Here is a 182295-nt window from a genome sequence, read left to right on the forward strand (position 1 = left end):
TCCGTCCCGCCATGATCCCTATCGTCCCTTCTCCGCCCTCAACAGGGCAATCAGGACTCTAGAACCACCCGGACCGGTTCACGGGGGACACGCCACGTGGGCGACGAGTGTTCGTCGGCGCAGGCGGAATGGCCCTGCGTCTGCTGCAGCGCGCTCGCCTGCCCGAGATCCGCGGGTACGCCGTGCTACCGGTCGGAGCCGCATTCTTCCGCTGCTCGACACCCGAGGTTGTCGACCGCCACGAAGCGAAGGTCTACAGCCAAGCCGGGATCGGAGCGCCACCAATGTCTGTGCCCCATCTCGACAGGCGTTTCGTCAACGGCGCCGGGCACCTGATGTTCGGGCCCTACGCAACTTTCAGCACCAAACTACTCAAGCAGGGGCGCCTCACCGACTTCTTTACCACGCTGCGCTGGCACAACCTACACGTCATCGCCGCAGCACTCATCCAGAACTTGTCACTGATGCGCTACCTTCTCGGCGAACTCGCTGCTCGACCGCGAAAGAAGTTCGCCAAGCTGCAGCACTTCTACCCCAAAGCTGACATAGACCAGTGGGAACTCATACCCGCCGGGCAGCGCGCGCAACTAGTCACCCCCGACCACCGCCGCATCGGCGTGCTCCACCAGGGAACCGAACTCGTTGTCGGCGGCGACGGGACCATTGCAGGTCTCCTCGGCGCATCCCCAGGGGCATCGACGGCCGTGCCGATCATGCTCGACTTGCTCCAACAATGCTTCCCGATCGAGTGGCAGAAATCGTGGAAAAACACCGTGAACGAGGCGATCCCCGGGCATGACCCTCACACAAACTGGGGCACCAGCACCGTCAACGAGTCGGTTTCCTCAACTGCTTCAACGCTAAACCTCGCGAGGAGGAACCACGGTCGATGACTTACGCCGGCGCTGGGCCTACCGTCGAGTCGCATACTTAAACCGAACGCCGATCCGTTCAGGTGCTGTCACCAACCCGATCGCAACAGCTAGCCCCTCGAGGTCGTCTGTGAGCCAATCCGCGACCACTGAGATCGGGTGCCTTGTTCGGGGCGGTAGACAAGTCTGTGGTTGCGGCGTAGTCGTCATCTGGACGCTGTCAGACGGGCATCAGTCACACCGCTCCGTGGTCTCGCGTTCGAGCTGCCCGCGCTCAACGCTCAGTCGCGTGCTGTGAATGAACCTGTTGATCCTGTTGTGCGTTTGGCGATCTCGCAGTGGCCTGATGATGCGCCCCGCGGGGCGGTGTCAACGTTCTGCGCCGAACACGGGATTTCCCGGAAGTCGTTCTACAAGTTACGTAAACGAGCGAAGACTGAGGGGCCGTCGGCGGTACTGGAACCTCGAACCCGTCGTCCGAAGTCGAGCCCGTCAGCGCTCGGTGATGAGGTCAAAGCACAAGCGGTAGCAGTGCGAGCCGCGCTGGAGGCGTCCGGGTTGGATCACGGACCGATCAGCGTCCACGACAAGATGCAGTCGATGGGCCTCACACAGGTGCCCTCGACCGCGTCGCTGGCGCGGATCTTCCGTGAGGCCGGTGTCGCGCGTCATGAGCCGAGGAAGAAGCCGCGCTCGGCGTGGCGGAGGTTCGTCTATCCCGCGCCGAACGCGTGCTGGCAACTCGACGGCACCGAGTACGTCCTGACCGGTGGGCGTAGGTGCGTCATCCTGCAACTGATCGACGATCATTCTCGCTACGCCGTCGGCTCCCACGTGGCCTCAGGTGAGACCGCGGAAGCGGCGATTGTCGTGTTCGACAAAGCAGTAGCCGCTCACGGAGTGCCCCAGCGACTCCTCACCGACAACGGCCCAGCTCTCAACCCGTCACGCCGCGGCCGCATCGGCCGACTCGTCGAGTATGCCCGCGTGCTCGGGGTCGAAACGATCACCGGCAAGCCATACAAGCCGACCACGCAGGGAAAGAACGAGCGGTTCCACCAGACATTGTTCCGCTACCTGGACAAACAACCGTTGGCCGACACCCTGGCCGAGCTGCAAGCCCAGGTTGACGCGTTCGATCACATCTACAACACTGAACGGCCTCACCAAGGGCTGCCCGGACGGGTCACGCCGCTAATCGCCTGGCAGGCAACCCCGAAAGCCGACGCGCCCCACCCCAAATCCGGTCGACCACTGTTTGACCGGCCCACGCCGCGCCCGTGGCCGGCGCCGCGCCCCTCAACCGATCTGCCTGAGGGTGTCCTGGTCCGAACTGTCAGCACTTCCGGCACGATCAGCGTGGACGCAGTCACCTACAAGGTCGATGTGGACCACGCCTTCGACCAGGTCCTCGTCGCCGTGGACGACAACACGATCGTCATCGCGAACACCGCCGGAGAGGTCCTTGTCGAACATCCCAGACCCGCTCCCGGAATCACCTACGTCGGCAACCGCCAACCGCGTGGTCCCCGTCCCACCAAGCCAAGACCGTCACCGAAGTCCTGATACACCGAGTGTCACCAATGTCTTGATGCAGAACTGTCACCGATGTCTCGATACATCACACGAACATGCTCACAGTTTAACCCCACGGGTCGAATGGGTGTTCGATGGTCGTGTAGTTTGTACGGGTAGGCGGGGGTGTGACCGGAAGGGAAGTCCGGAACCGTACGCACCCCCGCCGTTCCCACCGCGGGAGGTGAATCGGTGGATGCGCGACCACGGTTGCACGTGACCCAACGTGCCATCCTCACCGAGGACGACAACGGTGTCTGGACGGGCCGGTATGGCGGAGAAAACTGGTCTGTGACAGCGGATTCCGAAGAGAGCGCTCTCAAACGTCTGCGCGAAAAGCTCGAATCCCTCCTCAACGACGGCGAGCGCACCGCACGCATCATCTCCCTCGGGGAGCAGGCCGCCCAGGGCAGCTACACCGAAGAGGGTTTCGAGGCGCGTTTCATCGACCAGGAGGCCTACGAGGATCGGATGATCGAGGCGATGGAGACCTATTTCGACCAGGACTGACCCGTGACGTCTGCGCCTGACGACCCACGCCGCTGATGCAGCGGTGGACCAACACCGCAGATCTTCGACCCCGCGGTGGGTTCATCCCGTGACCTGCTGAGAGGGCGTGGCGGTCCGGCCTGTCGGACCGCTCGACAGGGGGGCTCGCGACGGGGCCCGGGGACTCAGATTGCGCCGCTGTTCGCCGCGAACAGCGCGGCGTAGAGGACTGCAACAGTCCGGGATGCTTGCTCGCGGACAGCGCTGTCGGGGTCGTAGAGGTAGGCCTCGACCGTGTCGATGAGATGGACTGGGGTCGGCCGGAACCGTCGGAGGCAGGCTATTGCTGTCGCTCGCACGCTGGGGTCGCTGATTTGGTCGGCAACCAGATGCACGTCCTCTTGCTGGCCATGCTCGGTCAGGCACTCGAGGATGCCCGATCGACGGGCGCCCAGTGTGCGGTCTGCTGCGAGTTTCGATAGTTCGTCGTGATGGTCGCGGGATGCCAACTCTCGCAGCGCTTGCGCCGCTTCGTTCAAGGCTTCAGCGCTTACTGGTGGCTGAAGGTAGAACTGGTCGATGAGGGCATCGGCGGCGCCGCAATCGCGGGTGCCGGTGCTGGCCAGCGACCGGCAGAGATCGACCCGGAGTTGATCGACCTCGCCGCTGTCGGTGAACCCGGATCGTTCCTCGACATGGCGCAACCAGTCCACGAGAACGCCCGTCAGAGACATCTGCGGCATGTCGGCTACGCCGAGGTGTTCACGCAAGTGTGGCGAGGGAGCGGCGTGTGCGAGGTCGGCGGCGAGGCGCTGGTAGACGCGCTCTCGCCTCGACGGCGCTGTCACATCGGTCCTGTCGATCGGCGGTCGACTTTTACCTGCGTGGGTAGCGCGGGAACGCAGCCTGGCATCGCGAGTCCTTACCGTCCGGAGCCGCCGCGGATCGGCTGGCTGTTCGGAGGGTCTGATGCATCTGGGCTGCTGGGATGTTCCGCTCAGACCGACCGATCGGCCAGAGAGAACTTGTCCGGATCGACTTCGGTGGGTCCGCGCGCCTCGGAGCGTCTGTTAGGGACTGGATTGTCGGACTGGCGCCTCAGGACGTGGCGCTCGACGCCGCGTTCAAGGCCGGGTTGGCGCACTTGCGTCGCTGTGTTGCTACCCATGGCACCAGCAACGCCCGCCGGCGCGACGCCATCGACGTCGACGAGTTTCGACCGGTACTAGGTCGAAACCCGCCGCGCAACATCACCGAGGGCGGCTGCCGGCCGAGCGTGTCTGGACCCTGGAGACCGAGTTCCCGGACTGGGACGGCGCGATCCGCTCTTGATTCTATGAACGGTCGCCGCGCCGACCGGATTCACGTCGGTCCAGGTCGTCTCCAGACGAGATGCATGAGACTTGGCGCGAAGGGTGCTGGCAGCTAGTTGCGGTTGAGACCGTGTCTGCGGGAGTCGAGCGCGTCCTTGAAGTGGTTCTCCGCTGCGTTGATCTCTCGGGTGGGAGTCGCGGGGTCGAACACCCGCAGCAGTGAGAACTGGAAGGTCGCTGGGTCGAGACTGCGGAGTTCGACGTTTCCGCCGTGACCGTTCGTCGCGTAGACGTTCCAGCGTTGGCGGATGCTCTCGCCTCCGTCGGCCTTGCCGACGTAGTGCCGTCCGTCTCGGGTGTCTGTGATCAGGTAGACGCCTCTGACGGCAGCAAGCGCGGTACGCCAGGCTGCGTATCGGTGCTCTCGCATCACGCCTTGCAGTTCGGTGTAGGACAGGATGAGTCGGTCGAAACCAGGGAATGGCACAGGCTCCGCGTCCGCGATCTCCAACACGGGATAACCAGCTGCCGTTGAGGCGTTGATTCTCCAGGTACGCGGCGATCTCCAACCGATGACGAGCCGGTTCCTCAGATCTGAGAGGTGCTCGGTCGCAACGAGGTCGAATATTCGGACTGCCCCATCGTCCGAGACGACACCGCGGTTTTCTAACACCGACCATAGGCGGGCTCTGTCGCCGCCCTCGCGTATGAACACCACCCAGAATCGGGGCGGATTCGGTGGGAACGTGCGTGATCGGGCGGACTGATGGCTGGTGTACTTCAGAATGTCGGCGTCGCTGGAGGTGGCCTCGAGTCCGGGCAGTCCGCTGTCGTCGCGCTCCTGGACGTATGCGTGACGGAGTACATGGGCTTGGCCGGGTTCGATACCGGCGCTCTCCAGTATCGAACCGAACGCGAGCGTGGTCATCGGCGACCACCTTTCTGCTCGATGAGCTATGCCCCGGTGGGTGGGTGTTCGATCCGCTTGCCGTCTCCCGGAAGCGTGGGTGAACGATGTCGCGCGGTTCTGCCCCGTGGAAGCACCACGACGCAACTCCACATCCAACGTTGGCATCTTCGGCAGAATCCTGTCGTTCGTTACTCGACCCGTCGTAGCGTCGATGGCATGGGCGACGAGCGAGTTTTCAGCATCGACGGAAACCAGGCCGTGCCAGCCGAACCTGTGTCACTGGCGGAGGTAGGGCTTCGAGAACGTAGGGATCTGCAGGAGTGGGTGATCGCTCATCCGGAAATTCTGGGCTCCGGAGTCAAGGTGGTCACGATGGAGTTCGATCGGTGGCAATCCGGAGCCGGTCAACGCCACGCTGACCGACTTGATGTTCTCGGTATCGACACCGAAGGGCAACTCGTCCTTGCTGAGCTCAAACGTGATCGAGCACCGGACACTGTCCAGCTGCAGGCCATCAAGTATGCGGCCATGGTGTCGCGCTTCACGCCCACCGACCTCGCGACGCACCACCAGCGCTACCTCAACAGCCGTGGCGGCGACGTCTCCGAGGAAGACGCGCGCGATCTGCTCATCGAACATGTCGGCGCGCTCGATCTGGACACCCTCAGACGACCCCGCATCGTCCTTGTGGCGGGGGATTTCGACGCCACGACAACCGCGAGTGCCGTGTGGCTCAACGAGATGGGTCTCAACGTCACGCTGCAGCAGGTGCAGGCCTACCGCATGGCTCACGGGCTGGTGATGACTGTCTCGCAGCTCTACCCCGTTCCAGACGTGGAAGATTTCACCATCTCACCCATTGAGGCTGAGGCGAGATCGTTGACGCAACGACAGCAGAAAAGCGCAAGGGAACAATCGACGGTTGTTCGTTTGGCCCAGAGCGGTCTGCTGTCTGATGGCACCGTCTTGCATCTGAGAACCACTAACGAAGTGGACACTGACGCTCGTGCGCAGATCGACACCTGGATAGACGAAGACGCTCGCCGCGGCCGAGCCGTCTGGTTCAACAGCCCGGCCGCACCGTTGAAATGGGAGTACGACCAGAAGCGCTATCGTCCTACCGCGATCGTGACCCAGATACTGCGGGAGGCTGCCGGGCTTGACCGAACCGTGCGCGGTCCGCGGTGGTGGGTCACCAGCGATGGCCGAGACCTCACGCAACACGTTGGCAGTAGTCCTGCTCCGTTCAAGTGGGACAAGTTGCACGTAGCTCTGGCTGCGATTCCTTCCGGCATGTGGACGACATATGGCGATCTCGCCGAACTGGTCGGTACAGCCCCTCAACCGTTGGGCAATCACGTCACTCAGTGTGAGGAGTGTCCGAACGCTCACCGCGTACTCGGTGCCGGCGGAACGCCATCGCCGCGGTTCCGTTGGAGCATTGATCCGCTCCGAACCGATTCTCAGCAGCAAGCACTTGAGACGGAGGGTATCGCCTTCACCAACGGTCGTGCAGACCCTGACCGCTACCTCAAAGCCGACAGAATCGCACACACAATTGGCGAGACCGAGGTGTAGTGCCGCGTCCTCGCGCCTACCGCGCCGTCCGCACCGCTAGTCGGCAGATCGAGTACCAGATCGGCGAATGTTCCACTGCCAGTCGGAGAATTCGGTTTCGAGCTGCGTGATCCGGTCGGCCGGGAGGCGACGTCGTCGATACTCGGTGCGGCGTTTGGCGGCCCAGGCGCCAATCGGGAAGCCGTCGATCGTCGCGTGGCGGGGCGGGGAGCTTGTGCCGTGTGCGGCGACATAGCGGTGCAGGTGGTCCAGGCCGACGTGAAACGGTGGTCGTGTCCGGAGAGTCCACTGCCAGTCGGGGAACTCGGCTTCGATCTGTTGGACGTGTTCGGCGGGCAACTGTCCGGCCCGGTACTCGGCGCGGCGGCTGGCGACCCAGGTACCGATGGGGAATCCGTCGATGGCGTCGTGACGGCGGGCGTTGCTAGTGCCGTGGACGGCGTGGTAGCGGCGTAGATGGGCCAGGCCGGCAGCGAAGGACGTTCGGGCGTTCGCCTTCCACTGCCAGTCGGGGAACTCGGACTCGAGTCGCGCGATCCGCTCCGCGGACAAGACGCCGCGGCGGTAGTCGGTGCGGCGTGTGTTGACCCACCGGCCTATCGGGAATCCGTCAATGAGGTCTTGCTGGCGCGGGCTGCTGGTCCCGTGCACGGCCCGATACCGATGCAGGTGAGCGATACCCTCATCGAATCGGCTGGTCACGGTGATCTAGTGTGCCTGCCGACGCGAGGAACCGGCCCTCATGACCCACCGGGCAACAGCTGGCGGCGCCCGAAGTTGATCACCGCCTGCATCAGGGCGATCCACCTCCTGTTCGATGTCAGTTGCAGGTTGCCGAGACCTCGAATTGCTTGGTGATGGGTACGGCGAGATCCCAGCTTTCCGCGGTCCCGCGAACCGTGATTCGGGAACCGTCCTCGTCGACGTCTTCGACTGAGCCTTTGCCCTGCTTGGCGGTGTACAGGACTCCATCGAGTCCGAACGACACCCTCACGAGTTTCGGCGGATTGCCTGGTTGGAGATCGGCAATGAGCCCGGGCTGCCCGTCGGTGGGGTCCTGTCCAGTGATGCTGATGGAATCGCTCTGTCGGTAGCACATGAACTCAGCCGGATCGATGCCCGGAAGTGGCTGGCCATCGACGGTGGCGCTGAGTTCGGCGTAGGGGATGTCGATCTTGGACAACTCCGGCCGCGTATCCGCGGCTTCGGAGACATCGGATTCCGAACATCCGGCTACTACGAGGCCGACCCACGATGCCACCAGCAGTGGCACCACGAAACGCTGACGGCTAGCCATAACTCTGTCTCCCCCTGGGCTGGTCGTGAGGCTCACGATCTGCTTGCTTGCTGCGGGACTGTACCGGTCGAGAGCGCGAGGGGAACGCACCGGACCCGACGCTCGGCTGACGGTCGTATGACTGACTGCAGGGCCTAGCCGATCGCGACCCCCCGGGTCGGGAACCAGTCGGGGTGGTTGCTGCAACACATCACCGTGCAGCCATTGATTCGCGCGTCACCGACAGGGATATCCCTGCCGCCGCACCCCCGAGTGCGGTCGGCTTCTGCGCACACGTCCGTGCGCACGGCGGCCCCGAGCGGCACCGTCCGAGTGCGAGACCCGCTCGCGCACAGGGGCAATACGTCACTGGCGATGTCGTCAGCCGCGAGGGAGGCCCACCGTTTCTCGGTTGCTGTGATGCAGCTGGTGTGCGAGGTGATCGGACGCCATCGAGGACCGTCTCGTCTTGGCGAGACGGTCGCTCCGACGGTCGCGGACCAGATCGCGGTACTGGTCCGTCACGACGCCTTCCATATCGCGAAGACGGTTGCGGCGACGGCAAATAGGGCCCAGAAGTCCTCGATCGGGCCATCGGTGCATCGACTCCATGTGCAGCTGTGTGACCCCTGCGGCGCCGAGATCTTCGGTTCCTTAACCACTGCCGGCCAGGTGCGGCCATTCGCCGCCCGCGTCGAGCGAAGACCATGTCGGATACGTGCCGGCGCGAGGCCGGTCAGCCGATCCACCCTTGGCCGTGTCGCCTATCGGTGGCAGCTGGTTGCCCTCGAGTTCTGCTGAGTCCACGGCTGGCGCTGAGATCTGTCATCGGCTCGGCGTGACCTATCCTTTCCCGGTGGTTGCGCAGTCGTCGGTGTTGGCTCGGAGATGGGCCGATTCTGCACCGTTGCGTGCCCAGCAGTGGGGCCTGATCACCAGCGCCCAACTCCAGCGCCTCGGCGTGAACGGGTCGAGTCAGCTTCTGCTCCGGCGCAGAGGATTGCTGGTGTCGGTGGCCAGAGGTGTGATGCGTGAATCCCGCCCGCCGGCGGACGACCTGATGGCCGCAGCCCAGCTGGCCTGGGTGTCGGCAGTCCCGGATTCGACTCCTGAGCAACGACTCTCGGCCGAGCGGCCAGACTATGTGGTCACCGCGTACACCGCGCTGGCACTGCATGGACTCGCCGATTCCCCAGTCGAGACGCTGCCGCAGCTGGCAGTCACCGGGCGCTTCCAGCACCGGCAGACCGCCACCTACGCGGTCGTTCCTCGCCGGGCGGAACTGTCGTGGGATGACGTCGACATCGTCGACGGACTGCCCGTCTTCACCCCGGCCGCGGCGATCCGCGATCTCGCCGCGCACGGTGGCGCCCGGTTCGCCGACGACCTGGCCGACTACTTCGCTGCTATCGCCGGGGCTGCGGCCGGCCGCCCCGATCGTGCCGTCATCGACGCCGCGATCGCGGCCACCGGTGTCCGCCTGGACGCCCCGTCGTCTCCCCTGCCCCCGCTGCTGGCTGGCAAATGGGCCGATACCGCGTCGCTGCGCACGGCCCAGTGGGGCCTGATCACCAGCGCCCAGCTCCAGCAGCAGGGCGTGACCCGCAGCGATCACGTGAAGCTGCGCAACGTCGGCCTGGTGGTTCCCGTCGCCAACGGAGTGATGCGTGAAGCCGACCGTCCCGGTGAGGGCCTCCTCGCCGCCGCGCAGCTGGCCTGGGTAGCGGCCGTGCGAGATTTGACCCCTGCTCAGCGGCTGGCGGCGCCCCGTCCTGACTGTGTGGTCACCGGCACGACCGCCTTGGCCATCCATGGCCTCGGCCAGCCCGGTGAGGGACTGCCGCAGCTCGCGATCACCAAGGCACCGAAGAACGGTGGACGTACGACCACGACCGCCCGATATCTGGGCCGGTCCACGGCGTTGTCGTGGGACGACGTCGACATCGTCGACGGACTGCCCGTCTTCACCCCGGCCGCGGCGATCCGCGACCTGGGCCAAGACAGCCGTGGCCGGCTCGTCGATGACCTCGCCGGCTACTTCGCCGACATCGCCATCGCTGCTGCCGGCCGCCCCGATCGCGACGCCATCGTGGCAGCGATCGCTGCCTGCGGCGCCCGCCTACGCACGGTGGTCTGCGATGCGCGCGCCATCCTCGACCGGGTCTACCGCACCGCGGGTGTCTCCGACGACCTGTTGACGGCCACCATCTGGGGCGGCCAGTGGCAGCGGCGCTTCACCGCCGACCGGGTCCAGCACATCGTGGCTACTGCGCTGTCGGTCGCCCTCGACACCATCGCCGGCCGCCCCGGAGACGATCTGTCCGCCGCACTTGTTCGCCTGTTAGAACGCAACGGCCAGGCACGTAAATGTGTTGTGCCCGAATGTGAATGGTGGGCGGTGGAACAAGACCGCTGCTATGAACACTCGATCCAGCGGCGACGCGATCGTGTGCTACTGGACCCCTCAGGCGTCGATTGCTCCACCACGCCGACTCCTCGCCGGTCAGGACATGGCTGGTGGGGCCACATCGACGACGACGGCGAGACAATTGCCTGCCATGAATGCGGTGAGCGTTTCCGTGCGCTGACCCGCACCCACCTGGAAACCCACGGCCTGACCGCCCGCGAGTACAAACAGCGCCACGGCATCGAACAGCGCATCGGCTTGGTCTCCACCGAGATTCGCGAGCGGCAGCAGCACCAGGTCGCCACCAACCCCCGATACTCGGAACGGTTCCGCCGAAACCCGAATGCGCCACGCCTGACCGATCTACCGTCAGCCCTCCTCGACAAGGGCCAGTCTCGCTGATCGACCTCGTCCACGACTACTGCGCCATCAAGGAACTGCGCGCCGCGTGCAGGTAGCGATAATGCTGCCATGGCCGTTGTCCGCACGATACCGCCCTAGGATGATGGACGAAGAGGAGGAGCGGTGAACCTTCCTGCGGCAGTAGCGAAACGGGTGGCAAACAAGGCGGCACAGCCTCCCGCGTGCCACGACGTCACCGTGTTGGCCGCGTGGGCCGTCGGGGACTGCGTGTGCGTAGTGTTTCGTTCCCGCCTGGTCGACGACCCGATGAAGGTGCTCGGCCTGGTCTACGACCTCGACTTCCATCCGCCGGAGGCGGGACCCGTCACCGACATTGAGGCTGCGGCCTACCACATCCTCGCGTTCGAGGTCATCGAACCGCACCCCTACCCCGATGTGTACACCGCCGGGGCGGAGTCGATTCGCTGGCGGGTGATGTCGGCGCGAGATCACGACCTACTGGCCGTCATATCGCAGCTGCCCGACGTCGACGCGCTGGTCAACGGGGGCACACAACTGTCCCTGAGTAACGTTGATTCAGGCTCTTACACAGGTGCCGAGACTCAAGGTGGTGAGACGGACATAGCTCGGGCCAGTTCGGCCTTACCCAGCAACGAGGGCCTGTGGTCACTTGATCGAGTCGTGCAGGTGATCCCTGCCGCGCTATCCGGACTAGCGGTCACTGACTGCGAGGCCTCCACCATCGACTCGCAGACGGTGTTGTGCGCGCGCCTGGGAGTTCCCGGTGATGGGGCGGGCTGGATACGGGCCACCCGCACCGACAGCGCCGCAACCCTGGACGAGTTCGAGAACGATGAGGACATCTACCGCGAGCCTATGTTCGTGGTGTCCCGTCTGGGCGACACCGACCGCCAGAAATTCGGCGAGTACGCCTATGTGACGCACAAACACGATGCGACCGAGGTGTGGACACTGCACGCCGACACCGTCACCATCCAGGCCGGGTTCCCCCGCGGCGCGGTCAGCGAAGACGACCTACTGGTGATGGCCCGACAGATCCTGCACGAGATCTAGTCGGATGAGCCACGAGATGTTCAATGCCGGAACGATTCTTCGAGAAGCAGTGTGGCGACGCCGCTCATCATGCGGGCGGCGCCTTGCGGCGGTGGTGCTCACCGTGGCCGCTGTAGGGACCATAGTGTCCGCGTGCGACGCCCCGAGCGACCGCAACGATCTCATGGGTGAGGCATACGCAACCGAAACCGACATCCGCGCCACGGCTGTCCGGTTGTTCGAAGCGATGTCACACAACGACTGGGGCGAGTACAACCGGCTGCAGTGCGGTCGTCAGCGCTCAAGCGCACCCGTGGATGATCCCGAGTTCGCGAGGAAAGTGTCGGGCTTGGGGGTCGTCGGCGTCGAAGTGATGGCGCAATCGGATATCTCCGCGCAGGTCGTCGTTGAGTTTCGCCACTCCGACGACCGCACCGGCACACACACCGAAGAGATCACCATCATCCGAGAAGACCACGAGTGGCGAGCCTGCTGACACCGCGGCCCCGGTCTACGCCGGCCAGCCCGGTTACAGCCGCAAGCTCGACCGCCACGGTGACGGCGTGAGCTCCGAATAGCGCTGACCTACACTGCGAGAACATGGCTCAATTAAAAGTCGACCTGTACACGACGGCCCCGGTGGCCGACCGGCTGGCGGCCGCTCTGACGTCGGTGATTGACCGACCGATAGAACCTCCCACCATCACGAGGTCGAGGGCGGTAGCGGCAGACACCTTGGTCGCGCAGTGGGAGGCCGAGAATGCGGACAGCGCACCGGACGGATCGCGACATGCACTCGAACTGAGCTGGCTGCTCGTTTCAGAGACCGACGCAGCCGCCGCTGAGGCCGCTGTCCGAGAGCATCTGACAGCCCTCGACGAAGGTCAGCAACGCAGCGAGACTCCCTGGATGACCACAGTCCTCAGCGATTAGACCGCGCTGCCAGCCCCGGCGGCCATTGCAGTGCCACCGGCGTCGCTACCGAGGCACCACAACCCCTGGCGGTAGTTCGTACTCGGCAAGGACCACCTCGTCGCCGTAGACGGGTGGGAAGTCATCGCCGGGGATCTGCGGGACGGCGAACATGAGTTTGAGGAACAGGCCGGGGTCGGCTCCGTCAAAGGCGCGCAGGGAGATCCACGGCCGTGCACCGAACGGGTCGTCGATGTAGCCGTCCCATCCGCCGAGCTGATCGAGATAGTCGGCGAGGGTGCGGCCGGGGTAGCCGAATCGGGCGGCGTAGTTGATCGCGGTGGTCTCTGCGGTGATGCGTACGCGTTCGATCACGGCCTGAGGATAGACACCACCCGGTCGGTGAGCGAGGACGATGAGATCTCTGATGCACCGGGAATGTCCCACCTGTCTGGACGAGAGGTGAGAGTCTGTCCACATCAGCCGGGGGGGCGGACTACTGCCCCATGTCGAAATGCGCAGACGCACACGAGAAAGGGCCCAACCCGATGACAGGAGCACACATTCTTGGGTAGGCACTCCTCGGGACGGACCGCCCCGGGTCGTGGGGGTTCCCATCTTCTGAGCACTCGTCTTCTTCTCGCCGTCCCGATATGCCTGTGCATGGGCGTATTCGCCCTCTGGTGGGGAATCTCGCTGGTGGCCAACCCCGAAACCTGCAATCTCCAAGCGATGACCTCAGCCGATCTCTGCAAGCCCGGAAGCAGGGGCTCCGAGACCCTCGTTCGAAGTTCAGAGCTCGACTATCCGGTTGGCGACTTCGCGGGATACCGAAGCCTGAATGAGCAGGTCAGCCACAACAAAAGGTTCCTCTTCGTCTACATCAGCTCTGGCCTGTTCTTCGTCGGCATCTCCCTCTGGCTCGGCTTTCAGCAGCTCGTCCTATTCCTGGAGCGCCGCATCCACTAGCCACACCCACCGAGACAGAAATCTGTCCCGCACTCGATCGTCATGGCCTGACGCTCCGGGAAGCTCGCTACTGTCCCGTCGCTGCGGCGGTGTCGCGCAGGAGGTCGGCGAGTTGGGTGCGGGCTCGGTTGAGTCGGGATTTGACTGTCTGAACACCGACGCCCTGGTGGGCGGCGATGTCGGCGTAGGTGAGATCGCCGAATTCACGCAGCACCACGGCTTCTCGGAAGTCCTCGGGCAGTTGTGCCAGTGCGTCGCGTACCGCGTCGCGCAGCGCGATCTGGTCGTCGAACGCTGACTGGTGGGTGTCGTCGACGAGTTGGATCGGCTGGTCGGGGTCGGTGAAGTCGGTGATGGTGGTGTTGGCTTTGCGGCGCCGCACGACCATCAGGGCGTTGTTCGCGGCCACCCGGTGCAGCCAGGTGCTGAACTTCGACTCACCGCGGAACTTGTGCAGGTTCTGCCACGCCGCGACGAGGGTGTTCTGCAGGGCATCCTCGGCGTCGTGGGGGTTGGAACAGATGTTGAGGCACACCGCCCACACGTGCGTGCGGTGAGCGCCGACGAGCTCGGCGAAGGCATGCTGGTCGCCGTTACGTGCTTGCAGCAGCAGACGTGCTTCGTCCATCAACTCCCCCAACCCGATTCTCAGATGTCGTCGTGCGTGTCGTGGGCACCGGGGTGCGGGTCCTCGTCACCGGCGTCGGCGAGATCGACACTCGCACTGCCCTCCTCGGCGGGCGGGAGCTGTCCCTCCGCGGCGGCGTCTTGGGCGGCGTGAGCGATCGGCGGATCAGCCGGCGCCTCGGGCGGGCCGTCGGGGTTGTCGCCGCCCAGGTCGATGTCCTCATCGACGTTGGCCGGCGGGGTGTCGTCCATGTCGGGGACGGTGTCGGGGTCGGCGACGGCGGCCGGGTCGAAGGCGGCCTGCAGCGCGTTGTCCCATACTCCCGGCGGGAGATCAGCGGCGAGGGTGGCGGGGTCGATGCCGAGTGACGCCAGAACCGGCGACGGTTCGTCCTCCTGCATGTGTTGACCTCCGTTTCTGGTGAGGTGGTCGCCGACGAAGGTCGCCGTCGGCCCGGTCACCAGGTGAGATGTTACGGCCCACCCCTGGTGTTCCCGACCTGGTCCCGACAGCTGTGATGTAATCCTCCTCGCCAGATAGACGCGGATTCGGGGTCGCGGCGATCGTGGGCGGGAACATTCCTCATTCCTGGTGGCAACAGATTCCCGACACGCTCACAGACCGAGTTCGAAAGAGGACCCACCATGTCCGGTACCCCCAGCAGCGACGCCCCCATCATCAGCCCCGACGAGCCCTACAACCCCGACGCTGCCCCCGCCGATGCGCCCGCCCCCGCCCCGGAAGCCGCCGACGGCCCGGCCGGCGAGGTGGTGCACACCACCGACGACGCCGGCAACGCCATCGACGTGCACTACGACGAAGCCGGCGAGGTGGTCCTGGTCGAGGCCGACACCGATGGTGACGGCCGCATCGACACCGCCGCGGCCCCGACCGCTGACGGCGGCGCCGTCATCGCCAGCGACCTCGACAGCGACGGCGTCGTTGACGAGGTCGCCCACCTCGACGCCGATGGGGACCTCACCCAGGTCGATTCCTACGAAGACGGGCAGCTGGTCACCCAGACCCTCGACACCGACGCCGACGGCGCACCCGACACCGTGCTGACTGACACCGACCGCGACGGCGCACCCGACACCCTGCTCGTCGACACCAACGCCGACGGGGCCATCGACGCCGTCGCTGTCGACACTGACGGCGACGGGCAGTTCGACGCTGTCGCGCTCGACACCGACTTCGACGGCCAGGCCGATGTCTACGGCCAGGACACCGACGGTGACGGCGAACTCGACCTCTACACCGACGACACCGGCACCTACAGCGACACCCCGGACGCCCCCGAAGACACCACCCCCGGCGGCCACGACAGCGACGCCCTGGTCTGAGCCCTGCCTAGCCGTCGAGTCACCCATCGCCGATGCCCGACCCTCCGACCAGGGGGGTCGGGCATCGTTGTATCGCCGGGCAGTGGCTGCATCGCAGGGCCCGTGACCCGTATTCATCCGTTCGAGCAACCCACTAGGAGAGGGATTCCATGACCACCAACTCCGAATTCCGGGATCTTCACGACGCCGCACTCGAAGGCGACGTCGAACGGGTCCGGCAGCTGTTGGACCAGGGCGCTGACCCCGACCGGAAGAACGCCACCGGATACACCCCGCTGCAGCTCGCCGCCCGAAGTGGACGTTCGGCATCTGTGGAAGCGCTCCTTGACGCCGGAGCCGAACTCGACGTTCGCGATTCGCACGGCAATACCCCGCTGGGCATGGCCATGTTCTCCACGACGGGCGACGCTGTCGCGACGGTGGGCCTGTTGCTCGAGCGGGGTGCAGACCCCGATTCGAAGAACAATGCGGGCGAGACTCCCCGGCACCTATCGACTCTGCTGATGAATCAGCACTTCAAGGACCTCTTCGCCAGGTACTGAGGGGAACGAACTCGCCGCCCCTGTGGTGGCGTCCGGCGACATCCCCCGTGGCGACGAACAGCTGGTCACCCAGAATCGGGATCCCGGTTCACGGCCTCAGGGGTCTGTGGACGGGGACGCCCCGCATGAACTCTGGCTTGGGCGGTAGCTCGGTGAACCGGCTGAACAGCTCGATCTCCGGCTCCAGCCCCATGCGTGCAATGTAGTCCGCAGCCGAGAGACCACCGACATCCCCGCTGATCGTGGGATCGGCGCCACCCTCGAGAAGAACACGGTAGACACTCAGCGACCTGGCCTTGCCGACCGCCACCCGAAGAGGCGTGAGCCCGTTGCCGTCCAGTGCGTTCGGGTCGGCGCCAGCCTTCAACAGCACCGCGATGATGTCAGCGGATTTCGGCATTTGCGCCGCCATATGCAGAGGTGTCCTGCCATCGTCGTCGCGGGCATTCGGGTTGGCGCCGGCGGCGAGTAGCGCCTCGACCGTGTCGAGCTTGCGGCCGTTGCTGGCCGCGGCGTAGTGGAGTTCGGTCCGTCCGGCACGATCTCGACTATTGACGGAGTCCATCACTCCCCCTCCCTGGACCTCACATCGGCGTTTCGGTAGCTGCTGCGTTCGATCTCGATGGGGCTCAGAGTCGACTGCGGCTGTGGCCAGCCTAGGTCCGTCGGGACGATCGCGACGACCGGCATCCACATCTATCGTGCGGCCGGGAACATTCTCGGTGCCGCAGGGCAACCAATCCTCAGTTGCTCACGCAGAGCACATTTCTCGCCCCGATGAACGAGGCGGGACTGACAAGGGCGCGGCGATGCGCTGCGACAGGACCAGAGGACACTCCGATGAACAAGACCGTCATGACCATTGCCGTTGCCGCCGTGTCGGTGGGCGCCGTCGCGAGCGGGTTCGCCGCCGGTACCGCCGAGGCCCAGCCGGGGCATCAGCGCAGCTGGGTCACCGACGATGGCTGGAAGGCCTCGATCGCCTCCACCAACGAGAAGGTGCAGAAGGTCGCACCGTTGTCTTCGGTGCCGACGTCGCGGGAAGCGTTCATGTCGATGCGGGCGGTGTCCATGCTGACGCCGCCGGCCGGGCAGGCCGGTGCAGCGATCACCGGTGAACTCGAGGCCGGGTACATGATCGGGTGCGCGGTGCAGCTGGAATCGGTGACCGGCAGTGTCGGGGCGAGCTTGGGCATCGGTGGCAGCGGCGGCGGCGGTGTCAGCGCGGCCGGACCCAGCGGCAGCCTGTCGATCAGTCCGCAGGCCCTGCTGCAGCCGAGTCTGTCGGTGACGATGTCACCGGGCAAGATCACCACCGTCACCTTCGACAAGAAGGCCGTCGGCGCCGGACGTGCGTCGACCACCACCCGCGAAGGTCACATCAGCATCGACGGGTGTGCGGGCCCGGTCGCGGTCCGCTCCTACGCCATCCTCAAGACCAGCACCCCGAAAGCCAACGACGGCAACGCCGTCTACGGCCGCGTCGTCTACCTGTGAACCACAACGACCCGGAATGTGCTGCCCGACGGGAACATTCCCGCACTCTCGGGGCAACTCATCTGTGGATGCATCACCCCGGTGGTGCGCCGCGCACGGTCTGCGATCGCAGACGTGCAGACACATCGAAGTCCAGTCGAGTGGCTGGCATGACGAAAGGAACACTCAGATGCGAGTAGGTAAGACGCGAGTGCGTAAGACGATCGGTTCCACCGTGGCGGCCGTCGCGGCGGCCGGTGCACTGTCGCTGCTGGGCGGCGGGCTGGCCTCGGCCGCCCCGATCGAGCTGCAGCACGGCGACGACGGGCTGACGACCTACGACTTCGGTGTCGACGGCCAGGACGTCATCGTCGGCGGCATGCACATTCTCGAGTTCTGACCCAGCTCGGTGGAGCTGAAATGACTGCGGGTGGACGTTCAACGTCCACCCGCAGTCTTCGTTTAGTCGGTCGTCACCGACCAGTGTCCGGCATCCGGGTGCCGGGACGGCAGCGCCGAACCGAGACGGGCTGCAGCGTCGGCGAGGATCGGCCACGGCTCGTCGAGCTCGCCCTGCCAGCATGACCACGGCACCGGCCCGGGCCCGAGAACATCGCCGAGCAGCGGGTGGCGGCTACGCGCAATGCTGTCGGCGGCCTTCTCCACCGCGGCCACCAGGTCCCATCTGGTCACCTCGGCGACGTAACTGGGCAGCTCGGCGACCGCTTCTGCGACGGCGTCGACCGAGCTGGGCTCGGTGGCCACAAGGTCGGCGGCACGCGCAGCAATCACCTGCGGGCGCGGCTCAATGGCCGCACCGTCAGGGTGGATTGTTGGGTAGCTCAGCGGCGTCGGATGTTGATCGTGCGGACCCACGCCAGAAGAGTATCGACTAGCGACGACGCACAGGGCGCTCTGCTAGTCGAGGATCTTGCGGAGGGTCGCGGCCGCTTGTTTGCGGACCTCGCTGTCGGGGTCCTCGAGGTAGTGCTCGATGACTGGACGCAGGCCGGCCGGGAGTGGTGTGTACTGCCGGATGAATTTGATTCCCAGTGCCCGAACGGTGTCGTCGTCGATCTGATCGACAACGATCTGCAGCCCGTCGGGGGTGCCCTGGATGATCAGCCATTCCAGTAGCGCGGCCCGGCCCGAGCCCAACGACCGATCGGATGCCAGTGCGGCGATGCGGTCGAAGTCGCTGGGCACCGCGAGGTAGCGCAGTGCGTTCGCCGCCGCATGCAGGGTTCCCGGGCTTTGCTGCGGCTCGCGATAGAACTCGCTCATGAGCAGCGGCACGGCCTCGGTTCCCATCGCGTCGATCGTGGTCAGTGCCCGATAGATGCTGCTGCGGAACCGATCAAGGTCGAAGGGGTCGGTCAGCGGTACGCGGCGCTCGGCGTGCTTGAGCCAGTCGATGAGCACAGGTATGACGCTGGGGTACCGCCGGCTGGTGTTGACCAGTCCCGACACGCTGGTGATCGTGAGGCCGTCCCGCCGGGCAGCCTTGGCGATGTCCTTGCCGAGGATGTCGTGGGCGGCCCGCCACTGCGGCGTAACAGGCATCGCTAGTCAGCTCCCATCCGTGTCAGTCGCAGGACGCCTCAGACAGGCAAATCCCCTATGTGCCGCCCAGATTCATCGGGTACCGCGCAGCCGCGTACTGACGCCCGCCCGCAGGGAACTTTCCGACCAGTCGCCGGCATCTCATTGCAGTCCCTTTCAGGACCAGGACTGGACGTGGTCGCAGTACGCCACACGCGGCCTGTCCGAAATCAGCAACAGCGATGGAAGGTTACAAATGTCAGGACAACAACGCCACCGCAGCCGCCGGCTCACAATCGCCGCTTTCACCGTTCTCGCGGCCGGAGCGGTGGCAGCCTCTGCCTTCGCGTCCGGCGGTGCGAGCGCTGGGGGCGGCCCGAACGGTTACGTCTACACCCCACCCACCCACGCCAAACCGTCCGTGCCGCACCAGGGTGGTACGTCCCCCTACGACGTCGCGCCGCACCAGGGGGGCACGCTCCCCCACGACGTCGCGCCCGGCCCCTCGCCCAAGAAGATTCCGCACCAGGGCGGCACGTCCCCCTACGACATAGCGCCGCACTGAACTTCGCTCCGCTAGGTCTCGACGGCCCGTACGCCACCATGGGGTACGGGCCGTCGGTCTAGCTTTAGAGGTGTCCGAACGAGATCGGCCGCGAGCCTACGTTGCCGTTTCCAATGTCCAAGCCAGGCGTAATCGGTTTGAGACAGCTGGGGAGAGCGACTCACCAAACTCCGTCGAATACCACGACCGCCCAGATGCACTCGACCGCCAGGCCGCCGGTCAGCCCCGACCAGAACGCGATCTTCTCTGCCGGTTTAGCACCAGCCATAGCAGCAACGAGGATGCCGAAAGCGACTAGTCCCACGGGAAATACGATTAGGAAGAGGTAGTCCGGAAGCAGGAGCGCGCAGGCGGCAAGAACCAGTCCGGCGGTCGCGTAGACGGCGTACGTGGCCCGTCATCGAGCTGGGCGATCCGAGTGGTGATCGCACGGGCGATCGCGCGCTCGAGCGACTTCGTCATGCCAGTCCTTCACGGTGGGCTTGCCCGATCACGTCGACACCTCTGCGCATTCAGTTGATGAGACCTGAGCGCGTAAGGAAGGTACGGGCATTCTCTACCGACGACAGTCGGTAAGCCCAAAGAACCAGCCCGGTACCGGTGTTGGCGTACAAGACGGTGTGTTCGTTATTGCTCGCGCTCGACGAGGTGATCTCGGCGGCTGCCTGGCGGTTGGTGTCTTCGACGACGGTGCCCTTGCCGGCGCTGTAGACCCCGTTACGCAGCTTGCGGATCTCGCGGGCGGCTTCGTTGTCGTCGACGTTGATGTCGATCCGCAATGAGTCCGACGGGCCGCTTGAGTTCTTGAGGCCACCCAGGGTGCCGGCGTCGTTGAGGGTGCATTTCAGTGTGAGGGAGCCGTTGTCGGTGAAGCTGCCTTTGCTGCAGTCGGTGATCTGGGATTGCAGGGCGCCGGGGAGTTGCTGGCGGATCTGGTCGGGGTCGGTGAGGATCGGCCCGCCGTCTTCACCGGTGGGTCCGGCGGCGGTGGTGTCGGTGTCCAGGGTTTCGGTGGCCTGGGGTGCGTCATTGGGGTCGTCGTCGCTGCCGCTGGCGGTGGTGACGATGGTGGTCACGATCGCGGCGGCGGCGATGACGGCGGCCGCGGCGGCGCCGATGCGCAGCCAGCGTCGCCGCGTCGAGGCGGGCTGGGCTGGTGAGCCAAAGGTGCGGGGTTGGGTGTGCCAGGTCGGCATGAGGTCGGCGGCTTCGGGGATGCCGCGGGGCTGGGTGGGCGCCGAGTCCGCCAACACGGTGAGCAGCGCACCTTGGGCGACAACGGTTTTGGGGTCGTCGAGGGTGGCGACGGGGCCGAGTTCGCCCAGGCGTTGCTGGATGAGGGGGATGCGGGAGGACCCGCCGGTGAGGTAGAGGGCGGTGAGTTGGTCGGGGTGGGTGAGTCCGGCGTCGGCGAGGGTGGTTTGGGTGAGGTGGACGGCGGCGTCGACGGCGGGGGTGATGAGTTCGTCGAACTCGTCGCGGGTGATCTGCAGGGTGGTGCGTTCGCTCGGGCCGGGCACGGTGATGGTGGCCGACGGCGTTTCGGACAGTAGCTCTTTGGCCTGCTGGATGGAGTCTTGCAGGGACTGGATGGCGTCGATGGGGGCGGTGCGGCGCAGCCAGGCGGCGTGGTCGGGGTCGCGGTCGGCGAGGCGGTCCTCGACCCAGCGTTGCAGCAGGGCGTCGAAGTTCTTGCCGCCCAGGCCGTTGTCGCCGCGGGCGGCGATGACTTGGAAGGTGTTGGTGGGGGTGACCTCGAGGACGGCGATGTCGAGGGTGCCGCCTCCGAAGTCGAACACCGCGATCCTGGTGCCGTGTTGCAGGGCGTGGGAGCGGGAGTAGTGCCCGGCCGCGGCGCGGGGTTCGGAGATTGTGGTGATCCGCTCGGCTGGGATGCCGGCGGCCCTGGCGGCGTCGGTGAGGACCTGGATCTGTTGGGGCGCCCACGCTTCGGGGTGGGTGAGCACGACCCGGTCGGGCATGGTGCCGGCGTGTGCGGCGACCCCGCGGCCGATGATGGTGCGCATCACGGCGGCGACGAGCGCGTAGATCGGCAGGGTGTGCCCGTTGGCTGCGACGGCCGGTTGCGCACCGATGAGGCGTTTGGGTGAGGCGATGAACCCGGCTGGGTTCTGTGCGGCGGAGTTGAGGGCGGCACCCCCGACGAGGACGGTGCCTGCGGTGTCGACGAACACCGCCGAGGGCATCAGGTTGCTGGTGTGGGTCAGCGAGAGCGCTTCGATGCTGCGGCTGGTGGCGCCCGAGTGCGCGGCCGCGGAGTTTGAGGTGCCGAAGTCGATGGCCAGGGACCAGGCGTGGGGGGCAGATGTATGGCTGGCAGATGTCATGGTGTCGGATCGTCCTGTGCGGGAGGGGTGTCAGTGGCCGTCGGTCAGAGCGGTGTAGGTGCGGATGAGGGTGACCAGGGCGGCGTCCTCGGCCGCCGAGCGGGTGGCCAGGGTGCGTTGCTGGGCGGCGGCCAGGAGGCGGTGGGCTTCGGCGGTGACGGCGGCCGGTGGTGGGTGGCCGTCGAGGCCGACGCGGCCGGCGGGGGTGGTGGCGGTGAGGATGGTGCGCAGTTCGTCGGTGACCGCGGCGTCGGGGTCGACGTCGAGCATGCGTTGGTAGTCCTCGAGCACGGTCACCGCGGCCAGGGCCGGGTCGGCGCGTAATCCGGCGGTCAGGGTGCGGATGTGGTCGCGGGCGGGATGGGTGAAGGCCAGTTGATCGAGGCGGGCCAGGATGCGGTGGGCGCGGTGCAGCACGGCGAACCGTCCGGTGGCCGCGGTCAGGGCGTGGCGCAGGGCGGCGATCCCGGATCGTTCGGCCAGCCAGGCGTTGAGCGCTGCGGCGCCGTCGGCGGCGACCCGGCGGCCGTTGAGGACGCCGTACTCGCCGAGCAGGGCGAGGAGTTCACGCCGTTCGGCCGGCGGTACTCCCCCGCTGGTGGGGTCCTCGGAGTCGAAGATCCGCAGCACCTCCAGTGGCGGGACGTCGCGGAGCTGGGCGAGCAGCGCGGCGTGGCGTTCGGTCAGCATGCCGGTGTGGCTGGTTTGCGCCATCAACCCCGACACCGGGACGATCGCGTGGACGATCCCGGCCAGCGGGCCGGCCATGGCGGTGGCGTGGGCGGCGGCGTGGGTGAGCGGGTCGCGGCGGCCGAAGGCGCCTTCGCCGAAGGAGTCGGCGCGCGAGAGCACCCCGAGCATGGTCAACGGGGTGAACGGCAGCCGGTGCAGGAACTCGATCTCATCGACGCGGGGTGCGGCGTCGAAGAGGAACACCGCGGCGTCGGCGTCGATGGAGGCGGTGCGGGTTTGTTCGAAGCCGTCGATCATCACCCGGCGGGTGGCGGCGTCGTTGGCGGCGGTCAGCGTCGACAGGCCGGGGGTGTCGATGAGGGTGAGTTCGCGCAGCGCCGCTGAGGGCAGCCATCGGTCGACGTAGGCGACCTCGGCTGACGGGATCGGTAACTCGATCCCGGCGCCGGGGCGCAGCGCGGCGCGGTGGCGGGTGCTGTCGAGGGCGAGGACCTCGGCCCGCGACGGGGACCCGTCGCGGTAGACGGTGACGACGTTGGTGGCCTCCAGGGCTGCGGTCTCGGCGACCGGGGCGCCGATCAGCGCATTGACCAGCGTGGATTTGCCCGCTTTGAGTCGGCCGACGACCACGACGCGCGGCGGCGACCACAAGATGGTGCCGATCGCGTTGGCGTGGTCGATGCAGTCCCCGCCGAGCGCGGCCAGCTGGTGCAGCCCGCGGTCGAGCGTGGTGTGTACCGAATCTGGTGTCGCGCTACTCATGTCGGGTCTCCGTCGAGCAGTGCTTGGGCGGCGGTGATGCGTTTGTCGACGATGGCCAGGTTCGAGGTGAGACGTTGGGTGGATTTCTCGCGGGTGGCGGCGTCGGCGGCCGCGGCCTCCTGGACGTGGGTGATGGTGGTTTGAAGCTGGTCGATGGTGGTGCGCAGGTGATCTCGGTAGCGGATGACGATGTCGGGGCGGGCTTGGGCGACGGCGCTGTCGAGGAGTCGGCCGGTGGCGGTCTTGGTGGCGGCCAGGGTTTCTCGCAGCCAGGCCAGCAGGTTCGTTTTGCCGGCGCGGATCGCCCGGAAGCTCAAGTTCACTCCGACCCACACCGCGCCGATGACGGCGCCGACACCCATCAGCGCCGAGAGCCCGACAAGCCCACCGAGGGTGGAGGACCCGACCACACCCATGGTCAGCAAGGTCGGGTCGAGCAGTCCTTGGCGTTTGCTGGTGACCTGGTGGGTTTCGATCTTCTTGTCCTGCATCGAGGCGACGATGCGGTCGCTGATCTGTTCCCACACCGCGGGGTCGTCGGCGAAGCGTGGGGTGATGATCGTGTCGTGCAGCTCGTGCAGGAACCCGGCGAGGGTTTCGGCCATCGCCATCTGCAGATCGACCTGCATGTCGGCGGTGAACTTCTGTTCGCTGCGTCGCAGCACCTGCATGCCGTTGCTGTTGATGTAGGTGGTCCACTTCTCGCGCACCCCATCGAGGCGGCGTTCGAGGTCATCGACCGCCGATTGCCGCAGCAGGGTCAGGTCCCGGGCGAGGTATTGCTCCCATTGGCGTGATTGGGCTTGCAGGTCGGTGAGCCGGTCGCGTTCGGCGGTCAGGTCCGGCAACGCTTTCGCCCCAGCGGTCAGCGCGGCGAGCTCGTCGGCGATGGTCGTGCGCACGGTGCGCAGCCCATCCAGACAGGTGCGGACCGCATCCAGGTGTGGGGCGGCCGCGGCGGCGTCGAGTCGGTCGGTGATCGCCGCGCGCAGGGCGGCGATCCCGGAGTCGGCCTCGAGGCGGTGACGCGCCTGCGGGTCGGGGGTCTCGGCGGCCAGGACGGCGAGCAGGCTCGACACCCCGATCACCGGCACCGTGCGCCCCAGGTGCTCGGCGATCAGGCGCTGGTTCTCGGCGACGATCGCCCGCCAGCGTCCCAGGTGTTTGTCGGTTTTGGTCACGGCCACGACGACGGCGTCGACACCGGCGCTGGCCTCGCGGACGAAGGCCATCTCCGGGGCCGTGACCGGGGCGGAGGCATCACAGACCAGCACCAGCACGCACGCCTGCTGGGTGGAGTGCGCGGCCAGTTTCGCCAAACCGGGGTCCAGGCCGCCGACACCGGGGGTGTCGATGAGGGTCATATCGCCCACCGCCGCCTCACGCAGCGCGATCGCCGCCGCGGTGGGCAGCTCCTCAACGCTGCGATCACACACCATGCGCCCGCCAGTGGTCACCCAGTCGGCCAGCTCGCCGATCTCAGCCGGCCGCGGGCCGGAGGGAAAGAACAACTCGGCGGCATTGGCGACGGGCAGATCACCGGTGGTGACCGACACCGCAACCGAGGAGGTGACATCAACCCCCACCGGGCACAGGTCGCGGTAGCCGACCAGGGCGTTGACCAGCGAACTTTTGCCGCGCTGCACCTCGCCGGCCACCACCACGGTGCGCTGCGGCGCCCGATGCAGTTTCGTCTCGGCGAGGTCGGCGACGACGTCGTGTTTGTAGGCGCGCAGCACCTTTCCCGCCTCAGCCACGACCGCCGCCGCGGCCGCATCGACCCCTGTCTGGGGTGCTGCGGGCGCGTTCACGCCGACCATCGTCTCGTAGCGGTGCCGCCGTTCCCCCGACCGGTCATGGAAAGCATGCTGGTCGAAGCGGCAGGGCAACGCAAAACGCTGGGCGTCAGGCGCCGGCGGTGCAGGCCCAGATGATCGTGCGGGACCCCGGCCCGGACTCATTCGCCGCGGCTACCTCAGCGGAGCGTCGGGTCGGGGCGTAGGCCCACCCCCACCGCAGGGTGCGGGGCTGCTGGGTAACCGCACCGCAGTTGCGGGCCATCTGCACCACCCACCGGCAATCCGAGGCCCGGCACTTCGCTTCGGCGGCCCGTTTGGCCGCCGACGCGGTGGCGTAGTTGATCGCATAGGCAGTGTTGCCGGTGCGCTGGGAGATCGCGATTGCCCCGTAGACATGCTCGGCGGCCTGCGCTGGTGCCGGCGCCACCAGCAGCCCAGCACCAGCAGTCACCACGGCCAGAGCGGTCACCGCTGCGCGCACACCGCGAGTCGAAGTAGGCATCAAGGGGCTCCTCATCCGATGGTCGAGAACGTCTCGACCCTAGATCGCACCTCCTGCGACCTGAGGGGCGAGACGGGTGGTTTCGACCGTTCGAATGGGGCACCGCCCACCCGAAGGCCGACCCGCTGTGCCGGCACGACGGTGGGCGCACTATTCTGCAGCCGAACAAGAGGATCGTGCAGATCCGGGTTTCGGGGGAACCGTTCGGGGTTCGCGCAGCAACTCACTGAGCAACACCAGTGTGTGCGGCGCTGGCCCGGGTGAGGTTGTTGGTCCTCCGCGGCAGGGGCTGCAGGAGAGAATCGAGACCCTGATGAAGCGTTGGTACCCCCTCGCGGCCGCGGCCGCGGTCACCGCGGGCATGCTGGCCGCATGCTCCACCGGCGGCGAACCCGCCCCCGAATCCTCGACGACCGGTAGCGCCGAGCCGACGGTCGATCTGACCGCGCTCGATCCGGGCGCCTACCCCACCGAACCGCGCCCACCGTTCGGTGTTGCCGACGACTCGCAACTGGTGCAGGTCGAAAGCCAGCGGATGGCGCAGTTCATCGTGGTGCCCTTCGAGGTCGACCCGGACCTGACCGCCCCGGACAAATCCAACGCACCGATCACCAGCCGCCGCAACCTGGTGCCACACATCAACGCCGACGCGGCGGCGATTCCGGCCAACGACGCACTGCTCGGCGGGTTCTCGTCCCTGTTCACCACCGCGCCGACCGAACGGGACAACCCGCGTGGCCTGCACAACATGGTGCTGCGATACGAAACCGCCGCTGATGCCCGCGCCGCCGCGCAGCAACTCGCCCAGGTCAGCGCCCGCCAGCAGAACAGCCCGGTCAACAGCCTGCCGGGCGTGGAGGGCACCTACGCCATCGAGACCACCCGCAACGACAAGAGCTACTTCACGACCTACACCCCGCACGGGGTGTACGTGATCTACGAGTTCGCCTCCTCCCTGGCGGCCCACTCCGACCAACTCGAGCCGATGGCCCGCAAGGCAATCACGTTGCAGTCGGCGTTGATCGACCAATTCCCGCGCACCCCCACGGCTGCGGAGAACGCCGCCCGCGGCAACGGCGAAGGTTTTCAGCCGCCGAAGATGGATGAGAACAGCATCCTCATCTATGCCCTGCCCTACACCGACACCGAGATGGAAAACGGCATCACCGGACGTCCGCAGCAGAGCATGCGCGCGGTGTACGGGCCGCGTGGCTTGTCGCACTTCTCCACCGACCCGGCCAGCACCTTCAACGACCTGCGGGCGGCTGGTTCGACCGCGAACGCGCTCGAACGCTCCATCGTCCACCGCGCCGACACCGAGGAACAGGCCGCCACACTGGTCGTCACCAGCGACGCCGACGATCAGAAGATCGACCCACCGCCCGGGCTTCCGACCGCGAACTGTTCGGCAGAATCCAGCGCCGACGGCCGCTACACGATCTATCACTGCATGGTGCAGGTCGGCCGCTACGTCGGACATGTGCAGTCGCCCAACAAGACTGACGTCTACCAACAGGCCGCGGCGCAGTACCTGATCCTCACCAAGGCCGACCAGAACGCGAAGTAAAAGGGACAAGGGTCGACGATGACGCGCAGCTACCTCAGGTGCTCGCTCGCCACGGCCGCGGCGGTGACCGTACTGCTGGCCGGCTGCTCTGTCGACGGACAGCCCAGCTCAGCCACATTCACCGACCCGGCCGTGCAGGTTGATGCCCTCGACACCGGCGACTACCCCACCCGGGCGCGAGCGGCGTTCGGACGTGCGGTTACCGACCCCGAGCGGGTCGAAGCGTCTCGGATGGCCCAATTCGTGCTGGCACCGTTCGAAGTCAATCCCGATCTCACCAACGGGCAATGGCCTGTCGGCGAATTCGACGACGCTGCCGGGATCGGCAGGGCGGTCGTCCCGACCGCGGCCGACGTCCCGGCCAACGCAGAGTTCATCACCGGGTTCGTCACCACCGCCGACAACGGTGAGGCCAACGTCGGCGCCACCCGTCAGTCGCTGCAACATGCAGTCCTGCACTATCGCAGCTCGGCGGCCGCCACGGCGGCCGCCGAGCAAATGAGTGCGGCTTGGGCCCGGCTCGACAACGAACCGATCGTGCCTCTCGACGGGGCGCCGGGCACCAGAACTTTCTTCCAGGACTTCAGGCCATCCACAGCAATCCTGGCGTTCACCGCTCACAACTCGTATGTGCTCGTCGATCGCTACTACGTTCCCGCGACGCAGGTCCGCAGCGGAAAAGCGTTACGGCAGTTGGCCGATGCCATCGCCCGGCAGAAGAGCCTCATCGACGAGTTCACGCCCACTCCCGACGGCGAAACGCCGCTGATCGATCCCGACGCCATCCTCATCTACGCGATGCCGTTCACCGCGGCCTACCTCCGCGCGAACCCCACCTCACCTGACCGCGGAGCGGTGTACGGCCCCCGCGGCATCGCCCACACCAGCAACGACCCCGTCACCGACTTCGAGGTGCTGACCAAGATCGGCTCGGATGCCACCGCAGTCGAAAACTCGGCGGTCTTTCGCGCCGACACCGCCGAGGGCGCGCGCACCTACATCGACAGCTTCCTCGGCTCCAGCCGCGCCCACGGCTGGACCGACGCCAATAGCCCACCAGGCTTGCCCACCGCCACCTGCCAAAAGCACCCGACAAGCCAGGCACACAGCTGCGCACTGACTGTCGGGCGATACGGCGCCCAGGTCATCGGCGACACCAAAACCGATGCTCACCAACAAGCCTCGGCCCAATACTTGATCCTGACGACCGCCGACCAACGAGCACACTGACCAACGACATCGCGCACGTCGTCGTCTTCTCCCCGCAGACAGTGGTGCCCGGACCCGCCTCTGCGGGTCCGGACACCGAACTCACCCCGGATGTCAGGGGCGGAAAACCTTCAGCTGCCCGGCGTCACCGATCGGATCGCCGTAGCCACGACGGGTGAAGTCGTCGTTGTCAACTGGATCGCCGTACTCCGCACCGAATTTGAAGGTGAAGGGCTCCTGACTTTCGGTGGCACCGCCGTGCACTTGGTGGATCCCGAACTTCGGGACGAACGGGTCCGTCGCCGCGGTCGCCACACCCGCTCCGAGGCCGGCCAGTCCCGCGGCGAGCACAGCGCCGGCGATCAGACGAGTCGAGGTTGTTGCCATGAGGACGTTCTCCATTCAGGTATGAGGTGGTCGCTCCAGCGACCCTTACACCCATCAGTTGCTGTGGAGTCATCGATAAGTTCCGGAAACCTCCGCTTTGTTTAGAACCGCAGCCCAGGGTCGATTCCTGTTCCGGGACGTCCAGCACGCCGAGATCGGTGATCACACGACTCACCACGGACGGTCAGCGGGAGAGCGCAACCCTCAAGGACCTCGGGCTGGTGGGGCCAGACGTCGACCGCAGGGTGTGCAGGGTGTGTCTACGAAGTTGCGGCTGTCCGTTGTCCAGTACGGGAGAATGCTCGTGTCATTCTGTTTGCGGATCAGGGTCGATTCTCGCGTTGCTTGCGCTGCCCAAAAGGTTGTAGTCGCCCCCCGATCTCGGACCTCATCGACGCATCTCGCCGATGAGGTGGCCAACACGGCAGAAGCACTCAACCATTCTTGATACTCCAGCACACAGCCTTGACGCGCCACCGAAAGCGACCATCGTGCCCAACAACGACGCCACTAAGAATTCAGCCAACCACTTCGACTTGATCCCCCCGGACCGGGCTCCCGGCTTGGTAAGGAGGATGCTTTCCCGCTTCGCGGAAGGCCTACCCGAGCCAATGATCATCGGCGAGAAAGACCAGCCGGTGGCAGCCTTGATCCCAGTCCAGGACTTCCTTCGATTGCGCGAGTACGACCGCCGAGCGCGCGATCCGGAAGACTCGTTTTACTCAGAACTCGACTTGCGGCTGCACCACTACGAGACTGAGTCCGGGGTGATGATTGACTTCGACATGCTCACCAGGCGTCCCCAGCCCCCCAAGGCGTAGCACAAGTCTCCCCGCCCCGCGGTGACGTCACATAGGTCCTTCGGATCAGACGAGTCCAACCTGGCCGCGCGGACAAGAATGTCGCCGTACTAGGCGCGGGTTCGCACTGCCCGTCAGACGGGGCGTTATGCGGACCAACAAGCTCGAGGACGGATCCGGCGGCGGCCGCAGGCGACCGCCAGGCGATCCAACGAGACGGCTTGGGTGTCAGATCATTCGGCGCACGCGCAGCGGCTGATTGCGGAAGGAAGCTAGACCGGAGAGCCCTCCTGCCGCCTGGCGCCTCGTTTGGCAACGGAGCAGTGCTTCGACCCGGGCCGACCGAGTCCCCACCTGTCGCAGACATGCGCGCCCCGGGGCGCGACCCAGGCCGCCGGACGCCGCGCACCAGGAGGCGGCGAGCGAGCGAGCAACTGACCCGCAGCGGGGCACAGGCGCGCCAGCGCCGAGTAGCGCCGCAGCGGACCAGGGCACCCCGCAGGGGGCGCCGAGAGGTGAGCGCAGGGAGGTCGCGCAGCGACCGGACGAAGCGAGCCGAAGGCGATAAGGACCCTCGCGCAGCGAGGGCGACGAGGCGCCAGCCGAGGAGGTCGTCCCGGCTCTGCCGGGCTAGCAAGGGTGCAGGGAGCGCAGCGACCGAAACCCGCAGTGACGTCACGACTCCTTATGCCCTTTTTCGTGTAGCGCCACAGCATGCGGCAACGAGCGTCAGCGAGTGAAGCTTGCGCCCGTGCGAACAGGGGAAACATCGAAGAATGGCCATCCTTGCGCCCCGGCGCAAAGACGTGAGATCGCCTCGAAACGAGGGGGCGCAAGGATGGCTCCGCTTGCGGGTTTCCCCTGTTGAGAGCGGGTGCGCCTTGCGCCCTATGAGCTAGATCACTGACGCAGGTGACGCAAGGCCGCTTTTTGGCCTTGTGGCAGCTCAGAACCGCCGGCGAGCGCCAGCGAGTGGCGGGGCTGCATCGATCGATGGCGTCAGTGTTGCGGGTCGCGCCAGCGGCACGCCCCAGCACGGCGTGACCGTCCCGTGGCGCCAGCCGCGGGCGCCTGGTTGGGACCGCCGGTGTGTGTCAGCAGGCGGTGTCAGCCGGCTGCCCCAACCTCCGTGGAGGTGTAGCGGTGTCGTGGGTCCGATGCCCGCGCGTGAGCGCGCTCGACGAGAAGCAGGCATCGGTGAGGGCCCCACGACACCGCGGAACCGCAGCGGCCCCGGCGCGAGGTCGATTCGGCGCCGAAAGGCGCATCAGGTATTAGCCGGGGTGTCGAGGTCTGTTCGCCTCGTGCCCCCGATGTCGGGTAGTAAGTCCGGTCGCGACAGCGGCCGGCAGGAGTCGCGGCCGCCGGTGCCAACCGGCCCCCGATACCCGGGTCGAGGCCGCGTTGATGCGATCGCAGGTGTCGGTGGCGGACCCTCCCGATGGAGGCAGTCCGGCTCGTCGAGGCGTGTCACAGGCTCGGCTTCAGACCTCGATCCGAGGCGGTTCAGGGCCGTCGCAGACGGCTCGACAGGGCCCGCCGCGAGACCGGGTGACGTCACAACAGTGGCGTCTCGAAGCGGTCGCTGAGGGTGGGCGGCGGGCCGCCGCGTCCGGGTCGCCGATCCCCTGTCGCCGGCCAGCTTCACCGGCCGGCGACAGGGCCCGTATCCGCGAGAAGCGGCGACCCGGCACCTCGAGCTCGGCTACGAGCTCACGCAGCCGTCAGACTGCCATCTCGGCTGCCGTCGTGTGGCAGCAGAGTCGACACAGGACTGACTCATTCGCCCGCCCGTGGGTGGCGGCCGCAGCGGGTTTCCGCGGCCGCCGGCGGACCATCGGGACGCCGGCCAGGTCACCAGAGTGGGTAGCTCACCTGGTCCACGGGCGGGCGGAGGAGGCTGTTCCATCGGGTGCAGGAGTATTTTTGCGACGGGTATTTTCGGCGCCAGAGAAAAAATTTTCGCGCCGCTGACGCGGCGATTGTTGAGCAGCTCGACAGTCCTCGCCCAACCCAATTCCTACGGAAGCCAAGAATCGCTATCGATAACCATTCCGAGATTCTTGGAGAATGGTCACCACATCACAGACAGATGCGTTCATAGCTTGATTACGCCGGGCCAGAAAGCGATCAGCGCAGGCTTCTGCAGTCGGACAACGGCCGCATAACAGACGGATCAACTGTCATCGGGAAGGCTGTACTTCCGGCTCCAACAGCGGCTGAGTGCTGTTCACATCGGCTTGCGAGGCGGTTATACGAGCTACTGAGAGACCGTCCAGTCGTCTCTATCTCGCGCGCCCTCGACGGTCGGGCGCACCAGACGTACACAACTAGGACGGTATAACTGGCTCCCTACTATTCAATGGGCACACTACAGGCTCTAGTACAGCCACTGATCTGACTATTGCGCGACCGTACCTATCACTGTGGCGCACGAGAGTGACGGCATAAGAGTCACTTCGGTGGCGCTTGATTTGACACACAGATGGAGAGCGTTGTTCATTCAGGCCGGCGAAAGAAGGATCCGTCCCCGCCTGGAAGGCCAGTGCGGATCCGGGTGGGACCGCGGCTCGGGAGCCCTCAGTCCTGTTTGGCTAGGTACTCCCGGTACTCGTAATCACCGGTGGTGCACCACTCCAGGTAATGCACCAGGGTGGGGAACATCAGGTTGTCGGCGCCGTGGGTGTCAAAGAGGCGCTCGGTGGGCTCGGACTCCCCGGGTCGCTGGGCCACGGCATAGAGGGTGTCGATGGCGCCGTCGTTGAAGGAGATGGGGTAGAGGTAGCGCCAGTCCCCCAGGCCGCCCTTGGGGCGCTGGTAGGGCCCGCACTCCCAGTAGGCATCCCGGATGTCGATGCGCCAGAGCCAGGTGAAGAGTTCGGGATTGGGACGTGTTCCGTCCTCCAGGAACACACTGTTGCCGGGCACCCACACCCCGTCGCCCAGCTTCTCCGTGTCCAGGAGGCTGTGGCTGTCCGTGTGGTTGGTCCAGCCGTTGGTCACGCCCAGCAGCTCCCGATACTGTCCCGGAAGACGGGTGCCCAGACGCTCCTCAGCCCCAGCAATCTGCTCCTCGGTGGCGGGGTCGTGGAGCTGCGGAGGGTCGTAGAGGTCGTCGTCCTCGCGCAGCAGGCGCGAGGACTCCGTCTTCGCCTCGATGAGAGTCTTCCAGTTCACCATGTCTCCTACTTCCGATCGCTACACGGACTTCTTGTCGGTGCTGGTCTTCATGTGATGACGTAGCCCAACTGGTGGGCTGCGGTGTCGATCTGCCCGGCGAGCGCGGGGTGCGCGAGCGGAAGCGACACAGCCGGGTGAGCCGGTAGGGCGCCGTCGGCGCGCTCGACGAGGGCGACACATACGCTGCCGGCGAACCGGCCCCGGTAGATGATGCCGTCGAGGTCGTTGTGGGCGCGGTGAATCGTGCGCGCCCAGTGCTGGGACCGGCTGTGCGCGGCCGAGTCGAGAGCATGAGTGCCGCCGACTCGGGTCGCCCACGCACCGCCACCGATTCCGGATACGTCGAGCAGTCGCAGTGGTCGCTGGGCGTAGAGCCCGGTCAGGTACGGATCGCCGCGGTCACGATCGATGACTCGCGCCGACTGGAAGGCCTCGGCCAAGGCGCCACGGGGACTCGATGCGCCGTACCAGATCCCGTAGTTCGGGTGTTCGGCCCGCGGGAGCGGGTGATGATCGAAACGCAGGATCGGTCCGAACGTCCGCATCCCATTCCAGGGCAGAACATGATCGCCGGCGGTGCGGTGTACCCGCCACAGCAGTTCCGCAGGCCGCCAGATGTGCAGTTCGCCGACGAGGATTCCCGCATCGCGAAGAGCGGGGATCGGCGGCGGGGGCGGAAGGGTTGGCGCCATCTACGCCGATTCCCACGTTGCGGCGGTGAGAACGTCGACGACCTGCTCGATGTCATGCTCGGTGCCCGCGCCGCCGGTCAGCCACTGCACGATCGACACCGGACGCCCCTCCACGACCAGGGACGGTTGCGGCCTGGTGAGCAGCGACTGCACGGTGAGCGGGTGCAGATCCTTCGCCAGCAGCGGCATCACCTTCTCCAGATGAGGTACCGCACCCGTGGCGGTGAACTGAGCCGGCGGTAGCAGCCGGCGCGGGCCTGCACTGAAGGCCCACAGCGTCCCCTCCCCTAGACGTTGACGAATCCTGGCGGTGCTCACCCCGAGGCGCTCGGCAGCGTCGGTCACCGACAGGGAGCGCACGACCAGGTCCTGCATGCGGAGGTCCCGGCTCAGCCGCGCGGCCGCCGCCGCTTCGGAATCGGCAACAAACCCGGCCTCGGCCAGCAGCGCGGCGTCGTGCTCGGAGAGCGCTGGTCCAGCCGCATCACGTGCTGCAAGACTGCCCACGACCCGTGCGAAGAACTCGCGGTCGACGTCAGCGCCGATCGCAGCTCGCACCGCATTCTCAAAGTCCAGGTCACCACGCAAGTAGCGGTCCTCGACGCTTCGTGCTGCTTCCCTCATGACCCTCATGCCCCTTACGCGGATTGACAGGTGTAAGTCAATGATAGGTGAGTAGCCTTCGCACCGCGAGGATCGTCCTCTGAAACCGAGACCGGCTTCACCAGTTTCCTGGTCGAATACAAAGAACCCGCACCCTGCCAGGACGGCAGAGCACGGGCTCGGAGTGGGGTTGCGATGCGAGCCGACCGTCGATGGTCCTAAGCATCACCAGTGAGGTGATGGTGTCGTCCGGCTACTGAGCTGCGGTGTCGCGTCCGTTTAGGTAGCGCAGGCCGTCCGCGATGTCGACCCACTCGTCGATCGCGCCCGCGGCGACGTCGTTAACGAACACCTCGGCGCGATCGACGTCAAGATCCCGGTCGGCATGATGCCGTTGATGTGCAGGACACGTTGGCGCTCGCCCAAGACGTGCTCTTGTTGCCATCGACGAACGGGCGATTACGCGCGAGCGACTGCATCAGGATGACGTCCTCTCGAACCAGAAAGTCTGTCATCGCAGCCTTTCGTTGAGCTCCGACGACCAGTCCGCAACCGATTCCGCGGCTTGCAGGACCCGGCGCCGGTGCTCGCTCGCTCGGTCGACTGCTGCGTCGTGGACGAACGGCTGGATCGAGACGCTGGCACTCTCGGCGGCGGCCTTGATCTGGGCGTACTCTTCCTCGGTGAACTCGATGTTCAGTGACGGCATAGCAACACCTCTCGTTGGATTCGAAGGTACCTGAAGCGGTGCCACTCACCGGAGTGCCTCTGATGACTCCCTGGCGGCAGCCGATTGCAGTGTGGCCGACAGGCATGTCGGCAGGGCCGGCCCTGCTTGGCTCTGCCAGTTCCCTTGTGATCGCGCAGCGTCCTTCCGAGTGAAACGAAGAACCCGCAACCGTGCGTCGGTAGGGCTGTTCGCGGGTGATCGCAGCAATGACTGGGACGAGTGCGTCGCCCTTGCTGTGAGTGGAGCACCTTCTCTCGCCGCTACTTTGCAGGATCGCGCCCTCTTCGGCCTTCTTGGCCAGAGTGAGTACCAGCCAACGAGGTACAGACGTATGGGGCGACGCGAGTCGTCGACAACGACCACGCCATCACCCGCCTTGGGGGACTATCGTTGGGCACGCGCCACCTCGACGAAGCGGACACTGGCGGCGACTGTCCGAAGCAGAACATGTGTCTCGACCGCGATGCGGGTCGATTCCCAGTCGCTGCCGGTCACCGCCGCGTTCACGCCAGAGTCGCGAGATCGGAGTCGCGGGGCCCAGGGTTGTCGCGCCTTGGGAAGAGGATCGCGGTCGAGCCCTCTCCGAGTCCATGGCTCAACACAACGGTGGGAGTGACCTCTGAGTCGTCGAGTCTCATCGAGATTGGGGTGGACGGAACCCGAAGATCGAGGTAGATGTTCCATAGCGTCCTACAGTGCCTATGCCAACCGATCTCCCCGAACTCATGCGTCTGCCTTGTCGACAGGCATCGAAAGACCGACACCTGCCATGAAGACATAGTGCGGGTCCTGCGGCGGTGGTCGGTCAGCCTGTAGTCGTCGGCGGCGTGTCGTGTGTCGCTGTTGCTATCGCGCGGAGCCAGTCTGGGACATCGCGGCCGTCGTACTCGCGGATATCGATGGCGGCGCGGGCCGCGGCAGCGGCGACTCGAGGGCGTGGCCGACGTTGTACGGCCTCCTTTTCGGTGCTGGCCATCCCTCGCCCTCCTCGATATCTCCGGTTCCAGTGTCCCCTGGCTCGGTGATGCGCGCCAATTCTTGTGTGGCGGCGATCCTCTCGCCCAGAGGCGATCGCCAGACGCGCCTTTATGCCGAGCGTAGGCTGCGCCAACTTGTCCTTCTCGCTGATCAGCGAGCCAGTTCGACAGCAAGCAAGTATACCGTTAATGCCAGCATTACTGGCGAGACACAGCTATGTCGGATCGCAGCCGCAGGCCTTAGCGACCGCCTCTCCGGGAACGGCTATATTTGCCAGTAATACTGGTATAGCTGTCAAGAAGCAGCCGTTGGGGTCAAGAGATCTCTGAGCTGCACAAAAGCAATACCTGCATTGCTTGTAGCAATTTGATTACAAGCAAAGTGCCGTCAAAACAAGTATTAGTTGCATTCACAGGAATGACAGTGACCACTTCCTTAGTACAACCGGTCGCCATTTATCGAGTAACTTTGCGGCTGCAATACCAGCATTGCTGGCGAATGAGCGTGCACTGCTACGTCAGGTAGACCTGACATGCAAGTTATCGTCGGTCGGTTTAACCGGGCAGGTCATCGGCGAGTAGTGCCATGAGCGCGCCCGGCCGGGCGGTCGCCGTCTGGGTCGAGCGCGGCGTGCCAGTCCCGGCGGCCGCGCTGTTCTCAATCCCGCAGTGGAGTACTCATCGTCGATCGTGAGATCCAGTTCCTGTGGTGGCCGGCTGGGACGCTCGCGAAGACCATCGAGCACATGATGAAGCGCGCGTTGCGCCTTGCGGAACTCGGTGCGGGTCTCCGCATGCCAACTCGACCGTTCGGCGTTGATGCGGGTTCGAACCGCTTTGAGCCGGTCGCGCGCCCCGGTAATCACTTCCGCTGCACGAACTGCTTCGCCACCGACAGCTAACCACCGAGTCGCCCGACCCTGGCCAGTTCGTTTGACCAGTTGTGCCTGGACCAGGACGTCGAGCAGGCGTAGGCAGCCGGAGCGGCGGGTACCTACCTTCAGGCCGACTTCCTCCGCGAGTGTCGCCGACGTAGTAGGGGCGGCACTCCCCAGTAGGTGAGAGTAGATGCGCCAGCAGGCTGCCCCTAGGAGCCCCCAGACAGGGGAGAGTGGTTCGCCTTCGGTCAGGGGTAGAGGGGGAGATTTGGCCCCCCGCATTGTGACGTCATGTTCCAGATGTGTACGGGATGAGCTGCCCTGGGGATCGAGGAGTGTGTATCGGGAGGCTTCCCGCGGAGCTGACCGACCGTAGGGGGTGGACAGCTCGAGGGCTCTATTCGCGACAAGATCGTCGAGCAGACTCTTCGCGGTGCCGAGGGAAGCCAGGTTGAGCCACGACATCAGATCGCGCACTGCAATCGGCCTATCGACGAGACCGTGGCCGTCGGTGAACCGATGCTCGAGGACGGCGAGCATCGCAATAGCCTGAGCGGGTCTATCGGTCCAGGTGGTGATTCGGTTACGTACTCGAGCGACAACAGCGTTGTCAGTGCTGTTCGGTGGCGGCCGGTGTGCCCGCGCTCGTGCCACGATGGCGTCCCAGTGGGCGCGACTACTGCCGGGCTTCTTCTTGTCTCGGACGCTGAACTTCTCGAAGACGTCGCAGTTGCGGTAGTACCAGCTGGCCATCGACCAGTCGCGAATACCGGACTGCCACAGCCGCCACGCAGCCTCGGTCGCGCGATCCGAGCGCTGACCGACTGCGGGCCGACTCGTGAGCAGTCTCCAGTCGGCCGCGGTGAATCGAGCCCGCCTGCGCCACGCACGCGGGGCGACGTCGGTGACGACGATCCGCGATTCTTCTGCAGAAGCTGTGCGGACCATGCGAACGGTGTCAGATGCGACGGGGATGCTGCTCGGCTGCTGAGGGTTTGTGTCGACGTAGTCCGTGGTTGTTTCAGGAACTCCAAGGCTGTCGAGGGCGGACTGGGCGCGGATCGCGGCCGCCGCCGGGGACAGTGGTGAACCATCGACGTCGATCGGGTAACACAGGCCGCCATCGGGTTTCAGTGATGCAGAGCCAGGCAGACGCAGGTATCGAGTGGGGGTGAGAATGTCGACGGCTCGGCTGTCGTGGCCGGCCCACATGCGGATCTCGTCGATCGCTCGGGTCAAATTCGACCGCGCCCACGAAGAGCGCGGGGCAAAGATCATGTGCACTGAGTCCGGGGACCCGGAGGCAGCCATGTGCACCAACGGCGCGTCGACCAGATCTGCGGCGTCGAGGACGTGCGACGTGACGACGTCGGCGCATCCGTCGAGGTCAAGAACGAGGAGGCCTGGCCGAATGCGGGACACCACGGCATGTGCAGCAGCTTCACCGCCGAGCGTCTCAGCTCCGGCTATGAGGGCGATCGGGTTGCCGACCTTCACCGACTGCGCACCGTCGTCTGATCTCGTCAGAACACGGCCGGGGACGGTGAAGTCAACGATTAGCGCATAGAGCTCGCTCCATCTCGGTGGCGAAGCATCGGCATCGCGTGCGTGTGAGTACGGAACACGCGAGGTCAAGGATGTTGAAACTTGATCAGGGTGCGAGGTACCTTGAGACCTGTCGCCCAAGACAGTCCCTTCGGGAATAGTGCAGCACCTGAGAATCGAGTTTTGGCACTCAGTTCTCATCAACTTCGAGAGCCCTCGCATCCTGTTGGCGCAGGAGCGGGGGTTTCTTCTGTTCAGAAGTCGAAGTTGGCTGCGGGTGTGTTCAGTTGAGCTGGCGGAGCGGGGCCCCCGCGCTAGGACGCCGTACGCAGAACCTCTTAAGGCAGAGCCTTGGAGTCGAGTTCCCGAATCAGGTCGGTGCGACCGGAGTAGCTCGCCAAGAGATCTGCTATGAACTGGCTCAGAGAGCCCACGCCGGCTTCCACACGCCGACGCTCGAGAATCTCGTACACGTCCGTGGGAACGCGGGATGTGACGGTCGTGCGCGGACCTTTACTCGTCATCGCCATTTGCTCACTCCTACTTGGGTGTTGACGTGTCCGCCTGTTGATGTCTCGGCCGTCAGCTTCCAAGGCTCAAAGGCAAAGTGCAACAGCATGGCTCACGGTTCAACGGCTCGCGGACCCGTGGCGACTTAGCACCGAGATCGGTCGAGAATATCGGTTGAGTTTTTGCGGAGTTCCGCCGTGGCGCGCATCAGTCCACGTAGACGCACATTCAGAGATTCCGACGAATAATCTCTGCCAAATTCGCACTAGCAGCGAGAAGACCGAACCTCGCCGCGTCGTTTGTGATCTCCCTCACACTTGCGACGCGGGCGTGTCGGCGCAGCTGCTGCCCTTAACCGAGAAGGTTCGCCAGCGCGTCCACTTCTGACGCGTCGGTGTGCGCGTATGTCTTGAGTACGAGTGTGCCCCCGTCCGCATGACCGAGCCACGCCGCGACTGCGGACGGAGTCGCTCCCGCAGCGATCAGACGGGATGCCGCGGTGTGCCGAGCAGCGTGGAGTCTGCGATGAGGCACCCTCGCGTACCTCAGCGCTTCCTTCCACCAGTCGTCCAAGGTCCTCGGCGCCACCGGGCGACCGTCCCAGTGCGTGAGCACATGAAGGTCTCGGGCCCCGACCCAATCGTCGCCAGCCCTTTTTCTGGCGATCTGCTGCCGTTCGTGCGTGCCCCGCAAGACGGCCAGTACCGGCGCTGGCAGCTTTAGCGATCGCCGCGCTCGGGCGGTCTTGCCGTTCGTCTGGTCAATGGTTTGTCCGGTGACGCGAACCCGGGTTCGCGCGGCCACGGTGATCCGACCATTATCTAAATCGATTGCACTCCAACGCAGGCCAGCAAGTTCACCACGGCGAAGGCCGATCAGTGCCAAGTGCACCATTGGAGCATGGACCACGGCCATGTACTCAGCCGACCGTGGTCCACCAAACAACGGCAGATCCACGTTCGAGTGCGTCGCCACCAGTCTCGCGACCTCGTCCTCACTGAGCCGGTCCGACAGATCGAGTGCGCCTTCGTACGTATCGGCGTCGTCCTTCTTTCGCAGTGGCCTCACATACTGGATGACATTCTCGCTCAATACATTCCGCCGCTCCAGGTCCTTCCAAACCGCTTTGACGCGCGCGAGCATCGGATTGATCGAGGTTCGCTTCCACTTCCGGCCGCCCGGCCCAGTGCCACCAACGAGGTCTTGAATCAGCTGTTCCACTTCGCTGTCGCTGATAGTGCGCACGTCCCGGCTACCAAAACGTTCGACCATTGGCTGCAACGCGGCCGTGTAGGCCGCGAGGGTCGTCGGATTGATCCGCTGCGCGGCCAGCCAGCGCTCGACCGCCCCAGCGACCGTGACGACTCCGGCCTCCTCGGCGGCAGCTACCGCGGCTTCAGCAGTCGCGGCCTCCTGCAGTTTGTCGATGTACTGCCCCGCCAAAGCCGCAGTGACGAACCGCCGTCGTGCTTGACGTCGCGCGCCATCCGGGCTCGAAAGGCGAACCCGCACCTCGTACCGGATAGCTCCGCTCGGGAGCTCTACTTTTTCAACGCCTTTTCGCAACGCCACATGCGCGATCTTATTGCGATGTGTCACATCCGTGTCACATCGACGCACTATTCGACATTCTGACGTCACGGGCGGTTTATCCAGAACGCCCCTGACCTGCTGCGGAAGCGGAGGGATTTGAACCCCCGGTGGTTTTACCCACGCTCGCTTTCAAGGCGAGTGCATTCGGCCGCTCTGCCACGCTTCCCTGACGAGCAAGGTTACACACGAACGCCGGACCGGACCTCGCCTGGCACCGCGGTGCGCTGTGACACCATCGAAGAGGTGAAAGCCATCGTCGTCGAATCAGAGAACCTGTCCCTGTCCGATGTGCCCGACCCGACTCCCGCGTCCGGCGAGGTCGTGATCGATGTGGTCGCGGCCGGCGTGAATCGCGCCGACATCCTGCAGCGGGCGGGCAACTATCCCCCGCCACCCGGTGCGTCGGACACCCTCGGACTCGAGGTCTCGGGGCGGATCTCGGCCCTCGGCGACGGGGTCAGCGGCTGGTCGGAGGGCGACGAGGTGTGCGCGCTGCTCGCCGACGGCGGTTACGCCGAGAAGGTGGCGGTCCCGGTCGAGCAGATCCTCGCGGTGCCCAAGGGCGTCGACCTGGTGTCCGCGGCGGCGCTGCCCGAGGTGGCGTGCACCGTGTCGTCGAACATCTTCGACACCGCGCATCTGACCACCGGCGAGCTCCTGCTGATCCACGGCGGGTCCAGCGGCATCGGCACCCACGCCACCCAGATCGCCCACGCGATGGGCGCTCGCGTCGCGGTGACCGCCCGCACGCAGGACAAGCTAGAGCGCTGCCGCGAGTTCGGCGCCGACATCCTCATCGACTACTCGAGCCAGGACTTCGCCGAGATCCTCCAGGACGCCGGCGGCGCCGACGTGATCCTCGACATCATCGGCGCGAAGTACCTGAAGTCGAACCTGAAAGCACTGCGCACTGATGGACGCCTCGTGATCATCGGCATGCAGGGCGGCACCACGACCGAGATCAATCTCGGACATCTACTGGCCAAGCGGTTGTCGGTGATGGGTACGACGCTGCGCGCCCGGCCCGTGCACGGTCCCGGCGGCAAGGCCGAGGTCGTGGCGTCGACCCTGACCCGGACCTGGCCGCTGATCGAAGCGGGGACGGTCGTACCCGTCGTTGATCGCGTGTTCCCGCTCGCCGACGCCGACGCTGCGCACGACCATCTCAACAGCGGCGACGTGGTCGGGAAGGTGCTGCTGAGCGTCGCGGGCTGAGTGGGGGCTCAGTCGGAGGCCGCGGGCTCCGCGGCGTCGACGGCCTCCCGGATCTTGCGGAACGCGACGCCAAGGGCGGTGAACTCCTCCGGGGTCATCGCGTCGACGACGAATTGCCGGATCACCTGATCTCTGACGTTCACGTGGATGGCAAGGGTGCGCCGACCGTGATCGGTCAGACGCACGAGTCGGTGTCGGCCGTCGGCTTTCGACTCGAACCGGTGGATGTTGCCGTCGTCGCTGAGCCGGCCGATCATGCGCGACACCGTGCTGATCCGCATGTGCACGGCGTCGGCGACCTCGCTGACGCTCAACTGCCGGTTGGTACAGACCGCTTCGAGAATGCGCAGATCGGATACGGACAGACCGCGTTTCGCGAACTCGTCGTTGACGCGGGCGAAGAGCGCCCAGCCGCCGTCGACGAGGTTCATCCAGCTCTCGGCCTCCGCAGCGGTGAGCGACCGGGGCGGGCCCTTTTCTGGACCATCAATCGTTTTTGCCGACACAGCATGACAACATACATTGTCGTTAACCCAAACAACACCATAGTGAATTTCGGAAGGGTTGCCGGTCGCTTCAGGCCAATGAACCCAGCGTTCGCACCAGGTGATCGACCTCGTACGGCGTCGAGTACGGGGCCAGCCCGACCGTGACAGCACCGCCGAAGTCGGGTGCGCCCATCCGTGCGAGTGCGCGGTTGGGAAGGTCGGCGAGTGCGCAGACACCGTTGTCGGCCAGGCGCCGGACGACCTTGTCGGCACCCACCGACTCCACGGTGAAGCTCGCCAGGGGTATCCGGTTCTCCTCGGTCCCCACGAGGTTCACATGGTTGAGCTGGGACAGCGTCGTGACCAGGTAATAGTTGAGGCGCTGCAGATACTCGTAGACACCGTCCATCGACGTGACGAGACGCCGCCGACGCTTGCCGATGCCGGCCTCGTCGAGTCCGGCGAGGTGTTCCACCGAAGCGACCAATCCGGCGAGCATCGCGCCCTGATGCGGTTCGGGTTCGAGCCGGGCGGGTCCGCGCGCGGACGGGTCCATCGACATCAGCTTCAGCCGGTCGATCAGGTGGGGTTCGCGGAAGGCCATGGCCGCCATGCGGGGACCACCCCACCGCTCAGCAGACACGACGAGGACGTCGGCACCCAGGTCGTGGATGTCCAGGCTGATGTACGGCGCCGCGTTGGTGGCGTCGACGACCAGCAGCGCGCCGGCTTCGCGGACCAGCGGCGCGATCTCGCTGATGTCGGTGACGGCCCCCGTCGTGGACGACGCCAACGTCACCGCGACGACCTCTGTATCCGGAGTGACGAGATCGCCGAACTGCCAGGCCGGCAGTCCGCCGGTCTCGACGTCGACCTCGGCCCAGCGAACCCGGCCACCATAACGATCCGCCGCGCGCAGCCACGGCACGATGTTCGGCTCGTCGTCCTGACGCGTGACGACGACGTCACCCCGCAGCCACGCATGCGGCGCGAGCGCCTCCGCCAGACCGGCCAGCAGCACGTACCGCGACGGTCCGAGCACCACACCCGCGGCGTCTCCGCCGACGAGATCGGCGATCGCGCGCCGGGCACCGTCGACCACCTCCGCGCTTGCGCGAGCCGACGGGTAGACCCCGCCCGGGGCGGCGGACAGAGAACGGAAACTGGTGGTCACAGCGGTCGCGACCGAATCGGGGATCTGCATCCCCGCCTGCGGGTCGAGATGGATCCAGCCGTCGCCGAGCGATGGAATCAATCCACGCACATAGGCGACGTCGAAAGCCATGGGCACGAGGATAGACGTCGGCCATCTGCCGTTTCGCGGTGTCCGGGCACAATGGGACGCATGGCTATCGAAGGCACTCCAGGACCCGGCCCCACCCCAGGACCGTTCGGCTCGGCCGGCGACTCCGACAACGTGATCGTCGTCGGCGCGGGCACGGATGGACAGACGGATGGCGAGTCGTCAGAATCGACCAGCGTCGCCGACATGGTCGAGCAACCCGCCAAGGTCATGCGCATCGGCACGATGATCAAGCAGCTGCTCGAAGAGGTCCGTGCGGCTCCTCTCGACGACGCGTCGCGCAATCGCCTGCGTGAGATCCACCAGTCGTCGGTGCGTGAACTCGAAGAAGGCCTCGCCCCGGAGTTGCGCGAGGAACTCGAACGTCTCGCGCTCCCCTTCTCCGACGAGGGCACCCCGTCGGACGCCGAGCTCCGCATCGCCCAGGCCCAGCTCGTGGGCTGGCTCGAGGGACTCTTCCACGGCATCCAGACCGCACTGTTCGCCCAGCAGATGGCCGCCCGCGCCCAGCTCGAGCAGATGCGTCAGGGCGCGCTTCCGCCCGGCATGCCCGCCCCCGGTGGTGCCGGCGGACCCGGCCACAGCACGGGGCAGTACCTCTAAGTCGCCACACCGGCTCAACCGGCTGAGGGTCACCCGCTCAACCGGCAGCGGGCAGCGGATGGGCCGAGGGGTACGCTGACTCCTCGTGTCAGCGGTAGTAGACGACGACGCGATCCCCGCGCGTCCCCAGGGCTCTGATTCGCGCAGCTTCGCGCGCGCGGTCAAGGACCTCCGCGACGGTTTCGCCAGCCGCGAGCTGTGGTTCCACCTCGGCTGGCAGGACATCAAGCAGCGCTACCGACGTTCGGTCCTGGGACCGCTGTGGATCGTGATTGCGACCGGTGTGACCGCGATCGCCATGGGCCTGCTCTACGGCGAGCTCTTCGGCATGGACATCAGGGTGTTCCTGCCGTACGTCGCGCTCGGCTTCATCTTCTGGAACTTCATCTCGAGCTCGATCCTCGAGGGCTCCGAGGTCTTCTCGAAAAACGAGGGGCTGATCAAACAGCTTCCGGCCCCGGTGAGCGTGCACGTCTACCGAGTGGTGTGGCGTGCGCTGATCATCTTCGCGCACAACGTCGTCATCATCGTCATCCTGTTCCTGATCTTCCCGCCCCCGCTCAACTGGACCGTCACGCTGATCGTCCCGGCCCTCGCGCTGTATGTGGTCAATTCGATCTGGGTGACGATCGTGTTCGGCATCCTGTCGACCCGATTCCGCGACATCGGCCAGCTCCTCACCACCGCGGTGCAGCTGGTCTTCTTCATGACGCCGATCATCTGGACGACGCAGAGCCTCGGCAATGCGACCGGCGAGGCGTCGTCGAGGTTGAAGCTCGTCGAGCTGAACCCGATGTTCCACTATCTGGAGATCGCACGCGGACCGCTGCTGGGCGAGCCGGTCGAGTTCTACCACTGGGCCGTCGTCCTGGGCTGCACCGCCGTGGGCTGGGTGCTGGCCATGATGGTGTTGCGCAACTACCGGGCCCGCGTGGCGTACTGGGTGTAGGGACGGATTCGATGGCCAAGAACAACGATCTCGGCGACACCCGCGTCCGCGTGGACACGTGGGACGCGTGTGTGGACTTCCCGATCTTCGACGCCAAGACGCGGTCGCTCAAGAAGTCGGTGATCGGCGCGGCGGGCGGCGTCATCGGCTCCACCGAGTCGAACGTGGTGGTCGTCGAGGCGCTCAAGGACATCAACCTGCACCTCAAGCACGGCGACCGGATCGGGCTGGTCGGCCACAACGGCGCCGGCAAGTCGACGCTTCTGCGTCTGCTGTCGGGCATCTACGAACCCACGCGCGGCGCCTGCCGGGTGCACGGCCGGGTCGCGCCCGTCTTCGACCTCGGCGTCGGCATGGACCCCGAGATCTCCGGCTACGAGAACATCATCATCCGCGGCATGTTCCTGGGCATGACGCGCAAGGAGATGCTCAAGAAGATCGACGACATCGCGGAGTTCACCGAGCTCGGCGACTACCTGCAGATGCCGCTGCGCACCTACTCCACCGGTATGCGGGTGCGCATCGCACTCGGCGTGGTGACCTCCATCGACCCGGAGATCCTCATCCTCGACGAGGGCATCGGCGCCGTCGACGCCGACTTCATGCGCAAGGCGCGGGGTCGGCTCCAGGCGCTCGTCGAGCGGTCGGGAATCCTGGTGTTCGCCAGCCATTCCAATGAGTTCCTGGCCCAGTTGTGCGACCGCGCCCTGTGGATCGATCACGGACAGGTCCGCATGGAAGGCGGCATCGAAGAGGTCGTCGAAGCCTATGAGGGCCCCGATGCCGCGGCACACGTCCGCAGGGTGATCGCCGACCTGGAGAAGGCGGACAAGAAGGGGACTCCGGAGTGACCGAGGGCGCCGTCGCTCCGAAGGTCATCGCGGTCGTGGTCACGCACCGTCGCGCGGAGTTGCTCGCCGAGTCGCTGGCCGTGGTGTCGGGCCAGGACCGGCCCGTCGACCATCTGATCGTCGTCGACAACGCCGACGAGCCCGAAGTCGCCGAACTCGTTGCGGCGCAGCCCGTTCCGACGACGTACCTGGGATCGGAGCGCAATCTCGGCGGTGCCGGCGGATTCGCCTTGGGCATGCTGCATGCGCTCGCCCTCGGCGCCGACTGGGTCTGGTGCGCCGACGACGACGGCCGACCCGACGGTCCGATGGTTCTCTCGACGCTGCTCGACTGCGCCGCACGGCATGACCTCGACGAGGTGTCACCGGTGGTCGCCAACCTCGATGACCCGGACACCCTCGCCTTTCCGCTTCGACGCGGACTCGTGTGGCGCCGTAAACGGTCGGAACTCTTTGCCGACGCCGGGAGCGAAGCGAGCGGGTCAGATGTCACCGGTGAGACCCAGGACGACGATCTGCTGCCCGGTATCGCGTCGCTGTTCAACGGCGCTCTGTTCTCCGCACGGTGCCTCGAGCAGGTGGGCGTGCCGGACCTGCGATTGTTCTTCCGCGGCGACGAGGTGGAGGTGCACCGTCGGCTGGTCCGCTCGGGCGTGCGGTTCGGTACCTGCCTGCGCGCGGGATACCTCCACCCCGACGGCTCGGCGGAATTCCGACCGATCCTGGGCGGTCGCATGCACACCCAGTACCCCGACAACGACACCAAGCGGTTCTTCACCTACCGCAACCGCGGCTACCTGATGAGCCAGCCCGGACTCCGAAAGCTGTTGCCGCAGGAGTATGCCCGCTTCGGTTGGTTCTTCCTTGTGCAGCAACGTGATCCGAAGGGGTTCGCCGAGTGGGTGCGGCTCCGCGGCCTCGGTCGTCGGGAGCGGTTCACGCGTCCCTGAGCACTTGCTCTCTCACTGCCAAATCCGTGTGAGCCGCAGGACTTCTGCTCCCTGAGGAGACCCGGAGCCTGCGGAGGGTCGTCAACCACAACGCTCCCTGAGGAGACCCGGAGCCTGCGGAGGGTCGTCAACCACAACGCTCCCTGAGGAGACCCGGAGCCTGCGGAGGGTCGTCAACCACAACGCTCCCTGAGGAGACCCGGAGCCTGCGGAGGGTCGTCACGAAGGGTCGCCGCAACCCTTCGTGACGCGTTCTCCGCAAGCTCCGAACGCTCCTCAGGGAACAGGAGGAGCCGCCTGCGTTCTCCGCAAGCTCCGAACGCTCCTCAGGGAACAGGAGGAGCCGCCTGCGTTCTCCGCAAGCTCCGAACGCTCCTCAGGGAGCGGAATTCGGCACCGCTCGCGGGGTCATCCCCAACGCCGAGATCGCGCCCAGCGCAGCGATTCCCGCGAGTACCCACCAGGCGGTCAGGAACGAGTCGTGCACATCGGCGTACACCGCCGAGGTGCCGATGATCGCGACCAGCAAGCTGACACCCAGCGACATGCCGATCTGACGACTCATGTTGACCACCGCGCTTCCGGTGGCGGCCTGATCTGCGGGGAGGTCGGCGGTCGCCGAGGAGAGGATCGACGGCAACGCGAAGCCCACTCCGACACCGCCGATCAGCCAGCCCGGCAGGAACTCGGTGGCGAAATCCGGTGTGGCGTCGACCGACAGCGCGATGAGGGCGGACCCGAGACCGAAGAGCACACAACCGAACGCAACGAGCCGCCCCACCGGGACCCGCGCACTGAGGCGGTGCGACACGGCCGCGAAGATCGGGACCATCAGCGGTCCGGTTGACACCGCGAGACCCGTCACGATCGGCGAGAAGCCCCAGACCTGCTGCAACCACAGGATGTTCGCGAGAAGTGCGCCCGCGAACGGGATGGAGAACAGCAGCATCGTCACGTTCGCGACCGAGAAGGCCCGGATCCGCAGCAGTGCAGGCGAGATCACCGGTTCGGGATGACGCGCCGAACTGAGGACGAAGCCGACGAGCCCTACCCCGGCGACGATCCACGCACCGGTGATCCGCGCATCCGTCCAACCCCACTCACTCCCCTGGACCAGACCGAGTGTCAAGGCCCCCACCGAGACGACCAGGAGAAGCGCGCCCAACGCGTCCGGAAAGCCACTGGCCGAGACGTTTTGGGGGCGGGACAGTACGATCGCCCCGGCGACGATCGCCGCCACGCCGACGGGCACGTTGACCAGGAACACCCAGCGCCACGACGCCTCGACGAGAAGACCGCCGACGGCCGGCCCGAAGGCCGCGGCCAGGGCGCCGGTGGCCGCCCAGATGCGCACCGACCGGGCCCGACGTTCCGGCGGCAACGTCGCCACGACCAGACCCAGGCTCGCCGGGGTCAGAATCGCCGCGCCGAGTGCCTGCAGTGCGCGGAATGCCACCAGCCACCAGACGCCCTGCGCCGCGGCACATGCCGCACTCGCCGCGGTGAAGATCGCGAGACCGAGCAGGAAGCCGCCCTTGCGGCCGTACCGATCGACGATCCGGCCCGCCGGAACAAGGAGCGCCGCATACAGGATGGCGTACGCGTTGAGGATCCAGGACATCTGGGACAGGGTCGCGCCGGTGAAGTCGGCACCGATGTCGTCGAAGGCGACGTTGACGATGAAGACGTCGAGGCTGGCCATGAACGCCGCCCCAGACAGGATGAGCAGGACGAGGCCGGGCCGCGCGACAGTCGGCGCCGGCGTCGCCGGGCCGCTTCGAGTGACCGTCATCGGACCGGCCATCCGAGAACCCGGCGGCTCTGGCGCGCGGAGGCGAGGAGCCGTCCGCCGCGGTCGCGCAGCGTGGTGTCGTCGACCGACCAGCCGCCGGACGTCGAGGTGTTACGCGTATGGACGAGAACCGGCGCCGGAGTGGCGTCGTCCAGCGGCGCCGTCACGTGCATGGAGAATGCCACCGTCGGGAGTGCGAGCGGCGCGGTCAGAGTCGGGAAGACGGCGGGCGGTAGGCAGTCCGCCAGCAGGGCCAGGTAACCGGCGTCGACGGCCATCGGGGTTCGGGTGGTGATCCATGCCCGCATCCAGGCCTCGTCGGCTCCGGTGAGCGCGAGCGGACCGTCGACCGGTCGCACATCGAGCTGCGCGCCCATCGGCACGATCTCCGGGGGAATCATGAAGGGGTCGAGCCCTTCCGGGCCGGGAACGCCCGCGACCCGGTCGATGACATCGGTGGGTGCGGATTCCCCGACCCGCCCGGTCGTGACTGATGCCGACGCGATGTCGACACCCGCCTGGGTGACCGTGACGTCGACGACCCTCGTGTGCCGACCGACCTCCCGGACCGTCGGCGTCAGGAGCAACTCCCCGCCGTCGGGCTTGCCGACGAATCGCAGATCGAGAGCGCGCACCGTCGTACCCGGCGCTGCATCGGCGCCGACCCGGACGGCCAGCGCCGCGATGGCACCACCGTGCGGGCCCGACCATCCCCACCAGGAACGGTCGATGGTCGCCGACCATCGACCGTCTCCGGTCGGGGTCGCTCCGAAACTGTCCAACAATCCGTCATCAACGGCTTCTTGCCTGCTGAGTTGCTTCACGCAACTCATGCAAGCAGGTTGAGTTGCATCACGCAACCCACTACTCTCGATCTCATGCGCCGCGCCTCGTTCGCCGAGATGAACTGCTCGATCGCCCAAACACTGGAGATCGTCGGCGAATGGTGGACGCTGCTGATCGTCCGGGACGCGATGTTCGGCGTGACGCGATTCGACGAGTTCTCGTCGCGGCTCGGCATCGCGCGGAACGTGTTGACCCAGCGACTGGACACCCTCGTCGAACACGGAGTCCTGGCGAAGGAGCCCTACCAGGACAACCCGGTGCGCTACGACTACCGCCTCACCGAGAAGGGCCGGGACCTCTGGACGGTCCTGGCCGCGTTACGTCAGTGGGGTGACCGGTGGACCGCCGAGGACGGCGCACCGGTGGTGTCGACGCACTCCTGCGGCCAGACGATGACGGTCGAGCCGACGTGCTCCGCGTGCGGCGAGCGAATCGGCACCGGCGAACTACGCGTACACCCGGGCCCCGGCGCGACTTCGGACAATCCCCTCACGGGGCTTCGCTGACCCTGGGCCGCCACCAGCCAACAATCGCCGCCCCCTGCGCGCTGGAGACCTGCGACGATGACGAAGTCCATGTCGCATAACTAGAACGTGTTCTACTGTGGACGGAGTTTCACTGCCGTCCCGAGGAGCATGATGCGGTTCACGTATGCCGAGGCCATGACCGATCCGTCGTACTACGCGCCGCTCGCGCAGGCCGCCGAAGCCGCGGGGTACGCCGGCTTCACCATTCCCGACTCGCTGGCCTATCCGGAGGAATCGGACGCGAAGTATCCGTACACCCCGGACGGCAATCGCGAGTTCCTCGACGGCAAGGCGTTCATCGAGACGTTCATCCAGGCCGCAGCGCTCGGCGCGGTCACCTCGACCATCCGTTTCACGCCCTTCGTGGTGAAGCTGCCGGTCCGCCCGCCCGCGCTGGTCGCCAAGCAGGCCAGCTCGGTGGCGTACCTGACGAACAACCGCTTCGCGATGGGCGTCGGCACGAGTCCGTGGCCCGAGGACTACGACTTCATGGGCGTGGACTTCAAGCGCCGCGGCAAGCGGATGGACGAATGCATGGACATCATCCGCGGTCTGACGACCGGCGAGTACTTCGAGTTCCACGGCGAGTTCTACGACATCCCCAAGATCAAGATGACGCCCGCGCCCACCGAACCGATCCCGCTGCTGGTGGGCGGTCACGCCGACGCCGCGCTGCGTCGTGCGGTCATCCGCGGTGACGGCTGGATGCACGGTGGCGGTCCGCCCGAGGAGCTCGAGACGCTGCTGGACCGGATCAACGAGATCCGCAAGGCCGAGGGAAAGACCAACGATCCGTTCGAGATCCACGTGATCTCCATGGACGCCTACACCGTCGACGGATGTAAGCGGCTGGAAGACAAGGGGATCACCGACGTGATCGTCGGTTTCCGGCTGCCGTATGTCATGGGCGACGACACCGAGCCGCTGCAGACCAAGATCGACCATCTGAACTGGTACGCCGACAACGTGATCGCGAAGGTCAACAGCTGATCCTGTCCTCCTGCCGCAACTTCTCCGTCCGCGGAGGTATGGCACGGTTGCACCACCTGTACCCCTGGGGCACACTGCACAGCAGGGCGCCTCACGCATGCCGTGGCGCGGCCGACGTGCGGTGAGACTCCGAGGCGAACACTCGCCGGGCGGGAGGACAGTGATGACCGATTCGCCGAGCGGGTCGGTGTATTCATCTGTGCGCGAGCAGCTTCCGCCGCCCAGACCCGACGTACTCGATCGCCGCGGGTTCCTTCGCGTCGCCGGTGTCGCCGGAACCGCCTTGCTGGGCACGTCCGTGCTGGCCGCATGCGGTGGCGGGTCGTCGGACACCGTCAACACCATCAAGGCCGCCATCGCCGGTGAACCCGACCAGCTCGACCCGCAGAAGTCCAGTTCCTACTTCACCTTCGAAGTACTCGAGAACGTCTTCGACACCCTCGTCGAACCCGACGAGCAACTCCAGATGCGGCCGGCACTGGCCGAGAGCTGGGAGGTCAGCCCGGACGGCCTGCAATGGACGTTCACGCTGCGCGACGGGGTCACGTTCCACAACGGCGACCCGCTGACCGCAGCCGATGTCGAATACTCCTTCCGTCGGATCATCGACGAAGAACTGTCCAACGCATACAAACTCGAGGCCATCGCGTCGATCACCGCCCTCGACGACCGTCGGGTCCGGTTCACCGTCAGCGCGCCGCCCCCCAATCTGCTGACCAGCATCGGCGGATTCAAGGGACTGGCCATCGTCAACCGCCGCAACGTCGAATCCGGTGAGATCACAACGAGGCCGATCGGGACTGGGCCGTTCTCGTTCGTCTCCCGGTCGCCGGGCGCATCCATCGTGCTGGCGTCCAATCCCGCTTACTGGGGCGGCGCACCCGCCGTCGACGGAGTCCGTTACAGCTTCATCTCACAGGGCACCACCGCAGTGTCCGCGCTCCGATCCCGCGAGATCGACTGGACCGACGCCATTCCCGCCCAGCAGCTCAGCATCCTGCGCCGCGACGACACAGTCGATGTCGGAACCGTGGTCGCCAACGACTACTGGTACGTCACGATGAACTTCGACGCCCCGCCGTTCGACGACACCCGGGTCCGCCAGGCGGTCGCGTATGCGATCGACCGGGACTCGATCGCGCAGGTCGTCGGGTACGGGACCGCGACGCCCAACGAGCTCGCGATCCCCGCGACCAGTCCCTGGTTCGCACCCTACGACCGCTATACCGCCGGACTCGACCGCGACGCCGCCGTCGCGAAGGCCAGAGACCTGCTCCGGCAGGCCGGCATCCGCGGACTCGACATGCGCCTGATGGTGACCACCGAGTATCCCGAGACGGTGACGGCGGCGCAGGTGATCGCGTCGAACCTCGCCGACGTCGGGATCGACGTGCGGATCGAACAACTCGACTTCGGCGCGTGGCTCGACCGCCAGGCCGCCGGCGACTTCGACGCCCTGCTGCTCGGTTGGCTGGGCAACATCGACCCAGACGACTTCTACTACGCCCAACACCATTCCGAGGGCACGTCGAACTCGCAGAAGTACTCGAACCCCGAGGTCGACGCCTTGTTGGACCGGGGTCGAACCGAACTCGACGTCGAGGCCCGCAAGCGGATCTACGCCGAGGCCGCGAGCATCATCGCCGACGACGTGAGCTACCTCTACCTCTACAACCCGTCGTCGACCCAGGCTTTTGTGACGCAGCTCCAGGGGTATGTCGTTCGTCCCGACAAGGCCATTCGATTCCGCGACGCCCGGCTGGAGAGGAGCTGAGATGACCGCGTTGCACTCACCGTTGGTGCGCTTCATCGTCGTGCGCCTGCTCTACACCGTCGCGGTGTTGCTCGGCGTGATCGTCGCGGTGTTCTTCCTGATGCAGGTCGTGCCGGGCGATCCCGTCCGCATCGCGCTCGGCACCCGCTACACCCCGGAATCGTATGAGGCGCTGCGCAGCGCCTCCGGGCTCGACCAACCGCTCGCGTCACAGCTGGTGAATTACGTCGGCAGTGCCTTCACCGGCGACCTCGGCGTCAGCTTCCGCAACAGCGAACCGGTCACGACGATGCTCTTCGATCGGCTTCCCGCCACCATCACACTCGCGACCGCGGCGATCGTCGTCGCGTTGCTCATCGCCGTGCCACTCGGTTTCTGGGCCGCGCTACGTGAAGGTCGGCTGGCCGACAACGTCATTCGCGTGGTGAGCCAGTTCGGGATCTCCGTGCCCGACTTCTGGATGGGCATCCTGCTGATCGGCCTCTTCTCCACCGCGCTCGGCTGGTTACCGTCAGCCGGGTACCAACCCTTCGCCGACGACCCACTCGGTTGGCTCGAACACCTCGTGCTGCCGGCGATCACGGTCGGGGTCGTGACGGGGGCGATCATGACGCGCTACGTGCGCTCGTCGGTGCTCGACGTGGTGAACGCACCGTTCGTGACGACGGCCGAATCGAAAGGGCTGAGCACCAAGCGTGTTCTCCTCGATCACGTCGGACGCAACGCGCTCGTACCCGTGCTGACCATCTCCGGTATCCAGTTCGCAGGTCTGCTCGGCGGTGTCATCGTCGTAGAGGTCGTGTTCGCTTGGCCCGGACTGGGTCTGCTGGTCTACGACTCGGTCGCCGCGCGCGACTACCCGGTCCTACAGGGTGCGATCCTGCTCATCGCGGTGATCTTCCTTGTCGTCAACCTCGTCGTCGACATCCTCTACGCCGTCATCGATCCCAGGATTCGGCTGTCATGACCCTCACCTCACCCGACCCGCCGGAACCCGGTACCGGAGTCGACGACGAACCGGCCGGCACCGAGCTCAACAGCGACGCGTCGACCGATTCGGCCTGGCGATTGCTGCTACGCAACCGCACCTCGGTGATCGGGTTGATCATCATCGCGGTCGTCCTCGTGTGCGCGGTGTTCGGTCCACTCATCGCTCCGTACGGCGCCAACGAGATCGACGTCCCGAATGCGCTGCAGGCGCCCAGCTGGTCCCACCTCTTCGGGACCGACGACCTGGGTCGCGACGTCTTCTCCCGGGTGGTGCTCGCCGCGTCGGTGAGCATGCGCGTGGCGGTCATCGCAGTGGCGATCTCCCTCACCGTGGGCGTGGTCCTCGGCATGGTCGCGGGTTTCGCGGGCGGGGTCCTCGACACCGCGCTCATGCGGATCGTCGACGTGGTGTTCTCGTTCCCGGTGCTGCTGCTGGCGCTGGCCATCGTGGCCATCCTGGGTCCGGGCGTCACCTCGGCGATGATCGCGATCGGCGTGGTGTACATCCCGATCTTCGCCCGGGTGGCGCGCGCCGACACCCTGCGGGTACGGCAGACCCAGTACGTCCAGGCGTCACGAACCATGGGCGTACGAACACCCGCCATCCTCCTGCGGCATGTGCTGCCGAACATCTCGGGTCCGGTCATCGTCCAGACCTCCATCTCGCTCGCGTTCGCGATCCTGTCGGAGGCGGCGCTGTCGTTCCTCGGTCTCGGCGTCCAGCCACCGGACCCGTCCTGGGGCCGGATGCTCTTCGACGCACAGGGGTTCATCACCACCGCCTGGTGGATGGGGGTGTTCCCCGGGCTGGCGATCCTCGTGACGGTCTTCGCGTTCAACCTCGTCGGCGACGGCGTACGCGATGTGCTCGACCCGCGCCAGCGCACGCTGCTGCGCAACCGCGGGTACGAACGCAAGTCGCCGACGGTGACCACACCGTCGACCGCGAAACACGGCGATCCCGACGGATCGGTGCTGCGCGTGGAGGACCTCGTCGTCGGTGTCGGTCCGCGAGAGATCGTGCACGGCATCAGTTTCTCGGTCGCGCCGGGTGAGACGCTCGGGATCGTCGGGGAGAGCGGTTCAGGCAAGTCACTGAGCGTGTTGTCGGCCACCGGTCTCTTCGACGCGCCCAGCGCCTACGTCCGCGGGTCGGCCCGCCTCGGCGACACCGAAATCGTCGGCGCCACACCGGCGAAACTCCGGGCCCTCCACGGTTCGCGAGTCGGCTTCGTTTTCCAGGACCCGTCGTCGAGCCTCAATCCCCTGCTCACCGTCGAACAACAACTGACCGAGGGTCCGCGCCGGCATCTCGGTCTCTCGCGGGGCGAGGCGCGCGAACGGGCCCTTACCCTGCTGCGCGACGTGAACCTGCCCGACCCCGAAAGCCGTTTGCGCGCATACCCGCATCAGTTGTCCGGCGGCCAACGGCAGCGCGTCATGATCGCGATCGCGTTGGCCTGCGATCCGGAACTCCTCATCGCCGACGAGGCCACCACCGCACTCGACGTGACCACGCAGGCACAGATCATCGACCTGGTCGCGAAACTACAGCGCGAGCGCGGTATGGCGGTGGTGTGGATCAGCCACGACCTCGGCGTCATCGGGCGGATCGCCGACCGGGTGATGGTGCTGCGATCCGGCCGGATCGTCGAGAGCAATGACGTCACAACGCTGTTCGACGACCCGCAGGACGAGTACAGCCGCACACTGCTGGACTCACGTCCGCTGTTGAGCAAGGTCACCGAACGTGGTGGCGCGTCGCCTCTTCAGAAGCGGGTCGACGAGCCTCTCTTGAGTGTCACCGGGCTGGGGGTCGACTACGTGGTCCGCGGCCCGTCGGGGCGCCGGGTGGTGCACGCCGCCGACGGGGTCGACCTGCAGGTCGCTCGTGGCCGGACGCTCGGGATCGTCGGCGAATCGGGATCGGGGAAGTCGACCGTGGCCGGCGTCATCACCGGCCTCATCACGTCCGCCCAGGGTACGACGGTGCGGGGCAGCGTGACCGTCACCCTCGACGGCCGGAGGGTCGAGGCCATCGGGGCGCGCGGTGCCGACGAAGCCCTGCTCCGACGCCGCGTCGCCATGGTGTTCCAGGACCCGGCCGCCTCGCTCGATCCGCGGATGACGGTGGCGGCGGCGATCGCCGAGCCGCTGCGGACGCACGGCCTCACCGACGGCCGGGACGGCACGCGGAGTCGTGCCGAAGAGTTGCTCGCCGACGTCAGCCTCGACGCGTCATACCTCGACCGCTATCCGCACGAGATGTCCGGCGGTCAGCGGCAGCGGGTGAGCATCGCCCGGGCGCTGGCGTCGGACCCGGAGGTCCTGATCCTGGACGAGTCGACGGCGTCGCTCGACGTGTCGGTGCAGGCCAGCGTCCTCGACCTGCTCGCCGAGCTCCAGCGTCAGAAGGGTCTGACGTACCTGTTCATCGCGCACGACCTGGCCGTCGTCGAGCAGATCAGCGACACCGTCGCGGTGATGCAGGACGGGAAGGTCGTCGAGAGCGGACCGGCGTCGACCATCCTCCACGACCCCGCGACCGACTACACCCGCGCGTTGCTTGCGGCCATCCCGCCGGAGGTCCCGCAGCGGGCCTGACCCGTCGACTGTGCGTCCGATCTCGTCGACTGCGCGCTGGTTTTCGTCGACTGTGCGTCGAAACCCCGCAACGCCCGTCGGCACGGTAGCCAAGACATCGTCGGCTAGGGTGTCAGCGTGTCTCGACCCGACCCTGGTGACCACGTCCGCGATGACGAAGAACCGAGCCACGAGGACTTCGCCACGCGCCATGCGCCGATGCCGATCGAGCTGCCCCTCGACGACGAAGAGGCGTCGACGAATGTCGGCCTGAAGACCCAGCTGGTGCGCTTCGTCATCACCGGCGGGTTCTCCGGGCTGCTGGACTTCGGGCTGACGATCCTCCTGCAATACGGTCTGGACGTCCCGTTCTGGCCCGCGAAATCCGCCGGGTTCATCCTCGGCACCACCGTCGCGTACCTACTGAACCGTCGATGGACATTCCGAGCCGAACCGAGCATGGCGCGGTTCGTGTCGGTCGTCGCGCTCTACGTGGTGACCTACTTCGTCAACGTCGGCATCTACACGCTTCTGTCGCATGCCTGGCAGGAAACGCTGCTGTACAGCTTCGCGGCGTACGTTGTCGCCCAAGGCACGGCGACGGTCATCAACTTCGTCGTCCAGCGGATGGTCATCTTCAAGATCCGCTGACCCGAGAACGCACGGTCAACGAAAGCGGACGCCCAGTCGACGGGCGGGGTCAGAACTCCTCGTCGACGTCGGAGTCACGGGCGGCGCGCTCACCGCGGTCGAGGGTGGCGAGTTCGGCCAGGTCGGCGGGGTCGAGAGCGAAGTCGAACAGGTCGGCGTTCTCCACCTGGCGGCCGGTGTGCGACGACTTCGGGACGACGCTGATGCCGTTCTGCACCGACCAACGCAATGCGATCTGCGTCGGCGACTTGCCGTATTTGCGCGCGATCCGGAGGATGACCGGGTCGGCGAGCAGGCCTTCCTTGCGGCCGGTCGGATGCCACGCCTGAGCATGAATGCCCTTGTCGGACATGAACTCCCGCAACTCGGTTCGCGGCAGCGACGGTGAGCACTGGATCTGATTCAGAACCGGCCAGCGTCCCGTCTCGTCGAAGAGCATCTGCAGGTGGTGCTGTTTGAAGTTCGAGACGCCGGGTGTGCGGACGTATCCCTCGTCGGCGAGCGTGAGCAGCGCTTTCCAGGAATCGACGGTGCGGCCCAGGCTCGGGCACGGCCAGTGGATGAGGTACACGTCGATATGCGCGACACCGAGCCGGCGAGCGCTCTCCTTGGCGGCGTTGATCGCCTCGTCGAAACCCTGGTCACCGCCGCTCAGCTTGGTCTGCACGACGATCTCCTCGCGCGGGACGCCGGTCCCGTGCAGCCCCATCCCGACACTCAGCTCATTGCTGTACCGGGGCGCGGTGTCGAGCAGGCGGTAACCGGACTTGATCGCCGAGCTGACGGCACTGACGGCCGGCCGGCCGAGCATGTTGTAGGTGCCGAGCCCCACCAGGGGGATCGAGGTGCCGTTGCTGAGCTCGACCGAGGGGATGTCCACCGCATCAGGATATGTCGACAACCACATCCTGCGCCGCCGGTCGATCTGGAACGCTTGACCGATGAGCACCGGAGACGACGCGTCGTACGACGACATCGTGGTGGGCGCGGGACACAACGGACTGACCGCTGCCGCCTACCTCGCTCGTGCCGGCCGACGTGTGCTCGTCCTCGAGAAGGCCGACCACGTCGGCGGCGCCACGGTGTCGGCGACGCCGTTCGCCGGTCTCTCCGCGCGGTTGTCGCGGTACTCGTACCTGGTCTCGCTGATGCCGAGCCAGATCATCACCGACCTCGGCCTCGACGTCACACTCATCCGACGCCGCTATTCGTCGTACACGCCCCTGCCGTCGGATCCGGCGCGCGGCATCCTCGTCGACAACCTCGACGACGATGCGACGGCCGCGTCGTTCCGGCGGGTGACCGGCTCCGACCTCGGCTTCACCGCGTGGCAGTCGTTCTACCGTCGGCTCGGTGTGGTCGCCGACCGCGTCTTCCCGACCATGACCCAGCCGTTGCGGACCGCCGCCAACATGCATGACCTCGTCGTCGGCCCAGACAAGTCCACCACCGACACGTCGACCGCCGAACTGTGGGAGGCGCTCACCACGCTGCCGCTGGGCACGCTGCTCCGTCAGTACTTCGACGACGACCTGATCCGCGGGATCGCCGCCACCGACGGACTCATCGGCACCTTCGCCGACCTCGACGATCCGTCCCTGCGCCAGAACATCTGCTTCCTGTACCACGTGATCGGCGGCGGAACCGGCGACTGGTACGTCCCGGTCGGCGGGATGGGCGCGGTGTCGGGTGCGCTCTACCAGGCGGCGACCTCGGCGGGAGCCGAGATCAGAACGGGCGTCGAGATCACCGGCGTCGATCCCGGCGACGGGACCGTCGAGACGACGAGCGGCACCTTCCGCGGTTCGATGCTCTATGCCGCGTGCGCGCCGCAGGTGTTCAACACGTTCCTCGACGGGACGCCGATCCCCTGCGAGCCGGACGCCCGCGGGTCGCAACTCAAGATCAACCTGCTACTCGACCGGTTACCGCGACTCCGCGACGGGTCGACCCCGCCGGCGGCGGCATTCGCCGGGACCTTCCACATCAACCAGACCGGCACCCAACTGCACGACGCGTGGCGGCAAGCGAATCGTGGTGAGGTGCCGCAGGTCCCGCCGTGTGAGATCTACTGCCACACGCTCACCGACCCGTCGATCCTGGGCCCGGAGCTCACCGGCAAACACACACTGACCCTTTTCGGCCTGCACATGCCGCCGGAGGTGTTCGACGAACCCGGTGCCGTCGAGCACGCCGTCGGCGCGACCTTCGCCTCGCTGAATTCGGTATTGGGAGAACCGATCCAGTCGGTGATCGCGCACGATGCGAACGGCCGGCCGTGCATCGAGGCGAAGACCCCGCAGGACCTCGAGGACGCCGTCGGACTGCCCGGCGGGCACATCTTCCACCGGCCGTTGCGATGGCCGTGGGCCGAGACCGTGTCCGAGGTCGGCGGGTGGGGCGTGGAGACCCCGCATCCGCGACTTCTGTTGTGCGGCGCGGGCGCTCGCCGCGGCGGCGGGGTCAGCGGCATCCCGGGCCGCAACGCCGCGGCCGCGGTCCTGGGTGCGCGCTCACCGGTTCGTCGAGAACACTGAACCTCGCGACCGCGACCCGATCGAGCGGTCTGATCCGTTCCGGAACAGGGTTCCTACCCGCTGAGGGCGACGTACTTCGTCGTCAGGTACTCGTGGATGCCCTCACGGCCACCCTCGCGACCCAGACCCGACTGCTTCACCCCGCCGAACGGCGCCGCGACGTCGGAGATGACTCCGCGATTGACCCCGACCATGCCGACGTCGAGCTTCTCCGCGACGCGCATGCACCGATCCAGGTCACGGCTGTAGAAGTAGGCGGCGAGTCCGTATTCGGTGGCATTGGCTGCCGTGATGCCCTGTTCCTCGGTGTCGAACGTGCTGATGACGGCGACAGGCCCGAAGATCTCTTCTCGAGTGATGTCAGCGTCGGCGGGAACGTTGTCGACGACCGTGGCGGGGTAGTAGAAGCCGACACCCTCGGGGACCTCCCCGCCCAGGCGCACCCGGCCTCCGGCGTTCACGGCGCGAACGACGAAGTCCGCGACGCTGTCTCGCTGGGCGCGGCTCACGAGTGGACCGAGTGTGGTCGACGCCTCGTAGCCCGGCCCCGATCGCAGGACCCGCAGGCGCTCGACGAGTTTGTCGGTGAACTCGGCAGCCACCGAGTCGTGGACGAGGAAGCGATTGGCGGCGGTGCACGCTTCACCGCCGTTGCGCATCTTCGCCGCGACCGCGCCGTCGACCGCGGCGCCGAGATCGGCATCGGCGAACACGATGAAAGGCGCGTTGCCACCCAGCTCCATCGACGTGCGTTGGACACGCTCGGCGGACTGGCCGATGAGTGCGCGTCCCACCGGGGTCGAACCGGTGAAGCTGATCTTGCGGATGCGCTCGTCCTCGATGAGGGCGGTTGACACCTCTCGGGCTCTGGACGTCGGCAGCACCGACAGCACGCCCGGCGGCAGACCTGCCTCGGCGAACACTGATGCCAAGGCCAGCATGGTCAGTGGTGTCTCGCGCGCCGGCTTGACGACCATGACGTTGCCGGCGGCGAGAGCGGGGGCGATCTTCCGAGTGCCCATCGCCAGGGGGAAGTTCCACGGCGTGATGGCCAGGCACGCACCGAGAGGCTGGTGGGTCACCAGGATACGGCCGTTTCCGGACGGCGACTCGGTGATCCGTCCCTCGATCCGGACGGCTTCCTCGGCGAACCAGCGGAGGAATTCCGCTCCGTACCTGGCCTCGGCGAGGCTGTCCGGCAGTGCACGACCGAGTTCCATCGTCATCAACATGGCAAGCTCGTCGACCCGTTCGGAGACGACACGGAAAGTGTCGTGCAGGATCTCGCTACGCGCACGGGGTGCGGTGGCGGCCCACTCGTCGGCGACCGCCGCCGCCTGGTCGAGTGCCGATTCGGCGTCAGCGGGTGTGGCGTCCGCGACCTGGGCGAGCACTGTCTCGGTGGCCGGGTCGAGGACGCCGAAGGTGCCGCCGTCCGAGGCCGGTACCGATCGGCCGCCGATCCACAGACCGGTCGGTACGTCATGCGGCACCGACGGGATGGAAGTCTTGAGGCCGTGCGAGACGGAGGTCGTCATTCGGTTCCTGTTCTGCCGTGTGGTTCCGCCGGATCGGGCTTCGGCCCAACGGCGGCCGACGCGCTCGGGAGTGTCCGGCCGAGTGTTGAGGGACTCTAACTCTCTCCGAACAGGAGCTATCCTGTCCAAGATCTGTATGCGATCTTTTTGATGCCTAGGAGGCATGGTGGAGTTGCGGCACATCAGCTACTTCCTCGCAATCGCCGACACCGGTTCGGTGACGGCCGCCGCGCGACGCGTACATGTCGCACAGCCGTCGGTCTCCCGGCAGATTCGCCAACTGGAGGCCGACCTCGGTGTCGCCCTGTTCGAACGGGATCACAATCGGCTCACCCTGACGCCGACCGGACGGTCACTGTTGCCGTCGGCGCGTGCTCTGGCGCGCCAGGCAGAGGAACTCGTCGCCGCAGCCGAGTTTCATGCATCGGGTGGTCTGCGGCGGATGACCATCGTCGCACCGGCGGTCACCCTCACCGATGTGGTGGCGCCATACGTCGCCACCTTGTCGGGCGTCGACGACCACCCCACCGTGGACGTCATGGCCTCCGACGGTATGTCGGCCCACGAGATGGCGATCCGCGGTGATCTGGTGATCACGACCGAGGTGCCCGGCCGGGAGTTCACCTCCGTGCAGTTCAGTCCCCTACCGGTCTGGGCGTACGTCGCGCCGACTCATCGATGGACGGGACTCACGAGCATCACATTCGACGAGCTGCTGACGGAGCATCTGATCCTCCTACCGCCCGGGTACTCGTCGCGACAGGTCTTCGACACGGCCCTTCGTCTGGCGGGTCGACACCTCGGCGGGTCGACCGAAGCGGCCAACGGCACGATTGCCCAGGCTCTGGCGGCGGCCGGGCGAGGGGTGGCCGTCGTCAGCGACGACCCGCGGTTCGAGCTCTACCCGGTGGCCATCGACTCCGGCCCGACCCGTCTCTCGATCTCCCTGTCAGCATTCTGGGACGTGCATCACCTGGGCGAGCGAACACTCGCGGAGGTGGCCCATCGGCTTGCGACGTTCGTCTACGAGCGATTCGGAACCACTCAGCCCGGCGCCGATACGACCGGCTGGACCGCAGGATTGTAAACTCGTATGACAGAGCACTCGCCGGTTGTCGAATCTCAGGGGAACGCATGTCCATCGCCAGGCCAGCATCGACGAATTGGTCCGCCGGTCCGGTGGGCAGGGTGGCTGCTCCGCTGCGCGAACAGGTGATCGACGCACTTCGTGAGGCCATTCTGAACTTCGAACTGGCCCCCGGGCAGCGACTCGTCGAGCGGGAACTCATCGAGCGACTGGGGGTGTCTCGTACAACGGTTCGGGAGGCACTCCGCGAACTCACCTCAGAAGGACTGGTCACCGTGGTGCCACAGAAGGGCGCGATGGTCAGCTCGCCGTCGATCGAGGAAGCCGAGGAGTTGTACGAGGCGAGGATTCGTCTCGAGGGTCTCGTCGTGCGCCGGTTCGTCGACCGCGCCGCCAAGTCCCAGATCATCCGATTGGCGGCGGCTGCCGAGGAGTTCGCCGAGATAGCGGATGGCAGCGACGATCCGATGGAAATACTTCGAGCCAAAGACGACTACTACACCGTACTGGTCGATGGCGCGAAAAGCCCCGCCCTTCAGCAATTGGTCGACAATCTCCAAGCACGGTTGAGAGTGCTGCGCGCCCAAGGCATGCCGGGCGACCACAGCGGCACCATCATCGAACTCCGCGGCGTCGTCGAAGCGGCGCGCGCCGGAGACGCCGACGAGGCCGAGCGGCTCTACGACGCGCATCTGCGACATTCGGCCGAGAACGCGCTCGAAGCGCTGCGCACCATCTCCGACTGACCTCGAATGGCCTTGGCGTAGTTCTCGAAGACTGGGCGATGTTCGCTCGAGGTGAACCGCTCGGCGCCGCGCACGTATCCACCAGGCACGTACACAACATCTTTCAGGGCACCACGGAGGTGCCGTCTCCCATGGCAGACGCCGAGCAGATCGCGGGGCCCGGAAGGACCTGGTGAATCCCGCCCAGGAGTCGGTACCCCTGCCGGGATAGCGGCGCGGTGGGGATTCAGCAGGGCCTCGCACGTCTCGCATCTCGGCCATCTGTTGCAGCCCGCTGTCGGTTGCACTCCGGCCGCGTATCGCGAGGTCGTGCTCGGATCATCGTGGTGCCCCGGGTCCCCTGACGCCCACGGCCACTCGACAGCGCGGCAGTGTTTCCGGATCAGGTTGTCTGGCATGGGATCTGCCCATCCCTTCCAGGTGCCGCACTCAGCCAGATCCCATCCGGGACGGCAGCCCGGGAGCACCGGCGCTCACCGCCGACGAGCTCGTCCCGAACGTTGCACCCGCGTGCGACAGAGCCCCGAGGACTTGAACCGATCATAATACTGTCATACATTCTTACCGTGACCCGGAGCACACAGGTGCGAGGCGCCGTCGTCCCTCACTTCCTGCTCGACACATTCCCGAGAGGAGCCCATGAGGTGACCGCACGATGAAGGCAGCGATCCTGCGCACTCTGGCGCAACCGTTCGTGGTCGAGGAGCTGGACTACCTGCCCCCTGCGCCCGGCCGCGTGCTGGTGAAAACGCACGCGACTCCGTTCTGTTCGACCGACTGCACGAACTGGGCCGGCAAGTTCGGCAAGGTACCGCCCGTCATCTTGGGCCACGCTTCGATCGGCGAGGTGATCGAGACCGGTCCCGGCGTCGACTCGGTGTCGGTCGGTCAGCGCGTGCTGGTGCCGGGAACCCCGGAATGCGGGCGGTGCTACTACTGCGCGGTCGGCCGTCCGGATCAGTGCTCCGAACTCTTCGACAACCCCGACGGGTACCCGGTCGTCGCGATGGACGCAGAGGGGAACAACATACGCGCGTCCGGCAACGTGGGTGGTTACGCCGAACTCATGAACGTCTCGCAGAATCAGGTCTTCGAACTCGACACCGACCTGCCCTCGGAGGTTCTCTCACTCCTGGGATGCGGCATCACGACCGGCCTCGGTATGGTCTTCAATTCCGCGCAGGTCCAACCTGGGGAGACCGTCTCGGTGGTCGGCTGTGGACATCTCGGCCTCTGGGCGATCCAGGCGGCCAAAGTCGCTGGGGCAGGCCAGATCTTCGCGATCGAACGGCACCAGGGTCGTCGCGAACTCGCTCTGGAGCTGGGTGCCACCCGGGCGATCGACCCACAGACCGAGGACGCCCTCGAGGTCGTCCGATCGATGACCGGTGGGCGAGGCAGCGATCACTCGCTTGAAGCGGCAGGCCCGGCCGATGCCCAGGAACTGTCGGTGATGTTGGCCCGGCGTGCGGGCACCGTGGTCTTCAGCGGAGTGAAGGAACTCGGCACCACGATCAATCTGCTCCAGACATCGGTGGCCGTCCAGGGCCGCACCATCATGAGTACGCAGAACGGCAATGTCCGGATGCGACGCGACATCCCGCGCTACGTCGGTCTCCTGGAGAGTGGGGCCATCGACGCAGCGCCGATCATCACCAACCGCTACCCGCTCGAACAGGTCAACGAGGCCATGGATGCCTCACGCGCACTTCGCGACCTGAGCGGGCTCCTCGTCTTCGGCAACTCCCGCTAGCCCACACGGAAGAGACGGTCACCTTGACAACGAAATCACCACCCCCGGCGTCCCCGACCCGAGTGGGGCTCGCCAGCTTCGTCGGCACCACGGTCGAATACTACGACTTCGCCATCTACGGATTGGCCGCGGCTCTTGTGTTTCCGGAGGTGTTCTTCACCGGCAACGACCCGTTCATCGGAACCATCCTGGCGCTCGGTACTTTCGCGATCGGCTTCATCGCGCGCCCCCTGGGCGGCATCTTCTTCGGTCACTACGGAGACCGGATCGGCCGCAAGCGGATGCTGGTGTTGTCGCTGGTGCTGATGGGCGTGGTAACCGTCGCGATCGGACTGCTCCCGGGTTACGCCAGCATCGGCGTGGCGGCACCACTCCTCCTGACCCTCCTGCGCTTCGCGCAGGGATTCGCCTTCGGCGGTGAATGGGGCGGCGCGATCCTCATCGCCTTCGAATCGGCACCGGCATCACGCCGTGGATTGTTCGCCGCTCTTCCGCAGACCGGCCCGCCGGCCGGCATCCTGCTCGGCAACATCGCCTTTCTCGCCGTCGCCCAGATGCCTGACGACGACCTCTACTCCTGGGGTTGGCGGATACCGTTCGTGGCCAGTGCGTTGCTGGTGATAGTCGGTCTGGTCATCCGCGCCGGTGTTGCCGAGTCGTTGGACTTCGAAAAAGTCAAGGAAGCAGGCGAACTCGCGTCCGCGCCGATCAAGCGCGTATTCAAGACCAGTTGGAAGAGCATCCTACTCGTCGCCGGAGCATTCCTCGGGTTCGGCAGCCTCTCGCTGATCGCCATCAACTATCTCGTCAGCTACGGCACGAGCGACGCCGTCGGTTTCACGCGGTCGGAGATGCTGACCGCGATTCTCATCGCGAACGCCGCTCAGTTGCTCACCACTCCCTTGGCGGGATACCTGGTCGACAGGTACGGGCTGCGGATCGTCATGAGCGTGAGCGTCGTCGGCTGTACGTTCGGCTCCATCCTGCTGCTCTCGTCGGTGACCAGTGGCGACTTCGGGTTCATGGTGCTCGGTTACCTGGTCTCCATGAGTATCTTCTTCTCGCTCGGTTACGGCGCCCAGGGTTCCCTCTTCGCAGGTGCGTTCACCGCCGACGTCCGCTACACCGGAATGTCACTGGGCTTCCAGGTCGGGAACGTAGCCGGTAGCGCGATCAGCCTGCTGGTGGCAACGCTACTCGTCCGCGAGACGGAATCGATCTACTCTGTCATGGGTTACCTCGTTGTGGCATTGGGGATCTCCGCCTTGTGCACGTTCCGACTCCTCGCCGATCGCAAACGGAACCCGGCGATCGTCGAGCCGGTTCGGCGGACGCCCGCTGTGCAGAACTGAGCACCAGTTCCCGCGGCGCCTTCGATCTCGCCGAAATACTCTGCATCGCCGACGATGCCGTCCGATGCGCATGCACATCGTTGCGCTGCATAGCGCATACAGATAACCACCGGGTGGATTCCGTGCGGGATGCCGGGCACCTCGACATGCGGCTGAGAACGCACCCGGCGATGATGCGCCGTCGACCCGCTGACACCCGTTTGTGGTGACCGGCCTCCCGGTGTCGGTGCAGCTCGCCGGAAATGCGCACCTCTCGGTGACCAGTTCCGGGCCAATCGCATTGTCCACCAACAACTTCGTCATAGGCGCCTTGCCGATGACGGCAGTACTCGCCGTCGAAGGAGCGCCCGACCTTCCGCCGCCGGTCAACTGCCACCGTGGTTCATGCGTGCGGGCATCACCGATGTGGGCATCGCGCTCGCGATGGCAGCCGTATCGGCTACGACTCGCACGCCCCCGCGCACCGTACCGTACGCGCCGCAGCGCAACGACGACTCGATCGTGCGAAGGGTGACGTACGGGATCAAATGTACTATCGTATGACGAAATAACCGAGGAGGGCTCCATGACCGACAGCCTGTACCCCCGATCGCCGATCGCGCCCGCGGAATGCTCGAATCGCGAAGCGGCTGATCACCTGCTCCGCATCGCGCGAGAAATGCGCCCGAAGCTCCGCAAGATGCAGGCCGAACACGAGCAACTCGGCGGCTACTCCGAGGAAGTCCACCGTGAGCTCTACGACGCCGGTTTTTATCATGCTCTGATGCCGAAGCGATTCGGCGGGCTCGAGCTCGAATTGGACGACTTCTTTCGGATCGGAGTGGAGATCTCCCGCGGCGACCCCGGTGTCGGATGGTCGTTCATTCTCGGTGCGGGCCACTCTTTCCACGTCGGCTCCTTCTTCTCCGAAGAGGGCCAGAACGAATTGTTCGGCAACGGTCCGTTCATCGCACCGGGGCGTACCGTCCCGTCGGGTAAGGCGACCACCGCGGACGGCGGCTTCCGGTTGTCCGGGCGCTGGGATTACTGCTCGGGATCGATGTGGTCGACACACGTACTGGTGGTGGCCCCCGCGGTCGACGACAGTGGCAACGGGCTCGGTATGAAAATGTTCGTGCTCCCGCGCGAGTCGTACGCGATCCTCGACGATTGGGGCGGTGACCGCACGATCGGGATGCGGGCATCGAGCTCCAACTCCGTGGAGATCAATGATGCGTTCGTACCCTCACATCTCACCGCCGATTACGACGTGCGGGAGCATGTGCTGGGGACCGAGGGCACTGTCGGATATCAGCTGCACGGCAACCCGCTCTATCTCGGCCGGTCGATGTTGTACTTCAACGCAGAACTCGTGGCCACCCAGATCGGAGCTGCATGGGCCGCCCTCGATGAGTTCGAGGAACTGATGAAGAACCGAGCCGCCAGCTTCCCGCCCCGCATTCCGCGCACCGAGGCTCCGGAGTACCACCGTTGGTTCGGCCAGTTGCTCGCACTCACCGATGGCGCCGAAGCGATGTACATGGCGGGCATCCGGCAGTACGTCGAGCTCGGCCGCCTCTGGAAGGAGACCGGCCGGGACTTCACCACCGAGGACGACGCCCGCCTTCGCGCAGTGGTACAGCAGGCGGCCCGAATGGCAAATGAGGCGGTCGAACTCGCCTTCACCACGGCCGGCAGCTCATCGGCCAAGAAGGGCTCGGCGATGGAGAAGTACTATCGAGACGTCGCGATGTACAAGACGCACATCGCGGCACAGTGGGACGTCACCTACGGCTCGGCCGCACGGTACCACTTCGGCTTGCCACTCACCTTCTGATGTCGCACCCGGCACTTCTTCTGAACGACGCCGGCTGCTGCTACGAAGGGCCACGATCTTCAACGCCACGACACTCGAGGACGCCCGGAATGCGCGGCCCATCCAGCACCCCCTGACGATCGATCTCGAGCAATGGTCAACGCCCTCAGCGACGCGAACGCCGAATGAGGTTCCCCTGCACAAGTGGACACCGTCAGCTTGGATGCTGACTTCTGTGCGATCTGACCTCAAAGCCGATAGGCGAGATCATCCCCAGCGAGCCGTGCCGGCGCGCATGGTTGTACGGCGGAGAGCTCTCGGCCCGGCGGCGCCGTGCGCGTCGTCGGCGGCACCATCGCGAAGCCGTTCGGAGCGAACAGGCGTGAACGACCGGCGAACTCTGGGCATGTGAACATCCTTCCAGCAGAACTCCGGGTCCCACCATCTCGGTGTCCACTCAAACCGGGGAGACTCAGAAATCTCCGCGTACGAGCGGTTTCCGGCGAAGGCTCCCAGTCGTTCGACCGGCGGGTTCGGGAGGCTACGACTCGAGGGCCTGAACGAGTATGGGGACCAACCGAGAGCTCTCGGTTGGTCCCCATACTCATCTGATCAGTCCTCGATCGGCTCCAGCTTCGAGAAGATCTCCTCGCGGCGCGCCTCGAACTGCGACGGAACCTGGAACCGGGTACCGAGTTCCTGCGGCGACTCGTCGCAATCCCAACCGCCGTCGGCGTGGGTCACGGCGATCTCGAAGAGCGCCCCACCAGGCGAACGGACGTAGACCGACTTGAAGTACTTGCGGTCCTTGAGCTCGGAGATGTCGGTGTAACCACGGCCCTCGATCTCGAACTTCAGCTCATCCTGGTTCTCCAGAGTCGAAGCGTTCCAAGCGAAGTGGTGGTAGGTGCCGGCCCCGTAAGTCCATGTGCCCTGGTCATCGGTGCGGTTGCCGATGAGCTCGATGTGGTTACCGATCTTGTCGTTGCCGACCTGGAAAGCGGCGCGATCGCCGTCTTCGGTGATGTCACCCTGTGAGTAGAAGACGTCGGTCGCGAAGTCGACCATACGCTCAGGGGTCGTCACATGGATACCGACGCCGTGGATACCGTGCACCGCGAATTCCTGTGGTACGCCGTTTCCGGTGTAACCCTCGCGACCGTCGTTGTCATTGGTCACGAACACGTACTCGATTCCCGAAGGGTGGCGGAACGCCAGTCTCCGCTGTCCGAAGACCTCGATGTTCTCGACGTCCTGGACCCCGTGCTCGGTGAGACGCTTCTGCCAGTAGTCGAGCGATCCGGTGGGAACCGAGAGCAGAACTTCGCGTGCCTGGTTGGTGCCCGGCTTGCCGAATTGTCCTTGCTGCGCCCAGGGGAACGTCGTGACCACGCTGGAGGGGTCACCGTTGGCGTTGGAGTAGTACAGGTGGTAGATCGGGATCGAGCCGTCGAACAGCACGGTGCGCTTGATGAAGCGCATGCCGAGTGTCTTGACGTGGAAGTCGACGTCTTCCTGCGCGCCCGCAACAGACAGGGTGACGTGGTGGGAGCCTTCGACAAAGGCCATGATTCATTCCTTTCGTGGGGTGAAACTCATCTGAGTCAGGGAGTGGTGAGCAGGCCGGCGGCGTACGCCGGTGCGGTGATGTCTTGCACGATGGTGTTCTGATGACTGTGCAACATGCTGAAATCTCGCCAGATACGTTCCATCCGTGAGCCGTTGACCATCACACCGGAACCCGAAGCCTTCATGAGGATGCCTTCGAGGACTCGCCACGCGGTCTGCTGACCCGCGAAGGCCAGTCGGCCGACACCGACGTCGTCCAAGAAGGAAAAGGAACCATTTCCCTTCGCGGCTCTCGTCGCCAGATCCAGATACTTCCGGGCTGCTGCGTCGAGCAATGCCTCAGCGGCTTCCAACTGAGTGACAGCGTCGGCATACCACAGTTGATAAGTGGGGTTCTCCGAACGGAGTGTGATCGGTGGTAGCGCCGTCCGCTTGGTGGTTATCAGACCCTCGTAGGTGTCAAGCGCCCCGAGGGCACCGCCGACACCGAGGGTGGCGAGTTCGAGGGTGAAGGTCGACAGGCACCGACCGTTGTACATCGGATTTCGATGCAGAGCGAACCCGGGCGTACCGCTGCCGACCTCCATGTCCGTGATCGCTCGCCCCTCGAGGACATGGGAATCCGGGATGAAGCCGCCGGAGATCTCCACGGTATGAGAGCCAGAGCCTCTGAGGCCCAGTGTGTTCCCCCAGTCATCGCGAACATTCCAGATCGAGCGCGGTGCGATGAACGCGGTGAGTCGTCCCTGCTCGCCGTTCTCGGAAATGGGGAACACGTGCCCGAGGAAGTGGGTCGCGTAGGGGCCGCCCGAGGCATAGGGGAACACACCGTTGACGATCCAGCCGCCGTCCACCTTGCGCATCGTGCCGCCGGGAGCCGACGTGCCGCTCGCAGCCGTGTGCGGTGTTGCGAAGAAGTCGCGCTGGGCTTCGTCGGACCACCACGATGCCATCCACAGCACGTGGGCCGAGGCCAGGCAGAAACACCACGCGGTGCTCATGTCGGCACGGGCGAGCTCGCGGATGATCTTGAGGTAGTCCTCGAACGAGAACTCATAACCCCCGAAGGTTCTGGGGCGCAGCATGTTGTACAGACCGGCGCGCATGAAATCGAGGTGGAGTTCCTCGGAGTAGTAGGTACGGGCCTCGGTTTCCGGGGCCTGCTCGAGGATCTTCGGAGCGAGCTCCCGGACGGCGGCGAGCGCTTCGACGAACGTCAGGTCGGCCGGGGGCGCGACCTGGGGGAAGTCCGCGGGTGGAACGGGCATGATGACCTTCTTTCTTCTGGGAACCGATCGGGAGCGGCGCCTACTGCGCGACATATCCTCCGTCGCAGGAGACTTCGGCTCCCGTGACATACGACGCATCCTCGCTGGCCAGGAACGCGATGGTCGCGGCCACCTCGGCGGGTCGCCCGACACGCGCCATCGGGATCATCGGCGCGAAGACGGAATCCTCCGCGCCGCCGAGCATCGCTGTGTCGATGAAACCCGGGTACACCGAGTTGACCCGGACACCGTCGGGAGCCCACGCGACCGCGGTGCCCCTGGTCATGCTGCGCACCGCACCCTTGGCCGCGTGATAGGCCGGCGAAACATTGTCCGCGCCAACGAAACCGAACATCGAGCTGACGTTGACGACGGCTCCCCGAGACTCTTTGAGAGCCGGGCCCGCAGCCTTCATACCGAGAAACACCCCGGTCTGCAGGATGGAGATCACGTGATCGTAAGTGACCCTGGTGCTGTCTTCGATGGTTCGCAGATCACCGATACCAGCGTTGTTCACCAGGGCGTCGATGCGTTCGTGCTCTGCGAGTACCCCCTCGACCACCTGGTTCCAGGAGCTCTCGTCGGCGACGTCGAGTCGGCGGAAAGAACCACGTCCGTGTGGCCGGCGTAGCTCCTTGACCATCAGTTCCGCATCGGCGTCGTCGATGTCAGTGGCGATGACGAACGCACCCTCGTCGGCGAGACGCTGCGCGGTCGCGCGGCCGATTCCGCGTGCGGCGCCTGTGACGATCGCTACCTTGCCGTCGAACCTGCTCATGTGAGTTCCCCTGATTCGGGTGCGTTCAGACGCACGATTCCGGTGATGCCCTTGCGATTTCGCAAATCCTCGAATGCGGTGGCGATATCGTCGAGGTCGTAGACGTCGGTGACCATCGCGGCGGGGTCGAGACGCCCGTCGTCCATCAGCCGAGCAAAACGCGGGATCATGTCGATGATGTCGCCGCCACCGGTCTGCGAGCTGAGGATCCGTTTGGAGCCGATGGCGAACTCGTATCCGTGCAGGGTCACCGTGGCGGTCGGGCTCTCCATACCGGTGGGGACCATGGTGCCGCCACCCCGCGTCATGGCGAAGGCCTGCTCCATCGCCGCGGTGCGGCCGGCGGCTTCCAGTGCCACATCCGTCCCGCGCCCCTCGGTCAGAGCCCGAACTGCCTCGACGGGGTCACCGTCAGCAGGGTCGACGAGGTCGGTGGCGCCGAACCGGGCGGCGAGCATGCGCCGCTCTTCGATCGGTTCGACAGCTATGATCTGACCGGCGCCGACGAGCCGGGCGGCCTGGATCATCCACAGTCCGAGGTGACCGCACCCGACGACGGTGACGGAGTCCCCGGGTTCCATCTGTGCAACGTCGAGGACTGCGCCGAGACCGGACACGATCCCGCAGCCGAGCATCGCCAGGTGGCGCGGGTCAGCGGAGCTGTCCACGACGACAACATTGCTCTCGCGATAGATCATCGCCTCGGCGAGTGTGGCGACACCGCCGTCGGCGTGGATCGTGTTGCCATCGCGGTCGACGCCGATCTCGCGATTCATCCCTCCGTAGATCTGCTCGCAGGCGCCAGGAGATCCGTGGGAGCAGTAGTAGCACCTCCGGCACTGGACGGATCCGACGATCACGACCCGGTCGCCGACGCTCACTCGCTCGGTGCCCGAGCCGGCCTCCACGACCAGCCCGGTGGCACTGTGGCCGGGGATCAGCGGAAACGGTGTCAAACCGCTGCCGTCGAGGCTCAGCGTGTCGGTGATGCACATGGCGGCTGCATCGAGCCGGACCAAGACCTCGTCGGCTTGGATCGCGCGGAGCGATACGGTCGCGACTTCGAGTCGACCGGTGTCGGGGACGACTGCAGCCCTCATGGCTCTCCTTCAGGGATTGATCGACGATCCGTTCATCCGGTAGCTCAGCGGGTGAGTGACAGCACCTGGGCTTCCGTGTCACACTCGACGGTATTCGTGATGGCGCTCACTGCCATCCCGGATGAGTGCACAGCAATGTTGTGGAAGCGAACGCCGCCGGTTTGCGCCACAGCGGGAAGAACGAAGCGTGTGAATGGCCACCAAACGGAATGACGCCTCTACCGCAGTCCGCATCCGCGACGGCTCGCGGCTGTGGAGTGGGGACAAAGATCTCGGTGTTGACGAGTGGGCACCCGCCATCACGGCGTTGACCACTCGTTTCGACATTGCCACGACGGCCAGTTCGGGGTTTCACGGCAGGCTTCGAGCACACGTGGCCGGCGGTATCGGTCTGTGCGATCTGAGCACCGGCGAGCACAAGGCTGTCCACGAGCCATCGAGTCACGGGTCCGACGCTCAGTTGCACATGCTGTCAGTGCAGTTGAGCGGCCGCGCGATCATGGAGGTCGACGGCCGGACGTGCGTCTTCGAACCCGGCGACATGGGCTTCTACGGTGCGGACCAGATCGGCGTGGTGTCCAGTGGTGACGACTACCGCAGTTTGTGTCTCACTCTGCCGCCGAGCAGTTTCGACATACCGCGCGACTACCTCCGCCATGTCCAGGCCAAGGTGCTGGGGCCCGATCGCGGTCTGACCTCGACAGTGTCTTCGCTGCTGGTGTCACTCAACGACTCGCTCCCGCGTCTGACCGAGAGGCAGCAGGCCCGGGCACTCCGAAGCGCAGTCGACCTGGTGATCACGCTCGTCCTGAACGAGGTCGGTGAGAGCCAGGTGGAAGCCGACCCGGCGGTCGTTCTGCGAGACCAGATGTTCGCCTACATCGAGGACAACCTCCACGATCCAGAACTGGATGTGAAGCAGCTCGCGCAGCGACACTTCGTGTCGGTCCGTCACGTACACAACCTCTTTCGCGGCACCGGTCAGACCGCCGCGGAGCGGATACGGTCGCGTCGGTTGGAGATGGCGCGCAAGGAGCTGTCGGATGTCAGGCGACTCGACACACCGGTCGCGGCGATCGCATTTCAATGCGGGTTCACCAATCCGTCGCACTTCGGCAATCTGTTCAAGGACAGGTTCGGGGTGACGCCGGCGGCGTTCCGCCAAGGGGCCCGACCGGACGCGTGAGGCTGCGCGAATCCGCATACCCAGTGCGCAGATCCGGCATCGTCGGGTTGCGACTACCCGATAGCCTTCTCGAGAGATGTCTCTACCGTTCCCCAGGAGGCCCGACTGTGCACTCGACCAATCCCCACCTCGATGGCGCCGTGTTCGAATGGGGTGGGGACGGCGACTCGACGCTGGCTGTCCTCGCGGTACATGGCCGCACCCAGACCCCCGACTTCATGCGTGAGCAGGCGGACCGCCTCGACGTATCTCACGCACGCTTCTTCGCGCCGAGGGCGTGGGAGAACACCTGGTACCCCAAACCGTTCCTGGAACCCATCCACGAGAACCAACCGGCTCTGGGTTACGCACTCGACGCCGTCGATGCGCGGATCGACGATCTCCTCGCACATGGATTTCAGACAGATCGTGTTGTCTTATGGGGGTTTTCGCAAGGAGCATGCCTCCTGGCCCACCACTGTTTGACTCGGCCGCGGCCGATTGGCGGCCTCATCCTGTACACAGGCGGGTTCATCGGGCCCGGCCGGGTCGACCCCATCCCTCGCTCGCTCACCGGTGTGCCGACGGTGATGCGGAGCATCGAGAACGACCCGTTCGTTCCGGCCCATCGGGTCCGTGAGACCGCGGATGCGCTGCGTGTGGCCGGCAGCGACGTCGATGTCCTGGTGGCACCGGGCGACGAGCACATCATCACCGAAGAGGCGATCGACGCCGGACGCACGCTGCTGGCCCGCCTCGCGTGACGTCGCCTTCATCACCCGGCCCCACACCACTTCGGTGAGATGGCCCCGGTTGACGTGTCTACTGGCGACGGCCGCATGATGATCTTCGAGTCACGCTCCCGAACAACAGGTTTCGTTCTCGAAGTATGACCTGGTCGACATGTTCGACGATAGGTACCAAGACCGCCGCGAGAAGGCCCGGGCACCGTCATCTGGTTCGCGGAAGAACTCGGGTCGAGGCGGCCGTTCCAGGTCAGCCGGATACCTGCGCACCTCCGTGACGACGCAGCAGAGCCTCGTCGGTCACCGAGATGTCCCAGAGGCCGGCTCCGCCGGCGTTCCGGTTGGTGTTCTGGATACTCGCGCCACCGTCCACCGACAGGATCTCGCCGGTGACGTAAGTGGCGTCGTCGCTGAGGAGGTAGGCCACCGCACCCGCGATCTCCTCCGGCGTGCCCGCACGACGAAGAGGCGACGTGCCGGCCCGACGGATCATGTCCTCCTGTCCCGCCGGACCGAAGATCGCGGTCGGAACGATGCCCGGCGCAATACCGTTGACACGCACGCCGATCGGGCCGCCATAGACGGCTGCGCCGTGGATCAATCCGATCACGCCGTGCTTCGAGGTGGTGTAAGCGAGCAGATCATCACTGCCGCGCAGTCCGGCGATCGACGACGTGATCACCAGGGCGCCGCGTGAGCCCGTCTCATGAAAACGGCGGAACGCGGCCCGAACGCCGAGGAACGGTCCACGGAGGTTCACAGCCATGACCGAGTCCCACTCGGCGGCCGACACCTCGACCACAGGCGCCACCGACCCGGCGATGCCCGCGTTGAGGAAGTGGAAGTCGACGTCAGAGAAGCGATCGACGGCCGCGTTCATGTAGGTGTCCACACCCACCTCGGTCGTGACATCCGCTCCGACACCGATCGAGGGCGTCGACAGTTCGGCGGCGACGCCACGTGCGGCCTGGTCGTTCAGGTCGACCGCGACCACGTGGACACCTTCGTCGGCCAGACGGTGCGCGGCGGCGCGCCCCAAGCCACCGGCTGCGCCGGTGACGACGGCGACCTTGCCGCCCAGTCCTCTCATGCTCATGACGGTTGACCTTTCGACGTGATGTTCCGGTCCCGAACGCCGGCGCGGCGTTCCAACTCCTCGGCGAGGATCGGGAACGCCGTGGTGGCCGCCTGGAAGCCCATGGTGCTGGAGATCTCCATGACTTCGAGGATCTCTTCCCTGGTGGCCCCGTATCCGATCGCGTTGCGGATGTGCAGCTTCCACCCCGGCACGTAGAGATGGGTCGCCGCCGAGTCGAATGCGATGTAGATCAGTTCCTTGACCTTGGGGGAAAGCGACCCGGTCCGCCACGGCAGCGCGGAGAACTCGGTGTAGGCCTCGAACATCTCGGGGTCGAGTTCCAGCATCTCGTCCCAGAACGGGTGCCAGTAACCCCTTTCGGTGGTGAACCGCTGCTGCAGCCTTCGCTGGTACTCGGTCAACTCGCCGGGTTGATCGCGTAACCCCTCTTCCTCCAGCACCTCCACCAGGAGGGGTACGCCGATATTCATCGCGTGAATCCCCAACGTGGTGGTGAGCTCGATGGTCTCCATGATCTCGTCAGGCGTGGCACCGTGGTCGAGTGCTGCCCGAACATGTTGCCGCACACCAGGGCTGTACAGGTGAGTGGCCGCAGCGTCGACGGCGAGGTAGATCAGCTCCTTGGTCTTGGCATCGAGATGGTTCTTACGCCACGGAACCGAAGCGAGGTCGGCGTAGGCACTCAGCAGTGCCGGTCGCAGATCGGCTATGCTCTGCCAGCTCTCGTCCCACGTGCCGTGGATGTCGACGATGGACTGCTCGAGCGCGTCGGCAACCGCGACGGGAGCAGAGGTCGACGGGCCGCCCGCCGACGCCGAACGGTGTACCCAGCGTGCGATCTCGGTGTGGTCGGCGTCCGCGTCGAGTTCGGCCGAGGCCTTCTCCCAGAGGGAGACGGCATACTCACCCAACTGCGCAGGAACCCCGAGATTCTCGGCGAGATCGGTGGCGATCTTCATGTCCTTGAGCATCAGCCCGAGCGCGAAGCCCGAGTCGTACGTTCCGGGCAGGATGAAGTTGGGAAACTTGTTGTCGGTGGACCCACTCCGGCCACTCGAGGAGTTGATCATCTCCACCAGCACCTGCGGATCGAGCCCGAACTGCTCGGCAGCGACGACTGCTTCGGCGGTGGCCAGCAAGTGGGTGGCCGAGAGCAGATTGTTGATGGCTTTGACCGCGTGGCCGGCCCCGACGTCGCCGCCGAGGCGAGGAGTGCCCAGTCTGGCGAGGATCGGTTTCACCGCATCGAAGGCTTGCGTCGAACCGCCCACCATGATGGTGAGCCGGCCGGTCTCGGCACCCTGGACGCCTCCGGACACCGGAGCGTCCACCAGACAGACGCCATCGGCGGCAAGACGTGTCGCCAGTGCCCGCGTCGAGGTGGGGTCCGAGGAGCTCATGTCGACGACGACGTCACCCTCGGCCAACGCGTTCGCGTCGATCAGGTCGTCGAGAACGGCCTCGACGATGGCCGAACTGGGCAGCATCAGAATGATCACGCTCGCGTCCGTTGCTGCCTCGGCGGCATCCTCCGCAGCCCTGCCACCGTGGGCGACCAAGGCGTTGCGGGCGGCGACGTCGATGTCGAACCCGACCACCGGATACCCGGCATCGACGAGGTTCGCGGACATGGGTGCGCCCATGTTGCCCAGCCCCAGAAAGGCGATGGTCGGCGGGGAGAGCGATACGGTTGTCACTTGTGGAACTCCGCCCCCGCACCGGCAGCCGCAATGCGGCCGGCTGTGGCGTAGTTGTCGTCCGCGACAGGTTCGGCCCATGCGGTACTCCCCAGCGAAATGGCGGTGTGGGTCATGAAAGAACCCACTCCTGCACCATGCCAGTGTCTTTCGCCGGCCGGGCACCATACGGTGTCGCCCGCCTTGAGTACACGCACCTCGGTTTCGGTGCCGATGAGCCCCTCACCGGCGAGGACCTGGAGGATCTGCCCGTGCTCGTGGTGGTGCCAGAATGTGCGCGCTCCGGGGGCGAAGTTGACGTTGTTGATGGTGACTCCGTCCGTCGATGGCATGGTCAGATAGCTGTGCACCGTACCGCTGAACCGCGAACCGGTCTTGCCTGCAGTGCCGGACTGGTCGATGCCGTGGATGAGTTTCATGAGTCGTCCTCGCTGCTGGAGTCGTCGACGGTGCTGACTTCGTGAAGGCGGACCCGACCGGAGACATCGCCGATGGCGTCCACCACAGTGTTGCTGATTCGGTCTGCGTAGCCGAGCTGGTTCGCCAGGCCGAAGGAGGCCAGCGGGGCGGCCGAGTTGGGACTCGTCACCCCCAGAGCAGCCACCAGGTCGACGTACGCGACAACGTCTTTCATCATCAACGAGTTGGTGAGTCCACCTTCGAGGTAGTCGCCGTGGATGATCGACGGGAATCGGTTGAGAGTGGCGAAGTTGACGCCGGAACTGCTGTTGAGAACGTCGAGGAGGACTTGGAGATCCAGGCCTGCCTTCTTCCCGGCCACCATCACCTCCGCGGTCGCCGACAGCGCGATCGCATTGAGGAAGTTGTTGAGCAGCTTCGCGGTGTGACCCGTGCCGATGTCGCCGCAGTGGAAGATGCTGTTGGAGAACGCATCCAAGACGGAGCGAACCTGCTCGAGGGTATCGCTCGAGCCGCCCACCATCAGCGTCAGAGTGCCCTTGGCAGCCGCAGCGGCACCACCGGAGACACCCGCGTCTAGCAGCGTGACTCCGCGGTCGGCGAGTTCGGCGGCCAGTTTCACGGTCGACCGGGGTTCTGAGGTACTCAGATCCACGACGACCTGGCCGGGCCGGCAGCCGGCGAGGATGCCGTCGTCACCGCGCATCACGCTTTCCACCACCCGACTGTGGGGGAGTGACAGCAAGACGATGTCACTCGCGTCAACGGTTTCCGCCACGGAACCGGCAGCACGGGATCCCGAGTCTGCGATGTTCTCCGACCGGGTGTCGAAGCCCAGGACATCGTGCCCTGCCGACACCAGGCAGCGAGCCATGCGGCCGCCCATGTTGCCGAGACCGATGAAGCCTATCGGCCTTCTGATCGCACCCGGCGATCCGTCTCGTGACGTTGCGTCACTCATGAACCATTCCCTTCGAAGTGACTGTCGCGTTACCTGATGTGGCTGTCGCGTCATCTGATGCTTGGTGACCGCGACCGACGACAACCGCGAACTCGGCGTCGGGGTGCCGCCTGAATCGGGTCATCACCTCGGGGTCGTGTCCAGGCACGAGGATCGCGTCGCGTTCAACCACCAAACGTTTCATCTCGTCGAACCCCTCATACATCGCGGCGAGATCGGCGACGACGAGGAACGGCATGTCCCGTTCGATCTCCTCGTAGTAATGCGTGGCGTCGGACGCCAACAGCACTGTGCCGTCTGCAGTTTCGACGAGAAGGATAGCTTGACCCGGCGAGTGGCCACCGAGCTCGATCATCTCGACACCCGGTGCGATCGGCGCGTGACCCGTGTGGAACTCCAGACGTCGCTCGTCGGCGATGGATCGCAGGTGATCGATGTCGGCGGACTCCGCCGAGTGGTGAAACTGGAGCCTCTTCGCGAGATCTCCTGTCCAGAAGTCGAATTCGACCCTCGGCGTGATCACGAGAGAGTCTGGGAAGAGGTCGAGATTTCCCGCGTGGTCGTAGTGCGCGTGCGTCAGGACGACAGTGGCGGCTCCTCGATCGACCCCGAGGACGTCGAGAGCGTCCGAGGGATGGATCAGGTGTCCACGGTCACGATTACGGCCGCCTTCGACGCTGTAGCCGGTGTCGACGACCAGGGTGCGGTGGGTGTTCCGCACGATCCAGAAGTAGTAGTCCATGCCGATCGGGCCGTCCGGCTCGCCGTAGAGGTGGTAGTTGAGGTAGACGAGGCTACGTCGTGTCTCGCGCGTGGCGTAGCGGACCGCCAGCACCTCGTAGAGGCCGTCGGGTTGGCCGTTCATGACGTCAACTCCCGTCGTTAAAGTTTGTCATACGCTACTACAATCCTTCCGCAGCGCCTGGGAATGGCCGCGAAGGCTCTGTCGAATTCCTCTATGTACCTGGTCAGGGGCACGCCAGGTGCAGTTTTCGCCCCGCCTGGGCAAGCGGGTATGGACCGCCCACCGCGACGATTGATAGCCTTGTCAGACAATTCTGCATCTTTGGAGGAATCATGACAACCAGCAGCACCCATGACGAGACCTACCGTGCCGGGATCGAGATGCGTAAGGCCGTCCTCGGTGCCGCGCATGTCGAGAGGTCCCTGAGCAACGTGACCGAGTTCTCGCGCCCGATCCAAGAGCTGGTCACCGAATACTGTTGGGGGGCGGTGTGGACGCGTGACGGACTGGACCGAAAGACCCGCAGCCTGCTCAACCTCGCCATGCTCACCACGCTCAATCGTGGGCACGAACTCGCCGTGCACGTACGCGGTGCGGTCACCAACGGCTGCACCGACCAGGAGATACAGGAAGTGCTCATCCAGACTGCGATCTATGCGGGAGTGCCGGCCGCGCTCGAGTCGTTTCGGATCGCCGAAGCGACTCTCACCGAGCTTCGCGAGAACGCCTGAGCGCGTAGGCGTCACCTGCGGTGCCGGCCGGTCGCGGTCGGCACCGCAACTGTCGGTCCGATGCCGACGAGCCGACTCGTCATGAGCGGCCGACAAAGCCTGGTCAGCATCCGGCTTCCGCGCGTGCCCGTGGTCCTCGTGCGCCCGGACAACAGTGTCGTGCACGTTCACGGTATGTCGTTCCGGTCAGCGGCCATTAGATTCCTGTGTGAACCAGTCGATAGAACTCATCTGAAGTGATACATCTCACTTACGGTTGTATGATCATCCGACAACTTGGCGCCGCCTTCGGAACGCTCGCGCACTCCTGCTGACGAAAGGAATCTGACCAATGCACAACTTTCCCCGGCCTACGCAGACGAGGTTGTATGCCGAACGCACAGCGATCGACGTGAGCTGTCCGTTCTGCGGGTCGTCGACGTCAGTGGCGTCCTATCCGGTACTGAGCGAAGGCGGCTGGTGGGACGCCGTCAAGTGTCAGGACTGCCTGTACACGCTCGAGCGCACCCGCAGCTCCCGCCTCGGCCTGTTCAGTCCGAAGGTCGCGGTCGGCACCTACTCCAACGCCACCCCGAAAGGCAGGTGACGCAACGATGTTCGGAGTTGATGTAGGCGGCACATTCACCGACGTCGTCGCGGTTCGCGACGGGGTCATCTCGGTCACCAAGGTACCCAGTAGCCGGTCCAATCCGCCTGCGCCTGTGGTCGAAGGCGCACGTCGACTCGGTGTCGAGGGCAGTACGATGTTCAATCACGCCAGCACGATGGGTCTGAACGCGGTCATCGAGCGGCGCCTGCCCAAGGTCGCCTACCTCACCACCGACGGTTTCCGAGACGTCCTCGATCGCGGCAACGTCCATCGTCCACTCGACGCACAGACCGACCCAGAGTGGCGGCGTTCCTTCGGGGACGTCAACCGCCCTCTGATTCCACGCTACTTGCGTCGAGGCGTCGCGGAGCGGATCGCCGCCGACGGCGCTGTTCTCATCGAGCTCGACGAAGACGGTGCTCGCCGTCAGCTGGAGGTGTTCGGCAAGTGCGACGTCGAAGGTGTCGCGATCTGCACCATCAACAGCTACGTCAACCCCGCACACGAGGTCCGGCTGCGTGAACTCGTACACGAGGTCCTCGGGCCAGACATCACGGTGTCGATCTCATCGGAGACCTCGCCGCTGGCCAAGGAGTACACCCGGGCCTCGACCACCGTCATCGACGTGTTCATGAAGCTGATCTTCACCGACTACTCCCACCACATCGACACCGAACTGCGCAGACTGGGCTTCGACGGCGAGCTCAACTTCGCCGACTGTGCAGCGACGCTCCTACCATGGCGCGAGGCGTTGCACCGCCCATTCCGCATCCTGTTCGCCGGACCGGCGGCGGGCACCATCTCGAGCGCACGCCTGGGTGCAGCGATCGGTGAGAACAACCTGCTGTGTGCGGACGTGGGTGGCACCTCCACCGACGTCTCGTTGATCGTCGACGGTAAACCGTTCATCCAGAACACCTTCGAACTCGAACACGACCTGGTGATCAATGCGCTCTCGACCGAGGTGTCCAGCGTCGGGGCAGGCGGCGGCAGCCTGGTGAGTGTGGCACCGTCGGGCGGTATCCAGGTTGGGCCCGGTTCGGCCGGCGCCGAGCCGGGACCCGCCTGCTACGGGCGTGGCGGGACGGTTCCCGCGGTCACAGATGCCTGCCTGCTCATGGGTATCCTGGATGGCCAGGCCTTTGCCGGTGGCGAGATGACGCTGGACAAGGACGCCGCACGACGTGCGTTCGAGGCGCTGGACGCCCCTGTCCCCTTCTCCGAACGGGTGAGTTCTGCGTACCGCCTGGCAGTGGCCAACATCGCCGAAGAGGTGCTCAACGTGGCGATCCGCCACGGTGTGGACATCCGTGACTTCTCCCTGATGTCCTACGGTGCGGCAGGCCCGATGCTCCTTCCGGCAGTACTGGAACTGCTGCCCATGAAGAACGCGGTGATTCCGCCATACCCCGGCCTCTTCTCGGCGCTGGGTCTCCTGTCCACCGATCAGGTCTTCTACGAATCTCGAAGCGCCTACATGGTTCTGAGTCCGGACAATGCCGACGCAATCGCGGAGATGTTCGCGGACATGGAGAGGGCACTGCGCAACCACGTGGGCGACGTCGCCGAGGGACTCGAGGTGCGTCGCAGCTTCGATGGCCGACTTCTCGGGCAGAGCTGGGAGACACCGTTCATCGAGATGGCCGACGGTGACATCACCGTCGACACCGTCAGCGACATGATCGCTGCATTTCACCGCGCGTACGACGACCGCAACGGCCACCGGTTCGAGATGATCCCGGTGGAAGGTGTCACTTATCGCGTGGAGTTGATCGTGCCGTCCGAGAAGGTCGAGTACATCCCGGTCGAAGCGCATCGTCCGTTCACAGTCGAGCCCGAGCGCAGGATCACCCTGGAGTTCCTGACCGACGAGCCGGTGCAGGCGGGTGAATACCGACGCGAGACGCTCTCCGTCGGCGCCAGCGTTCTCGGTCCCGCCGTCATCCGCGAAGACCTCTCCACCACGATCGTGCTCCCGTCCCAGACCGCCACCGTCGGACGTTGCGGTGAACTCGTCATCGAAAGGACCACCAAATGACCGTCACAGACCGTCCGGCACCCATTGCAGACGAGCAGATCCGCGATCTCGATCAGGCGGGCTTCGTCGCGCGATACGGTTGCGACCGACATACCGCCACCGTGCTGAGCAACCGGTTCGACTATCTGGTCGAGCACATGAGTGTTCGCCTGCTCAACGGCGCTTTCTCCCCGGTGCTGCGCGACTTCTACGACCTCGCCTGCACCATCAGTGGGCCTCCCGAACTCGACTACCAGGTGGCCGCGGCGAGCAACGGCATCGTGCTGATGGCCGGTACCGCACTCGACGGGGTGGCCAACACCGTGGAGGAGTTCGGTGTCGACAACCTCCGCCGCGGCGACATCGTGGTGTGCAATGACCCGTACCGGACGGGCAACCACAACAACGATCTCAATTTCATCCGTCCGGTCTTCTCGGACGGAGTGATCGCCGGTTTCGTGAACCTCAACGCCCACCAACTCGACATGGGCGGCGTGGCGCCCGGCGGATTCAGTGCGACCAAGCACAACGTGTACGAGAACGGTCTGGTCATCTCGCCTCGACTCTTCGTGCGCGACGGTGAGATGGTCGCCGAGACATGGAATCTCATCTTCGACAACGTTCGGATGGCCGACATCCTCTATCCCGACCTGCTGACCATCTGCTCGAGTCTGGATCTGGGAGAACAACTCCTCGTCGAGTCGATCGAACGGTACGGCCTGGCGGCGGTACACGGCACGATCCGCTACGCGTGCGATCTCGGTGCCGAAGCGATGGCTGCAGCGTTGGATCGAGTTCCCGACGGCGACTGGTCGGGCAGCGAGCAGATCGACTGCGACGGCGTCGACGACACCGAGCAGTACTCGCTGAACGTCGCGATCCGCAAACGCGGTCCGCGCATCGAGATCGACTTCTCCGGCACCTCTCGCCAGGCTCGAAGCTCCGTCAACGCGACCGCGTGGGACACGAAGACCTCCGTCGGTGTCGCATTGAAGTATCTGTTTCTTCCGCGCGGCCGGTTCAATTCCGGTCTCTACCGCAACGTCGACATCGTGTTGCCCGAGGGCACAATGCTGTCCGCACTGCCGCCCGACGGTTGTGTCTTCATGTACTGGGAGCAGGGCCAGATCGTTCTCACCGCCATGCTTCGCGCACTGTCGGCCGCGCTGGGGGATGCGGCAATCGCCGGCGACAGCGGCAGTGCCGACCTCCACACTGCCTTCGGTGTCAATCCGGACGGGACTCCGTGGGTCTCCGCACTTCAGTGCGGCGGCGAGGTGGGACCATATGGCGCAAACCAGTTCGGCGACGCGGACTCACAGTGTATGACCTACCAGGCCAACGGCGTCGCTCCGGCGGTCGAAGCCATCGAGAAGAGCACTCCCGCGGTCGTGCTTCGCCACGAGGTGAAGATCGACTCAGGCGGCCCGGGGCGTTTCCGGGGTGGCGCGGGGATGATCCGAGATACGTTATGGACCGTCGATGCCGGATATTCGCTGACCTCGCTGCGTTACAAGCAGGCCGCCGGTTTCGGCGCCAACGGCGGCGACGACGGTGCACGAGGCGGAATCTGGCTCTATCCGCCCGCCGAGAACGGCGTGGTCGGGGCCCCAGGGGTCGGTGACGACGACTTCCGCGCTGCCACGCCGTGGGCGGGCGTGATCGATCCCGCGACCCACCTGCCTGCAACCGAGGGCGGCGAGTTCATCTACCCGTTCTCGGCGGGCGGGAACAACTCGGTGGCGAACTCGGTCATCCGCTATCTGACCAACGCCGGTGGCGGCTGGGGAGATCCGTTCACGCGCGATCCGCACAAGGTTCTCACCGACGTGCGGGACGGCTTCGTGTCGATCAACGGAGCGGCCCGCGACTACGGCGTCATCGTGCTCGGCGATCCAGATCTCGATCCCGAAGGACTCAGTCTCGATCTCGTTGCGACGCAATCGCTTCGGGAGTCCCGGAGTGACCGCCGATAGCGGAGGGCACGCAGGCGTACCGAGCCGACCCGGTGCGCCACGACGGGTGGGTGGACCTCACATGCACTCGGCATGCCCGGCCCGGGCGGTCGTGCAACAGGCAGCTCGGCCCGCCACCGGACGGCCGCCCGCCCGGCCGTCAGCCACCAAGGTGTGCGATTCGAGGGTGCAAACCTCTTCCCCACCCGGCACGAGCTGCTGTTGTCGTCATACGATCTCGAACTCAACTCGGCGCAGTCCCGCGGGATCACCGAGTCTTCACGATATCGACAGGACTGTGCGCGCATCATCCATGCGAGTGACGAGCCTCACCTCATAGCCTCGAACATGTTCGGATCTACCCCGAGCCGCACCCGCCTTCATCCCGAGGAGCACCATGATGACTACCAACCATGTTGGCCCCCAACAGATTACGGTGAGCCCGGAGGACTACCGCACCGTCTTCGGTGACCACCCCGCAGGGGTTGCGGTGATCACGGCAGATGCCGGTGACGGGCCGGCCGGACTCACGGCGACCTCTGTCGCCTCGGTATCGGCGACCCCACCGATGATCGTGTTCTCGTTGTCGACCAGCTCTTCCGCGGCGCCCACCATCGCTGCCGCGGAGACTGTGGTCGTGCACATGGTCTCGACCGCACAGATGCCGGTGGCATTGACCTTCGCGACAAGTGGCATCGACCGCTTCGCCGACGAGAGCTCGTGGACCCGGCTCGATACCGGTGAGCCGCTTCTCCTCGCCGCCACACGCTGGATGCGGGGCCGGATCGTCAGCAGGGTCGACGCGGGTGCCGCGACAGTGGTCACCGTCGAAGTGCTGGAGGTCCACCTCGACGCGAGCGCCGAACCGTCGGCCCCGCTCGTCTATCACGCCCGCGCCTGGCACACGCTCGGCGACCACTCCCGAGTGAACTGACAAGATCTCAGGAATCAGGAGACAGGAAGATGATCGCAGTTGCCGACCGCCGGAACACGGCTGAACACTACGACGCACGGCGACTCCGGCGGTCGTTCATCAACTCGACGACTTGCCTGAACCATGTGCACCACGCACGCGAAGAACTGCTCGCGGGCAAGCCTGTCCTCTTGGTCGACGAGACCACCGACGGCGTCCCAGGACATCTGGTGGTCGATGCCCACGGTGCTCGCACCGGTGCGGTGGGCTTCATGGTGCGCCATTCCACGGGATACCTCTGCGTGGCGATGGAGTCGACTCGCTGCGATCAGCTTGCACTTCCGCGGGTGTGGGCCTCGAAAGAGTCGGGCGAACTCGACTACCGGGTGGCCGTCGACGCCGCGGTCGGAATCGGGACCGGCATATCGGCCGCCGACCGGGCGCGGACCGCGCACGTCTTGGCCGACGGCGCCACCGCCGCCGCCGACCTGACCAGGCCCGGTCACGTCATTCCGGTGGCGGCCAGTACGGCGGGGGTGTTCGGCGAAGGCGCGGCCGCTCCCGAAGCGGTGATCGAACTGATCCGCGCCACAGGTCACACCCCCGTCGGACTGTACGGCGCTGTTGTCGGTGAGTCGGATCCGACGGGCCTGCCCGACACCCAGGAGCTGGTTCGGTTCGCCGCACAGCACTCACTGGTGGTGGTGACACACAACGACCTGCGGATGGCGGCCGCGCACCGAGCGCGCGAGTCGGCCATGCGCTCGCACGTCGCCGTCGACTACGGCTCGCGTCTGCTGCACGAAGTCATCGGCGGCCCGTTGTCCAAGCCCTTCCATGTGCTGACCGGTAAGGACATGGCACCCAGCACCGAAGTCACGGTGTCGGTTCGTCGAACCGACGGCCCGACCGCATTGATGGCATGTGTCGCCGCCGACGTCACCGACACCGTCTCGGAAGGTGAGATCACCATCTATCTCGACGCCTCACCGGACATCGCGCGTGTGGTGACACCGACGATCGTGGTCAGCACTCTGAACATGCTGGGCGTGACCGCGGCGAGCACGACGGATACGAGTTCTGAGCGCACTCTCCGTCCCGGCCGATTGTCATGGGCGATGAATGAGGGCGCGATCTCGGTCTGAACGACCCACCCAACTCAGTACCGACCTGTGCCGGCATATCAGAAAGTGGCAACCACGATGGCGTTCAGTCCGACCACACTCGCACGATGTGTGCTCCTCGGCATGAGCAATCCCACTCCAGTCGCGGACGGGGCCCTGAGGCCCGTGCTCACCGACTCACTGCGCGACCCCCGGAAGGGCGTGCACAGATGAGTACCGCTCTTGCCCCGGCGCCCGGAATTCCCGTCGCCGACGACATCACCATCCCGCAGATCGAGCAAGATCCCCACGGGGTGTTCGGGCGCCTGCGTGAGGCGGCGCCGGTGCACTGGGTGCCTGCCATCGACCGTTATGTGATCACGCGGTTCGAGGACTGCCGCTTCGTCGAGGTCAGCCCCGACATCTTCACTGCCGAACAGGAGGGTCACCGGGTCGATCCGACCATCGGCCGATCCATGATCCGCAAGGACGACCCGGCACACCGGACACGGTGATCCCACGTCTGTCGGTAGCGAAGCACCTCACCTCGCCGAGTGGATCGCGCGGGGCCACTGAACTGTCGGACTGGAGCGCGGAGGCTGACAACCATGCCGACGTCGGCCACACGGCTCGTTGCGGTCAGCGACTCTTCGTCGGTGCCGGTCAGGTGGTACATCGGTCCGACAAGTTGTCGTCCCGGTTGGAGCGGCGTCGGCCGATGGCGACCGATCGAGAGGCAACAGTAATAGTCCTGCGAGCGAACAGCGCTCCAAGATTTCTTAGTGAAGGGAACAGAAATGACCACGGACGATTCACGCGTAGTCATCGTGACCGGCGCCGCCGGTGGGGTGGGCGCGAGCACCGTCGCCGCGTTCCGTGACCTGGGAGCCAAAGTCGTAGCAGTCGACATCGACACCACCCTGCCCGGTCTGCATGCTGCGGACGACGGTGTCCAGACGATCGTCGGTGACGTATCCGACCCGCAGGTGGCCGACAGCGCGGTTTCGGCAGCTGTCGACGGTTTCGGGCGACTCGACGTCTTGGTCAACAACGCGGCGAAGTTCCTGTTCAAGCCCGTCCTGGAGACCTCGCTCCAGGAATGGGACGATCTCAACCGCATCAACGTTCGCAGCACCTTCCTCTTCTCCCGCGCAGCGGCGCGCGTCATGGTCGAGCAAGGATCGGGTTCCATCGTCAATCTGGCATCCATCGCCGGCCTGGCGGGTGCGGTCGGCCAGGCTTCTTACGGTGCGACGAAGGGGGCATCCATCGCCTTCACCCGTGCCCTCGCAATCGAACTCGCACCCCACAACGTTCGGGTGAACGCATTGGCGCCGGGGGCGATCAACACCAATTTCGTTCGCGACGCCACGGGCGACGATCTGGAGTCGTACAACACCCTGCTGGAGCAGATCGCGGCCCAGCATCCTCTCGGGCGAATCGCGCGTCCGTCGGAGATCGCGGACGCGGTCGTATACCTCTCGTCGGATGCCGCGGCGTTCATCACCGGCACGGTCCTGCCCATCGACGGTGGCTGGACCGCCCAATAGCGTCGGGCCCCCAGGAACCCGGGCACCACGGATCGACCTCTCTCCAACCGGCACGCTGCAGGTCGGACTCGGACCGTCCGTGTCCGGCCGGGCGGCGTCCGTGTCGGGTCCACCGAAGTAGATCAGAAAGTTGATATGACGATGCAGTTCACACACATCACGCTCGGTCAGCGAGTTCTGTTCGGTGCCGGGCAGGCGGCGGTGTTCGTCTCCGGCGAGCTGTCCCGGTTGCAGCGGCGGCGGCCGATGGTGATCGCCAGCTCCCGCCACCAGGTCGAGGCCGCGCACGTGGTGCAAGCGGCCGACCCGGTGCAGGTGTGGGGTGATGTCGTCCAACACGTACCGGCGGGCACCGCCGACGCCGCCACCACCGCCGCGACCGATGCCGACGTCGATGTCGTGATCTGTATCGGCGGGGGTTCGGCCACCGGACTGGCCAAGGCCGTGGCCTTGAACACCGGACTCCCGGTGATCGCGGTCCCGACCACCTACTCCGGCTCCGAGGCCACGAACGTGTGGGGCACCACCACCGACCGCACCAAGACGACCGGCATCGACGACGTGGTACTGCCCACCACGGTGATCTATGACGCAGAACTGTCGATCAGCCTACCGGTGGATGTGTCGATCGCCTCCGGCCTCAACGCCCTGGCACATTCCGTGGATTCCCTGTGGGCACCGCGAGCCGACCCGATCAACGAAGCGCTGGCCCTCGAAGCCGCCCGAGCACTCAACGTGGCCCTGCGTGGAATCGTCGCCGATTCCGGTGATCTCGCCAGCCGCGAGATGGCTCTCTACGGTTGCTATCTGTCGGCGGTCGCGTTCGCCGGCGCCGGCTCGGGTCTGCACCACAAGATCTGCCACGTACTCGGCGGCACCTTCGATCTGCCCCATGCCCAGACACACGCCGTCGTACTCCCACATGTCCTGCAGTTGAACGAACCAGGCGCCCGCGACGTGGTCGACCGCCTGGCCACAGCCCTCGCCACCGGCGACACCCCACACCACCCGAAGAGCACGGGCACCGCCCGACTACTCGATCTGTATGACGCCGTCGACGCCCCGGTCCGACTGTCCGACTACGGTTTCGACGAGAACGGCATCCCCGACGCCACGCAGCGGATCCTTGATGTGGCTCCTGCGTCGAACCCCGTCCCCGTCACCGCCGACAACATCAGTGAACTGCTGGCCGCCGCGCGAGCGGGCAGACCGGCCCCAGCCCTGAGCAACTGACCGGTCGACAACCGTCACTCCCGACCTCGACAGACGAAACCGCAACGGACACTCATGGGCCCGAGCGCGGTTCGACATCGTCCTCGCACCACTCCACTGAGCAACGACCGCATGCCGCCCATCCCGCATCCCTGGAGCTGATCACATCGCGCACACGCCCGCGCCGCGTCTTGACATCGACGAGCATGATCTGGTCGTCACCGACGCGAAGAACCACGCCGCCGGTGTCAAAGCCGTTCTGGTGTCGCTTCAGCGCGGTGTGGAACAGATGGGTGTGGTGCGCACAGCTCGCACACTGATGAAGTTGAACCAGCGCGAGGGATTCGACTGTCCGGCTGCGCCTGGCCGGAAACTCCCGGGCACCGCAAGCACGCCGAGTTCTGTGAGAACGGAGCCAAGGCCGTCGCAGAAGAAGCCACACGCCGAGTGGTCGACCCGGCGTTCTTCGCCACGCACAGCGTGGAGGAGCTCGCGGAGCGTAGTGAATTCTGGCTAGGTCAGCAGGGCCGCATCACCCATCCGATGGTGCTGCTGCCCGGGGCAACGCACTACGCCCCCATCAGCTGGAACCACGCCTTCTCCATCATCGCTCATGAACTCCGCGCCCTCGACACCCCCGATCAGGCGGTGTTCTACACGTCCGGGCGTACGAGCAACGAAGCAGCGTTCGTCTACCAGCTGATGATTCGCGCGTTCCGGACCAACAACCTGCCCGATTGCTCGAACATGTGCCAAGAGTCCTCCGGATCCGCACTGACCGAGACCATCGGCATCGGCAAAGGGTCGGTCACGGTCCCCGACATCGAAAACGCCGACCTCATCCTCATCGCCGGCCAGAACCCCGGCACCAACCACCCCCGCATGCTTCTCCACCCTGGAGAAGGCAAAAGCCAACGGCGCCCGCGTCATCGCGATCAACCCGCTTCCCGAAGCCGGACTCCTGCGGTTCAAAGACCCGCAGAAAGTCCACGGCGTCATAGGCCACGGAGTCGCCATCGCCGACGACTTCCTCCAGATCCGCATCGGCGGCGACCAAGCACTCTTCCAAGGCCTGGCCAAATTGGTGCTAGAGGCCGAAGACGCCGCACCGGGCACCGTCCTCGACCACACCTTCCTCGCCGACCACTGCACCGGCTGGGAGGCCTACGCCGACCACATCCGCGACGTCGACCTCGACACGGTCGTCGAGGCAACCGGCCTCACACTAGAACAGATCCGCAGCACCGCAGACGCACTCATCGGTTCTCGAGCGACGATCATTTGCTGGGCCATGGGCCTGACCCAGCAGACCCACGGGGTGGCCACCATCCAGGATGCCGTCGCCCTGCTGTTGATGCGCGGCATGATCGGTAAGCCCGGTGCGGGGGTGTGCCCGGTCCGTGGACACTCCAACGTGCAAGGCGACCGCACCATCGGCATCTGGGAAAAGATGCCCGAGTCCTTCCTCGCCGCCCTCGACACCGAGTTCGGCATCACCAGCCCCCGCCACCAAGGACTCGACGCCGTCGACTCCATCCGCGCAATGCGCGACGGTAAAGCGTCGGTCTTCATGGCCATGGGCGGCAACTTCGTCGCCGCCCATGGCCACACCGCCGTCACCGAAGCCGCCCTGCGCAATTGCTCTCTGACGGCGCAGGTGTCGACGAAACTCAACCGCTCGCATCTGGTGACCGGACGCACCGCGCTGATCCTGCCGTCACTGGGCCGCACCGACAAAGACCTCCGCGGCGGGCGCAAACAACTCGTCACCGTCGAAGACTCCATGTCGGTCGTCCACCTCTCCCGCGGCGGACTCACCCCCGTCAGTGAGCACCTACTCAGCGAAGTCGCCATCGTCTGCGACCTGGCGCACGAACTCTTCGGAACCAACCACCCGGTGCCCTGGCAACAATTCGCTGACGACTACGACGCCATCCGCGACTCCATCGCCCGCACCGTGCCCGGTTTCGACGACTTCAACGCCCGCGTCCGCCAACCCGACGGCCTCGCCCTACCCCACACGCCCCGCGACGAACGCCGAGTCGACACCCACTCCGGCAAAGCCACATTCGTCGTCAACGACCTGCGCTGGGTACCGGTACCGACGGGCCGGTTGATTTTGCAGACCATGCGCAGCCATGACCAGTACAACACCACCATCTACGGACTCGACGACCGCTACCGCGGCGTCAAGAACGGCCGGCGGGTCGTCTTCGTCAACCCCCAGGACATCGCCGCACTCGGCTTCTCCGACGGTGACCGCGTGGATGTCGTCTCGGGGTGGGTCGATGCCGAGGGCAGGACGCAAGAACGCCGAACGGACGACTTCCGACTCGTCTCCTACTCCACCCCCGTCGGGAACGCGGCCGCCTATTATCCGGAGACCAATCCGCTGGTCCCGCTGGATCATGCTGCCGACAAGTCGAACACACCAGTATCGAAAGGCGATTGTCGTCCGGCTCATCGCCCTCGACTCCTGATCGATCCGCCGTCCCGGCTCGACCCGGTCAGTCACCCTCGACCTTCTGCGCATTCGCCCACCGGCGTCCCGGGTCACCGCCCCACGCATCCCAGGCCACGCGTCCCGCTGTCGGGAAACCGTCCTCGCCGTTGTTGAACCCGGTCGCGTTCTTGTCCACCTCGTGGCGAGAGAAGTAGTTGCGCATCTTCTTGATCTGGTCGTCGTCGACGTCCTTGCCGTCGGCCAACTGGTGGGCCCGATGACGGCCGGTGTCGGTGAACCCCTTACCCGCCTTGCCGTCGTCGATCCATCGCACCGCGCGCTGGGCAGCCTCCTGGACGTCCTTGGGTGGCTTGTGACTCATCTGCCGCGCTCCTGTCGTCGGGTCGTGAGATATCTGCGTGCCCGACGGCGCCTGGCGTCAAACCCGTCGACGGGGCCCTACGAGCGCATCTCGGCGAGGGGACGGTCATCGGCGATCGTCGTCGTCGCCCGATCCGCTACTCGCGCAGGTAGCGACACGAACGGCGTCGGCCACCAGAACCAGCGACCGGACAGCCGCGCGATCGCCGGCATCACCAACGTGCGTACGAGAAGGGTGTCGATCAGCAGTCCGATCGCCACGGTCGTGCCGATCTGCGCGACGTTGTGGGCGTAGCTGGCGAGCATGGCCAGCATCGTGATCCCGAAGGTGAGTCCGGCCTGGGTGACCACGCTGCCCGTACCGACCATCGCGCGTATCAGGCCGGTGCCGCCACCCGCCCCGTACTCCTCTCGAAAACGACTGACCAACAGCATGTTGTAGTCGGCGCCCACCGCCACCAGGAAGGTGAACGCGATGGGTGCGACCGACCAGTGCAGTGGATTGCCGATGAGGCCCTGCCACAGAAACACCGAGACACCCATCGCGGACAGATAGGAAAGCCCGACGGTCCCGATCACGGCGAGTGCCGCGACGAGGCTGCGCAACAGGAACAGGACGACACAGAACACGAAAGCGAAGGCGGCGACGACGATCGCGATGAAGTCCTCGTGCGCGAACGACTCGATGTTGAGGAGCGTGCCGCCCGGCCCGCCGATGCTGACGGTCGATCCCGCGAGCGATGTGTCCTTGATCGCCGCGAGTGACGTCGGGATCACCTCCGCGCTCACGTCCATCGCGTCGCGGCTGAAACCTTCGCGCTGCGGCGTGACGATCATCCGCGTCGCCTTGCCGTCGTCGGAGAAGTAGTACGGGATGCCGCTCTGGAAGAGCGGACTCTCCAGCACCTGGCTGGGTAGGAAGAACCCGCCGGCCGCGGGACTGCCCGCCGAGTACGCCCCGCTGACCTCGTCGAGGAAGTCGGTGATCTCGCCGACCTGCGGGAGCAGCGCTCCCAGTGTCGTGCGCAAGGGGCCGATCAGCTCGCGGATGTCGGTGACCGTGGCGCGTAGCGTCGGGATCTGCGCGGCGGCGGTGGGCAACGCGCCACTCAGGGAGCGGGTGCCGCCGGCGAGATCCCGGACCGATTCGCGAAGTGCCGGAACGTCATCGAGAACAGACAGCCCGCTCAGTGCGGTGCGGCATGCGTCGACGTCCCGGCACTGCGGGACCGACTCGACGAGCCCGCGCACCGGTGCGATCCCCGCCGACAGTTCGTCGACCTTGGTGAGCGTCGACTCGCTCGTTCGCTGCAATTGCGCAGTGGCATCGGACAAGGAGCCCGCGCCGGCCGCCCCCTGCTGCAGCGCGGCGTCGACGCCGTCGATGGCGGTGTCCAGACGATCGACCATTACGCCGATCGCGTCGAGATCGGTGATCCGATCGCGCAGAAGCGATGTCATCTGACCGAAGCGGCTACCGATGTACCCGGCCTGGGAGGTGAGGGTGCCCTGGTCGAGGGTCTGCCCGAGGGGGCGGGTGATCCCTTGGACCGCGTTCACGCCGTCGATCGAGGCGACGGCATCAGTCATCTGCGCAAGGGCGATCAGATCCGCCGCATTGCGCATGTCATGGTCGGACTCGACGATGAGCACGCTCGGCGCCATGATGTTGGGCGGCAGGTGCCTGTCTGCCGCAGCGAATCCCACGTTCGCCGGCGAGTCCGCCGGCTGGGCACGACGTTCGTTGTAGCTCGGGGCGTACATGGCGAGCGGGATGATCATGACCGCGAGCACCGCGAGTGCGGCCGCGAGTACCGGGCCCGGCCAGCGTGCGACGGTGGTGCCGATCCGGCGCCAGCGTCGCGGTGACGCCGACTCCCGCGGCTCCACGAAACCCAGTCGCGTGGCCACGGCCAGGACCGCGGGACCGAGGGTGAGTGCAGCGGCGAGGGTGATGAGAATTGCTATGGTGCAGGGCAATCCCGAGGTGCTGAACATCGCGAGCCGGGTTGCGGCCAGGCAGGCCATCGCCCCCGCGACGGTCAGCGCCGAAGCGATGACGATGTGCTGCACGCCGGCCAGTGCGTCGTAGTAGGCGTCTTCTCGGTCGCGTCCCTTCCGACGGGCCTCTTGGTAGCGGCCCACCAGGAAGATCCCGTAGTTGGTGCCTGCGCCGAGGACGATCACCGCCGACAGCGCTGCCGCGAAGATCGAGACCTTGATGATCTCGTTCTCCGCCAGGAACGAGATGGTGGCGCGGGCCACGGCCAACGCCAGGCCCACCCCGAGTAGTGGCACCATCGCGGTGACCACGGACCGGTAGACGAGCAGCAGCACGGCACCGACCAGCAACGCGCACACCGAGACCAGCAGGATGATGGAGTCGTTGATCGCCACCATCTCGTCGTTGACGACCGCCGACGGACCGGTGACGTGCACGTCGACGCCGGGTGGCGGCGTCGACGCGGCGATCGTGTCCCGCGCGGACTGGGTCGACTCCATGGCCAGCGCCGTGCCCATGTTCCCGGCGAGATTCACCAGGACATAGGCGACGTGACCGTCGGAACTCTGTGCAGCCGGAGCGAGATCGGGATTCGACCACAGGTCCATCGCGGAATTGACGTGTTCGGTGTCCGCGGTCAGCGCAGCCAGCAGGTCGTTGTAGTAGGCGCGGGCGTCGGGCCCCAGCGGTTCGTCACCCTCCATGAGTACGTAGACGAAGTTGTTGCTGCCCCCACCGCCGAAGTACTCCCCCATCTTGACCAGCGCCTGCACCGACGACGCCTCGTCGGGCAGGAACGACTGCGCATGTTCGGTGACCGTCGATTCCAGCTGGGGCACAACGATGTTGAGACCTCCGGCGATGAGCAACCAGAGGGCGATGACCGGAATCGAACAGGCATAGAGAAACCTCGCGAATCGGGGCCGCTTCGACGGTTCCGCTCGCATCACCTCGAGGCGCACCGGGCGCCGAATCTCCGCGGAAAGGCCCTCTCTCAATCGAGCGAACCGCTCACGTGCGTTCGTCATCGATCGCTCCACCGTCTCGTTCACCTACGCCACCGGGACCAGACAATTGGCGACCGTGCTGCCATCGGCGCCCGAGCCGGTCTGCCTCGCTCGCTCGAACCCGTTGACCCGCACCGCACATGACACCGCGCCACGGCCCGAGGACTGGGTCAGTACACCGACCGACGTCGTCAGTTCCCGTGTTCGGAGCACCATGCGCCACGGAACGGAGACCTTGTCGTCGACGACCCGTCCCCCGGGCTCGATGTAGGACACCCGCGCTGACGAGCCCGCCGGGCCGGTCACCACGTACTCGATCGACTTGTCGCGTACGACGCCCGCCTCAGGCGCCGCCGGCGAGTGGCCGATCGCCCGGTCGGGGATCTCACTCAGGCGCAGCTTGCCGACGTAGAACGCCGACACGGACATCACCGCGATGACCACCACCACGATCCACCACGAGCCCGCGTACGCAACGAACTTCTTCATCGGACCCCCATCGACATCGAACACCAGCGGCTCGAGCTGGCCTTTTGTCTGCCGAGCCGCGTTCAGACTGCCAGTGGCAGGGACTCTATATGTGACATCGCGCGTTGGCAAGGTCCACCGAACGCCCGCGTCTTGTCTCGAAGCCATCCGACGCGGACCTCCGCCATGAACTCCATGCGTGATCGCCGTGACCCCTTCTTCAGGGGGTGGTGAGTCACGTCGCGAGGCGCGACCATGGGCTCCTCGCGAAGCGAGCAGGGTGCGCCCCTGTGACGGAAGGCCTTGCCATGACCACGAGCCGATTCCCCTTGACCGAACTCGCCGACCTACCGGCTGACCTCCGTGAACGCATCGAACCCATTGCGGAGAAGTCGGGCTTCGTCCCCAACATCTTTCGCGCGCTGGGTCATCGCCCGAACGAGCTGCGAGCGTTCCTCGATTATCACGACGTGTTGATGGAGGAACCCGGTCCGCTGTCGAAAGCCGAACGCGAGTTGGTCGTCGTCGCCTCGTCCGGAGCGAACCGCTGCATCTACTGCGTCGTCGCCCACGGCGCCATCCTGCGCGTGCGGTCCAAGGACTTACACCTCTCCGATCACGTGGCAACCAACCCTGCCGGAGCGGTCCTGGACGAGCGTCAGCGCGCGATCGTCGATCTCACCCTCGCCCTGACCAGGACCCCAGAACTGTTCGCGGACAGCGACATGGCTCGCGCCCGGCAAGCGGGGCTCACCGATGACGAGATCTGGGACGTCGGGGCGATCACGGCGTTCTTCGCCGCGTCGAACCGACTCGCACACCTGACGGCGGTGGCACCCAATCACGAGTTCTATTCCATGGGTCGGTGACTCAAGCCAGCGGGTGTGACCACACGGGCCTAGGGGGAGCTCAGTGCCGAAACGAGCGCCGACACGAGCCTGGGTATGGCGGTTCGATCTGCCGACGCATGCGCCGGGTCGAGCTGCCCAATCGACATTCCCCAGCAGTCGGGGTCTTGTAGCAGCGTGCCGAGCGCCTGTTCGAGGATCGCGATGGTCGGTCCGCTGTTTCGGCCGTTCACGTTCTCGGCGATCGGCGCGTCCAGAAAGTCGAGTACGTCGACGTCGAGATGCACGACGAACGGTCCGGACGCCAGTATCCGGCGAGCGTCGGCGGCGGCACCTCGGGGGTCGTCGCACAGCGCGGTCCGATTGACGATCGGGATTCCGTGTTCGGCAGCCTGCGCGCGTTCCCAATCGGTCGTTTCCCGAGTCAGATCCACCCCGAGGTAGACCAGGTCCGACGGCTGCAGCAACGGTGTGCGGTACATCGAGTCGACCAACTCCGGCGCGGCCCCCTCGAGACCCAACGCGTGTGCCATCCCCATCCAGCTCAGTGAACCCTCCGAGGTCGAGCGGGGGGTGTTGAGATCCAGATGCCGGTCGATGTAGACGAGCCTGGGCCGTTCTCCGGCACGTGCCATCGCGTCACAGAGTCCGACGGCGACCGTGCAGCTTCCGCCGAGCACGAGCAGGCGTTGCTCCGCTGCGAGCAGGCTCGCCGCAGCGGTAGAAAGCTCGACGAGTGCATCCGCCTCGTCGCCGAGGTTCTGCGCGAACGGTCGCTCACGGTCGGGAAACCACAGCCGCGTCGTCAGATCGCCGGCATCGACGACGTCCGTGCCCGACGCCCGCAGCTGTTCGACGAGGCCGGCAGCTCGCAACGCGCCGGGCGCTCGTTCTACGCCCACGCAGTACGCGCCCGCACTGCTGGGCACGCCCAGCACCGTCGTTCTCATCGAGTGCCGTCGACCGGACTGCCGTGGGTTGGCTCCATGGCCCCATCGTCGCAGAATGAATCGCCTGCTGGACGCCCAGATCGAAAGACAGGCGACGAAGATCCGAAGCCGGCGTCCCCTCGCCGGCCCGCCGCCGGGTTCGTACAAGAGGGCGAGGTCGTGCCACGTCACGGACGCGGTGGGCCATAATCGCGAGCATGCAGAAGCCGGCTTGCCCGATCCGACGCCGGACCGCGCCCGAGGTCCGGGAAGCGCTGCTCGTCGCGGCTGTCGCCGAACTCGACGAGGCCGGTCCCGAGAACGCGAGCCTGCGCGCCATCGCCCGCCGGGTGGGCATCACGCACCAGTCGGTGGCCCATCACTTCGCGGACCGCCGGGCGCTGTTCACCGCGGTCGCGGTCCGCGGTTTCGACAACCTCCACACCGAACACATGCGTGCGCTCGAGCAGCTGCCGGACGATGCCCCGCTCGGCGAGGCCGTCGCCACGCTGGGGCAGGTCTACGTCCGATTCGCGCGCGACAACCGCGCCACGGTCACGCTGATGATGGGCTCACGACTCGTCGACAACAAGGCGCCCGACCTGGTCGCGGCACGGGCGCGCGGATGGGAGTTGCACACGCGCACCGTCTCCGACGCCGCCGACCACGGTTGGGGCGGCGGCGTGCCCGGCAACCTCATCGCCGTCGCAACCTTCGCCATGGCGCACGGCCTGGCCGCACTGGAGACCGACTTCGCCGACCAATTGCCCGACGGCACCGGCATCGAGGACCTGCTCTCGTTGGTCAACGCCGCGATCATCACTCCCCCGCACCAGGATTCGTGATCACCGGGGACGTTCGGTGGCGGCCGGTCAGAGCATGTGCACCTTGCGGTAGATGCGCGCCGCGGGCCGGGTGAGCAGACCCACCTCGTCGAGGAAGCCCATCAAGTGCGCGCAACCCGAGCGGACCATCGACTGGAAATGGTGGTTGCGGCGCATCTCTCCGACCGCCCGACGGTGGTCCAGACCGGCGTCGGCGTAGGCCTTCGGGCGGACGAGGCTGACGAGGATGTAGGACACGGCCATCGCGGTGATCATCGAACTGAGCTGTCGCCGAATCCAACTGGCTTCCGCCATGGACTGGCGCACCTCCTCTCGCGCGAACCGCATGTGGCGAGATTCCTCGAGGACGTGGATCTCGTTGACGGTGCGCACGAGCGGCAGCACCCGATCGTCGCGCATGCAGCCACGCTGCAGCACGTCCAGGACTTCCTCGGCGGCAAGGATTCCGGCGTAGGCGACTTCGCTGCCCGCGACGCGCATGAACAACTTGCCGAAGCGACCCAGGCGCGGGTGCGGCGTGTAGCTGGTCCCGGTCAGCTTGTACGACGTCTTGGCGAACATCAGCGAGTGCCGACACTCGTCAGCGACCTCGGTCAGGGCGAACTGGAACTCCGGGCGGTGGTAGTCGCCGAGGTACTGGTCGCGGATCACCATCTCCTGCAGCATCATCTCGAACCAGATGCCGATGCTCATGATCGACGCCGTCTCGTGCCGGGTGAGGGCGATCCGCTGCTGCTCGGTCATCTCATCCCAGTAGGCCGTTCCATACAGAGTCGACCACTCCGGGCTGCAGCCGTACTTGTCCTTCTCGAGCGGCGCATCCCAGTCGATCTCGGTCAGAGCATTGCGCGACAACCGCGCGGCAGATGCCAGCAGGCGCTGCGACACCTCGTCGATTCCGTCGTCGGAACGGGTCACATCTCTGAGCGCTTCCATGCCGGGCTCCTCGTCGTGCGCGGTATTACGTCTGCGATGCATGCCACCACGGATCGTGCCATCAGTCAATGGTGCGTTTCTCAATGGCATCGACGAGCGCTCGGAGGTCATGGGTACGACTCCGCGTCCCCGGCATGACGGTCGGTCTGTGAACCCCGCCCAGGTAACCTCTCTAGCGATGTCTACTGAAGAGTTGCTGCCGATCACGACCCGCAAGCTGGTGGGCTGGTCTCGCACCACCCCGATCGAGGGTCACGTCCTGTCCACGCCGTACCCCGAGGTCATCGCCGAGGCGGTCGCCCGCGTGGCTGACGACAACGCGGACAAGCCGGACTACCTCAAGCGCGGCGTCATCGCCCGCGGGCTGGGCCGCTCGTACAACGAATCGGGCCAGAACAGTGGCGGCCTCACGATCGACATGACCCCACTGACCAGGATCTACGCGATCGATGACGAGTCGGCCACGGTCGACGTCGACGCCGGCGTCTCCCTGGACACGCTCATGCAGGCAGCGCTCCCCCACGGCTTGTGGGTCCCGGTGCTCCCGGGTACCCGACAGGTGACGGTGGGCGGCGCGATCGCGCACGACATCCACGGGAAGAACCACCACAGCCAGGGCAGCTTCGGCAACCACGTCGTCGAGATGCAGCTACTCGTCGCCGACGGCCGCATCCTCACCCTCACCCCGGGCGGCTCGGCCGACGACCCGAACGGCGAACTCTTCTGGGCGACCATCGGCGGCATCGGACTGACGGGCATCGTGTTGCGCGCCAAGATCCAGATGAAGCGGACCGAGAGCGCCTACTTCATCGCCGACACCGCGCGCACCGGTTCGCTGCAGGAGACCCTCGACCTGCATCTCCAGGACGGATTCGAGGACGGATACGAGTACGCCTCGGGCTGGTTCGACACCATCAGCGCGCCGCCGAAGCTCGGTCGCGGCACGTTCTCCCGGGGAAACCTCGCCCGCGTCGACGAACTGCCGGAGAAGTACCGCGACAGCCCGCTCTCGTTCAACAACAAGCCGCTGGTCCGGTTCCCCGACATCTTCCCCCGGGGACTGGCCAACAAGCTCAGCTTCTCCGCGGTCGGCGAGGCCTACTACCGGATCGGACCGCCCAGTGAGGGCAAGGTCAAGAATCTCGCGCAGTTCTACCACATGCTCGACGTGTTCGGTGACTGGAACAACGCCTACGGACGCGGCGGTGGTTTCTGCCAATACCAGTTCATCGTGCCGACCGGCAACGAGGGCGAGTTCACCGCACTCATCGAGGACATCCAGGCGTCTGGCCATGTCAGCTTCCTCAACGTCATCAAGCTCTTCGGCGAGGGCAACCGGGCGCCGCTGAGCTTCCCGTTCAAGGGCTGGAACGTCTGCCTCGACTTCCCGGTCAAGGCCGGCCTCGCCGAGTTCCTCAACGAGCTCGACCGCCGCGTCATGGCGATGGGCGGCCGCCTCTACACCGCCAAGGACTCGCGCACCTCGGCCGAGAACTTCCACGCCATGTACCCGGAGATCGACGACTGGATCGCGACGCGTCGTCGCATCGACCCCAACCGGGTGTTCATGTCGGACATGGGTCGGCGACTCGAACTCGCCTGACCGACTGCCCTTTTCGACGCGCCGCACGCGCACCCGACCTGTACGTCACCGAAAGCGAGTACACAATGATCAACGCCGTGGGCGTCCCACAGTCCATCCTGGTCCTGGGCGGCAGCTCCGAGATCGGGCTCGCCATCACCGCGGAGTACCTCAGCAAGGGCCCCGCGCGGGTCATCCTCGCCACCCTGCCGGGTGACCCCACCGCCGCCGCGGCGGTGGAGAAGGCCAAGAACGCCGGCGCCACCGAGGTCACGCAGATCGACTTCGACGCCCGCGCCACCGACACCCACCGTGCGGTCATCGACAAGGCGTTCGCCGACGGTGACGTCGACGTCGCGATCGTCGCCTTCGGCATCCAGGGCGACGACGAGCAGGCCTGGCAGGACCACGGCCTCGCGGTCGCCGAAGCCGAGATCAACTACACCGCAGCCGTTTCCGTCGGAGTCCTGCTGGGCGAGAAGTTCAAGGCGCAGGGCCACGGACAGATCATCGCCATGAGCTCCGTCGCCGGCGAGCGCGTCCGTCGCAGCAACTTCGTGTACGGCTCCACCAAGGCCGGACTCGACGGCTTCTACCTCGGGCTCGGAGAGGCGCTGCGCCCCTTCGGTGCTCGCGTCCTCGTCATCCGTCCCGGCCAGGTGCGCACCCGGCTGTCGGCGCATGTCAAGGAGGCCCCGCTCACGGTCGAAAAGGAGGACGTCGGGCGCCTCGCCGTGGCCGCGGCCACCAAGGGCAAAGAGATCGTCTGGGTGCCCGGACCGTTCCGCTACATCATGATGGTGCTCCGCCACATCCCGCGGCCGATCTTCCGCAAGCTGCCGATCTGATCGCTGAATCGCCCAATCGCTGAACAGCAGAGTCTGAGTGGACGTGATGAACCGACCTGACCCTTCGAGACGTCCCTCCGCAAGCTCCGGGACTCCTCAGGGAGCGGAAGGGGACTCGCCCCCCACAAGCTCCGGGACTCCTCAGGGAGCGGAAGAGGACTCGCCCCCCACAAGCTCCGGGACTCCCCAGGGAGCAGAAGAGGACTCGCCCCCCACAAGCTCCGGGACTCCCCAGGGAGCAGAAGAGGACTCGCCCCCCACAAGCTCCGGGACTCCCCAGGGAGCAGAAGAGGACTCGCCCCCCACAAGCTCCGGGACTCCTCAGGGAGCGGAAGAGGGCACCGCCGGCCTCGGGCGCGCCGTCCTGTCGCTGCTGATCGCCGTGGTGGTCGGCGGGTTGGTGTCGATGGCGGGACTGACGGCCATCGGGACCGTCGAGTGGCCGGCATTCAACTCCTCCAACGTGACCCGGTCGCTGACGACCGCCGGACAGGTGCTGGCGATCGCCATCCTGGTGGTCGCCGCACTGCTCTATCGCTACGGCAAGGGCCGACTGCTGGTGCCGGTGCTGTCGGCGGCCGCGATGTCGGGCTTCGTCACGGTGACCATCGGAATGCCGCTGGGCGCGACACGTCTCTACCTCTTCGGACTCTCGGTCGACCAGGAGTTCCGCACCGAATACCTCACCCGCATGACGTCGAGCCCGCACCTCGCGGACATGACCTACACCGATCTGCCGCCCTACTACCCGGCCGGCTGGTTCTGGTGGGGCGGCCGGTTCGCGAACCTGCTCGGCCAACCCGGCTGGGAGGCCTACAAGACCTGGGCGATCGTGTCGATGGCGGTGGCCGCGGCCGTCGGCGTCATCCTGTTCATCCGCATGTTCGGCGCCGATCGTGGTGTCGCGCTGGGCCTCGCGGTCACCACCGTCACGTTGCTGTACGCCTCGCCGGAACCGTATGCGGCCATTCTGGTGCTGATCGGCGTACCCATGCTGATCACGCTGACCTACGCGCTGCGCGGACGAACCCGTGCCGCCGACGGACCCGTGGGTCCGCTCTTCGGCGCGACGAGTTGGCCTGCGGTGGCGGCGTCCGGTGTGTTCCTGGGGATCTCGGCCGCTACCTACACGCTCTACACCGGACTGTTCGCCCTCACAGCTGTCCTGCTGGCCGGTTACTTCGCCGTCCAAGGCTGGCTGAGCGCGTCGAACAAGGCCACTCCGTCGGCCACGGTGACCAGCCGCCGGCGCGGTGTCGTGCTCGCGGTGATCGGTCGTCTGGTCGCCGTCGGGGTCATCTCCGGCCTGATCGCCCTGCTGGTGTGGGCGCCCTACCTGTGGGCACGCCTGACCAACACGCCCGCCAGCGGCGGTACCGCCGAACACTATCTGCCCGAACGCGGTTCGGTGCTGCCGCTGCCGATGTTCGGGCTGAACCTCGTGGGCGCGATCACGATGATCGGCCTCCTCTGGATTCTGCTGCGCTTCCGTACCCGCACCGTCGCACTGGCCATGGGCGTCACGGTGGTGACGGTCTATCTTTTCTGCCTGCTGTCGATGCTGATGACCGCCCTGGGCACGACCCTGCTCTCGTTCCGTCTCGAGCCGATCCTGGTGGCCACACTGAGCGCGGCGGGCGTCTTCGGTGTCGTCGACCTCGCGCATGCGGCGGTACGGCGCTTCGGCGACGTTCGTGTGGTCGTCGGTGCACTCGCCGTCCTCTCGGCAATCGCGATGGCACAGAGCATCCCGGGTCATCTCGCCACCGAGATCACCACCGCCTACACCGACACCGACGGATACGGCGAACGCGCCGACGCCCGCCCGGCGGGTGCCGAATCCTATTTCGCGGAGCTGGACAAGCTGATCGGTGAACAGACCGGCCGGCCGCGCACCGAAAACGTCGTCCTCACCGCCGACTTCGGTTTCCTGTCAATCTACCCGTATTGGGGATTCCAGGGACTCACCTCGCACTACGCGAACCCTCTGGCCGAGTTCGACAAGCGCGCAGCCGCGATCGAGCGTTGGGCGAAGAGCGAGAACGCCGACCAGCTCGTCGACGCGCTCGACCGATCCCCCTGGACCCCGCCGAATGTCTTCCTGTTCCGGTACAGCGCAGACGGTTACACGCTCCGCCTCGCCGAGGACGTCTATCCCAACGATCCGAACGTGAAGCGCTATACGGTCACCTTCGACCCGGCGGTGTTCGACGACCCGCGTTTCGAGGTCACCGAGCGCGGCCCGTTCGTGCTCGTCGTCCGGAAGTGATGATGATGCGACTCCCGTTCCGTACCGCGCGACCGATGACGATCACCCGGGTCGACGGCGATTCGTCGACAACGCATTTCGTCTCCACCGACGTCGTGAACTGGGTGCTGCTCGAGCAGGACGGCGAGCTGACGCTCATCGACGGCGGTTATCCGGGCCAGGCCGCCCAGGTCGTCGAGTCCATCGAACGGATCGGCCGCAAGCCCGAGGACGTACGTGGCGCGCTCCTCACCCATGCTCACGTCGACCACCTGGGTGGTCTCGTCAAGCTGCAGGCGAAGTACGGGTTCGACGTCTACATGGACCCGGTCGAGGTGGATCACGCGCTGCGCCATCACCTCCAGCAGGCGAACGCGCTCGATCTCGCCCCGCAGGTGGCGAACCCCCGCCTGTGGGCGTGGCTGGCCAAGACCACTCCGCTCGGCGTCCTCAGCCGTGCGGGTCTCGCCCAGGCGTCGGGGTTCTCCACCGGTGGGCACCGACCGCTCGACCTCCCGGGCGCACCGATCCCCGTGGCGAGCCCCGGCCACACCGACGGCCACAGCGCCTATCTCGTCGCCGACGGCCGTGCCCTGGTGTCCGGCGACGCATTGGTGAGCGGACACGAGATCTCGTCGATCACCGGCCCGCAGTGCATCCCGTCGCTCTTCCAGCACGACGAACCCACCGCGCGACGCAGCGTCGAACGGTTCACCGAGCTCGACGCCGACATCCTGCTCCCGGGCCACGGCCCGGTTCATCGCGGCGGCGTGGCCGCGGCCGCACGTGCGGCGCTGTCGCGCTGAGCTCCGGCAGGACCGGTCCCACCGCTACTCGAAACCGACGAACGTCGCGGCCTCGGCGACCGACTTGCGTTCGGAGACCACCGCATTGGCCGGGAAGGTCTCATCCGGCCAGCCGAGCGCGATGCTCTTCATGATCACCTGATCGTCGGGGATGCCGGCGTGCTCGCGAACCACGGGCGACTGCATGATGCCCTGGCTGTTGATGACCGCGCCGAGACCGCGCGACCAGGCGGCGTTGACCAGCGCATTCGAGACCGCGCCGCAATCGAACGGGGTGTCGTCGCTGCCGTCGAGGATGCGGTCGTAGGTCACGATCACACAGACCGGCGCGTCGAACTGACGGAACCCCCGCAGCACCCAGTCCTGCCGCATCTCCATGTCCTCGCGGGCGATGCCCATCGCGCCGAACAGTTGCTTCGCAACCTGGACCTGACGGTCGCGGTGCGTCCCGGTGAACTTCTCCGCGCCCGTCCGGAACTCTCGCGAATGGGGAACGCCGGCCAGGTTGCGCTCGGTGTTGCCCGCGCGGATGCGATCCAACGGTTCACCCGTGATCACGTGGAAGTTCCACGGTTGTGTGTTCATCGACGACGGGGCTCGCATGGCGAGGGTGAGGATCTCCTCGATGAGCTCCCGAGGCACGGGGTCGGAGGTGAACCCGCGGGTGCTGCGACGTCCCAGAACCACTTCGTCGTACTGCATCGTCGATCTCTCCTCGTACGCCTCGAACAACCCCGTCGTCGCGGACGGCGATGCAGGGACCACACCGTCCGACGACCGGTGAACACGTTACCGCCGACCGGCCGGATGTCTCCGCTTCCGGTGTCATGCCCGGCCGACCAGGCCGCTTCCCTACTCCCACCCGCTCCGATCGTGCTCCTTCGCGCAACTAAGGGTAGGTTTGCCAGGCAAGCTGTCGGGACCGGAGGAGGGGCCGAGTCCCGCGCGGCGTGGCACCGTTGCCCGGGCTCGAGTTCGCCTGGCCCGTCCATGACCGTCGACGTTTCCCGCCTCCGCGGAAGTTTGAGGACATGAACAGCCATAACCCTCCCGAAGCCCGGGTTACTCCCACCGGCACTACGGCAGTCACCGACCTTCCGGGCGTCGACGCCGCCGACACCGCCGCGGCCCGATGGCGAGCCGTCGCCGCGGTACGTGGTGAGGCCGTCGCACTCCAGACCCCCGAGCAGTCGATCACGTTCGCCGACGCCGCCTCCCGGGTCGACGACATCGCGCGCACGATCGTCGCCACCACCGATCCGGACCGACCCGTCGCGGTGGAGATCGAATCCGACATCGACTCGGTGATCGGGATGCTGGCGGTGCTGTGTTCGGGACGCCCCCTCGTCCTTCTCGACCCGTTCCTGCCGCCGGACCGACGCGAGGTCGTGCTGGAACGGTCCGGTGCCCATCTACTGCAAACCGCGGCCGATGCCCGAGAACCAGGTCAGACGCGTATCGCGGACCAGCCCGGCCCTGACGATCCGGCGGTCCTGCTGTTCACCTCGGGCTCGACCGGCACCCCCAAAGGCGTGGTGCTGGCGCAGAAGATGCCGGTCAATCACGCCCGGGACGGCCGTCGCTTCCTCGGCATGCGACCCGACGACCGCGCCGTCGTCCTGCTGCCCCTCAGTTTCGGCGGCGGCCTCGACGCGCTCGCGATGAGCTTGCTCAACGGGTCGACCATGCTGCTCTGGGATGTCCGCCGCCGCACCACGACCGGGCTTCGGGACTGGCTCGTCGCGCAGGAGGCGACGACCGCGCACTGCACCCCGTCGCTGTTGCGATCCTGGCTGGGTGAACTGTCGGCCGGCGACGCCGTCGACTCCCTGCGACTGCTGTCCACCTGCGGTGAGCCGACCCACCGCGCCGACATCCAGCTGGCCCGCGACACGATCCTGACCGACGGAGTGTTCTGTTGCTGGGCAGGCGCATCGGAGGTCGGCAACCTGGCCTTCAACCTGTTCCCGCCCGAGCGGGAAGTAGAGCCTGGCGCCATCCCTGTGGGCGTGCCGGCGTCGGACAAGCACGTCCGAATCGTCGACGCGGACGGGAACGACCTGCCGGTCGGCAGCACGGGCGAGGTCATCGTCGAATCCACACATGTAGCGTCCGGTTACCACCAGGATCCGGAGCTGACGGCGACGCGCTTCATCGGGTTGCACGACGGCCGGACACGTTATCGCACCGGCGATCTCGGACGCTTCGACGAGTCCGGCGAACTCGCGCTTCTCGGACGCAGTGATGACGCGATCAAGATCCGCGGGTACCTCGTCGAACCGCTCGAGGTGGAAGCCGCCATCCGCGCGCTGGCCTGGACCACCGACGCGGTCGTCACCGCCAACCGCGACGAGGCACGGCTCACCGCCCACGTCGCCGTGGACCCCGAGAAGTGGTCACCCTCCCCGGCCGAGATACGGCAGGAGCTCGGGAAGACGTTGACCCCGTGGATGATTCCGCGCGACATCATCGTGCTCGCCGAACTCCCGCGCAACGAGCGCGGCAAGGTGGACCGGGCGGCCCTGCCTTCGCCGCCCGCACGTCCGGATCACGAACCGCCCCGTGGGATGACCGAGATGGCGCTGCACCGGTTCTGGTGCCAGATCCTCGGCCTCGAATCCATCGGCCGGAACGAGGATTTCGTCGAACTCGGCGGCGACTCGCTGGCCGCCGCGAAGATGCTGGCCGAGGTGCAGCATCACCTCCAACTGGACGTCAACACCGCGATGCTCGCCGAGGCGCCGACCATCGCGCTGTTCGCCCAGCGCATCGAGTCGGCTGCGAAGGAGCGGTCGGCGAATGCGTCGGGGGCCACCCTCATCCCGCTGCGACAGGGCACGGGCCGGCCGATCTTCCTGGTGGCCGGCGCCGGTAGCCTGGCGACCAGCCTCACCCCGGTCGTCCGAGCACTGCAGACCGACCGGCCGGTCTACGCGATCCAGTCGCGTGGCGTCGAAAAGCGCGGCCGCGCTGATCATTCCGTGCGCGCCGCGGCACGACGCGCGATCGCCGACATGCGATCGGTCCAGCCCGGCGGCCCGTATCAGGTCGGTGGATACTCGCTCGGCGGGTTCGTCGCGATGGAGGTCGCGGCACAGCTGACCAAGGCCGGCGAGAGATGCGATCCGGTAGTCGTTCTGGACTCGCTCTTCGACCCGGCACTCGCCAAGCGTGTTCGTGGTGAGAAGGTCGGGATCGTCGGACGCCTGCGTGCGCTGCGAGGAGGTGCCCGCGACACCGCCCTGCCCGACCGCACCGGGGACGACCCCACGCCCGCCCGCGAACCACTCCCACAGCGAATCGTGAAAGAGCTCGCGCTGGCCGTCCTCGTCCCCACTGCCGGGATGGTCGAGCTCCCGACGCCGGTTCAGTGGATCGTGTTCTTCCGGTTGGGCACCAGGATGATCCGCCGGTACCGCCCCCGGGAGTACAGCGGCCCGGTCGGTGTCATCCGCGCCCGCACCAATCCCGATGACCCGAACCTGTGGCAGCGGATGTCGACCGGTGCCGTGACCTTTCACGACGTCTCCGGCGACCACATCTCGATGATCCGCGCACCCCACGCCGCCGACACCGCCAGGGCGATCGACGAGGTGATCAGCTCCGCCGCTCCCTCCGCTACGGCCGCCCCCTGATCCGAAAGAACCACAGAACCGCTGGACTGTGGGTCCGAGCGATGCCCTGCCCCTGCTCCCTGAGGTGCGAGCTTGCGAGCGTCACCCCCTGCTCCCTGAGGAGCGAGCTTGCTAGCGTCACCCCCTGCTCCCTGAGGAGCGAGCTTGCGAGCGTCACGAAGGGTCTGGCGAGTCGTCTCACCAAGACCCTTCGAGGCTCGTCGCTATCGCTCCTCGCACCTCAGGGAGCAGGGGAAGGCGTCGCTATCGCTCCTCGCACCTCAGGGAGCAGGCGAAGGCGTCGCTTGCGCTACTCGCACCTCAGGGAGCAGGCGAAGGCGTCGCTTGCGCTACTCGCACCTCAGGGACCAGTGTTCTTGAGGCTTTTTCGGAAGAGGGAGCACGGGTCACGCCCCTCACACCCCAGGGAGCGTTGTCGTGCGTTCAGCCCTCTTCGGCGCGGAGTTTGATGTCGGCCAGACGGCGATCCCAACCACGGCCGATGGTGTCGAGCCGACGCGCAACCCGCGACAACTGTGCCCCCACGGCTTCGTAGCGGATCTCGCGGCCGACACGTGAGGACGTCACCAGTCCCGCCTCGGTGAGGACCCCAAGGTGTTTCGCGATCGCCTGCCTGCTGATCGGGAGTTCGGCCGCGAGATGTGACGCGGACGCGGGTTCCGAACCCAGTCGCGTGAGGATATGCCATCGGCTCTCGTCGGACAGCGCGGCGAAGACCTCGACGGGAGCGACGTCAGGCATGCACGCCGCCGAGATGAGTTCGGGCCAGCTCGAGTTCGATGGTCCATCCCTCGTTGTTGCCGTCGAACCGTGCGCGTCGCTCCGCTTCCGTTCCCGGCAGCGACGCGAAACCGGACTCCACGACCTTGAGGAGCACCCCGGAGTCCGAGGGCGTGATCCAGAACTCGACGAGCGTCGAATCCGATTGCGGGTCAGCGGCATCAGCAAGCCATCGAAATGCCGCGTATCGCGGCTCGTCGAGTTCGACGGTGCGGAAGGTGAAGGCGCCGTGGACCGGGTCGTGGATGGTCGACAGGTCGCCGTCGCGTTCGATCCGGTGTTCGGTGATCGCCTTGTCATTGATGAACCATCCTGGTTCGCTGACCAGAGACCAGACCCGGTCGGCGGGTGCGTCGATCGAGATCTCGCGCTCGATCCGGTCGAACTCGGCTGTCGCCGAGGCGGTCACGTCGTGGGTTTTCGTGTTGTCACTCATCGTTGCTCCCTATGCTGCGGGTTTCTTACTGCAACCTAATGGTTGCACTAATGCCTCCCTGGCGCAACGATTCGGAGCGAACGAAGCGACCTCTCCGCGGATACGAGAGGCGCAGACCGGACTAACTTCCCGTCGACGCCGTTTGCTGCACAGGCTCGGGCGCGAGGTGTCGAACCGGGCAACCACCCGCGAACGTGCCCAGCCTCTCGATGTCGAAACCGTTCGGGTAGCTGCGAATTCGCTGCATCTCGGATACGTACTGCGGTGTGCGACGGGCCGGCAGTGCCGCCACGACCCGGGCACGCGCCTTGAGTCCACCGATCGACAGCAACCGCGCGGCACGTCCAGGCCGCCGGTAGCGGAACGACTCGAGCAACGCGTCATCCATCAGCGATCGGCTGAAGACATCGATCGCCGGCGCGAGCGGCTTGGGATAGAACGACGCGAGCAGACTCTTGGTGGCATCGGCAACACGGCGACCGCCCTCGTCGAAAGCGAAATGCTCACGTTCGTAGCCGTCCATCAGGGCCTCGAAAGCACGGTAGTTCTCCGGAATCTCTTTGATCCCCATGTGACGGCCCAGCGCCCGGTAGTAGTTCACCGAGGCGGTCACCTCGTCGTCGGTCAACTTCCGCCAGCCGTACTCGTCGATCCACCGCTTCGGGACGACCACGAACGTCGACAGGACGTAGCGCATGTCGTCGTTGGAGATGTCGTACATGCGATGCATCTGGTTGATGCGCCGAATCGCGGACTTGCCCCGACTGCTGTCGAATCCTTCCAGGAGCGGCACCTCCAATAGGAGCGAGGTGTCGTCGTAGCGCTTCTGGGTCTCGGCCGTGAACGCACGCGTCTCATCGAGCAACCGGCCGATGCTCGGTACTGCGTACGTGCGGAACAGCGCGAAGCTCAGCGCTTGGTTGATGTCCCATGGGAAGTCGAAGGTCGACAGGTTCCGGTAGATCTCGTGAAACCGTGTCTCCGGATCCAGCCCCCGGTTACGTGTCGCCTTACCCATCACATGTCCTCCTCGGTGAGTGCCACGTCACTGTAAGTCGACTTATAGAAATGTGCAAGGGGTCACATTCCGATGATGAGAGCCGCAAGCTGGCGTACACCCGGACGTCGATCTCGAGATTCGTGCAGCACACTGGACCGATGGTCACCGGCAAGAAAGCGAAGCCGTCGGAGTACACGCAACGGCGCTACCTCGACGCCGGCCTGGGCATCCTCACCGATCACGGCCATGCCGGGTTGAAGCTGGCGGCGATCTGCGAAGCGACCGGCACGACCACCGGGAGCTTCTATCACGCATTCGGCAACTGGGCCGAGTATCGATCCGCTCTCATCCGTCACTGGCGCGACGAACAGAGCCAGCGACTGATCGCCGGTGCTCGAGACATCGCCGACCCACGGGAGCGACTCGACGCCCTCACCGAGATCGGCCTGCGGCTACCGCACGCGACCGAGGCCGCGATCCGCGTGTGGGCCGCGCACGATCCCGAGGTGCTCGCCATTCAGCACACCGTCGACCGAGAGCGTCGAGACATCATCGCGGCCACCTACGACGAGGTGCTCCACAATCGCGAGGAGGCCGAGGAGTTCGCCACTGCGGCAATGTATCTACTGATCGGCTTCGAGAGCGGCACGCTTCATTCCCACCAGGCACTGGTCAGGGGTTTCCGCACGATCCTCGACCGCGCTCTCGAATCATCCGCCGAATCATCGTGACTCGACTCGCCTAGGCCCCACCCGCGATCAGTACGCGCACAGTCGACGAAATGCAGCGCACAGTCAACGAAGACGGCGCACAGTCGACGAGAAACGGCGCCCAGTCGACGACGCGCTCGGTGGGTCAGCCGATCAGATCGACGAGTCGGCGAATCGCGAATTCGTAACCGCGGATGCCGAAACCGGCGATCACCCCGGCGGCGATCGGCGACACATAGGAGTGGTGGCGGAATGACTCGCGCCGATGGACGTTGCTGATGTGCACCTCGAGCACGGGAACGTCGGGGACGACCAGCGCGTCCGCAAGCGCGACCGACGTGTGGGTCCATCCCCCGGGATTGATGACGATGCCGCTGATCTCACCGACGGATTCGTGGATCCAGTCGAGCATCTGCCCCTCGTGATTGGTCTGCGCGGCGCGCACCCCGAAACCGAGCTCGGCCGCGGTGCGCTCGGCCAGGTCGACCACGTCGGCGAGGGTGTCCGAGCCGTAGACGGCGGGCTCGCGGGTACCGAGGGTGTTCAGGTTGGGGCCGTTGAGCAGCAGGATCGGTAGACGGTCGGGCACCTCGGCGTCGGACATGGCGTTCACCATACTGGCCCTGACCTGGCGATCGGCGTTCCTGCGTCGCCGCGGCGCGGCCGTTGACATCCGCCCGTCGTGCCCGGACCGCCGCCGAGGGGGGGCGAGACATCCCAACGGCTACCATCTCTCTTTGTGCCAGCGCAGACCGTTCGACGAGCGAGGATCGTAGCCATCGTCACCGGTCTACTCGGATTCCTGCTCGCACTCGCGACTCCACTCATGCCGGTGTCGCAGCGAACGGCCGAGATCGACTGGCCGCAGAACGGTCAGATCGGTTCGGTGTCGGCCCCGCTGATCGGCTACACGCCCGTCGACCTCGACGTCTCGATTCCCTGCACTGCCGTGAACGACCTTCCGCCCGGCGGGTCGGTACTGCTGTCGACGACTCCCAAACAGGCACCGAAGTCCGGTGAGCGCGGCCTGTTCATCCGCAAGACCGGTGCTGCCGATGCGCCCCTGGACCGGCAGGGCGTCGAGGTGGTCATCCGCAACGTCTCGCTGGTGTCGGCGACGCTGCAGGACATGCGCGACCAGGGGTGCCGAGAGATCGTCGTGCACGCCGACTCCGACGCGGTGACCGCCGAATTCGTCGGCATGACGAGCGGCACCCAGAACGAGGACGGTGAGGACGAGCCCCTCGCCGGCACGACGGAAGACAAAGAAGCCTTCAAGTACTCGTCCGACCAGCGCCCCCAGGTGACCGGCCTCTTCACCGATCTCGCCGGGCCGGCGGCCGACATCGCGGGACTCGACGCCCACGTCACCATCGATTCGCGTTACAACACCGCGCCGACCATCTCGAAGTGGCTGGTCGTGATCGTCGGAGTGGCGTCGACGCTACTGGCTCTGTCCGCTCTGGCAGCACTGGACTCGACCGACGGCCGACGGCATCGTCGGATCTTCCCGGCACGGTGGTGGCGGCTCAATGCGCGCGACTATGTGGTGATCGGGGCGCTGATCGTGTGGCACATGATCGGGCCCAACACCTCCGACGACGGTTACCTCCTGACCATGTCGAGGGTGGCCCAGGACAGCGACTACACCGCGAACTACTTCCGCTGGTACGGCGCGCCCGAGGCGCCGTTCGGCTGGTACTACCAGGTCTTCGGACTGCTCAGCCACGTCTCGGTGGCCAGTCCGTGGATGCGTCTGCCAGCACTGTTGTGCGGAATCCTGGTGTGGCTCATCGTCAGTCACGAGGTTCTTCCCCGCCTGGGACGTGCCGCGCTGACCCGCCCGATGGTCGCCTGGACGGCGGCGTTCGCGTTCCTCGCGTGCTGGTTCCCCTTCAACAACGGCCTGCGGCCCGAACCGATCATCTGCCTGGGTGCCCTGCTGACCTGGTGTTCGGTCGAACGGGCCATCGCCACCGGTCGCATGTTGCCGGCCGCCGTCGCGTGCCTGATCGGAGCGTTCAGCATCGCCGCCGGCCCGACGGGCCTGCTCGCGGTGGCGGCACTGATCGCCGGCGCACGCCCGATGATCATGGCGCTCATCAAGCGAGCCCGCGTCGTCGCCGAACTGTCGTCCGCTGACACCGAATCCGCAGGATCGGCATCCGGCGATCCCGAGACCGCCGACCGCGATCGCAAGCGCTCGCTGCGATGGTCGTTCGTGGCGCTCATCGCGCCGATCCTCGCCGCCGGCACCTTCGTCGTCTTCGTCGTGTTCTCGAACCTGACCCTGCGGTCGTTCGTCGAGGCGTCGAGCATGAAGTCGGCGCTCGGGCCGTCGATGAGTTGGTACAACGAGATCGGTCGCTACTCGGCGCTCTTCGCCTTCTCCGCCGACGGTTCCATCGCCCGGCGGTTCGCGGTACTGGCCATGATCCTGGGCCTGGTCGTCTCGGCGGCGGTGCTGGTCCGCAAGAACCGCATCCCCGGCACCGCCATCGGCCCGACCCGCCGCATCGTCGCGATCACCTTCGCATCGCTGGTGTTCCTCATGTTCACGCCCACCAAGTGGACCCACCACTTCGGCGTCTTCGCCGGTATCGCGGCCGCCCTGGCCGCGATCGCGGCCATCGCCGCAAGCCAGCAGTCCATGCACTCGAGGCGAAACCGCACCCTGTTCTGCGCGCTCGTCCTGTTCATCGGCGGTCTCGCCTTCACCGCGCCGAACTCGTACTACTACTACTCCGCGTGGGGCATGCCGTGGGGCGTCGAGCAGGTCAGGATCGGTGGCATCATGCTCGGCAGCGTGCTGCTCTACGCCGCACTCGCCCTGCTGCTGGTAGCGCTGTGGTTCCATTTCCGCGAGCCGTTCACCGGGACCGATCCGCACGTCGAGGAATCCACCGGCGCCGACGCCGCGCATCAGCGGTGGTACCGACGACTGGTCGTCTCGATGGCGGCCGCCCCGCTGGCCTATCTGGCGATGGCGGTGGTCGTCTTCCAGATCGTCACCGCGATCTTCGCCGGAATCCACCAGAGCTCGTCGTACTCGGTACCCCGGTCCAACTTCGCCGCTGTCGCCGGCAACCCGTGCGGGATGGCCGACAAGGTCTGGGTGGAGTCCGACCCCGACCGCGACATGCTCCGCCCGGTCGACCCGACGCTGCCCAACCCTCTCGGCGGACCACCGCCCGCACCGGGCAGCGCGCCGTCCACCTCGGGATTCTTCCCCAACGGTGTGCCGACAGCACTCGAGTCGACGGCCAGCGAGGGGTCGCTGGGTGTCCTGTCCGGCGACGTCTGGCAGTCCCCCGACATCGTCAACTCCAACCCCGGCGGTACCGGCGGCGGTGAGATCGCCGAACCCGGGATCAACGGCAGCACCGCGGCTCTCCCGTTCTTCCTCGATCCCGCCTCGACGCCGGTCATGGGCAGCTACTCCAAGCTCGACCAGGTCCCGGCCCGCCTCACCTCCGGGTGGTACGCGCTACCGCCGGATTGGCGTGACCGTCCGCTGCTCACGATGTCGGTGGCCGGTGAGTACGACAACCCGAACGTGATGCTCGAGTACACCGCGGACCCGATCGGTCCCGACACCCGCGATGCGGACCTCGAGGCCGCCGGCGACACCGAGCTGATCGATCCCGGTCCACGGCCGTCGTGGCGCAACCTGCGCTACAACACCGACGAGTTGCCGTCCGACACCACCGCCGTGCGGATCGTCGCGACCGACGACAACCTCGCCGAGGACCGGTTCATCGTGCTCACCCCGCCGCGCATCCCGCAGATGGACACCCTGCAGGACGTCGTCGGCAGCACCGATCCGGTCCACATCGACTGGACCTCGGGTCTGGCGTTCCCGTGCCAGCGCCCGTTCACCCACGACGTCGGGGTCGCGGAGATCCCGAGGTGGCGCATCAAGCCGGGCTCGGATCTGGCAGCCGCGGTGTCGGCGTGGCAGAACCGCTTCGGCGGCGGTCCGCTCGGCTGGCTCGAGGTCTCCCAGCAGGCGACGGCGCTACCTACCTATCTGATGGCCGACATCGGACGCGACTGGGGCGCCCTCGAACGCTACGAACCGTACGGCGACGTCGGCACGCTTGCTGAGATCGAGACCGGCACCGCCACGCGGAGCGGACTGTGGAGTCCCGCGCCGCTGCGGCACTGACGGTTCGACGGCGCGCTGACGATTCGCGCACTGACGGTCCGCTCGTCTTGGTAGCGGTCGGCCCGGCGAGCTTGCTTTGCCGTCACCGATGGTCAGCGAGTATGCGTGCGAGTGCTGCTTCGACCGGGGTCAGCGGTGGGGTGGTGAGGTGCTCCGGCGGTGTTCGCGGATGGACGAGTTCTCGGTAGGCGAGTTCGAGACGGAGGCCGCGGTCGCCGTAGCCGACGGCGTCGGGGCGCGACCGGTTCGGGCGCGACTCATCGCCGGACCTGGTGGCAGGTCCGTGGATCTCGTTGCGCACGGTGTTGAGATGTTCTGCGAACCGCCGGGGTATGTCGGGTCGGCGGTTGAGGTGTTCGGGGTTGGGTGGCGCGCCGGGTTCGGCGTTGAGTCGCCAGAGGCAGCGGCCTTCGTCGGGGCCGGATCGGGCGATGCGGGTGGTGTATTGGCCGGGCTGGTCACCGACCATGCGGTTATGCCGCTGGCAGGCGGGGGCGAGGTCGTCGATGTCGGTGAGACCGCCCTTGGCCCAATCCTTCTGGGCGTGATGGAGTTCGACGTGGGTGGCGGGCTGATCACACCCGGGAGCCGAGCACACTTCACCGTCGGGTCGGGCGAAGGACACGAGTCGTTGTTCGCGGGTGGCGAGCCGTTTGCCGCGCCCGAAGTGCAGGGGGACGGCGGTGTGGTCTTTGAAGATCGCCAACCACGGCTGGACCTCACCGGCGAATCTGATGACGTCCTTGATGGGGAGCAGGGTTCCGGTGGCGGTGGTGGCGAGTCCGGCTTCGCGGACCAGGTCGGCGAGGTCGGCTTTGATGATCAGCTGCACGGGCAGCCCGCGGTGCGACGTGCCGAGTGCACCGTCGGCGAAACCCGCGGCCAGTGCGGCGTCGAGCGCGTCGTGATTGGTCTGGGCGAGGGTGCGGCCGTCGCGGTCGGCGGCGGTGGCCAGGGCGTCGGGGTCGGCGGCACCGGCCGGCCCGCTGGGCGAGGCGGGGTCGTCGGGGTTGTTGAGCCCGGGTTTGCCCCACACGGCGAACATCATCGTCAGCCGGGCGGCAAGTGCGGGGGTCAGCGTGCCGGAGATCTTGGCGGTGCCATCGGCTCGTTGTCGGCCGATCCACAGGCCGCGGCGTCGTTTCTGGTCGGTGTCGTCGGACAGTGTGCCGTCGGGATCGAGGTGTGCGAGCAGCCGCGCGCCGAGTTGGGTGATCTCGGCAGGGGTGTGGTCGGTGGCGATCTCGGCCATCTGTCGTTCGGCGGCGACCTTGATGTCGTGGTCGATGGTGCCGGGGATGCGGTCGAGGACGTCGAGGGCGGCTTGGACGTGGGCGGTGCCGACCTTGCCGTGTGCGAAAGCCTCGGCGAGGCAGGGGTGTTCGGGTGGGAGGAGTTCGCCGCCGAGGCTGGTTCGGTGGGTGGTGGCGTCCATTTGCTTACGGCGGCGCATCGGGTTCGAGACTCGTAGCCGGTGGGTCATGAATTGCATGAGGGTGCGGCAGCCGGCCTTGCGGGGCAGATCACGAGTCTCGACCTGATCGATCTGCCGGTCACCGGCGACGGTCAACCGCGCGATGGCGCGTTCGGTCTCCGCGGCCACCTCAGCGAGTTCGGCATCGGTACACGGCGACAGATCCACCGACTGCATTTCGTCGAGGATCGCGTGAAGCTCGGTCGCCAATTCGACGGCACGCGGTTGCGGCGTCGCGGACTCGTCAGGCATGGTCACCTCCCCCGAGAACCGTTGCTGCGAATGTACGTTCGAGTGTACACGAAAGACCGGCGGTCGGCAGCTCGAAATACGTTGTCCGACAGGATTTTTGCTACGCAGGGTCGCCACCGTCGATTGTCGGTGGTTGCTGGTAGTGTCCGCCCGCGGGCGAGAACTGTGCGGTCTTTGCAGTGCGGGACCCTTCGTGACGCGCCCTCCGCAAGCTCCGGCCGCTCCTCAGGGAACCGGGGCTGGCCTCGCCCTCCGCAAGCTCCGGCCGCTCCTCAGGAAACCGGGGCTGGCCTCGCCCTCCGCAAGCTCCGGACACTCCTCAGGGAGCAGGGGGTCGCCTCCGCAAGCTCCGGCCTTACGGCCGTCGTGGACCGAAAGAACTCGCTGTGCTCGGAGCGGACCAACCACTGCTCCCTGAGGAGGCCGGAGCCTGCGGAGGCCGTCACGAAGGGTCTTCGTGAGATGCGTCGCCAAACCCTTCGTGGCAGTGAGAATGGGTGTGGCTCGTCGACCTCGACGCGCTCCTTCTTCGCTTGCTCGGCCCGGCGGCTTGCGCTCCTCGCACCTCAGGGAGCAATGGTTGTGTCGTTCTTTCGGATCAGGGAGCAGGGGTACCGACGTTCACGCACCTCAACCTTCAGAGCCGCGGGGTGTGCCCTAGGTACCCCGGGGGACGTCGCTTACGATGAGGCACCGTGCCTGTGACAGCCCCGACCTCGCCTGAGGATTCCGTCGAACCGTCCTCGTCGGGGCCGGCATCGTCGGGACAAGGGACCAGGATTTCCGCGGGCACCGCCCGGTGGATCGCGATCGTGGCGGGGATCGCCGGCGTCGTGCTGTGTGCCCTCATCCCACTGCTTCCGGTCAAGGCCGTCGACGCCGGTTTCGAGTGGCCGGCCGGGCAGGACCTGAACGCCGACACCTCGTCGGTGATGGCGCCGCTCATCGCGCAGACCCCGCAGACCCTCGACGCGAGCTTCCCGTGCGCGACGCTGGCGTCGGCACCGAACGGCGTGGTCCTCGCCACGATGCCGACCAATGCGCCGCGCTCGAAGTCGTCGTCGCTGTGGGTCACCGCCACCGACGCCGCGGTCACCGTGACCTTCCGGAACAGTCTCGCTGCGACCGCGTCCCGCGCCGACCTGAGCCGATGCTCGGAACTGCGCGTCTTCTCCGCCCCCACCGGCCCGGGTGCGCAGTTCCTCGGGCTCGGCGAGTCGACGACCCTGCCGCCGGACCGGCGCCCGCAGGTCGACGGTATCTTCAGCAACCTGAGCCCGGCGCAGGCACGCACCGCCGCTGCTGACGGCCTGCGCGTGCAGGTGGCCATCGACAACCGGTACGAGTCGTCCCCTTCGATCCTCAAGATCATCGTGATGGTGCTCGCCGCGCTGTCGGTACTCGTCGCCGTCGTCGCGCTGGGACTGCTCGACCGCATCGGCGGGTACCACCGGCGGATCGGCGCGCGCACCCGCTCGTGGTGGCATTCACTGAAACCCCGGGCCAGCGACCTGGTCGTCACCGCAATCCTGCTGGTCTGGAGCGTCCTCGGGGCCGGTTCACCCGACGACGGTTACATCCTCAACATGGGCCGTACCGCCGACGGTTTCGGCTACCTCGCCAACTACTACCGCTTCTACGGCATCCCCGAAGCACCGTTCGACTGGTACTACAGCTTCCTCGCGGCGTGGTCGTCGGTCTCGCCGTCGGTGCTGTGGATGCACATCCCGCAACTCGTCGCCGGGCTCGTGTCATGGTTCGTCCTGAGCCGGGTGCTGCTGCCACGCCTCGGCCCCGCGGTGCGGCGCAGTTCGTGGGCGATCTGGGCGGGCGCCCTGACGTTCACCGCGTTCTGGTTGCCGTTCTGCAGCGGCCTGCGCAGCGAGGGGATCATCGTCCTCGGTTCGCTGCTGACCTGGTGGGCAGCGGAATACGCCATCGCGACCCGGCGGCTCCTGCCGGCAGCACTGGCCGCCCTCGTCGCGGGCTTCACCCTGGCGCTCGCCCCGCACGGCGTCGTCGGCGTGGCCATCCTGCTGGTGGCAGCCCGCTCACTGCTGCACATCCTCATCGATCGACGGAACCGGATGGACGGATCCCGCTGGGCGGCAACACTCGCCCTCCTCGCGCCGATCGCCGCCGCCGGCATGCTGGTCCTGATCGTGGTGTTCCGCGATCAAACCCTGGCCACCGTCCTCGAAGCGATCAAGCTGCGCTACTCGGTCGGGCCGGTCATCTCCTGGCACCAGGAGTTCCTGCGGTACTACTTCATCTCGGTCGTGACCGACGACGGCGCCCTCACCCGTCGCGTACCACTGCTCCTGCTGCTCGCCGGCCTGTTCGTCACGGTCGCGGTCATGTTGCGGCGCACGAGGATTCGCGGAGTAGACCCGGGTCCCGTCTGGCGTCTCATCGGCGCCGTCGGGGTCACCCTCCTCCTGTTCGCGTTCACGCCCACCAAGTGGACCATCCAGTTCGGCGTGCTCGCCGGGCTGGCGGCGGCGATCGCGGCGGCGGCCACCGTCGCCGTGGCCCAGTCGGCGGCCCGCTCGGCGCGAAACCTCACGGTCTTCGTCTCCGGACTGTTGTTCGCGATGGCCGCCGCGATGGCCGGTTACAACTCGTGGCCGTTCCTCTACGAATACGGCATCTCCTGGTTCGACCGTGCGCCCGTCATCGCCGGCTACCAGGCGTCGACGCTGTTCCTCATCCTCGCCGTGCTCGCGGCCGCGGTCGCGGTCTGGCAGCACCTGCGGCTGGACTACGTGACCAATCGGGGCCTCGCACATGCCGACACCGGCCCCGGCGAGACCCGAGCCGATCGCCGACGGCTCTTTCTCGCCTCCTCACCACTGGCGGTGATCGCCGGTCTGCTGGTGATCGTCGAGTTGCTGCTGTTCGCCAAAGCAGCGGTGACCCGGTACCCGGCGTCGACTGCACTCGCCGAGAACCTGAACACGCTGCGCGGCAACAGCTGTGGCCTCGCCGACGATGTCCTCGTCGAACTCGACCCCAACGCCGGCATGCTGACCCCGGCCGGCGGCGCCACCACGACGCAGGCACTGCGCGGCGACAACCCGGTCGGCTTCTCGCCGAACGGGATCCCCGACGACCTCCAGCCCGAGCCGGGTAGCCAGCGCCCCGGTCAGATGAACGTGTCGGCGAGTATGGCCCGCCCGTTCGCGATCACCGGCGGGCTGGGCGCCGGGACCACCGGCGGGCGCGGACCGGAAACCGTGAACGGTTCCACCGCCAAGTTGCCGTACGGGCTCGACCCCGCCACCACGCCGGTCCTGGGCAGCTACGGATATCCGGGCGAGGCGCGCCTCACGACCGGGTGGTACGACCTGCCCGCCGACCGCGCCGCGTCGCCGCTGCTGGTGTTCAGCACCGCGGGCGCCGTCTCGACCATCGACACCTTCGGCGTACGCAACTTCGGGCAGAAGATGGTGGTGCAGTTCGGCCGCCCGGGTGCGGACGGGAACTTCGAACAGGTCGGCCCCGACATCCTGCCCATCGACCCCGGTCCCGTGATCCTGAACATGCCCTGGCGCAACATGCGCATACCGATGTCGGCCGCCCCGCCGCGTGCGACCGTGATGCGATTGTCGCTGCAGGACAACAACCTCGGCGAAAAGCAGTTCATCGGGATCACCCCGCCGCGCGCGCCGCAGTTGCAGACGCTGCAGGCGGTCGTCGGCTCGACGGCACCCACCCTCATCGACTTCGGGGTGGCGTCGCACTTCCCGTGCCAGCGGCCGATGGGTGTGTCCCACGGCGTCGCCCAGGTCCCGCAGTGGCGCATCCTGGGTGACTATCCGCTGACCAATTCCCAGTCCAAGACGTGGCAGGCCGGCGTGGACGGCGGGTTGCTGGGGATCTCGGAGGCCACCACGTCCGCGTCGGCGGTCTCGACGTACCTGCAGGACGACTGGGTGCGCGACTGGGGCGCACTGGAGAAGCTGACCCCGCTCGTGTCCGACGCACCGGATGCGCGGATCGACACGGCACAGACGACGCAATGGGGCTGGTCACGAGCCGGCTCGATCAGGGTGGAGCCCCAATCCGATGAGTGAGTCCCGTACGCCTCGTACGTCCCGTCTGGCGACCACGGTCAACCCGAAGATCGTCGCGACCGTCACCGGTCTGCTCGGATTCCTGCTGGCGATCCTCACCCCGCTGTTGCCGGTGAACCAGTCGACCGCCGAACTGCAGTGGCCGCAGGGCGGCGACGTCTCCGATGTCGCGGCCCCGCTGGTCTCCTTCGTGCCGATCGACATGGAGACGTCGGTGCCATGTTCACTCGCCACCCGCCTGCCCGACCAGGGCGGAGTACTGCTGTCGACGATCCCCGAAGGCGGCCAGGACGCCGGCGCCCGCGGGCTCTTCGTCCGGGCGACGTCCGACGCACTGACCCTCACCGACCGCAACGTCGCGCTGCTGAACACCGATCGAGCGGCCGCGCAATCGAATCCGAACTGTCGCATCGTGTTCCGGGCCGACGGCGAGGGAGTGAGCGGACGATTCGACGGCCTGCCCGAACCGGCCGCGGACTCCGGCGCCGCGCACGGCTTCGCGCTGGCCGACCACGAGATGCGTCCCCAGATCGTCGGCGTCTACAGCGATCTGCCCGCCGATGTCTCTCGTGACGGGCTGTCGCTGCGCGCCACCATCGACACCCGCTACGTCAGCACCCCGACCCTGCTGAAGCTCACCGCGATCGTGCTCGGCGTCCTGATGACGATCGTCTCGCTGATCGCGCTCGGCATCCTGGACCGTCGGGACGGCCGCAGCCACAAGCGTTTCCTGCCGTCGGGCTGGTTCACCATCCGGCCGCCCGATGTCGCGGTGTTCGCGATTCTCGCCTTCTGGTGGTTCGCGGGCGCCAACACCTCCGACGACGGCTACAACTTCATCGTCGGCCGGATCACCGGAGACGCCGGGTACGCCGACAACTACTTCCGCTACTTCGGTGTGCCGCAGGACCCGTTCGGCTGGCACTTCCAGGTCATCTCGGCCATGACGGACGTGAGCGTCGCGGCACCGTTCATGCGACTGCCGGCCTTCCTCCTCGGGTTGCTGGGCTGGTGGCTCATCAGCCGAGAGGTGATCCCGCGCCTGGGCCGCGCGGTGCGGCACAGCACGCCGGCGGTGTGGTCGGCCGCGTTCGTCTTCCTCGCGATCTGGTTGCCGTTCAACAACGGTCTGCGTCCGGAACCGGCCGAGGCCGTCGGCGCTCTGCTCACCTGGTGCTGCGTGGAACGCGCGATCGCGACCCGCCGACTGCTCCCCTATGCCGTCGCGGTGGTCACCGCCGCCTTCACCCTCGCGCTCGCGCCCGGCGGTCTGATGGCGGTCGCCGCACTGCTGGCCGGGATCCGACCGATCGTGAAGACCCTGGTGTCGCGCCGGTCCCGGGACGGCCTGCTGCCGATGCTCGCGCCCATCCTGGCGGCCGGCACCGCAGTGCTGTTCCAGATCTTCGCCGATCAGCCGCTCGCGCCGCTCATCGCGGGAAACAAGGTCGCCTCCGACGTCGGCCCGACGCTGGAGTGGTGGCAGGAACCGATCCGGTACTACTACCTGATCCTGCCGACCGCCGACGGCACACTCGCACGACGCTTCGGCGTGCTGGCGATGATCCTGTGCCTGTTCGTCGTATTGCTCCGCCTACTTCGGCGGGAGCATCCCAACGGCATTGCGCGCGCACCGATCTGGCGACTGGTTGCCGTCACCCTCGGCACGATGTTCTTCATCGCCTTCACGCCGACCAAGTGGACCCACCACTTCGGTGTGTACGCGGGCATCGCCGCGGGCCTCGCCGCCGCGGCGGGCGCCATGATGGCGCCGGCCGTGCTGCGGTCGCGACGCAATCGCAGCTTCTTCGCCGCCGCGGTGCTCGCGATCACGGGGATCTCGTTCGCCGGCACCAACGGCTGGTGGTTCGTCGGCAGCTACGGCGTCCCGTGGTGGGATCGCCCACCCACGGCGGGCGGCATCAACATCGCCTGGTTCATCCTCGCCGCCGCGGTCGCCACCGCACTTGCCGGCCTGTGGTTCCACTTCCGCGACGACTTCGTCGACGACCAGACCCGTACGCGCGGAGCCGACAAGTGGTATTCGAAGCTCAAGTTCTCGCCGCTGCCGGTCATCTCCGGGCTGATGGTGCTGTTCATGGTCGCCTCGTTCGCGAAAGGCGCCTACGAGCAACGTGATTCGTGGTCGTGGATGAAGTCCAACGCGCGCGCTCTCACCGGGAACTCGTGCGGGCTGGCCAACGACGTCCTCGTCGAAGCCGATCCGACCGCCGGACTGCTGCAGCCCGCGGCCGTCGACGGTCGGCCCGCCCCCGGCATCGCCGCGGCGCTGGCCGGACCGGACACGACGGGCTTCTCCCCGAACGGCGTACCCGATCGCCTGTCCGTCGACGCCACCGAGGACACCGAGTCGTCGACCACCTCCGGCGCGCAGAACAGCGCCCAGACCGGCGCCGGCTCAGACGAATCCGGCGACAGCTCGTCCGCGCAGGGCGGCACCGAAGGCGGTCAGGGTGCACGAGGCGTCAACGGGTCGACGGTGCGTCTGCCGTTCGGCCTGAACCCCGCCGAGACCCCCGTCCTGGGCAGCTACGGCTCGCCGTCGGGCACCGGCTCGCTGACCTCGGACTGGTACCGGCTGCCCGAACGTTCCGACGACACACCGCTGCTGACGATGGCGGTCGCCGGATCGGTCGAGGCGGTCGACGGCATCGGGGTCGTGCACGCCGGCCAGAAGGTCACGATGCAGTTCGGCCGCGTGGAGGCCGACGGGCGGGTGAGCGCGCTCGGCCGGATGTTCCCGATCGACATCGGCGAGACCCCGACCTGGCGCAACCTGCGATTCCCACTGGCCGACGCACCGCCGCGGGCGACCGTCGTGCGGGTCGAGGTCGCCGACACCGCGGCCGCACCGTCGGAATGGGTCGCGGTGACGCCACCGCGGGTCAGCACCCTGGCCACCCTCAACGACGTCGTGGGCCAGACCGACCCGGTCTTCATCGATTGGCTGCCCGGAATGGTCTTCCCGTGCCAGCAGCCGATGAAGGTGCGCAACGGCGTCCTCGAGGTACCGCAATGGCGGATCATGCCCGACGCCGAGGCCACCCGGAAGAACAGCCAGACCTGGATGTCGGGCACCGCGGGCGGTCCGCTCGGCATCACCGAGGCGATGCTGCGCCCCACCCTGCTGCCGACGTACCTCCGGAACAACTGGGGACGTGACTGGGGCGGCCTGCAGAAGTTCACCGAGATCATCCCGGCGCCGGCTGCGGAACTGGACCTCGGGACCGCTCGCCGTTCAGGGTTGTACGACCCCGCGCCGATGCGCTCCAGCGGGTATTGACCTGGTGTCTGACACCGCGCCGACCTGGGTTTTTCGTTTCCCCACGGTCGGTGCGGCAAACACGCTCGAGGCCTTCGTTATCTCACTGTGATGTGCTGTCTCGGTTCCGTCACTCATGGCCGGCAGTCCTCGTCACGCCGCCGATACCGGCCTAGCGTCGAGTCATGCCTTCATTCACCGCACCTGGACTCAGCAACGAAGCCGCCAACGAGGTCGTGGGCATCCTGCAGGAGCGCCTCAGCGCGCTGAACGACCTGCACCTCACCCTCAAGCACATCCACTGGAACGTGGTCGGTGCGAACTTCATCGGCGTGCACGAGATGATCGACCCGCAGGTCGAACTCGTCCGCGGCTACGCGGACACCATCGCCGAACGTATCGCCACGCTCGGGGCATCGCCGAAGGGCACCGCCAAGGCGATCGAGAACGACCGATCGTGGAGCGACTACTCCATCGGCCGGGACACCGCGCAGGCCCACCTAGGCGCGCTCGACCTGGTCTATGACGGGTTCATCACCTCGCACCGCGACGGCATCAAGAAGATCGGCGACATCGATCCGATCACCGAGGACATCCTCATCGGACAAACCGCCGAACTGGAGAAGTTCCAGTGGTTCGTCCGCGCACACCTCGAGAGCTACACCGGTGAACTCACCCACGCCGGCGCCAGCGGCGAAAAGGAAGCGGCCGACGCAGCCCGCTGATCTGGCGCAACAGACCGTGTAGCGGGTCACCACACCCCCGGACCCGCCCCGGAGCCGCGGTCGCGACCTTCTGCCCCGTTGGTCGCGGCCGCGGTAACACCCTTCTGTACCCACCAACTACGAACAGGCACTGACACCCGCACCCGGATTCACAGCCGAACACCTTGCGCCACTTGGGACCTCAGGGACCAAGGGCTTCTGGACCATGCTCACGGTTCGTGGTTTGTTACGCTGACCACAGGCTAATGCCGCGAACAGGATGTGAAGCAAACCGCGTCCACCAGATCGATCGGGGCGCTTTTCCGCTCTGACGGGGAGGCACGTGTGTCCGAAACGCGATCATTCACCCTGTTCGATGATCTGGAGCTCCACATGCAGTTCGCGCCGGTCTGCCGGCTGTCCGATGGCGCTCTCGCCGCCGTCGAACTGCAGCTCCGGGGGCCGGCCGGTACCCGGCTCGCCACCGCCGCCGCCCTCAAACGCGCAGCCCGTCTCGTCGAAGAACACCCTGTACTCGACGAGCGGAAGCGCAAGATGGCCGCGTCCCAACGTGCGCAGTCGCTGGCCAAGATCCTGCCGTTGCTGGTCTCCCTCGATCTCGACCTGATCGACAACCTCGACCACGCGACGGCGCGCAGCCTCGAACGTCACGTCATGGTCATCCTCCCCGACGCCGTCGAACGCAGCCCGCAGCGGACACTCGCCCGCGTCGCCCGCGCCCGGGCGGCCGGCAAGATCATCTGCGTCGACGGGCTCGTCCGCAGCGAACACGCGGCCACGCTGCTCTCCCTGGTCGAGCCCGACATCATCGTCACGGGTGCCGAACTGCTCACGTCGCAGACCAGCTCCGACGCCGCGCACCTCGCCCACGCGCTGGCCGCGCACACCGAACGCAGCCATGCCGTGGTCATCGCCGAGGGCGTCGACGACGAGGCCACCCGGATCACCGCCCAGACGATGGGGGCGGCCTTCGGTATCGGCGACCTGTACCCCGCCGTGACCGACCCGTCCGTCCTCGCCACCCGGACCGTCGTGCCGCTGCCCGAGATGCCGGTCTGGACCACTCCCGGCCCGGACAAGTCGACGCCGTACCGCATCGCGTCGACGTCGATTCCGCCGCGTATGGGCAACAAACGCCTGCTCATCGAGATGAGCAAGGCACTCGAGGAGCAGGCGGCGATCGGCGGCGCCGCGATCGTGCTGGGCACCTTCCAGTTCGCCGAACACTTCACCTCGCGAACCGCCAAGCGGTGGCGGGAGATGTCGGAGAAGACCGGTCTGGCCGGGGTCTACGGTGTCGGGTTGCCCGACATCCGGGACGGGAACGTCCACCGCGCGCCGCTCGACGCGGAGGACGACCTGATCAACGAGTGGAATGTCGCCGTCCTCGGGCCACATTTCGCGGCGCTGCTCTCGGCGCGCGACCAGCACGACGCCGGTCCCGATCTCGAGCGCACCTTCGAGTTCGTGCAGACCTACGACCGCATGACCGTCACCCAGGCCGTGCACTCGATCCTCATGCGGTTCTCCTGATCCGAGTCGCGCGCGGCAAGTGACCTCGACGGACGCGGCGGCCTCGCTGCGCTCGGACGACGCTGCTCGGCCAGCGGGCGGGGAGCCGGCGGCCTCGCTGCGCTCGGACGACGCTGCTGCGGGGAGCCGGCAGCCTCGCCTCTCCCGCTGGTTGAGCAGGTGACGAGCGCAGCGAGGAGCCGTGTCGAAGCCACCCAAGCAACGTCGAGCTATCCGGTCAGGGGATTTGGGTTTGTCACAGCATGGCTGACTACGATGCGCCTGTGCCGAAGTCGCCTGAAGTGTCCGCTGGCAACGCCGACACCACCGTTGGAGCTGCTGCCCAGCGTGCGTCCGGCGCACCGCAGTCCCGCACCGTCGCGCTCGTCGCCGCGGTCGCCGGGGTCATCGCCGTCGTCGCCGGCATCCTGACCCCGTTCCTTCCCGTCAGCACCTCGACGGCGTCGATCACGTGGCCACAACAGACCGGCACTTCGGCATCGGTCACGGCTCCGCTGGTGGCGCAGACCGCCCGGAGCGTCGACATCTCGATCCCGTGTCGCGTGCTGTCGACGACCCCCGCCGACACGTCGACCGTCGTGCTGTCGACGATGCCCGCGGCCGCGGTGAAAGCGCGGGACAACGGGCTGTTCGTCGTCGCCGACGCGAACGGCGTGTCCGTCACCAACCGCAACAAGACGCTTGCCTCAGCGCCGCGGGACACGCTGGCCGGTTGTACCGAACTCCGCATCTTCTCCGACGCCACGACGACCAGCGCGCAGTTCGTCGGTCTGCCCCCGGGACCGGCGATCGCGGGCGGCGGCGCCATCGGCCTCGCCGAAGTGGCGTCGAACCCGCAGATCGCCGGCATCTTCACCGACCTCACGCCCGAGCAGCTCCGGGCCGCACCGGGTGTCGACGTCCGCCTCGAGATCGACGATCGCTTCGACTCGTCGCCGTCGATCCTCAAGTGGGTGGTGATGGTCGTCGGCGTCGGAGCCGCACTCGTCGCGCTTGTGTCCGTCGGACGCCTCGACCGCATCCACGGCTATCACCGACGAGTCGGCCGACGCCTCCGGTGGCGCCGGGTCCTGCGCCCCGGCCCCACCGACATCGGCGTGACGGTGACGCTGGTGGTCTGGCACTTCCTCGGGGCGGGGTCACCCGACGACGGTTACATCCTCAACATGGGGCGCAACGCCGCCGACGCCGGATACCTCGCGAACTACTACCGCTTCTACGGCATCCCCGAGGCGCCGTTCGACTGGTACTACAACTTCCTGGCGTACTGGTCGACCATCTCGACGACCGGCCTGTGGATGCGGCTCCCGTCGCTGTTCGCGGGTCTGGCCGCCTGGTTCATCCTCAGCCGAGTCCTCCTGCCCCGCCTGGGTGGCGCCGTGCGGCGGTCGCAGTGGGCGATGCTCACCGGCGCGGCGGTCTTCCTCGCGTTCTGGCTCCCGATGTGTTCGGGGCTGCGCAGCGAGGGCATCATCGTCCTCGGCACCCTGGCGACCTGGTGGGCGGTGGAGGTCACGGTCTCGACGCGACGGATGCTGCCGGCCGTCATCGCCGCATTCACTGCCGCGCTGACGCTCGCCCTGGCCCCGCATGGTCTCGTCGCGCTCGCCCTGCTCATCGCGAGCGCCCGGCCCATGCTCCGCATCCTGGTCCGACGCCGCGCCGAAGACGGACTCCTGCCGCTGCTCGCCCCGCTTCTCTCGGGTGTGGCGCTGGTCGTCATCATCGTCTTCCGCGACCAGACCCTGGCGACCGTCTTCGAGGCCCTGTGGATCCGTTACTCGGTCGGTCCGACGCTGGCGTGGTATCAGGAACTCCTGCGCTACTACTTCCTCGCGGTGAACACCACCGACGGCGCCCTGGCCCGCCGCATCCCGGTGCTCCTGTTCGCCGTGTCCATGTTCGTCGTCCTGGCGATCATGTTGCGCCGCAAGAGGATCGACGGTCTCGATCCGGGCGCGGTGTGGCGGGCACTGGGCGCCTCCCTGCTGACGATCCTGTTCCTGTCGTTCACGCCGACGAAGTGGACCATCCAGTTCGGCATCTTCGCCGGCCTCGGCGCGGCGTTGGCCGCCGTCGCCTGCGTGGCGATCGGGCAGGCGGCACGCCGCACGCTCCGCAATCTGTCGATCCTGGTCGCCGGGCTGCTGGTGGCGTGCGCGGCCGCAGCCGCGGGCAAGAACGCCTGGCCGTGGCCCTACAACTTCGGCATCGCCTGGTTCGACAAGGCACCTGTCGTCGCCGGGATCCAGGTGTCGACCGTGCTCCTCGCGCTCGCGGTGGTGGCATTGCTGTTCGCCATCTGGCAACACCTCCGGATGGACTTCGTCGACGAGACCGGCCTCGCCCATGACCGCGGTGCCGCGCCCGCCGGCTGGCGCATCGGGGTGGCGTCCGCGCCGATCGCGGTGATCGCCGTCCTCATCGTCGTCAGTGAACTCGCGGTGTTCGCGAAGGCCGCGACCAGCCGCGCGGACACCTTCACGATGCTGTCCGCCAATCTCGACTCCGCGCGCGGAAACACCTGCGCGATGGCCGATTCCGTGCTCGTCGAACCCGATCCCAATCGCGGCATGCTGACGCCGGCGGACGGCGGCACGGCGTCGTCGACGCTGCAGGGTCAGTCCCGGGGATTCCGTCCTGACGGGGTGAAGCCCGATCTGACGCCGCAGGCCGGAGCCCAGAAACCCGGCGCGATGAACACCTCGGCGGACCTGTCGAAGACGTTCATCGTCTACGGCAGCAACCCGGGAACCACCGGCGGCGTCGGGCCTCGCGGCGTCAACGGCAGCACTGCGGCACTGCCGTTCGGCCTCGATCCGGCGACCACACCCGTGCTGGGCAGCCACGAGACCAACAGCGGCCAGGCCACTCTGACCACCGGTTGGTATCGCTTGCCCGCCCGCGACTCCTCGCCGCTGATCGTCATCACCGCCGCCGGCGCGGTCTTCACGCTCGACCGGGACGGCGTCCCGAACTTCGGGCAGGCGTTGGAGGTTCAGTTCGGCACCGAAGCCGGCGCCGGGAGCGAAGCGAGCGGGCCGAATGTTCCTGCCAACGGACAGTTCGAGCAGGTCGGCGCGCCCGCGATCCCGATCGACCCGGAGCGGACCAACCGTCCGTGGCGAAACCTGCGCATCCCGATGGATCGCGTTCCCGCTGATGCGACCGTGATGCGAATCGTCGCCCGGGACAACAACCTCGACCCGGACCAGTGGCTCGCGGTCACCCCGCCGCGGGCCCCGGTGCTGCAGACCCTGCAGACCGTCGTCGGCTCCACCGATCCCGTGCTCATCGACTTCGCCGCCGGCGCGGTGTTCCCGTGCCAGCGTCCGATGACCGCCCACCACGGCGTCTTCGACCTCCCGCAGTGGCGCATCCTGCCCGAGTCGTGGATCGCCAACTCGCAGTCCAAGACCTGGATGGCCGCCGAGGACGGCGGACTGCTGGCGCCGGTGGAGGCGCTCACGCGGCCGTCGACCCTCGCCACCTACCTCGACGACGACTGGTACCGCGAGTGGGGCAACCTGCAGCGACTGACCCCGCTGGTGCCGCAGGCGCGACCCGCGGACGTGCAGACGGGAACGTCGACCACCTGGGGATGGTCGCGCCCCGGCCCGATCAGGGTGGTGCCCGAAGATGACTGACCCCGACCACTCGCACGCCGAACCGGCGACGCGGCACACCGGAGAGAACCAGGCAGACGTGGCAGACACCGACACTTCTTCCCGAAGTCCCGCCGGCACCGCGCCATTCGTGAGTGACCGCCGCCCGGGCTTCGCCGAACGCCACGCCGGCACCGCGCGTATCGTCGCGATGGCCGCGGGCATCATGGGCATCCTGCTCGCACTGCTCAGCCCGTTCCTGCCGGTCGACTACACCAAGGCCGAATTGACCTGGCCGCAACAGGGTTCGGTGGCAAACGTCGCCGCACCGAACGTGTCGTTCGTCCCGATCTCCATGGACGTCACGGTTCCGTGTGCACTCGGCGCATCTTTGCCCGCGTCCGGCGGAGTGCTGTTGTCGACGGTGCCCGAGGGCGGCGCGGAGGCGGGCAAGGTCGGTCTCTTCGTCCGGGCCACCGCCGACTCGCTCCAAGTCGTGCAACGAAACGTCGTGCTGCTCAACACTCCTCGCGCGGCCGCACAGTCGGCGCCGGACTGTCGGATCGTCGTCGAATCCGACACCGAAGGCACGCGGGGGTCCATCCAAGGCCTGCCGGAGTACGCCGCCGGCGCCGGGAGCGGAGCGAGCGGGCCGAATGACGATGAGGCCGGCGCCGGGAGCGGAGCGAGCGGGCCGAATGACGATGAGGCCGGTGCTTTCCGCTCCTTCGATCTGCGGGATCCGAACGCCCGGCCGCAGATCATCGGCGTGTACTCGAGCCTGCCCACCGACGTCAGCACCGACGGACTCTCGTTCCGGTCGACCATCGACACCCGATTCGTCTCCACGCCCACCACTCTCAAGTTCTGGCTGCTGGTCCTCGGCATCGCGGCGACGATCCTCTCCCTCGCCGCGCTGGCCGTCCTCGACGCCCGCGACGCCCGCGGCCATCACAAGATCTTCCCGGCGGGCTGGTGGCGCGTCCGCCCGGTCGACGGAGTCGTCACCCTGGTGCTGCTGATCTGGCTGTTCGTCGGCGGCAACACCGCCGACGACGGATACCAGGTGACGGTCGGCCGGATCGCCGGCGAGGCGGGTTATCTCGACAACTACTACCGCTACTTCGGTGTCCCGCAGGACCCGTTCGGCTGGCATTACCACTACCTGTCGGCGTGGATGGAGATCAGCACCGCGACGCCGTGGTTGCGATTGCTGCCGTTCCTGTTCGCGATGGCGTCGTGGTGGTTGATCAGCAGGGTGGCGATCCCCCGCCTCGGGCGGGCCGTCCGCGAGTCGACGCCGGCGATCTGGGCTGCCGCCCTGGTCTTCCTGGCGGTGTGGATGCCGTACAACAACGGACTGCGCGTCGAGCCGCTCATCGCGCTGGGCACCATCTTCACCTGGGTGTGCGTCGAGCGCGCGATCGCCACCGGCCGGTTCTTCCCGCTGACGATCGGCATCATCTCCGCGGCGTTCACCCTCACCATCCATCCCACCGGCGTCATCGCCTCGATCGCCCTGATCGCCGGCATCCGACCGCTGATCAAGCGTCTCGCGGTGCGCCGCAAGCGCGACGGTCTGTGGCCGTTGCTGCTCCCGATCCTCGCCGCCGGGCTCGCGGTGATGTTCGAGATCTTCGCCGACCAGCCGCTGGCACCGATCCTGGAGGCGGTCTCGGTCAACGGCCAGGTCGGCCCCACCAACAAATGGTGGGAAGAGCCGATGCGCTACTACATGCTGATGAATCCGACCGCCGATGGCGGAATCGCCCGGCGTTTCGGCATTCTCATCGTGTTCACCTGCTTCGTCCTGGTCGTGGTGATGCTGCTCAACCGGCGCCGCCTGCCCGGCATCGCCACCGCACCCACCTGGCGTCTGGTCGCCATGGTCGCCGGCTCGGCCGTGCTCATGGCGTTCCTGCCGACCAAGTGGACCCACCAGCTCGGTGTGTACGCCGCGATCGGCGGCGCGCTCGCCGCGGTGGCGACCGCGTGCGCTGATCGCACGATCATGCGTCGTCGCCGCAACCGGACTCTGTTCGCCGCCGCCTGCGCATATGTCCTGGCGCTCGCATTCTCCGGACGCAACCAGTGGTGGTACGTCGGCAGCTACGGAATCCCCTGGCGCGACGCGGTTCCCGACGTCCGGGGCATTCCGCTCTGGACCGGAATTCTCGCGGTGGCGGTGGCGCTGACCGCCCTCGGTCTGTGGCAACACTTCCGCGACGACTACGTCGACGACGCCGTCCGGACCGGTACGTCGCGGTCGGTGTTCGCCCGACTCCGCAGCCCGTCGATCATCGTCGTGTCGACCATCATGCTGCTGTTCACCCTGGTGTCATTTGCGAAAGCGGACTGGACGCAGCGCAATTCGTGGTCGTGGCTGAGCTCGAACGTCAACGCGCTCCAAGGACAGCCGTGCGCGCTCGCCGATGCCGTACTGGTGGAAGCCGATCCGAACGCCGGACTGCTGTCACCCGCGCGAGTGGCGGGCCAGGACAACCCGTCGCCGGGCGCCGCGCTGGCCGGAGCCGGGATGGAAGGGTTCGACCCCAACGGGGTGGCGTCGGACCTGTCCGAGGAGACCGAAGAGGAAGCCGAGGAGTCCTCGTCGGGCACCTCGACCGCAGAAGTCGACCGCACCCAGTCCGACCCGACCGAGGACGGCACCAGCGCCGAGACCGACACCACGACCGGTTCCAGCGACACCAGCGGTGGGCAGACCGCCCAGGCCGGCGTCAACGGGTCGACCGTGAAGCTGCCGTTCGGTCTGTCACCGAGCCAGACCCCGGTCCTGGGCACCTACAACTCCCCCACTGGCACCGGACGCCTCACCTCCGACTGGTATCAGTTGCCGGACAACTCCTCCGGCGAGCAGCCGCTCGTCACGATGTCGGTGGCGGGACAGGTCGAGTACATCGACGACCTCGCCGTCACCCGACCCGGACAGCGGGTGCGACTGCAGTTCGGCCGCGTCGCGCCGGACGGCACGGTGACACCGGCCGGTCAGATGGTGCCGCTCGACATCGGTGGTGCCCCCGAGTGGCGCAACCTGCGCTTCCCGATGGACCAGGCGCCCCCGGGCGCGACGGTGGTCCGCGTTCTCGCCGAGGACACCTCGACGCTGCGCGACCAGTGGCTGGCCGTCACCCCGCCACGCGTCTCGTCGATGGTGACGCTGAATTCCCTGGTGGGCAGCGAGGATCCGGTGCTCATCGACTGGGAGGCAGGTCTCGCCTTCCCGTGTCAACGTCCCGCCCAGGTCAAGTACGGGGTCCTGGAGACACCGGAGTGGCGGATCTCGCCGGACCGCGAAGGCGAACGGGTCAACTCCCAGCGCTGGATGGCAGGCGACTCCGGTGGCCCGCTCGGCATCATCGAGAACGAGTTGCGGCCGCGCGTCTACCCGTCGTACCTGCGCAACGACTGGGCCAAGGACTGGGGCATGCTCCAGAGCCTGACCCCGATCCTCCCGCAGACCGACGCCGAACTGACCATCACCACCGACACCCACCACGGACTATGGACCCCGGGACCCATGCGGGCGGTGAAGAACTGAGCGCTGTGCGTCCCACTCCAGTTTGTAAGAACGACCTGCCCCCCCTGCTCCCTGAGGAGCGCCCGGAGCTTGCGGAGGGCGCGTCACGAAGGGTCTTCGCCACCCGACTCACCAGGACCCTTCGTGACGCTCGCAAGCTCGCTCCTCAGGGAGCAGGGTGTGACGCTCGCAAGCTCGCTCCTCAGGGAGCAGGGGGTGGCGCTCGCAAGCCCGCTCCTCAGGGACCGGGGAGAGCAGAGCTACTCGACGACCTCGGCGATCGGGCCGACCATCTGCTCGGCGACCCAGGGGATCGTGAGGAGATTGGGCAGCGACATCCCGTTGCCCACCTCCTGGGACACGTAGACCACGCGCCCTTCGCGGGCGACGTCGAGTCGGGAGAACGACGGGTCGGCCTGCAGCCGTGCGTTGCCGTCGGCACCCGTGTCGAGGGCGACGATCACATCCGCGGAGTCGAGCAGATCGTAACGTTCGGGCGACAGGGTGCCATAGAAGCCGTCGGTGATTGCCGGCCCCAGCTCCGCCGGGAAGGTGAACCCGTAGTCCGCAACCGTTTGGGCGCGACCGTCTTTCGGTCCGAAGACCGAGACGGAGGTCCCGTCGAAGACCACCACGACGGCCTTCTTGCCCGCGAACTCGGGATTGTCCGCACGGACACCGGCCAGGAAGGTGTTGGTCTCGTCGATCTTCCGCTGGGCCAGGTCTGGGAGTCCGACCGCTGTTCCGACCTGCCTGACCGCCGCGTCCCAGGGCACCAGCCAGGCCGGGTATTGCGACTGCCGCAGGATCGTGGGAGCAGCCTTCGACAGCGAGTTGTACTGGTCCCGGGTCGGTTCGGCGCCGATCGCCGTGACCAGGTCGGGATCGGTCGCGAGAGTTCTGGGGATCTCGGCACCGAAGTCCGTGGAGGTCGCGGGCAGTATCGTGGGAGTCGCGTCACCCATCGCCTCGACGTTCCACGAGTTGGTCAACTGATTCGGGTCGGACTGGGAGAATGTGGCAAAGGCGACCGGGACGACTCCCAGTGCGAGCAGATTGTCTCCGTCGCCGACGCCCATCGCCGCCACGCGACGCGGCGGGGTGTCGACCGTCGCCGGGCCGAATTCCTGCTCCACGGTGACCGGGATGGCGCCCGGTTCCGCAGCCGGCACGCTCGCGGAGACCCCGCCCGACGTCTCCTCGGGCGATGAGCAGGCCGCGACGGCCACGGCCACCACCGCGAGCATCGCCCACATCGCGGCGGGAATCGTTGTCCGCGCCCGCCGCGTCCTTGTCCCGTCATCGTCTTCGCGGGTGCTGACCATCGAAGACTTGCCGATCACCGAGACCTCACCAATCCCTCGGCAGGATCGAGCGTTTCCCGAGAACGCTTCCCGTAGAACGCCGAGCACCGTGTACGCCGGCGGGATCCGGCAGTGAAGCAAGGCTAACCTACCGTCTGTGCTGCTGGCTCGTCAGGTACGACGCACGAGACCCTCGTTGCCTCGACCTCCAAGGCGACGGTCAGATCGGCATCAGGAAGTGCTTGCGCGGGGTCTTGAGGACCTCCTTGTCGCGCAACTGCGCCAACGCCTTCCTCAGCTGCAGCCGGGTCTCGGCGGGTTCGATGACCGCGTCGACGTAGCCACGCTCGGCGGCGAGGTAAGGGGTGGCCATCATCGTGTTGTAGAAGTCGATGAACTCGCGGCGGATCTTGTCCGCCTCGGCGGCCGAGAGACCTTCGGTCTGGCGTCGGGTCAGCACCGCGGCGGCCGACTCGGCGCCCATCACCGCGATCTTCGCTGTCGGCCAGGCGAAGTTGACGTCGGCACCGAGGTGCTTGCTGCCCATCACCGCGTAGGCGCCGCCGTAAGCCTTGCGCAGCACGACGGTCACCTTGGGGACATCGGCTTCGACGTAGGCGTACAGGAAGCGGCCGGAGCGTCGGATGGTGCCCTTCTGCTCCTCTGCGAGACCCGGGAGGATGCCCGGGGTGTCCACCAGGAACACCAACGGGATGCTGAAGGCGTTGCAGATGCGCACGAACCGCGTCGCCTTCTCCGACGAGTCGGTGTCGAGCACACCGGACATCACGCTCGGCTGATTGGCGACCACACCCACCGACCGGCCGTCGACCCGTGCGTACCCGGTGATGATGTTGGGCGCGAACAACTCTCCCACCTCGTGGAAGGCGCCGTCGTCGAACAGCTTGATGATGATGTCGTGCATGTCGTACCCGGCGTTGTCGTTGTCGGGCATGAAGTCGTTGAGCGACAGATCGGACTCGGTGATCTCCGGCTCGAGACCCGGGTTGATGACGGGCGGCCGCTCGTAGGCACTCGACGGCATGTACTGCAGGTACTCACGGACCCAGTCGAACGCGGACTTCTCGTCGGGGGCGACGTGATGGATGTTGCCCCACCGCGCCTGATTGTGCGCGCTGCCGAGATCCTCGGCCGAGATCTCTTCACCGTTCACCTGTTTCAGCACATCGGGTCCGGTCACGAACATGTACGACTTGTCCTCGACGGCCACCAGGATGTCGGTGTTGGCGGGGGTGTAGACCGCGCCGCCGGCGCACTTGCCCAGGATCACCGAGATCTGCGGCGCGAGACCGGAGAGCAGATCGTTGCGGCGACCCATCTCGGCGTACCACGCGAGTGAGGTCACGGCGTCCTGGATCCGCGCTCCGGCCGAGTCGTTGATGCCGACCATCGGGCAGCCGATCCTGCCCGCCCACTCCATCAGCGAGGCGACCTTGCGGCCGAACATCTCACCGACGGTTCCGCCGAAGACCGACTGGTCGTGGGAGAACGCCGCCACCGGACGCCCGTGCACCAGCCCGTGTCCGGTGACCACGCCGTCGCCGTAACCACTCTCGGCCGCACCCGGCATCTTCGCCAGCGCACCGATCTCGACGAAGGTCCCGGGATCGAAGAGCATGCTCAGACGCTCACGCGGAGAACAGATCCCCTTCGCCGCGCGTTTCGCGAGCGCCTTCTCGCCTCCCGGCTCGCGAGCGGCCTCCAACTTCTGACGGAGGTCGGCGAGCTTGCCTGCGGTGGTGTCAGCCACGGTGTCTCACTTTCTACGCGACCACTGATTGACGATGAGCAGCCGTGCCGCTACTGCTCATCGAGCCGTCCGACCCGCGCGGCCAGGTCGTTGCCGATCTTGGCGATGTACGGCTCGTCGACGATCGAGAGGTGGTCACCGCCGACGTGGATGATCTCCAGGTCGTCGACGACCTCACCCCAGCGGCCGTCTTCGTCGATCTCGGCCCACTGCGGTTCGAGTTCGACGGCGCCGGCGTGCATCTTGTCGGCCCGGTACAGCACGACCTTGCCGTCGTAGGGTTCCGGCGCGATGCTGCTCAGCACGCGGTTCTCGATGAACGAGGTCCGCTGGTGTTCGATGATGCCGCCGGGGATCTTGGTGCCCGACATCGACATCATCTCCATGATGATCGCGAACTGCCCCTCGTCGTCGGCCTCGACGAGCCGATCCATCGGGATCGGCACATCGGGGTCGAGGTCGTAGTTGCGGATCGCGAACTCCTTCCAGCGCTCGAGCCGCGCCCGCTTGCTGTCCGGCGTCTCGGTCATGTCCGCGCGGGGGCGCACCACGTCGATGAGGCCCACGAAGGCGACCTCTTCCCCGGCCTCACGCAGGAGTTGCGCGACGCCATAGGCGAGCGCACCGCCGAAGGACCAGCCGACCAGGACGTACGGGCCGTGCGGCTGCAGCTCACGCAGGCGCGGAAGGTATTCGCGCACACGGTCTTCGATCGATCCCTCGACTCCACGGTCGAAGCCGATGACGGGCCGGTCCGCCGGCAGACGCTTCAGCAGCGCCTCGTAGGCGGAGGTGTTCCCGCCCGCGGGATGGAACAGCAGGATCGGCGTCGGGTCGCCGGCGGACGGGTCATAGACCTTCTTGCCGTCCGGGACGAGGCGCAGGTAGCGCAGGAACCCGTCGGTCGACGCGCCGGCATCGAGATGCTCGCGCACGTAGTTCGACATCTCCTCGATCGTCTCGGAGTCGAGGATGTCCTCGACGTCGAGATCCCCGCCGGTGCGCTCGTTGAGTCGATCGGTGAGCTGCTGGGCCACGTCCTCCGACAGGACCGGCAGCTTGTTGAAGATGCCGCCGGCCGAGGTCTTGGTGACCACCGCGTAGGTGCCGAAGGTCAACCGCTCAGCGGCATCGCGGGGCGGCACATCCGAGCCGGCCGCCTCGGCGACGGCCCGCTGCGAGGTGATGTCGGTGGCCGGCTTCGGGGTTGCCGCGGGAGCGGCCGACTCCTCGACCGCCTCCTCGCGTGACGGCACCTCCGGTTCGGGCGAGTTCGCGACCGCCTGCTCGACGTCGGTCAGATCCTCGGCGATGTGCCGCTTCGGCTCCGGCGACTGCTCGCCGGCCTCGTCGGACTGGCCGGCCGGTGCGGAGGCTGCCGACTCGCCGCCGGCGTTCTGCTCGTCGATGTAGGCATTGAGCGCCGCGGTGTCGAGTTCGCCACCGCCGGCGGCATTCTGGGCGAGATCGTCGAGCTGATCACGATGCGTCACCGCGAAGTCGACGAACTTCTCGACGTCGGCGAGGTTCGCCTGGCGCATCGCCTGCAGTTGCAGCTGCGGGATGTCGAACTCGTACTCGACGCGGTTCTTGATCCGCACCGCCATCAGCGAGTCGAGACCGAGCTCGATCAGCGGGATCTCGCGCGGCAGGTCCTCGGGGTCGTAACCCATCGACTCGCCGACGATGATCGCGAGCCGATCACCCACCGTCTCACCGGATTCGGGACTCCATCGGTTGCCGATGTCGTCGACGACGTCGTCCTCGACGACCACCGTGTCATCGGCGAACACCTCGGCACCGGACCGTGCCGGCGCAGCCGGCGCGGCCGTGACCTCACCTGCGGTGTCGTCGAGGTCGCCGGTCACCGCCGCCTCGAACAGCAGCTGGAAGTTCTTGTCCGCCTTGGCGTGCACGGTCACCGCCGCACCGCCGGGATGCGGGCTCAGCGTCGTCGTGAGGGTTCCCGACGCCGGGATGGCGCCGTGCGCGACCGACGCTCCGACAGCCGCATTCGCCAGGACCTGGGCCGCCGCGGCACGCACCAGCTCGCGCGGATCGGTGACCGCGGCCGCATTGACCTCCCAGGCGTGACGGCCGTCGGGCAGCGCCACGTGCGAACCCGGGACGGTGCCGGCCGAGCCGCCCGAGGAGATCTTCGCGGTGAGCCAGAACTCCTTGCGCTCGAAGCGGGTACGCGGAACGGCCGCGTGACCACCGCGACCGAACAGCGATGCGACGTCGACCGGATGTCCGTGCACGTACAGCTTCATCAACGCGTTGACGAGACCGTAGCTCTCGTCCTCCTTGCGCCGCAGGGTCTCGATGAGCTCGGCGTCGTGCAGCCCGGCCGAGAAGGTCACCGCGGCAACGGAGATCAGGACGGCCGGGTTCGGTGAGAGCTCCAGGAAGGTGCGATGGCCGTTCTCCACCGACTTCGCGATCGCCTGGCTGAACCACACGCTGTGGCGCAGGCCCTTGGTGAAGTAGTCGATCGTGTGGACGGGCTCGTGACCGGCACGATAGAAGACCTCGCGGTCGACCGAGCTGTAGAACCCGGTGGTGGGCCGCAGCGGCGTGATACCGGTGAGCTCGTAGGCCAGTTCACCCAGCAGGGGGTCCATCTGCGAGGTGTGACTGGCTCCCTTGGTCGCCAGTTTGCGTCCGAGCTTGCCCTCCTTCTCGGCACGCTCGACGATGGCGTCGACCTGCGACTCCGGTCCGCCGATGACGGTGTGCGTCGGAGCGGCGTAGACACAGATCTCGAGGTCGGGGTAGTCGGTGAGGACGTCGGTGATGTCCTCGGCGCTGTACTCGACGAGCGCCATCAGGCGGATGTCGTCGCCCTGGAGCATCGACTCGCCCTCGCCCATCAGGCGTGAGCGCTGACAGATCACGCGCGTCGCATCTTCGAGCGACAGACCGCCGCTGATGTACGCGGCCGAGGCCTCGCCCATCGAATGCGGCACGAGCACACCGGGTTCGGCGCCGTGGTGCCGCAGGGTGTCGGCGAGCGCGACCTGGATCGTGTAGATGCCGACCTGGCTCTGCTCGATGCCGTAGGTCTGCTCGTCGTCGACGAACATCTCCGCGATCGAGTACCCGAGCTCGTTCTGCACCAGCTCGTCGACCCGGTCGACGTACTTGGCGAAGATCGGGTTCTCGGTGTACAGCTGCTTGGCCATCTTGCGGTGCTGCGAGCCGAATCCGGAGAGCAGCCAGACCGCGGACGCGGCGTCGGGCGAATCCGACGAGTAGACAAGCGGATTGCTCTTGCCCTCGGCCACCGCCCGGACGCCCGTGATCGCGTCGTCGTGCGTACGGGCCATGACGACGGCTCGCGAACGTCCGTGGTTGCGGTGTGCCAGCGCGCGGCCGATGTCGGCGAGCGGCGTCGACCGTCCCTCGTCGGACTCGAGCCACTCGAGCAGATCGGCAGCGGTCTTGCGCCGACGCGACGGCAGGAAGCCCGAGATCACCAGCGGCACAACCGAACCCTCGACGGCGCACGGGGCGAAGCCGGCGGCCGGATCCGGCGCGGTCTCCTCGATCACCGGATCGATGTTCTTCGCCTGCGCGGCGAGCACGGCGCGCTCGGCCTCGGTGAGGAACTCATCGTCCTCGTCGAGGTCAGACTCTCCCGGCAGCGTCGCCGACGCCGGCAACTCGGATGCGCCCGCATCGCCTGCGGGCGCGGACGCCGGCGCGAGGTCCTCGGGCCGCACCTCGCGGACGACGACGTGCGCGTTGGTGCCGCCGAAACCGAATCCGGAGACACCGGCGACGGCATGACCGGAATAGCGCGGCCACTCGGTGGCCTCCGGGATGACCTGCAGATTGTTGGCGTCGAACTGTATGTATGGGTTGGGGCCGCTGTAGTTCAGCGACGCCGGGATGGTGCCGTGCTGCATCGCGAGCACGACCTTGGCCAGCGCACCCGCGCCCGCGGCCGATTCCATGTGACCGTAGTTCGTCTTGACCGACCCGAGCAGCATCGGCGAGCCGGGCAGACGCCCGCGACCGACGACGCGGCCCAGGGCGTCGGCCTCGATGGGATCGCCGAGGATGGTCCCGGTGCCGTGGGCCTCCACGTAGTCGACGGTGCGCGGATCGATCGCGGCATCGGCGTAGGCGTCCCGCAGGACGTCGACCTGCGCCTCGGGGTTCGGGGCCGGCAGGCCGTTCGAGCGGCCGTCACTGTTGACCGCCGAGCCCGCGATGACCGCGAGGACGTCGTCGCCGTCACGGCGCGCGTCGGACAGTCGCTTCAGGACGAACAGGCCACCGCCCTCGGCGCGGATGAAGCCGTCCGCGTCGGCGGAGAAGGCCTTCACGTGTCCGTCCGCCGCCTGGGCGCCGATCTTGTCGAAACCGAGCGTGGCCGCCGGGTTGATGATCATGTTGACGCCGCCGGCCAGCGCGAGGTCGGATTCGCCGGTCCGCAGGCTGCGGACGGCCTGATGGACGGCCACCAGCGACGATGAGCACGCGGTGTCGAGGGCGATCGACGGCCCGCGGAAGTCGTAGAAGTAGGACACCCGGTTCGCGACGATCGCGGTGGAGGTGCCGGTCAGCGCATACGCGGCGGTGTCCTCGGCGCCCTCACTCAGGCCGAGGGTCGCCAGCAGCTGGTAGTCGTTCGTGGAGGAGCCGATGAACACACCGACCGGTGCACCCTTGAGATCGCTCGGCGGGATGTGCGCGTGCTCGAGTGCCTCCCAGGTCAGCTCGAGCGCGAGACGCTGCTGCGGGTCGACCATCTCGACCTCGCGCGGACTCATCTGGAAGAAGTCGGCGTCGAACGTGCGGACGTCGTCGAGATAACCGCCCTTGGTGTTGGCCGCGTCGAGGATCTCGACGAGCCGGGGATCGGACCGGAACTCCGACCACCGATCCGCGGGCAGGTCCGAGACACCGTCGACGCCGGCGATCAGCGCGTCCCACGTCGACTCGGGAGTCGTGCCCGACTTCGGGAACCGGGTCGACAGCCCGACGATCGCGATGTCGTCGTCCGCGTTGCGCTCACGCCGCCAGAAGGTGTCCGCGTCGCCGTCGGCGCCCTCGTCGGGGTCGCCCTCGATGATGCGCTGCGCGAGCGTGGCGATCGTCGGATGGTTGTAGACGACCGTCGCGGTGAGGATCACGCCGGTCTTGTCCTCGACGTCGGCGGCGAGCGCCACTGCGTCGCGGGACGAGAGACCGAGCTCCTCCATGGGACGGTCGACGGCGATCTGCTCGACGGGGAGCCCGGTCGCCTGTGACACCCACTCGCGCAGCCAATCACGAAGCTGGTCGACAGTGAGGTCACCGGCGGTCTCGCCGTCGGTGCCGGCCGCGGCGGAATCGATACTGCGGGCCTCGTCGGTATTCAGTTCAGACATCGCTTCCAGACTACTGATCTCGGGGCACCTGAACTGGTGCCGGGTGCATTATCAGCCCGCGGGGTGTCCGGGCGCGGCAACTCGACGCACTCACCCCGCCCGGGTCCGCAGATTCGCTACTCGGCGTCCGGGAACGCCGTCTGCTTGTAGCCGCCCCGGAGACTGCCGTCGATGTAGGCCGCACGGGTCGCGCGCCGCGCGATCTTGCCCGACGACGTGCGCGGGATCGAGCCGGCCGGAACCAGCAGGACGTCGCGGACCATCACGCCATGACGCTGGGCCACCGCGGCACGCACGGTGTCGGCGACCTCCTGCGGGTCGGCCTTGCGGCCGGGTCCGCGCTCGGCGACGATGACCAGCTGCTCGGACGCGTCGTCGGCGTCGGGCTTCAAGCCACTGCCGGCGAACTCGAACACCTCGCCCGGCAACTGATTGGCCGGCACCGAGAACGCGGCGACGAAGCCGGGGCGCAGCGCGTCGCTGGCTTCCTGCGCGCTGTACTCGAGGTCCTGCGGGTAGTGGTTGCGGCCGTCGACGATCACCAGGTCCTTGACTCGCCCGGTGATGTAGAGCTCACCGTCGAGCCAGACCCCGAAGTCGCCGGTGCGCATCCAGATCGCGTCCGCGGGCGCACCCTCAGCGTGACTGTTCTCCGGGAGCGGGGTGACCAGCTTGTTGTGGAAGGTCTCCTCGGTCTCCTCCGGCTTGTTCCAGTAGCCGGCGCCGATGTTCAGACCGTGCAACCAGATCTCCCCGACGTGGCCGTCGGGCTGTTCGGTCGCGGTCTCGGTGTCGACGATGGTGGCCCACTGGCTCACCGCGACCTGACCGCACGACACCTGCGCGACCGCGTTGGGCGCGTCGGAGTCGACGAGGGTGAAACTGCCGGCGTTGAGGTCGTCGCGGTCGACGTAGACGACCTTCGCCTCGTTCTCGCGCTGCGTCGCGGATACGAACAGCGTGGCCTCGGCCATGCCGTAACAGGGCTTGATCGCCGTCTTCGGCAGCCCGTACGGCGCGAACGCCTCGTTGAACTTCTTCATCGAGCTGACGGTGACCGGCTCCGACCCGTTGATCAGACCGATGACATTGGAGAGATCGAGCTCCTCGCCCTCCTTCGGCAGACCGCGCGCGGCGGCGTGCTCGAAGGCGAAGTTGGGAGCCGCGGCGAAGGTCTCCGCGCCGTCGGCGGCGGCGGCGAGTTCCTTGATCCAGCGACCGGGACGGCGCACGAACGCCTGCGGGCTCATGATCGTGATGTAGCGGCCGCCGAGCGCGGGCAGGATCACGGTGAGCAGACCCATGTCGTGGAACATCGGCAGCCAGGTGACGCCGCGGGCCTTGCGATCGATGCCGATGGTGTCGGAGATCTGCAGCACGTTCGCGGCGACCGCCTGATAGGTGATCTCCACACCGGCCGGGACGCGCGTCGAGCCCGAGGTGTACTGCAGGTAGGCGACGGTGTCCTTGTTGTGGTCCTGACCGGCGACCGGTGCCACCCAGCTCGACCCGACCGAGTCCGGGACGGCGTCGACGGCGATGACGCGCGGACGCTCCTTGGCCGGCAGCGGCGCGAAGAAGTCACGCACCGCCTCGGCGGACTTCGTCGAGGTGAGGATCGCGGTCGGCTTGCAGTCGTCGAGGACCGCGTGCAGCCGGTCGGTGTGCCCGGGCTCGTCGGGGGAGAACAGCGGGACGGCGACGTTGCTGGCGTAGAGCGCCGCGAAGAACCCGATCACGTACTCCAGCGACTGCGGCGCGAGGATCGCCACGCGGTCACCCGGCTTGGTGACCTGCTGCAGACGTGCCGCGACGGCGCGGAGTCGCTTGCCGAACTGGGCCCACGTCAGATCCTGGGGCTCGCCATCGCGTTCGCGGCTGTAGTCGATGAACCGGTAGGCCAGTGTGTCGGCCTGTTCGCGGACGTTCTGCTCGACATAGTCGACCAGGGTCGCTTCCTCGGTGAAAGAGATGTTCCCGGTCTCATCGAGAAAGTCTTCGAGTTCAGTACTCAGCATTCATTACTCCTGTGCCCCCTCGTGGACTCCCCCACGCGGGCGCAGTTCTCCGGCGAGGTCTTGGCGACACCACCGCGCAGTCCTGCTGTCCACGTCCTGTGCCGACCGCGGGATACGGTAGCGCACGTCCAGTTACCCAACGAAAAAACTCGCGTTCGTCATGCTCGGCTTCGCATCAGCGCGCGTCGCCCTTCGACGCGCGCCCCCGGGTTCACCGACCCGTCACCTCGCTGTTGACTCGCGAGACCGTCGGCCATCCTACTCCCCCTTCAATTGCGCCAGCACGGGCGCAAAAGCATCCATCTGCGTGGGGAACACCCCGACGTAGGACATGGTGGTGCGGCGGCGCACCTCCCGGATCTGGTCGGCGATCTCGTCGAAGCTCCCGATCGCGATGTACGGCGAGGTCAGCACGTCGTCGACGGTGAACTCGGTGTCGTGCGCGATGTTCGGCGGATAACCCTGTTCGAGCGCCTTCAGCGCCATCTCGGCGGTGGCGACCCTATCGTCGGTGATGACGATGACAGCGATCGTCCAGTTCAGTTCGAGCTCGTCGAACCGGTCGCCGGCGGCCTGCCGGATCCGGTCGACACGCTCGGCGGTCTTCTCGATGGTCATGTCGGACAGCTTCATCTTGCCGTCGGTGGTGGTGCCGGGCGCGACGGAGATGATGTCGGCATGCTTGGCGGCCAGGGCGAGCATCTTGGGTCCACCGCCGCCGACGGCGATCGGCGGACGCGGTCCCTGCCGCGGCCGTGGACTGCCCTCGAGGCCGTTGATCTGATAAAACTCGCCGTCGAAGTTCACGGTCTCCCCGCGCATGAGGCCGTCGAGGACGGTCAACGCCTCGTCGAGGCGACGGATGCGGACGCCGGGCGACTCGAATTCGATGCCGGCCTTGTCGAACTCCTCTTTCATCCACCCGGCGCCGATGCCCAACTCGAGTCGTCCCCTGCTCAGGACGTCGATCGTGTTGGCCTCCTTGGCGAGGAGGGCGGGATGACGCCAGCCGTTGGCCAGCACCGAGGTCGCGAGGCGGATCGTGCTGGTGGCCTGCGTCAGCGCGCCGAGGGCCGCGAGCGGACCGACCTGGTTGCCGAGGTGGTCGGGCACCGCGAAGGTGTCGTAGCCGTACTCCTCGGCCGTCTGCGCCAGCTTGACGAACTTGCGGGCACCGCCCTCGTCCTTGTTGCCCTCACCCCCCGCGCCGAAGCGGAACTTCCGCAATCCGGCCGAGGTGGCACCGGCATCGCTCGGGGGTTGCGTCATCGCTGTCCTCTCATCGTGATCGCCGGCTGGTGAGGTCGCGTGCGGCGTGTGCGGCGCACCGCGGTGTTCCTCGGGCCAGCCCAACACGTTAATGCAGCGTGACGGCGCCGCCAAACGAATCGGCCGCAGCCGCGAGAAGACGTTACCGGCCGGTTAGTTCGACGATGCGCCCGGTCGGGTGAGTCGCGTCTGGAGACGCTTCTATCCGGTGAGCCGTGACCGGCAGGTTGCCGGTCAGTTGTGCTTCGGCCGGGGTGCGTCCTCGATCAGATCCTTGGACCAGTCGTACATCCACTGGGTCGCGGTCTGACCGTCGTTCTCCCAATAGCGGGTGGTCGCGTACATCGCGTGGACGGGATTGGACGCCGCGTTCGCCAGCTTCGACACCGCCGCCAGCGGGTTGACGATCGTTGGCGAGTCACAGATGAGATCGCCCGGGGCACAGATGGATTGAACCCGGTCACGGAGGTCGCCGAAACCGCCGGTGCGCGGGCCGGTCATGGAGATGCCCGGAACGAGGTTGCCCATGCCACCGAGCGCGATCTCGGCGCCCACGCCACTCGGGCTCGGCTCGATGTCGTTCTGCTCACCCGGTTGGCGCCGACCGTCGGCGATCAGCCCGACGCCCAACACGAGATCCTGGTCACCGTCCTCGAGCACGCCCCGGCCGTTGCCGATGTTGCTGGCCAGATCTCCGGCGATGACCGCACCCTGACTGAATCCCATGATCACGTAGCTCGTCAGCGGGCAGCGCTCGTTGGTGGAGATGATCTTGCCCGCCGCACGCTTGTACCCCTGCGTGCGTGACACGTTGTAATCGGCCTGCCGGTCGGCCAGGTTGGTCGGATTCCGGAACTGCGCCGTGTAGGGAACGGTGTAGATCTCGCTGCGGGACGAGTCGAAGTCGTTCGAGAGGGCACGCGACACGCGCAGCATCAACGAGTTCGGATTCGCCGACGGCGCGTACGGATCGTCGTCGGCGCTGGACTCCCAGGTCCCGGGCACGACGACGGTCAGGACGTCCGGGCAGTCCGCCGGTTGTGCATCCGGCCGTTCCTTCGACGGCGGGGTCGTCGACGGCCCGCCGGGGCCGATCGGCGCGGGTCCCGGAGCCAGCCACACCAGGACCAGCACGACGATGAGCACGATCGCGATGACCGCGAGCGCGAGGAGGAGCAGCGCGAAAGCGCCGAGCCGCCGGACGGGACCCTTCCGGGTGCGGCCCGCGGCGTTGCGTCGAGCGGCCACGTCAGCAGTAGTGCTGTTCGGCCGCGCGGATGACCTTGTCGGCCTTCGAGTTCGCTTCCTCGACGTTGTCCGCCCCCGGACCCACGGAAGCGGTGACGAAGGCCTTCACCATGCTCGGGTCGGTGCCCTTCTGCTTGGCGCCACAGACGTACTTCGCCATCGTCAGGGCCACTGAATTGTCGTTGTCACCCATGAACGTGACGTCCTGCTGCTTCAACGCGGCGAGATACGCGCGGGCCTTGTCGTCGAGCGGCTGGCCGCTGGGTCCGGGGAAGCTGGCCGGGACCTTCGTGCTGGGGTTCGGTTCGGTCGCCGGCAGCTCCGACGTGCCGCCGGGCGTGGACGGGGTGGTCTCCTCGGATGTGGACCCCTGCGACGCGCTCGTCGAGGGAGCGGCCGAGTACAGCGATGTCGTCGTGACCGGGTTGTTGGTGATCGGCGCACTGGCCGTCGAGTCGTCGGCGCAGGCCGACACGGACCCGAGCGCGAGAGCGAGGCCCGTCACGGCCAGCACCAGCCGCACACACTTCGTTGTCATCGCCACTTCCTGCCGAACCTTTCGGGTCGAGATCAACGCACCGCCGAACGGTCTCGTCCGGCGACACTCACGTCCGGCCTGCGGCCGATCGCAACGCAGGGGCACCCTGCATCGCACACCACGTCAGGCTACCGTCCGCGCGGGGCCGTTCCGGCCGCCGCACCAGCACCACCTGCGGTAACGGTCCGATTCCTCAGCGAAGTTTCAGGCCGTACACACGTGGGGTCGAGGTTGGGGCACCGTCGGCGCCCCGTCCCCTCCTTCTGACCGTCACTTCAGGACCTTGGTGCCGTCCTTCGCCGTCCAGGTGATCCGGCCGTGCTCGAAGTGGTTGACGCGGCCCTTGCCGTCGCGGGTCGGGAGTTCGTCGGTCGTCGGCTTGCCGAGACGTCCGCTGGGTCCACCGGCAGCGACGTAGGCGCCACCGATCGCGCCGGTGACGATCTTCGGACCCTTCGGGCCGGTGAACATGCGTCCGCCGGCGAAGTCCTGTGCCTTGCCACCGGCAACCGGGTACGACGGGGTGAGGCAGCCACCGAGGGTCGCCTTGTTGGCGTCCCAGACCTTCCGGAAGGCGCCGTCGACGCGGCATGCGACCGCGTCGCGCGACAGTCCGAGTGCCGCGGCGGCCTGCGGCCACGCCTGCATCATCTCGAACTCCCAGTACGGCCAGGTGTGGGTGCCCGACGGCCGGTAATTGGCCTGGCCCGGAATCCCCTTGCGGTTCAACTGGATCGCGAACTGTTGCGAGGTCACGCGGCTCAGCATCTCGAGTCCGACGCCGGAATAGTTGGTCGCGAGCATCGGGATGTCCGACGGCTTGTCGTGCGGCCCGACCATGCCGTTGCCCGAGGAGACGTACAGGCTCGTGCCCTGCAGTTTGTCGACCATCAGATAGGGGTCGTGCTCTTTCCACGCCGGATCGGACGGCGGACCGAACATCTTCATCGAGTCGTAGCCGCCACCGTCGCGCACCGCGAACTGGATGGCCTGCGGCATGCCGAACGAACTCAGCTGCAGGATCCCCGAGAACGACGCCGCGAACTTGTAGAAGCCGGGATTGCGCGCGGCCAGCATCATCGCCGCGGAGCCACCCATCGACAGTCCCTCGATGCCGCGGACGTCCGTGGAGCGCCAATCGTTCTCCAAGATGGGCGGCAGTTCCCGCATGAGGAACGTCTCCCACTTGTAGTTCTTCCCGCGGTCGGGTTCCTTCCAGTCGGTGTAGAAGCTCGACTCACCACCGATCGGCAGGATGACGTTGACGTTCTTGTCCTTGTAGAAGTCGACAATCTTGGTGTTGATGATCCACCCGCTCTGATCGTCCTGCGCGCGCAGGCCGTCGAGCATCGTCAGCTGCGGGAACTTCTCCTTCGGCTTCGCGTGCCAGTCACGGGCCAGCAGGATCTGCACCTGGATGTTGGTGTTCATCGCCGGCGAGTAGACCCACAGCGCCACGCGCCGGTCGGTGTACCAGTAGGTGTTCGTCACCTTCGCCGGCTGGGCGGCCGGCACCGACGCCGGGGCGACCGGGGCGCGCGAGCTCGGTGGCGCGGGCGCCGGAGCGCTCGGCGACGCCGGGGGCGCGGGCGGGGCCGCGGGGGCAGGCGGGGCCGGGGCGGGCTCGGCGCCGGCGAGACCGTTGCCGATGACGAGCACCGCGGCGGTCGCCAGCGCGACCACGGCCGCCGTCACCGGGCGAAGTGCCCCCCGACGACCGGCCGGGCGCGCGTCACCCTGTCCTGCGTCAGCCGGTCGCGCGTCGACCCTGCCTGTACCACTGATTCGCCGCATCACTCTCCAGAACTCCTTCGCCCCTGTACGCCGGCGCCCGCAGCGTCATGACCGATTCCCCGTCAGTCACACGTGCCTCATGAGTATCAAACGCCTCAGGAGTTTCTTACACGCCACAGCGAGCCCTGTCCGCACGCCACGCTGTGACACATGGGATTTGTGTGACAGTTGATATCCCGGCCTGCTGCCTGAGGAGCGCCCGGAGCCTGCGGAGGGCGCGGCTGCGTTGGCTCCCTGAGGAGCGCCCGGAGCCTGCGGAGGGCGCGGCTGCGTTGGCTCCCTGAGGAGCGCCCGGAGCCTGCGGAGGGCGCGTCACAAAGGGTTTGGCGACGTCATCTCACCAGGACCCTTCGTGACGGCCTCCGCAAGCTCCGGCCTCCTCAGGGAGCAGTGGTTGGGCTTTCGTGGTCCACGACGACCATCAGGCCGCAGGTACGAGGAGCGAGCTGACACGACGACGCCCCGCCCGGAAACCCGGGCGGGGCGTCGTGCGGCCGGCGGACCGGCGATGTCAGATCAGCGGAAGAACCCGCGGTTCTTGGCGTTCCAGATCATGTCCTGCCAGTAGCCCCAGGCGTGGGTGCCGTTGGCGTAGTAGGTCATCAGCGGGACGCCCTGCACGAAGGCCGCAGCCTCGAAGGCCTTGGACTGCGTGAACGCGAGCAGTTCGAGGGTCGAGCCCTTGAACAGGTCGTCGAACACGTTGGGCAGCGCGTTGTAGCGGCCGAACAGACCGTTACCGGAACCGACGAAGACCTTCATCCCGCGCATCAGGCCGATGTTCCAGAACGGATCGTTCTGGAACCAGCGGATGCTCCACGGCGGGCCCCACATCGCGTCGATGTTCCATGGCTTCGGATCGACGTCGAGCATCGCCAGGCGCAGCGCGGTACGCATGCCGGGCGCGCTCAGGAAGTTGTAGCCCGAGAGCGAGCCGGCGCGGTCGAAGTGCTGGCGGTTCTGGGCACCGAGGACCAGTGCGGCGTTACCACCCATGGACAGGCCCATGATGGCGTAGCGTTTCGACGGTCCGACGCGGAAGCCACGGGCGTCGAGCGCACTGATGAGAGTCCGGCTGATGACACAGTTCCAGCGGTACCGGTAGGGCTGCCGGTTGAAGTTGCTGGGTGCGTCCCAGTCCGTGTAGAAGCTCGCGGGTCCACCGATGGGCTCGACGACGTTGACGCCGGACTTCACCATCTCCTGGACGTTGGTGTTGATCTCCCAGCCGCTGTAGTCGTACTGGGCGCGCATGCCGTCGAGGAGGATGACGGTCTTGTAGTTGCCGGGCTTCTTCCAGGCGCGGACCTTGACGTTCGGCATGCCGCAGCCGTTGACCCAGAACTCCTGCTTGCCGACCTGCGTTCCGCCGATCCGGGCGTTGGCCTGGCCGGCGACGACACCGGTCAGTCCCACAACTGTCAGGATGGCGACGAAAGCGGCGATCAACCGGTTGCTCATCCGGTTGCGCGCAGGCCTCGGCGCCTCGGTGGCAGCTTCACGCATGTACAGAATCTCCCTCTTCAGCCGATCGGCCGGAACTCATGGTCCCCGGTGGCCTACCGGTCCTTGTGCGTCACACATTTTTCGTCCCCCGGCTCATTGCGCGGCGCGACGTCGTTCACGAGTCGTTCTCGCATGCGATTCACCGTCGGCGAGCCTATTCGATGCCCCCGAACGTGACAAACCATGTGATCGCGATCACAACCCCCGTCACTTCGGCGTCCCAGCAGTTCAGAACGCCTCAGTCACGACCTTTCTATCGGCCGCGCCCACGGGGACGTTACCGATCCGAGATGTTCGACGGCAACTCCACAGGTTCGACCCCGCGTTTTCTCGGGATTCTCTTGGCGTCGTGTGGTTGGGTGCCGCGCCCGGGCGCGCGTCACTAGCGCGGGTTCACCGGCGGTGGCATCTCCAGGCCGCAGCGCTGGATCTCGTACTCCGGCTCACGCTGGATGCGATAGCTGTTGAAGGTGAACGCCTGACGCAGGTTGTGCTTGAAGCGGTCGAAGGACCACGGTGCCTCGAACGAGGCGAACCGGTCCTTGGTCTCCGGGCACTGCAGCGCCACCTGGGCCTGACGGACCAGGTCCTCGTCGAGATAACCGGGCAGCACGGGGCGGCGCGGGTATGCCCCGGCCTCGGCGACGACCCACTCGCTCGGCAGGATCTTGTCGTGGCCGATGCGGCCGTCCTCGAGACGCTCGGTGTGCGCGGCGAGCGGGTACGCCAGACCCATCTGGTCGATGACGCGCACATCCAGCGGGGCGTTCATGCTCGTCATGCCGAGGTTGAGGAAGTAGACGGTCACCTGCCGCTCGGCACCCTTCGGCATCACGCCGGGAAGTTGCGCCACGTACCACTCGTCGTAGTTGAACGACGGCAGGATGACGCCGCCGTCCTCGCGGTACTCGTCGATCTTCTCGACCATCGCACTCATGCGCGGGTAGTCGAGGTAATCCTCGGCGGTCACGGGATTCTCGTTGCCCATGTTGGTGACGTAGAAGCGGCGCTCGTCGACGATGCCGCTGCGGCCGATGTCGATTCCCGCGTTCGGCAGCACGTTGGCGTGGGTGGAGACCGCCCACACGACGACGGTGATCCACATGGCGCTCATGGCCACCGCGCCGACCAGCTGGGCCCGCGCGCGCCGGCGGTCGGCGGGGCTGGGTGCGGTCACCGGTGCAGCGGCGTCGTCCACCGGGTCGGAGATCACGGACTCGGAGTCCGTCGACGGCCGGCGACGGAATGCCGCACCGGCGTGGGCGGGAATCGTCACCGGCACGACCATCAAGGGCAACAGGGTGATGAAGACCGGAACGAGCAGCACCCGGCCGTGCATGAAGTCGCCGCCCTGACGCATCCAGTAGACGATCAGCACGATGCCGGCGAGGACCACGACGGTCACGACCGCGGTCGAGGACTGCAGCCGGCGCGACCATCCGGCGAGGCGCGACGACCGGGAGTCCGTCGTCGAGTCGGCCGTTGCCTCAACCGAATCCGCGGTCGCGTCGGCACCCGTGGCATCGGCCCTCTTCGACCGCATGCGGCCGCCGACGACCAGCAGCACCCCGGCCACCGCCGCCAGGACGACCGGCAGCACGAGCACGTACGGGCCGAAGAGATTGGTCAGATAGGCGAAGCCCTGGTCCCACTTGGCACCGCTGGCGTCCTTCGCGACCGCGGGATTGGGAACCAGCAGGGCGTAGTAGCCCATGCGGAAGATCTGGTAGCCGACCGGCAGAGTCCCCGCGACCACGACGACGCCCAGACGCATCCTCCAGCCGAGGGGCGCGAAGAACACCAGCAGCAGGACGAGGCCGCCGAGGATCGCCAGTTCGGGCCGGATCAGCGGCGCCAGACCGGCGGTGAAGGCGAGTACGAGCGTGGCCGCCGCGCTCCTGCGGCTCGTGTGCGCGCCGCGCCGCGCCCAGGCGACGAGCTGGCACCACAGGACGGCCGCCCAGAAGATGCAGAGTCCGTTCTCGAGCCCGCTCGTGGCGAAGTCGCGCGCGGGCGGAATGGCGATGTAGATGACCGCGCCGAACGGCAGCAGCAGGGTCCAGCCGTCGCCGGTGAGCCCGCCGATGCGTGTCCCGAACAGTCGCGCGCTGCCGTACATCGCGATCGGGATCGCGGCGACCGAGCACACCAGCGCCACCCAGAGCGCGACGTACTCGAGTTGACCGTCGGTGATCCACGCCCAGAACCACAGCAGGTAGGTCCAGGCGGTCGAGGTGTTCGCCTCGACCCGCTCCCCGGCGTTGAAGACCGGGCCGTTGCCGGCGAAGAGGTTGCGCAACGTCCGCAGGACGATGAGTCCGTCGTCGGCGATCCACCGGCGCTGCCACGCACCGATCGCGAAGAACGTCGTGACGACGGCGGCCCCGACGACGAAACTGACGGCCGCGACCTTGGTGCGGCCGGTCGTCAGCGCCCGGAATCCGGTTGGCGATCCGTCAATTGACTGCATAGACCGCGACACCCACACACACCAGCCACGCCACGGCGAGCAGCTGCAGGACACGATCGCCGAGCGCGATCTCCTCGGGCTCGCCCGCGGCACCCCCGTCGACGTCGACGGCGTAGCGCAGGATCGCCACGGTGAACGGCACCATCGAGATGGCGTACGCGACGTTGGTGTCGTGGTCGGAGCCCTTGTCGAAGGCCCACAGGCCGTAGAAGATCACGACCGCAGTCGCCGACAGGGTCCACACGAAGCGCAGGTAGGTGGTCGTGTAGTACTCGAGGGCCTTGCGGATCTTGGCGCCCGTGCGTTCGGCGAGCTGGAGTTCGGCGTAGCGCTTACCCGCCGCCATGAAGAGCGACCCGAAGGCCATCACGAGCAGGAACCACTGCGACAGCACGATCTCGGCGGCGACACCACCGGCGATGGCGCGCAGCAGGAAGCCCGACGACACGATGCAGATGTCGATGACGGCCTGGTTCTTCAGGCCGAAGCAGTAGCCGAGCTGGATCACCAGGTAGATGGCGATGACGACGGCCGTCTGCCAGTTGGCGAGGAACGCGATGCCGATCGAGCCGACGAGGAGGACGACGGCGAGGACATAGGCCAGGGTCACCGGGACGACGCCGGCCGCGATCGGCCGGAACCGCTTGGTCGGGTGGTTGCGGTCGGACTCGACGTCCATCGCGTCGTTGACCAGGTAGATGCTCGACGCGGCGAGGCAGAAGGCGACGAAGGCGATACCGGCGGAGCCCAGCACCGAGACGTCGGTGATGTTGCCCGCGGCGAGCGGAGCGGCGAGCACCAGGACGTTCTTGACCCACTGCCGCGGCCGGACGGCCTTGATCAGCCCGGACGTCAGGTTCTTCGGCGGTCCGAGAACCTTCCCGTGCTCGATCGGCTCCTCGCTCATGCACTCTCCCTGTGTCGTGTCACCCGCGCGATGACGGGGGACGCGGCAAGACGCAGCGTCCCGCCGGGGACCGCGGCCGTCAGGCCGAGCCGGGCCAGGACGCGCGCCGCGCGGCGGGCACGTCCGGACTCCTGGTCATTCCGGGTGGGTTCGAGCAGCACCTTATCGCCCACGATGACCGCCGCTGCGCTCGCGGCACCGATCGCGGCACCCGCGGTGACGTCGGTCGGGTAGTGAACGCCCAGCACCAGTCGGGACAGCAGCATCGGCGGGACCAGCACAGCGGGCAGCACCCTCGGGTCCCAGCCGGCGGCGCGGCCGATGAGGATCGCGGCCGCGGTGGTCGAGGTGGCGTGTGAGGACGGGAAACTCAGTTTGCTCGGCGTCGACACCCCGATGGCGATCGCCGGGTGTGCGGGCCGCGGGCGGCGCACGATCCGCTTGATGATCACCGACGCGGCGTGCGCGCCGAAGGCGCCCACTCCAGCCTCGAGCCAGAGCTGTTGTGCCCGTACGTCACCGCGGCGGCGGGCCAGGGCCCACCCGGCCCCCGAGATCGCGAGCCAACCCAGCGCGTGCTCACCGATGTGCGACAGCCCGCGCGCGGCCGGGCGCACGCCCGGGCGGGCGCCGATCCCGGCCTGGATGGCGACCAGCGCCTTCTCCTCGCCGTTCAGGGGACGCGGGGTGTCGTCGGCCGGGACCTTCCCCGTCTCCGCACGGTCCTCCAGGACCGTGTCGCCCCCGCTGCCGATCACCGGACCATCAGATTCCGAAGACACCCGCCCAGCTCTCCTTCGACGTCAGGTCGCGGTGCGCAGACCTGTACTGCTGCTTCATCTCCGGGAACTTGTCCTGCAGTTCCTTCACGAGGGCGAAATGTTCCCGGGCGAGCTCGATCATCTTCTCGCGGTCGCGCTGCCGGTAGACGACGCCGCGGCCGTCGGCGGTGGTGACGGTGACACCGTCGACCCGTCCGAGGGAGAACCATCGCGCCTCGATCGGCGGGAAGTTGGCCTGCGGCACCTCGTGATGCCGGGGATCGGCCGGGCGGACATTGTTCACCACCGCGGCGGTCAGCGCCTTGATCTTGCTGATCGGGTTCAGCGGGATGGAGGTGCCGAGATGCGTTGCCTCGCCCGAGGTCCGCGGCAGCTCGGTCGCCGAGGGGAGGACGACCGCGTCCGGATACTGCTTGCGCATCTGCGCGACCTTCGGCAGCGCGGTGGGCAGCAGACTGCGGATGTGATCGGGTCCGGCGAGGAAGTCCCGGATCGCCTCGTTCTGGATCGCGACCGTCGAATACTCCAGGCAGAGAAGGTGTTTTGCGGTCGCCTTGGTCATCGACCGGACGATCCCCTTGATGGGGCCGTCGTGGTGGATCGAAGCGACGACGAGCCGGTTGCGCAGGTGGAAGTACGCCTGCCAGTCGATCGCGTCGTCCTTGTCGCTCCAGGCCATGTGCCAGATCGCGATACCCGGCACGGTGGCGGTGGGATAACCGGCCTTCGACGCGCGGAGTGCGAACTCCCAGTCGTCCCACTTGATGAACAGGGGCATCGGGAGGCCGATCTGCTCCGCACATTCGCGCGGGATCATGCACATCCACCAACCGTTGCCCTCGACGTCGATTCGCCGGTGCAGATTCTTCGAGTTCTCGCGGTCGCGCAGTGGGTGTTTGGAGAAGTTGTGGTCGTACTCGACGAACGGCGCGGCGGTCCACATGAAGGTGTCGCGCCGGATCACCTCACCCATGCAGTGGAGGTGACTGCGGTCCTGCAGGTTCAGCATCTGACCGCCGACGAGCATGGGCGCCTTGGCGAATCGCGACATGGCCAGCGCCCGCAGGATCGAGTCGGGTTCGATCGCGATGTCGTCGTCCATGTAGAGGACGTAGGGCGAGTCGGTGAGCCGCAGCGCCTCGTACATGATGCGCGCGTATCCGCCGGAGCCGCCGAGGTTGCCCTGGTCGAAGATGTGCAGCCGGTCGCCGAGAGCGGCTGCGGCCTCGGTGTAACCGGGTTCGTCGATGACCTTCTTGGTGCCCTGGTCGGGCATCATCACCGCGTCGATCACCTCGTCGACCATCGGGTCGGAGGTCAACGCGGCCAACGCGTTCACCGCGTCGGTGGGTCGGTTGAAGGTAGGGATGCCCACCGTGACGCGCTTGGTCTCCGCGTCCGGGGTCGGCGCTTCGACGGGCGCGTACCAACCGGCGGAGACGATCTCGGTGTCGGTGTCGGTGGTGACGTCGAACCAGATCCAGCCGCCGTCTTCGAAGGGGCCGAGGTCCAGCTCGAATTCGACTACGCCGCGGCCGGTTTCGTCGGTGTCCACGAGGTCACCGCCGATGCCGATCCGCGACCCGTCGATCTTGGAGCGGTACAGGTCGACGCGGCAGGTGCCGATCACCTCGACGCGGAGCACCACGGAGTCGAGGATGCTCCAGCGGCGCCAGTAGGCCGCGGCGAAGGCGTTGAAGTAGGTCTCGAAGCTCACCTCGGACTCGGCACCGAGGAGCACCGAGGTCCGGCTGGGGGCGTGCGCCCGGCGGTTGTTGCTCTCGGACTCCACGACGTACAGCGACCGGACGTCGAGGGGTTCGCCTGCGCGCGGGAAGATCACCCGCTGCAGAAGCGATTTCGCCTTCGACGGCCCCACTCCGGCGTCGGGGATGTCGGATTGGTTCACGGGAGTCACCGTCATCTATTCGGCTCCTGCGGGGTCGGCCACCAGCGGCGCACCATCACGCAGATGCGGTGCCAGGGTGTTGTCGAACATGGTGAGCGCACTCGCGATCGCCATGTGCATGTCGAGGTACTGATAGGTGCCCAGGCGACCGCCGAACAACACTCCGGCACTTGCGGTCTCGGTGCGGGCGAGGTCACGGTAGGTGGTCAGCATCGCCCGGTCCTCGGGTGTGTTGATCGGGTAGTACGGCTCGTCGTCGTTCTCGGCGAACCGGCTGAACTCCCGCATGATGACCGTCTTGTCGTCGGGGTAGGAGTCCCGCTCGGGATGGAAATGCCGGAACTCGTGGATACGGGTGAACGGGACGTCGGCGTCGTTGTAGTTCATCACCGGTGTGCCCTGGAAGTCGCCGGTGTCGAGCACCTCGGTCTCGAAGTCGAGTGTGCGCCAGCCGAGTCGGCCGGCCGAGTACTCGAAGTAACGGTCCACGGGGCCGGTGTAGACGATCGGGGCGTCGGGACTGTCCGCGCGCAGTTGCTCACGGACGTCGAACCAGTCGGTGGACAGGCGCACCTCGATGCGGTCGTCGGCCGCCATGTTCTCGAGCCACGCGGTGTAACCGTCGACCGGTAGACCCTCGTAGGTGTCGTTGAAGTAGCGGTTGTCGAAGGTGTAGCGGACCGGGAGTCGGGTGATGTTGCCCGCGGGCAGTTCCTTGGGATCGGTCTGCCACTGCTTGGCGGTGTAGTGCTTGATGAACGCCTCGTAGAGCGGGCGGCCGATCAGGCTGATCGCCTTCTCCTCGAGGTTGCGCGCCTCGGCGGTCTCGATCTCGCTGGCCTGCTCGGCGATCAGCTTCCGCGCCTCGTCGGGACTGAAGTAACGGCCGAAGAACTGGCTGACCAGCCCGAGGCCCATCGGGAACTGGTAGGCCTGCCCGTTGTGCAGGGCGAACACCCGGTGCTGATAGCCGGTGAAGTCGGTGAACTGGTTGACGTACTCCCACACCCGCTCGTTGGACGTGTGGAACAGGTGCGCCCCGTACTTGTGGATCTCAATGCCGGTCGTCGGCTCGGCCTCGGAGTACGCGTTGCCACCGAGGTGGTCGCGCCGATCTAGCACGAGGACCCGTTTGCCCAGCTGCGTCGCGGCCCGCTCGGCGACGGTGAGGCCGAAGAATCCGGAGCCGACGACGATCAGGTCATAGCTGCTACTGGTTGCCACGGGTCCTCAGGGTAACGGACCCTCCCTGAGTAATCTCCGAGCCACGTGGCCTGGCACGGAAGCCGGGGGATGTTTCTATGCCCGGGCCTGGGCGGGTGGCCATCGGCTCGGTCTCCTAGTGATGACGTCGTCACCTCTGGGACCAGTTGCGCAACGGTAGGTGCTGGTCGTCTCGGTCTCGCGTACGGCGCGGCATAATGATGCTCTCGACAACGGGTGTTCAACAGCCAGCGCTTTGCTGTCGGTCCAGCTGAGGCGCGCGCGACGATGTCTCACGAGGAGGCAGAGGTGACCGAATTGGCGGACTTCGGGGCTGAGATGGCGCGGATCGCGAACGAGATGCGCAGAGAGAGCGACGACGCCGAGGCAGCGCTTCGATCAATGACCAAGTTCGCGGTCGACGCGGTTCCCGGAGCCGAATACGCGACCGTGACCATGGTCACGGACGGAACGATCGAGACACCGGTGATGGTGGGCCACCTCGGCGGCGAGGCGGACCGGTTGCAACGTGAGCTGGGTGAGGGCCCGTGCCTGCACGCGGCCATCGGCGTCCACACCGTGTGCATCGACGACATGACCGCCGAGACCCGCTGGCCGGCCTTCGCCGCCGCCGCAGCCGAGTTGGGCATCAGGTCGATGGCCTGCTTCTACCTCTACATCGACGGCGGCGACTCGGCCGCACTGAATCTCCACAGCACCCGTCCCCACGCGTTCACTCAGGACGCCCTGCAGGTCGGTGAGCTGTTCGCAGCCCACGCCGCGACCACTTTCGGAGCCGTGCAGGAAAAGCAGCAGCTCCGCGCCGCACTGGGCACACGGGACATCATCGGGCAGGCCAAAGGCATGATCATGGAGCGCTACCGGCTCGACGCCGACGAAGCGTTCGCACTGCTCGCCAGGTTGTCGCAGGACACCAACACCAAACTCGTGGAGGTCGCCACTCAGATCGTCGAAGCGGGACCGGAAGGCGACTGAGCTCTCAGCGGAACGCGTCGCGCTTCGGGAAGCCGAGCGCGGGGATGCCGCCGCGATCCTGGTAGCGCTCGAGCCCCTTGCCGACGAGGACCCGCGGTCCGGTGGCCGGGGTGAAGAACATCATCCCCTTCTCGAAGAGCTGGGTGACGCCCGCGGCATCGGGGGTCAGGGTCGGCACACCGAGCGCCTGGCCCAGCGGTCCGGTGATCCCGCCGAGGTCCGCGAACCGTCCGTTCATCGCCGACGTCGCCATGTCGAGGAACTTCGACGATCCCGGCAGGATCTGTTCGGCGAGCTGGTTGAGGCTGCCGAAGTCGATGCCCCCGCCGCCGGGCGACGCCGGGCCGGTGGGCGGTTTGACGATCCGCGGCGGCGAGGGCTGACCCTGGACCGCGAACCACGACGACTTCAGCTGCAGCTTGGTTCGAGCTTCCTCGCCACTCACCTCCGCGGTCCCGCCGGAGCCGACCGCGCGCACCTTGATCGCGCGTCCGTGTTCGGCGCCCAGGCCGTTGGCCTCGATCACCTCGAAGCTCCGCAGCGCACCGACTCCGAACGCCGATCCGATGCTGCCCGCGCTGACGGTGGCGGTCCAGTTGTGGTTGGGCGAGACCGTGTCGCCCTCGTCGACGACGGCCGGGAAACGTCCGCCGGCCGTGTAGCCGCCGGTCGACGCGGAGAACTCGGTGAAAGCCGGTTGACCGTTCTGCATCAGGATCTGGCCGGCGGTGGCGTCGGCAGCCGCGTTGGTCCGGCGGTCCTCGCCCGAGACACCGCCGTAGACCTGCGAATTCTGGGTGTCGTCGATCTTCTTGCCGCCCGCGATCGCCGCAAGTGCGTAGGTGCGGGCCGCCACGGCCTGCGCCTGCAGCGCCGCCGCGCCGCCGGAGTCGCCCCAGGCGGGCAGGCTCTCGCGCGGGATGACGCCCTTGACGTAGTCGTCGATGTGGATGCGGTTCACCACGCGCCCGCCTTCGAGGCCCATGGCCCCGCGGTAGGCCTTGTTCGATCCGCAGAACTTGAGGAATTCACCGGCCGGGCGGTTGGGCGCCATGCTCAGGGGTTCGACGAAGGTGGCCGGCACCGACCGCACCGCACCGCCGCCGCACCCGCTGCGGATGGTGGCCGTGCCCCCGGACAGGCTGACCGCCTGCCCGGGAGCCACCGTCTGACCACCGACTCGCATGCCGGCGTCCGCGTGCACATTCACCGAGCCCTGACCCGTGAGGGCCACCAGGATCTCGGGCCTGTCCACCTTCCCCGCGGTGGTGCCACCGTAGTAGTGGCGCAGGATCTGCTGTGCCGTCCAGCCCTTACGGGCGTAGCCGTACGCTCCCCATTGCCCCATTCCGCGGCCGTGGCCATGACCGTGCCCGATAAGCGTCACCGTCGACCCGACCGAGAGCTCGACCTGTTCGGCCGATTCCGATGAGCTCGCGACAGCGAGTCCACCGGCCAGCAGTGCGGGCGCCAGCCCCGCCGCGGCCCAGGTCAACGCGCGGTTGCGGGCCCGTCCGGGCCGCACGCCGCTCGCCGTCCATCGCGGCAGAAGCCGTGTAGGTCGGGCTTTGGTCACTGCAGAACACATCCTTCGGTCGCGACGACACCAGCCGCGGGCGGCAGTCTTCTGCACCGCCCGTAACGCCTGTGACTGATGTGACGATTGGGACTTAAGTGACCCTAGTGAACTCAGATGCCGATCTCCAACCCGAGGGGATCACAACCGGATCACGAGTTGCCCGGGCCGCCGTGACCTCTGGCGCGGGGGTCAGGTCCCGGATTCGTGGCCACCTCACCGTCCGGCATCAGCACATCAGTCACACCCGTCACACAGATAACAAGAACATCACGAGTTACCGATGCGCGGCGTGTGTCGCCGCCGTCGTCGATACCTGACGGCGACGATGACCGCCGTACCGAGCACAGTCGACGACTTCGAAGTCCTGGTGGCTTCGACGCCGTCGGCTGCGCTGATGTCGACGGCTGACCGGACCCGACCACACCCCCGGAGCACCAGCGCCGCGGTCCGACCAACCTGCGAGGAGACCTGAGTGCGTTACCCCAGACCGAAACCTTCGATCGCGCTCGCCGCGATCGCCGCCGCGGTCGTCGCCAGCCCGTTCGTGGTGATCGCGAGCCAGTCCGAACCACAGTTGGTGGACAACAGGCAGACGGTCTCCAACACCGAGATCGAGCAGGTCCCGTTACGGGAGCTGCCCGCCGCCATCGTCGACGTGGCGACGTCCGGCCTCGCCGCGGCGGGGGTCGAACTGCCGCCGATCGACCCGGACGCGTTCCCGCTGCCGGATCTGACGGTCCCGCTGCCGAAGGGTCTCGTCCCGGGAGCCGGCGCATCGTCGAGCACCGATCCCTCTGCCCCGTCGGGATCGCCGTCGAGGGAGTCATCGGCAGAATCGTCGCCGTCGGAATCCCCCTCGGCAGAATCGTCGCCGTCGGAAACCGGCTCGGAGACAACCGAACCCGCCGCCACCCCGACGACCGAGGCGCCCAGCAGCAGCGAGCGGGCAGCGCCGTCGACGACGCGGGAACAGCCGACGCCTCGAGGTGACCGGGCACCGGGGGGCCCGACACGATCGAACCCGAGCAGCACCACCCCGGCGAGGCCCACGATGGCCGACGGCCGCGAGGTCGGGGCGGCGGTCACGCACATCGTGCGCGAGGCGCCGATCAAGATGGTGGCGTTCACCTGGGAGCGACCCGTGGACGTCGACCTCAAGCTGCGTGCGAAGAACCCCGACGGCAAGTGGGGACCGTGGACGGTCCTGGAGCAGATCTCCCGCGGACAGGCGCCCAGCGCGAAGAACCCGGTCGGTACCGAACCGGTCTGGGTGGGCGACGCACGTGAGGTGCAGGTCGCCGCGAGCAAGGACGGCCTCGCGATCCCGGCGGCGGAAACCCAGGGCGGTGATCTCGCCCAGCTGGCCGTCGGCACCGCGAGCACGGTGGTGACGGAGTTGGCCACGGTTGCCCTCAATGCGCTGAAGGCGACACTCATCAGCCCCGAGGGCCTGCTCGGCCTCGGCTCGTCGTTGCTCTCGCCGCTGACCGGCGGACCGCAGGTCGTGGCCCGCCAGGCCTGGGGCGCCGACGAGTCCATCCGCTGTTCGCAGCCGGTGTACTCGCCGCAGATGCGCGGTGCGATCGTGCACCACACGGCCGGCAGCAACGACTACACCCCGCAGCAGTCCGCGGAGATCGTCCGGGGCATCTACGCCTATCACGCACGCAGCCTGAACTGGTGCGACATCGGGTACAACGTGCTCATCGACAAGTACGGCCAGATCTTCGAGGGCGCGTTCGGCGGACTCGACCGCAATGTCGAGGGCACTCACACCGGCGGGTTCAACAAGGAGACCCTCGGGGTGTCGATGATCGGCAACCTCGAGGAGGTACCGCCGACCGCGGCGATGGTGTCGGCGACCGGCAAGTTCCTGCGCTGGCGCCTCGGCAAGGCCGGACTCAACCCGGCGGGCACGGCGACGCTGACCTCAGAGGGGTTCGCCGGCACCAAGTTCGCGGCGGGCACGCAGTCGAACCTGCCGGTCATCTCCGGGCACCGCGACTACAACAGCACCAGCTGTCCGGGAGTCCACGGCTACGCGGCGCTCACCGCGATCCGGGCGCTCGCCGGCGGCGCCCCGCCGGCACCCGAACCGACGCCGCCCGCCGATCCCGCAGCCCCGGCACCTCCGCCGGCCGCACCCGGCGCCCCGGCACCGCCGGTCGAACCGGGTGCTCCCGCCCCGGTACCGCCGGCGGCCTGAGCCGGGTCCCGCGATTCGCGGGGACGGATCAGGTTCCGGCGAACCAGCGCTCGAGCACCTTCGCGACGCCGTCGTCGTTGTTGCCCACGGTGACTTCATCGGCGGCGTCGAGTGCGGTCGGATGACCGTGTCCCATCGCGACCCCGTGGCCCGCCCAGGTGAGCATCTCGGCGTCGTTGGGCATGTCGCCGAACGCGATCACCGCATCGACGGGGAGCCCGGTCAGCTCGGCGAGGCGGGCGAGTCCAGACGCCTTGTGCGTGCCCGGTACGGACAGCTCGATGAGTCCGTTGTCGGTGGAGAAGGTCACCTGGGCGAGGTCGCCGACCATCGGCTCCAGACGGCGGGCCATCTCGTCGGAGGCCATGCCGGGCTTGCGAACGAGGAGTTTCACAGCCGGATCGCCGAACACCTCGTCGTCACCGACTTCGACGTGGTCGGGGTTGAGCCATGCGTGTTCGTAGCCGGCGCTCGCGACGAACGGCGCGGTCGCGGCGTCGTGTGCGGAACGGCCCGCCCGCTCGGCCGCGATGCCGCATCCCGGGATCTGCTGGTAGGCGATCTCGCCGAGTTTGACCAGGGCGTCGGGTTCGAGAGTGGCCGACCAGAGCACGTGGTCGTGCTCGGCGTCGTAGATGATGGCGCCGTTGGCGCACACCGCGTACCGGACGTACGCGTCGGTGCCGGCGAACTGGTCGGTGATCTCGGCGATCCAGCGCGGGGGTCGACCGGTGGCCAGCACGAATTCCGTACCGGCGGCGCGGGCGGCGGCGAGGACGGCCCGCGTGCGCGGGGAGACCCGGTTCTCGTCGTCGATGAGGGTTCCGTCCACGTCGCTGGCGATGAGTGTGGGTGGACCGAATGTCATCAGCGTCTGCTTTCTCTCGACCGTGATCTCTCGGCGGCTCGTCTCGCCCGCGCCTCGGCTTTGCGGAGCGCCTCGTCGGCTTCGATCACCGCGGCTTCCTGAGGTGTCGGTGCCGAACCGCCCAGTCGCGACGGAACCCAGAACTCACCCGGCGGGTGCGGACCGTAGGCGTCCTGGACCTCGAGGAGCATCGAGTTCATGGTGTCGCGGAGCCTCAGGGTCTCACGCTCGGGGGACTCACCCGGAGCTGGGGTGAACGGCAGACCGAACCGGACGTGCACCGGCAGTCGGCTCCGGCCGATGTTCCGCAGTCCGCCCTTCGTCCACTGGCGGTGGGCACCCCACACGATCGTCGGGATGATGGGCACCCCGGTCTCGGCGGCCATCCGGGCCGCGCCGCTCTTGAACTCCTTGAGCTCGAAGCTGCGGCTGATCGTCGCCTCCGGATAGACCGCGACGATGTGGCCGTCCCGCAGCCGACCGAGCGCGGCTCGATAGGCCTCGGCGCCGCGCGACCGGTCCACCGGGACGGTCTTGGTGTGGTTGACCAGGAACCGCATGATCGCGATGTCCATCACCTCGGACTTGATGAGGAAACGGGTGCGGCGTCCGGCCCGCTGCACCCCGAGCGCGAGCGGCAGGAAGTCGACGTAGCCGGTGTGGTTGACGCAGAGCACGGCGCCGCCGGAGTCGGGGATGTTCTCGATGCCGGTGAAGTGCAGGTCGAGGGCCTGCGCCCGGACGATCCCGTTGGCGATGAGCTCCAGGATTCGATACACCGGCTCGCGGTGTCCGTGCCTGGCTGCGCTCATGCGTCCAGGTTAACGCCGCCTCACCGGCCGACAGTCGATCAGACGACCCCGGGGTCGTCCTTCCGCGGCTCGCGTTTGGCCGCACGTTCGGCCTGCTCCTGGGCATCCATGCGATTGGCTTCCTCGAGCGTCGGCGCCGAACCGCCGAGCCGGGCGGGGACCCAGAACTCACCCTTCGGGTGCTCGCCGTAGGCATCCTGCAGTTCGAGGAGTTTCGCACTCATGACCTCGTGCAGCTTGGCCGTGAGGGCGTCGGCGCTGCCCGTGGCCTCGAGGGGCTCGCAGACGCCGATGGAGATCTTGTACCCGGTGCGACCCAACTGTTTGGGATGCCCCTTGGTCCACACGCGCTGCGCCCCCCAGATCACCGTGGGGACGATCGGGGCACCGGACTCGATCGCCATGCGGGCGGCACCGGACTTGAAGGCCTTCAGCTCGAAGCTCCGGCTGATCGTCGCCTCGGGGTAGACCCCGACGAGCTCGCCGCGCCGGAGATACTCGACCGCGTTGCGGTAGCTGTCCGCACCCTGCGCGCGGTCGACGGGAATGTGCTTGAGCGAACGCATGATCGGCCCGGAGATCTTGTTGTCGAAGACCTCCTTCTTCGCCATGAAGCGGACCTTGCGACGGCCCTGCAGGTAGGCCGGGATACCCGCGTAGGTGAAGTCCAGGTAGCCGGTGTGGTTGATCGCGACGACGCCGGGGCCGTCGGCCGGTACGTGTTCCACACCCGACACCTTGAACTTCAGACCTTCGGCCAGCCACAACAAGCGGGCGGCGGTGATCACGGTGTCGTACACGGGTTCCATGCGAGAGAGCTTAGCCACTGTCCCCGGCGCCCTCGCCGCCGTCGGCAGCCTGGTCGTCGTGACCGGCCGGTCATCACGACGGGACCCGTGAGACACCTCACGGTGGGCATCCCGCGGGACTCATGGCCCACGCACCAGCCCGGCACGGCTCGATACCCTGGACGTCTGTAGTGCCCCTGCCGCGCAGCCCCGCGCACACCATGAAAGGCCCCTTCGTGCAGATCACCAGCATCGGTCATGCCGGTTTCCACATCCAGACCACCGCCGGATCGATCCTCTGCGACCCCTGGGTCAACCCGACGTACTTCGCCTCCTGGGTGCCCTTCCCGGACAACTCCGAACTCGACTGGAAGACGCTCGGCGACTGCGACTACCTCTACGTCTCGCATCTGCACCGCGACCACTTCGACGAGCGGAACCTGCGCGAGAACGTCAACAAGGACGCCACCGTCCTGCTCCCCGACTACCCGGTGCCGGACCTGCGCCGCGAACTCGAGAAGCTCGGGTTCTCCGAGTTCGTGGAGACCACCGACTCGGTCAAGACGACGGTGACGAACGACAAGGGTTCGCTGGACGTCATGATCATCGCGTTGCGCGCGCCTGCCGACGGCCCGATCGGCGACAGTGGACTCATCGTCTCCGACGGCGAGACGGTCTGCTTCAACATGAACGACGCCCGGCCGATCGACCTGGACGTCGTCGACGAGGCGTTCGGGCACGTCGACGTCCACCTGCTGCAGTACTCCGGGGCGATCTGGTATCCGATGGTCTACGACATCCCGCGGAAATCCAAGGCCAATTTCGCCTCTCAGAAACGTCAGCGCGGAATGGACCGTGCGCGTTCCTATATCGAGCAGGTCGGGGCGACGTGGGTGGTGCCGTCGGCCGGACCGCCGATGTTCCTCGACGAGGACCTGTTCTACCTCAACGACTTCGGGTCCGGCGAGACCGCGGACACCACGTCGATCTTCCCGGACCAGGAGACCTTCCTGGAGCAGATGCGCATCCACGGCACCGACGACGGCGAGAAACACCGCGGCCTGATGATGGTGTCGGGTTCGGTCGCCGACTTCTCGGGACCGACGCTGAACGAGGTCACCCATCCTTACGCGCCCGCCGATGTCTTCGGCGAGAACAAGCGGGCCTACCTCGAGCGGATGAAGGAGAAGTTCGCACCGGTCATCGCCGCGGAGAAGGCCACGTGGGCACCGGCCGAGGGCGAGCCGCTGATCGGCGCCCTCCGCGAGCTGTTCGAGCCGATCATGGCGCAGTCGGATCTGATCTGCGACGGCATCGGCTACCCCGTCGGACTGGTGATGACCCCGGGCGGCGGGCCGGCCAACGACGCCACCGAGACCGTCGTGATCGACTTCCCGAACCGCATCGTGCGCGAGCCCAAGGAGGGAGAGGGCAAGTACCGCTACGGTTTCCGGATCGCCACCGAGCTGGTCCGCACCGTCCTGCGCGACAACGAGCCCGACTGGGTCAACACCATCTTCCTGTCGACGCGGTTCACCACCTGGCGCATCGGCGGTTACAACGAGTTCCTCTACACCTTCTTCAAGTGCCTGACCGACGAACGGATCGCTTACGCCGACGGCTGGTTCGCCGAAGCACACGACGACTCGGCGTCGATCACCAAGGACGGCTGGGAGATCCAGCGGCGCTGCCCGCACCTCAAGGCCGATCTCGGCAAGTTCGGGGTCATCGAGGGCGAGAAGCTGACCTGCAATCTGCACGGATGGCAGTGGGATCTGCCCACGGGACGCTGCCTGACGTCGAAGGGACATGAACTCCGCGCGTCGAAGCTCGACTCGTAACCGTCACACGGAGTGCGGGATTCGTACCGGATTCCGGTACGAATCCCTCACTTCGCAGTCACGAGCGTCATCGACGCGGCACCCATCTTGAAGATCGGCTGCTTCGACGCCGGGTCCCAGTCGGTGATGGTCAGCTCGTTGGCCGCACGGTGGTGCCCGGTGTCGTCGTCGGCGTCCCAGTACCCGTAGTGGAAGGGCACGAACAGCACGCCGCGACGGATGGCGGCGATCCGCACCGTTGCGGTGATCGCGCCGCGCGGGCTGGCGATCTCGACGAGGTCACCGTCGTGCACACCGCTGCGCGCGGCATCCAGTGCGTTGACCTCCACCCACACCTCCGGCGCCGCCCCGTCGAGTTCGCGTGCGCGGCCCGTCTTGGTGCGGGTGTGGAAGTGATAAACCGTTCGTCCCGTGATCAGCGCGAAAGGGTGGTCGGCACTGGGACTCTCGGGAGGTGGCAGGTGTGGCGCCGCCTTGATCAGCGCCCGCGCCCCCGGGTTGAGGTCGCGGTACTCGTCGGGTTGCAGCGGCTCGCCGGTGAGCAGATCCTTGCCGTACGACTCGCAGTAGTCCGCCGCGCTGTAGAACCGACTGTCGGCGTAAAGGCGCTCGGTGCCGTCGGGAGCGTCCGCGGTGCACGGCCACTGCACGCCACCGCGGGTCCGCAGCAGCTCGTACGTCATCCCGCTGTAGTCGCACGGCCGGCCCGCGCTGCACTCACGCCAGGCGTCGAAAGCGGATTCGGCATCCGTCCAGGGGGGCAACGGCTTCCCATCCCGGTCACGGAAGTCCATCCGACGGGCGTAGTCGAGGAAGATGTCGAGGTCAGCTCTGGCCTCGCCGGGCGGATCGACCGCCTTCTCCGACAGGTGCACCGTGCGGTCGGCGTTGGTGAACGTGCCCGTCTTCTCACCCCATCCGGCGGCCGGGAGTACGACATCGGCGAGTGCGGTCGTCTCAGTCGGGAACATGTCCTGCGCCACGACGAACACGTCGTCCCGATCGAGGATCGCCCGGATTCGCCCCAGCTCCGGCAGCGACACGGCGGGATTCGTGGCACTGATCCACAGCATCCGTATCGTCCCCCCTTCGGCGAGGCGGAAGATCTCCATCGCGTGGGTGGGCGGGTATTCATGCGGGAGCCGGTCTTTCTCGATGTTCCACAGGTCGGCCAGTTCGCGCACGTGCGCGTCGTTCTCCCAGTTGCGGAACCCCGCGAGATCGCCGTCGGCCCCGCACTCTCTGGTGTTCTCGGCGGTGGGCTGGCCGTTCATCTGCAGCAGACCGCAACCGGGCCGCCCGAGCATCCCCCGGATGAGGTGGATGTTGTTGACCTGAACCGCCGCGGCGGTCGCCTGGTGCGATTGGTAGAAGCCCTGCAACACCGTCGACACCAGTCGTTCGGCGCTGCCCAACAGACGTGCGGCGTGACGGAGATCGTCGGCCGGGACATCGCAGATCTCGGCGACACGTTCCGGTGGATAGTCGTCGACCATCCGACGCAGGTCGTCGAAACCGACTGTGTGCACGTCGATGTAGTCGTGGTCGACCCAGTCGTTGGCGATGATCTCGTGCAGCAGCCCGTTCATCAGCGCGACGTTCGTGCCGGGCAGCGGTGCCAGGTGGACGGTGGCATGCCGGGCCACCGGCGTCGTCCGCGGATCGACGCAGACGATGGCCGGCGGGTGTGGACCCGCGAGTCGGTCGAGGATGCGCATCCACGTGACGCTCTGGGTCTCGGCGATGTTGTGACCGAACAGCGCGATGGTGTCGGCATGGTCGAAATCGGTGTAGGTGCCGGGCTGACCGTCGCTGGCGAACGAGGCCTTCAGCGCTTCCGCGGCCGTCGCAGTGCACAACCGGGTGTTGCCGTCCACGTGGTCGGTCCCGATGGCCCCGTGCGCGATGACACTGAGCGTGTAGTACTCCTCCAAGAAGAGCTGTCCGGACGTGTAGAAGCCGATTGCCGCGGGTCCGTGTTCGTCGAGCAAGGACCGGGACCGTTCGACGATGCGTCCCATTGCGTCGTCCCACGTCGCCTCTACCAGCCGACCATGCTGCCGGACGAGCGGGCGGGTCAGTCGGTCCCGAGACGAACTGGCCTGCCATCCGTAGAGATCCTTGACGTCGACGCGACCATGGTTGACACGGTCGTCGGCCCGGCCGCGGACGCCGACGATCCGGTCGTCGACCACCGCGATGTCGAGGGCGTCGCCGTTGGAGTGCAGGACAGACGCCGAGCGAACCCAGCGTTGCACCTCGTCAGGACTGATCCCGTCGCCCAGATGTTGATCGACCCGCACGGGCCATCGCTCACCCGGCGCATACGGGGTGCGCCCGCCCCAGAGGTCGTCGATGCGATCGGCCACGATTCCCTCCCTACGACGTGACGACGCCTTCGGACCGTCGGGGTGTACCCAACCGCGTCCGGAGTCATTCGTCGTCCGTGCACGGCTATGTCAACGCCGGCCGATTACTCCGGCGCGATTGTGGGTAGCCCTGCGGCACGTTCGCTCGCGACTCGTTACCGACCCGTTGCGCACGACACGATCCGAGCTCGACGACCTCGGCAAGGGGTTCTTGGCGCGGACAGATTTCTACGATGAGGAACAGGGCTCACGGCCGGACACCGCCGGACCGCGAGTCGCACACAACGACCGTGGGGAGAACATCATGGCCAAGTACCGCGTCATCGATTCGAGCGAGAACGTCGTCGAAGAGAAAGAGTTCGACGACGCCACCGGCGCATACGACTGGTTCAAGACCGTCGCCGCACCGGACGACAGCCTCGGCACCGTCATGCAGGTGCACGACGACGGCGAGTGGAAGAACTTCGAGGTCTCGGACGGGGGCACCAACGCCAGCCCGTCCGCCGACGCCGACTGAACCGCCTCCCCTCGGCAGGATGAGGTCGGCCACCCTTCGCGCCCCGGGTCTCCCGGGGCGCGAAGTCCGTTCTCAGACCCCGAACGCAGCCGGATAGGCGATCGTCCCGCTCGGCACCGGGCGCGCGTCGTCGAGAACCAGCGCCATCATCGCCTCGTCCGGTACGTCGAACGGTGCGCGGATTCCGAATCGGGACGCGGGGACGAAACCGAATCTCGGGTAGTACTCGGCGTGGCCGAGCACGACCACCAAGTTCTCGCCGTGCGCGCGGGCAACGTCGAGACCCGCGGCGATGGCCGCGGAGCCCGCCCCGGACCGTTGACACGACGGCAACACGGCGCAGGGTCCGAGCGTGAGCGCCGGTTCCGCGTCGACGCGGCACCGCGAATACAACGCGTACCCGACGATAGTGCCGTCGGCGTCGGTCGTGACGATCGACAGCCCGTCGATCCAGGCGTCGCTGTCGGCGCGCAGGTCGTCGACGATCCGTGCTTCGTCGGGGGTCGGGAACGCCGCGAGCACCACGTCGCGGATCGCGTCGGCGTCCCCGTCACGCTCGGCGCGGGTCGTCCACCTGCTCACTGGTTCCCCGTGCATCGAAGAGGATGTGCGGCCACGGCGGTAGTCACCGGCCGCACCCGCCGGCCGGCTGCCCGGAGAAGCGACGGTCGAGGAAGCCGAGCGCTTCGGCGCTCCACGGTATGAACGCCCGGGTGTGGTTCGAGCCGCGGTACTCGGTGAACGTCGTCGGCACCCCGCGGTTGCAGAACGAGCCGGCGAGGCGCGCGACATCGGCCGCGATCATCACACCGTCGCCGGTGCCGTCGACGGTGCCGACCCCGAGCATCATGGGGCTGCGCGGAGTGCCGAGCGTCCCCATCACATTCTGCGAGATCGCCTGTCGTACACCGGGAACGTCCAGCAGGCCGCCGACCGTCGGCACGAGGAGCTGGTGATCGGTCAGACCCGGGTACTTGTCGGCGAACGCCTCGATGCACTCCCCCGCGACCTGTCCGAGGACCTGCTTGCCCTTCGGGGAGAGGTAGGACTGCATGTCGATGCCGTAGGTCTCGGCGTACACCGCCATCAGCGCCGGGATCACGCCGGCCCAGTTCTCGCTGCCGTTGACGTAGCCCAGATTGTTGGCCGGATTCACCAGCACGCCACCCGCGGCGGCCCCGACGATGTTCAGCTCCGGCGCGTAGCGCGGCGCCAGCTCCGCACCGAAGCCGGTGGGGATCGATCCGCCGGAGTAGCCGAACAGTCCGACCGGTGTCCGGGCCGGCGCCCGCAGGTGACCGAGCGCGGTGCGGACACCGTCGAGCGCGGCGTACCCCGACTCGCGCCCCATCGTCCAGCGCAGCCCGCGGCCCTCGTAGTCGGGGGCGGCGACGGTGTAACCGGCGGCGAGGAGCCCGGAGATGAGCGTGATGTCGATCGGCGCCTCGCTCGCGTTGCCGCCGCGCAGCGTGTACGACGGGTCGCACTGTGAGCCGAGCGCGTCGTAGAACGAGTGGTAGGACACGACGCGACGGGGCGCTCCGGCAGCCGCACCCGGCGGGGAGATGACGGTGGTGACCGTCGCCGCCGGACGGCCGAACTGGTTCGTCGTCCGGTACAGGATCTGGGTGGCCGAGATCGGGATACTGGTTCCGCGCCAACCCAACTCGACCTGACGCGTCCGCAGCGCTGCGCCTGGTGACCGCGATTCGTAACCCGCGGGCGGAACGTAGAACGGGTCCTGCGACGGCAACTGCGCCGGCGCTGCCGCGGGTACCGGAACGGGCGCCGCCGACACCGTGGGCGCGAGGACGGACAGGGACGTCGTCAGCCCGAGGATCGCGGTCAGCGTTCCGAGGCCGCGGGAGAGAAGCCGCATGGATCGTCATCATGCCCGATATGCGGCGTCTGCTGTGTCGTTCGGTTCCGACTCGGCACGAGACCTCGCCCGGATGTCACACCCGGGGCGTCAGCCAGTGGTGGTGTCCGGCACCGGATTCTCGCCGGCGCGCTCGACCGCCTCGACCACCGGCGACATCGCCACCACCACCGCGCCGGGCACGGCGGCGACGAAGGCGATCACGGCGACGGCGCCCCAACCGGCACGCGTGGTGTCGCCGAGCACCAGGATGCCGATGACACCGGGGACGACCGTCTCGCCGACGACCAGAGCGGCCGACGCCGCGCTGACCGACCCCTTCTGCAGGGCGACGGTGAACATGTAGAAACCACCCGGGCCACACAGGATGATCGCGTAGAGCGCCGGGTCGGTGAGCAGTTCACCGAGATCGAAGGGGTCGAGGCCGTCGAGGATGCGCACCGCGACCGCGAGGACCCCGAACAGCACGCCGGCGGACAGGCCCGCCAGTACCGCGACACGACTCTGCATCCGCGGCAGGATCGCGGCGCCGAGTCCCAGGATCGCTGCTCCCACGACGAGCACCGCCCAGTGCAGCCACCATTCGTGCTCGTGACCCTCGTCGCCGGCCGAGAAACCCAGCAGGACCAGCGAGACGACGACGACCGCGATCGCCGTCCAGTCGCGGACCGACAACCGCGCGTGCAGGAACAGCGTGGCGAGCACGACGGTCACGACGAGGTTCGCACTGACGATCGGTTGCGCCAGGAACAGCGGGATCATGCGGGCGGCGACCATGTTGCCCAGGAATCCGATGCCGTCGAGCGCCGTCCCCGCGAGGAACGACACCGTCAGCATCGCGGTGATCGTCGACCGCAGCGACGGCGCCTCCCCCGGCGCGCCGGCGTCCTCGACACTCTGCGCGCCACGCGCCTGCAACACCGACGCGGTGCCGTACGCCAGCGCCGCGAACACCGCCGCGAGGATCCCGATCAGCATGGTCGAACAGTAACCACCGCCGGGCGGTCGTGCGGGACGATGACGATCGTGCCCCGCACGTCGAGTGAATCCGGTCGGTGAGCGCGATCAGTTCGTCGACGCGTCGGCGACGTAGGCGTCGGCGAACTCACCGACCGCGGGGATCGGCTGGATGCAGTCGAGGAGTACGCCGTCGGGACCTTCGACGATGAAGTGCCGCTGACCGAAGTCCTCGTCGCGCAACCGGAGTACCGGACGGAGTCCGTGTTCGTCCGTGAGACGCCGGTAGAGCACGTCGACGTCGTCGACCTCGATGTTGACCAGCAGTCCGGTGGCGGGTCGGCGGTAGCCCTCGGGGATCGTCGGATGAGCCGCATCTACGAGGGCCAGTTCGAACGCGCCCGTGCGCATGCTGACGTACCAGTCCGCGGAGAAGGTGACCTCGAAGCCGAGAACCCGCTGGTAGAAGCCTGAGGCCGCGGCCACGTCGGTGGACATGAGGACCGGGTAGACGCTGGTGACATTCATGATGAAACTCCTTTACGTACGATGTGTTTGTATAACCGACTATACATACGCAGCGTACGTAAAGGAACCTTCCGTGCCGAGAGCCTCCGCCGCGGCCGCAGCCGAGACGGCCCGTGCCGTCCTCGCCGCCGCCACCCGCCAGTTCGCCGATCGTGGATTCTCCGACGTGTCCCTCGACGACGTCGCCGAAGCCGCGGGCGTCACCCGCGGCGCCGTCTATCACCACTTTCGCAACAAGGGCGCGCTGTTCGCGGCGGTGGCCGCGGCCTGCCACCAGCAGGTCGCCGATGCGGTCGTCGCGGCGGCCGAAGCCGCCGGCACCGACCCGGCGCGCCAACTGCGCGCGGGCTCACACGCCTTCGTCGATGCCATCACCAGCGGACCTGCCGTACGAATCCTGCTGATCGACGGCCCGGCCGTCGTCGGCTGGGAGGAATGGCGACGACTCGACGAAGTGGGGTCGGCCGCCCACCTGCGCGAAGCGCTGGAGGCGGCGGGGGTCGACGAAGAGTTGGTCGACGTCCTCACGATGCTGTTGTCAGGAGCGATGAACGAGGCCGCCCTCTGGCTGGCCCGCCACCCCGAAGACGACACCGCCCGCGAACGGACACACCGAGCGCTGGATCGGCTACTCGACGCGATCATGTGAACGAACTCTGTTGTGACACAGCAATATCAATTCAAGCACAGAGCATCGACGCACGTTCCGTGAGCCACGGACAGGACCGCCGGGCGGGACTCCAGGATCGGTGGGCCGGCAGTCCCACGCGCCCATACCACACGGCACCGACAAGTTGTCGCCGACGAATACCGTTGCACAACAGTAATTTTCGGGTTGCGAGATGCCGGCTGTGCTGTACACTCGAACGTACATTCGCAGCAACGGTTCTCGGGGGGGTGGCCATGTCTGACGGATCAGCGACGCCGCAGCCGCGTGCCGTCGAGTTGATTGCCGACCTCCACCGCATCGTGGACGAGTTGCAGACGGTCGACCTGGGGTCGTGCACCGATGCCGAGTTGGCCGAAGTGGCAGCCGACACCGAGAAAGCGATCGCACGGTTGACCGTCGCCGGTGACCGGCAGATCGATCAGGTCGAGGCCCGCGACCTGCCCCGCAAGGCAGGCTGCCGAACACTCATGCAGTACATGACCCACCGGCTACGCGTCTCCAACCCGATGCGGCGTCGTAAGCAGATGGACGCCACCGCCACCCGCACCAGCCTCGGCGGCGACATCCTGGAACCCGAACATCCTTGCCTGGCAGAAGCTTTCGCTGCGGGAGCGGTCGGCACCGCGCACGTGCAGGCCGCCCTCGATGTCCTCGACCAGATCCCGCATGCTGTCGAACACGATGTGAAAGTCGCCGCCGAGCGACAGATGGCCGAAATCGCCGAAGCACACACCCCCGCCGAGATCACCCAACTCGGCGCGCGGCTGCTCGCCCACCTCGATCCCGACGGCACACTGTCCGACGACACCGACCAGAAACGACGCCGCGGCCTGTGGATCGGCCGGCAACGCGCCGATGGCACCGCCAAAATCTCCGGCACCCTGACACCCGCACTCGCCGCCCGGCTGACGATGATGTTCGCCGTGTGGGGCAAACCCGGACTCAACAACCCCGACGACCCCAACTCACCGTCCGGACCGGCCGGCACCGCCGACCCCGACGCCCTCACCGCCGCAGCCGACCGCGACGGCCGCACCCTCGCCCAGACGAACCACGACGCCCTCGACGCCGCACTCGCCGCAGGCTTCGCCGACGGAACACTCGGGACCTCGCACCGCGGCCTACCCGTCCAACTGATCATCAAAGCCGACCTCGGCGACCTGGTCCGTGAAGCCGGACTCGCGACCACCGCCACCGGCACCCTGCTACCCATCCGGGACTTGATCGCGATGGCCGGCGACGTCCAGCCATGGTTGGCGATCTTCAAAGACGCCACCACCGTGCCGCTGTACTTCGGGCGGGGCAAACGTCTGGCCACCCGCGAACAACGACTCGTCTCCTTCGCCCGCCCCGACGGGGAAGTATGTTCGGCACCCGGCTGCGACCAGCCCGCCACCCACGTCGACATGCATCACGCCCAGAAAGACTGGGCCAAGGGTGGTCTCACCGACATCAACGACCTCGCACCGGCCTGTCCGCGTCACAACCGCATGGTCGGCGACGCACCCGGGCAGTACACCACCCGCATCGAACGGTCCGGACCCGACGAAGGCCGCTGCGTCTGGCGACTCAACGCCGAACCCGGCGCCCCACCCAATCCCGAACACCTCAACCGCCGACCCGACATACCCCGGCGGTTCGCACAACATCTGAACACCGTGCGCGACGAGATCCACGGACCCCCAGCCAGGTCCGGGGACCAAGCACGCCCGAACTCGTCGCGCCCGAACCGGTCGCGCGCCGACGCCGTCGGCTACGGCGACAGCGGCCGGCGGCTCGAACTCGCCTACCGACGACTCGTCGACCCACCGGCACCGCTGGAGCACCTCACCACCAAACCCCTGCCCCCAGTCGAAACAGAACTCGCACGCATACTCACCGACCACCGGTGACGGGCCGACCTACTCATCAAGCAGGTGAGCCGCATTCGGCGCGTACCCGGTCAGCTCCTCACCGGCGCTCGACCTCGCGCGGCGGATGGCCGTACCCGCGAGGCGCATTCGTCGCGTCGGCCGTTTCGACCGCGGTGACGGCACCCGACGACGCCAGTACGACGCCGCCGAGAACTGCGCCGAGGAAGGCCACGATCGCGACCGGACCCCATCCGGCACGCGTGACGTCGCCGAGGAACGCGATGCCGACCGCCCCGGGCAGAACCGTCTGACCGACGACCAGCGCGGCGGCCGCGCCGTTGACCGAGCCGGTCTGCAGCGCCACCGTGAACAGGTAGAAACCGCCGATCCCGCTGAGCAGCAACGCGTACAGTGCGGGGTCGGTGAACAACACCGACAGATCGAGGGGGTCGAGACCGTCCAGGATGCGAGAGGCCACCGCCATCACACCGAAGACGGCCCCGGCGATGAGACCGGTCACCGCCGCGATGTGCTGACGCAAGCGGCGCATCACGATGACGCCCAACGCGATCAGCGCCGGTCCGGCAACGAGTACCGCCCAGTGCATCCACGCCTCGTGCTCCACGCCTTCGCGACCCGCCGAGAGCGCGAGCAGCACCAACGACAGCACGATCACCGCCCCGGAGATCCAATCCCGCAGCGTTAGGCCGACTTTCAGGACCACCATCGCCAGCAGCGCGGTGGCCACGAGCCGTGCGGAGATGATCGTCTGCGACAAGAAGAGCGGGATCAGCCGTGCCGACGCGATGGTCGCGACGAAACCGATGATGTCGAAGACGAATCCGACGAGGAACGGCACCGTGAGCATGGTGGCCGCCGTGGAGCGCAACGACGGATGCGCGGCGGCGGACCGACGGCGCTCCTCACGGATCGCCGCTCGCTGCGCGACCTGCTCGGCGCCCAGCGCCTGCAGCACCGCGGCGGCGGCGAACGCCAGCGAACCGATCACCGCGATGACGATGCCGGCGGTCATGACAGGAGCTCAGCTCAACGCGGGGTGAGCACGTCGGTGCCCACGAACTTCGCGAGTTCGGCGGGCAGCCGGACCGAACCGTCGGGTTGCTGATGGTTCTCGAGGATCGCGACCAGCCAGCGGGTGGTCGCCAGCGTTCCGTTGAGCGTCGCGGCGGTCTGCGGTTTGCCGTTCTCGTCGCGGTAGCGGATCGAGAGGCGTCGTGCTTGGAACGTGGTGCAGTTCGACGTCGAGGTCAGCTCGCGGTAGGTGCCCTGCGTCGGCACCCAGGCCTCGCAGTCGTACTTCCGCGAGGCCGACGAGCCGAGGTCGCCGCCGGCGACATCGATCACGCGGTACGGCACGTCGATGGCGGCGAGCATGTCCTTCTCCCAGCCCAGCAGGCGCTGGTGCTCGGCCTCGGCGTCCTCGGGCCGGCAGTAGACGAAGCCCTCGACCTTGTCGAACTGGTGGACGCGGATGATGCCGCGGGTGTCCTTGCCGTAGCTGCCGGCCTCGCGTCGGAAACAGGTCGACCAGCCGGCGTAGCGCTTCGGACCGTCGGACAGGTCGAGGATCTCGTCCATGTGGTACCCCGCGAGCGGCACCTCCGACGTGCCGACCAGGTACAGATCGTCGTCCTTGTCGAGGTGGTAGACCTCGTCGGCATGGGCGCCGAGGAACCCGGTTCCCTCCATGACCTCCGGCCGGACGAGCACCGGCGGGATCATCAGGGTGAACCCGTTCGCGGTGGCCTTCGCCGCGGCCATGTTCAGCAGTGCGAGCTGGAGCTGCGCGCCCTGGCCGGTGAGGAAGTAGAACCTCGACCCCGACACCTTGGCGCCGCGCTCCATGTCGAGCAGTCCGAGCGACTCACCGAGTTCGAGGTGGTCCTTCGGGTTCTGGATGTCGCGGGGCTCGCCGACGTGCTCGAGGACCACGTAGTCGTCCTCACCGCCGGCGGGCGCCCCATCGGCCACGATGTTGGAGATGGCCCGATGGGCCTTCGCCGCGGCCGCATCGGCCTCGGACTGGCGCGCCACCGCGGCCTTGACCTGCTCGGCGAGCTCCTTGCCCTTGGCCAGCAGCGCTTGCTTGTCGTCGCCCTGAGCCTTCCCGACCTGCTTGCCGAGAGCTTTCTGCTCGGATCGCAACGCGTCCGCCTCGACGATTGCCGCCCGGCGCTCGGCGTCGGCGGCGAGCAGCGCGTCCACCAGGCCCGGGTCCTCACCGCGGGAGCGCTGTGAGGTGCGGACGAGGTCGGGGTTGTCGCGAACAGTCTTCAGGTCGATCACGACTTCAAACCCTACTTGAGAGCGCGATGCGAACCCGATCACGCCGTCGCGGTCCCCGGGGAGGTCTCAGCTCCACAGCCGCCGCAGGTCCTCACGGCCGAACATCGCTGCCGCGGCATCCGCGGCCGGAGTTCCCACGTGCGGGTCCGCCCCGGCGTCGACGAGCGCCCGCACCACATCGTCGAAACCCTTGAACACCGCGCCTGCCAACGGCGTCTGCCCCTTGTCGTTGGCGAGGTCGGCGTCGGCGCCGCGGTCGAGGAGGGCCGACACCGTCGACGTGTGGCCGTGGTAGGCCGCGAGCATGAGGAGCGAGTCACCGGACTGGTTGCGCAGATCGGCCGGGACGCCGGCGTCGAGGTAACCGGCGAGCGTGTCGGTGGCACCGGACCGCGCCATGTCGAAGAGTCGGGTGGCCAGTTCGACGACCTCGGGGCCCGGGGCGTCGATGCCGGGCCCGGCCTCGAATGGATCGTCGGAATGGGCTGTCACGCCCGCGAGTGTATGCGCGGCCGACACTCCCTCGATCTGGGTGAAGCCGCGGCACCGCATCGTGTGGGAGACTCGGCGCAGTGACTCCACCCGACGCGCAGCACGAATCCGGCGGACCCGGCGAGAGTTTCCTGACGGTCGTCATCGCGTTCGTGTCGAACCTCGTGATCGCCGTCGCCAAGACCGGCGCCGCGATGATCACCGGCTCCGCGTCGCTCGTCGCCGAAGCGGCCCACTCGTGGGCCGACACCGGGAACGAGATCCTGCTGCTGATCGCGGAACGACGTGCGCATCGGCCCCGGGATGCCCGTCATCCACAGGGCTACGGACGCGAGGCGTACATCTGGTCGATGTTCGCGGCGTTCGGATTGTTCGCGGTCGGAGCCGCGGTGTCGGTGCAGCACGGCATCACCGAACTGCTGTCACCCGAGCCGGCGACGGATTACGGCATCGCCTATGCGGTCCTGGCGATCGCCGCGGTACTCGAGGGCATCTCGTTCGTGCGGTCGTATCAACAGGCGAAGCGCGGCGCGGTCAAGCGTCGGATCGGTCTGCTACGGCAGGTCTTCGGCACCTCCGACCCGACTCTGCGTGCCGTCTTCGCCGAGGACGCTGCCGCGCTCATCGGTCTGGCCATCGCCTTCGTCGGAGTGTTCCTGCACCAGGTCACCGGTTCGGCCACCTACGACGCGATCGGGTCGATCCTGGTGGGCGTGCTCCTCGGAGTCGTCGCCATCGTCCTGATCAACCAGAACAGGCGGTTCCTGCTCGGGCAGGCGGTCGACGACGCCGTCCAGCAGCGCGTCCTCCGGGACCTGCTCGCGCACAGCAACATCGAGCGCGTGACCTACCTGCACGTCGAGTACACCGGGCCCGTACAGCTGTTCCTCGTCGCCGCAGTCGATTTCACGGGTGACGACGCCGAGTCCTCGGTGGCCGTCGCTCTCCGGCAACTCGAGAACGAGCTGGAGCGCGACCCGCGAATCACGGAGGCGGTACTCACCCTCTCCGCCCCCGGCGACGCGGACCTCGTGCCCGACGCACCCTGATCCTCTCCGGGATCTCGTAGCGCAAGCGCGCCATAGGCCCTGTCTTCGCTACGAGATCCCGGTGATTCCGTTTCACACTGTGGAGTTGTCAAAGGTCGTGTGGCGTCGGGGTCGACGCCGGAGGGTCTGTGGAGTGTTCGCGTGGACTGTCTAGACGAGGGCGTTGTCGAGTCGCATGGTGCGACGGTTGTAGGCCGGCCGGGGTAGGCGTTTCGGGTCGATGTCGGCGGGCGGGATCAGCCACGGATGCCGGTCGGGACCCATCACCACCTGCCAGCCGTGGTGGTGCACCTGGGTGTGACAGCGCTGGCACAACAGGCACCCGTTGTCCAGATCGGTCGGACCACCATCGACCCAATGAACCAGATGGTGAACCTGCGTATGCGCGGCTGGCGCCCCGCATTTCACACAACACCGATCGCGCACGATGATCGCCTGCCGCAGGTGATGCGGGAACAGTCGCTTCGTGGTGCCCATCCGCAACGGCACCCCCTCGTTGTCAAGGACGATCTCGGCCACCCCGCCATCACACGACAAGCGCCGTGTCGTCGACTCTGACACCGCACCCATCCACGGAAGCCGAGCCGGATCAGCGCCGTCGGCGGGGATGGTCACCAGCAGTTGGGTGCGTGGTGCTCCGGCGGTGGTCATCGCCGCGCCGATCGCGGCTTGATCCAACAGCAACTCCAGTGCATCGGCGCGTCGCTCGGCCGCACTTCGACGATCGGCAGCGCCGTCGGGTTCGGGACGCGGACACGATCGTTCGTCGATCATGGACACGAACTTCCCTCCGATCACCGCAGTCACATCTCCGGCGATCGCGACCCGCCCGTCTTCGGTGATCCTGGTGTGCACGGTGTTCAGCGATGCGTCATCGGCCGCCGCCACAGTGTTGGTGTCAGTGGCGGTGACCCGGATGGCGATCCCACGGGCGTAATCGTCGATCTGAGCGGGGGTGGCTCCGGAGAACGCCTGCGCAAGCAACTCACTCTCATATCCGCTGCGATCGTCGTCGGACAGCGCTGTGGCAGAACGCTTGTCGATGAGCGCCAGCCCGCGGAGCACTGCGTCGACACACTCGGCAGACAGATAACCCTCCGAGGCACAGTCGTCAACCTTCGGCACCGACTCCAGCCCACCTGCGATGCGCACATAACGGTGCGCGGCCGCGGGCGGCATGCCCATCTCGATCAACACGTTCCGCGTGGCCGACCCCGCCCGCACCGCGGCGCCCGTGGCGTCGAAAAGTGCTGTATGTACGGCGATCTGGTGATCGAGCACGTTGCGCAGCATCCGCAGCTCGTCGAGCCGCTCGTGCAGAGCACGGCCACTGCCGTCGTCGGGCGGTGGTTGCAGGACGGTGAGGGTGTTGCGGAGTTCGGTGATCGAGGGCATGACACCAAGCCACTCGCAATCGCGTGGCTCTTCTGACCTTGAAGTGGGCTCCTATCCGCGAGCCTAACGCACGCAACGCCCAGTCTCACTCAGGTTTTGAGTTGCGAAGATCAATACCTAAAGGAGTGGGCGTTGCGCACTGTCAGAGTACTGCAGAAGTTGCTTGGGATCGAGCGTGCCCGTGTCGTGGGTGTCAGGTTCGATGAAGATGACCGCGGGCAGATGTTGGTGGTGTCGCTGGAACTGCACAAGAACGCTCGATCACGGTGTCCGCAGTGTAGGAAGTGCTGCCCGGGTTACGATCAGCCGTCGGCACCGCGCCGGTGGCGGCATCTCGATATGGGCGGCTGGCGGTGTTTCCTCGAGCTGCCCGCCACGCGCGTGGAGTGTCCTCGCCATGGTGTGAAGACTGAACTGGTTCCGTGGGCACGTCCGGAAGCAAGAATGACCAGGGCGTTCGACGACACCGTTGCGTGGATGTGTGCACACGCCCCGATGACCGCGGTGAGCGCCTATCTGCGGGTCTCGTGGCGGACGGTGTCTCGTATCGTCGAGCGTGTGGTCGACGGCCATGTTGGGCTCACCAAACGCTTGAACGGGTTGCGCCGCATCGGTATCGACGAGATCGCTTACCGGAAGGGCCGTCGGTACCTGGTCGTGGTCGTCAATCACGACACAGGGCAACTGGTCTGGGCTGGTGAGGGCGCCAAGAAGGAGACCATCGAGCGGTTCTTCGATGAACTGGGCGATGTGCGGGCCCGCAAGATCACTCACATCAGCGCTGATGGCGCCGAATATACATCGGTGCGGTCATCGCCGAGCAGGCGCCGGGCGCGTACTGGTGTATGGACCCATTCCATGTGCTGCAGTGGGTCATCAGGCGTTGGACCGATGCCGGTCTCGGGTGATAAGCCGGATAGCCGGCTTGTCAAAGGTGGAACGCGGCCGATTGAGGTGGGCGTTGTTGAAGAATCCTGACAACCTCACCGAGAGTCAAGAGCGGCT

Annotated in this window: 139 protein-coding genes, 1 tRNA gene and 5 pseudogenes; 70 read left to right on the forward strand and 75 right to left on the reverse strand. The window is 66.8% G+C overall.

The genetic code is table 11. The features are described from left to right. Positions 1-83 precede the first annotated feature (83 nt). The 3 genes and pseudogenes from ACFVHY_RS13785 to ACFVHY_RS13795 all read left to right on the forward strand — a co-directional run. Positions 84-893: pseudogene (locus ACFVHY_RS13785) on the forward strand (malate:quinone oxidoreductase); the annotation flags it as partial. Between the two features lie 345 nt (positions 894-1238). After that, positions 1239-2464: pseudogene (locus tag ACFVHY_RS13790) on the forward strand (integrase core domain-containing protein). Between the two features lie 175 nt (positions 2465-2639). Further along, the gene (locus tag ACFVHY_RS13795) at positions 2640-2957 is read left to right on the forward strand and encodes a hypothetical protein (protein WP_390272582.1); all 318 of its coding nucleotides are present in this window, start codon (positions 2640-2642) and stop codon (positions 2955-2957) included. Between the two features lie 164 nt (positions 2958-3121). Here ACFVHY_RS13795 and ACFVHY_RS13800 read toward each other — a convergent pair whose 3' ends face one another. Both ACFVHY_RS13800 and ACFVHY_RS13805 read right to left on the reverse strand, forming a co-directional pair. Then, positions 3122-3784 (reverse strand): hypothetical protein, encoded by a 663-nt coding sequence (locus ACFVHY_RS13800; protein ID WP_390272585.1) that lies wholly within the window; start codon positions 3782-3784, stop codon positions 3122-3124. Positions 3785-4361: 577 nt separating this feature from the next. Next, a complete protein-coding gene (locus ACFVHY_RS13805) occupies positions 4362-5177 on the reverse strand; it encodes a GIY-YIG nuclease family protein (RefSeq protein ID WP_390272586.1) in 816 nt (271 codons plus the stop codon). A gap of 198 nt (positions 5178-5375) precedes the next feature. Between ACFVHY_RS13805 and ACFVHY_RS13810 the strand changes: the two genes are divergently transcribed. After that, complete coding sequence (locus ACFVHY_RS13810; protein ID WP_390272588.1) at positions 5376-6737, forward strand: MGMT family protein; 1362 nt, start codon at positions 5376-5378, stop codon at positions 6735-6737. A 36-nt stretch (positions 6738-6773) separates the two neighbouring features. Here the strand turns inward: ACFVHY_RS13810 and ACFVHY_RS13815 are convergent, their stop codons facing one another. Beyond that, entirely contained in the window at positions 6774-7439 is a 666-nt protein-coding gene (locus tag ACFVHY_RS13815; protein ID WP_390272591.1) for a helicase associated domain-containing protein, read from the reverse strand. Positions 7440-7557: 118 nt separating this feature from the next. Further along, on the reverse strand, positions 7558-8034 hold the full coding sequence (locus tag ACFVHY_RS13820) for a lipoprotein LpqH (protein ID WP_390272593.1): 477 nt from the start codon (positions 8032-8034) through the stop codon (positions 7558-7560). An 835-nt stretch (positions 8035-8869) separates the two neighbouring features. Here ACFVHY_RS13820 and ACFVHY_RS13825 point away from each other — a divergent pair. The 4 genes and pseudogenes from ACFVHY_RS13825 to ACFVHY_RS13840 form a co-directional block, all read left to right on the forward strand. Next, the gene (locus ACFVHY_RS13825; RefSeq protein ID WP_390272595.1) at positions 8870-10822 is read left to right on the forward strand and encodes a MucR family transcriptional regulator; all 1953 of its coding nucleotides are present in this window, start codon (positions 8870-8872) and stop codon (positions 10820-10822) included. 123 nt (positions 10823-10945) lie between these two features. After that, positions 10946-11857, forward strand: a complete 912-nt coding sequence (locus ACFVHY_RS13830) for a hypothetical protein (protein WP_390272597.1) — start codon at positions 10946-10948, stop codon at positions 11855-11857. 4 nt (positions 11858-11861) lie between these two features. After that, entirely contained in the window at positions 11862-12332 is a 471-nt protein-coding gene (locus ACFVHY_RS13835) for a hypothetical protein (protein ID WP_390272881.1), read from the forward strand. A 7-nt stretch (positions 12333-12339) separates the two neighbouring features. Further along, positions 12340-12414: pseudogene (locus ACFVHY_RS13840) on the forward strand (excalibur calcium-binding domain-containing protein); the annotation flags it as partial. Positions 12415-12814: 400 nt separating this feature from the next. Here the strand turns inward: ACFVHY_RS13840 and ACFVHY_RS13845 are convergent. Then, positions 12815-13123 (reverse strand): hypothetical protein, encoded by a 309-nt coding sequence (locus ACFVHY_RS13845; RefSeq protein ID WP_390272599.1) that lies wholly within the window; start codon positions 13121-13123, stop codon positions 12815-12817. Between the two features lie 288 nt (positions 13124-13411). Between ACFVHY_RS13845 and ACFVHY_RS13850 the strand changes: the two genes are divergently transcribed. Continuing rightward, positions 13412-13717, forward strand: a complete 306-nt coding sequence (locus tag ACFVHY_RS13850; RefSeq protein ID WP_390272602.1) for a hypothetical protein — start codon at positions 13412-13414, stop codon at positions 13715-13717. A gap of 67 nt (positions 13718-13784) precedes the next feature. Here the strand turns inward: ACFVHY_RS13850 and ACFVHY_RS13855 are convergent, their stop codons facing one another. Next, positions 13785-14345, reverse strand: coding sequence for an RNA polymerase sigma factor (locus ACFVHY_RS13855; protein ID WP_390272605.1), 561 nt, complete (start codon positions 14343-14345; stop codon positions 13785-13787). 20 nt (positions 14346-14365) lie between these two features. Beyond that, on the reverse strand, positions 14366-14806 hold the full coding sequence (locus tag ACFVHY_RS13860; protein WP_390272607.1) for a hypothetical protein: 441 nt from the start codon (positions 14804-14806) through the stop codon (positions 14366-14368). 183 nt (positions 14807-14989) lie between these two features. On the opposite strand from ACFVHY_RS13860, the gene ACFVHY_RS13865 reads away from it, so the two are divergent. Both ACFVHY_RS13865 and ACFVHY_RS13870 read left to right on the forward strand, forming a co-directional pair. After that, positions 14990-15688 (forward strand): hypothetical protein, encoded by a 699-nt coding sequence (locus tag ACFVHY_RS13865; protein WP_390272610.1) that lies wholly within the window; start codon positions 14990-14992, stop codon positions 15686-15688. A 149-nt stretch (positions 15689-15837) separates the two neighbouring features. After that, positions 15838-16230, forward strand: a complete 393-nt coding sequence (locus ACFVHY_RS13870) for an ankyrin repeat domain-containing protein (RefSeq protein WP_390272613.1) — start codon at positions 15838-15840, stop codon at positions 16228-16230. Positions 16231-16318: 88 nt separating this feature from the next. Here ACFVHY_RS13870 and ACFVHY_RS13875 read toward each other — a convergent pair whose 3' ends face one another. Further along, positions 16319-16795, reverse strand: coding sequence for an ankyrin repeat domain-containing protein (locus ACFVHY_RS13875; protein WP_390272867.1), 477 nt, complete (start codon positions 16793-16795; stop codon positions 16319-16321). A gap of 275 nt (positions 16796-17070) precedes the next feature. On the opposite strand from ACFVHY_RS13875, the gene ACFVHY_RS13880 reads away from it, so the two are divergent. Then, a complete protein-coding gene (locus tag ACFVHY_RS13880; RefSeq protein WP_390272616.1) occupies positions 17071-17727 on the forward strand; it encodes an MspA family porin in 657 nt (218 codons plus the stop codon). Between the two features lie 169 nt (positions 17728-17896). Continuing rightward, positions 17897-18106 carry a hypothetical protein gene (locus ACFVHY_RS13885; RefSeq protein ID WP_390272619.1) on the forward strand — a complete coding sequence of 70 codons (210 nt, stop codon included), beginning with the start codon at positions 17897-17899 and terminating at the stop codon, positions 18104-18106. A 62-nt stretch (positions 18107-18168) separates the two neighbouring features. On the opposite strand, the gene ACFVHY_RS13890 is transcribed toward ACFVHY_RS13885, so the two are convergent. Together ACFVHY_RS13890 and ACFVHY_RS13895 are read right to left on the reverse strand one after the other, a co-directional pair. After that, positions 18169-18582: a hypothetical protein gene (locus tag ACFVHY_RS13890; RefSeq protein WP_390272621.1), complete on the reverse strand. Its 414-nt coding sequence runs from the start codon at positions 18580-18582 to the stop codon at positions 18169-18171. 42 nt (positions 18583-18624) lie between these two features. Next, entirely contained in the window at positions 18625-19269 is a 645-nt protein-coding gene (locus ACFVHY_RS13895) for a HEAT repeat domain-containing protein (RefSeq protein ID WP_390272624.1), read from the reverse strand. Between the two features lie 235 nt (positions 19270-19504). On the opposite strand from ACFVHY_RS13895, the gene ACFVHY_RS13900 reads away from it, so the two are divergent. Further along, positions 19505-19813: a hypothetical protein gene (locus ACFVHY_RS13900; protein WP_390272627.1), complete on the forward strand. Its 309-nt coding sequence runs from the start codon at positions 19505-19507 to the stop codon at positions 19811-19813. A gap of 512 nt (positions 19814-20325) precedes the next feature. Here ACFVHY_RS13900 and ACFVHY_RS13905 read toward each other — a convergent pair. The 4 genes from ACFVHY_RS13905 to ACFVHY_RS13920 all read right to left on the reverse strand — a co-directional run bounded on the left by ACFVHY_RS13905 (position 20326) and on the right by ACFVHY_RS13920 (position 25917). After that, complete coding sequence (locus tag ACFVHY_RS13905; protein ID WP_390272630.1) at positions 20326-22161, reverse strand: Hsp70 family protein; 1836 nt, start codon at positions 22159-22161, stop codon at positions 20326-20328. A 30-nt stretch (positions 22162-22191) separates the two neighbouring features. Further along, positions 22192-23616: a GTPase gene (locus ACFVHY_RS13910; RefSeq protein ID WP_390272633.1), complete on the reverse strand. Its 1425-nt coding sequence runs from the start codon at positions 23614-23616 to the stop codon at positions 22192-22194. Then, complete coding sequence (locus tag ACFVHY_RS13915; RefSeq protein WP_390272870.1) at positions 23613-25436, reverse strand: dynamin family protein; 1824 nt, start codon at positions 25434-25436, stop codon at positions 23613-23615. The genes ACFVHY_RS13910 and ACFVHY_RS13915 overlap by 4 nt, the downstream gene beginning before the upstream one ends. An 85-nt stretch (positions 25437-25521) precedes the next feature. Further along, positions 25522-25917, reverse strand: coding sequence for a DUF4189 domain-containing protein (locus ACFVHY_RS13920; RefSeq protein ID WP_390272636.1), 396 nt, complete (start codon positions 25915-25917; stop codon positions 25522-25524). 313 nt (positions 25918-26230) lie between these two features. Here ACFVHY_RS13920 and ACFVHY_RS13925 point away from each other — a divergent pair, with 313 nt between their 5' ends. Further along, on the forward strand, positions 26231-27484 hold the full coding sequence (locus ACFVHY_RS13925) for a hypothetical protein (RefSeq protein ID WP_390272639.1): 1254 nt from the start codon (positions 26231-26233) through the stop codon (positions 27482-27484). A gap of 18 nt (positions 27485-27502) precedes the next feature. Further along, positions 27503-28714: a hypothetical protein gene (locus ACFVHY_RS13930; protein WP_390272642.1), complete on the forward strand. Its 1212-nt coding sequence runs from the start codon at positions 27503-27505 to the stop codon at positions 28712-28714. A gap of 93 nt (positions 28715-28807) precedes the next feature. Here ACFVHY_RS13930 and ACFVHY_RS13935 read toward each other — a convergent pair whose 3' ends face one another. After that, positions 28808-29080 (reverse strand): hypothetical protein, encoded by a 273-nt coding sequence (locus ACFVHY_RS13935; RefSeq protein WP_390272644.1) that lies wholly within the window; start codon positions 29078-29080, stop codon positions 28808-28810. 575 nt (positions 29081-29655) lie between these two features. On the opposite strand from ACFVHY_RS13935, the gene ACFVHY_RS13940 reads away from it, so the two are divergent. Continuing rightward, positions 29656-29901 (forward strand): hypothetical protein, encoded by a 246-nt coding sequence (locus tag ACFVHY_RS13940; RefSeq protein WP_390272645.1) that lies wholly within the window; start codon positions 29656-29658, stop codon positions 29899-29901. A gap of 2559 nt (positions 29902-32460) precedes the next feature. Here ACFVHY_RS13940 and ACFVHY_RS13945 read toward each other — a convergent pair. From ACFVHY_RS13945 to ACFVHY_RS13975, 7 genes are all read right to left on the reverse strand, one after another. After that, positions 32461-33060, reverse strand: coding sequence for an SMI1/KNR4 family protein (locus tag ACFVHY_RS13945; RefSeq protein ID WP_390272647.1), 600 nt, complete (start codon positions 33058-33060; stop codon positions 32461-32463). A 47-nt stretch (positions 33061-33107) separates the two neighbouring features. Next, positions 33108-33752, reverse strand: a complete 645-nt coding sequence (locus tag ACFVHY_RS13950) for an RES family NAD+ phosphorylase (protein WP_390272650.1) — start codon at positions 33750-33752, stop codon at positions 33108-33110. Further along, positions 33753-34310 carry a hypothetical protein gene (locus tag ACFVHY_RS13955; protein ID WP_390272653.1) on the reverse strand — a complete coding sequence of 186 codons (558 nt, stop codon included), beginning with the start codon at positions 34308-34310 and terminating at the stop codon, positions 33753-33755. A gap of 556 nt (positions 34311-34866) precedes the next feature. Then, entirely contained in the window at positions 34867-35064 is a 198-nt protein-coding gene (locus tag ACFVHY_RS13960; protein WP_390272655.1) for an antitoxin Phd, read from the reverse strand. A 1516-nt stretch (positions 35065-36580) separates the two neighbouring features. Then, on the reverse strand, positions 36581-38437 hold the full coding sequence (locus ACFVHY_RS13965; protein WP_390272659.1) for a hypothetical protein: 1857 nt from the start codon (positions 38435-38437) through the stop codon (positions 36581-36583). Between the two features lie 909 nt (positions 38438-39346). Continuing rightward, positions 39347-40567, reverse strand: coding sequence for a tyrosine-type recombinase/integrase (locus tag ACFVHY_RS13970; protein WP_390272661.1), 1221 nt, complete (start codon positions 40565-40567; stop codon positions 39347-39349). Between the two features lie 102 nt (positions 40568-40669). Further along, positions 40670-40754, reverse strand: a tRNA-Ser gene (locus tag ACFVHY_RS13975). Positions 40755-40831: 77 nt separating this feature from the next. On the opposite strand from ACFVHY_RS13975, the gene ACFVHY_RS13980 reads away from it, so the two are divergent. Next, entirely contained in the window at positions 40832-41803 is a 972-nt protein-coding gene (locus ACFVHY_RS13980; RefSeq protein ID WP_390272663.1) for an NAD(P)H-quinone oxidoreductase, read from the forward strand. 8 nt (positions 41804-41811) lie between these two features. On the opposite strand, the gene ACFVHY_RS13985 is transcribed toward ACFVHY_RS13980, so the two are convergent. Both ACFVHY_RS13985 and ACFVHY_RS13990 read right to left on the reverse strand, forming a co-directional pair. Next, positions 41812-42234 (reverse strand): MarR family winged helix-turn-helix transcriptional regulator, encoded by a 423-nt coding sequence (locus ACFVHY_RS13985; protein WP_390272665.1) that lies wholly within the window; start codon positions 42232-42234, stop codon positions 41812-41814. Between the two features lie 145 nt (positions 42235-42379). Further along, complete coding sequence (locus ACFVHY_RS13990; RefSeq protein WP_137810775.1) at positions 42380-43576, reverse strand: cysteine desulfurase-like protein; 1197 nt, start codon at positions 43574-43576, stop codon at positions 42380-42382. 60 nt (positions 43577-43636) lie between these two features. On the opposite strand from ACFVHY_RS13990, the gene ACFVHY_RS13995 reads away from it, so the two are divergent. From ACFVHY_RS13995 to ACFVHY_RS14010, 4 genes are all read left to right on the forward strand, one after another. Then, complete coding sequence (locus ACFVHY_RS13995) at positions 43637-44197, forward strand: bacterial proteasome activator family protein (protein WP_390272668.1); 561 nt, start codon at positions 43637-43639, stop codon at positions 44195-44197. A gap of 85 nt (positions 44198-44282) precedes the next feature. Next, positions 44283-45146, forward strand: a complete 864-nt coding sequence (locus ACFVHY_RS14000) for an ABC transporter permease (RefSeq protein WP_390272670.1) — start codon at positions 44283-44285, stop codon at positions 45144-45146. A gap of 11 nt (positions 45147-45157) precedes the next feature. After that, positions 45158-45997 carry an ABC transporter ATP-binding protein gene (locus ACFVHY_RS14005; RefSeq protein ID WP_390272672.1) on the forward strand — a complete coding sequence of 280 codons (840 nt, stop codon included), beginning with the start codon at positions 45158-45160 and terminating at the stop codon, positions 45995-45997. After that, positions 45994-46947: a glycosyltransferase gene (locus ACFVHY_RS14010; RefSeq protein ID WP_390272673.1), complete on the forward strand. Its 954-nt coding sequence runs from the start codon at positions 45994-45996 to the stop codon at positions 46945-46947. The genes ACFVHY_RS14005 and ACFVHY_RS14010 overlap by 4 nt, the downstream gene beginning before the upstream one ends. A 376-nt stretch (positions 46948-47323) precedes the next feature. On the opposite strand, the gene ACFVHY_RS14015 is transcribed toward ACFVHY_RS14010, so the two are convergent. Then, a complete protein-coding gene (locus ACFVHY_RS14015; protein ID WP_390272675.1) occupies positions 47324-48751 on the reverse strand; it encodes a DHA2 family efflux MFS transporter permease subunit in 1428 nt (475 codons plus the stop codon). Continuing rightward, positions 48736-49563: an acyl-CoA thioesterase gene (locus tag ACFVHY_RS14020; protein WP_390272873.1), complete on the reverse strand. Its 828-nt coding sequence runs from the start codon at positions 49561-49563 to the stop codon at positions 48736-48738. Before ACFVHY_RS14020 ends, ACFVHY_RS14015 begins: the two co-directional genes overlap by 16 nt. Positions 49564-49617: 54 nt before the next feature. On the opposite strand from ACFVHY_RS14020, the gene ACFVHY_RS14025 reads away from it, so the two are divergent. From ACFVHY_RS14025 to ACFVHY_RS14050, 6 genes are all read left to right on the forward strand, one after another. After that, positions 49618-50091, forward strand: a complete 474-nt coding sequence (locus tag ACFVHY_RS14025) for a winged helix-turn-helix transcriptional regulator (RefSeq protein WP_390272677.1) — start codon at positions 49618-49620, stop codon at positions 50089-50091. Positions 50092-50223: 132 nt separating this feature from the next. Continuing rightward, the gene (locus tag ACFVHY_RS14030) at positions 50224-51102 is read left to right on the forward strand and encodes a TIGR03619 family F420-dependent LLM class oxidoreductase (protein WP_058251131.1); all 879 of its coding nucleotides are present in this window, start codon (positions 50224-50226) and stop codon (positions 51100-51102) included. Between the two features lie 163 nt (positions 51103-51265). Beyond that, a complete protein-coding gene (locus ACFVHY_RS14035) occupies positions 51266-52876 on the forward strand; it encodes an ABC transporter substrate-binding protein (RefSeq protein WP_390272679.1) in 1611 nt (536 codons plus the stop codon). A gap of 1 nt (position 52877) precedes the next feature. Further along, on the forward strand, positions 52878-53843 hold the full coding sequence (locus ACFVHY_RS14040; RefSeq protein WP_390272682.1) for an ABC transporter permease: 966 nt from the start codon (positions 52878-52880) through the stop codon (positions 53841-53843). Then, a complete protein-coding gene (locus ACFVHY_RS14045; RefSeq protein WP_390272685.1) occupies positions 53840-56470 on the forward strand; it encodes a dipeptide ABC transporter ATP-binding protein in 2631 nt (876 codons plus the stop codon). The genes ACFVHY_RS14040 and ACFVHY_RS14045 overlap by 4 nt, the downstream gene beginning before the upstream one ends. A gap of 117 nt (positions 56471-56587) precedes the next feature. Then, on the forward strand, positions 56588-57100 hold the full coding sequence (locus tag ACFVHY_RS14050; protein ID WP_082652886.1) for a GtrA family protein: 513 nt from the start codon (positions 56588-56590) through the stop codon (positions 57098-57100). A gap of 49 nt (positions 57101-57149) precedes the next feature. On the opposite strand, the gene ACFVHY_RS14055 is transcribed toward ACFVHY_RS14050, so the two are convergent. Continuing rightward, a complete protein-coding gene (locus ACFVHY_RS14055; RefSeq protein ID WP_159369843.1) occupies positions 57150-57980 on the reverse strand; it encodes an aldo/keto reductase in 831 nt (276 codons plus the stop codon). Between the two features lie 61 nt (positions 57981-58041). Between ACFVHY_RS14055 and ACFVHY_RS14060 the strand changes: the two genes are divergently transcribed. Continuing rightward, a complete protein-coding gene (locus tag ACFVHY_RS14060; protein ID WP_390272688.1) occupies positions 58042-59637 on the forward strand; it encodes a phytoene desaturase family protein in 1596 nt (531 codons plus the stop codon). Positions 59638-59690: 53 nt separating this feature from the next. Here the strand turns inward: ACFVHY_RS14060 and ACFVHY_RS14065 are convergent, their stop codons facing one another. Then, positions 59691-61175, reverse strand: a complete 1485-nt coding sequence (locus ACFVHY_RS14065) for an NAD-dependent succinate-semialdehyde dehydrogenase (protein WP_390272691.1) — start codon at positions 61173-61175, stop codon at positions 59691-59693. Positions 61176-61338: 163 nt separating this feature from the next. Between ACFVHY_RS14065 and ACFVHY_RS14070 the strand changes: the two genes are divergently transcribed. From ACFVHY_RS14070 to ACFVHY_RS14090, 5 genes are all read left to right on the forward strand, one after another. After that, entirely contained in the window at positions 61339-62262 is a 924-nt protein-coding gene (locus ACFVHY_RS14070; protein ID WP_390272693.1) for a LysR family transcriptional regulator, read from the forward strand. A gap of 101 nt (positions 62263-62363) precedes the next feature. Further along, on the forward strand, positions 62364-63008 hold the full coding sequence (locus ACFVHY_RS14075) for a GntR family transcriptional regulator (protein ID WP_390272696.1): 645 nt from the start codon (positions 62364-62366) through the stop codon (positions 63006-63008). Positions 63009-63663: 655 nt separating this feature from the next. Beyond that, complete coding sequence (locus tag ACFVHY_RS14080) at positions 63664-64761, forward strand: zinc-binding dehydrogenase (RefSeq protein WP_390272699.1); 1098 nt, start codon at positions 63664-63666, stop codon at positions 64759-64761. Positions 64762-64823: 62 nt separating this feature from the next. Continuing rightward, positions 64824-66113 (forward strand): MFS transporter, encoded by a 1290-nt coding sequence (locus ACFVHY_RS14085; protein WP_390272701.1) that lies wholly within the window; start codon positions 64824-64826, stop codon positions 66111-66113. Between the two features lie 565 nt (positions 66114-66678). After that, the gene (locus ACFVHY_RS14090) at positions 66679-67929 is read left to right on the forward strand and encodes an acyl-CoA dehydrogenase family protein (RefSeq protein ID WP_390272703.1); all 1251 of its coding nucleotides are present in this window, start codon (positions 66679-66681) and stop codon (positions 67927-67929) included. 591 nt (positions 67930-68520) lie between these two features. Here ACFVHY_RS14090 and ACFVHY_RS14095 read toward each other — a convergent pair. Genes ACFVHY_RS14095 through ACFVHY_RS14110 form a run of 4 tightly spaced genes read right to left on the reverse strand, consistent with a single transcriptional unit; the run spans position 68521 to position 72623 of the window. Continuing rightward, positions 68521-69477, reverse strand: a complete 957-nt coding sequence (locus ACFVHY_RS14095; RefSeq protein WP_390272706.1) for a VOC family protein — start codon at positions 69475-69477, stop codon at positions 68521-68523. 35 nt (positions 69478-69512) lie between these two features. Continuing rightward, the gene (locus ACFVHY_RS14100) at positions 69513-70745 is read right to left on the reverse strand and encodes an acyl-CoA dehydrogenase family protein (protein WP_390272709.1); all 1233 of its coding nucleotides are present in this window, start codon (positions 70743-70745) and stop codon (positions 69513-69515) included. Positions 70746-70785: 40 nt separating this feature from the next. Beyond that, entirely contained in the window at positions 70786-71523 is a 738-nt protein-coding gene (locus ACFVHY_RS14105) for an SDR family NAD(P)-dependent oxidoreductase (protein ID WP_390272711.1), read from the reverse strand. Then, positions 71520-72623 carry a zinc-binding dehydrogenase gene (locus ACFVHY_RS14110; protein WP_390272713.1) on the reverse strand — a complete coding sequence of 368 codons (1104 nt, stop codon included), beginning with the start codon at positions 72621-72623 and terminating at the stop codon, positions 71520-71522. Before ACFVHY_RS14110 ends, ACFVHY_RS14105 begins: the two co-directional genes overlap by 4 nt. 193 nt (positions 72624-72816) lie before the next feature. Here ACFVHY_RS14110 and ACFVHY_RS14115 point away from each other — a divergent pair, with 193 nt between their 5' ends. Continuing rightward, positions 72817-73809, forward strand: a complete 993-nt coding sequence (locus ACFVHY_RS14115) for a helix-turn-helix domain-containing protein (RefSeq protein ID WP_390272716.1) — start codon at positions 72817-72819, stop codon at positions 73807-73809. 107 nt (positions 73810-73916) lie between these two features. Continuing rightward, positions 73917-74552 carry an alpha/beta hydrolase gene (locus ACFVHY_RS14120; RefSeq protein WP_390272719.1) on the forward strand — a complete coding sequence of 212 codons (636 nt, stop codon included), beginning with the start codon at positions 73917-73919 and terminating at the stop codon, positions 74550-74552. Positions 74553-74784: 232 nt separating this feature from the next. Here the strand turns inward: ACFVHY_RS14120 and ACFVHY_RS14125 are convergent, their stop codons facing one another. The 5 genes from ACFVHY_RS14125 to ACFVHY_RS14145 are packed head-to-tail and all read right to left on the reverse strand — an operon-like array spanning position 74785 to position 79576. Next, on the reverse strand, positions 74785-75630 hold the full coding sequence (locus ACFVHY_RS14125; RefSeq protein WP_390272720.1) for an SDR family NAD(P)-dependent oxidoreductase: 846 nt from the start codon (positions 75628-75630) through the stop codon (positions 74785-74787). Further along, positions 75627-77330 (reverse strand): NAD(P)-binding domain-containing protein, encoded by a 1704-nt coding sequence (locus ACFVHY_RS14130; RefSeq protein WP_390272723.1) that lies wholly within the window; start codon positions 77328-77330, stop codon positions 75627-75629. Before ACFVHY_RS14130 ends, ACFVHY_RS14125 begins: the two co-directional genes overlap by 4 nt. Then, positions 77327-77749, reverse strand: a complete 423-nt coding sequence (locus ACFVHY_RS14135; RefSeq protein WP_390272725.1) for a cupin domain-containing protein — start codon at positions 77747-77749, stop codon at positions 77327-77329. Before ACFVHY_RS14135 ends, ACFVHY_RS14130 begins: the two co-directional genes overlap by 4 nt. Next, on the reverse strand, positions 77746-78711 hold the full coding sequence (locus ACFVHY_RS14140; protein ID WP_390272727.1) for an NAD(P)-dependent oxidoreductase: 966 nt from the start codon (positions 78709-78711) through the stop codon (positions 77746-77748). Before ACFVHY_RS14140 ends, ACFVHY_RS14135 begins: the two co-directional genes overlap by 4 nt. Beyond that, on the reverse strand, positions 78704-79576 hold the full coding sequence (locus tag ACFVHY_RS14145) for an N-acyl homoserine lactonase family protein (RefSeq protein ID WP_390272729.1): 873 nt from the start codon (positions 79574-79576) through the stop codon (positions 78704-78706). Before ACFVHY_RS14145 ends, ACFVHY_RS14140 begins: the two co-directional genes overlap by 8 nt. 212 nt (positions 79577-79788) lie before the next feature. Between ACFVHY_RS14145 and ACFVHY_RS14150 the strand changes: the two genes are divergently transcribed. From ACFVHY_RS14150 to ACFVHY_RS14200, 11 genes and pseudogenes are all read left to right on the forward strand, one after another. After that, positions 79789-80187: a carboxymuconolactone decarboxylase family protein gene (locus ACFVHY_RS14150; RefSeq protein ID WP_390272731.1), complete on the forward strand. Its 399-nt coding sequence runs from the start codon at positions 79789-79791 to the stop codon at positions 80185-80187. Positions 80188-80518: 331 nt separating this feature from the next. Beyond that, entirely contained in the window at positions 80519-80773 is a 255-nt protein-coding gene (locus tag ACFVHY_RS14155) for a hypothetical protein (RefSeq protein ID WP_390272735.1), read from the forward strand. 7 nt (positions 80774-80780) lie between these two features. Beyond that, the gene (locus tag ACFVHY_RS14160; protein WP_390272737.1) at positions 80781-82814 is read left to right on the forward strand and encodes a hydantoinase/oxoprolinase family protein; all 2034 of its coding nucleotides are present in this window, start codon (positions 80781-80783) and stop codon (positions 82812-82814) included. Continuing rightward, complete coding sequence (locus ACFVHY_RS14165; RefSeq protein ID WP_390272740.1) at positions 82811-84769, forward strand: hydantoinase B/oxoprolinase family protein; 1959 nt, start codon at positions 82811-82813, stop codon at positions 84767-84769. Before ACFVHY_RS14160 ends, ACFVHY_RS14165 begins: the two co-directional genes overlap by 4 nt. Positions 84770-85145: 376 nt before the next feature. After that, positions 85146-85682 (forward strand): flavin reductase family protein, encoded by a 537-nt coding sequence (locus tag ACFVHY_RS14170; RefSeq protein ID WP_390272743.1) that lies wholly within the window; start codon positions 85146-85148, stop codon positions 85680-85682. Positions 85683-85711: 29 nt separating this feature from the next. Beyond that, positions 85712-86806 carry a 3,4-dihydroxy-2-butanone-4-phosphate synthase gene (locus ACFVHY_RS14175; RefSeq protein WP_390272745.1) on the forward strand — a complete coding sequence of 365 codons (1095 nt, stop codon included), beginning with the start codon at positions 85712-85714 and terminating at the stop codon, positions 86804-86806. A 188-nt stretch (positions 86807-86994) separates the two neighbouring features. Further along, a complete protein-coding gene (locus ACFVHY_RS14180) occupies positions 86995-87279 on the forward strand; it encodes a hypothetical protein (RefSeq protein WP_390272747.1) in 285 nt (94 codons plus the stop codon). Next, positions 87254-87340, forward strand: a pseudogene (locus ACFVHY_RS14185) (MBL fold metallo-hydrolase); the annotation flags it as partial. The gene ACFVHY_RS14180 and the pseudogene ACFVHY_RS14185, both read left to right, overlap by 26 nt. A gap of 221 nt (positions 87341-87561) precedes the next feature. Continuing rightward, on the forward strand, positions 87562-88314 hold the full coding sequence (locus tag ACFVHY_RS14190) for an SDR family NAD(P)-dependent oxidoreductase (RefSeq protein ID WP_390272749.1): 753 nt from the start codon (positions 87562-87564) through the stop codon (positions 88312-88314). Between the two features lie 135 nt (positions 88315-88449). After that, a complete protein-coding gene (locus ACFVHY_RS14195; RefSeq protein ID WP_390272751.1) occupies positions 88450-89547 on the forward strand; it encodes a maleylacetate reductase in 1098 nt (365 codons plus the stop codon). Positions 89548-89692: 145 nt separating this feature from the next. After that, positions 89693-92143: pseudogene (locus ACFVHY_RS14200) on the forward strand (FdhF/YdeP family oxidoreductase). Here the strand turns inward: ACFVHY_RS14200 and ACFVHY_RS14205 are convergent. From ACFVHY_RS14205 to ACFVHY_RS14215, 3 genes are all read right to left on the reverse strand, one after another. Then, the gene (locus tag ACFVHY_RS14205; protein ID WP_390272753.1) at positions 92034-92351 is read right to left on the reverse strand and encodes a hypothetical protein; all 318 of its coding nucleotides are present in this window, start codon (positions 92349-92351) and stop codon (positions 92034-92036) included. The pseudogene ACFVHY_RS14200 and the gene ACFVHY_RS14205 overlap by 110 nt on opposite strands. A gap of 77 nt (positions 92352-92428) precedes the next feature. Then, entirely contained in the window at positions 92429-95380 is a 2952-nt protein-coding gene (locus ACFVHY_RS14210; protein WP_390272754.1) for an RND family transporter, read from the reverse strand. 24 nt (positions 95381-95404) lie between these two features. After that, positions 95405-95848 carry an MmpS family transport accessory protein gene (locus tag ACFVHY_RS14215; RefSeq protein ID WP_390272756.1) on the reverse strand — a complete coding sequence of 148 codons (444 nt, stop codon included), beginning with the start codon at positions 95846-95848 and terminating at the stop codon, positions 95405-95407. A gap of 287 nt (positions 95849-96135) precedes the next feature. On the opposite strand from ACFVHY_RS14215, the gene ACFVHY_RS14220 reads away from it, so the two are divergent. Next, positions 96136-96696, forward strand: coding sequence for a peroxidase-related enzyme (locus tag ACFVHY_RS14220; RefSeq protein ID WP_390272758.1), 561 nt, complete (start codon positions 96136-96138; stop codon positions 96694-96696). A 29-nt stretch (positions 96697-96725) separates the two neighbouring features. On the opposite strand, the gene ACFVHY_RS14225 is transcribed toward ACFVHY_RS14220, so the two are convergent. Then, positions 96726-97625, reverse strand: a complete 900-nt coding sequence (locus ACFVHY_RS14225) for an arginase family protein (protein ID WP_390272760.1) — start codon at positions 97623-97625, stop codon at positions 96726-96728. A 197-nt stretch (positions 97626-97822) separates the two neighbouring features. Here ACFVHY_RS14225 and ACFVHY_RS14230 point away from each other — a divergent pair, with 197 nt between their 5' ends. Further along, a complete protein-coding gene (locus ACFVHY_RS14230) occupies positions 97823-98449 on the forward strand; it encodes a TetR/AcrR family transcriptional regulator (protein ID WP_259935539.1) in 627 nt (208 codons plus the stop codon). Positions 98450-98476: 27 nt separating this feature from the next. Here the strand turns inward: ACFVHY_RS14230 and ACFVHY_RS14235 are convergent, their stop codons facing one another. Then, positions 98477-99385, reverse strand: a complete 909-nt coding sequence (locus tag ACFVHY_RS14235; protein ID WP_390272763.1) for a diiron oxygenase — start codon at positions 99383-99385, stop codon at positions 98477-98479. Between the two features lie 178 nt (positions 99386-99563). Here ACFVHY_RS14235 and ACFVHY_RS14240 point away from each other — a divergent pair, with 178 nt between their 5' ends. From ACFVHY_RS14240 to ACFVHY_RS14255, 4 genes are all read left to right on the forward strand, one after another. Beyond that, on the forward strand, positions 99564-100988 hold the full coding sequence (locus tag ACFVHY_RS14240) for an FAD-binding protein (protein ID WP_390272765.1): 1425 nt from the start codon (positions 99564-99566) through the stop codon (positions 100986-100988). Between the two features lie 65 nt (positions 100989-101053). Continuing rightward, complete coding sequence (locus ACFVHY_RS14245; protein WP_390272767.1) at positions 101054-101815, forward strand: decaprenylphospho-beta-D-erythro-pentofuranosid-2-ulose 2-reductase; 762 nt, start codon at positions 101054-101056, stop codon at positions 101813-101815. A gap of 46 nt (positions 101816-101861) precedes the next feature. Further along, positions 101862-104084: an arabinofuranosyltransferase gene (locus ACFVHY_RS14250; RefSeq protein ID WP_390272770.1), complete on the forward strand. Its 2223-nt coding sequence runs from the start codon at positions 101862-101864 to the stop codon at positions 104082-104084. A 5-nt stretch (positions 104085-104089) separates the two neighbouring features. Next, on the forward strand, positions 104090-104869 hold the full coding sequence (locus tag ACFVHY_RS14255) for an MBL fold metallo-hydrolase (protein ID WP_068971305.1): 780 nt from the start codon (positions 104090-104092) through the stop codon (positions 104867-104869). Positions 104870-104893: 24 nt separating this feature from the next. On the opposite strand, the gene ACFVHY_RS14260 is transcribed toward ACFVHY_RS14255, so the two are convergent. Next, entirely contained in the window at positions 104894-105571 is a 678-nt protein-coding gene (locus tag ACFVHY_RS14260) for a nitroreductase (protein WP_065631369.1), read from the reverse strand. Positions 105572-105900: 329 nt separating this feature from the next. Here ACFVHY_RS14260 and ACFVHY_RS14265 point away from each other — a divergent pair, with 329 nt between their 5' ends. After that, on the forward strand, positions 105901-108504 hold the full coding sequence (locus ACFVHY_RS14265; RefSeq protein WP_390272773.1) for an alpha/beta fold hydrolase: 2604 nt from the start codon (positions 105901-105903) through the stop codon (positions 108502-108504). A 423-nt stretch (positions 108505-108927) separates the two neighbouring features. Here ACFVHY_RS14265 and ACFVHY_RS14270 read toward each other — a convergent pair whose 3' ends face one another. The 3 genes from ACFVHY_RS14270 to ACFVHY_RS14280 form a co-directional block, all read right to left on the reverse strand. Beyond that, on the reverse strand, positions 108928-109245 hold the full coding sequence (locus tag ACFVHY_RS14270) for an ArsR/SmtB family transcription factor (protein WP_390272775.1): 318 nt from the start codon (positions 109243-109245) through the stop codon (positions 108928-108930). Next, positions 109238-109720, reverse strand: a complete 483-nt coding sequence (locus ACFVHY_RS14275) for an SRPBCC domain-containing protein (RefSeq protein WP_390272777.1) — start codon at positions 109718-109720, stop codon at positions 109238-109240. The genes ACFVHY_RS14270 and ACFVHY_RS14275 overlap by 8 nt, the downstream gene beginning before the upstream one ends. A 121-nt stretch (positions 109721-109841) precedes the next feature. Then, positions 109842-110738 carry an oxygenase MpaB family protein gene (locus ACFVHY_RS14280; protein WP_390272781.1) on the reverse strand — a complete coding sequence of 299 codons (897 nt, stop codon included), beginning with the start codon at positions 110736-110738 and terminating at the stop codon, positions 109842-109844. Positions 110739-110878: 140 nt separating this feature from the next. Between ACFVHY_RS14280 and ACFVHY_RS14285 the strand changes: the two genes are divergently transcribed. Beyond that, the gene (locus tag ACFVHY_RS14285; RefSeq protein WP_390272783.1) at positions 110879-111451 is read left to right on the forward strand and encodes a TetR/AcrR family transcriptional regulator; all 573 of its coding nucleotides are present in this window, start codon (positions 110879-110881) and stop codon (positions 111449-111451) included. Between the two features lie 124 nt (positions 111452-111575). On the opposite strand, the gene aroQ is transcribed toward ACFVHY_RS14285, so the two are convergent. Beyond that, entirely contained in the window at positions 111576-112034 is a 459-nt protein-coding gene (gene aroQ / locus ACFVHY_RS14290; RefSeq protein WP_390272785.1) for a type II 3-dehydroquinate dehydratase, read from the reverse strand. Positions 112035-112169: 135 nt separating this feature from the next. Between aroQ and ACFVHY_RS14295 the strand changes: the two genes are divergently transcribed. Beyond that, positions 112170-115598, forward strand: coding sequence for an arabinosyltransferase domain-containing protein (locus ACFVHY_RS14295; RefSeq protein WP_390272787.1), 3429 nt, complete (start codon positions 112170-112172; stop codon positions 115596-115598). 82 nt (positions 115599-115680) lie between these two features. Here ACFVHY_RS14295 and ACFVHY_RS14300 read toward each other — a convergent pair whose 3' ends face one another. Further along, a complete protein-coding gene (locus tag ACFVHY_RS14300; protein ID WP_390272790.1) occupies positions 115681-117324 on the reverse strand; it encodes a DUF222 domain-containing protein in 1644 nt (547 codons plus the stop codon). A gap of 695 nt (positions 117325-118019) precedes the next feature. Here ACFVHY_RS14300 and ACFVHY_RS14305 point away from each other — a divergent pair. The 6 genes from ACFVHY_RS14305 (at position 118020) to ACFVHY_RS14330 (ending at position 134105) form a co-directional block, all read left to right on the forward strand. After that, complete coding sequence (locus tag ACFVHY_RS14305) at positions 118020-121400, forward strand: arabinosyltransferase domain-containing protein (RefSeq protein WP_390272792.1); 3381 nt, start codon at positions 118020-118022, stop codon at positions 121398-121400. Continuing rightward, entirely contained in the window at positions 121393-124704 is a 3312-nt protein-coding gene (locus tag ACFVHY_RS14310; RefSeq protein ID WP_390272794.1) for an arabinosyltransferase domain-containing protein, read from the forward strand. The genes ACFVHY_RS14305 and ACFVHY_RS14310 overlap by 8 nt, the downstream gene beginning before the upstream one ends. A 164-nt stretch (positions 124705-124868) precedes the next feature. Further along, positions 124869-125408, forward strand: coding sequence for a Dps family protein (locus tag ACFVHY_RS14315; RefSeq protein ID WP_390272796.1), 540 nt, complete (start codon positions 124869-124871; stop codon positions 125406-125408). A 324-nt stretch (positions 125409-125732) separates the two neighbouring features. Next, positions 125733-126941, forward strand: a complete 1209-nt coding sequence (locus ACFVHY_RS14320) for a DICT sensory domain-containing protein (protein WP_390272799.1) — start codon at positions 125733-125735, stop codon at positions 126939-126941. A 242-nt stretch (positions 126942-127183) separates the two neighbouring features. Further along, a complete protein-coding gene (locus ACFVHY_RS14325) occupies positions 127184-130588 on the forward strand; it encodes an arabinosyltransferase domain-containing protein (protein WP_390272802.1) in 3405 nt (1134 codons plus the stop codon). Beyond that, positions 130581-134105: an arabinosyltransferase domain-containing protein gene (locus tag ACFVHY_RS14330; protein ID WP_390272804.1), complete on the forward strand. Its 3525-nt coding sequence runs from the start codon at positions 130581-130583 to the stop codon at positions 134103-134105. Before ACFVHY_RS14325 ends, ACFVHY_RS14330 begins: the two co-directional genes overlap by 8 nt. Before the next feature lie 239 nt (positions 134106-134344). Here ACFVHY_RS14330 and ACFVHY_RS14335 read toward each other — a convergent pair whose 3' ends face one another. The 14 genes from ACFVHY_RS14335 to glf all read right to left on the reverse strand — a co-directional run bounded on the left by ACFVHY_RS14335 (position 134345) and on the right by glf (position 158205). Next, the gene (locus ACFVHY_RS14335; RefSeq protein WP_390272876.1) at positions 134345-135340 is read right to left on the reverse strand and encodes an ABC transporter substrate-binding protein; all 996 of its coding nucleotides are present in this window, start codon (positions 135338-135340) and stop codon (positions 134345-134347) included. 268 nt (positions 135341-135608) lie between these two features. After that, positions 135609-137159, reverse strand: coding sequence for an acyl-CoA carboxylase subunit beta (locus ACFVHY_RS14340; RefSeq protein WP_390272806.1), 1551 nt, complete (start codon positions 137157-137159; stop codon positions 135609-135611). Between the two features lie 50 nt (positions 137160-137209). Next, complete coding sequence (gene pks13, locus ACFVHY_RS14345) at positions 137210-142540, reverse strand: polyketide synthase Pks13 (RefSeq protein WP_390272808.1); 5331 nt, start codon at positions 142538-142540, stop codon at positions 137210-137212. Positions 142541-142656: 116 nt separating this feature from the next. Next, complete coding sequence (fadD32, locus tag ACFVHY_RS14350) at positions 142657-144558, reverse strand: long-chain-fatty-acid--AMP ligase FadD32 (RefSeq protein ID WP_269553609.1); 1902 nt, start codon at positions 144556-144558, stop codon at positions 142657-142659. A gap of 258 nt (positions 144559-144816) precedes the next feature. Continuing rightward, positions 144817-145827, reverse strand: coding sequence for an LLM class F420-dependent oxidoreductase (locus ACFVHY_RS14355; protein WP_205333297.1), 1011 nt, complete (start codon positions 145825-145827; stop codon positions 144817-144819). Between the two features lie 234 nt (positions 145828-146061). Continuing rightward, positions 146062-147075 carry a cutinase family protein gene (locus ACFVHY_RS14360; RefSeq protein WP_390272812.1) on the reverse strand — a complete coding sequence of 338 codons (1014 nt, stop codon included), beginning with the start codon at positions 147073-147075 and terminating at the stop codon, positions 146062-146064. A 1-nt stretch (position 147076) separates the two neighbouring features. Then, positions 147077-147613 carry a DUF732 domain-containing protein gene (locus ACFVHY_RS14365; protein WP_065631375.1) on the reverse strand — a complete coding sequence of 179 codons (537 nt, stop codon included), beginning with the start codon at positions 147611-147613 and terminating at the stop codon, positions 147077-147079. A gap of 270 nt (positions 147614-147883) precedes the next feature. Continuing rightward, the gene (locus ACFVHY_RS14370) at positions 147884-149407 is read right to left on the reverse strand and encodes an alpha/beta hydrolase-fold protein (RefSeq protein ID WP_390272815.1); all 1524 of its coding nucleotides are present in this window, start codon (positions 149405-149407) and stop codon (positions 147884-147886) included. Positions 149408-149923: 516 nt separating this feature from the next. Continuing rightward, positions 149924-150913 carry an alpha/beta hydrolase family protein gene (locus tag ACFVHY_RS14375; protein ID WP_004021369.1) on the reverse strand — a complete coding sequence of 330 codons (990 nt, stop codon included), beginning with the start codon at positions 150911-150913 and terminating at the stop codon, positions 149924-149926. A gap of 382 nt (positions 150914-151295) precedes the next feature. Beyond that, entirely contained in the window at positions 151296-153383 is a 2088-nt protein-coding gene (gene zomB / locus ACFVHY_RS14380) for a flagellar motor control protein ZomB (protein ID WP_390272817.1), read from the reverse strand. Further along, on the reverse strand, positions 153370-154290 hold the full coding sequence (locus ACFVHY_RS14385; RefSeq protein WP_058250933.1) for a decaprenyl-phosphate phosphoribosyltransferase: 921 nt from the start codon (positions 154288-154290) through the stop codon (positions 153370-153372). Before ACFVHY_RS14385 ends, zomB begins: the two co-directional genes overlap by 14 nt. Beyond that, the gene (locus ACFVHY_RS14390; protein ID WP_390272819.1) at positions 154287-155072 is read right to left on the reverse strand and encodes a phosphatase PAP2 family protein; all 786 of its coding nucleotides are present in this window, start codon (positions 155070-155072) and stop codon (positions 154287-154289) included. The genes ACFVHY_RS14385 and ACFVHY_RS14390 overlap by 4 nt, the downstream gene beginning before the upstream one ends. Beyond that, positions 155056-156996 (reverse strand): glycosyltransferase, encoded by a 1941-nt coding sequence (locus ACFVHY_RS14395; protein ID WP_390272822.1) that lies wholly within the window; start codon positions 156994-156996, stop codon positions 155056-155058. Before ACFVHY_RS14395 ends, ACFVHY_RS14390 begins: the two co-directional genes overlap by 17 nt. After that, positions 156997-158205 (reverse strand): UDP-galactopyranose mutase, encoded by a 1209-nt coding sequence (gene glf / locus ACFVHY_RS14400; protein WP_205333301.1) that lies wholly within the window; start codon positions 158203-158205, stop codon positions 156997-156999. A 288-nt stretch (positions 158206-158493) separates the two neighbouring features. Between glf and ACFVHY_RS14405 the strand changes: the two genes are divergently transcribed. Further along, complete coding sequence (locus tag ACFVHY_RS14405) at positions 158494-159180, forward strand: GAF and ANTAR domain-containing protein (protein ID WP_390272824.1); 687 nt, start codon at positions 158494-158496, stop codon at positions 159178-159180. 4 nt (positions 159181-159184) lie between these two features. Here ACFVHY_RS14405 and ACFVHY_RS14410 read toward each other — a convergent pair whose 3' ends face one another. Further along, the gene (locus tag ACFVHY_RS14410) at positions 159185-160768 is read right to left on the reverse strand and encodes a SpoIID/LytB domain-containing protein (protein WP_390272827.1); all 1584 of its coding nucleotides are present in this window, start codon (positions 160766-160768) and stop codon (positions 159185-159187) included. 463 nt (positions 160769-161231) lie between these two features. Here ACFVHY_RS14410 and ACFVHY_RS14415 point away from each other — a divergent pair, with 463 nt between their 5' ends. Further along, positions 161232-162965, forward strand: coding sequence for a peptidoglycan recognition protein (locus ACFVHY_RS14415; protein WP_390272829.1), 1734 nt, complete (start codon positions 161232-161234; stop codon positions 162963-162965). 28 nt (positions 162966-162993) lie between these two features. On the opposite strand, the gene ACFVHY_RS14420 is transcribed toward ACFVHY_RS14415, so the two are convergent. From ACFVHY_RS14420 to ACFVHY_RS14430, 3 genes are read right to left on the reverse strand one after another with little or no spacing between them, the layout of a single operon-like run. After that, a complete protein-coding gene (locus ACFVHY_RS14420) occupies positions 162994-163833 on the reverse strand; it encodes an HAD family hydrolase (RefSeq protein WP_390272831.1) in 840 nt (279 codons plus the stop codon). Next, complete coding sequence (locus ACFVHY_RS14425) at positions 163833-164645, reverse strand: lysophospholipid acyltransferase family protein (protein ID WP_390272833.1); 813 nt, start codon at positions 164643-164645, stop codon at positions 163833-163835. Before ACFVHY_RS14425 ends, ACFVHY_RS14420 begins: the two co-directional genes overlap by 1 nt. A gap of 38 nt (positions 164646-164683) precedes the next feature. Then, positions 164684-165454, reverse strand: coding sequence for a lysophospholipid acyltransferase family protein (locus tag ACFVHY_RS14430; RefSeq protein WP_390272836.1), 771 nt, complete (start codon positions 165452-165454; stop codon positions 164684-164686). 215 nt (positions 165455-165669) lie between these two features. Here ACFVHY_RS14430 and ACFVHY_RS14435 point away from each other — a divergent pair, with 215 nt between their 5' ends. Continuing rightward, the gene (locus ACFVHY_RS14435) at positions 165670-167274 is read left to right on the forward strand and encodes a Rieske 2Fe-2S domain-containing protein (RefSeq protein ID WP_390272839.1); all 1605 of its coding nucleotides are present in this window, start codon (positions 165670-165672) and stop codon (positions 167272-167274) included. Between the two features lie 47 nt (positions 167275-167321). On the opposite strand, the gene ACFVHY_RS14440 is transcribed toward ACFVHY_RS14435, so the two are convergent. Beyond that, positions 167322-169646, reverse strand: a complete 2325-nt coding sequence (locus tag ACFVHY_RS14440; protein ID WP_390272878.1) for a molybdopterin oxidoreductase family protein — start codon at positions 169644-169646, stop codon at positions 167322-167324. A 301-nt stretch (positions 169647-169947) separates the two neighbouring features. Between ACFVHY_RS14440 and ACFVHY_RS14445 the strand changes: the two genes are divergently transcribed. Further along, on the forward strand, positions 169948-170160 hold the full coding sequence (locus ACFVHY_RS14445) for a hypothetical protein (RefSeq protein ID WP_058250921.1): 213 nt from the start codon (positions 169948-169950) through the stop codon (positions 170158-170160). Positions 170161-170232: 72 nt separating this feature from the next. On the opposite strand, the gene ACFVHY_RS14450 is transcribed toward ACFVHY_RS14445, so the two are convergent. The 4 genes from ACFVHY_RS14450 to ACFVHY_RS14465 form a co-directional block, all read right to left on the reverse strand. Then, positions 170233-170742 (reverse strand): GNAT family N-acetyltransferase, encoded by a 510-nt coding sequence (locus ACFVHY_RS14450; protein ID WP_390272842.1) that lies wholly within the window; start codon positions 170740-170742, stop codon positions 170233-170235. A gap of 43 nt (positions 170743-170785) precedes the next feature. Further along, entirely contained in the window at positions 170786-172039 is a 1254-nt protein-coding gene (locus ACFVHY_RS14455) for a lipase family protein (protein ID WP_390272844.1), read from the reverse strand. 90 nt (positions 172040-172129) lie between these two features. After that, the gene (locus ACFVHY_RS14460; RefSeq protein ID WP_390272846.1) at positions 172130-173017 is read right to left on the reverse strand and encodes a DMT family transporter; all 888 of its coding nucleotides are present in this window, start codon (positions 173015-173017) and stop codon (positions 172130-172132) included. 87 nt (positions 173018-173104) lie between these two features. Further along, positions 173105-173524 carry a VOC family protein gene (locus tag ACFVHY_RS14465; RefSeq protein WP_390272848.1) on the reverse strand — a complete coding sequence of 140 codons (420 nt, stop codon included), beginning with the start codon at positions 173522-173524 and terminating at the stop codon, positions 173105-173107. Positions 173525-173597: 73 nt separating this feature from the next. Here ACFVHY_RS14465 and ACFVHY_RS14470 point away from each other — a divergent pair, with 73 nt between their 5' ends. Beyond that, positions 173598-174173, forward strand: coding sequence for a helix-turn-helix domain-containing protein (locus ACFVHY_RS14470; RefSeq protein ID WP_390272850.1), 576 nt, complete (start codon positions 173598-173600; stop codon positions 174171-174173). 254 nt (positions 174174-174427) lie between these two features. Beyond that, the gene (locus tag ACFVHY_RS14475; protein ID WP_390272852.1) at positions 174428-176086 is read left to right on the forward strand and encodes a DUF222 domain-containing protein; all 1659 of its coding nucleotides are present in this window, start codon (positions 174428-174430) and stop codon (positions 176084-176086) included. A gap of 58 nt (positions 176087-176144) precedes the next feature. Here ACFVHY_RS14475 and ACFVHY_RS14480 read toward each other — a convergent pair whose 3' ends face one another. The 3 genes from ACFVHY_RS14480 to ACFVHY_RS14490 all read right to left on the reverse strand — a co-directional run bounded on the left by ACFVHY_RS14480 (position 176145) and on the right by ACFVHY_RS14490 (position 178846). Then, positions 176145-177080 carry an EamA/RhaT family transporter gene (locus ACFVHY_RS14480; RefSeq protein ID WP_390272853.1) on the reverse strand — a complete coding sequence of 312 codons (936 nt, stop codon included), beginning with the start codon at positions 177078-177080 and terminating at the stop codon, positions 176145-176147. A gap of 14 nt (positions 177081-177094) precedes the next feature. Beyond that, positions 177095-178354, reverse strand: a complete 1260-nt coding sequence (serS, locus tag ACFVHY_RS14485; RefSeq protein ID WP_390272855.1) for a serine--tRNA ligase — start codon at positions 178352-178354, stop codon at positions 177095-177097. A 66-nt stretch (positions 178355-178420) separates the two neighbouring features. Next, positions 178421-178846, reverse strand: a complete 426-nt coding sequence (locus ACFVHY_RS14490; RefSeq protein WP_390272857.1) for an ankyrin repeat domain-containing protein — start codon at positions 178844-178846, stop codon at positions 178421-178423. An 80-nt stretch (positions 178847-178926) separates the two neighbouring features. On the opposite strand from ACFVHY_RS14490, the gene ACFVHY_RS14495 reads away from it, so the two are divergent. After that, on the forward strand, positions 178927-179895 hold the full coding sequence (locus ACFVHY_RS14495) for a cation diffusion facilitator family transporter (protein ID WP_390272860.1): 969 nt from the start codon (positions 178927-178929) through the stop codon (positions 179893-179895). Positions 179896-180045: 150 nt separating this feature from the next. On the opposite strand, the gene ACFVHY_RS14500 is transcribed toward ACFVHY_RS14495, so the two are convergent. Further along, positions 180046-181290 carry a DUF222 domain-containing protein gene (locus ACFVHY_RS14500; protein ID WP_390272862.1) on the reverse strand — a complete coding sequence of 415 codons (1245 nt, stop codon included), beginning with the start codon at positions 181288-181290 and terminating at the stop codon, positions 180046-180048. 132 nt (positions 181291-181422) lie between these two features. On the opposite strand from ACFVHY_RS14500, the gene ACFVHY_RS14505 reads away from it, so the two are divergent. After that, positions 181423-182268: a helix-turn-helix domain-containing protein gene (locus ACFVHY_RS14505; protein ID WP_390272865.1), complete on the forward strand. Its 846-nt coding sequence runs from the start codon at positions 181423-181425 to the stop codon at positions 182266-182268. Positions 182269-182295: the final 27 nt, after the last annotated feature.

Source organism: Gordonia sp. NPDC127522 (assembly GCF_042672305.1).
Lineage (GTDB): Bacteria > Actinomycetota > Actinomycetes > Mycobacteriales > Mycobacteriaceae > Gordonia > Gordonia hongkongensis.

Excerpts from the sequence above, each read along its gene's own strand:
- ACFVHY_RS13805 (WP_390272586.1), bottom strand. The coding sequence starts at position 5,177 with ATGACCACGCTCGCGTTCGGTTCGATACTGGAGAGCGCCGGTATCGAA.
- ACFVHY_RS13810 (WP_390272588.1), top strand. The coding sequence starts at position 5,376 with ATGGGCGACGAGCGAGTTTTCAGCATCGACGGAAACCAGGCCGTGCCA.
- ACFVHY_RS13820 (WP_390272593.1), bottom strand. The coding sequence starts at position 8,034 with ATGGCTAGCCGTCAGCGTTTCGTGGTGCCACTGCTGGTGGCATCGTGG.
- ACFVHY_RS13835 (WP_390272881.1), top strand. The coding sequence starts at position 11,862 with ATGAGCCACGAGATGTTCAATGCCGGAACGATTCTTCGAGAAGCAGTG.
- ACFVHY_RS13850 (WP_390272602.1), top strand. The coding sequence starts at position 13,412 with ATGGGCGTATTCGCCCTCTGGTGGGGAATCTCGCTGGTGGCCAACCCC.
- ACFVHY_RS13855 (WP_390272605.1), bottom strand. The coding sequence starts at position 14,345 with ATGGACGAAGCACGTCTGCTGCTGCAAGCACGTAACGGCGACCAGCAT.
- ACFVHY_RS13865 (WP_390272610.1), top strand. The coding sequence starts at position 14,990 with ATGTCCGGTACCCCCAGCAGCGACGCCCCCATCATCAGCCCCGACGAG.
- ACFVHY_RS13870 (WP_390272613.1), top strand. The coding sequence starts at position 15,838 with ATGACCACCAACTCCGAATTCCGGGATCTTCACGACGCCGCACTCGAA.
- ACFVHY_RS13875 (WP_390272867.1), bottom strand. The coding sequence starts at position 16,795 with ATGGACTCCGTCAATAGTCGAGATCGTGCCGGACGGACCGAACTCCAC.
- ACFVHY_RS13880 (WP_390272616.1), top strand. The coding sequence starts at position 17,071 with ATGAACAAGACCGTCATGACCATTGCCGTTGCCGCCGTGTCGGTGGGC.
- ACFVHY_RS13885 (WP_390272619.1), top strand. The coding sequence starts at position 17,897 with ATGCGAGTAGGTAAGACGCGAGTGCGTAAGACGATCGGTTCCACCGTG.
- ACFVHY_RS13895 (WP_390272624.1), bottom strand. The coding sequence starts at position 19,269 with ATGCCTGTTACGCCGCAGTGGCGGGCCGCCCACGACATCCTCGGCAAG.
- ACFVHY_RS13900 (WP_390272627.1), top strand. The coding sequence starts at position 19,505 with ATGTCAGGACAACAACGCCACCGCAGCCGCCGGCTCACAATCGCCGCT.
- ACFVHY_RS13905 (WP_390272630.1), bottom strand. The coding sequence starts at position 22,161 with ATGACATCTGCCAGCCATACATCTGCCCCCCACGCCTGGTCCCTGGCC.
- ACFVHY_RS13910 (WP_390272633.1), bottom strand. The coding sequence starts at position 23,616 with ATGAGTAGCGCGACACCAGATTCGGTACACACCACGCTCGACCGCGGG.
- ACFVHY_RS13915 (WP_390272870.1), bottom strand. The coding sequence starts at position 25,436 with ATGGTCGGCGTGAACGCGCCCGCAGCACCCCAGACAGGGGTCGATGCG.
- ACFVHY_RS13920 (WP_390272636.1), bottom strand. The coding sequence starts at position 25,917 with ATGCCTACTTCGACTCGCGGTGTGCGCGCAGCGGTGACCGCTCTGGCC.
- ACFVHY_RS13925 (WP_390272639.1), top strand. The coding sequence starts at position 26,231 with ATGAAGCGTTGGTACCCCCTCGCGGCCGCGGCCGCGGTCACCGCGGGC.
- ACFVHY_RS13930 (WP_390272642.1), top strand. The coding sequence starts at position 27,503 with ATGACGCGCAGCTACCTCAGGTGCTCGCTCGCCACGGCCGCGGCGGTG.
- ACFVHY_RS13935 (WP_390272644.1), bottom strand. The coding sequence starts at position 29,080 with ATGGCAACAACCTCGACTCGTCTGATCGCCGGCGCTGTGCTCGCCGCG.
- ACFVHY_RS13940 (WP_390272645.1), top strand. The coding sequence starts at position 29,656 with ATGCTTTCCCGCTTCGCGGAAGGCCTACCCGAGCCAATGATCATCGGC.
- ACFVHY_RS13945 (WP_390272647.1), bottom strand. The coding sequence starts at position 33,060 with ATGGTGAACTGGAAGACTCTCATCGAGGCGAAGACGGAGTCCTCGCGC.
- ACFVHY_RS13950 (WP_390272650.1), bottom strand. The coding sequence starts at position 33,752 with ATGGCGCCAACCCTTCCGCCCCCGCCGCCGATCCCCGCTCTTCGCGAT.
- ACFVHY_RS13960 (WP_390272655.1), bottom strand. The coding sequence starts at position 35,064 with ATGCCGTCACTGAACATCGAGTTCACCGAGGAAGAGTACGCCCAGATC.
- ACFVHY_RS13985 (WP_390272665.1), bottom strand. The coding sequence starts at position 42,234 with ATGAACCTCGTCGACGGCGGCTGGGCGCTCTTCGCCCGCGTCAACGAC.
- ACFVHY_RS13990 (WP_137810775.1), bottom strand. The coding sequence starts at position 43,576 with ATGGCTTTCGACGTCGCCTATGTGCGTGGATTGATTCCATCGCTCGGC.
- ACFVHY_RS13995 (WP_390272668.1), top strand. The coding sequence starts at position 43,637 with ATGGCTATCGAAGGCACTCCAGGACCCGGCCCCACCCCAGGACCGTTC.
- ACFVHY_RS14005 (WP_390272672.1), top strand. The coding sequence starts at position 45,158 with ATGGCCAAGAACAACGATCTCGGCGACACCCGCGTCCGCGTGGACACG.
- ACFVHY_RS14015 (WP_390272675.1), bottom strand. The coding sequence starts at position 48,751 with ATGGCCGGTCCGATGACGGTCACTCGAAGCGGCCCGGCGACGCCGGCG.
- ACFVHY_RS14025 (WP_390272677.1), top strand. The coding sequence starts at position 49,618 with ATGCGCCGCGCCTCGTTCGCCGAGATGAACTGCTCGATCGCCCAAACA.
- ACFVHY_RS14030 (WP_058251131.1), top strand. The coding sequence starts at position 50,224 with ATGCGGTTCACGTATGCCGAGGCCATGACCGATCCGTCGTACTACGCG.
- ACFVHY_RS14035 (WP_390272679.1), top strand. The coding sequence starts at position 51,266 with ATGACCGATTCGCCGAGCGGGTCGGTGTATTCATCTGTGCGCGAGCAG.
- ACFVHY_RS14040 (WP_390272682.1), top strand. The coding sequence starts at position 52,878 with ATGACCGCGTTGCACTCACCGTTGGTGCGCTTCATCGTCGTGCGCCTG.
- ACFVHY_RS14045 (WP_390272685.1), top strand. The coding sequence starts at position 53,840 with ATGACCCTCACCTCACCCGACCCGCCGGAACCCGGTACCGGAGTCGAC.
- ACFVHY_RS14060 (WP_390272688.1), top strand. The coding sequence starts at position 58,042 with ATGAGCACCGGAGACGACGCGTCGTACGACGACATCGTGGTGGGCGCG.
- ACFVHY_RS14065 (WP_390272691.1), bottom strand. The coding sequence starts at position 61,175 with ATGACGACCTCCGTCTCGCACGGCCTCAAGACTTCCATCCCGTCGGTG.
- ACFVHY_RS14070 (WP_390272693.1), top strand. The coding sequence starts at position 61,339 with ATGGTGGAGTTGCGGCACATCAGCTACTTCCTCGCAATCGCCGACACC.
- ACFVHY_RS14080 (WP_390272699.1), top strand. The coding sequence starts at position 63,664 with ATGAAGGCAGCGATCCTGCGCACTCTGGCGCAACCGTTCGTGGTCGAG.
- ACFVHY_RS14090 (WP_390272703.1), top strand. The coding sequence starts at position 66,679 with ATGACCGACAGCCTGTACCCCCGATCGCCGATCGCGCCCGCGGAATGC.
- ACFVHY_RS14095 (WP_390272706.1), bottom strand. The coding sequence starts at position 69,477 with ATGGCCTTTGTCGAAGGCTCCCACCACGTCACCCTGTCTGTTGCGGGC.
- ACFVHY_RS14100 (WP_390272709.1), bottom strand. The coding sequence starts at position 70,745 with ATGCCCGTTCCACCCGCGGACTTCCCCCAGGTCGCGCCCCCGGCCGAC.
- ACFVHY_RS14105 (WP_390272711.1), bottom strand. The coding sequence starts at position 71,523 with ATGAGCAGGTTCGACGGCAAGGTAGCGATCGTCACAGGCGCCGCACGC.
- ACFVHY_RS14110 (WP_390272713.1), bottom strand. The coding sequence starts at position 72,623 with ATGAGGGCTGCAGTCGTCCCCGACACCGGTCGACTCGAAGTCGCGACC.
- ACFVHY_RS14115 (WP_390272716.1), top strand. The coding sequence starts at position 72,817 with ATGGCCACCAAACGGAATGACGCCTCTACCGCAGTCCGCATCCGCGAC.
- ACFVHY_RS14125 (WP_390272720.1), bottom strand. The coding sequence starts at position 75,630 with ATGAGCATGAGAGGACTGGGCGGCAAGGTCGCCGTCGTCACCGGCGCA.
- ACFVHY_RS14135 (WP_390272725.1), bottom strand. The coding sequence starts at position 77,749 with ATGAAACTCATCCACGGCATCGACCAGTCCGGCACTGCAGGCAAGACC.
- ACFVHY_RS14140 (WP_390272727.1), bottom strand. The coding sequence starts at position 78,711 with ATGAGTGACGCAACGTCACGAGACGGATCGCCGGGTGCGATCAGAAGG.
- ACFVHY_RS14145 (WP_390272729.1), bottom strand. The coding sequence starts at position 79,576 with ATGAACGGCCAACCCGACGGCCTCTACGAGGTGCTGGCGGTCCGCTAC.
- ACFVHY_RS14150 (WP_390272731.1), top strand. The coding sequence starts at position 79,789 with ATGACAACCAGCAGCACCCATGACGAGACCTACCGTGCCGGGATCGAG.
- ACFVHY_RS14155 (WP_390272735.1), top strand. The coding sequence starts at position 80,519 with ATGCACAACTTTCCCCGGCCTACGCAGACGAGGTTGTATGCCGAACGC.
- ACFVHY_RS14160 (WP_390272737.1), top strand. The coding sequence starts at position 80,781 with ATGTTCGGAGTTGATGTAGGCGGCACATTCACCGACGTCGTCGCGGTT.
- ACFVHY_RS14165 (WP_390272740.1), top strand. The coding sequence starts at position 82,811 with ATGACCGTCACAGACCGTCCGGCACCCATTGCAGACGAGCAGATCCGC.
- ACFVHY_RS14170 (WP_390272743.1), top strand. The coding sequence starts at position 85,146 with ATGATGACTACCAACCATGTTGGCCCCCAACAGATTACGGTGAGCCCG.
- ACFVHY_RS14175 (WP_390272745.1), top strand. The coding sequence starts at position 85,712 with ATGATCGCAGTTGCCGACCGCCGGAACACGGCTGAACACTACGACGCA.
- ACFVHY_RS14180 (WP_390272747.1), top strand. The coding sequence starts at position 86,995 with ATGAGTACCGCTCTTGCCCCGGCGCCCGGAATTCCCGTCGCCGACGAC.
- ACFVHY_RS14190 (WP_390272749.1), top strand. The coding sequence starts at position 87,562 with ATGACCACGGACGATTCACGCGTAGTCATCGTGACCGGCGCCGCCGGT.
- ACFVHY_RS14195 (WP_390272751.1), top strand. The coding sequence starts at position 88,450 with ATGACGATGCAGTTCACACACATCACGCTCGGTCAGCGAGTTCTGTTC.
- ACFVHY_RS14205 (WP_390272753.1), bottom strand. The coding sequence starts at position 92,351 with ATGAGTCACAAGCCACCCAAGGACGTCCAGGAGGCTGCCCAGCGCGCG.
- ACFVHY_RS14210 (WP_390272754.1), bottom strand. The coding sequence starts at position 95,380 with ATGACGAACGCACGTGAGCGGTTCGCTCGATTGAGAGAGGGCCTTTCC.
- ACFVHY_RS14215 (WP_390272756.1), bottom strand. The coding sequence starts at position 95,848 with ATGAAGAAGTTCGTTGCGTACGCGGGCTCGTGGTGGATCGTGGTGGTG.
- ACFVHY_RS14220 (WP_390272758.1), top strand. The coding sequence starts at position 96,136 with ATGACCACGAGCCGATTCCCCTTGACCGAACTCGCCGACCTACCGGCT.
- ACFVHY_RS14225 (WP_390272760.1), bottom strand. The coding sequence starts at position 97,625 with ATGAGAACGACGGTGCTGGGCGTGCCCAGCAGTGCGGGCGCGTACTGC.
- ACFVHY_RS14230 (WP_259935539.1), top strand. The coding sequence starts at position 97,823 with ATGCAGAAGCCGGCTTGCCCGATCCGACGCCGGACCGCGCCCGAGGTC.
- ACFVHY_RS14235 (WP_390272763.1), bottom strand. The coding sequence starts at position 99,385 with ATGGAAGCGCTCAGAGATGTGACCCGTTCCGACGACGGAATCGACGAG.
- ACFVHY_RS14240 (WP_390272765.1), top strand. The coding sequence starts at position 99,564 with ATGTCTACTGAAGAGTTGCTGCCGATCACGACCCGCAAGCTGGTGGGC.
- ACFVHY_RS14245 (WP_390272767.1), top strand. The coding sequence starts at position 101,054 with ATGATCAACGCCGTGGGCGTCCCACAGTCCATCCTGGTCCTGGGCGGC.
- ACFVHY_RS14250 (WP_390272770.1), top strand. The coding sequence starts at position 101,862 with ATGAACCGACCTGACCCTTCGAGACGTCCCTCCGCAAGCTCCGGGACT.
- ACFVHY_RS14255 (WP_068971305.1), top strand. The coding sequence starts at position 104,090 with ATGCGACTCCCGTTCCGTACCGCGCGACCGATGACGATCACCCGGGTC.
- ACFVHY_RS14260 (WP_065631369.1), bottom strand. The coding sequence starts at position 105,571 with ATGCAGTACGACGAAGTGGTTCTGGGACGTCGCAGCACCCGCGGGTTC.
- ACFVHY_RS14265 (WP_390272773.1), top strand. The coding sequence starts at position 105,901 with ATGAACAGCCATAACCCTCCCGAAGCCCGGGTTACTCCCACCGGCACT.
- ACFVHY_RS14270 (WP_390272775.1), bottom strand. The coding sequence starts at position 109,245 with ATGCCTGACGTCGCTCCCGTCGAGGTCTTCGCCGCGCTGTCCGACGAG.
- ACFVHY_RS14275 (WP_390272777.1), bottom strand. The coding sequence starts at position 109,720 with ATGAGTGACAACACGAAAACCCACGACGTGACCGCCTCGGCGACAGCC.
- ACFVHY_RS14280 (WP_390272781.1), bottom strand. The coding sequence starts at position 110,738 with ATGGGTAAGGCGACACGTAACCGGGGGCTGGATCCGGAGACACGGTTT.
- ACFVHY_RS14285 (WP_390272783.1), top strand. The coding sequence starts at position 110,879 with ATGGTCACCGGCAAGAAAGCGAAGCCGTCGGAGTACACGCAACGGCGC.
- aroQ (WP_390272785.1), bottom strand. The coding sequence starts at position 112,034 with ATGTCCGACGCCGAGGTGCCCGACCGTCTACCGATCCTGCTGCTCAAC.
- ACFVHY_RS14300 (WP_390272790.1), bottom strand. The coding sequence starts at position 117,324 with ATGCCTGACGAGTCCGCGACGCCGCAACCGCGTGCCGTCGAATTGGCG.
- ACFVHY_RS14310 (WP_390272794.1), top strand. The coding sequence starts at position 121,393 with ATGAGTGAGTCCCGTACGCCTCGTACGTCCCGTCTGGCGACCACGGTC.
- ACFVHY_RS14315 (WP_390272796.1), top strand. The coding sequence starts at position 124,869 with ATGCCTTCATTCACCGCACCTGGACTCAGCAACGAAGCCGCCAACGAG.
- ACFVHY_RS14325 (WP_390272802.1), top strand. The coding sequence starts at position 127,184 with ATGGCTGACTACGATGCGCCTGTGCCGAAGTCGCCTGAAGTGTCCGCT.
- ACFVHY_RS14330 (WP_390272804.1), top strand. The coding sequence starts at position 130,581 with ATGACTGACCCCGACCACTCGCACGCCGAACCGGCGACGCGGCACACC.
- ACFVHY_RS14335 (WP_390272876.1), bottom strand. The coding sequence starts at position 135,340 with ATGTGGGCGATGCTCGCGGTGGTGGCCGTGGCCGTCGCGGCCTGCTCA.
- pks13 (WP_390272808.1), bottom strand. The coding sequence starts at position 142,540 with ATGTCTGAACTGAATACCGACGAGGCCCGCAGTATCGATTCCGCCGCG.
- fadD32 (WP_269553609.1), bottom strand. The coding sequence starts at position 144,558 with ATGCTGAGTACTGAACTCGAAGACTTTCTCGATGAGACCGGGAACATC.
- ACFVHY_RS14355 (WP_205333297.1), bottom strand. The coding sequence starts at position 145,827 with ATGACGCAACCCCCGAGCGATGCCGGTGCCACCTCGGCCGGATTGCGG.
- ACFVHY_RS14365 (WP_065631375.1), bottom strand. The coding sequence starts at position 147,613 with ATGACAACGAAGTGTGTGCGGCTGGTGCTGGCCGTGACGGGCCTCGCT.
- ACFVHY_RS14370 (WP_390272815.1), bottom strand. The coding sequence starts at position 149,407 with ATGCGGCGAATCAGTGGTACAGGCAGGGTCGACGCGCGACCGGCTGAC.
- ACFVHY_RS14375 (WP_004021369.1), bottom strand. The coding sequence starts at position 150,913 with ATGCGTGAAGCTGCCACCGAGGCGCCGAGGCCTGCGCGCAACCGGATG.
- zomB (WP_390272817.1), bottom strand. The coding sequence starts at position 153,383 with ATGCAGTCAATTGACGGATCGCCAACCGGATTCCGGGCGCTGACGACC.
- ACFVHY_RS14385 (WP_058250933.1), bottom strand. The coding sequence starts at position 154,290 with ATGAGCGAGGAGCCGATCGAGCACGGGAAGGTTCTCGGACCGCCGAAG.
- ACFVHY_RS14395 (WP_390272822.1), bottom strand. The coding sequence starts at position 156,996 with ATGACGGTGACTCCCGTGAACCAATCCGACATCCCCGACGCCGGAGTG.
- ACFVHY_RS14410 (WP_390272827.1), bottom strand. The coding sequence starts at position 160,768 with ATGTGTTCTGCAGTGACCAAAGCCCGACCTACACGGCTTCTGCCGCGA.
- ACFVHY_RS14420 (WP_390272831.1), bottom strand. The coding sequence starts at position 163,833 with ATGACATTCGGTCCACCCACACTCATCGCCAGCGACGTGGACGGAACC.
- ACFVHY_RS14425 (WP_390272833.1), bottom strand. The coding sequence starts at position 164,645 with ATGAGCGCAGCCAGGCACGGACACCGCGAGCCGGTGTATCGAATCCTG.
- ACFVHY_RS14430 (WP_390272836.1), bottom strand. The coding sequence starts at position 165,454 with ATGGAACCCGTGTACGACACCGTGATCACCGCCGCCCGCTTGTTGTGG.
- ACFVHY_RS14445 (WP_058250921.1), top strand. The coding sequence starts at position 169,948 with ATGGCCAAGTACCGCGTCATCGATTCGAGCGAGAACGTCGTCGAAGAG.
- ACFVHY_RS14455 (WP_390272844.1), bottom strand. The coding sequence starts at position 172,039 with ATGCGGCTTCTCTCCCGCGGCCTCGGAACGCTGACCGCGATCCTCGGG.
- ACFVHY_RS14460 (WP_390272846.1), bottom strand. The coding sequence starts at position 173,017 with ATGCTGATCGGGATCCTCGCGGCGGTGTTCGCGGCGCTGGCGTACGGC.
- ACFVHY_RS14465 (WP_390272848.1), bottom strand. The coding sequence starts at position 173,524 with ATGAATGTCACCAGCGTCTACCCGGTCCTCATGTCCACCGACGTGGCC.
- ACFVHY_RS14475 (WP_390272852.1), top strand. The coding sequence starts at position 174,428 with ATGTCTGACGGATCAGCGACGCCGCAGCCGCGTGCCGTCGAGTTGATT.
- ACFVHY_RS14480 (WP_390272853.1), bottom strand. The coding sequence starts at position 177,080 with ATGACCGCCGGCATCGTCATCGCGGTGATCGGTTCGCTGGCGTTCGCC.
- ACFVHY_RS14500 (WP_390272862.1), bottom strand. The coding sequence starts at position 181,290 with ATGCCCTCGATCACCGAACTCCGCAACACCCTCACCGTCCTGCAACCA.